Here is a 230686-nt window from a genome sequence, read left to right as displayed (position 1 = left end):
TTGGTGTCGGCCGCAAGGAGAACCACAATGTCTTCGAGGTGGCGCCCGCGGTCTCTTTGATCGTTCTTGAACGCGGCGGCCTTGAGCACGAGCGCCGCCGGTGTTCGAGGAACGGCGATCCGAACGTCGCGGCCGTCGGCTTCCACGATGTAGATGTCCGGATCCTGTAGGGCGAGCGTGGCGCCAGGGGCGCGCATGATGGGGCGCGACATCCATCTCGCGCGGCCCGCCAGGTTGGTCACCATGATGTCGACGACGTCTTCGCCTCGAGTGAACCTGTGGAAGGGGCCACTGGGCTCCACTGGACGCATGCCCAGGCTCTGGAGCGGTCCGGCCACAGCGCTGACGTCAGCGGCGATTGCTTCCAGGTTCAGGAGTACGTCAACGTCCGTTGTGGGCCGCGCGGCGGCGACACGACCTCGCAGTGCATGAAGGTGCGTCATCATCCCACCCATCAGCACCCAGCTGTGAGGTGGGGTCGCCTCGACGACTTCGATCAGAAGCGGCCACGGCGGAGCAGTGATATTGACGTCTGTTAGGCGATGTTCCTCAACCATTGCGCCCTCATCCCTTGCAATGCATCAATTCCGACTGATCGGACGCGCGTCGACGTCGATCGGAAGCAATCCGCGGCGACGAGCGCGACCGGCGTCTCCGGCCAGGGGAACACATCGTCGCGAATCCGATACACGAAAACGTCACCAGTCGAATCTTCGACGAGGCGCGCAGCGCTCGTAAGCGTACGAAATGCGCCGCCGTTGCGAACATATCCATGGAGGCCACGGGCACCGGCGTGCAACTGCCGCCCCGGCTCAGTAGTGATCCGATCGATCGCACTCTCCCCGGTAAGCGTCAGGTGCTCAGTCACGCGCTCCATCCATTTTGTGGAGTACCGGCGAACCGTGATCGCCTGGCCAATCTTCGCCGCGAGCTCCTCATCGCTGGTACGCATGACTAGACCGGTGTCACGCTTGCCGAGCCGCCCGCCGTCCGAGAGCGCATCGATGATGCGACGGATGGTTGCCGCGGTCCACGGGCGTCCTGCTGAAATGCCGAGCGATGCGCGCGCGGCAACCGACGTCTCGTCGACGAGCCAGGTGCGTCCTACGAGTCTGCCTGTGAGTTGTTCGTCGTGGAGCAGGGAAAGTACTCGCTGCGGGCTTACCTGTAAGCGCCGAGCTGCTTCCGTAGTCGAGATCTCCATGCCTGCACAATCATTGGTTTGAAACAATAATTATGCACCGAACGGGCGGGGCTGTCCAGGGTGACTCTCGGCACAAAACCGGCACACGCTCCATCTTGAGGGCGTTTCGTCTCGCTGCGCTCGCTCAGCGGCCGGGCCGGAGCGGCCCAGGGGAGCGGCTCGGAAACCGGGCCTCGTCGGGGTAAAGCAAAACCCCCGCCATGTTAGAAGCTAGGCGGGGTCTCTAGGATGACTGTAATGATCACCCGTGTGGCTCTGACGGGCGTCGATCCCGTGACCTCACGATTTTCAGTTAGATTCAGTTAGATTCAGTGGGGTAGTGGGTGCTCGTTGGTTGCCGTTTGCCGCGTGATTCCGCTGAAGTTGTGCTCGTTGGTGGCGGCTAGTATCGGGTCGTTTTAGCGGGGCTACCGGCACAACACCGGCACATGCGGTGCGGGGAGAGCGCAGAAAGGCCTGGGCGTTCCGTGGCCGAATCCGTGCCAGAATTCGAACCATGGTAGCCAAGAGTCCCGAGAGCGTGTTCACTCCGGGCAAGATTCCGGTCGCGAGCATGTTTGAGCAGCGAAATGAGCGTGACGCAGAGGGCAACCCAGGTTTACAGGATCGAGTGGCCTCGGCGTTGCGCGGCCAGGGGATTCATGTGCTGCTACACGGGGATAGCGGGGTCGGAAAGTCCTCCTTGCTCGACCTGTCTGTCGGCGCGGTGAAGCTGAAGATGAAAGACATTGGTTGCTACGAGGGCGATAACTTCAACGACCTCATTGACCGAGCACTGAGCACGATGATGCAGGTGCGAGAGATATCGCGGTCTTCAAACCGCGAGAGCGAAGGCTCGATCGAGGGTGTTGCTGGCGCTTCCGCCTTTCTGAACATCAAGGCTCGTATCTCTAGAAAGTGGGGTTGGGGAAAATCGTTCGAGGTTTTGCAAGTCGAGCCTGCTGCAGCGTTGGTGAGTGCCATGCGCGCAACCGGTACTCACGTTCTACAGTTCGATAACTTCCATAACGTGAAGAGCCAGGTGACCCGCATCGCCTTCGCACAGATGATGGAGCGAGTCTCGACGCTCTGCGACCGTGATCGACCGCAAACGATTGCGGTCGTAGGCATCTCGGCGGACGCGCCGTCGCTGCTCGGGGGTGACATCGCTCACCTTCGCCGTACTAAGCAGATCCCCATTCCTCGAATGGACGATCCGAAGATCGCCGCAATCTTGTCGACAGGGTTCAAGCTCCTCGAAATCGAACCCTCCGCTGATGTACAGGCGGCACTGGTATTCGCCGTAGACGGTTTCCCTTACTACGCACACAACCTGGGCTTGCTTGCGGCGACGGCATACCGAGACACTCCTGGGATCTCGGATGAAGCACTGCTGCAGCGAGTGTTCAAACTCGCTGCTGAGGAGGTGGATGCCTCGTTTGATAGCCGGTTCAAGCTCGCGGTCGAGAGTGCGCGCGCCGAGATCGCGCCGCGACGGAGAATCCTGCAGATTCTTTGCGAGTCGCCGGTGAGAGAGTGGACGGGGCAAGACGTCGTGGCGAATTGGGAGGAACGCTTTGAGGTGCGGTCGGAATACTCGTTCCTTTGGGCCGCTCTCGGCAAGCTTGTGACGGATGAAGCCGGGGCAATTCTCTCGCGCACGGGAACGAGTGGAAAGTATTCTTACCAGTTCGCGGACCCCCACCTTCGTCCGTACCTGAGGATGAAGTTCCGCGAGATGCCTTGATCTTGTGAAGAAGATTTTGGGAAGCATGCCTACGAAGGCTGTCATCGACGTCGCCACGTTGGCTCGATCGGACGGCCAAACATGAGCGGAAATCGGGTGCTCCCGACACGACGGCTCCAGAGGGCCGTCTCCGACGCTCGTCGAAGCGTGGAATCGATGACAATCCTGTTGCTGATAGCCGGGGAGAAAACTCAACTTGACCGGGACTAACCATCGCGCAAGCAGCTACGGTGGCGCGATTCGGTTCGGCTCGTCGTATGTGCGGCTTCGCGCTGAAGCGATGGGACGAGCCACCTTCTGTTTCCCGGATTCCGTCTTTGAGCCCGTCGATGTCGGAGACGCGCCGTCGCTCCCTCGTCTATGCGAGCTCGCAGAGGAGTCCGGCTCCGGTGACCTGGACAGATACGTCGAGGCGCATGTGCACGGGGCTGTGCGATTCGACACGCATGTCGAAGCTGTCGTACTCGACCCGAGCTTCGCCGGCGCGTCGGTCGAATCAGCGGCAAAGCGGTTGGGACGAGCCGTCGAGTTCCATGAGGGGTTCCGCGCCGCACCGATTGACTTCGGTCCGGAGTACCGAGGTGCTCGGGTCGCCGACCTCGCTCGTCGACTCGGGGAAGAGCTCACGCCGCGAGCCGTCGGCGAAGCGGCGCGGTCCGAACTCTATTCAAATCAGGACATCAAGAAGGTCTGGCACTGCCTGGCTCGCTTCGGAAGAGCCAAGGACGGTGGTCGGTCTTAGCCGACCGGCACAAAACCGGCACAAGGTGGGAGGGTGCTGGATGCACGCCGGGTGGAGATGGGGCCGCTTATGGGAGTCGAAGCTCAACCATGGGGATGCGCGCACTCCCGCAACCCCAGTCGTTCCAGGCAAAGCAAAACCCCCGCCATGTTAGAAGCTAGGCGGGGGTTTCTAGGATGACTGTAATGATCACCCGTGTGGCTCCGACGGGCGTCGATCCCGTGACCTCACGATTTTCAGTCGTGCGCTCTACCAACTGAGCTACAGAGCCATGCGGCACATCATAAATCTGCCGCAACCTAGACGAAAGGCCCTTTTCGAAAAAAGGGCCCGTCGCTTAGAGCGACCCTGACGGGACTTGAACCCGCGACCTCCGCCGTGACAGGGCGGCACGCTAACCAACTGCGCTACAGGGCCATGCTATTAAATTGTATCGGATTGAGTGACCCCAACGGGATTCGAACCCGTGCTACCGCCGTGAAAGGGCGGCGTCCTAGGCCGCTAAACGATGGGGCCGAGGCTGTCCCGGGGGACTTCCTTGCCGACGCTCAAGCATAAGCGATGTTTTGAGCAAAACGCGAATCGAGGGCGCGCCGTCGTCCCGCCCGGGCGTTTCGGGAGGACGATGGGGTGTCATCTGCCGCGTCCGCACACTACCGTTCGCTGTTGCGGATGTTAAAGATGTTGCTACTGTGGCATGAGTGAAACCGCTGGAAGGGGCCGTGTGAACGACGAGCAGTCCATGATGGACGCTGCGCTTGACGCGGGGGACTCCTGCGGGTGCGCGCCCAGCGTCGATGAGCAACGCACCTTCTGGCAGAAGAGTGCTCTCACGCGCCGCAACGCCCTCGGGCTCGGCGCACTCAGTGTTGTCGCACTCAGCGCCTTCGGTATCGGCTCCGGCGTGAACGCCGCCTACGCCGCCACGTACCCGAGCTGGGACGACGTGCAGCGCGCCAAGAACAATGAAGCGGCGAAAGCTTCTGAAATTACCCGCATCGAGGGATTGATTCAAGCCCTCACGCAACGGGTCGCTGAGACTCAGGCGGCTGCCGAAGCAGCGGGCAATGAGTACTTCGAGGCACAGCAGGCGTTCTTCGAGGCCATCGCCGAAGCGGAAGCGCTGCAGACGCAGGCCGACGCGCAGGCAGAGATGGCCGATGAATCCGCGCGTAAGGCCGGCCAAGTAGCTGCGCAGCTCTACCGCAATGGCGGCGACGACACCGCCCTCGAACTCTTCTTCGCCGGCTCTGCCGCGAACGCTGACCAGCTGCTTTCGCGGCTCGGCACGATGGACAAGCTCCTGCAGTACAACCAGTCGGTCTACGACGACGCGGTTGCTGCCCGCAACTCCGCCCAGTCGCTCAGCGATCAAGCGGTCGTTGCTCGCACCGAGCGTGACCGCCTGCAGAAGATCGCTGAAGAGAAGATGATCGCCGCGCAGCAGGCTGCGGCGGCGGCCGAAGCCGCGCTCGCTGAGCAGGCGCAGTACCTCACCACACTCGAAGCGCAGCTGGAAATGCTGCGGAGCGAAACCGCGAAGACGGTCGCCGACTACGAAGCGGGCGTCGCAGAAGCGAAGCGCATCGCCGAAGAAAAGCGCAAGGCCGAGGAAGCGGCCCGACGTGCTGCGGAAGACGAAGCTCGCCGGAGAGCCGAGGAAGAAGCTCGCCGGAGAGCCGAGGAAGAAGCAAACGGCGGCGGAGGCGGCGGCGGCGCTCCCGCTGGTAATGGCGGCGGCGATGGTGGCGGTGCAGTCGGCAACGGAGGCTGGGTCAGGCCGCAAGGTGGCCACCGCTCTTCGGGCTATGGCCCGCGCATGGTGCAATGCGGCACCGGATACTGCTCCAGCGGATACCACTACGGCGTCGACCTCGCCAACGGCTGCGGGGCCCCGATCTTCGCCGCGCAGTCAGGAACAGTCGACTACGCAGGCTGGAACGGCGGCTACGGAAACTACATCCGCATTCAGCACGGCGGCGGCGTCGGCACCGGCTATGCACACATCAACACCATCGCAGTGGGCTGGGGCCAGTGGGTCAATGCCGGCCAGATCATCGCCTACGCGGGCAACACCGGAAACTCTTTCGGATGCCACCTCCACTTCGAGGTGTACATCAACGGTGGCTACACCAACCCGATCGACTTCATGGGGGCGCGCGGAGTCTGGGTCTGACGTCGCGAGCGCACGAAGAAGCCCCCGGCCGCTGGACAGCGGAACCGAGGGCTTCTGACGTTGGTGAGGGTCAGTGGCCCTGTTCGCCTGCGCGGACGATTGCCTCATCGAGGATGCGCTGCGCCTCGGCAGCGTTACCCCACTCGTCGACCTTGACCCATTTGTTGGGCTCGAGATCCTTGTAGTGCTCGAAGAAGTGCGCGATCTCTTTCTTCGTGTACTCGGCGATGTCGTCGATGTCCTGGATATGCGCCCAGCGCGGATCCTTGGCGAGCACAGCGACAAGCTTGTCATCGCCGCCGGCCTCATCGCTCATCTTCAACACGGCGACAGGACGCACCTCGACGACGACGCCGGGAAACAGGGCGTGATCGAGGAGCACGAGCACGTCCAGCGGATCGCCGTCTTCGCCGAGCGTGTTGTCGAAGTAGCCGTAGTCGGCCGGGTAGCCGAATGTCGTGTACAGGATGCGGTCGAGGTGTACTCGCCCGGTCTCGTGGTCGACTTCGTACTTCACGCGGCTGCCGCGTGGGATTTCGATGACGGCGTCGTGTGCGCCCATGCGTGTACTCCTCAGGAAAAACGGTCGGATGCCGGGAACCACCCTACCCGCGCATCCGCAAGAGCAGTTTCTCCAGTGGACCGGAGAACGCCACAAGGAGTAGTGCGAAGTAGCCGATCACATGCACCCACGCGGCGATAGGAAGTGCGATGCAGAACAGGATGATCGCGGCGATGTCACCGATCGACCCACGTCGGAGCTCATCGGAGGTGTAATCGGACAGCGTCAGATGCTGTGACAGGTAGAGCTTGCCTGCGAGCGTGGTCACCTGCGTCATGATCAGCGTTCCGATGTACAGCGCAGCCTGCAGCGGATCGGGCTCCATCTGGCCAAGCATCGCCGTCGGCACGGGCAGCCACACGATCGTGAACATCCACGCGATATTGATCCACAGCAGAGGCGGGGAGATGCGGCGCACGCGTTCGTACTGCCGATGGTGCTCCATCCAGAATGTCGCGATCAGCATGAAACTGAGACCGAAGCTGATGATCTGACCGCGGTGCTGCTCGAGGAACGGGCCAGTGCCAATCCCTGAGCTCGCAGCATCCGAGACAGCTTCCAACAGCGGCAGGATCAACAGCGTCATCGCGATCGCGACGACAGCATCGACGAACGCCTTCAGTCGCTCCGGTGCGAACGTCGTCGGTTTCGTCACGCGCCCAGAATACGACTGAGACGGATGCCGCGGTAGGCATTCTCCGGTGCCGTACCGTTGAGGCGTGCCTTCGCTTGCCCCTGCCATCGCTGAAATCCGCCTCGCTGTGCGCACAGCGCTCGCCGACCTGCCCGACGGCTCGAGCGTCTTGGTCGCTCTCTCCGGAGGTGCGGATTCGCTCGCCCTTGCCGCTGCGACAGCATTCGAGGCGCGCTCGCGCGGGATGAAGGTGGTCACCGTCACGATCGATCACGGCCTGCAGGAGGGGTCGGCGGATGTTGCGGCTGAGGCCGCGGCGAAGGCCGAGAGCCTCGGAATCCGTGCGCTGATCGAGCGGGTGGACGTGCCGGGCTCATCGAATGGAGCGAGCAATGGCGGTCCGGAGGCTGCCGCGCGCGACGCGCGCTATGCAGCACTGCGCCGGATCGCAGCAGCCGAGCATACGGCGGCCGTGCTGCTCGGGCACACCCTCGACGACCAGGCTGAGACCGTGCTGCTCGGTCTCGCTCGCGGCTCGGGCGCCGCAAGTCTTCAGGGAATGGCCCCGCGCCGAGAAGACGAGGACGGCACCGTCTGGCTGCGACCGATGCTCGGCGTGCGTCGCGAGACGACCCGCGCGTTCTGTACAGCATCCGCTCTCACGCCCTGGGACGATCCGCACAATCTCGAAGCGCGCTTCGCACGTGTCCGTGTGCGGGAACGTGTCTTGCCCGTGCTGGAAACTGAACTCGGCCCCGGCATTGCGGAAGCGCTGGCGCGCACCGCCGGACAGCTTCGTGAGGATGCCGAGGCGTTCGACGAGATGATCCACGAGACCATCGAAGACATCGTCGAGCACGCCGAGGCGGGCATCTCGGTCAGCGTCGCCGCCCTCGCGGCGAACCCGGCAGCACTGCGCAACCGCATCATCCGCCTCGTCGCGCACAGCGAGTTCGGCGCAAGCCTCACCCGCACGCAGACCGTGGAAGTGGCACGCCTTGTCACGGACTGGTCAGGGCAGGGCCCCATTGATCTACCAGGGTGCGCCGCGGCGCGCGTCGGAGGACAGGTGGTGTTCACCGCGCGGTGAACACCACCACCAACTACTTCTTACCGCCGAACAGACCACCGAGCAGATCGCCGATTCCGCCGCCGCCGGACGAACCGCCGCCGAGGATGCCGCCCAGCAGATCGCCGATGCCGCCGCCACCGGAACTGTTGCCGCCGAGGAGTCCTCCGATGAGGTCGCCGATGCCGCCGCCGGACTCTGCGCCGTCGGCGGAGTCAGACGTGCTCTTGTTCTTGTTCGCGATCAGGCCCATGATGATCGGCGCGAGAATCGGCAGCAGCTTGCCGAAGTCGATGCCTGCGGTCTTGTCCGACGCGTTCAGCTTCGCGGTGACGTCCTGCTCCTGCGCGCCCAGCACATGCTTGAGAATCTTTCCGCCATCCGCCTGGTCGACGTCATCGACCGCGGAGACGCTCTTCGCGCCCTCGTGCTTCTTGAGGGCGTTCTTGATTGCCGCAGAGCCCTCTTCGCTCTCGGCATTCTTGGCCAGTCCGGTCAGCAGAACTGCGCCGCCCTGCTCTACTGCCGCCTTGGCGACGTCAGTGGAGACGCCAAGCTTTGCAGCGATGTCTTCGATCGGAACCTGCGTGAGGATGTCGTCAAGAGCCATGGGGGATCCTTCCTTCGGCGGGCGGGCGCCCGGTCATTCCTCACAGTATTGCGGAACCCACAGGAACCGTCGCCTAAAATCAATCTATGCGCGCGGCCGACATCCAAGATGACCTTGCTCAGATCCTCGTCACTGAGGAGGAGATCAAAGCCAAGCTCGAAGAGCTCGCAGTTCAAGTTGCGAAGGACTACGAGGGCAAGGACCTGCTGCTGGTCGGCGTTCTCAAGGGAGCGGTCATGGTGATGGCCGACTTTGCCAGGGCTCTGCCGGTCCACGCACCGATGGACTGGATGGCGGTTTCCAGCTACGGCTCGAGCACGAAGTCCAGCGGTGTCGTGCAGATCCGCAAGGATCTCGACACCGACCTGCATGGCAAGCACGTGCTCATCGTCGAAGACATCATCGACTCCGGCCTGACCCTCAGCTGGTTGCTGGAGAACTTCGAGTCGCGCGGTCCGGAGTCGCTCGAGGTGCTGGCGCTGCTGCGCAAGCCCGAGGCTGCCAAGGTTGAGATCGACTGCAAATATGTCGGCTTCGACATTCCCACCGACTTCGTCGTCGGCTACGGCCTCGACTACGACGAGCGTTACCGCAACCTCCGCGACGTCGCCGTCCTCGCTCCGCACGTCTACAGCTGAGGGCGGGACGTACGCCGTGGGCGAATCACAGGGGACCATTAACTGCGGCGCGATACGCTGAACGAATCATGGACGTGAAGAAGATCACCCGCAATCCGCTGCTCTATGTAGTGCTGATTGGTGTTTTGTTGTTCGGCGGGTTCCTGCTGATCTCGAATCTCAACGCCCCAGCGACGATCACCACCCAGGAGGGGCTCGATCTCCTCGCGGGGGAGACCGTCACCGAGGTCACCAATACCGACGGTGATCAGCGCGTCGACATGACCCTGTCGAAGGCCTTCGAGGACTCGAAGCAGGTGCAGTTCTACTACGTGGATGCGCGTGCATCCGAGGTCGTCGACGCAGTCACCGCAGCCGACCCGAAGGACGGCTTCAACGACGTCGTCCCGCGTGCCACCTGGTTCGATGGGTTCCTCTCGCTTCTTCTTCCGCTCGTGCTGCTGGGCCTGCTGTTCTGGTGGCTGCTCTCGTCGATGCAGGGCGGCGGCGGAAAGGTCATGCAGTTCGGCAAGTCCAAGGCGAAGCTCGTCAACAAAGAGACTCCGACGGTCACCTTCGCGGACGTCGCGGGGGCCGATGAGGCCATCGAGGAACTCGAGGAGATCAAGGAGTTCCTGCAGAACCCCGCGAAGTTCCAGGCGATTGGTGCCCGCATCCCGAAGGGCGTGCTGTTGTACGGCCCTCCAGGAACCGGAAAGACTCTGCTCGCTCGCGCCGTCGCCGGCGAGGCGGGTGCCCCGTTCTACTCGATCTCAGGATCGGACTTCGTCGAGATGTTCGTCGGTGTCGGTGCCTCGCGCGTTCGTGATCTGTTCAACCAGGCCAAGGAACACGCGCCGGCCATCATCTTCATCGACGAGATCGATGCCGTCGGCCGTCACCGTGGCGCAGGTATGGGCGGCGGCAACGACGAGCGCGAACAGACGCTGAACCAGATGCTCGTCGAGATGGACGGCTTCGACCCGAACGCGAACGTCATCGTGATCGCGGCGACCAACCGTCCAGACATCCTCGACCCTGCACTGCTGCGCCCTGGCCGTTTCGACCGCCAGATCGGCGTGGATGCTCCTGATCTCAAGGGGCGCCTGCACATCCTGCAGGTGCACGCCAAGGGCAAGCCGTTCGCCAAGACCGTCGACCTCGAAGTCGTCGCTCGCAAGACGCCAGGCTTCACCGGTGCTGACCTCGCGAACGTGCTGAACGAGGCGGCGCTCCTCACCGCTCGCTCGAACGCGCAGCTGGTCGACAACCGTGCACTGGACGAGGCCATTGACCGTGTGATCGCCGGCCCGCAGCGTCGCACCCGCGTCATGAAGGACCGCGAGAGACTCATCACCGCTTACCACGAGGGTGGTCACGCACTCGCTGCCGCGGCGATGAATTACACCGATCCGGTGACCAAGATCACGATCCTCCCGCGCGGCAAGGCACTCGGCTACACGATGGTGATGCCGCTGGATGACAAGTACTCCATCACCCGCAATGAGCTGCAGGACCAGCTGACCTATGCGATGGGCGGTCGTGTCGCCGAGGAACTCGTCTTCCACGACCCCACCACTGGCGCCTCGAACGACATCGAGAAGGCGACCAGCATCGCCCGCAAGATGGTCATCGAGTACGGCATGACGACCGACCTCGGTCCGGTCAAGCTCGGCACCGAGGGCGGCGAGCCGTTCGCGGGCCGCGACATGGGCCGCGGGCGAGAGTACTCGGAGAGCGTCGCCGAGCGCGTCGACACCCAGGTGCGCCGGCTCATCGAGCAGGCCCATGACGAGGCGTACCAGGTGATCAGCGATAACCGTGATCTTCTCGATCGCCTCGCTCTTGCGCTGATTGAGGAGGAGACGCTCGACCACAACCGGATCGCCGAGATCTTCACCGACATTCGCAAGCTGCCAGAGCGCCCGCTGTGGCTTTCCAGCAGTGAGCGACCGGTGTCGACTCGCCCTCCGATCGAGGTGCCCAAGCGCGTCATCCCGGTGGATGCTGTGGCCGCTGTCGAAGGGTCTGTGGATGCTGCGGCAGCCCACGGTGCGACCGACGGCACGCCCGCATCCGGGCAGGCACGTCCGGCGACGGCCTGACTGTGGCCGTAGACAGAGATCGTGTCCAGCGGCTGACTCGCGAGCTTCTCGAAGCGATCGGTGAAGACCCCGAGCGTCCGGGACTCAAGCAGACTCCGGCGCGCATGGCCGACCTCTACGCGGAGTTCTTCTCCGGTGTGGGAGAGGATGCTGCGGCGCCCCTGGCTCGCACGATCAGCGTTGCGCGTGGACCCGCGCCAGAGACCCTGCCGTCCGGCGCGGTGCTCCTGCGTGACATCCGCTTCCGCTCAGTCTGCGAACACCACCTGCTGCCCTTTGCCGGACGCGCGCATATCGCCTACCTGCCAGGCGAGCAGGTCGTCGGGCTCGGCGCACTGGTACGTGTCGTGGAGATCCTCGCCGCCCGCCCACAGGTGCAGGAGCGGCTCGGTGAGCAGATCGCTGACACGATTGCGGAGCACCTCGACACGCGTGGGGTGCTCGTCATTCTGGATGCCACGCATGGCTGCGTGACGATGCGCGGTGGACGCCAACCCGAAGCCTCGACGCTCACGATCGCCGCGCGTGGCGAATACACGGAGCCGGTCGCTCGACAGGAACTGATCACGCTGATCGGCGCTTCTGTGGGCTCAGGGATCGGCGGCGCGCAATGACCGAAATTTGGGGCATCGTCAACGTCACGACCGACTCTTTCAGCGACGGCGGGCGCTTCATCGAGCCCGAGCAGGCCATCGCCCACGGGCTGGCGCTGCGAGACGCCGGCGCTGCGGTGCTCGACATCGGCGGAGAATCCACCCGCCCTGGCTCCGAGCGCGTCGACCCCGCCGTCGAGGCGCAGCGAGTCCTCCCGGTGATTCAGGAGCTCTCATCGCGAGGCATCCCCGTGAGTATCGACACCCTGAACGCGTCGACGGCTGTCGCTGCCGTCCGCGCGGGCGCGCGCATCGTGAACGACGTTTCCGGTGGCCTTTCCGACCCAGGCATGCTCAGCGCCGTCGCGGCGTCTGGCGCCGATTTTGCGATCGGCCATTGGCGTGGGCCCTCCGACGACATGTATGCGCGCGCCGAGTACCGGCGCGCCTCACGTGAGGTCGCCGGCGAGTTGCGTGAGCGGTGCGGTGCCGCGGCGGCTGCGGGTATCGCCCCTGCCCGGCTCATCGTCGACCCCGGCATCGGATTCGCCAAGACGGGGGAACAGAACTGGGACGTACTGCGTGGCCTCACCGACGTCACGGCGCTCGGCCATCGGGTACTGATTGGCACCTCGCGCAAACAGTTTCTGGTCGACACTGTCAGCCAGGCTTCGCCAGCGGAGGCTGAAATCGACGAGTCGCGACGCGATCTCGCCACAGCAGTCACGAGCGCCCTGGCTGTACGCCACGGCGTATGGGCTGTGCGCGTGCACAACGTCGCAGCGACCCGCGATGCTCTCGCAATCGCACACGCTTGGGAGGGCTGATATGCAGATCCTGGACGAGATCCAACTCACCGGTCTCACTGTGTTCGGCCGTCACGGTGTCTTCGAGCACGAACGTGAGAACGGTCAAGAGTTCTTGATCGATCTGCGTCTGCAGGTCGATCTGGCGGTCGCCGCGGCATCCGACGACGTCGTCGACACTGTGCACTACGGCGAGCTCGCCGAGAAGGTCGCAGCCGTCGTCGCAGGCGAACCGGTCAATCTCATCGAGACGCTCGCTCAGCGCATCGCCGATGTCGTGCTCGCGGACAAGCGGGTAACACAGGTCGCCGTCACCGTGCACAAGCCCCACGCGCCCATCCCGCTGACGTTCTCGGACGTCTCGGTCACCATCGTTCGCGTCACGAGGGGCGCACAGTGATGACCCGCATGCCGCCGCTGACAGTGCCAGATCCGCGTCCCGGCCGCGACAACGTGCGCGCGGTGATTGCGATCGGCGCGAACCTCGGCGACCGCCGCGAGACGATCCGGCGAGCGATCGAGAGGATCTCCCGACTGCCGCTCGTAGAAGACGTGCAGCTGTCGGAGCTGTACGAGACAGTCGCGGTGCGACTGGATGGCCCGGACCCGGATGCGCCGACCTACGTCAACGCGGTCGCGCTGGTCAGTACCCGCCTCGCGCCGCAGGTGCTGCTGGGATTGCTGCACGCAATCGAAGACGAACACGGCCGCGAACGACACGAGCGCTGGGGTGATCGCACGCTCGACCTCGACCTGATCACCTACGGCGATCTGCTCTCTGACGACCCGCACCTGCAATTGCCGCATCCTCGGGCTGCCCAGCGAATGTTCGTGCTCGAACCGTGGCTGAGCCTTGACCCAGACGCGGAGATCCCCGGGCAGGGACGGATCGCTTCGCTGATTGAGCGATTGCGTGCGGATGCCGCGGATGCCGGTGCGGAGCACGAATGAAGCGCACATCCGCCGTGTTGCTGATTATCCTTGCGCTTTTTGGTGCGGGTATCGGCTACCTGGTCGATCATGTGCTGACGGTGTCGGGTCGTGCCACCTTTGCACCTTCTGGCTTCCTGCCACTTCTTCTGCTCCTCGTTGCCGCTGCTGTGCTCGCGCTCGCCTGGCCGGTACGGCGCAGCGTGCGTGGACGCACGCCAGGTCGTATCGACCCGTTCCGTGCGATGCGTGCCGCGACCCTCGCACGGGCATCGAGCCTGCTCGGTGCGATGATGGCCGGGTTCGGCGCAGGACTGGGAGTGTTCCTCTTGTCACGACCGGTGGGTCCCCCGGTAGGGTCGATTGTGGCGATGGCTGCGCTCGTCGTGAGTTCGATCGTGCTCGTAGCTGCCGCTCTCATCGCCGAACAATTCTGTACTCTTCCGAAGGATCTTGATGACCGACAGCCAGATGACCCCGCCACCGGAGCCGACGCCGGGCGCTGATCGATCTCAGCCGGTCATCCCGCCGGTCCCTCCGGTACCGCCTGTCCAGTCTGTGCTGGACGTCCCTCCGGTGCAGCCGGTTCAGCCGGTTCAGCCGGTGCAGCCTGTGCAGCCCGTCCCATCCGTGCTGGACGAGGGGACGTACACGCAGATTCGCGAACCTCGCGGCGCCGCACGCCTCGCCCTCGACGGGCACTGGCACCAGATCTCGCCGCGCTATGTTACGTCTCAGCTGCTGCAGAATGCGGTCGTGTTCGTGCTCATCGTGATCGCGGCGCTCGTGCTGAGCCTCGCGTTCGACCAGACCTGGGTGTGGATTCCGGCCGGAATCTTGCTCGTGATCGAACTCATCACGCTCGTGATCCTGCCCCGACAGGCGAAGGCGATCGGATACATGCTGCGCGCCGATGACATCGTCTTCCGCAAGGGCATCCTGTGGCAGCGGATCATCGCCGTACCCTACGGGCGCATGCAGCTCGTCGACATCACGCAGGGACCGCTGGATCGTGCGTTCGGAGTGTCACAGCTGAAGATGGTCACCGCGGCCGCCACTACTGGCGTGCAGATTCCCGGGCTGACACAGGCTGCGGCCGAAGCGTTGCGTGACACACTCATCGACGTCGCCGAGACCCGCCGGACCGGCCTGTGAGCACGCCTCAGCAGCTCTCGAGCGATTCACTTGCAGACGGAGAATGGCACCGTCTGCACCCGCTGACCCCGCTGTTCAAGGGCGGCCTGGTGCTCATCATCGTGGCGGGCATTGTGCTCAACAACTTCCGCGACCGGATCATTTTCTGGGGCATCAACCTCTTCGCTCCTGACGGGATGCACGCCGACGACTACTCCGGCGGAGACCCGGTGGACTGGGTTCTGGCGAACAACCTGGTCATCGTCGCACTGCTCGTCGTGCTGGGTGTTTTGATCGTGCTCATCGTCGGATTCTGGTTGGTGTGGCGGTTTCAGCAATTCCGTATCTCCGATGAGCACGTGGAGATCCGCAAGGGCATCATCTTCCGCTCGCACCGGCGCGCGCCGCTTGATCGGGTGCAGGGCGTCAACCTCACGCGTCCCTTCCCTGCGCGGCTGATCGGCATGGCAAAACTCGAGGTCGTCGGCGCCGGCACCGACGCGAACGTTCCGCTCGAGTACCTCTCCACGCAGAAGGCCGAAGCCGTGCGCTCGGACATCCTCCGGCTCGCCTCCGGTGCCCGTCAGTCACGTGAAACGCGTCGTACCGGACAGCCAGCGCCCGAGCAGCCAGCCGCTTCTGCCGGGTTGCGCTCCCAGCTTGTCGGATCAATGAACGAGGGCGTCAACGACCTCATCGGAGGCGTCGACCTCGCCGATGTCGCTCCGGAGAGCGTCGTGAAGATCCCGACCGGACGACTCGTCGGATCGATGCTGCTCGCCGGCGTGCTCTGGTTCGGGTTCTTCCTGGTGATCTTCGGCGTCGCGATGGGATTCACGATCCCCGCGATCCTCGCCGATGGTGATCCTGACGCATGGATCGGCATTGTGGCGATCGTCCTCGGTATGGGCATCCCCTTCATCATCGCCACGGTCGCCATCACCTGGGGACAGATCTCCAAGTCACTGCGCTACGCGATCGCTCCGACGCCGGATGGCGTGCGCATCACCTACGGCCTGTTCACGACGGTGACCGAAACGATCCCTCCAGGGCGTATCTTCGCAGTCGAGATGTCGCAGTCGCTGCTGTGGCGTCCGTTCGGTTGGTGGACGATCAAGATCAACCGCATGTCGGGCAAGAGCGCGTCTCAGCAGCAGTCCGGATCTGCGCAGCAGTTCAACGTGGTGCTTCCGGTCGGAACACGCGCCGACGTCGAGCGGGTGCTCGCCCTCATCCTTCCTGACCTGCCGGCAGAGGATCTCCCATTGGTCTGGGAACACGGCATCTTCGGCCCCCAGCAGGACGACCCATACGTCTCTCTTCAGCCGCGAGCCTGGTGGCGCAGGCCAGTGTCGTGGAAACGACACGGGCTCATCGTCACCGACTTCGCACTGTTGATGCGTCGCGGCCAGTTCTGGCGCAAGCTCGCAGTGGTTCCCCTCGCGAGGCTCCAGGGTGTCTCGGTGTCGCAGGGGCCGATTGATCGACTGCAGCGCGTCGCTTGGATGAAGGCGCACAGCATCGCAGGCCCCATCCTCGGCGAGGTCGTCGGCATCGAGAGCTCCACCATGATGACGACGATGGACGACATCACCCGCAAGGCCTTCGCAGCCACGGGCCGCGATCACAGCCACCGTTGGGCGCAGTACGCAGAAGAGACGGCGGCTGTGGCCCCGGTCCCCGGCGACTTCACCCAGCAGGATCTCGCGCCGCCGCCTCCCACCTTCCATCCGCCACAGGCGCCGCATGAATCGTGACGGCAGGCTCGGCGTCGGCATCATCGGCGCCGGGCACGTCGGCCCGGTGATCGGCGCTGCTCTCGCCGGGGCGGGGCATGCGATCACGGGGATCACAAGCGGTTCAGATGACGACCGCGCGTCGGGGGTCCTTCCAGGCGTGCCGGTGCTCGACGCGACCGAGGTGCTGCGACGTAGTGAGCTGGTGATACTGGCGGTGCCGCATGACGTCCTTCCCGGATTGGTCGCTGGACTTGCCGAGGTCGGCGCGTGGCAGAGCGGCCAGCTCGTGGTGCACACCGACCCCGCGTATGGCATCGGTGTGCTCGAGCCAGCGCAGCGTTCCGGCGCCATACCGCTCGCGGTGCACCCGGCGATCACGTTCACCGGCACCTCGATCGACCTGCGTCAGTTGCGGGCGAGCTTCGCTGCGGTTACCGCCCCCGCCCCCGTACTCCCGATCGCACAGGCACTCGCCGTTGAGCTCGGGTGTGAACCGATCGTCATCAGCGAAGACGATCGGGTCGTCTACGCGGAGGCGATCGCCACGGCATCCGCGTTTTCGCGCGCGATCATCGGGCAATCCACCGCGCTGCTTCGAGGCATCGGAGTGGAGAACCCTGGCGGCTACCTCTCGGCACTCGTGCAGTCCGCCGTCGAGCGGGCTTTGCGCGAAGCATCCGACCCGCCTTTCGGGATCTGACCCGCGCTCAGCGACCGCCGGAGAACCCTCCGCCGCCGCCTCCGCCGGAGAATCCTCCGCCTGATGACCCACCGGAGCTCGATGAGCCGCTGCTGGGCGCCGTATACGTTGACGACGAGTTGGTGGCCGATGAGAAGATCAGCATTCGGGTGACGAGGCCGTAGCTTGAGCCGTTGATCCACCCCGGGTCTTGCTCTGCCACACCATAGGCGACTTCGAGCACCTCACCCCACTCGCGCTCCTGGCCGAACAGGATCGCGTACGGCAGCAGTTTTTCGTACACATGGATCACGTCGACGCTGCCATCGCTGCGACGCTCGGCGCCGGCGTATGACTGCAGCATCCGCAGCCGGTCGGCTTCGGCGACGCGGATGAACTCGCGCACGCCCTCCAAATACTCCAGCTGCAGCGCACCATCCTTGGTGAGAACCGTGTGCTTCTTGAAGGCCACGACACTGGAGATCAGCAGGAAGATGCCGCACATCAGTGTGACGAAGAAGACCGGACCGGCCGAGGCACGTCCGGTGAACAGGCCCCAGCCCAGCAGAAACATCATGCCGGCGAACACGACGAGAGCGAGGCTCTGAACGACGCGCGCGAGCGTGCTGTGTGCCTTTGTCGTGAGCCCTCGCTTTTCCGCTTCGATCGGACCGGACTTGAGCAGCTTCTGAACCCTCGCCGCGAACGCCGAACTGTTCTTCGGCATCTTCATGACGATGTCCAGATCGGTGCTGCCGAACAACGCCTTCAACGATCGCTCGTCGAGCGGATCTGGAATCGGAGCATCGAGGCGGCGCAGGCGTGGTCGACGCTTCTTCGGGCCCTCCTCCGGGAGCTCTTCCAATCGCAGCATTCCGTGCACGGCGAGGTGGATGATCTGGGCGCTGAGCGTGTTCTTCGCCTTCGGGACGACCGCGCTCGCCAGCAACGGCGGCATGGAAGCGGGCACGTCATACTGCGCGACGATGATTCCCGTGCCTCGACGACGTGAGCGGATCATGGATCGAGTGGCGAACCAGCCGCCGATCGACAGCAGGATTGCGCCCCCACCGACGGCATACGGCAGTACGTCCGTGGCCGCATTGGGCTGGCGAGCGGATGGCTGAGTGACAGTGCCCGGTTCGAGGGCGATGGCGATGGTGACGCCTTCGCCCGCAGGGATATCACGCGCGGCAACGCGGAAGGTGGCGCCGTCGACGGCGAGATCGCACGTAGCGGTGGAGTTCTGCTGTCCCTGATAGCAGGAGGAGGCGCCGGTCAGATTCGTCGCCAGATCATCATCGAAGATGATCTCGGCGTCGAACGCTGTGATGTCCTGAGTACTGTCCAGAGGAAGAAAGTTCCAGTAGAACTCATCGACCTTGGTCTTGGTCGCGGCGATGATCACATCGCGCATCTCATACTCGATGACATATGTCGTCGGGCCGTGCACATAGTCGTTGTTTCCGGTGAGCACATACACGAAGCCGTCGTCGTTCTCGGTCTCGTAGGCAACGGCGTCGCCGTTCTCATCGCGCACGGAGATGATCCTCGTGTCGATCCCGGCACCCTCATAGGTCTCGGGGTAGCCCGCCACGATGCCGCGGTTCTGATCGAAGTCGGGAAACTCGGCGACGCGGGTCTCCTCGACATGCATCGTGGCGCGTCCGTCATCATCGATGCCGATCTCGTAGGTTGCGTTCCACGTGGAGAAGTCGAAATCGTCGACATCGGCGCGTGGTTCCGCTGCGGATGCGGCGGACGCCGTGCCGGCCAGCAGCGTGGCTGCCGTCACCGCGATGAGGGCCAGAGAACGTGGAAGAAAGCGCCGGAACATGCTTCGAGGGTATCGAGCCTCAAACGGGGAAGCTGGTGAAGTGTCCCGGAAGCGGGGTTCCGCGCCCCGCCCGGTAAACTGGGGGAGACTTCCAAGGAGCCTCTATGACCACCGCGCCTGCCGCGCCCGCATCCACCCCTGACGACGCTGACGGCGAGGACGTTCACGAGCAAAAAGCCGTACGTCTCGCCAAGCGCGAGCGACTCATCGAGCAGCGTGCGAATGCCGCCGGTGGAGCATTCCCGGTCAGCGTGCCGGTGACGCATGCGATCCCGGCGCTGCGCGCTGAATACGGCGAGCTGGAGGCGGGCGCCGAGACCGGCGTCGTTGTTGGCGTTGCGGGCCGTGTGGTGTTCAGCCGCAATACCGGCAAGCTCTGCTTCGCGACGTTGCAGGCCGGCGATGGCTCGCGCATCCAGGCCATGATCTCGCTCGCCGAGGTGGGCGAGGAATCGCTGGCGCGGTGGAAGGAGTTCGTCGACCTGGGCGACCACGTATTCGTGCGCGGCCAGGTGATCTCCAGCCGCCGGGGCGAGCTGTCGATCATGGCCACCGACTGGGCGATCGCTTCGAAGGCGATCCTGCCGCTGCCGAATGCGTACGGCGACCTCAGCGAGGAGAGCCGGGTGCGCAGTCGCTACCTCGACCTCATCCTCCGCGAGCAGGCGCGCCACACAGTAAGTGCCCGTGCTGCGGTGAACGCCAGCCTGCGTGCGACTTTCTCGTCGCACGAGTACCTCGAAGTCGAGACGCCCATGCTGCAGGTGCAGCATGGTGGAGCATCCGCTCGTCCGTTCGTCACGCACTCCAACGCCTTCGGCACCGAGCTGTATCTGCGCATCGCGCCGGAGCTGTACCTGAAGCGCGCCGTCGTCGGCGGCATCGAGCGGGTGTACGAGATCAACCGCAACTTCCGTAACGAGGGGGCCGACTCCACGCACAGCCCGGAGTTCGCGATGCTTGAGGCGTACCAGGCCTATGGCGATTACAACCAGATGGCAGAGCTCACGCAGGAGCTCGTGCAGCAGGCTGCGATCGCCGTCACCGGTTCGACTACGGTGACCTGGGCCGACGGCACTGAATACGACCTCGGCGGCGAGTGGGATCGCGTCTCGATGTATGAGTCGCTGTCGGCAGCTGCCGGACGCACCTTCACGACCGAAGACTCGGTCGAAGATCTCACTGCTTTCGCCGAGCAGCATGATGTCGGCATTCCGGCACAGGCCACGCACGGCAAGCTCATCGAAGAACTGTGGGAGCACTTCGTCAAGGGCGACTTGACGCGCCCCACATTCGTGATGGACTTCCCGGTCGATACTTCACCGCTGGTGCGCGAACACCGCTCGATCGACGGTGTCGTGGAGAAGTGGGACCTGTACATCCGCGGATTTGAGCTGGCCACCGGATACTCCGAGCTCGTCGACCCCGTCATCCAGCGTGAACGCTTCGTGGAGCAGGCGAAGCTCGCCGCCCGAGGTGATGTCGAGGCGATGCCCGTCGATGAGGAGTTCCTGCGTGCTCTCGAGCACGGCATGCCGCCGTCGGGTGGCATGGGCATGGGAATCGACCGTTTGCTCATGGCGATCACCGGTCTCGGTATCCGAGAGACGATTCTCTTCCCGCTGGTGAAGTAACGCGCCACATTTGACGCTCATCCGTCGACGTTGTCACCGCGACGAAACGTCCACTCCGGCAGTATGGCCGCGTCGATCATGCTGCTGATCAAGGATGCGAGAGAGTAGCAGGGGTCGATCTCGGCGACCATTCGCAGGTAGTGCGCGGCGTGCGTGGAACGGCCAAGCGCCCAGGACAGCCAGGCCGCCGCGGTCAGCGGTGCGGGTCTGGATGCACGGGGTGCGCGCGCGGCGACGTTGCGCGCGATCGTCAATGCGACGGCGAGTCGGTCGGCGTCCGGACTCGGTCCACGCCCGAGGAACACCTGGCCCACATCGTCTGACACGCCTGCGCCATATTCGGCGTAGGCGAGTTGTGCGTTCAGTGCGCGTACACCGGTCGGCAGGTCTGTCGCCCACTGCAGGAGCGCGACGTCGCGGTAGCGCGGGCGGTCCAGACACCAGAGCAGCGCTGCGGTCTCGAACGGCGGCATGTTCTCCGGAGACTCCAGCAGATCTTCGAAGAACAGCGGCAGGTCGTCGAGCAGCATCGAGGCGTCGATGGCCTGTGGGTTCTCGCGTGCGCCGGTGAGGCCGAGGTGCTCGTGCGCCAGCACGTCTGACAGGTCGAGCAGTGCGCGACCCACGCGCTCTTTCTCGGCAAGACCGACGACGGGCAGTGCCGCGCCGGCATCCTGATCACCCGAGACATCGCCGATTTCCGGAGCCGTCGGGGGCACGGGAATCTCGGCAGACGGGCGCAGGACTGGGTCGTCATGCAGATAGCTCGACCATCCCTCCGGGGTGACGCAGAGCGCGTCGACCACGTGGAGCCCGAGGTCGACGGCCAGATCGAGCAGGTCATCGACGACGATGGTCGACGGCAACACAATGCCGTCCGGGGTGTGTAACGGATGCTCGTCGGTGTACACCACCACGGCCACAGCATCCGTTCCGGTGACTCGCGAGACCAAGCCGATCGCCGTGTCGACGTACTCGTCGAGGTCGACGTCATCTCGAGGAAGATCGATGCGCATCGCACCGTGGGCGCGCGAGCGTTGAAAGGGCAGCAGCACGATGCTCTGCCTCGGTGTGAACCCGGCGAGGCTCGGGACGATGCCGAGAAACTCGGCGGAATCAGTAGCACGAAGGACTGTGTTCATGACGCGAGTGTGGCGGAAAAGCCATGCCGGAAACGGGTACTCACAGGGTGGGCTGTCCACATCCATCGGTGCAGAACGAGTCGGCTGTTCCAGAGGAATGACCGCGTACGATAGACACATGGACAACTTCTGGGTCGCCGCGGTATGGGCACTTCTGCCGACCCTCGGAGTCAGCTTCGTTTTCTTCTTTGTGCTGCGCAGCATCATTCGCTCCGATCGCACTGAGCGCAAGGCTCACGCACAGATCGAAGCGGAAGAACGCCTCGCACGCGGCCTCCCGCCCCGCGTCTGACTACCCCGCGCCCGACCGCACTGTCCGCGCTACCGACTACTCTGAAGCCAGACGCCGATTTCGGCGAGTTCTGCTGAGTGCTTGCCGGGGGTGATGCGCGTGTGGCAATGGTCATGGCCATGGTGGGTCCTTGCGGTCGCCGCCGTCATTGACATCACCATCCGTGTGATGGCGATCATCGTGATCCCGCGCAACCGGCGTCCGACCGCAGCGATGGCCTGGTTGCTCGCGGTGTTTTTCATCCCCTACGTGGGCGTGATCCTCTTCCTGGTCATCGGCAATCCACGACTGCCGCGCGCGCGCCGTCGTAAGCAAGATCAGATCAACGCGTACATCGCCGAGACCAGCCATCAACTGCACTTCGGGACACTGCGCCCGAACGCACCGGAGTGGTTCGCCCCTCTGGTGACGATGAACCAGGCTCTCGGAGCGCTGCCGATCTCCGGCGACAACGGGGCGCACCTGATCAGCGACTATCAGGAGTCGTTGGATGCGATGGCGGAATCGATCCGCACCGCAAACGACTACGTGCATGTGGAGTTCTACATTCTGCAGTCGGATGACGCGACCGACAACTTCTTCTGTGCGCTTGAAGAGGTGGCCGCTCGCGGCGTTGAAGTGCGCGTGCTTCTTGATCACTGGGCGAACCGTTGGAAACCGCGCTATCGCAAGACGATCAAGCGACTGACTGCGATGGGTGCAGACTGGCATCTGATGCTGCCCATGCAGCCGTTGAAGGGTCGGATGCAGCGACCAGATCTGCGAAACCACCGCAAGCTTCTCGTCGTCGACGGCAACGTCGGATATCTCGGATCCCAGAACGTCACCGATTCGACATACAACCTGCCCAAAAACATCAAGCGTGGACTGCACTGGGTAGATCTCATGGCCCGCGTCGACGGTCCGATCGTGCTCAGCCTCAACGCGATTTTTCTCAGCGACTGGTATAGCGAGACCGACGAGATACTCAGTGAGATCGACATCGCGCACGCCCAGACCGGCAGCGGAGATCTGGATTGTCAGATCGTCCCGTCCGGCCCCGGCTTCGAGGTCGAGAACAATCTGCGACTCTTCCTTGCGTTGCTCTATGCGGCACGCGAGAAGGTCATGATCGTGAGTCCGTACTTCGTGCCCGACGGTGCGCTGTTGCTCGCCGTCAGTGCAGCGTGCGACCGCGGTGTTGCGGTGGAACTGTTCGTCTCCGAAGAGGGCGACCAAGCCATGGTCTACCACGCGCAACGCAGCTACTACGAGGCACTCTTGCGCGCCGGCGTGCGGATCTGGATGTACCGCAAACCGTACATTCTGCACACCAAGACACTCACAATCGACGACGAGATCGCAGTGATCGGCTCGAGCAACATGGACATGCGCTCGTTCGGTCTCAACCTCGAGATCTCGATGCTCGTGCGCGGCGAGGAGTTCGTGGCGGAGATGCGCGAGATCGAAGACACGTACCGCTCGCTGAGCCGCGAACTCACGCTGGAGGAATGGATGCAGCAGCCGCTGCGTTCCACCGTGCTCGACAACCTCGCTCGACTCACCTCGGCTCTGCAGTAACGGCGGTTCATCAACGTCGGTGCATCAACGGCGGCAGAATGCTCTGCCGCTGCGGTTCCTTGAGCGATATTCTGAGCGCATGACCTCCTCGTTGCGTCTCGCCATGTCTGCAGCAGCCGTGCTCGCTGCTGCTCTGCTCGTTGTCGGTTGTGCGTCTTCACCGGGCTCGTCTTCGCCCGGCTCATCGGCACCGGACTCGTCTTCGCCGGACTCGCCGGCCGCACCGGTGACTGATGATGACTTCGAAGCGGCATGGCTCGACGACGGGCGCATGTTCGCCATCGTGACCTGGGGTTCCTCGACGTGTGTCCCGGTCGTCGACGAGGTCATCGCGAAAGGGCAGACGGTGACAGTCGCTCTGGTCGACCCGCCCAGTGCTGACGGCGCAGAGACGGTCTGTACGGCTGATCTCTCGCCCCGTGCGAGCATCGGGGGAGTTCCTGAGGGCGTCGATCCGACGCAGGACGTCGAGTTCATCGTCACCGTCGGTGACGTCACGGACGATGTTGATCTTGACGGAAACTCCGCACTTGCCGGCACACCGGGAAGCGAGACAGAGTACGCACCCAGCGCGGGCTGGTTCGACGATGAGGGGGTCGTGCTGCTCACCTGGGGCTCGTCGACCTGCCCTCCGATCGTGGAGAACGTCGAGGAGCAGCCGGGTGGCGCGACAGTGACGTTCAAGACCGAAGACAGGCCATGCACGATGGACATGGTGCCCAGGGCGACAATGCTCGGATTCAGTGACGACAGTGACGACAGTGACGACAATGACGATGGTGATTTCATCCTCACGCTCGTCGGCGACAACCTCGACGGCACTGTCACCGTGATTGAGGGCTGATCCTCAGAGCGAATTGACCGGATGCCCCTCTGGCAGCGCCAGCAGGAGAGCACCGGGGTCGACGCGGCAGCGTATGCGCACGGCGATCCCGAACGCGTCACCGTCGAGTTCGATGGGTGTCGGATCGACGGCGGCGGCCTCGATAGTCAGTCCGCGCAGATAGCGCACTGAGGCATCCTTCCCACGCCGCTGGAGCACCAGACGCCCGGCACGGAACCTGCGCAGCACGGAGTTGTCCCACCAGATTTTGCGCCACACGCCGAGCCAGCCGAGGGGACCGGTCGGCTGGATAATCGCGATGTCGAGCTCGCCGTCAGTGACGGATGCAGACGGGATGAGCGAGATTCCGGCCGGCAGTGTGCCGCAGTTCGCGAACAGCACGCTGTGTACCTTTGTGGAATGCAGTCGTGAATCGTCGAGCTGGTACACGACGCGGAACGGCTTGGCGTTCGGAAGTGAGCGCGCCGCGCCATCCACATAGGCCACCCAGCCGACAGATTTCTTCAGATCTGGGCGAGTGTTCGCGATCATGTCGGCATCCAGCCCGATGCCGGCAAGGACGACGAACGCATGCTCGCCGGTCTCTCCGTTCGCTCGGGTGAGCTCAGCCCAACCGATGTCGATCGGATGCCGGAACTCGCCCAGCGCCGCACGGATCATTGCTTTCGGATCCAGGAGCGGCAGTCCGAGGTTGCGAGCGAGCAGATTCCCGGTGCCGCTCGGCAGGATCGCCAGCGGTACACCGGTGCCGGCCATTGCCTCCGCGACTGCGCGTACGGTGCCGTCTCCGCCGGCGACGAGCACGACATCGACTCCGCGCTCGAGCGCCTCTCGTGTGATCGACTGCCCGGCATCCGCAACCGTCGTCGGATAGAAGGCGGGGTGGTCCCAGCCCGCTTCCTTCGATAGATCGCGCATTACCCCGCGCAGATGCTTCTCGTCGACCTTGATGGGGTTGTAAACGAGAGCGGCCTGACGGTGGCGCGAGGTGCTCTTCCTCATGGCGATCACTCTACGGCCCGCATCCGCCCGCGTGTGTCTCGCCAACTAGACTTGGAGCATGATTGACCTCGCTCTTCTCCGCGACCAGCCTGACCTTGTTCGCCGCTCGCAGGCGGCCCGTGGCAACGACGAAGCCACCGTCGATGCCGCGATCGAGGCTGACCGATCGCGCCGCGTGGCGCTCACTGCTTTCGAAGATCTGCGCGCAGAGCAGAACGCATTCGGCAAGCAGGTCGCCAAGGCACCCAAAGACGAGAAGGCAGCCCTGGTCGCCCAAGTAAAAGAACTCGCCGAGCGTGTCAAGCAGGCGCAGCAGACGGCGAACGAGGCAGCGGATGCCGCGGCATCCGCTCTCGCACGTATCGAGAACGTCGTGATCGATGGGGTGCCGGCCGGCGGCGAGAAGAACTTCGTCGAACTGCGCCGCGTCGGCGAGGCGCCGGCCTTCGATTTCGAGCCCCGTGACCATTTGGAGATCGGCGAGATCCTCGGCGCGATCGACATGGAGCGCGGCGCGAAGGTATCGGGAGCGCGGTTCTACTTTCTGCGCGGCATCGGCGCGCGCCTCGAGATCGCGCTCATGAACCTGGCGCTCGACAAGGCGCTGCAGAACGACTTCGTGCCCATGATCACCCCGACGCTGGTGCGTCCGGAGATCATGCAGGGCACCGGCTTCCTTGGCGAGCACGCCGATGAGGTCTACCACCTCGACAAAGACGATGACCTGTACCTCGTCGGCACGAGCGAGGTCGCACTCGCCGGATACCACAAGGACGAGATCGTCGACCTCTCCGAAGGTGCGCTGCGCTATGCCGGCTGGTCCACCTGCTACCGCCGTGAGGCAGGGTCGTACGGCAAGGACACCCGAGGCATCATTCGAGTGCACCAGTTCAACAAGCTGGAGATGTTCGTCTACACGAACGCGGAGGATGCCGAGGCAGAGCACCTGCGTCTCGTCGCCCTGCAGGAGGAGATGCTGACCGCGCTCGGCCTTTCGTACCGCGTGATCGACGTCGCTGCCGGCGACCTCGGATCGAGCGCTGCTCGTAAGTACGACATTGAGGCGTGGGTGCCGACGCAGGGTGCGTTCCGCGAGTTGACGTCGACCTCGAACTGCACCACGTTCCAGGCTCGTCGACTGGACGTGCGGCATCGTCCGGAAGCGGTGGACGGGACTCCGGCCAAGACGCAGCACGTCGCCACACTGAACGGCACGCTGGCGACCACGCGCTGGATCGTCGCTCTGCTCGAGACTCATCAGCAGGCGGATGGCTCGGTGCTCGTCCCAGAGGTGCTGCGGCCCTACCTGGGCGGCCTTGCCGTGCTGGAGCCGGCCCAGCGACAGGCCCAGGGGTCGAAGATTCAGGGATCGAAGTGACCGCCCGCTGGCTCGTCGGCCTCGATGTCGACGGCACGATCATCCTGCAGGACGAGACCATGAGCCCCGGAGTGCCGGAAGCAGTCGCGCGCGTGCGGGATGCGGGTCACGTGGTGACTATCGCTACTGGACGCAGTTGGATGGCCACCGAACGCTGGGTGGATGCGCTCGAAATCACTCCGGAGTTCGTCGTCTGCTCGAACGGCGCCGTCACCATGCGACGCGTCGCGGATGGCTGGGATCGCTGGCACGTCGAGGTCTTTGACCCGCGAGTGGTGCTTTCGCTGCTCACCGATCGACTGCCGGAAGCGCACTACATGGTGGAGCTCGAATCCGGTCAGCGGCTGTTCACCGGCGAGATGGATGATTGGACCCTTGACGGGGGCAGACAAGTGACCCTTGAGGAGCTGGGCGCTCAGCCGGTTTCTCGTGTCGTCGTGGTCTCTCCCGGTCATGACGAGGAAGACTTCCACGAACTCGTGGCGGATGCCGGACTCAATGAGGTCTCGTACGCGATCGGCTGGACTGCCTGGCTGGATATCGCACCGCAGGGTGTTGACAAGGGCACCGCGCTCGCGCGGGTTCACACCGAACTCGGCATCAACGGCGCACAGGTCTTCGTCGCGGGCGACGGACGCAACGATATTGGCATGTTCGGCTGGTCGCTCGGCATCGGTGGTCGTGCGGTGGCGATGGGGCAGGCCCCCACTGAGGTCAAGGATGCCGCGGGTGAGGTTACCGCAGACGTCGCCGAGGGTGGTCTTGCGCGTGCCCTGGATACTCTGTTGGTTCACCCAGGGGCTCCTCAGGTCGAGGCTGGAGAATGAAACCGGTTAGACTCGACCACTGATCGATAGATTCGTCCGTCGATGGAGGGCTGTCCGAGCGGCCGATGGAGCTGGTCTTGAAAACCAGTGGGCAGAAATGTCTCGTGGGTTCGAATCCCACGCCCTCCGCAGAGAACTGGCTGCGGTACCCCCACAGTCAGAGTGAAAGGCATTGAGTGAGCGAGAAGATCCGTCGCCGCAAGACCGTGGCACGCCACGGTCAGTTACGGTCTCCGGGCCCGATCAGCCAGCTCTTGAAGATCTTGGGTGTGGGACTGGCGGTTGTGCTGGTCAGCGGGTTGAGTATCGGTGCCTTCGTCGTTGCCGACCTCAGCAACACCGTCAGCGCGAATGCGGTGGAGCTCGAAGGCCAGGAAGCTGCTCCGCCGAACATCAGCGAGTTTGAGGGCGGATTCGACCTTCTGCTGGTTGGCACAGATACCTGCGAGGAAGCGTACGCGGAGCTGTTCGGTGACCGCTGCTCTGGCGCGGATTCCGAGGGCAACCTCAACGACGTCAACATCCTGCTGCACGTCTCAGAAGAGCCACGACGCATCACCGCGGTGAGTTTCCCGCGCGACCTTATGCTTCCGATCCCGTCGTGCACGCGTGAGGACGGCAGCGAGACCTCAGCGATGAGCAAGCAGCCACTCAACAGTGCGTACACGTACGGCGGCCTGAACTGCGTCGCGAAGACGATCTCCAACCTCACCGGTCAGGACATCGAGTTTGCGGCATCCGTCACCTTCGGTGGTGTGATCGAGATCACCAACTCCATTGGTGGCGTTGATGTGTGCCTTGCGAGCCCGATCAAGGATTACCACACGGGTCTTGATATGCAAGCAGGCATCCATACGGTCTCTGGGCTGGAAGCGCTGCAGTTCCTGCGGACCCGGCACGGTGTCGGCGATGGCAGCGACCTTGGTCGCATCGGCAACCAGCAGCAGTACATGTCGAGCCTTGCGCGCAAGCTCATCAGCGGTGAGGTGCTCGGCAACGTTCCGACGATGCTTCGCCTGGCGAACACGGCGTTGAGCAACCTTGAAGCGAGCACGACACTGACGAACCCGATGACGATCGTGCAGGTGGCGCTCGCGGTGAAGAACGTGCCGTTTGAGGACATCGTGTTCCTGCAGTACCCGACATTCGGCGACTCGGCTGATCCGAATAAGGTGGTTGCGGACTCCGCCTCCGCGGAGCTGATGTGGGATGCGATCAACGCGAACCAGCAGCTGCAGATCACGCACGTGAACTCTGAGAATGAGGGAGTGATCGTGGAGGAGTCAGGCGTTCCGGTAGATGAGACGGCGACGCCGGATCCGACCGTCTTCGCACTCCCCGACAGCATCAAGGGCAACTCCGCGGCTCAGGAGACCTGCTCCAACGGTAACGTTCGGTAGGTAGCTCAGCCGGTCGTCGACCGGCGAATGACGAGTTCCGGCGGAAACACGGTCTGGCGAGGAATGCTCGCAGGATCGTCGGCCTCCTCCAAGAGGATTCGCAACGCCGTGCGGCCGATCATCCGGCTGGGCTGACGAATAGACGACAGCGGCACCGCAGCGGCGGCTGCGAACGGAATGTCGTCGAAGCCGATGATCGCGATCTCGTTCGGCACCAGGAGTTGGCCGCCGGAGACGAGCGATTGCAGCAGCCCGAGAGCGAGCAGGTCGTTCGCGGCGAACAGGGCATCCGGCCATTCCCGACGAGGGCGGGCGAGGATGCGGGCGCCGGCGGCGACACCCTCCTCCACGGTCATCGCCGATGTGGCGATGACCTCTAGGTCGACCCGTACGGAGGCGTTTTCTGCGGCGGCCCTTGCTCCGGCGAGGCGGTCATTGACCTGTCGGATGTCGAAGGGCCCACCCACGAATGCGACACGACGCCGGCCGACATCGATGAGATGTTCTACAGCCAGGCGGCCGCCGGCGACGCTGTCGACAGAAACCGAGGAGAAGTTCCCGTCACCGCTGAAACGATCGACGAGGACGGTGGCGATGCCGCTGGCGCGGAACCGGCGCAGTCGCGTCATGACGTCGCCGTATGGCGCAATCAGGAGCCCCCGCACCTGCTGCTCCTGGAACAGGTCGAGGTAGACCTTCTCGCGTGATGGGTCTTCGTCGGTGTTGCCGTAAAGGATCGCGATGCCGTGACTCGTGGCTTCATCTTCCGCACCGCGCACGACGTCGTTGTAGAACGGATTCTGGCCGTCGAGGACGACGAAGCCGACGGTCGTACTGATGCCAGCGCGCAGCTTCCTGGCGGCGTCATTGCGCACATAGCCGAGCTGTTCGATCGCCAAACTGACACGCTGGACCGAATCGGCCGAGACCTCTTCTGGGCGATTGAGGACGTTGGAGACCGTGCCAACGGAGACGCCGGCGCGCTGGGCAACATCACGGATACTCACCGCCACGGCCGTCACCTCTCTTCGTCGATCCGATCACGATTCGCTTACCTGGGGTTGACCTCCAGGTGGTATTTCATACACTAGCTTGAACCTACATGAATCGATTCATGTAGATTCAACCTTGGATCAATTCAATCCACCTCAACGGAGAGGACGCGCCAGTGGCCGTCGAAGACGACAATCGCAGCTCGCCGAGCGTGGCGCTGGAGCTGCATCGCGTCGTGAAGTCTTTCGGGCCTGTTGTTGCGCTGCGCTCAGGCAGCCTGACGTTGCACTCGCAGTCGATCCACGCCCTCATCGGCGAAAATGGCGCTGGCAAATCGACGCTCGTGAAGATCATGGCAGGGCTGTATCGGCGTGACTCAGGGGAGTTCCGACTGCACGATGAGCCGGTCGACTTCTCCAGCACGGCACAGTCCAAGGCTGCGGGTATTGCGGTGATCTACCAGGAGCCGACGCTGTTTCCTGACCTCTCGGTTACCGAGAACATCTTCATGGGGCGTCAGCCGACGAACGGCATCGGACGTATCGATCGCAAGGCGATGCGGATGGAGGTCGAGCAGATCTTCCAGCGTCTGGGCGTAGCGCTTGACCCTGACCGGATCACCGAGGGGCTGTCGATCGCCGACCAGCAGATCATCGAGATCGCGAAGGCGATCTCGCTCGATGCCAGCGTCCTCGTCATGGACGAGCCGACCGCGGCTCTCAGTGGGGTCGAAGTCGACCGGCTCTTCGCCGTCGCGCGAAGCCTGCGGGACGAGGGTCGCGCCGTACTGTTCATTTCGCACCGCTTCGATGAGGTGTTCGCGCTCTGCGACACCGTCACCGTCATGCGCGACGGCGCGTACATCAGCACGACGCCAATCGCGGACACCACGGTGGATGAGCTGGTGCGTCAGATGGTCGGCCGCGACGTCACGGAACTCTTCCCCAAACAAACTGTCCCGATCGGCGAACCGCTGCTCGAGGTGGCGGGCCTCACGAGTCCAGGCGTCTTTCACGACATCTCGTTCGTCGTGCGTGCAGGCGAGATCGTCGCCCTCGCCGGGCTTGTCGGCGCCGGACGCAGTGAGGTCGTCCGCGCGATCTTCGGCGTCGACCCATATCGGGAGGGCGAAGTGCGGATGCTGGGCACAGCGGTGCCGCGACGGAGCCCGACCGATGCCATGCGTGCCGGTCTCGCGCTGGTCCCTGAGGACCGGCGTAAGCAGGGGCTCGTGATCGAATCCAGCGTGGGCAGCAACATCACCATGGCGATCCGCAGCCAGCTCGCGAAGTTCGGGCTGATCACCACCGGCATCGAGAACCGGGCTGCGAGGGAATGGGCGAGTCGTCTCGAGGTCAAGACTCACGCGCTGGACACGATCGCTTCGACCCTCTCCGGCGGCAATCAGCAGAAGGTCGTCCTCGCGAAATGGCTGGCCACGAATCCGCGCGTGCTCATCATCGATGAACCGACGCGTGGCATCGACGTCGGCACCAAAGCCGAGGTGCACCGCCTGCTCTCACAGCTCGCCGGAGAGGGGATGGGCATCCTCATGATCTCCTCCGAGCTCCCGGAAGTGCTGGGGATGGCCGACCGGGTGCTGGTCATGCGGGAGGGACACATCACCGCCGAGATCGCCCGCGCCGAGGCGACCAGTGAAAACGTCATGTTCGCCGCGACACACGCAACGGAGCTGCACTCGTGACCACCACTTCGATCTCGCGCACGGGACTCGGAAAGACTCTCGGCGGTGTCGGGAGGGCGCGCGAGTTCGGCATCCTCATCGCGCTCGCCCTCGTTGTCATCGCCGCGACGGTGAAGAACCCGAACTTCCTGTTCAGTGCGGATGGATGGCGCGACCTGCTGCTCACACCGTCGATCCTCGTGCTGGTCGCGGTCGGCCAGGCGATTGTCATCATCACCCGAAACGTCGACCTGTCGGTCGGATCTGTGATGGGCCTGACCGCCTACCTCACTGGACGCCTCTTCATCGACATTCCTGGCATCCCGATCATTCTTGTGGTGCTCGCTGCCGTCGTCTTCGGTGGACTGCTCGGCCTCGCCAACGGAGCGCTGGTCGCCTTTGCGAAGGTTCCTGCGATGGTGATCACACTGGGCACCCTTTATGCCTATCGCGGCATAAACGTGCTCTGGGCTGGTAGCAGCCGGGTCAACGCCTCGGACATGCCGAAGGACTTTCTCGCGTTGGGCACCGCGCAGGTGATTGGTATTCCGGTGCTGGCGATCGTCGCACTGATCGTTCTGGCCGCTGCTGCCTGGTACATGCGCAACACTCGCGGCGGCCGCGAGTATTACGCGATCGGTTCGGATCCTGCTGCGGCAGAGCTGTACGGACTCAAAGTCACCCGTCGCCTGCTCTCCGCATTCGCGCTGTCCGGTGCCCTCGCAGGTCTCGCTGGAGTGTTCTACGCGGCCCGCTACGGTTCGGTGAGCTCGCAGGCTGGCGCCGGATGGGAACTGGATGCGGTGGGTGCGGCAGTCATCGGTGGAATCGCGATCATGGGCGGTGTCGGCTCTGTCTGGGGTGCGGCGATCGGAGCCATGCTGCTGATGACCATCAATCGGGCACTGCCGATCCTCGGCATCCCGGATTTCTGGCAGCGGGCCGTCGTCGGTGCGCTCATCATCGGTGCCATCGTGCTCGACCGGGTGCTCGCCGTGCGGCAGAAACAGCGGCTCATCGAGGCGAGGGACGAATCATGACCACGACATCCACCACCTCCACGCTCCGCGTCATCCAGGATCACGACCGCTCGCTCTGGCGTCGACTTCTCCTCACCCGCGAAGTCGCGATCATTGCGCTTCTCGTCCTCGTCGTCCTCGTCGCATCCACCACGGTGAAGGGGTTTGCGCAGCCGATCACGGTGAACTATCTGCTGCTCGACGTCGCACCGATCCTGCTCATCGCGCTGCCGATGGCGCTGATCATGGTGACCGGGGAGATCGACCTGTCGGTGGGCAGCATGGTTGGCCTCTCGAGCGTCGTGACCGGTGTGCTCACGCACGCCGGAGCGCCCTTCGAGGTCGCAGCTCTCGCCGCACTCACCGTCGGCGTCATCGGCGGAGCAATCAACGGATTCCTCGTCACTGTTGTCGGCCTGCCATCGCTCGCCGTCACGATCGGTACGCTCGCGCTGTTTCGGGGGCTCGCTGTCGGGCTGCTCGGCACCACGGCCGTCACCGACTTCCCTGAGCAGTGGACAGCGCTGGCGAAGGCGAAGATCGCCGGGACCACCATCCCCTACATCACTGTTCCATTCCTCATCCTGCTGGTGATCTTCGTCGTGCTGCTGCACTTCACGCCGTTCGGCCGGGGCATCTTCGCAATTGGTCTGTCGAAGGATGCCGCCCGGTTCTCCGGCATAAACGTCGAACGCACGAAGTTCATCCTGTTCGTGCTTGCCGGTGTCGTCTCCGCGTTCGCCGGAATCTTCTTCACGCTTCGGTTCGGTAGCGCGCGTGGCGACAATGCGACGGGTCTGGAACTCCAGGTCATCGCGGCGGTCGTCCTCGGCGGAGTATCGGTGTTCGGCGGGCGGGGCCAGCTGCATGGCGTCGTCGCTGCGGTTCTGCTGATCGGGGTACTTTCCAGTGCGCTGCGCCTCGCCAACGTCACCTCCGATGTCATCAACATCATCACCGGTGGCCTGCTCGTTGCTTCCGTGGTCGCAGCCAGTCTTCTCAGCTGGATGCAGCGACTGCGTGCCAAGGCGGGTCCACCGACGAGGTTCGCCGTCCCCTCGACCAGCTGAGGGTGCTTCTCGCCGCCGGCATCCGTCTGTGGCAGTCTCAACGAAAGGAAGAACAATGAAGTTTCCACGCAAGCACGTCGCTGCGTTCGCGGCTGTCGCCGTCGCCGCGGCGCTGGCTCTGACCGGCTGTGCCGACACGAGTGGCGGAACAGGCGGCGATGGCGGCGGTGGCGGGGCTGAGGGTGGCTCCGACAATCTCGCGATCACGTTCCTGCCGAAGAACCTCGGCAACCCGTACTTCGACACCTCCAGCAAGGGTGGCAAGGCTGCGGTGGAAGAGCTCGGTGGAACGTTCGCCGAGGTGGGGCCGGCGGAAGCCACCCCGGACGCACAGGTGAGTTACATCAACACCGCCACGCAGCAGGGCATCGGTGCTCTCGTTGTCTCAGCCAACGATCCGCAGGCGATCTGCGATGCGCTGAACGAGGCACGGGATTCCGGGATCAAGGTCGTGACCTTCGACTCTGACACCAACCCCGTGTGCCGTGACCTGTTCGTCAACCAGGCCGATGCCGAGGGGATCGCGAAGGTTCAGATCGATCTGATTGCCGATCAAATCGGTGGCGCCGGTGAGATCGCCGTACTGTCCGCTTCGGCGAACGCGACGAACCAGAATGCGTGGATCGAGCTGATGGAGGCGTACCTCGCCAGCGATTACCCCGACATCACGCTCGTCGAGACGGTCTACGGTGACGACGACGACCAGACCTCGTTCGACAAGACCGCGGCTCTGCTGCAGACGCACCCGGACCTGAAGGGCATCGTTTCGCCCACCACGGTCGGCATCGCGGCTGCTGCGCGTTACCTGTCCACTTCGGACTACAAGGGCGCGGTCGCGCTGACCGGTCTCGGCACACCGAACCAGATGCGCGAGTACGTCGAGGACGGCACCGTCACCGCGTTCGCGCTGTGGAACCCGGAAGAGCTCGGCTACCTGTCGGCGTTCGCCGCTGCCGCCCTCATCGAGGGGGACATCACCGGCGCCGAGGGTGACACCTTCGACGCGGGCGACCTCGGTGAGTACACCGTCGGGGCAGACGGCGTCGTGCTGCTCGGCGACCCGTACGAGTTCAACGCGGAAAACATCGCCGACTTCGACTTCTGAGTCGAGTTTCTACGCGAAGAAGGCGCCCAAGTCGTTCACACGGCTTGGGCGCCTTCTTCGCGTAGGTGCAGTGTCAGCATCCTAGGGAAACGTCCTTTACGATTGACCCGCACTTCTTGCGCTCATCGCGCGCAAGCCGGCCTCCGGGTAGACCTGGGGCGGTGGCTCGCAGCCGAGGGCACCTTTATCCGCGCCAGCGCCGACCAATCGCAGATTTATAGAACGCTCGGCGCACTGGCTTGAACGTTATCCTCCGCTGCGGAATGACTCTTGACAGCGTTCGGGGGATCGCTACTATAGGAACAATCCCATTAGGACTATTCCTATAGGTCGAGTCGTTGCCTTGGCCTGTGTTCCACAGCTCAAAGGAGACGATTGTGAAGAGATCAAAGATTCTCGCTTCGCTGGCCATCGCGGTTCTTACCGTCGGCCTGGCATCGTGCGCCGGAGGTGAGGCGGATGCCGGTACCGACGGTTCAGGCGGTTCCGACACCAAATCTGGCGGCACACTTACGCTCGCCAGCAACCTGGACAACAACTCGTTCGATCCCGCCGCGCTGGAGATCGGTAACCGTGTGCAGTACTGGATGCCGGTGTACGACACGCTCCTCGTGCTGGATGAAGACTCCGAACCCCAGCCGAACCTCGTCACAGAGTGGGCGTACAACGACGACGCGACCGAACTCAATCTCACGCTCCGGGACGATGTGACCTTCACTGACGGCGAAGCCTTCGATGCGGCGGCCGTCCAAGCGAACCTTGCGCACCTGGCCGCTGGCGGTGGGCAGAATGCCTACATGGCAGCGTCTATCGTCGACTTCGACATCGTCGATGAGTACGAGCTGAACCTCGTGCTCTCCGCCCCCGACCCTGGCCTGCTCGGCTACCTCGGCGTGGTGGCCGGTGCCATGGCGAGCCCCGACTCGCTTACGGCTGCCGATGTCGCGACGACCCCGGTCGGTAGCGGCCCCTACACGCTCGATGCTAAGCAGACCACGAGTGGCAGCCAGTACGTCTACGTGCGCAACGACGACTACTGGAACGCAGACGCCTTTGCGTACGACAAGCTCGTGATCAAGCCGATGTCCGACATCACCGCGCGGCTCAACGCGATCAAGTCCGGCCAGGTCAACGCTGCGCTCGCCGACGCCAAGAGCGTCGCCGACGCAGAGTCGAGCGGCCTCCAGGTGAACACAACCGCCGTCGACTGGGTGGGACTCTTCATCGCCGACCGCGACGGCACGCAGGTGCCCGCCCTCGCCGACGTGCGCGTCCGTCAGGCGATCAACATGGTCTTTAATACCGAGGGGCTCGTCAAGAACGTCGTGCTTGGCCAGGGTGAACCGACCGACCAGATCTTCAACCCGACCGCCGAGATCTTCGACGTCGCGCTCGATGGTGCATACCCGAACGATGTCGAAGCGGCACAGAAGCTCATGGCCGAGGCTGGTTTCGCCGACGGCTTCACGGTGATGATGCCGGAGGTCGCGGCCTTCTCGGCGCTCAACCCGATCATCGAGCAGACGCTGGGCCAGCTGAAGATCGCGATCACCTGGAACAAAGAGGCGCCCGATGCCACCATCGGTGCCGTGCTCTCGGGCAAGTACCCGCTGTTCTTGTTCCAGCTCGGCAGCCAGTCCTCCTGGCAGGACATCCAGAAGGCGGTGCTCCCCACTTCTCCCTGGAACCCATTCCGGGTGCAGAACGATGAGCTGTCTTCACTCGTGGCAGCTGCGCAGACGGCCACGGGAGATGACCAGGTCACCGCGATGCAGGCAGTGAACACCTGGCTCGTCGACAACGCCTGGTTCGATCCCTGGTACCGCGTCAACACGATCTATCTCACGGATGCCAAGACCGATGTCGGGATGCAGTCGCAGAACGTCGTCCCCTGGATCCGTAACTTCACCCCCGCCGATTAACCCTCGGGGTGCCGGTATCCCCAGCCCGGCACCCCCTTCTCATACGAATGGCGGTGAATCAGCGATGATCTCGTTCCTGGCGCGACGACTGCTCTCGGGCGTCGCTCTCATCTTCGTGATCTCGACGATCACATATCTGCTCGTCTACTCGTCGACCGGCGAAGTCGCGCGCAACATTCTCGGCGAGAGCGCCACGGCCGAGCAAGTCGCGGAGAAGACCGCCCAACTGGGCCTTGACCGCCCGCTCCTCACGCAATTCATCGACTGGCTGGGCAACGCATTGACCGGCGATTTCGGTGTGTCGTGGTTCAGCAGCGAACCGGTGACATCGGCGCTCGCCGCCCGCATTCCCGTGACGCTGTCGATGGTCATCACAGCGGTGGTGGTGACGGCGATCCTCAGTACGATCCTCGGCATCTCCGCCGCAGTCCGCGGTGGGTGGCTTGACCGAGTCATCCAGTTCGTCAGCGTGATCGGCTTCTCGCTGCCGAACTTCTGGGTCGCGCTGATGCTCGTGCTCACCTTCGCGATCTCGTTCAGCTGGCTGCCGGCGACCGGATACGTGCCCTTTGAGGAGAGCCCGATCGGCTGGGCTGCGACGCTGATGCTTCCCGTCACCGCACTGGTCCTTGGCGGTATCGCCTCGGCCGCTCAGCAGATCAGAGGAGCGACGATCGACGTGCTCCGCCAGGACTACGTCCGCACATTGCGGGCACGGGGGCTGTCCGAGGGATCAGTGATCTACCGGCACGCGCTGCGCAATGCAGCATCCCCCGCACTCACCGTGCTCTCCCTGCAGTTCATCGCGTTGCTGGGCGGGGCCGTGGTGATCGAGCGGGTGTTCGCCATCCCCGGACTCGGTAGCCTCACTGTGAACGCGGCCCTTCTCGGCGACGTTCCGATTCTGATGGGAATCGTCGTGGTGATGGTCGTGCTCGTCGTGATTGTGAACCTCATCATCGATATCGCCGCAGGCTGGGTCAATCCGAAGGTGCGTGTGCAATGACGCTTATCGAATCCGGCCCCGTCCTGTCGCCACGAGCCGTCGTACGAGACTCGGCCCTGCGATCCGTGCTCCGCAACCCGCTCGGGCTGACCGCGCTCCTCTGCCTGGGGGTCATCGTCATCGCGAGTGTGCTCGCGACCTGGATCGCACCTCTCGACCCGGACTTCGTCCGCCTCGAGATGATCAACGCCGCACCGGGCGGCGAGTATCTCCTGGGTGGCGACGGCGCAGGCCGTGACATTCTGAGCAGGCTTCTCGCCGCCGGGCGGTTCACCTTGATCGGCGCTGTCATCGCGGTTGTGGTGGCGGTCGTCGCCGGCGTGACGACCGGGCTGATCGCCGGATACTTCGGCAAGTGGTTCGACTCCACCGCGAGCTGGTCAGCCAATGTCCTGCTGGCGATGCCGGCGATGATCGTGCTGCTCGCACTTTTCAAGGCGCTTGGTTCCTCGATGTTCATGGCGATGGTCGCGTTCGGGATCATGCTCTCGCCGGGCTTCTTCCGCCTGGTGCGCAACCTTGTCATCGGCGTCAAGAACGAGCTCTACGTTGACGCGGCGCGGGTCTCGGGGCTGAGCAACGGCCGAATCATCTGGCGGCACATCCTTCTCGTGGTGCGCGCACCCGTCGTCATCCAGGTCTCGATCGTGGCGGGCATCGCCATCGTGCTGCAGTCGGGGTTGGAATTCCTCGGCCTCGGCGACCCGTCCATTCCCACCTGGGGCGGGATGCTGCAGGACGCGTTCGGCAACATTTATGTGGCTCCGACGGCCATCATCTGGCCTGGGATCACCATTGCGATCACGGTCGCATCGCTGGTGCTGCTCGGCAACGCGGTGCGCGACGGCATGCAGCGCAGCGACACCGTTCGCAGGCGTCGGCGCACGCGCACGCGGTCCTCGGTTGAGTCCGTGCAGGGCACGAGCATCGCTGTGGGGGAAGCTCCGCGGGAGAACGCGATCCTCACCGTCCGTGGTCTCCGCGTCGGGTACGGCGAGGGGATCTCGGCGAAGGAAGTCGTCCACGACGTCAGCCTCGATGTGTGCCGGGGCGAAGTGCTCGGCCTCGTCGGTGAATCCGGATCGGGTAAGACGCAGACGGCGTTCGCCATTCTCGGCCTTCTGTCAGAGGGCGGTCGCGTCACCGGGGGGAGCATGTGCTTCGACGGGAATGAACTCACCACCATGGCGGCCTCTGCCCGTCGCGCGCTCCGCGGGAAGCGCATCGCGTACATCCCGCAAGAGCCGATGAGTAATCTCGACCCTTCGTTCCGCATCGGATATCAGCTGGTCGAGCCGATCCGCGCGGTGCTGGGCATCTCACGAGCGGATGCCGAGAAGAAGGCCCTCGCATTGCTCGCCAAGGTCGGCATCCCCGATCCGAAGCGCACCTTCGACGCCTATCCGCATGAGATCTCCGGGGGGATGGCGCAGCGTGTGCTCATCGCCGGAGCGGTCGCGTGCGAGCCAGACTTGCTCATCGCCGACGAGGTGACGACGGCGCTCGACGTGACGATTCAGGCTGAGGTGCTCGACCTCCTGCGAGACCTGCAGAAGGAACATGAGATGGGTGTGATTCTCGTCACGCACAACTTCGGGGTCGTGGCTGATCTCTGCGATCGTGTGGCGGTGATGCAGGACGGGCGAATCGTTGAGACGAACGATGTGATCACGCTGTTCAATGAGCCACAGCATGAATACACGCGGATGCTCCTGGACGCGACCCTCGAAGACAGCGTGCCGCGTCAGCTGATCCCTGCAGAAGGAGGCACACGATGAGTGGGTCGCTCCTCACCGTCGACAACCTGGTTGTTGAGTTTCCGACCCGGGGTTGGCGGAAGAAGCCGTTCCGCGCCCTGCATGGCGTCTCGCTGGACATCCGCCCGGGTGAGACCGTCGGTCTTGTCGGAGAATCGGGTTCCGGGAAGACGACTCTGGGTCGCGCCGTGCTCGGCCTGGCACCAGTGACCTCGGGAACAATCACCTTCGACGGCCAGGAGATCAGCGGGCTGTCCTCGAAGCAGCGGCGAGCAGCGGATCTCGGCATCCAGGTGGTCTTCCAAGACCCGTACACGTCTCTCAACCCGGCGATGACGATCGAAGAGATCCTCACTGAGCCGATCATCGCTCAGGGGAGCGCGTCGAAGGTCGACGCGAAGAAGCGCGTCTATGATCTGCTGGATCACGTTCGTCTGCCCATCGATGCGGCGGGGCGTCTACCGAGGGAGTTCTCCGGTGGGCAGCGGCAGCGGGTGGCGATCGCCCGCGCGCTCGCGCTATCGCCTCGGCTCATCGTCTGTGACGAGCCGGTCTCGGCGCTCGACCTTTCGACGCAGGCCCGCGTGCTCGACCTTTTCGTCGAGATTCAGGAACGTACCGGCGTCGCCTACCTTTTCGTGTCGCACGATCTCTCGGTCGTGCGCCACATCAGCCACCGCGTCGCGGTGATGTACCACGGGGAGATCATCGAGAACGGAGACGGCGGCACCGTCACCTCCGATCCGACCCACCCGTACACGAGGAAACTCCTGATGGCGGCTCCGGTGCCGGATCCGATACGACAGCGGGAGCGCCGCGAACAGCGGCGGAAGATGATGCTTACAGGAGAGTGGGCGTAATGCGCGCGGTCATGGTGATGTTCGACAGCCTCAATCGCAGGATGCTGCCGCCCTACGGGGCCGAAGGGGTGCACGCGCCGAACTTCGAGCGGCTTGCGCGCCGCAGCGTGACCTTCGACAACTGCTACGCGGGCAGCATGCCCTGCATGCCGGCCCGGCGTGAACTGCACACCGGGCGGTACAACTTCCTGCACCGATCCTGGGGGCCGTTGGAGCCCTTCGACGACTCGATGCCGGAGATACTGAAGCAGGCCGGCGTCTATACGCACATGATCACCGACCACCAGCACTATTGGGAAGACGGGGGAGCGACGTACCACAACCGGTACAACACCTACGAGTTCTTCCGCGGCCAGGAGGGCGATGCGTGGAAGGGGCATGTCAACGACATCGAGACACCCGTCTCGCTCAATGCGAAGAACCGGTTGACGCGTCAGGACTGGATCAACCGGCTGTATCTGCAGGATGAGGCGGACCACCCGCAGACCAAGACGTTCGACGCGGGCGTGGAGTTCATCCGCACCAACGCGGACGCGGACCGCTGGTTCCTGCAGCTCGAGTGCTTCGATCCGCACGAGCCGTTCTTCACCTATGACGACTATCGCGCGCACTACGAGACGCACGACGACGGAGAGCACTTCGATTGGCCGTCCTATCGACGGGTCGTGGAGACCGAGGAAGAATCGCAGCATGCCAAGGACGAGTACCTCGCTCTGCTCTCGCAGTGCGATGCCTCACTCGGGCGCGTGCTCGATCTGTTCGACGAGCTCAACCTCTGGGATGACACCCTGCTGATCGTCTGCACCGACCATGGATTCTTGCTCGGCGAGCACGGCTGGTGGGGCAAGAGCGTCCAGCCCTGGTTCGACGAGAACATCCATACGCCGCTGTTCATGTGGGACCCGCGCGAGCGCATTGCCGACGAGCGGCGCGGATCGCTCGTGCAGACCATCGACATCGCCCCGACGCTGCTCGACTTCTTCGAGGTGGATATCACGCGCGATATGCAGGGCAAGGCGTTGCGAGACACAGCTGCCACTGATGTGCCCATTCGTGAGGGGGGACTATTCGGAGCCTTCGGGGGGCACATAAACGTGACCGACGGGCGCTACGTGTACATGCGTGCTTCCGCCACGGTATCCAACGAGCCGCTGGTTGATTTCACCCTGATGCCGACGCATATGCGCTATCGCACGACGGTGGATGAACTCCACGGTGTGGAACTGGCCGAACCGTTCGACTTCACCAAAGGGGTGCGTACGCTGCGATTGCCCGGCTGGGCGATCGGTAACCCCCACGCATTTGGTACGTTGCTCTTCGATCTTCACACGGATCCGGAACAGCGCAACCCGCTCCGCGATGACGTCCTGGAACAGCGAATGATCGAGCTGATGGTGGCTTTGATGCGCGCCAACGATGCGCCCATCGAACAGTTCATAAGGATGGGGCTGCCCGCCGAGGGGGCGGTGAGTGAGGAGCACCTCCTCGTCGGAGTGCAGTGGGAGAAGATGCAGAAAGCGCGAACCGCTGCGCTGCGGCGAGACCAACTCCCCTCAGACGCCATCGTTTCGACCGTGTCTGTGTCGGAGCTCCTCGCCGAGGACTCCACGCGAGACGTGCTCCTTGCTGCCGTTCCCGCGTTCGCTAACCCCATGTTGCAGCAGATGATGGGCACCGCGACGGTGCTCGAGGCGGCCGCTGCCGCACCCGGGATCGGTGAAGACGAGATTCGCATCCTTGAGAACGCACTTCGGCGCGCACGTGGTTTCGCGCACGTCGAAGGGCGATGACCGGACTGCATCCGATCTGATCCGATCCACCCAAGCTGAAGGAATGTACAGATGTCGTACGACCAGGCCCGTCTGCAGAACCTCGTCGATGAGCTCTCTCTTGAGGAGAAGGTGCAACTACTCACGGGCCGTGACTTCTGGACGACCTGGCCCATCGAGCGGATCGGCTTGCGGCGGATGCTGGTGTCCGATGGGCCGAGCGGAGTTCGCGGGGAATCCTGGGACGAACGATCCCCGTCGCTGAACCTGCCCTCCGCCAGCGCCCTTTCTTCCTCGTGGGATTCGGCGATCGCACGGCGCTACGGGGCAGCATCCGCTGTCGAGGCGCGGCGTAAGGGCGTCGATGTCGTTCTCGGCCCGACGATTAACCTGCACCGGTCGCCGCTCGGGGGGAGGCACTTCGAGGCGTTCAGCGAGGACCCGATTCTGACGGCGCGGCTCGCTGCCGCCTATGTGCAGGGCGTTCAGGAGAACGGCGTAGGTGCTACCCCCAAGCATTACATCGCCAACGACTCCGAGACGGAGAGGTTCACCGTCGATGTGCAGGTCAGCGAGCGAAGCCTGCGTGAGCTGTATCTCCGTGCGTTCGAGAACACGATCACGCAGGCGCGGGCGTGGCTGGTGATGAGTGCGTACAACTCGATCAACGGAGCCACCGCCACGGAGAACGAACTGCTCGAGACACCATTGAACGATGAATGGGGCTTTGACGGGGTTGTGATCAGCGACTGGACGGCCGTGCGCAGCGTTGAGAGCGCGAAGTACTCGCAGGATCTCGTGATGCCTGGGCCGGTCGGCCCCTGGGGTGATGCGCTGCTGGCTGCAGTCCAGCGTGGAGATGTGGATACCGCTGCGATCGACCGGAAGGTGCAGCGGATTTTGCTGCTCGCCGCACGAGTGGGTGCGCTGGAAGGATTCGAACCGGTCTCTGCCGTGCCCATCCATGTCGAAGATGGTGTCGCCTTCGCGAGGGAAGCGGCCGTCGAAGGTACGGTGTTGCTGGCCAATAATGGCATTCTTCCGTTGGCTGCGCCCACCCGCATCGCAGTCATCGGGCACAACGCGCGTCACGCGCGCACCCAGGGCGGCGGTAGCGCCACCGTCGTACCAGAACGGGTCATCTCGCCGCTGGAAGGAATCACCGCGGCCTTCCCCAATTCGGAAGTGACGTACTCGCTCGGCGCGATCGTGCAGGAGGGGCTGATGGCGCTGGCTCCGGATGCCATGCGCAATCCTGCGACAGGGGAGCGCGGAGCACGGGTTGAGTTTTTGGGTGCGGACGGCTCCGTCCTGTATACCGAGGATCGATTCGCCAGCGCGTTGGTCTACTTTGGTGGCGACGCGCCCATCAGCGATATGACAACGTTCGTGTTCAGCACTGACTACACGCCATCTGAGACGGGCGTTCTTCGCCTGGGCTTCGCCTTCGTGGGACACGGTCGGATCGAGATCGATGGTGAAGTACTCGTTGACGCGGAGTCTTCTATGACGGGTGCTGATTTGGGTGCAGCCCTTCTTTCGCCACCGTCTGTATCGGCGCCCGTGCATGTACAGGCCGGAATACCGGTGCAGATCCGTGCGCGGCTGACGCCTCTGCGACGTGACGGCGCGTTGCACAATGCGATGGGGGTGAAGATCGGCACAGAGCCAGCGCAGACTGATGCGAGGCAGCTGATCGAGGAGGCTGCGGCTGCGGCCGCAGCTGCAGACGTCGCTGTGGTGGTGGTCGGCACGAACTCGCGGGTCGAATCAGAAGGCCACGATCGCGACGACCTCGTCTTGCCAGGACACCAGGACGCCCTTGTCGCCGCGGTGATCGCTGCAAACCCGAATACGGTCGTGCTGGTGAACTCGGGTTCGCCAGTGCTATTGCCGTGGCGCGAGGACGCGGCCGCGATCGCAGCTACCTATTTCGGTGGGCAGGAATACGGAAACGCGATCGCCGATGTTCTCACCGGCGCACGCGAGCCTGGCGGTCGACTGCCGACGACATGGCCGGTCACTCAGCAGGACGTGCCTGTCATCGATGTCACACCCCTCGACGGTGTCATCCGCTATGACGAAGGCATCCACATTGGGTACCGTGCCTGGTTGCGGCAGGGCACATCTCCCGCATTCGTTTTCGGTCACGGACTTGGCTATACCACCTGGACGATCGACGGTGTCTGTTCAGACGGGTTCGTGGGCGAGACCGTGACCGTGCGCGCACGGCTAGCGAACACCGGTACCCGAGCCGGCAAGCACGTCGTGCAGGTATATGCCGAGCGCTCGGACTCGGCGGTGGATCGGCCAGTGCGATGGCTCGTAGGATTCGCGGTGGTGCGAGCCGACGCCGGAGAGAGCGTGGATGTCGCGATCGATGTGTCTCGTCGTGAGCTTGCTTATTGGTCGGACGGGTGGCAGTACGAACCGGGTGATTACACCCTGCACCTCGGGTCTTCCGTCGTGAGTCTCGACGGGGCGGTGACAGTCACACTCTGATCGATCGCGGCGCAGATCCGACTTCTAGCGCGGGTCTGACTTCTAGCGCGGGTCGAAGCGGAGTGGAGGGTGGGTGCGGGCGACAAGCGAGCGCAGGTCCTCGAGCGATGCCGGTGCGGCTCCGAGAGCACGGGCCTGGACGAGCACGTTGCCCAGGGCGGTCGCCTCGACGGGACCTGCCAGCACAGGAATTCCCGAACGATCGGCAGTGGCCTGACAGAGGAGTCGATTGAGTGAGCCACCGCCGACGAGGTGGATGCTGTCGACCTCGCGCCCTGAAAGCTCGGCGGCCATCTGCACGGCATCCGCGAATGCCGCGGCGATCGATTCCACGATCGTGCGCGCGAACGCCGCGCGCTCCTCGGGGACGGGTGCTCCTTGGCCCCGCAGCACAGCAGCGATCCGCGCGGGCATGTCACCCGGGGCGCTGAGCGAGGGATCATTCGCGTCGAACAACGGGATGTCCCCGGTCACAGCGGATGCCGCAGCCAGGAGGTCCGGCAGATCGATCGCCGCGGCGTCCTCGGCCTCCCACGCACGCACGGTCTCGCTCAAAAGCCACAGCCCAGTGACGTTGTGCAGGAAGCGGTAGCGGCTGTCGACGCCGAGCTCGTGGGTGAAGTTGGCCTCGCGTGCGGCATCCGTCAGTACCGGCTCGTGAAGTTCCACACCCACCAGGCCCCACGTTCCGCAGGAGATGTACGCCGCGTTCGGCGACGAGAGCGGAACGGCGACGACAGCGGATGCGGTGTCGTGTGAGCCGACTGCGATTACCGGGAGTTCACGGCCGATGCGCTCGGCGATTTCGGGACGCAGCACGCCGATCACTGTGCCGGGGTCGACGAGATCGGGGAGGACCGCGGCGGGAATGCCCAGACGCTCAGCCAGCTCGGTGTCCCATTCGCCGCTGCGAACACCGAGGAGCCCGGTCGTGGAGGCATTCGTGCGCTCGGCGACACGGGCTTCGGTGAGGAGGTATGCGATGAGATCTGGGATGAGCAGAGCGGTGTCGGCATCCGTGAGCCGCGCATCGACACGGTACTGGTACAGCGTGTTGAACGGCAGGAACTGCAGGCCGTTGCGGGCGTACAGCTCGGCAAACGGGGTGATCTCGTGCACTTCGGCGACACCGCGCTCGGTGCGCTCATCACGGTAGTGGAACGGCTGCGCGAGCAGCTCGCCGTCGCGCAGCAGACCGTAGTCGACGGCCCACGAATCGATGCCGATGCTCTCGATCGCCGGTTCCCTGCGCACCGCTTCGGTGAGCCCATCAAGGATGTGTTCGTAGAGAGCGTCGAAGTCCCAGTGCAGGCCATCCGGTCCCTCGACCGGCCCGTTCGGGAACCGCGAGACGAGCTCGAGTTCCAGCGAATCCGCGCCGACGCGCCCGATCATCACTCGGCCGCTGGTCGCCCCGAGGTCGACGGCCGCGACGGCTCGGATACCTTCTGTCATCGCAGGAACGCCGCCGCGACGCCGGAGTCGACCGGGATGTGCAGGCCCGTCGTGCGGGACAGCTCTGGGCCAGTCAACACGAACACTGCGTCCGCGACGTTCTCCGGAACGACCTCACGCTTGAGGATCGTGCGGTTCGCGTAATACTGGCCGAGGTCCTCTTCAGCGACGCCGTAGGTCGCAGCGCGGTTCGCGCCCCAACCCGAGGCGAAGATACCGGAGCCGCGGACAACGCCGTCGGGGTTGATCCCGTTGACGCGGATGCCGTGCTCGCCGAGTTCGACGGCCAGCAAGCGCACCTGGTGCGCTTGGTCGGCCTTCGTCGCCGAGTACGCGATGTTATTCGGGCCGGCGAAGACGGAGTTCTTCGACGAGATGTAGATGATGTCGCCGCCGAGCTTCTGGTCGATGAGCACGCGCGCCGCAGCCTTCGAGACCAGGAACGAACCCTTCGCCATGACGTCGTGCTGCAGGTCCCAGTCCTTCTCGGTGGTCTCCAGCAGCGGCTTCGAGAGCGAAAGGCCGGCGTTGTTTACGACGAGGTCCACGCCACCGAAGGCGAGGACAGCGTCGTTGATCGCAGCCTGCACTGCATCGCCATCTGCGACGTTTGCGGCCACGCCGATCGCGACATCCGTGTTTCCGAGCTTGGCGGCCGCAGCCTGCGCCTTCTCCAGATCGAGATCAGCGACGACGACGCACGCGCCCTCCGCTGCGAGCCGGGTGGCGATGGCCTTTCCGATGCCGGATGCGGCGCCGGTCACGAACGCGATGCGGCCCTGGTGGGACTTCGGCTTCGGCATCCGCTGCAGTTTGGCCTCCTCCAGCGCCCAGTACTCGATGTTGAACTTCTCGGCATCCGAGATGGGAGAGTAGGTGGAGAGCGACTCGGCGCCGCGCATGACGTTGATCGCGTTGACGTAGAACTCACCGGCGACGCGGGCCGTCTGCTTGTTCGCGCCGTAGGAGAACATGCCGACACCGGGGACCAGCACGATGAGCGGATCAGCGCCGCGGATCGCGGGCGACTCGGCGGTCGCGTGCGCGTCGTAGTACGCCTGGTAGTCCGCACGATACTCGGTGTGCAGCTCGTGCAGGCGAGCGAGCTGGTCTTCGACGGATGCCGTGGCCAGCAGATCGAGGATGAGCGGCTTCACCTTGGTGCGCAGGAAATGGTCGGGGCAGCTGGTGCCCAGCGCGGCCAGCGCGGGCGCGTTCTCGGATGCCAGAAAGTCGAGCACCACGTCAGCGTCGGTGAAGTGCCCGACCATCGGCTTGTCGGTGGACGCGATGCCGCGGATCGTGCCGGCGAGGGCGGCCGCGCGCTCACGGCGCTCGGCTGGGGCGAGTGCTTCGAAACCGGCGCGCACGCCGCCGAAGGGCTGTGCCTTTCCATTCGCGGCGATGTAGGCCTCGGCGGTGTCGATGATCCACAGCGAGTTCGCCTCTGCCTCTTCTGAGGTGTCGCCCCACGCGGTGATGCCGTGTCCGCCGAGGATGCAGCCGATCGCGTCCGGGTTCTGCTTCTTGATGGCGGAGATGTCGAGACCGAGCTGGAAACCGGGACGGCGCCACGGCACCCAGACGACCTTCTCACCGAAGATGGTCGGGGTCAGCGCCTCACCATCCGCGGCTGTCGCGATCGCGATGCCGGAGTCGGGGTGCAGGTGGTCGACGTGCGCAGCATCCACCAGGCCGTGCATCGCGGTGTCGATCGAGGGGGCAGCGCCGCCCTTGCCGTGCAGGCAGTAGTCGAACGCGGCGACCATCTCATCTTCACGATCGATGCCCGGGTAGACGTTCACGAGCGCGCGGAAGCGGTCGAGACGCAGCACCGCGAGACCCTGTTCCTTCAACGTGCCGAGATCTCCGCCGGAGCCCTTGACCCACAGCAGCTCAACCGGTTCGCCCGTCACGGGGTCGGTCTCGGTGCCCTTGGCAGAGGTGTTGCCGCCGGCGTAGTTCGTGTTCTTGGCGTCTGCGCCGAGGCGGTTGCTGCGTGCGATGAGAGCGGCTGCGGTGGGGTTGGTCATGGAGTCTCCCGATCGGGTGAATGTTATTTCGTGTTAACTATGACAATAACGAACGAGAATCGCAAGTGAATCAGAGCAGCTGGGTGTGCTTGCGGTATGCGTCGAGTCGAGGGTCGGCCGGATCGAGTTCGGTGATCAGCAGGTGTACCTCGGTGAGATCGAATGTGGTGGCGATGGCGGTGGCGTCGAGCTTTGAGCTGTCGACGCACAGCACGAGCTGGCGACTGCGCCGTGCGAACGCGTGCTTCACTTGGCTTTCGGCGAGCGAGACCTCCGAGCTGCCATGGTCGGCATCGACTGCGGATGCCGAGGTGAAGAAGCACTGGTACAGCATTGACTCGGCGGCATCACAAGCCAGCTTGCCGACGAAACTGCCTGTTGACGGCTCCTGTTCGCCGCCGATGAGCACAGCCGTGATGTTCTGAGCGGACCGGATGGCGGTGAAGTTCTCGTATGAGTTGGTGGCGACAGTAAGCCCCGCGTGCGAGTTCAGCGCAGGAGCGAGGGCAGCGACCGTGCTGGAGGCATCGAGGGCGATTGCGCCCATTGTCGGCAGTAGGGTTTTTGCCTTGGCGGCGATGACCTGTTTCGCCCTGGCGCGTACTGCGCGACGCTCGCCGAAGAGGCGTGGGCCACTGATGGCAATGGCGCCGCCGCGTACGCGGCGCAGCAGTCCCTCGGCTTCGAGATCGTCGAGGTCTCGGCGTACCGTCATGGGCGAGACGCCGAGGTCGACGGCCAGCTTTTCTAGTTGCGCTGCGCCCTCGCGGTTCACAATGGCGAGAATGGCACTGCGTCGCTCCTCAGCGCGGACCGTGCTGCTCGTGGCCATTGACGTAGCCTTCCAGAACTTATTGTTCGATGATGTGACTTTTCACAGGTTAGCTTGATCAGTCGTGTTTCGTGGAGGCGGCTCCAGCGCGGCGATCGGTGGAGCGGCGGACGACGAGCTCGGGCGGCAGGATGACCTGACGATGCACGTGGTGTTCGTCGTTCGCGGAATGCTCGATAAGCAGCTGCGCGGCGAGGTGACCGAGTTCATCGATTGGCTGCCGGATCGACGTGAGCGGGACAACCCAGTCCTTCGCGAAGTCGATGTCGTCGTACCCGACCAGGGCGATGTCGTCCGGCACTCGGTAGCCCGCGTCGACGAGCCCGCGGTAGGCACCAAAGGCGAGCATGTCGTTGCCACAGAAGATCGCTTCGGGCATTCCGTTCTCTAGAAGCAGGTCGACGGCGCTCTGCCCGTCACGAATGCCGAGGCCGGATACACTCACCTCGATCAGATACTCGTTCGGATCGAGCCCCGCGTCGCGCATGGCTGCTCTTGCGCCGAGCGCGCGTTGCGTGAACTGACGGAGGTTGGGGGCGCCTCCGATGAATGCGATGCGCTTGTGACCGAGATCCAGTAGGTGCTGCACTGCGAGTCGTCCTCCGGCGACGTTGTCCACGGATACCGAGCACAGTGCGTCACCACCCTCGAAATCCAGCAAGACGACGGGAAGATCTGATGGGGTTTTCAAGTAGCGATCCGCGTTCTCGTCCGGAGTGGCTGGCGCGAGCAGAACACCGCGGACACGCTGTGCTGCCAGCATTCGCAGGAGTTCAGACTCGCGGTCGAGTTCTCCCTCGGAGTTGCAGAGCATCACGACATGTTGGGATTCCCGAACCGCGCGCTCGATGGCGTGCGCGGCTTCCATGTAGAACGGGCTCTCGACATCGAGGACAACGAGCCCGATGACATTGCTGGATGCACCGGTGAGGATGCGAGCTTGCTGATTAGGGACGAATCCCAGCTGCTTGATCGCGTCTTGAACGACGACGCGTGTGCGAGGGTGCACACGCTCCGGGTGATTGATCGTGTTCGACACGGTCCCAGTGGAGACGTCGGCGAGGCGAGCCACGTCGCGAAGGCGCACCGGAGCACGCGAAGCCTCGATGTCGTGCATCGTCAGTTCCTTCCAGCGTGGGCTGTTCCTGCTCGCTCACTTTAGAGCGTCAAGAGGCGTTCGAGCGTCGAAGCCTTGCATGACGAGCGATCCCGAGGTAACTTTGAAGCGCTTCAGAATTTGAAGCGCTTCAAATCGTTATATCACGCAACGACGCAGCGATACATGCCCTTTTCGGCGCTGCGTTGACTCGCCCGCAGTGACACCAAGGAGAACATCATGAAGCAACGACGCTTTGCCGGCGCAGCTTTCGGCCTCGCCGCAATTCTGACCCTGAGCCTTGCCGCCTGTACACCCGGTGGCACAAGCAGCTCCGGCGGATCCGAAGGATCTGAAGGAGCAGGCGATGGCGACTACACGATTGCCATCGTGCCCAAGGACTCGACGAACCCGTGGTTCGTCCGCATGGAGGAGGGCGTGAAGAAGTACGCTGCCGACACCGGCCTCGAGGTCTATCAGAAGGGTCCCGCGGAGACCGATGCCACCATGCAGGCTCAGGTCATCCAGGACCTCATCGCTCAGGGCGTCGACGCAATCGGCGTCGTTCCGGTCGATCCCGGTGCGCTGGAGACAGTGTTGAAGCAGGCGATGGATGCCGGCATCGTGGTCGTCACGCATGAGGGTGCCAGCCAGGAGAACACGATGTACGACATCGAGGCGTTCAACAACAGTGCGTACGGCGGCTTCATCATGGACAACCTCGCCGAGGCCATGGGCGAAGAGGGCGTTTACACCACCATGGTGGGCCACGTCACGAACGCCTCTCACAACGAGTGGGCGGATGGTGCCGTGGCGCAGGCTGAGGCCGAGTACCCGGACATGACGCTGCTCGAAGCTGAACCTCGCGTCGAATCGCAGGACGATGGAGAGGTTGCCTACCAGGCGGCCAAGGAACTGCTGAAGAAGTACCCGGAGATCAAGGGAATCGTCGGCACTTCGTCCTTCGATGCTCCCGGCGTCGCCCGTGCGATCGAAGAGCTCGGACTAACCGGAAAGGTGTTCGTCACCGGAACCGGCATGCCCGCCGCCAACAAGGAGATCCTCGAGTCGGGCCTGGTTAACAGCCTCACGCTGTGGGACCCGGCAGATGCCGGCTACGCGCTTGCTTCCCTGGCAACGAAGATCCTCGACGGAGAAGACATCGTCGACGGCATCGATCTCGGCGTCAAGGGCTACGAGGACATGCAGTTCGCCGAGGGCAGCGACAAGGTTCTCGAAGGTAACGGCTGGGTCGTTATCAACAAGGACAACGTCGACAGCTTCGGCTTCTGAGCCTCAGCAGTCACCGTATCGGGGCAGGGCATGACGCCCTGCCCCGATTCCACCCCTGCGGGTTCGCAGCAAGAATTAGCACGAAAGGACGCGCCGATGGTGAACAACGTCATCGAAGTACGCGGCGTGAGCAAGGCCTTCGCCGGAGTGCAGGCCCTGGACGACATCTCTCTGGAGATCGCCCCGGGAGAGATCCACTGCCTGGCGGGAGAAAATGGCAGCGGCAAGTCGACACTCATCAAGGTGATCTCGGGCGTGCATTCGCCGGATGCCGGGACGGTGGAACTCGGCGGTGACGTGTTCACCCAACTGAACCCGATGGACGCGATCTCCCACGGCGTGCAGGTCATCTATCAGGACTTCGCGGTGTTTCCCAACCTTTCGGTCATGGAGAACCTCGCTCTGACAACGGAGTTGGCCGAGGGACGCACCTTCGTGAACTGGCGCCGGATGCGCAAGGTCGCAGCCGCAGCTATCGCGAAGATCAACGTGGACATCGATCTGGATGAAAAGGTTGGGACCCTCTCGGTCGCGCAGAAGCAGCTTGTCGCGATCGCACGAGCGCTGATGAGCGACGCGAAGCTGATCATCATGGATGAGCCGACCACGGCACTCACCAAGCGCGAGGTCACGGCGTTGTTCAAAATCATCCTTGATCTCAAAGCCCGCGGCATCGCCACGCTCTTCGTCAGTCACAAGCTCGAAGAGGTCTTCGAGATCAGTGAGAAATTCACCATCATCCGCAACGGCAAGCACGTCATCACCTGTCTGCCGGAAGACCTCGATCACAAGAAGTTCTCGTACTACATGACCGGACGCGAATTCGAGGGTAGCCGTTTCGAGCCCGAACTCGACGCAGTCCAGCCGATCCTTGAAACATTCAAGCTTTCTGCGGATGGCGCCTTCGCAGACGTTGACCTGTCACTGCGCCCTGGCGAGATTCTCGGCATCACCGGCATTCTCGGCTCGGGCCGCACTGAACTCGCGCTGGCGCTGTTCGGTGCGCTCAAGGTCGACTCTGGCGAACTCAGAATTGAGGGAAAGCCCGTTGTACTGGACAGCGTGCGCAGCGCGATCGCGCGCGGCATCGGGTATGTTCCAGAGGACCGCCTCACCGAAGGGTTGTTCTTGGAGCGTTCGATCGGCTCCAACATCGTCATCTCTGAGATCGATTCGTTCGTCTCCGCTGGTGTGCTCGACCAGCGCAAAGCAGATATCGAAGCGCAGCGCTGGGTTGACGAACTTCGCATCGCGACGCCCAACGTCGAAAACGCGGTCAGCACGCTTTCCGGTGGCAACCAGCAGCGCATCGTGCTGGCGAAGTGGCTGGCGACCAATCCGCGCGTACTCATCTTGAACGGTCCGACTGTCGGCGTGGACATCGGCTCCAAGCACGATATCCATCGGGTGCTGCGTGACCTCGCCGCAGAGGGACTCGCGGTGATCATCATCTCCGACGACATCCCGGAGGTCCTTCAGAACTGCAATCGCATTTTGGTGATGAACTCCGGTCGCATCGTCAGCGAGCTCGACCCCGCCCAGACCAGTGAGGCCGATCTGGCCGCACTGATGTCCGAAGATGTGAGCCCTCGACAGGAGGAAGGCTGAGATGCGCACCTATCTACACAAAATAGTACGAGCCAACGAGTTCTATCTCTTCCTCGTCATCGCAGCGCTCGCGCTGGTGATCGAAGCCCGAAGCGGACAATTCTTCACTGCCAACAACCTCGTCGACCTTGCCAACGCAATGGTCGTCCCTGGAATCTTCGCAGTCGGTGCCTTCATGGTGCTGGTATCCGGTGGCATCGACGTCTCATTCCCTGCCCTCGCCTCATTGGCGGTCTACGCCACGACACGGATCCTGGTGGACGCCGAATGGGGCGGTGGCCTCTGGCTGCCCTTCCTGCTCGCCATCACGATCGGCGCGGTGCTCGGAGCATTCAACGGTCTGTTCGCCTCGCGATTCGCCGTCCCCGTGCTGATCATCACATTAGGTACCGCGAGCGTGTTCTCCGGCATCATGCAGGGCGTTCTCGGGTCGGTTCAGATTCCCAATATCCCGCCGGCGATGAGTGAGTTCGGGGAGGCGACGCTGTTCGTCGCACAGAACCCGAAGTCCGGTCTCACCTCCAATATGCCGGTGGCGTTCATCCTGCTGGTCGTGGTCGTGGCCGCAGCCTTCATGCTGCTGCGCTATACGACCTTCGGTCGCGGTATCTATGCGATCGGCGGTGATGAGAGCGCAGCATCCAGAGCAGGCTTTAACGTCCGACGAATCAAGTTCTGGCTGTACGTCATCGTGGGCGTCATCGCGAGCATCGCGGGTCTGGTGCGCACCAGCATGATGGACCAGATGCACCCCACCAACCTTCTCGGGATGGAGTTGATGGTGATCGCAGCTGTCGTCCTCGGCGGCACCGCGATCACGGGAGGCACAGGAACCCTCACCGGAGCGATGCTGGGAACGCTGCTCATCGTGATCGTGCAGAACAGCATGATCCTGGTCGGGATTCCGACCTTCTGGCAGGGCTTCGCGCTCGGTGTTCTGATCCTCGTAGGCACGGGAATCTCCGCCGTACAACTCACCCGCCGTGCCCGCAGACGATCCACTGCGCTGATCTGAGAAAGGGGCTGCACAATGTTTGCAACATCAACAACGGCGCGTCCTCGGCTTCGCCTTTTCCAGGACCAGCACGTGACACGTCTGGCAGCGATCCTGCTGCTGCTGTTCGTCATGTTCGCCATCATGAAGCCGAAGAGCTTCTTCGGCCTCCCCACGTGGCAGTCGATGGCGATCCAGTTTCCCGAGTTCGGTCTCATGGCGCTCGGCGTAATGCTCACCATGGTGATCGGCGGCATCGACCTCTCTGTCGTCGGCATCGCCAATATGACAGCGATCGGCAGCGCGTTGCTCATGCTGCAAATCGCGCCGACCGGATCTGACAGCGGCAGCGGCTACCTGGCCCTCGTAGCGGCGATCGTCTTCTCGCTCGTCGTCGGGGCGCTCGCCGGAGCCCTGAACGGCTTCCTGGTGGCGAAAGTGCGAATTCCTGCGATCCTCGTCACGCTCGGGACGTTCGAACTGTTCACCGGAATCGCGATAGTCGTCAGCGGAGGAAAGCCCACCAGCGGCCTTCCCTCGCAGTATGGCGAAGTCATGGCCAGCAGGCTGTTCGGCGTCATTCCGATGCCGCTGATCATCTTCATCATCGCGACAGTGGTGATCGGACTGCTGATGTATAAGACGGCGTTCGGGACGAAGCTCTACATGCTCGGTTCGAACGAGACCGCCGCGAAATTCAGTGGTCTCAAGACGACCAGCCTGATCATCCGCACCTACATGGTGTCCGGCACGTTCGCATCGCTCGCGGGACTGGTCATGCTCGCAAACTACAACTCTGCCAAGGCCGACTATGGCTCGACTTACACCCTGCTCGCGATCCTGATCGTCGTGCTGGGCGGAGTGAATCCGAACGGTGGATCTGGACGGCTCTCCGGGGTCGTGCTGGCTGTGATCGTGCTGCAGGTGCTGTCGAGCTTCCTGAACACGTTCCCGCACATCAGCAACTTCTACCGGCCACTTATTTGGGGCGGTGTGCTGCTCCTGGTCATCGTTGTGAACCAGTGGGATAAGCGCGGCAATCTCACACGACTATTCCGATGGAAAGGAAATGCATCATGAAGCTGACCAAGGATCGTCACGTCGTCGTAGGCGCTGACTTCGCCGGTTTCCCGCTGAAGGAAGCGGTGAAGAAGCACCTGCAGGAACGCGGCTGGGTCGTCGAGGATCTGACGCCGAACCCTGAGGATGCTCCGATGTATCACCGAGTCGGGTTCATGCTCGGTGCCCAGATCGCCGAGCGGGAGTATGAGAAGGCGCTCGCGTTCTGCGGGTCGGGTATGGGCATCCACGTCGCGGCCAGTAAGGTCCCTCACGTGCACGCCGCAGTATGCGAGAGCGTGCCCGCAGCGCGTCGTGCCTCGACTGCTAACTCCTGCAATGTCATGGCGATGGGTGCGTTTTATATCGCCCCTCGACTGGGCAAGGCGATGGCGGATGCGTTCCTGGAGAGTTCCTTCGGAGACGGATATGAGGACTGGGACGGCTTCGCCGAGTATCACCAGATCGGCTTCGACGAGTGCGAGAACTTCGATTACGCCGCGTACCGTGACAACGGTTTCCAGGTGGTCGAACCTCGTGAGGCCGTGCTCGGTGCAGAGCCGCGCGGCTTGGCATTCTGAGAGATAGGGAGTAACTGTGGCGAAAATTCTGCTGGCAGGCGAGTCCTGGTCAGTCACGGCCATCCACACGAAGGGTTTCGACACCTTCACCACCTCCACATATGGGGAGGGCGCAGCTGACTTCATCAGCGCCGTTGAGCAGGCCGGCCACACGGTAGTCTTCCAGCCCAACCACGTTGCTGCGGAGAAATTTCCCTACACGCTGGAAGAGCTCGCTGAGTACGATGTCGTCGTCCTCAGTGATATCGGCTCGAACACACTGCTGCTCCCGGACCGGGTATTCAGCCGTGGCGAGCGAGCGCCGAACCGACTGGAGGTGCTCGCCGAATGGACTCGTCAGGGCGGATCGCTCCTGATGGTCGGGGGCTATCTGACCTTCCAAGGCATCGAGGGTAAGGCGAACTATCGCAACACGCCGCTCGCATCGGTCCTGCCGGTGCTGATGGAGAGCGGCGACGATCGCGAAGAGACTCCGCAGGGTTCAATCCCCAGGATTGTGGCAGACCACGCGATCACCGCTGACCTTGCCCCAGAGTGGCCGGCGATTCTCGGTTACCAGCGCTTCACGGCACGAGAAGGCGCCGACGTGCTGGTGCAGGTGGGGGAGCACCCACTGCTGGTCGTGGGCTCCGAGGGTGCGGGTCGCACCGCGGCGTTCGGCAGCGACATGGGACCGCACTGGCTGCCGCCGGAGTTTCTTGCCTGGGATGGCTTCGCACCGATGTGGCAGAAGCTGATCGGCTGGCTGGCACAGGAATCTGCGTGACCACACCTGCAGTCGCACGCGTCGCCGCTCTCGACTTCGGAGCGACGAGCGGACGGGTAATCGTGGGTGAAGTCGGTGCGAACACATTGCGCATGCGGCAATTCGCGCGGTTCGGAAACGTCCCCGTGCAGGCCGGTGGCCGGCTGCACTGGGACGTGCTCTCGCTCTGGCAGGGTGCGCTGGATGGGGTCGCCGCCGCGGTGCGCGAAGTACCCGATCTCATGTCCGTTGCGACCGACACGTGGGGCGTGGACTACGGCCTCTTCCGCGGAGGTCGGCTGCTGGGCAATCCGGTGCACTATCGAGATGGACGCACCGACGCGGTGATTGACCGCGTGCATGAGCGGATGTCACCAGCTGAGCAGTACCGCCGTGCCGGCATTCAGATCCTGCCTATCAACACGATCTATCAGTTCGCGGCCGATGCGGACGAAGCGGTCTTGGAATGTGCGGATACGGCACTGCTGATGCCGGATCTTTTCACGCACTGGCTGAGTGGCGCGCGGATCGCCGAACGCACGATGGCCTCGACGACGGGACTGCTGGATGCGGTCACCGGCGTATGGAATCCCGACCTGGTCGCGGCATCCGGGGTCTCGGCGCGCATCCTCCCCGAGGTGATCGTGCCAGGGACCCGGCTCGGGCCGCTGCGGCCAGACGTCGCCGGCTTTATTGATGCGCGGCGGCCGATTGAGGTCATCGCTGTGGGGTCGCACGACACCGCCTCCGCGGTGGTCGCAGCCCCGATGCCGCGCGACGGCGCCGCCTTCATCTCCTGTGGAACCTGGGGGCTGGTCGGACTCGAGCAGCCTCGCCCCGTGCTGACCGAAGATGCGCGGACAGCCGGGTTCACAAACGAGTCCGGTGTCGACGGCAGGTATTTGCTGATGCGCAACGCCATGGGGCTGTGGATGCTGAGCGAAAGCGTACGTCAGTGGGGAACTGCCGGCGAACGCATCGAGTTGAGAGATCTGCTGGCCGCCGCGTCCGCCGTCACCCGTGACGTCCCCATCGTCGACGTGGACGATCAACGATTCAGTACGCCGGGCGATATGCCGGCGCGCATCGCTACCTGGTGCTCCGAGCGCGGTCTCGCAGCTCCTCGGGACCGCGCGGAGACGGTGCGCTGCATCATCGAGTCTCTCGCCCAGGCGTTCGCCGACGCCGCACTTCAGGCTGCGCGTCTGGCCGAAGTCACCCTGACGCAGATCAACATCGTGGGCGGCGGCTCGCAGAACGAACTGCTCTGCCAGCAGATCGCTGACCGATCAGGCCTTCCCGTATTCGCGGGTCCCGTCGAAGCGACCGCGCTCGGCAGCATCCTGGTGCAGGCGCGCACTATGGAGCGCATCGAGGGAACGCTGGAAGACCTCCGCTCACTCGTCGAGCGAACCCATACCCCTATTTCGTACATCCCGCGATGATTCGCACATTCCCAGAGAGGGACCGTTCATGACCGCACGCATCCAACCCGAACTCGTCAGCGCGGAGCTGGTGGGCCTGACTCGTAGGCTCGGTCGGCCCGAACGCGACCTGGTCATCCTTGCCGAGGGCAACACGAGCGAGCTTTTCGCAGAGGGCACCTTTGCCGTCAAAGCATCCGGTTCATCGATGGAAGAGGCGACCGCAGACAACTTCGTCGTCGTCGACGTCGAGCCGCTACTGGCGATCCTGCGGGATCCGGCCGCGACCCAGGATGACCTGACTGCTGCGCTGAGTGCGAAGTCGGAGGATGGTCGGACGGTGCGCGCCTCGATCGAGTCGCTCGTGCATGCCGCCGTGCGAGCCTTCGCTCCGGTGCGCTATGTGGCGCACACGCATCCGACCGATGTCGTCGCACTGCTCGCGAGTGCGGAGGCGGAGCTGGCCTTTGCTGAACCGGTCTACTCCGAGGAATACATGATCCTCGGTCGTAGCCTGTTCGTCCCCTATGCAGAGCCCGGGTTGAAGCTGGGCCGCGTCTTCCTCGCGCACCTCGAGGAGTATGTGCAGCAGCATGGCGAGACTCCGTCGCTCGTGCTGCTGGGCAATCACGGGATCGTCGCGCTGTCTGATTCAGCGGCAGGCGCCGAGGCGATCTCCTTGATGGCGGTCAAGAGCGCGCGGGTCCGTTTGGGGGCTCGACTGGCCGGTGGGGTCGCCGCATTGGATGCGGCGACCACCGCTGACTATTTCGACCGGCCCGACTTCCGCGAGCGTCGCGCGAACCTGGCGGGCACGCAGGGCTGAGCGCTTACGCGCCCCAACCGGCCTGGGTGCCGCCGACGCGATCGGCGGCGATCTTCTCCTGGTAACCGGATGCCGCGTACGCCGCCGTCGGGTCGCCGGCGAGGCCGCGGGACTCGCGCCACTCGGCCAGCGCCGGGCGCACATCCTTGTAGAACGCGTCCATGAAGACGGCGTTCGCAGCCAGTACGTCGCCGCTCTTCTGCGCGACGGCCAGCGCCGCACGGTCGACGAGCAGCGCGCGCGCCGTCATCTCCTGCACGTTGAGCACTGAGCGGATCTGGCCGGGGATCTTGTCCTCGACGTTGTGGCACTGGTCGAGCATGAAAGCCACATCGGGGTTGTTCAGACCGCCGCCGCGGACGACCTCGAAGAGGATCCGGAACAGCTGGAACGGGTCGGCTGCGCCCACGATGAGGTCATCGTCGGCGTAGAAGCGCGAGTTGAAGTCGAACGAGCCGAGCTTGCCGAGGCGCAGCAGTTGCATGACGATGAACTCGATGTTGGTGCCGGGGGCGTGGTGGCCAGTGTCCAGGCACACGAGCGCCTTGTCGCCAAGGGCGGATACCTGCGCGTACGACGTACCCCAGTCCGGAACGTCCATGTGGTAAAAAGCCGGCTCGAAGAATTTGTACTCCAGCACCATGCGCTGGTCGTCGCCGAGGCGGGCGTAGATCTGCTGCAGCGACTCCTGTAGGCGGTCCTGGCGTCCGCGCATGTCGGCCTGGCCGGGGTAGTTCGAACCCTCACCGAGCCAGATCTTCAGGTCACGGCTGCCCGTGGCATCCATGACATCGATGCAGGCGAAGTGATGGTCGATCGCCTTCTGGCGGATCGCCGCATCCTCGTGCGTGAGTGCACCGAACTTGTAGTCGTCGTCCTGGAAGGTGTTCGAGTTGACCGTGCCGAGGGATACGCCGTGCTCTTCCGCGTGCGTGCGCAGGTCGCCGAAGTCGCTCATATCCCACGGGATGTGCAGTGCCACGACGGGGGCGAGCGCGGTGTATTTGTGTACCTGTGCGGCATCCGCGATCTTCTCGAACGGGTCGCGCGGCGTGCCGGGCGTGCCATATACCTTGAACCGGGTGCCCGAGTTGCCGAATGCCCAGCTGGGCAGCTCGATCGACTGTTTTTCGAGTTCGGCGAGGATGTCAGGGGTGAGGATGCTCATGATCGATCGCTTTCTGCGGATGTGGTGACGGCGGAGAGCTGCTCCGCCAGGTTGAAGACTTCGGTGAGGGCGCTGGCGGTCTGGTCGGGACGACCCTCGAGTCCGATGAAGAACCGCGCCATCTCGGATTCCCAGCGAGTGGCGATATCGGATGCCGAGAGATACGCCTGCGCGGCCGCGTCATCGTCGGTCTCGTAGTAGCCGATGAGAGTGCCGCCGTCGCCCAGGAAGAGCGAGTAGTTGCGGCGGCCCGCGGCCTCGATCTCGGCGAGCATCTCCGGCCGTACCGGAGAATGGCGTTCCAGATACTCGTCCAGGAGGTCGGGGCGGACCTGGAGTTGGAAGCAGTGGCGCGTCATCGTGTCATGGTTCCTTCGAATGGCTCTCGAATGGCGGATGAATCGTTTCATTGTATGACCATCCGAACCCAGTTCGCAATCGGAGGTGAAAGGATGAACCATCCCGATCGGAAGGGATGCCGATGGCCCACGGTCATCGCAGAGGGAAGGGACCGCAGTTGGCAATCAGCGTACGAGACGTTGCGGCAGCCGCCTCAGTGTCGGTGGGAACCGTGTCGAACGTGCTGAATCACCCGGAGAAGGTGTCGCCGGCGACTGTCGAGCGTGTGCTGGCCGTCATCAGTGAACTCGGCTTCGTGCGCAACGACGCCGCACGGCAGCTGCGCGCCGGGCGCAGTCGAAGCATCGGCATGGTCGTGCTCGATGCCAGCAACCCATTCTTCGCCGCAGTCGCACGCGGAGCCGAGTCGCGCGCTGAGGAAGACCGGCTCTCTGTATTGCTGGGCAACAGCGACGACGATGTCGTACGCGAAGATTCCTACCTCGAACTCTTCCGTGAGCAGCGAGTGCGAGGCGTGCTCATCACGCCCGCATCACACGCCGCCGAGAAGCTGGCACGTCTGCAAGAGGCTGGGATCCCCGTGGTTCTCGTCGACCACGAGATCAGCGAATCCGAGTTCTGCTCCGTATCCGTTGATGACGTCGAAGGTGGATACCTGGCAGCATCCCATCTCCTCGAACAGGGCCGTCGCCGTCTGTGCTTCGTCGGAGGTTCGTCGTCGATCGCCCAGGTCGCTCATCGGCTCGAGGGCGCACGGCGTGCCGTCGCGACGGTGGACGACGCAACGCTGGAGGTGATCGAGATGCCTGCGCTCACGGTTCTCAACGGCCGCGCAGCCGGCGAGGTCATTGTCGGCCGCGAGCCCGACCAGCGACCCGACGCGATCTTCGCCGCGAATGATCTGCTCGCGGTCGGTCTTCTCCAGGGGCTCACGATCTTCAGCACCCTCCGGGTGCCGCAGGACATCGCCCTGATTGGCTACGACGACATCGACTTCGCGTCGGCCACCGTCGTTCCGCTGAGCTCGATCCGCCAGCCCGCGGAGACGATCGGGCACACGGCGGTGGAGCTGCTGCTTAAATCGATCGAGGATCCGGATGGTGACTACGAGCGTCGCGTGCGGTTCCGTCCGGAACTCGTGGTGCGCCAGTCCACTGTCGGCTGAGGCGAGTGCTGGAGTGGGCTCGGTGGAGGCGGAGCCACTCACCTGCGCCGACGTTCACCTCGAGCGGAGAGGTATCCGCTCCGGTGAGGCGCAGTGGACGTGAGGTTCGATCCAGGTTCGCGACCAGGATGATGTCGCCATCCTCGCCGCGCGCGCCGATGGCCCAGAGCAGTCCGTCCGGACTGCCGCCCCAGAGAAGCGTCCGTCCGGCCAGGGCAGCCACCTTGGTGATGGCATCCGCCACAGGACGGGGCATCCCCGAGGCATCTCGAAGTCCACGCGGACCCCAGGTCTCGAACCAGGCGAGGCTTGCCACGCCTGGAACTGCGAGGGCCGCAGCGCTTGCGATCGTCCAGGCGGCGAGTTCCCGGGCATCCTGACGTTCGTCGTCGGCGCCGGTGAATTGCGCGCCGTAGCCCTGACTCAGATCGGTCAGCGTCGGTGCCGACTGTGGCGTCGTGGCCACATTGTTGAAGCGCGGACGCAGCGTCACCGGCCCGATGTGCACAGGGAGACCAGCCGCCATTTCGACCGTCTGCGTCGCGATCAGTCGTTGCATCGCCAGCGCCTCGACGAGCTGTTCGGTGTCGAGGGAGTGGAACAGCGGTGTCGTGGTGATGGTGATGCCCTCGACGTCGTCGGGGATTCGGCGATGTTCACGGTTGAGCTCGGTGAAATGCGATCGCGCGCCGCCTCGGATCGGGATGGCCAGTCCAGCTGCGCTGAGTGCTGTGCGAAGCCCCTCGACGGCGCTGCACTCGCTCACATGCAGGATGCTGTCGAACGCTGTGATGGCGATCACCCGGTGATCGGCGAGCGCGCGAGCGGCCTCAGCGAGAGGCGCCGGGTCTGCATCGGTGACGAGACGTACGTCCAAGTGGAGCCCGTCGGCTGCGGCTCTGGCGAGGGCAGCGCGCCACGTCGGGGTCGTCAGGTTCAACTCGACGATACGGAAGTCTCCGACCGGGCTTGATGGCTGCGGGTTCGGCCCATCCGGCGCAGTCGAAGCCTCGACACCGACCAGCGGGAACGCGCCGCCCTCGACGAGCGAGATCTCCGCACGGCGCTTTTGTGCAGCGGGTGGCAACAGTGGTGCGTCGAGCGTGATCACCTGGTGCACGCGCTCCCCGGCACGCAACGCGTAGGGGTAGGGGAGTGCAAGCGGCCGGCTGTAGGTCTTGAACGAGGCATCCGACCAGTTGCGCTGATCTTCCATCTCGAACACATCGCCATCGAATCGGAGCATCGTCGCAGCATCACCGTCCCCGACCTGCAACGCGCAGATGTCCATGATCGGCTGATGCGGGCTGATCGCATCTGGCAGGGCGGTGCGCTCAAGCGAGCCGTCAGAATGCGTTGCCGTGACGGCACGCCCAGCGTCTGATGGCGGATGCAGGACGACGAGCCCCACGCGGCAGGTGTCGAAGTCTCGCAGGTTCTCCGCATCCCAGTCGATGCGCAGGGCATCTCCCTGGAGATCAACGGTAAGCCTGGATGTCACTGCGGCGCCGAGGCCCTCGTGTCGCAGCTGGAGCACAAGGGACTCGGCACCGAGGTTGGCGTCGATGACACTCACCGGTACGGTGTTCCACCCGGCATCGCGCACGACGGCGCGCACTGCGCGGAGGATCACAACGTCGCCGCTACGGATGTCTGCGAGCTCGTCGCCACGCAGCGCGATCGTCCACCCGCCGGCCCGCCAGGTGGGCGCCGTCTCGCACCACCAGACCGGCGCGCCGCTCCCGCTGTGGGTCACAGCGAAGTCATCCCGCCGTCCACCGCGAACAGCGCGCCGGTCGCGAACTCTCCGTCGGCGCTGGCGAGAAACACCATGATGCCTTCGACATCAGTCGGCGTTCCTGCACGACCAAGCGGGATACGCCCGACGATGGCGGCACGAGACTCCGGGTCTTCGGAGATCGTCGAGACGAGCCCGGTCTCGGTGTAGGCGGGAACGACTGTGTTCACTCGAATGCCGTCCGCGGCATATGCCGCGGCGACGGTGCGTGTGAGGCCGTGGATGCCCGCCTTCGAAGCGCTGTACGCAGTGAAGTCGGCACCTTCACCGTTGAGACCGGTGGGGCTCCCGGTGAGGATGATCGAGCCGCCGCCCGCAGCCAGCATCGCCCGGACGGAGTGCTTCACCGTCAGGAAGGTGCCCGTGAGGTTGATGTCGATCGTTCGTCGCCACACATCGAGATCGAGGTCGGCGATCTTGGCATCCTGGCCGAAGAGCTGCACTCCAGCGTTTGCGACGACGACGTCCGGGCTCCAGCCCGCAGTGACCAGATCCGCGAATGCTGCGGCGACGGATGATTCATCCGAGATGTCCATAACTGCCGCACGCGCAGCCTCACCGATGGATGCGGCGACTGCCGCCGCAGCATCCGCATTTCGATCGGCGATGATCACGCGTGCGCCTTCGCGGGCGAAACGGTTGGCGACTGCGCGACCGATCCCGGAGGCGGATCCGGTGATCAGTGCGGTTTTCCCGTGAAGGCGTGTCATGTCAGCGTGTGATTTCGTCGAGGTGGAGCATGCGGGCGAGGTTCTTGTCGAGTTCATCATCGCGGAAGATCTTCTTCCAGTCGTCCTTGATGATGCTCTCGCGACCATAATCCATCGCGATGAGGCACGCGTCAGAGAACGGGTTGTCGCCGCGCAGGCCGTTTGCGAGGGCGACCTGCGTGTGACCATAGAGGATGCTGCGCGCTGCGGCCTCCGGCACACCCATGGTGTTCACTGTCTCCTGTAGAGCCTCGTTGAGGAGTGCGCCGATCATGCAGGCGATGGTTTCCACGAGGGTCGGCTCGAGCTGGGCGAGCTGCTTGATGGTGACCCAGTGCACATCGATGACGGGCGCATAGATCGCGCGTACGGTCGCTTCGACGATGGCACGCTTGGCCGGATCATCCGATTCCACTGCGGCGACGGCGTCTTGTGGGGCGGCGATGCCGCCGAATGTGTCGGCCCACTGCTCCGGGGTCTCGCGCTGCAGGAAGATCGACGGGTGGCACGGGTGGGCGACTGCCTGGATGACATCCTCTCGAGTAGTGAGGAGTCCCGCGTAGGCGGCGGCAGGGTCAAGTGTCAGCACGATCGCTCCGGCGCGCAGCTGGGGGACGAGATCCGCGGTGACGGGGCCGAGTGCCAGGTCGGGCACAGCGAGCACGACGATGTCGGCGTCGGCAACGGCTGCCGAGGCATCCGTCAGTTCGCGGCCGGCGTCGATGGTGCGCTGCCGGCCGGCGGGGGAGTTCTCGACGTACCAGACGGTGTGGTCGGTCTTCACCAGGTTGTTGGACACGCGCATGCCCATCTTGCCGCCCGCGCCGATGACGGCGATCTTGTAGTTGTCGCTCATAGTGTGCTCCTCAGGTAGTCCAGGGTGGCGCGGGTCCATTCCCGCTCGGTTCGGATGGTGGTCGCTGGGTCGTCCTGCCACGGCAACCAGTGCTCGACGATTTCGTTGATGCCTCGCTCGCGCGGACGCACAGTCGCGAGCAGGTGTGCGTAATCGTGCAGACCGGTGCCCATCTGCGCCCCGCTGTACGTGAAGCCGACCCAGCCCGGCTGGCGGGTGAAGGCGAAGTCCTTCACGTGCACGTTCTTGGTGAGTGTCGCTGTCTGTTCGACACAAGTGCGCGGCTGCTCGAGTTGGGCCGTGACGTTGGCCGGGTCGAGGCAGATCCCGAGTCGGTCGCTGCCCACTCGTTCGATGACTCCGATCAGATCGAGGGTGGGGACCTGTTCGTAAGTCTCGAGGGCGAGCGTGACGTTGGCGGACTCGTAATCTCGGATGCCGCTGCGCAGCCACGTCTCGGCCTCGAGGAGGCTCGGATAGGAGTCGGGCGCGTGGAGCATGCTGCGCACGAGGTGCGCGTCGAAGATCTCCGCGAGCGTCAGGAAGCGGCTCAAATGTTCGGGTGCGATGCCCTTGGTGCCCAGCTCGATGGTGAGGCCGAGGTTGCGGGCGGCAGATGCGGCGTTGCGCAGCTCGGCGTCGCTCATCTGCTCCAGTGGTGCAAAGTCGCAGATTTGGAAAAGGTCGATGCCCTGGGCGCGGGTGTCCTCGAACGCACCGATGAGGCTCAGCGGCTGGGGTGCGCGATCGGAGTGCTGCCAGAAGTAGGCATAGGTGCCGAGACCGATCATGTTGCTATTTTGGCAAACCGGTTGACCAATTGCAAGCGCAATTCTGCGCTGTCGGAGTAAGTTGGCTCTATGCCCGCATTTCCCGGTGATGGAGTCGCCGACATTACAGCTGCCCTGGGCTCCTTGCCGTCAGGGTCTCCGGTGTCCGAGGTCGCGCGACGGCTGATGGACCTTTTCACCAGCGGTTCTGTCGCCTCTGGTGCGCGGTTGCCACCAGAGAGGCAGCTCGCTGCAACGCTGGGGGTGGGGCGTTCTGCGGTGCGGGAGGCGCTGGCGGCGTTGGAGATTCTTGGAATCGTGGATGTGCGCCCCGGATCCGGCACCTATCTGCGCGGTGCTGCGAGTGAGCTTCTCCCACAGACGCTTCGGTGGGGGCTCCTGATCGGCGAGCGTCGCACTGCTCAGTTGCTCGAGTTGCGTGAAGGGCTTGAGATCTACGTTGCACGCCTTGCGGCGACACGTGCGGACGACGCGATTCTCGAGCGAATGGCACAGATCGTCGAGCGTATGCGCGCGACCGTGACCGAGCTGGCGGCGTTCGCGCGCGCTGATCTGGATTTTCATCATGCGTTGGCAGATGCTGCTGGCAATGAGACGCTGACCGATCAGGTCCATGTCGTCCGTTCCCTGCTTCAGGTGTACGCGGATCGCGCAGTGCATGATCGTGAGCATGCTGAGCGGGCGGTTGCTGAGCATGAGGCAGTGCTTGAGGCGGTGCGCGCGAAGGATGCCGACAGTGCAGCATCGGCGATGGCGGTGCACATGGCGACGGCGAGTGCACGTCTGCTCGCGGATGCCGAGCCAGTACTCGAGTAGCCGGTTCGCTCCGCTCTCTCTGAGCGGTTATGCTTGCTGAGTGCATCCGAGTTTTGGCCTGGATGCCTGGAGACGTCGCATAGTGGCCTAGTGCACCACCCTGCTAAGGTGGAGTCCTCTTACGGGGACCGAGGGTTCAAATCCCTCCGTCTCCGCCATTAAATCCCTGGTCAGAAGCTATTTTCTAAATGCTCTGCGTCGGGTTTGCGTCAAATTGCCCACGGAATCGTCGGCCAAGAGTGTCCGTTCCGCCCGGCAAGCATGCGTGAACGTGCTGATCACGTCGCATTTCCCTAAGGCTTGGCGCACGGAGACGGAGGGATCTTTTCCCTCGGTCTCTCGCCGCCCCGCGCCTAAGTCCCGGAGCCGTTCTATTTCTGCAAGAGGTGACCTACCTTTTCAGCCGAGATGCGCGCATCGAGCGCCGCTCGCCACACTGTGGGCCGGACTTTTCCGGTTGGGTCCGATGGGTTTGTTCGAGTTCGATACGGCGACGCGCGTGTCCACAGGGAAGCCGCTGCTTGACTTCTTGATCCGAGAGCACGGTGTTCAACCCGGAGAGCGAGCTCTACGGGTTTGATGTCAAGTCATGGCTCTTCGCGATGCAGTGGTTGCTAAGGAGATAATGTGCTCAAGTGGAGAGGAGCACGGCGGTGTCAGGGGTTGACAAAAAGTTTCCGGCCAAACGGGTCACAGCGGCTGATGTCGCGCGTTCAATAGGTTTGTCCCGCGCTACCGTCGGTTTTGTTTTCAATGACACCCCGGGGCAGACCATTCCGGAGTCCACCCGCCAGCGGGTGTTCAGCGAAGCACGGCGGCTCGGCTACAAACCGCACACCGCGGCACGTGCTCTCGCGAGCGGTCGAAGTCACATCGTGCTGATCCTGCTGCCCGACTGGCCCGTCGACCACAGCATGAGGGCACATTTGGATGAGGCATCGCTGGTGCTCGATCGGGCCGGGTACTCGATGGTGACGATGACGCCGCATCCAGGGGGACAGGCGGTTCCTCTCTGGGAGAGCCTGAGTCCCGAGGTGGTCATCGCGTTGGCTCCGCTCTCGGACGCGCAGCATTCGGCGATTGTCGCAACCGGTGCACACACGCTGGTCCCCGGTAGGGATGCCCTGGAACTAGGACGTGAGCTCCATTTCGAAGAAGGCCCCAGCCTTCAAGTAGAGCACCTCGTGAACTCCGGCCGTCTCCAGATTGCTTTTGTGGGGACAACTGATCCGAGGCTGCAGGATCTGGTTTCACAGCGCAGTGGGCTGGCGGATAAGACGCACCGTGCCATCACCGGGCGGCCCCTGGTGGCAAGCGTCGCCGTGAACGAGTCCACCGTCGGATCGGCGCTCGCCGAGCTCGTCAACAACGGAGTCGATGGGATCGTGGCGTACAACGACGACGTGGGCGCTCTCGTTCTCGGTGCCGCCATTCGCGCGAGCCTGCTCGTGCCGGGCACTCTCGCGATCGTCGGCCACGATGACACCCCGCTGGCTCGTCTCGTGGTCCCGGCTCTCTCAAGTGTTCGTGTGGACACCGCGGGTCTAGGGCGATTCCTCGCTGAGCTCGCTCTGAGTCGTGTGACGGCTTCTGACTACCCCCAGGCAGGCCCGGAAGCGACTGCTGTTCTAGTGCGTCGGGAGACTAGCTAGTACCTAGTGCTTTGCGCTCGTGAGCTGCGTCCCTTATCCTGAGGTAGCGCGCGCTAGTGGCACGCCTCATGACATCGGAGTCTCATGGCATTCAACGACGAAAACACCCCAGCGGGTGCGCCCACTCAGACTGGTGCATCCACCCAGGTCGAAGTGGTACTTCCGGACCCACAGAAAAAGGTGAGTCGACTCTTCATCACCTTGTTCGGGCTGTTGAACTTCGGCCTCTACCTGACCGTGATGATGCCTGCGTTGTTCAGCCTTCCCTACAAGGTCGGCGTGTTGGACCCAGGCAACAAGGCTGCTCTTCTCGGACTGGTCGCGACAGTGGGTGCCGTCGTCGGGCTCATCGCTGGGCCGGTCGCCGGCGTGCTCAGTGACCGCACCCACACGCGAATCGGTCGACGCCGGCCCTGGCTTATCGGCGGCATCATCGTGCTCGCGATCGGATCGACCATCGTCGCACTCTCAGACTCGGTACCCATGCTGATCCTGGGTTGGGTCGTGGTCTCTCTCGGCGGCGCTTGCAACGCTGCGGCAATTACGCCGCTCGTCGCGGAGCGTGTGCCTGAGGCTCAGCGGGGAATCATGGGCGCGATCGTCGGCGTCGCCACTCAATTGGGCGGAGTATTGGGTTACACGATCGGCGGACTCTTCACGACGAACCTGCTGCTGATGTTCCTCATCCCGGTCATCACGCTCGCCGTGGTCGGTGCGATCTTCATGATCTTCATCTCGGATCCGATCGTAACTCTTCCTCACACCTCGCTGGCCCAGACTTTCCGGCTGCTCGTCTTCAACCCGCGTAAGCACCGCGACTTTTCACTGGTGTGGCTCGGCAAGCTGCTCATGCAGACCGCGCTGGCCTTTCTCACCACATACCAGCTGTACTTTCTGCTGGATCGGATCGGATTCACCGCCGAGCAGGCCGGGGCGCAGCTCGCGGTGGTGGGTGGTCTCGGCATCCTCATCACCATGACGTTCGCCATCGTCTCCGGCACACTCTCGGATCGACTCAAGCGACGCAAGGCCTTCATCTATGGCGCGTCCGGCCTCACGGCTACGGGGCTGGCGCTTATGGCATTCGCTGATGGGTTTGGTCTATTTTTCGCCGCAGTACTGTGCATTCTCGGTGCTGCCGGAATGTTTGGCGCGGTCGACGTCGCGATGGCGAGCGATCTGATTCCCGATCGGGAACAGGCAGGGCGCTGGATGTCGATCTACAACCTTGCGGCGACCCTGTCGACGGCGATCGCTCCGGTTATTGGTGCAGCCCTGCTGCTGATTGGGCCCAGCGCTGGTGGGAACTACACGGCTTTGTTCCTGGTCGGAGCGCTGCTCGCCCTTGGCGTTGGCGTTACAACTAGCTTTGTGAAAGGTGTGCGTTGAGCATGACCTCGTCCGCTACAAGTGCACTCTCCGTCGAAGAGACGCTCGCCGCAATGACTCTCCACGAGAAGGTCGGGATTCTCGAGGGTGTTGAATTTTGGAACACCGCCGCGATCGAGCGGCTCGGCGTCCCCGCGCTCTATCTGACCGATGGGCCGCATGGCGTGCGAAAGGTGAGGACTGCGGCAGGAGCCTTTGGTGTCGGTGACAACGAGCCATCGACCGCTTTTCCCACTTCCGCGACCGTCGCAAACTCGTGGAGTCCTGAGAACGCAAGACTGATCGGAGTCGCTATCGGTCGCGAATCGGCCGATAGCGGGGTGGATGTGCTGCTCGCCCCGGGCGTGAACATCAAACGCAATCCTTTGTGTGGCCGCAACTTCGAGTACTTCTCCGAGGACCCGCTCGTATCTGGGATGCTCGGGGCCGCTTTCGTGCAGGGCATTCAGTCTGAAGGGATCGCCGCCTCTGTCAAGCATTTCGCGGCCAACTCGAACGAGAATTTCCGTTTCGTCGGCGATAGTCAGGTAGACGAGCGCGCTCTCCGCGAGATCTACCTGCGCCAGTTTGAACGCGTCGTCACACACGCTAAGCCACACACCGTGATGTGCGCGTACAACGCGATCGGAGGCGTCTTCAGCTCCGACAACCGTGAGTTGCTCACCCGCATCCTTCGCGATGAGTGGGGGTTTGATGGCGTCGTGATGACGGACTGGGGAGCTACCCATGACCGTATCGAGAGCATACAAGCGGGCTGCGAGCTCGACATGCCAGGCGGCACCGGACACAACGGAGAGCAACTCATCGCCGCGATCGGAGACGGGCGCCTCGATCTGGCAGTGCTCGACGAAGCGGTGCGCCGCATGCTAACCCTCGTCGAGCGGATGACGGTCGCACCCCGGCGACTCGGTCATGACCCGGTGGAGCACCGCGAGCTCGCCCGGCAGGTCGCCACCGAGGGGGCGGTGCTTCTCGCCAACGACGGCATCTTGCCACTCGACCAGCGCGCCGACTCGCTGCTCATCGTCGGCGAAATGTTCAAGCAGATGCGTTTCCAGGGTGCCGGCTCGTCGCTCATCAACCCGACCGAGGTCGTGAGCCCCCAAATCGCTTTCGACCACCGTGGCATTGACTACATCTACGCCACCGGATACCGCAGCACGTATCCCAAGCGCGATCGGGCGATGGAAAACGAAGCACTCGCGGCCGCGAAATCAGCCAGCACCGTGCTGTTCTTCGGAGGGCTCACTGACCTCGAAGAGAGCGAAGGATTCGACCGAGAGTCGATGGCTCTGGGAGAAAATCAAACCGCACTGCTGCGGCAGTTGCTCGACTCCGGCGCTCGGGTCGTGCTCGTGTTGTTCGCCGGCGCGCCCGTCGAGCTGCCGTTCGCCGACGAACTGGCGGCGGTACTCGATATGTACCTTCCGGGAATGGCCGGAGGAGAGGCCGCTGCTGCCCTCCTCTTCGGGGAAGCAAACCCCTCAGGCAGGCTCGCCGAAAGCTGGCCTCTTACCGCGGGTGATGCCAGCTCCGCGGCCGACTTCGACCACGGAACAGTAGCCCAGTACTACGAATCGATCTATGTGGGTTATCGCTTCTATGACAAAGCCAAGACCGTGCTTCGTTACGCCTTCGGGCACGGCCTGTCGTACACCCAGTTCGACTACGGCGACCTCGCGGTGAGCGTGCAGGACGGCCGCGTAGGCGTCAGCGTCCATGTATCAAATACCGGAAGCCGCGACGGGGCAGAAGTCGTGCAGCTGTACGTCCGCAACAACGCGGGAGAGGTGTTCAAGGCAGAGAAAGAGCTCCGCGCGTTCACGAGGGTCGAGGTTCCGGCAGGAGACACCGTGGAGGCTGCGCTTTCGTTTGAGCTGTCCGATCTCGCCTACTGGGATGTACGCGACCGCGGGTGGATTCTCGAAAACGGCGATTATGAAATTCTTATAGCGGCGTCCTCCGACGACATCCGATCGACCGCGCCGCTGCGCATTTCTTCGGGCCGCGACTCACGCTCTCCCTACCTCCCCGAGGTCGAGCGCGCGTATGCGATGCCGCCGGTGCAGATTCCGGAGAGCTTCTCGCTGCTGTTGGGGCGAGAGGTTCCGATTCACTCTCGGTCCCATCGCCTCACGATGGAGACTCGACTTGCCGATGCGCGGCACTCCGTCATGGGCGCAATCATGTACCAGACAGTTGTTTCCCGAATGAAAAAGGACTACCTGACGGCGCTCGCATTGCCTGACGGTCTCGAGCGTGACGCGCGCGTCAAGAATGCGCACTTCGTGTTGCGGATGATGCCGTTCAACTCGTTGAGAAGCATGGCGATGTCGGCATCCGGTCAGTTTCCCTTTAACCTCGCTCAAGGCATCGCAGATATTGCTGCATTCCACCCCATCCGCGGCCTGCGCCGAATACTGGGCAAGAAAGCACGTTCATGAAGATCACGTCATTGACCATCGATGGGCTTGCCTCCGGTCTCGTCACGGATGAGGCTCCTCGCATCTCGTTTGCGTTGGGGGCCGAGGCTCCTGGAGAAAACCTGCAGTCAGCCGTCATCGCTGTCGACGGTTGGAGCGTAGAAACGCGCGAGCAGATCGGAACGGTGTATGCCGGACCGCTCAAACCTTTCACGGAGTATCTCGTACGTGTAACGGCCACAGGGTCGAGCGGAGACGTGGCGGAGGCTGCAACCTCGTTCCGCGCCGGACGGTTGGAAACACCCTGGTCGGGACAATGGATTACAGACCGTGCTTACGAGACACCCAAGAAGCAATCCCCGGTACCGATGTCGTTCCGCAAGACCTTCGTCGTCGGTGCCGGCTTGCGACGTGCCTGGCTTGAGGCCACCGCTCTGGGAGTGTATGAACTCGAGCTCAACGGCGCCAAAGTAGGGGCAGACTATTTCGCCCCGGGGTTCACCTCCTACGAGAACCAGATCCAGTATCAAACCTACGATCTCGATGGGCTTGGTGATGGTGAAAACACCCTCACCGCGACTGTCGCCGGAGGCTGGGCTGTGGGCTCGTATACCCACAAGCGTAAGAACAAGATCTACGCGGACCGCCAGGCCTTTCTGTGCGAGCTTCACTTGGAGTATGCGGATGGGACTGTCGAGGTGATCGCGACCGGTCCGGACTGGCAGGTCAGCACCGACGGGCCATTCAGGATGGCGGAGTGGTACGACGGCGAGACATACGACGCAACCGTCGCCCAGGAAAGCCAGAGTTGGAAGCAAGCAGACACCACCGCGCCGCGGGGGACTCCGCGGATTGTCGCCCAGTACGGCTCGCCGGTTCGTGCGCAGCAGGTGATGCATCCCGTCGCCCACTCCGTGGCAGCTAGTGGGGAGCTGATCTTTGACTTCGGGCAGAACTTCGCGGGCGTCGTGAGCGCGATAGTCCGGGGAAAGCGCGGACAGGCCGTGACCTTCCGGCACGCCGAGGTGCTCGTCGACGGCGAACTGTTCGTGAAGTCGTTGCGCACCGCGAAAGCCACTGCAACGTACACGTGTGTCGAGGGCGAACAGACCTACTCGCCCCGACTGACCTACATGGGATTTCGCTATGTTGGCGTGAGTGGAATCACTGCCGAGGACCTGGACCTCACGGCTCTCGTGGTGCACTCAGACCTGGCGGAGACGGGTTCTTTTACTTCGTCGGATCCCCTCATCAATGCGCTGCAGTCCGCGATCCAGTGGGGTGGCCGATCCAACTTCGTGGACATCCCGACGGACTGCCCGCAGCGGGACGAGCGCGAGGGCTGGACCGGGGACTACGCGGTCTTCGCGACCACGGCGTCTTACAACTTCGACATGAGCAGGTTCATGCGCAAGTGGCTGCGCGATCTGAAGTCCGAGCAGAGCCCCGGTGGTGGCATCCCTATGGTGGTGCCTCGCGCGGGTAATGGCTTCCCGGTGATGGCAACATCCTGCTGGGGTGATGTCTGTGTGCTTGCGCCGTGGGCCGAGTATCTCGCGCGCGGTGACCTCGGTCTTCTGCGCGACCAGTATGAAACGATGACCAAGTTCCTCGGTGCCGCCTCCTGGTGGTCGGGCCTCTTCTCGGTCACCAAGAACGCGCGGCGCATCTGGCGCTTTCCCTTCCACTTTGGGGACTGGACGGCTCCAGACGGTGCGGTACGGGACTGGCTCGCCAAGGGCAAGTGGATCGGCACCGCGTACTTTGCCAACTCCTGTGGAATCGTCGCCGATATCGCTGACCTGCTCGGCAATCCCGGGGACGCCGCGCGCTATCGGGCGCTCCGCGAGGAGATCATCGTTGCGTACCGCGCCAAATTCACTGACGGCAATGGCTTGCTCGCCAAGGAGTTCCAGACCGGTTACGTACTTCCCTTGCACTTCGGGATGACCAGCGGGGCCGAGACCGACCAGATGGCCGACAACTTGGTTCGACTCATCGACGACGCCGATGGTCACCTGGCAACGGGGTTCCCCGGAACCCCGTACATTCTGTTCGCGCTGTCTGACAGTGGTCGAGTGGATGACGCGTTCCGGTTGCTGCAGCAGACATCCAGCCCGTCGTGGCTGTACATGGTCGAGTCCGGTGGCACCACGATCTGGGAGCGATGGGACGCGCTGCGGCCCGATGGCACCGTCAACACGTCGAGCCTCACGGCCGGTGGGGGAGACGACAGTTCGGACGGCGGGATGGTGTCCTTCAATCACTATGCCGCGGGCGCGGTGGGCGACTGGCTCTACCGTCGGGTGGCGGGCATCGAACCCATCGAGGGTGGATACCGCAGTTTCCGAGTCGCCCCACTCATGGGTGGGGGGCTCGCGTCTGCGCGCGGAAGCGTGACAACTCCCTATGGGCAGGCGTCGTCGGACTGGAGCGTCGCCGACGGCGTTTTCACTCTCGCGGTGGAGGTGCCGGTCTCGACATCGTGCACCATCGTGTTGCCTGACGGCACTGAGCACGTGCGCACCAGTGGGCGCCACGAGTTCCAGTGCGAATTCGTCGCAGCGTAACTCGTCCATGCTGGCATACGGTCGGATGATCCAGTGGATGCCTTCATCATCCAGTGAACAGGGGAGCTAGTGACTCACGGGCAGAGATTTGATGTGCTGGCGGACGCCTCCCTCGGCACTGCGTCGGTCAGTCCCACCTTGTTCGGGCTCTTCTACGAAGACCTCAACAGGGCGTGCGACGGAGGTCTCAACGCGAACGTCATCGCCAACCACAGCTTCGACGGAACATACCTCGACCGACGGCTTCACAATGAACTCATCGCCATGACGACCAAACGTCGGGGACGGGTGGCACGAGATCCGGGGCGGCACTGGCAGGTTCTGAAGGGATCGCTTGAGGTGCTGGACGTCGGAGGGATCACACCCGAGGCCAGATTTGGGCGCCTGACAATTGAGGACGGTAGAGCGGTCGTCCGTAACGGTGGGTATCAACCGACCGGTGAAAGAGGCCGCGCGGTCATTGCAGCAACCATCGGTGTCGACATGGTCTTGTCGGTGTGGCTACGCTCTCACCGCTTCTCGGGTCGCGTATCAGCGCGCCTGGTACAGCCCGACGGAACAATCGCGGGAGAAGTACCCTTCACTCTCGCCGAGGATGCTCGTGATGGCGCTTGGCAGCAGGTATCCTTTCCAATCCCTGTCTCTCGCACGGGTCGTGTGCACTTCGAGATCGAACTGGAGGGTGAAGGGCATCTCGATATCGATGAGGTGTCGCTGGTACCTGCCGACCACTGGGGAGCCGGTGATCCTCGCTGGTCGCAGGGAATCTTCCGACGCGACCTCATCGAGACCCTCGCGGCACTCAACCCGAAGTTCATGCGCTTCCCCGGCGGCTGCGTTGTGGAGGGAATGGGCGGCGACAACGCCTATGACTGGAAGTGCACTGTTGGTCCGCTTCACCAACGCCGAGCGGACTACAACCTTTGGGGCCTACGAGTTGCCGACGGCGACTACAGTCAGTCCAACCAGATCGGCTACTACGAATTCTTCCTGCTCTGCGAAGACCTCGGTATGGAGCCGATGCCGATCGTCCCCGCGGGAATCAGCTGCCAGTTCCGCAGCAGGGAGTGCATCAGACACAACGACCCCGACTTTGACCATGTTCGCCAGGACGTGCTCGACCTCATCGACTGGGCGACAGGGGATCCTGCCGATAGCTCATGGGCCGCACTGCGGGCGGAGGCTGGACATCCGGAGCCGTTCCCTCTGAAGTACCTCGGGATAGGGAACGAGAATTACGGCACGCACTATTTCGAGAACTACGCGAAGATCCGGGAAGCAGTTCGCAGCCGCAATCCTGAGATCGTCCCGATCCTCAGCGCTGGACCCTTCGCGCAGGGGAAGGCGTTTGACGCTACCTGGGAGTTCGCGAGAGGGCAAGAGGGCGCTCTCATAGTGGATGAGCACTTCTACAAGTCACCGGCCTGGTTTCTCTCTCATGCTGATCGCTACGACAAGATCGACCGAGAAGGCGCCCAGGTCTTTGTTGGCGAGTATGCCGCCAAGTCGGTCACCGCAAAAACTGAGCCAAACACTTTCGAGAGTGCGCTCGCCGAGGCGGCTTTTCTCACCGGAGTTGAGCGCAATTCCGATGTCATAGCGATGACCTCGTACGCACCCCTGCTCAACAATGTCGGTTCACGACTGTGGCCACATAACTTGATCGATTTCAACCCCGAGACTGTCATGCCAACAGTCAACTACGAGGTGCAGAGACTATTCGGGAACACTATTGGAGCGACCGTTGTCCCCGTCGTGTCAGACCCGCCGCAGGGCATTTTCGTCTCCAGCATCGCGACGTCTGACCGGCAGTACGTCAAGATCGTGAACACGACGAACTCGCCGACCGTCGCTGAACTGGTACTTCCAGCCGTCTCAGATGGAGAGTATGTCGTCACCCGGCTTTCGGCTGAGCTCGGCGCGGCGAACTCTCTGACGTTTGAGGGAGCAGGCGAGTCAGTGCTGTCACCGTCGGATGCCTTGGTGCGCGTTCGCGACGGACGAGTTCGCATCGAGGTGGTGGCTCAATCCATAGCTTCACTGGTCGCAACCAGGGCTGCGCCGATCCCCTGAGGGCGTCACGATACGCGGGCGTCTCGCGGCAAGCATCTTCACCGCAGACTTGATTGAGGCACTTGCAGAGTGAGGCGCTCGCGAGAGTCAGGATCCGTGCCCCCATTTTGCGTCAAACTGAACAAGGGCCAACCCCGCTGAGACGGGCTGAGCCCAGATTTTCCAAATCCTGAAACCGCGTAGATCCGGGGTTTCTGACTGTTTCGGGTCGAGGCAGGCCTCAGAAGATGGGGTTCAAATCCCTCCGTCTCCGCCATTAAATCCCTGGTCAGAAGCTATTTTCTAAAGACTCTGCGTCGGGTTTGCGTCAAATTGCCCACGGAATCGTCGGCCAAGAGTGTCCGTTCCGCCCGGCAAGCATGCGTGAAAGTGCTGATCACGTCGCATTTCCCTAAGGCTTGGCGCACGGAGACGGAGGGATCTTTTCCCTCGGTCTCTCACCGTCCCATTGCCTGACTCAAGAATGGATCGCGGAAGATCCATTGAGGCAGCCTGGCAACGCACGGCGGACGGAACCGAATACACCCTCTCGGTGCCAACTGGCGTCGAAGGTGTCGTTCTACTTCCGGGCGCTGAGGATCAGCGGATCGAGTCGGGTGGACGGTTTACAGCCGTGGTTGCGTGACGCCTCCGGCTCGGTCCTGAGAGCGCGTTGCCGCGAGATTGCCCAGCGCGCCCGCGAGGGCACCAAACGCTGCGGGCGGCATGTCATACAGCCCTGCTGGCAGCGGGTCCTCGACGTTCCAATCGATCCGGCGCCGCGCGAGCGCGGCATACGCGGGGTCCTGCTCTTCCAACGTCGCGAGGACAGTCGCCAATGCGTCCGCATCGTCGGCGATCTCGCGGAACGTTGATTCCAACGACGGCAATGGAAGTTCGCTGCGTCCAGTAGGCGCGGGGACCGTCCATGAGTGCGTGCCGTGGCCGACCTCAACAGCGGTTCCGTCTGGCAGGACAACTTCGGCGGTGGAGTGGACAGGCACTGTCAGTCGCAGCGCGATCGTTTTGCCTGACCGCTCCCACCCGCCGATCACTCGACCGGACGGCGTGTCGATTGTCGTCGCTGCGTGTTCGAGACCGTCAACGAGCGTCGGAGCGAAGCGAATTCGGCGGTACGCGCGTTCGATGGGGGTGACACCCGCGACCCTGCGGTGCAGCCAGTCGACGACGGCGCCGAACGCGTAATGGTTGAAGCTTGTCATCTCGCCCGGGTTAACGGATCCGTCGGGGAGCATCGAGTCCCACCGCTCCCACACCGTTGTTGCGCCCATTGTGACCGGATAGAGCCATGACGGATAGCCCGTCTGTAGCAGCAGTCGACCGGCTGTCTCAACATGACCCGTGTCCACGAGCGCGTCGAGCACGAGCGGAGTGCCCACGAACCCGGTCGCGATGTGAAACGCTGTGCGGCGGGAAACATGCGCCAGTCGATCGCCGAGTGCTCGACGCTGTCTGGGATCGGTCGAGATGCCGAAGACGAGAGCCAGCGCATATGCGGTGGGCGCATCCGCAGTCATGCGGCCGAGCGGAGTCACATACGCGGCCAAGAATGCCTGGCGCGTGCGCTCGGCGATCGCAGCGTAACGCGCGATGAACTCGGGACGCCCGACCCTGGCTGCCGTACGAGCCACGAGATCTGCGGATCGAAACAGATATGCAGTGGCGACGATGTCACCCGGCGTCTGTGCGAGGCTCGGGGCATCCGGCGGTGCCAGCGGATCGAGCCAGTCGCCGAGCTGGTTGTGGTTGGCCCAGAGACCGTCCGCGTCCAGCAGCGGAAGGATGCTGTCGACCCAAGCGCGCATGGAGTCGAACTGTCGCACAAGGACCGCTTCATCACCGAAACGGTCAGCCAGTACAGTCGGGATCACCGTCGCAGCGTCTCCCCACGCCGCCGTCGGCGCGACCGGGAATCGCAGCACATCGGGAACGACGAACGGCACGATTCCATCGCGCTTGCTCTGCTCGAAGGCGAGATCCTCCAGCCAATTCGACAGAAAACCATCGCAGTCGAAGAGCGTTGCCGCCGTCGGGGCGAAAACCTGCGCGTCTCCGGTCCAGCCCATCCGCTCATCACGCTGCGGACAATCGCTGGGCACCGAGAGGAAGTTTCCGCGCATCGACCACACGACGTTCTCGTGCAACCTGTTGAGAAGGGGAGCAGAGGAATCGAACCAGGCAGTGCGACGCATGTCTGTGTGAATCACGACGGCGACGATGGCGCGGGGATCGAGCTCGCCGGGCCACCCCGAGATCTCGGCGAAGCGGAAGCCATGGAATGTGCCCATCGGCTCGAGAACGCGATGCCCGCCGCCATCCAGAATGTACCGATCGGTAGCACTCGCACGGCGGAGCGGCCGAGTCGCGAGCTCGCCGTTCTCAAGAACCTCTGCGTGGCGCACCGTAATCTCGGTTCCCTCCGGCCCGTTCACCGAAAGACGCAGGTTGCCCACGAGATTCTGACCGAAGTCGAGTCGATAGGTGTCGGCGCTGGTGCGCTCGATTGACACCGGCGCGATGGTCTCGATCCTGCGGACGGGCTCGAACCCTCGCGCGATCGGAACAAGCGGCGTTTCAATGATCACTGCGGGTGCGTGGTCCACTGGATCGCGTCGAAGGTCAACAGTCTCACCGGCATAGATGCCCGAGTCAACGACCTGCCAGGTACCGGTCGCGTGCCACGACGCATCCGTTCCGATCACTTGTCGACGGCCGTCTGCCCAGCGCAGGTGGAGCTCGGCGGCGACAGCCGGCTGCTCTCCATACACGCGGGTGCCCTGCGGGCCGAAGCCGTACTCCTCTGTGTACCAGCCGCCCGTCAGCGCAACGCGTAGGTCGTGCGAGCCGGGGGAGAGCAACGGTAGGACGTCCATCGTGTCGTGGAGGACGCGTGAGTCGTAGCTTGTCCACCCCGGGCCCAGGACGGAATCATCGATCGACGTGTCGTCGATGGTGACGGCGGCGATGCCGAGCGCGGAGACATGCATGACCGCCGAGACAAGACCCTCGGCGACATCGATGGTGCGCGACAACAACACCGGGTGGGCCGGACGAGTGGGCGTGGCCAGGCCGATGAACGGCGCCTTCCACTCGGCGACCTGCGCGAGGCGTACGACGAGCGGTGCACTCCAATCGGATGCCTGATCGTTCGCACCCACAACTCGCAGTTCTATGGTGTGCGGGGCGTCGTCTTGCAGGGGTGCGAAAGGCCAGGTCACGAAAACATGGTCATCCCCCTCGAGATGTGCGACCTGCGCTCCATCGAGGCGGACCTGTGCTCGTGCCTGTTTCCATCCCGAAGGGGCAGAGTCGACGATCCAAGACAGGCGAGGACGATCGGTCGCGACAAACGGGGTGTCCCTACGGCGCTCCGCCGAGACGGACTCAATGTGGACGGGAGTGCTCATCGGCTTACTCCTTCTGCTTTAAGCGAGGGTGTCGCACTCCAGCCTGCGGGGTACAGCGGGGCGACGGTGTCGCCTGGCACATCTGGCCTGCTCGCCGCGATCGCCGCCATGCTGCGCGGCAGTTCGAAGGGGAGCCGCCCTTCGGGAGTAACTTGACCAGTGAGCGCATCCAATAGTGCCGCGTCGGAAGCACCATAGTCGCCAACGATCACAGTGGCGAACTCATCGAGGGTCGTCAGGATCGCCGGGCGGCTGAGCGTCACCGAGATGATCAGTGGAACAAGCGCTGCGACCGCGCGCAGCTGCTCGACCACTTCGGTGGGGAACTCCAGCGAACCCTGCTCCATCCCCGCTTCGAGGAAATACTGGTCGCGAGGCTCAAACGGCGCCGACAGGCGCGCGATCGCGACTTCAGCATTGTCCAGGTCGGTAGCGTCCCAACCTGTTGGTAGCGAGATGGGGTCGAAGCCGCGGACGTGCACGCGGAGGGGGCCGGTCAACGGCAGCGCGTTGTCGGGGCACTTCAGCACGGTGATCGCCCGCGATTGAGCGAGGAGGCCTAGCGTGACGTGCTCAGGAGCGGGGATCAGCGCGGCATCGGGCACAGATGATCCCGAATCGTCGCCGTTGAGCCGCAGCATGACATCGACGATTCGCGTCGCCGCGGCGTTGATGCGGTCTTCGCTGACAAGATCATCGTCAAGCAGACGGAGCAGCTGTGCAGTATCGCTCTCGCCGCCGAGTTGGTCGACGCCCGCGGCAAAAAGACGCGCCATCCGACCCGCGGAGTCGAGATGTTCGACGCCCCACGCGCGGGCTGGGAATGGCTTACCGAACACGTGCGCGTCGGTGATGAGACCGAAGTCACTCAGCACGACACCGGTAAAGCCCAGCTCGTCTCGAAGCAGGTCTGTGATGAGCGCCCGGTTGAATGCGAATCCGACCTCCTCGACCCGGCGACCGTTGCGAGTAAGGCCGACCGGCATACCGTAGTAGGGCATGATCGCCGCGACGCCAGCGGCGATCGCGGTGCGGAACGGAAGAAGGTGCTCGTCGAAGCGTCCGCCCGGATACACCTGCTCGCGTCCGTAAGGGAAATGTGGGTCTTCGCCGTCCTTCTGCGGGCCTCCACCGGGGAAGTGTTTGACGGTGGCCGCGACGCTCGTGCTGCCAAGTTCTGGGCCCTGGAGGCCGGCGAGGAATGCGGAAAGTAGGCGCGACGTGAGTGCGGGGTCGGCGCCGAAGCTCTGTGCCTGGCGTGCCCACCGTGCATCGGTGGCGAGGTCGACCTGTGGGTGTAACGCCATGCGAATGCCCATCGCGCGGTAATCGTCGCGTACGATCCGGGCGAACTTCTCGACCAGCTCTGGGTCATCAAGGGCACCGAGACCTATCGGTTCGGGCCACTGTGAAACACCTTCGGCGCGATGTGTCGCGCCCATATTGCTGAGGAATGAGTGACGCGGGTCACTCGAGAAGACAATGGGCAGCCGAGATCCGTGCGATACAGCGATCTCCTGCAAGCGAGCGAGCACCGCCGCAGTCTCTACCGGAGACGGGATTGAGGCAAGACAGAAATGGCGGATGCCGTGATCCTCGATCAGCTCGCGACTGGACGGTCCGAACGGCGAAGGCGCATCCGGATCGTGGTCTGCGCCGATCATGAGGATCGGGTGAAAGAGCAACCCTGCTTTCTCTTGTGCGCTCAAGCCAGCGACGACCTCGTGCGCACGAGCGCGTTGATCGGGAGCGGTCGACTGAGAATGATTCATGACTTTTCTTCCATAACGGTCATAGCGGTTGCAGATTCGATCTTCGCCGCGTGCAGAAGCGTGCGGCGGCGTGCCTGCTCTTTCGGGTCGGCCACGGGGGAGGCCAGAAGGAGGCGGCGAGTATAGGGATGTGAGGGGGTCGATGTCACAGTGTCGCCATCGCCCCACTCGACAATTTCGCCGCCGCTCATGACGGCAACCCGATGGCACAGCACCCGCACGACATTGAGATCGTGCGAGATGAAGAGATAAGCGACGCCGGTTCGCGACTGGACTTCGAGCAGGAGATCGAGGATGTGTGCCTGCGTCGTGAGGTCGAGGGCCGAGACCGGCTCGTCGCATACGATGATGCGCGGCTCGAGGGCGATGGCACGGGCGATTGCGATTCGCTGGCGCTGCCCGCCGCTGAACTCACGCGGCAGGCGGCGTGCAGCGTCCGAGGGGAGATGGACGAGATCGAGCAGGTCGCCGACGCGACGGGCCGCATCCTTCGACGACATTCCGCTTGCGCGGAGCGGCTCGGAAAGTGTGTCGCCGATTGTGAGTGACGGGCTCAGCGAAGAATAGGGATCTTGAAAGATGACCTGCAGGTCGCCTGCGAGCGCGCGTCGGCGGTTCCGTGCAGCGTGCGAGACGTCTTCACCGTCGATCATGATGGTGCCGCCCGTGACGGGCGCGAGTCCGAGAACCGCACGTCCGAGGGTCGACTTACCCGAGCCTGATTCGCCGACGAGGCCTACGGTTTCGCCGGCGCGGACATCGAGGGTCACGCCGTGGAGTACCTCGACGGGCGGACGGCGGAAGCCGCGCGCCGGGTACGCGACGCGGAGTTCGCGGACATCGAGCAGCGGCGTCGACACGTGTGATTCGCGAAGGGTCATACCGAGTCCGATCCGAGAGTGAGCGGGCCGCGGGCGGGCGCATCGTCGAGGAGCGCGGCAAACAGCCCGCGCGTGTATTCGTGCTGCGGCGAGGCGAAGACATCCGCGACCGACCCGGTCTCGACGATGCTTCCGAACCGCATCACCGACACGCGGTCGGCCAGATCTGCGACCACGCCAAAGTTGTGGGTCACGAGCAACATCGACATTCCTGTTTCCCGCTGGAGGCCGCGCAGCAGCTGGAGGATCTCAGCTTGGACCGTGACATCCAGTGCCGTCGTGGGTTCGTCGGCGATGATGATCTCGGGCTCCGAGGCGATGGCGCCCGCGATGAGGACTCGCTGGGCCATACCGCCTGAGATCTGGTGTGGGTAGGAGGCAAACGTGCGTGCCGGATCCGTGATCCCGACACGGTCGAGAAGCTCCAGCGCACGTGTGCGAGCTGCCTGTCGGGAGAGTCCGAGGACCGCGCGCATCGGCTCCACGAGCTGATGTCCGATTGTGTAGGAGGGGTCGAGGTTCGACATCGGCTCCTGCGGAATATAACCGATGCGCCGGCCGCGGACCTGCTCCATCTGACGGGCGGTGACACGGAGCAGGTCAGTGTCATTGAGCTTTATCGCGCCAGCGACGCAGGTGCCACCCTGGGGGAGGAGCCCCAGGGTCGACCATGCCGTCTGTGTTTTACCGGAACCGGATTCGCCGATTAGCGCGTGAATCTCACCACGCCCGATCGCGATCGACACGTCGTCTACGACCGTTTTCCAGCCGCTCTCGACGCGGTACGCAATCGAGAGGCCCTCGATGCTGAGCAATGGCTCAGAGTCGACGTCGTTGTGTGCGATCGCAGAGGAGGGTCGTGGCAGGGGAGCGCTCCAGGCGACGTATCGTGTCGACGTCGCGTCACCCGTTTGCTCGAGCTCGTCGCGCAACGCGGTGCCGAAAAGACTCAACGCAATACATGTCAGCGCGATGGCGAGGCTTGGCCACACCATCAGCCAAGGGGTGCGCGAGAGGTTCGTGAACCCTTCGCTCAGCATCCCTCCCCAGGTGGGCAGCGAGGGGTCTCCAACGCCCAGGAAATCCAGGCTCGCTTGGATGGCGATTGCGACGGCGAAGAGGCCGGCCGTCAGCAGGATCACCGGCGCGCGGACGGCCGTGAGGATGTGGCGCCCGACGATACGCAGGTCACTCAACCCTGATACTCGCGCGGCGTCGATGTAGAGCTCTCCGCGCACTCCTAGTACCGCGCCGTAGACGATGCGGTAGTAAGAGGGCGCCAGCACGATGCCGAAGATCGCCATGATCAGCCAGATCGACGGACCGATCACCGAGCGTGCTGCGAGCAAGACCACGATCGCAGGCAGAGAGAGGATCGTGCCAGCGAGCCAGCTGGCGACGCCGTCAAACCAGCCGCCTCGGTACCCCGCGATGAGGCCGCCTGTGACCCCGAGTGCAGCGGCGACAGCGACGGCGATAGTTGCCCCGAGAAGACTCGTCGAGCTCGCGTGGATAAGTCGGGAGAATACGTCCCTTCCGGCGCTGTCGCCACCGAGCAGATGTTCGGGGCTGGGTGGCGCGAGCACGAGGGGGAGCGAAGACGAATCGGCGGAGTAGGGGGCGAGCATTGGGCCGAAAATTGCTACGGCAAGCAGCAGAAAGAGGTAGACCGAAGAGACCGCGCCCAGCGGGTTGCGCAAGAGGCGACGGCCGAGCGATCGGTGCGCGGGAGCTGCAGCAGAGTTTGTCACGACAGACGCACCTTCGGGTTGAGCCATCCCTGCAGAAGGTCGACGGCGAGATTGATCAGGAGCACGATAAGTGCGGTCATGACGAGCAATCCCATGACGAGCGGGATGTCGCCCTGGAGCGTCGCCGAGACGGCGGTCTGACCGAGCCCGGGCAGGGAGAACACCTGCTCGACAACGACGGCACCGCCGAAGAGGACGATGAACTGGATGCCGAGGACGCTGAGTGCCGGACCCGAGGCGTTCCGGAGGACGTGCCGGTATACGACGGCGCGGTGCGGGATGCCGCGAGCTCGCAGCGTTCGCACGTAGTCCATGCGTTGTGCGTCCACCATCGAGCCGCGCACCTGTTGCGCGACGCTGGCGATGGCGCCAATCGACAGGGCGATGACGGGAAGAATGATCGTGGAGAGCCAACCTGCGATCGATGTTTCGGGGCGGATGTACCCCGTCGCGGGCACCCAGCGCAGCCCGATGGCGATGGTGAGGACGAGGACCAACGCGACGAGGAAACCGGGAATCGCGGACGCGACGACAGAGGCGATTTGGATGCTCCGATCGGCCCAGCCGCGGCGGGTGGCGGCAATAACGCCGATGACAGTGCCCACCACCGCGGTCACGAGGATCGCACCGATGGTGAGCGAGAGTGTGACGGGGAGGCGGCTCATGAGGGCGTCAGCGACCGGCTGCCCGGAGAACCAGGAACGGCCGAGATCGCCGGTGAGGGCCCCGCTCGCCCAATCGATGAACTGAATGATAAGCGGGCGATCGAGTCCCAGCTCTTGTTCCTTGCGTGCGACGATCTCGGGGTCGGCGGTCGCGCCCACGATTCGTCGGGCGACGCCTGCGGCACCGAGGTACAGCAGGAAGAACCCGAGCACGCAGATGCTCGCCACGGTCAAAATGCCAGCGACGAGGCGGCGAAGAATGAAGATCAGCATTGGTGGTGCCCGTTCCGGGACCGTTTTTGACCGGCCCCGGAACGGTTCTTCCTATCTCACTCGGAGGGGTGGATGTTCCACAGGTACGGCATCGCGTTGTCGGCCTGAACGACCGCTTTGGTGCCCTCCGCTGTCAGGAAAGCGGAGGATGGCCGATAGATCGGCGCAAACCATGCCTGATCGACGATGTACTCGTTGAGTTCCTTGGCCGCCGCATCCGCGTCTGCCTCGTCGCCCGAGCGCACAACCTCGGCGAGCTCGATGACCGTCGGATCGCCGCCATGGAACACATTCCACGCCGATTCGGGAAGCATCGAGAACTGGATCGTCTGCCACGATGTCGGGTCGGTCTGCAGGAGGAACGGGAACGCCGCCCACGTGCCGCCGAGCATCTGTCCGAACAAGTCGTCGCCGGTCGTCTGCCATTCGACGTGGAAGCCGCCGGCTGCCAGCTGCTCCTTGTAGATCGCGAACTCAGACTCCGGGACGAAGTTGTTGCTCGGCATGACCAGGTCGACGCCGTCGGGGTATCCGGCTTCGGTGAGAAGCGACTTCGCCTTCTCGGGATCGAAGGGATAGGCGTCATTGAGAGCGTCATCGTAGGCGGACGACTGGACACTGAACACCTGGGTAGTCGGTGTGCCCAATCCGCCGGTGAGCGCCTGAAGCAGCCCTTCTCGGTCGAGTGCGTAGTTGAATGCCTGACGGACACGGACATCACCCAGGGCAGGGTTGAGCTGGCCGGCACGGTCGACTAGCAGGAATCCGCTCCAGTTCTGTTCGTATGTCAGTGCGGTGAATCCGGCGGCTTCCGCTTCGGGAATCTGCGTCGGACTCTGCGCGTTGGTCGCATCCACCTGGCCGCCCTTGACAGCGTTCATCAGCGCCGTCGGATCACCGTAGAAGCTCATCTCGATCGAGTCGTAGTGAGCCGACTCGGAGTCCCAGTAGTCGGGATTCGCATCGAACACCCACGTGGATCCGACGACGGTGTCCTGCTCGTCAAGCAGGTACGGGCCGCTTCCGATCGGCGTCGTCTGCGCATCCGGCGAGTCGAACATCGCCGCGCTGCCGACGAGGCCGGCGTTCTGGCTCAGGTACACCGGGAGTGCGGGATCGGGAGCGCCGAGCGTGATGACGAGCGTCGTGTCATCCGGCGCTTGCGCCGACGTCATTCCGGCGAGGAAAGACGCATTCTCGCTCGTGCCGTCACGGAAACGTGTCAGGTTTTCGGCTGCAACCTGCGCGGTGAGCGCCGTGCCGTCGGAGAACTCCACGTCGTCGCGGAGGGTGAGCGTGAGAATCGTTCGCGACTCGTCCCATTCCCACGAGGTGGCAAGCCCCGCCACGATCGTGCCGTCGGGGTCTGTCCGCAGCAGCGTGTCATAGACAGCCTGCAGGTACGGTGACTGATTGGCCCAGGATGCTTCCCAGGGGGCGAACGATGCCAACTGCGTGACGACTCCCAGGCGGAGCGTCGTCGGCTCGTCGCTAGCTGCCGGCGCCTGCGCTGAGCAGCCTGTTGCAACAAGCGCGGTGACGAGTCCGCCGATGGCAACGGCGCGCATGATTTTGGTGCGGTGCATCTTTGCACGTCCTCTCGGAACGATCGGTGTATCGGCACGAAACTGTGGCGACGACGAAAAGCTAGCACGAAAACCTTAAGGAGTGAAAGTTTTAACTTGCGAAAGGTTTTGATAGCTTGGCTGGATGCCACGCAGACCGGGCCCACGCGGCGAGTATGCCAAGACCCCGAAGCGGCGCGAGGAGATTCTCGACGCCGCGTTCGGGGTGTTTGCGCGCTACGGATATCTGAACAGCTCGATGAGCGAGATTGCCAAGCGTGCGGGGATGACACTGCCTGGTGTGACTCATCACTTTCCGACGAAGCCTGGTCTCCTTGAGGCTGTCCTGCAACAACGCGATCTCGACGCTGTGCGTCACCTCGAAGGAAGGCGCGGTGTCGAACTTCTCCGTGGCCTGCTCGCGATTGCCGAGCGAGACCAGGATGACCGTGGCCTCACTCAGCTGTTCGCAATCCTCGCCGCAGAAGCGACGGCTGATGATCACCCAGCGCACGTGTACTTCCGCGAACGCTACGAGCTGATTCTGGGCACGGTGCGTGGCGCGTTCGAAGAGGCCGCGGAACATGGCGACGTGCGCGAGGGGATCACTCCGGCAGAGGCCGCGCAGACCTACGTCGCCCTCTCCGATGGACTTCAGCTCCAGCGTCTTTACGGGGTCGGTCACGAGAGTCAACTCGCGGTGACTCGCCGGTTCCTGGATAGCGTTCTCACGGTGGTCATCAACGACGTGAACTGAGTCCACACACGGCTCAGTCTGATGGGACATCTTGCGCGGCCCGCAGAAAGATCGAGCGCATCCAGACGTGTTCCGGATCGAAGTCATGCACCGGATGCCACCACAGCGCATTCACCACGGCGGTCACATCGAACGGCGGCTCGAGAACGCTGATTCCTCCCAGCGCCTTGACTTCCCGGGCGAGCCCGGCCTGCACCAGCGCGAGGCGGTTCGTTCCTTTGACGAAATGTGGGAGTGCGAGAAAGCTCTCCACGACAGCATCCACTCTCGGCTCCAGGCCGAGGTTCTGCATCTGGCGGGTCGCCGCGGTGAAGGCTGACCGCGAACGATAGGTGAAGACCCAGGGGGATGACTCGAGTATCTCCATCGTGAGCTCGCCGATCGTCGCGGCGTGGCCCTCGTCCGCGATGATGACCCATCGGTCGCGCCACAGGTCAGCAAACGGGATCTCGGTGAGGTGGCCGTGCGGAATGATCATCGCATCCACCGAGCGAAGCGCGATCGCTGCATCGTCGACGATCGCCGGGTTGTGCAGGATGAATCGAAACCGCACGTCGGGCGCGACGTCCTTGGCGAGCCGAGAGGCGGCTGCGCCGATGGTCGCGAAGCCGTAGTCGGATCCGTAGATTGTGAATTCCCGTGTGGAGGACTCGGGGGTCCATTCGGCCTGACTCTCGAATACGCGCCGTGCCGCATCCAGCGCGATTGCAGTGTGGTCGGAGAGGCGTATGGCAAGCGCGGTCAGCTCGTAAGAGTTGCCTCGCCGAGCGAGGATTTCGTCACCGAAGTGCGTTCGCAGACGGGCGAGTGAAGCACTGAGAGCGGGCTGACTGAGATGTAGGCGTTCCGCGGCGCGCGTCACGCTGCGCTCGGAAAGGAGAGCGTCGAGAGCGACCAGCAAATTCAGGTCTAGACGGGACAGTGGTGGTCGAGTGGACACGTCGGCGTGATCCTCTCCATTGGTCGGGATGGCTCATTGTATCGACAGGGTATAAAGCGCATTGATAGTGCGGATAAAGAAGTGCCGCTTACCTGATCGTTGCTTGTCGGCTCAGATGGGAAAGAACGAAGGAGTTCATTCATGACGACGTCGTCTGCAGCCGCTCTCTCCCTCACAGATGTCGGTGTCGGGTTCCGCGGCGTGCGCGCCCTGGACGCGGTCACGTTTGATATTCCCGCCGGTGGTGTGAGCGCGGTGATCGGCCCGAATGGGGCGGGGAAGACGACGCTGTTCAACTGCGTGAGCGGCATCTACCGCCATGACGGAAGTATTGCTCTGGCCGGGCGTCCCCTCGACGGCCTCCGCGCGTTCCGACGGGCCGAAGCAGGTATCGCCCGAACATTCCAAACGCCGGCGCTCCTGGACGATGTCGATGTGATGACCAACGTCATGTTGGGGACGTACACGCGCACGAATGCCGGGCTGATGGGTCATCTTTGGCTTAGTCCTCGGAGTCGTCGCGACGAGGCTGCCGCCAAGGAGTGGTCGTCGGAAATCATCGAGCGGGTCGGGCTGCGTGAATACGCTTCTACACCGGTGGGGGCACTCGCCCATGGTGATCGACGTCGCGTCGAGATTGCGCGAGCCCTCGTCGCAAGACCCACATTGCTCATGCTCGACGAGCCAGCTGCTGGCCTGAGTGAAAGTGAGGCCAATGCGCTCATGGACCTGATCGTCGAGCACGGACGGGAAACAGGGATGACGTGCGTGCTCGTCGAGCACGACGTCGCGCTGGTCATGAGGTATGCCACGACGATCGCCGTCCTGGATGCCGGGCGCGTGCTTGCGTGTGGAGCGGCTGCGGACATCCGGAAGAATCCTGCGGTGATCGCGGCATATCTCGGCAGCGACGCCGACGTGGACGCGGCATGAGTCTGCTCGAGCTGCGCGGCGTGACAGCCGCCTACGGAAAAGTGGAAGTCCTTCACGGCATCGATCTTGCAATCGAAGAAGGCAGCATCGTTGCGCTGCTCGGCCCGAACGGGGCAGGAAAGACGTCGCTGCTTCGCGCGATCAGCAGAACGGTCGCTGTTGGTGGCGCGCGTAGTTTCGACGGCGTCGACCTGGCACGGTTGCGTACCGCGCAGATTGCAAAGCTCGGCATCGGGCACGTCCCTGAGGGGCGGGGGACATTCGCCGACTTCACGGTGGAGGAGAATCTCCAGCTCGGCATTACGGCCCGCCCACGCGGGCGACGTTCCGCGGCGGACGCCGATCTGCAACGTGTGTTCCGCAGCTTCCCCGTCCTCGAACAGTTCCGCAAGCGCCCCGCTGGCGCTCTTTCGGGTGGGCAGGCGCAGATGCTTGCTGTCGCGCGTGCGCTCCTGGCCCGGCCTCGTCTTCTGCTGGTTGACGAGCCCTCGCTTGGGCTCGCTCCGCTCACGACGAAAGAGCTGTTTGCGCAGTTCGTCTCGCTACGCGACGAATGGGAATTGACCATCCTGCTGGCCGAGCAGAACGCGCGACTGTCGCTGGCTGTCGCCGACCGGGCAGTGTTGCTGAGCCGGGGGCGTGTCGTTCATGACGGCCCTGCGGCCGATTACCGCTCCACAGTCGCTCTCGATGAGCACTACTTCGGCGGCTCGAAGCCACAGGAGAACGCATCATGATCGAGTTTCTTCAGATTTCCCTTGATGGGTTGACGACCGGAGTCGTGTTCGCCGCGCTCGCGCTTGCCCTGAGCGTCATTTTCCAGGGCACGGGCATGCTGAATCTCTCACAGGGTGAACTGGCGGTTCTCGCTGCGTACCTTGCCTACACAGCCCTCATGTGGGGGTGGTCCGTGTGGGTGGCGATTCCTTTCGCGATCGTCGCGGCGGGCGCAATTGGTGCCGTGCTCTACTTTTTCGTCGTGCGGTGGGTGGATCAACGCAACCAGACTGCGCTCACCACGCTCGGGGTGACCCTGCTTCTTGGCCTCAATGCCGTTGTCAGCATGATTTGGGGCACGGATCCGCGCAATTTCCCGAATCCATTCGGCTCGGGGATGCTGCAGTTTGGCGGACTGCGTCTGCCAGCCAGCAAGTCGGTGGTGTCCTTCTCGTCAGCGTGGCCATGGGAATTATGGTGCTCGTGTTCACTCGCACCACATTTGGGCTACGCCTCAGGGCGGTCGCGCAGAACCAGTCATCGGCGGCTCTGCTCGGCTTATCTGCCGGGCTGTGGCTGGCGCTCGGCTGGGCGGTCTCCTGCGCAGTGGGAACAGTCGCCGGTGTGGTGGCGGCGCCGACGCTCGGACTATCCCCTGCCATGATGACCGTCCCGTTGCTGATGGCCCTGGCGGCGACGAACCTCGGAGGAATCAACAGTCGCGTCGGCGTGGTCGTCGGCGGGCTGTTGGTCGGATTGCTCTCGGCCATAGGCGGCCGGTACATCCCTGGGCTGGGCGGAGATCTGAACGTTCTCCTCGCATTCGGTGTGGCGATCGTTGTCGTTTTGATCAAGCCTGCCGGACTGTTCGGTCGGGAAAGCACGGTGCGAGCATGAGGGTTCAGATGCAGAGGTGGATTCCGCGGTCCATCGCGGGGATCGCGATCGTGGCTGCACTCGTCACACCCTTCGTGGTCAGCGACTACGACCTCTTCGCAATGAGTCGCGTGCTCGCCATCGGTATCGGCGTCATCAGCCTTAATCTGCTGATGGGTTTCTCCGGTCAGATCAGCCTCGGGCAGGGTGCGATCTTCGGAATCGGCGGCTACGTGGCGATGATGTCGGTGCGGTTTCTCGACTGGCATGTGTCCCTAGCGCTCCTTGCTGCCCTCGTGGTTTGCGCGGGCGTTGGTGCACTGATCGGGCTGCCAGGGGTTCGTCTTGGTGGCTTCAATCTCGGTCTGCTCACGATCGTTATCGCCGCACTATTTCCGATCCTGCTTTATCGTTTCTCGGATGTCACCGGGGGACAGGCAGGTATCACGCTCAGTGCCGCGGGTATCACCTCCCCGACAGGTGCGCTCACCGACGCCCAATGGCTGTACTTGGTCGTGCTGATCGCGCTGCTGCTGTGCATCGGCGGTCTGCGGAACATGGTGTCCAGACGGATCGGACGATCCCTTGCTGCGGTGCGGGCTAATCCGATTCTCGCCGCAGCGATGGGTATCGACGCAGACCGGCTTAAGTTCACTGTGTTTGTGATCAGTGCGGCTCTTGCCGGACTTGGTGGAGCGCTCTTCGCGTTTGTCCTCGGGTTGGTCGTTCCAGAGTCATACCCACTCGTCTTCTCCATCACTCTGCTGGTGGCGTCGGTCGTTGGGGGAAGCCGGTCCTGGTGGGGTGCGATCGTAGGTGCCGCGATCATCGTGTACCTGCCCACATGGTTCAGCGCCGCAGTCCCTGGTGATGCCTCGGCATACCTGGCACAACTGATCTTCGCCGTCGTTCTGGGACTCTGCATCATCGTCGCGCCGGGTGGTATCAGCGGCCTGACTTCCCGACTTTTCAACGCGCTCCTGCGCCGCACGGTTCCCGATCGCGCGGCTTCCGCACCCTCACACAGCCCACGAAAGGAACATCAATGAAGAATTCCATGAACCGGGGCGCAGTCGCCTCGGTTGTGCTCGTCGGTATCGCCGCGCTCGTCCTTACTGCCTGCACCGCGCGAGGCGCCGGCGCGGAACAGCCAGGCGATGCGGGCGGCGATGATGCGACGCCGATCGTCGTCGGAGTGAGCTGGCCGCAGAGCGGTCCACTGGGGGCAGTCGCGCCGGGCCTTGCTGGCATCGAGACGTACATCGAGCAGACGAACGCGAATGGCGGCATCGATGGTCATCCGATCGAGCTCGTGACTGCCGATGATGCGTACGACCCCGCCCGGTTGGTCGAGAATGAGCGCAAGTTTGTCGAGAAGGACGGCGCGGTCCTCGTCGTGAACTTCGGCGGGATATCCATCGCCGGCCGAGACTACCTCAATCAGAAGGGCGTCGCGGGCATTTCGCTCGCAGGCAACAGCCCACTGAGTGACATTGAGAACTTCCCGCTGCAACGGGCATTCTGGCCCGACGTCGCGTGGGAAGGGCATCTCCAGGCCGACTGGTTGCAGGCTGAAAAGCCGGACGCGGTCGTAGGGTACGTCGGCTTCAACAATGACCTCAGCGAGAGCCAACTCGCAGGTCTTGCTACCGGCGGCGTTGTCCCCGTGGAGACCGCCCTGGTCGCGCCGGGCACCGCTGACCTGAGTGCTCAGGTCAGCGAATTTCAGGCTTCAGGTGTCGATACGCTGATCATCAATATCGGGGCTCCGACGGTAGGAGCGGTCCTCGCCTACATCGACCAGATCGGTTGGTCGCCGACCGTGCTTCTGGGCTCTACCACCTCCGATTTCACGACGGCCATTAACCAGGCCGGCCCAGCAGCGGTTGACGGGGCGTACGCCTTCAAATGGTTCAAGGACCCCTCCGACCCCCAGTTCGCCAAGAATGCCGAGTATCTCGAGTATGTGAAGGCGATGACTGAGGCAGGCCACGAAGCCGATATCGCCGACGCTCTCGCGATGAACGGATACGGTTTGGGCGCTGCGATCGTCGCTGCGCTGGAGCAGGCGGAGTCCTACGACAGCGCGGGCATCATCACCGCGTGGGACTCATTCTCCGATCTGGACAATCCGATGCTGCTGGAGGGGCTCGTCTTTGACTCCGGCCCGTTCGGGCGCATCGCGTTCCAGTTCCAGTTCAGCAAGTTTGACGGCACCAGCTGGGTGCCCGAGGGATCTGTCGTCGACGTGCGAGATGAAGGCATCGTCGAATAGCCGCGCAGCGAGGCGGACGTTAGCAAATGATCGCGGCGTTCGCCTCGCGAGCTATATAAATGAAACTGATTTTGCGGATCATCACATTCAGCTTCCTTGATGACAGCGATCGAGCGAGGCTGGACGCACGGGGAAGATCCCGCAGGCATTTTGAAAGGATCAAAGATGATCAAGTTACTCTCCCACCTCTCGTATGTGGCGGTCACCTCCCCGGACGTTGAGGCGTCCGTGAAGTTCTATGAAGATCAAGTCGGGCTCACCGTCGTAGACCGCGTCGATGGTGCGGTATACCTGCGCTGCTGGGGTGACTACTACGCCTACTCCGTAGTTGTTGTCCCCGGGAAGGAGCCGTCGCTCGAGACGATGGCCTGGCGCACAACGAGCGCTGAGGCGCTGGACGAAGCAGCCAAGCGCGTCGACGCTGCCGGCATCGTAGGCGAGTGGCTTGATGATGTTCCGCACATCGGTCGTGCCTACCGCTTCACCGGCCCGTGGGGCCACTCAATGACGTTGCACTGGGACGTCACACGTCACCAGGCACCCGGTCACATCGCCTCGATCTACCCCGATCGCCCCGAGAAGCGCAGCAAGGTCGCGGGTGCACCTCGCCAGCTCGACCACGTCACGATCGCGACCAGCGACGTCGACGCATTCGCTGCCTGGTACGACGAGGTACTCGGATTCCGGATCATGGCCAAGACGATTCTGGATGAAGCGCCCATCTCGGTGTTCTCGGTGCTGACGACCAACGAGAAGTCGCATGACCTGGGCGTCGTGCTCGACGGGTCGACGCGCGCCGGGCGGATCAACCACTATGCCTTCTGGGTCGACACTCGAGAAGAGCTTCTTATCGCCGCAGATGTTCTGATAGAGAACGGCTACCCCATCGAGTACGGCCCGTCCATCCACGGTATTGGGGAGCAAACGTTCCTCTACTACCGCGAGCCCTCCAGCCTGCGCATCGAACTGAACACTGGCGGCTACCGAAACTACGTGCCCGACTGGGAGCCCAACACCTGGAAGCCCTCGCTGGGATCGAACAACTTCTACCGCAATGGCGCCATGCCGATGTCGATGACGGAGTCGTTCCCTGCAGCTGACGGACCCAGCGCGACTGAGGAGGGCGTCCCCGATGAGATCAAGGATGCGCTGTTCAACCCCTACGCCAAGCAGGGGCGGGGCTGATGGCTCTCGACGTGCCCTTCGCGCTTGCCCGATTCCGCAGCGGAGCCGATGTGCTCCTCGGCCTGGTGGCGGGCGAACGCATCCGTCCGCTGGACGCCGACGACCTCGGCGCCGCCGATCTCAATGGCTTTCTCTCTGCACCGGACTGGGACCGACTCGCTGCCCTCGCCGAGGTGGATGGTGATGGGTGGTTGCAGCTGTCCGGCGTGACACTGACCGCACCGGTGCAGCCACGTCAGGTATTGCAGGCCGGTGCGAACTATCGAGAGCACGTGATCGAACTGGTCGCGGCGGGCCTCACACAAAACTCCGATCGCACGCCAGAGGAGGCGCGCGAGTTTGCCGCCAAGATGATGGATGACCGCGCAGCCAACGGTGAGCCGTACTTCTTTATCGGCCTCCCCGCCTGTGTGGTCGGCGATGATGTGCCGCTCACCCTGCCTGCGTACAGCGATGTCCACGACTGGGAACTCGAGTTGGCGGTCGTCATCGGGCGTGAAGCTTTCCAGGTGAGTCGAGAGGATGCCCTCGATCACGTGGCCGGCTACACGATCGTCAACGACGTCACTACGCGCGATCTCGTGTTCCGCAAGGACATGAAAGAGATCGGCACCGACTGGTACCGCGCGAAGAACGCGCCAGGATTCCTGCCGACCGGTCCGTTCTTGGTCCCCGCACCGTTCGTCGACGGGGGGAACCTCAGCGTGCAGCTCGAGCTGAATGGTCAGGCGATGCAGAACGGGTCGACCAGCGACCTGCTCTTCGACATCGCCGCACTCATCTCGGGTGCAAGCGAGACGATGCCATTACTTCCCGGCGACATGCTGCTGACCGGGAGCCCTTCGGGAAACGGCCAGCATTGGAAGAGATTCCTGCGTGACGGGGACGTCATGACGGGGACAATCAGTGGACTGGGAACGCAGGTTGTGCGCTGCGTGGGAACGGAACTGGCATGACGACGCCATCGGAGAACCCCACTGATATCGATCGCACGAACCCCGAAGCGGAGATTGCGGTCCGCGCCGAGGCGTTTCGCAATTGGGGGCGCTGGGGGGAAGACGACGTCCTCGGCACCCTCAACTTCATCGACAAGGCGAAGCGGATCGAGGCTGCGGCACTCGTGCGCGACGGGGTGTCCATCTCGTTGGCGCAATCATTTGATACCGATGGCCCGCAGAGAGGTTGGCGGCGGCGCACCAACCCCGTGCACACGATGACCGACACTGGGGTGGATGCCGAGCGTGGCAACCAGGGCTTCCCGCACGGCATCGGCGGCGCGGATGACGTCATCTCGATGCCGCTTCAATGCTCGACGCAGTGGGACGGGCTCGGGCACATCTTCGACCACGGAGTCGCGTGGAACGGACGACGTGCCGGCGACGTCGTCACGAGCGAGGGCGACCTCGTCACTGGCATTGAACACGCAGCATCCGTTATCGTCTCGCGCGGGGTGCTGCTCGATCTCGGTCGACACCTCGATTCCGAGTCCGGGGAACTGCCCGACGGATACGCGATCAGCGCCGCGGAGCTCGACGCGTGCGCCGCTGCAGAGGGCGTCACCATCGGTCGGGGTGACATCGTGCTCGTGCGCACAGGCCGTCTCGCTCGCGCTCGCCGCGAAGGCTGGGGTGAGTATGCCGGTGGCCCGGCCGCAGGTCTCTCGCTCACCACTGCCGCATGGTTGCATCGCACGGAAATCGCTGCGATCGCCACCGATACCTGGGGCTTCGAGGTGCGTCCGAACGAGTTCGACGTGGCGTCATTTCAACCACTGCACCAGGTGGTCATCCCCAACATTGGACTGACGATCGGTGAAATGTGGGACCTCGACGCGCTCGCCAAGTCTTGCGCGGAACGCGGCCGATGGGACTTCCTGCTGTCGGCACCGCCGCTGCCCATCACCGGAGCCGTCGGCTCGCCCATCAACCCTGTCGCAGTCTTCTAAACGCCCGCACCTACGAGAACAAAGAGGTTCTGACATGACCGCAGTACACAAGGTCGCCATCGCCGGATCTGGCGTCACTGGTTTGGCTGCTGCCATCCAGCTCGCCAAGGCAGGTGTCAGCGTTGATGTATTCGAGGCGATGCCCGAGTTGAGTGCGCTCGGCTCAGGCATTTCACTTCAGGGCAATGCCCTTCGCGTACTCGATTCCCTCGGTGCGTGGGATGACATCCGCGCCGCGGGCTACCCGTTCGAGGGCTTGCATCTGCGTGCTCCAGGGCCGGGCGCGCCCGTCGTTGCTGCGCTGCCCGATGTAAAGACCGGCGGTCCAGACTATCCGGCGGCGATGGGGATGCCGCGACCAGAGCTGGCCCGCATTCTCCTCGATCATGCCCATCGGGCCGGGGTGAATGTGCGATTCGGCGTCAAGGTGACTGGCCTCGCCCAGCGTGGCGATGAGGGCGTCGAGGTGTTTGTCGACGAGGCATCTGCCGGCGTCTACGATCTGCTGATCGGAGCCGACGGGTTGCACTCGGTCGTTCGTGACCTCATCGGCATCGACACCAAGCCGCAGCCGACGGGCATGGGTATCTGGCGCACCTTCGTCTCGCGACCCGCCGAGGTCGTGCGCAGTGAGCTGTACTACGGCGGCCCGGTCTACATCGCCGGCTACACGCCCACGGGGGAGGAATCGATGTACGCGTTCCTCGTGGAAAAGGCTCAAGACCGGTTCGGCGCCTCTGACGAGGATGCGACACGCATCATGCTCGAAGAATCTCGCGCCTACGACGGACCTTGGAACGCGATCCGCGCCGACCTTGAGGCCGGCGCGCACGCGAACTACACCTGGTTCACCCAGCACATCGTCGAAGAGCCATGGAACCGCGGCCGTGTCGTGATCGTCGGCGATGCCGCGCATAGCTGCCCTCCCACGATCGCCCAGGGGGCCGCACAAGGACTTGAGGATGCGCTTGTCCTTACGGAACTACTCGTCGCACGAGATGCTGTCGATCAGGCGTTGTGGGACGAGTTCCACGCTCGTCGTCTGCCACGGGCGAGTGCCGTCGTTGCGGCATCCGTCCAACTCGGGCAATGGCAGATCGACGGCGATCGCGATGCGGATGCGGGCGGCCTGATTTTCGGAATCTCGCAGAAGATGGCGGAGCCGGCATGACGGGGCTGACAAGGGCGTCATCCGTTACCGACGTCCACGCGCATCTGCTGCTGCCGGCACTACAGGCAGAGGTGGAACGGCGCGCACCGCACCTGGTCGAAGAAGCCGCCGGACTCGAGCTCAGACGCAACGGTGTTGAGAGCCTCAAAGCATCTGGTGCGATGATCGGCGCACGCATTCCTAGGCTCACAGACGTGAGTGCTCGGCTCGCCGCGATGGACGATCAGGGCGTCGATCGGCAATGGGTCAGCATCTCACCCAATCACTTCTATCCGTGGGCGCCAGAGGGCCTCGCGGTGTGGGTTGCGGGGGAATCGAACCGGCTCATCGCTGAGCACGTCGCTCACGCACCCGATCGCCTGACAGGTCTTGGCGTGGTTCCGCTGCAGCATCCGGAGCGCATCGTCGAGTACCTGGATGACGCAGTGCTCGGACGAGGGCTCGCCGGCGTTGAGATCTCTTCGTTCGCGGGAGATGTTGAGTTGTCGGATCCTCGCCTCGAACCCTTCTGGGCTCGGGCCGCGCAACTGGGATGTATCGTCTTCCTGCATCCGTTCGGCTGCAGTCTCGATGAGCGACTGAACCGGTTCTACCTGTCCAACACCGTGGGTCAGCCGACCGAGAACGCCGTCGCGCTGTCGCATCTCATCTTCTCGGGCGTCCTGGACCGCCATCCTGAACTCAAGATCGTCGCGGCGCACGGCGGCGGATACCTCCCGTTCGCGATCGGCAGGTCGGATCACGCCTGGCGGGTGCGACCGGAGGCGCATGGCTGTGTGCACGAGCCGTCGAGCTATCTGCGCAAGCTGTGGTTCGACACTGTCGTCCACGATCCGGCGGCGCTACGCCATCTCGTTGCGGCCGCCGGCGACTCGAGGGTGTTGCTCGGCAGTGATTTCCCCTTCGATATGGGGCTGGACGATCCGGTGACTGAGATCAGGTCGGCCGGACTTCACGACGAGACCACGCGGCGCATCCTCGGCGAGAACGCCGATGCATTGCTCCGCGCGCGGGTGCGGACATGAGGATTGCGCGCTGGTCCGGTGACGCTGCACTCGGCGAAGGATTCGTCGTGGACGATCATGTGGTGCCATTTCCCGATGGGCTCACTGTCGCCGACGTGCTCGCGCAGGGGCTGCCTTTCGCACACACGCTGTTTGCCCGCATCGCGATCAAAAGTGGCACACCGCTCAGCGGCGTTCATCTACGTGCGCCGCTCGTGCCTGCGGCGATCCGTGATTTCGTCGCGTTCGAGGAGCATGTGGAGGGCATCAGCGCGTCGGTCGACGGCAAAAGTGAGGTCGCGGCCGAGTGGTACCAGGCACCGACGTTCTACTTCACCAATCCGCACACGGTGTTGGGCCCTGATGAGCCGGTCTCCCCGCCCGAGACCGCGCGCCTCGACTTTGAACTCGAGATAGCGGCGGTAATCGGCGGAGTGCCTGACTCGTCCGGTGCGAACCTGACGGCTCAGGCCGCGGCATCCCACATCTTCGGGTACACGATCATGAACGATTGGTCCGCTCGTGATCTTCAATCACGCGAGATGAAGGTTCATCTCGGGCCGGCCAAGGGCAAAGACTTCGGCACCAGCCTCGGGCCGTGGATTGTCACGGCTGATGAGCTGGCACCGTTCCTCGACGCGGACGGTTTCCTCGCAATCCGCGCGGAAGTGTTCGTCAACGACGAACTCATCGGGCACGACCTTGTGTCCAACATGGGCTGGCCGTTCAGCGAACTCGTTGCTTACGCGTCGCGTAACTCCCGTGTCGTGCCGGGCGATGTGCTCGGCTCAGGCACGGTAGGCAATGGCGGATGCCTCGGTGAGCTGTGGGGACGGACTGCCGGGCTGCTGCCACCGCCGTTGCAGGAGGGTGATCAGGTGCGCATGATCGTCGAGGGGATCGGTGTACTCATCGGACGTGTGGGAGCGGCCGTGGCAGCACCCGAACTTCCTGCAGCCCGTCAGCGGACACGCGCGCGCAACCGCTGACGGGCTTGCCGCTCGCGTAGTCAGACGACCACACGTACGGGCATGCTCTCCCAGCCGCGCAGCGTGTTGTTCAAGTGTCGCCGCGGAGGGCCTGCGAGTTCGATGGATGAGACTCGATCGAGAAGCGCGTCGAGAAGTGTCACTGCCTCTAGCCGCGCGATGTGCTGGCCGACGCACTGATGGATGCCCATGCCGAATCCGACGTGACCGGAGGGGTCTCGTGATAGATCAAATTTCCCTGGGTCGGTCCATCGGCGCGGGTCGCGGTTCGCAGCGCCGAGGAACATGAGCACCTTGCGTTCGGGCGCGAGCACAGCATCCGCGATCCGCGTTTCCGTCGTCGTGGTGCGAAAGAAGGTCTGCACCGGAGACTCGAGACGGATTGCCTCTTCGAAGGCGCGCGGCAGTAGCCCTCGATCGGCACGGAGTCGCTGCCACTGATCCGGGTGCGTGGCGACGGCATGCAGCACGGCGGAGATGCCGGTGACAGTCGTGTCCACGCCGGCGGTCAGCAGCGAGCGGACGATGAGCGGCGCCTGTTCGTATCCGATCTCACCGCGGTCGGCGGCTTCCCAAATCTGCGCGCCGAACCCGGTCTCGCTGAGATTCTCACGGCGACACTGTGTAGCGATCCACTCGACCGTCGGACCGATGGTCTTTGCCGGGTCGGTGACCCGTTCATTCATCGGACCGAACGCGTTGAACGCGAAGTCGCCGTATGGAAGGAGGTTTTCCCTGTTGTGCGTTCCAATTCCCACCGCGTCGGGGAAGACACGCAGTGGGAAGGGCTCGGCGAGGGCCGTCACGGCATCGAACTCGTGGCCCTCCGACAGCACTCGTTCCACGAGGGTGACGGCATCCGCCTGCCAGCGCGACTCCAGCGACCGTAGTCGTCGCGGCGACAGCAGCTGTGACAAAACGGCGCGCGGGGCATCGTGGCGAGGCGGGTCCGCTTCAAGCAGAAGGCTGGGCGGGCGCCAGGGCGCCTCGTGATTGAAGTTGCTGAGTCCTACGCCTGCGCCCGACTGCAGAGACTGCCAATCGGTCAGCGCCCGGTGGACGTCGTCATATCGCGCGACGGCGTGGACATCGTAGCGAGGCAGATGGACGACGGGACCGAGCTCGCGCAACTCTTCGTGGAAGGGCAACGGGTCGCTGAGGAACTCAGTAGAGAATGGGTCGATATCCGAGGCAGGGATCGGGGGTGCGGTGGTGGGCATTGTTTCTCCTAGGATCAAATGTCGAGGACGAGTTGTGCGTCGAGACTGCGTGAGACGCAGGGGAACAAGCATTCTGAAGCCGAGCGCTCCGCATCATTCAGCAGAGAGTCGCGATGGTCTGGTCGGCCAGCGACGACGTCGGTTTCGCAGGTTCCGCACACCCCTTGACCGCACGATGTCAGCACATCGACGCCTATGCGGCGCAGTGCGCTGACCACGGTCTCGTCGACTGCCACGGTGGTAGAACGGCCAGATCTTGCGGCAACGACAGCGAAAGCGGTCGCGGGCGAGGATGACCTCGTGGATGCAGTGAATCGCTCAACCTTCGCTGGATGGCCGTCCCGGGGCGCGCCCCATGCCTCGACGTCGTCCAGCAACCGCGACGGTCCACAGGCGTAGACGCGCTCGGCACCGTCGATCGGCCGCCAGGCGTCGAGGTTGGCGCGTCCGAATTCGTCCGCGCAGTGGATTGTGACCCGATCGGCGAAGCGTGCGAGTTCGTCGGCGTATGCAAGCGTCGTTCTGCTGCGGCCCAGGTACAGGAGCCGCCAGTCGGCGCCCAGCATGTCCGCCTGACGGATCATCGGAAGCAGGGGAGTGATACCGATACCGCCCGCCACGAACAGGTACCGGCCGGACGGTGCAAGGCGAAAGTTGTTTCGCGGCCCACCGAACCGCAGGACGTCGCCCTCGCGCACAGTGTCGTGCAGTGCGATTGATCCGCCGGATCCGTCCGCCTCGCGCTGCACGGCGATCCGGTAGGTAAGGGCATCCCATCGGTCACCGCAGAGCGAGTATTGGCGGGTGGTGCCATCATCAAGAATGACGTCGATGTGGGCGCCGGGCGACCAATCAGGTAAGCGCGTGCCGTCCGGAGCGCGGAGGCTGAACTCAACGACGCTGTCGGAGATCGCGCGGCGGCGTGCCACGACTAGGCGTCCGCTCGACGCGTCGCGCGGTATGGCAGTGGTGTCGAGCATGATCGAGGACAAATTCGTCTTCTCTTCGTTGAGGGCCCGACGGCGGTGTCGGTGAGAAGACGGTACCTTCGGAGTCAACGCGTCCGACTCCTGATTCCATTGAACGGAATTGGGAGTAATCTGCTCAGGGGAGGCGCAATGGCGCGGGGATCCGCAGGAGAGTCGGTGCTGAGCAAGCACCTGCGAGTTTTGGACGCCTTCAACGCGCTAAGGCCGTTTCTCACGCTGGCCGAGATCTCGGATGCTGCGGCGCTTGCTCCCTCGACAACGCACAGACTGGTCGCGGAGCTAGAGCGTGAGGGACTTCTTGAGCGGCTCCCTGATCGGTCATATCGACTGGGGGTGCGCCTGTGGGAGTTCGCTTCGCGCACGCCGGGTGCGCTGGGGCTGCGTGAGCTGGCGCGACCGTGGATGAACGCTGTGCACGGCCGTATCGCTCAGCACACACAGCTCGGTGTCTTGAACGGACTCGACGTCCTGTTCGTCGAGCGGATGTCCACCCGCGGTGCGGTGGTCAACGCGACGCTCATCGGTGGTCGTATCCCACTCGCCGTGAGCTCCAGCGGCCTGGTCCTGCTCGCACACGCCGGTGACGATGTCGTCAGTGAGGTGATTCGCGTAGGGTGGCCCCACCACACTCGGCACACGTTGCGTGACGGCGCCGCGTTGCGCGATCGGCTTCGCAAGATGCGCACGGATGGATACGCAGTGCTGGACGGGCACATCTATGAAGAGTCGCGCGGCGTCGCGGTACCTGTCTATGGACCGCAGGATGGCGTCTACGCGGCGCTCAGTGTTGTGATCCCCGTCGAGGAAGCGTCACCTGCCGGTGTGATCGAGATGCTCATTGTTGCAGCGGCGGGAATCACCCGCTCGATGAGCGACGCATACCTCAGTGGACTCGCGTCAGCGCCAGACGGATCGCCTGCGGGGATCGGACCCCTCGTCAGTACCTCCTTGGCGACGGTTGAGTACTTCGCGAAGCGAGGGGAGCGGAGTGCTGGCGAGCGGTAAATCCTTCGTCGAGAAGTGGCACTCAACGGTTGAGCGCAGACAGGCCCGCGATGCTGCTGCGCCAACGCCGCCTACTCGGGTATCAGTGAGTCTGTGCAAACATCGCTCGCGCCAAGCATCCTCGCCGCAGATTTGATTGAGGCCCTTGCAGGGTGAGGCGTTCGAACGGCTTTACCTCTGGCGCTACCAATTGGGGTACGTGAGACTGGTCTGGAACGCAGAATGTGACCGTCGTGGCAGTGTGAGAGCCAAGATCCGTGCCCACATTTTGCGTCAAACTGAACAGGAACCACCCCCGCTGAGGCGGGCTGAGCCCAGATCTTCCAACTCCTGAAACCGCGTAGATCCGGAGTTTCTGACTGATTCGGGTCGAGATCGGATTCAAAAGATGGGGTTCAAATCCCTCCGTCTCCGCCATAAAACACCTGTTCAGAAGCTATTTTCTAAAGACTCTGCGCTCGGTTTGCGTCAAATTGCCCACTAGATTGTGGGCAGAAGGTCTCCGATTCGCCTGGCGGCCACGCATGAAAGCCCTGTTCACGTGCCTTTTCGCCTTGGCGTGGCGCGAGGAGACGGAGGGGCTTTGTCTCTCGGTCTCCTCGCCGTCTCTCATCGGATTCAAAACACGCCCCCAAGACTCCTCGCAGCCTTGGTGCCAACCAGGCAGGCGGCAGACCCATGCCCGAGCAGGCGTGTCGTTCAAACGTGGGGCGTCGAGTAGGTCACGGAACTCGGTAGCGTAACGCCTGGGCACAAGACGTCCTTCCAGGCAGACCCCAAGCAAGCTAGATCAGATGTCGCCTAACCGTGCAGCAGTCCCTTCAGACGTTTTTGCTTTGGCACGTTCCGTGCGTCGCTGCGATGGATAGTGCGCCACCTGCACCTCGTGCATAATTGCAGACCGTGCAATAATGCTTGCGTGCAACAATCCGAAGGGCTGAGAGCCCGCAAACAGCGGCAAACGCGCGATGCGATCCATCGTGCGGCCGTGGACCTGGCCTTCGAACTCGGGCCAGACGCGGCAACGGTCGCCGAGATCAGCGCGCGCGTTGACATCTCGCCGCGCACGTTCTTCAATTATTACCCGACCAAAGAAGATGCGTTCGTCGGCCTGCACGAGGGGCTGCCGAGTGACGACGAACTCGACATGCTGCGCTCCGGAACCTCCGACGATCTCATCGGCGACATTCTGACGCTCATGCTCGGAGTCTTCACACCCAGCGACGAAACGCTCCTTGAGCAGCGCAGGGCGCTTATGGCGGAGCATCCGCAGCTTATTCAGCGGCAGTGGGCGCGAATGGTTGGCGTTGAGCAGCGCATCGCCGGAGTGGTTGCAGAGCGAATGCGAGCCAGGGGTGCCTTCACCACCGTGTCCGACATCGACGATGCGGCACGTGCGCTGGTTGTGACCTGCAACGCGGTGCTTCGTCTGAGTATCCGCAAGATCATCGCCGACCACACCTCGGCCGCTGACATCCGGCCGCAGGTCGATGAGAGTCTGCGCATCCTTCGAGAGGTACTGCGTACGCTGCCATGACCGCTTCCTCGACCGCCCCACGGCCCCGCTCTCACGAGTCGCGCAGGGGTATCATCCTGCTCTTCATCGGGTTGGTGCTGGCGATGCTGCTCGCCTCGCTCAGCCAGACGGTGCTCAGTGCCGCGATGCCCACGATGGTGGGTGAGCTCGGCGGGGTCGACCAGATGCTGTGGGTGATGACCGCCTACATCCTTGCATCGACCATCATGATGCCGATCTACGGCAAGATGAGCGACTTGATCGGCCGCAAGGGGCCGATGATCTTCGCGATCGTGACGTTCATGGCAGGCTCCGTCATCGGTGCGCTCGCCCCCGACATGACTGTGCTCATCGCCGGACGAATCGTGCAGGGGGTCGGCGGCGGCGGACTCATCATCCTGTCGCAGGCGATCATCGCCGATGTCGTCCCGGCGCGCGAGCGCGGTAAGTACATGGGAATCATGGGCGCGGTCTTCGCCGTGTCATCGGTGGCCGGCCCACTCCTTGGCGGCTGGCTGACCGAAGAGGTCAACTGGCGCTGGACCTTCTGGCTCAACATCCCACTCGGCGCTCTCGCGCTCGTGGCCGCGATCGTCTTACTGCATCTGCCGAAGGGCACGACCGCGAAGCCAAAGATCGATGTGTTCGGCATGATGACGCTTGCAGTGGCGACGGCCAGCCTGATCCTGGTCGCATCCTGGGGTGGCAATGACTACGAATGGACGTCGCCGGTCATTTTGTCGCTCATCGCGTCGACCGTTGTCTTCGCCGTGCTGTTCGTTTTCGTGGAGCGGCGTGCTGCCGAGCCGATCATGCCCCTAGGTTTGTTTCGGCACCGCAACTTCAATCTCGCCACCGCAGCGGGTCTGCTGATCGGCGTCGCGATGTTCGGAGCGATCGGGTACCTGCCGACCTATCTGCAGATGACATTTGGGGCGGATGCCACGACGGCCGGCATGCTCATGGTGCCGATGATGGGCATGATGCTGGTCAGCTCTCTCCTCAGCGGTTGGCTTGTGAGTAAGTACGGGCGCTACAAGTGGATGCCGATTGTCGGGGCGGCGCTGGTCGCGCTCGGGCTCGTGCTGCTGGGCACGATGACCCCAGAGACTCCGCTGTGGCGGTTCTGCGTCGATGTGGGCTTGTTGGGATTGGGGCTCGGCGTCAACATGCAGATCCTTGTGCTGATCGTGCAGAACACGTTCCCGAACAGGGTGGTGGGTACTGCGACCGCGGCGAACAATTTCTTCCGTCAGATCGGTGCGTCGCTGGGCAGCGCTGTGATCGGGAGCCTGTTCGCCCTGCGCCTGGTAGACATCATCGGAGAACGGCTTCCCTCCGGTGCCGCGGCGCAGGTCGGCGACATCGCTTCGCTCACCCCTCACAGCGTGCTGGAGTTGCCAGCATCCGTGCACGACATCGTGGTGCACGGATACAACGATGCGCTCACTCCGCTTCTGCTTGGTATGGCACCTCTCGCGGTTGTCGCGGTCGTGCTGCTGTGCTTCATCAAGGAAGTGCCGCTGAAGACGACGGTTGAGCGCGACATCGTCCCTGACTCTGTCAGCGAGGGACACCTCATCATTGAGCACGATAGCGACTCAGTGAACGACGCCCGCTGAGGCTTGCCGGCCCTCATGAGATGAGCAGCGCTTCCCGGGCGAGTTGCTTGTTGCACGCTGGCGTTCTAAGTGCGGTCGGCCCTATCGGTAGTGGAGAGCAACCGGCCATTCGGAGAGGTAATCGACGGTCGCGAATCGTGCCCACTTTTTGCGTCAAGTTGAACAAGGACGAACCGGGCGCGATCGGGGCCGGCGGGTCTCGCAAAGGGGTGTGGGTCAAATACGGGGTGAACAACGAGGCCGTCACCGACCTGTACTTGCGACTGGGGCTAGCGATCGGGGAGTTCTGAAGCTCTCGCACGGGAACCGAACTCTGGCTAGCAGCGAGGCGAGCCTGAGTAGCTCTCCGCAAGGACCTCGTCGATGCGGTCCGGCCACGGGTGCGAGTCGGTGTAGTGGGTGCCCATTCTCGAGTGGAACCTTTGCGAACGCGACCGTTCGACCAGACTGCGTCCAGTCGCCAGTACTGAGCCGTCCCTAGTCACCGTGATCGTGCGCGAGATATCCGCGGGAGAACGCTGCGGCGACCGCGGCCGCGCGATCGTTCACCCCGAGCTTGGCGAAGGCGTGCAGCAGATGCGTCTTGATGGTCGCTTCGCTGACGAACAGCCGACGCGCGGCCTCGCGGTTGGTCGAGCCGCGCGCAATCAGGTCGAGCACCTCCACCTCCCGCTGCGAGAGGTTGCCCGACGATGGGCGGCGCATCCGCCCGAGGAGCCGGGCGGCGACCGTCGGCGCCAGCGTCGTTTGGCCCTGTGCGGCTGCCTCCGTCGCTCGGAATAGCTCCTCTCGAGGAGAGTCCTTTAGGAGATATCCCGTGGCGCCGGCCTCGATGGCTGCAACGACGTCGCTGTCGGTGTCGTACGTTGTAAGGACCAGAATGCGGGACGGAATGTCGCGCTGGGCGAGAGCGCGGATCGCGCTCACCCCGTCGCTTCCCGGCATCCGCAGGTCCATGATGATCACGTCGGGCCGGAGCGCCGCCGCCTTGGCGATTGCCTCCGTGCCGTTACTGGCTTCCCCGATGACTTCGAAGCGTGGGTCCGCGGTGTACATGCCACGGAGCCCGTCACGGACTACCGGGTGATCGTCCACGAGCAGCAGTGAGATCATTGTGTCCCTCCCACGGGTGTGGCCGGGACCGTCGCTGACAGAGCGGTTCCAGCACCGGGCTCAGACTCGATCACGACTTGACCGGCCAATCGTCGAACTCGCTGGCGCATTGCTGTGAGTCCGAACCCGCCATCCTCGGATATCGCGGTGCGCGCCAGATCTGGCGCGAAACCCACACCGTCGTCGCGCACATCGAGGGTCACGAGGTCTTCCATGTATGACAGCGTCAGACCAACGCGACCGGCCTTCGCATGCTTGGCGACGTTGGTGAGCGCCTCCTGTGCTGTTCTCAGCAGCGTCGCCTCCACATCGGTGTGCAGCGGGCGGGCGTCTCCGGTGACGGTGAACACGGCATCAACAAGATGTGACTCCGCCCACCGCCGGGTCACTTCCCCGATGGCTTCGGGCAGCAGCGCGTGGGCGAGTGCGTCCGGTTCGACGGCATGGATGGTGCGACGCGCATCGGTGAGGCTCTCGCGGGCCAGCGCTAAGGCGTTCGTCAGGTGCCGGCGCGCTGCGGGCGCGTCGCCCATGGTCTGCTCGGCAGCCTGCAGTTGGGTGAGGATGCCGGCGAGGCTCTGAGCGAGGGTGTCATGGAGGTCGCCGGCGATTCGCTGCCGCTCGTCGAGGATTCCCGCTTCGCGGGCCTGCACCAGCAGCTGTGCGTGCAGGCCTGCGTTCTCCTCCAGCGCACCCTCGAGCTTGGCGTTGGCGTCGTGGAGCAGCGCGAGGACTTGCTTTTGCTTTCGACCGGTCACGTCGGTGGACGCGGCGAAATAGAACGACGTCCCGGCGAGCACACCGGTCACCGCGCTGATCGTCACCCACACTCCCCAGCGCCCTTCGGCGATGTTGTCCCATCCGCCCACGTATGACACGGCCATGATGATCGAAGTAGCCGCGACGCCGACGTATCGCCAGGGTCCGGTAAGGAGGAGGAACGCGTGGATGTAGCCCACGAACGCGAAAACCCCGTACCAGGGGGACAGCACCACCAGGGCAGCAGCCGTGATCATCAGCCCTGTGTAGGAGACGGCGATCAGAGTTCCGTTTCGCTGGTCCCCCTGGGCGCGCGAGAACACCGAGAGCCACACCGTGGTCACGAGCGTGAGGCCGAGTATCGCGGGGAGGGCGACCCGTTCCCCCTGCCCGATCTGTAACAGGGTTAGGACGGTGCTGATCGCCAGCAAGGCGTACGGGAGCACGGAGTAGAACACGCTCTCGCGACGCTCGGCTCGCGCGATCTCCTCACGTAGCTCTGTCTCGATGCTCATTTCCTACTCCCATCGGAAGAACCGGGCGGCCGTTCCTCCTGCGATGATCGACCAACCCAGCAGAACGGCGAGGTGGAGTAGCGAAGGCCAGTTTCCGGCCGTGGCGTCTTGCAATGATTGCACGCCCGCCCCGATAGGGGTGTAGTCGGAGATCGCTCGCAGCACGTCGCTCATTGATTCGCGCGGAATCCATAGTCCGGCGAAGAAGGCCAGCGGGAAGAACAGCACCAGGCCGATCGCGCTTGCGCTTGACCCGCTCGGTGCGAGTGCGGCGATGAGCAGCCCTGTCGAGAGGAGCGCGACGGCGGTTAGCCCAACCGCAGTGACGTACGCGAGGACGTTGCCAGGGAGTTCCACCGCGAACACCAGCCGCCCGACGGCTAGGACGATCATCACCGTCGTTAGCGATAGCACCGCAAACAGGATGAGCATCGCGCCCAGCAAACTCCCGGGGCTCACCGGGGTCGTCCGCATTCGCCGCAGAATCCCCTTCTCACGGTAACCAGCGAACTGTTGCGGCAGGCTGTAGACGGCCAGGATACTGATTCCCACCGCGACGAGGATCGGCGCGTAGAGGTCAATGACCCGGAGCCCGCCGAGTTCCGCATTGGGCTCGCGGAATGACGGGATCGCTCCGAAGACCACCAGCAGAAGGGGCGGGACGGCTAGCGCGAACGTCCACGTCATCGGGTCGCGGAAGAATAGCTTTGTCTCTGTGTGCGTGAGTTGCAGGAGTGCAGACATCATCAATTCCTGTCGTTGAGGGAGCGGCCGGTGAGGCTGACGAACGCGTCTTCGAGCGTGGTCTGTTCCAAGCGCAGGTCGGTTGCGGTGACATGGTGGCGGTCGAGTTCTTTCGTCACCGCGAGGAGGAGTTCCCCGGTGCCGGTGACCTCGAGGAAGCCGCCGGACGCCTGGACGGATATGACTTCGGGAACGGCGATCAGAAGGGCGGTGTCGATCAGTGCGGACGGTCGGAACCGGAGCAGCTGTCGGTCCTCGCTCTGTCGGATAAGGCCTGCCGGCGTGTCGAGGGCCACAAGGTTTCCTCCATCAATCACCGCCAGCCGGTCGCAGAGGCGTTCAACCTCCTCCATAAAGTGGGAGACGAGCACCACTGTGACACCGCGAGCTCGAACGTTCTCGATGAGATCCCATACGTCGCGACGCGCCTGCGGGTCGAGCCCGGTGGTCAGCTCGTCGAGGATGACGACCTTCGGATTACCGATCAACGCGAGCGCTATGGAGAGGCGTTGTTTCTGCCCGCCGGATAAATGCCGATACTGTACTCGGACCTTGTCCGAGAGCCCGAGGGGGCCGATCAGCTCACGCCAGTCCAGCGGTTCGCGATAAAAGGAGCCGTAGAGTTCAAGCGCCTCACCGACCTTGAGCTTGCCGGGTAGCTCGCTCTGCTGCAGTTGGACGCCCAGCACCTGCGGTAGCCCGCGCCGGTCACGTTGCGGATCGAGCCCGGCGATCTGGATGGTTCCGCTTTCGGGAATGCGGAGACCTGCGATGCTCTCCACGAGAGTGCTCTTCCCCGCCCCGTTGGGCCCGAGGATACCGAAGATTTCGCTTTCCTCGACGTCGAATCCGATGCCGTCCAGCACTGTGCGGTCGCCATAGCGTTTGACCAGGTCTCGTACCTCGATGATTGCCATTGCTCCAGCCTCACAGCGGCGCCAGCGCGATGAATCACCCGTGCGGCCGTCTTACGACGATTTTTGGTGGATGCGGTGATCCACCGATCAGTTGATGCGTCGTCGAGCGTCTACGCGTAGGGAGAAGTCCCAAACAGCGACCACTCATCGCGGACTTCGCCCCCGCACCGCTCCCGACACCGACGACAACGGCACCCCCGATTGGATAGCAACGGCAAACCGCGCCGCAAGCCCCTCGAAGCGGTCCGCTGCGGGTTCCCATCGGCCGCCCAAGACTACGAGGAGAACCTCAACCTCGCGAAGATCCTCATCGACGACGAAATTGAACCGCCCCAGGTTTGATTCCGCACCTATGCGGAGAGCGGCTCTCGGGTGAAAGTTGCCCATGATCAGCGGTTGCGGGGCTCGAGTTCCCTCGCGTAGAAAGTCGTCGCTGCTTTCAGGATCGCAACATCCTCACGCAGCCGCCGGTTCTCGGCCTTCAACCGACGGATCTCTGGCGTGCTCTTCGCTGGTCTGGCCAGGCCATCACGATCGCCCAGCTCGCTCTCGGAGCGCGGGACCAATCTTCTTCGGCACGATGCCATCTTTTCAACTCGAAAGGAAGCGGCATCAAACCTGAGGCGGTTGATGGTGCAGAAATGGGTGTAGATGATTCGGCTGCCACGCGACCCGCACATTTGAATGGCATCAACACCTGCGCACACGTAGCCGACACCGCAATCTCGCTCCTGACGTGCCGCGGAACCCACTATCCCTGATGCGCACCGCATCCACCCGAATGGAGCCTCACTCACGATGAATAGACACAAGACGTCGCGCGCGACCGCGCTACTCAGTGCGCTGGCACTGGGCACTCTCGCCGTTGTCGGCGGCTCGACCGCGGCCTTTGCTGCTCCCGCCGAGTATGGCAACATCGATTTCTCCCAGACCGGCTCCCTGACGGTGCACAAGTATCTGCACCAGGCCGCTGGCGGTACCGTGGGGGACATCAGTGAAGCCCCGGCACCCGGGGACTTCACCAACCCTGTCGAGGACGTCGTCTTCACTGCCTACCCACTGCTGAAGAGCGGCGCGGCACTCGACCTCACCGCGCCCGCCACATGGGAAGGGCTGAACACGATCACGCCCGGCGCCGCCTGCGCCGCGCCCGCCGGATACACCCTGGGCGCCGCCATCCCGATGCCCGCCACCGATGCCGCCGGCGCTTCGGCGCAGAGTCTGCCGATCGGTGTCTACCAGGTGTGTGAGACCTCGGCCCCGGACTACATCACTGAGATGTCGCAGCCGTTCATCCTGTCCATCCCGATGCCCCACGAGGACGGCTGGGTGTACGACGTGCACGCCTACCCGAAGAACGGCATGACCGACAAGCCTGTCAAGACCGTCAGCACACTGGACGGCAAGACGGGACTGGGCTCGACCCAGAACTTCCCCGTGTCCCAGGAGATCCCGCGCAAGGAGGGCGACTGGACACAGTTCGCCATCTCGGACGCACTCGACCCGCGGCTGAAGCCGTTGGGCACGGGCGTGCTGTCGGTGAAGCTCGACGGAGCCGCACTCGACGCCGACTATTACACCGTGGCGTCCTCCCCCGTGGGAGGCAAGGCCAAGGTCACCGTATCCTTCACCCCCGCAGGCCTCGCATGGCTCAACGAGACACCGCGCAACGCCCATGCTGGCAAGACCGTCGAGATTGTCTTCACCACGAAGGTCGTCTCCATCGGGGCGGACGGCATCATCCACAACACGGCGGAGTTCACCGGTGACGCGACGGTGGAGTCGAACGAGGTCACCGTCAACTGGGGCAGCATCGAGCTGCAGAAGCGCGCCGCCGCCACCACCGGAGCCACCGGTCTGCTCCAGGGCGCGGTCTTCGAGGTCTACAACGCCGTGACGCCCTACGCGGCGGACTGCACCACGGCAGTGGCGGATGCTGCCGCCGGCCCCCTCACTGTCGATGGCGAAACCACGTTCACCTCGGATGCTGCCGGTGTGGTAAAAATCGGTGGGCTCTTCGTCAGCGACTCGGTGAACCCCTCGGTGAACGCGCTGACGCGCTGCTACGTCGTCAAGGAGACCGTGGCACCCGCGGGCTACGTCGTTCCGGCGGTACCCTTCACCGGGATCACCGTCAAGGCGGGAGTGACCTCCGTCGCAGACAGTCTGAACGCCGACATCGTCAACAACCTGGTCCCGCCCGTGAGGCTCCCCCTCACCGGCGCCAATGGCCAGCTCACCCTGCTCTACGCAGGTGGCGCTGCGGCGGTCATTGCCATCGGCCTCGTGCTGGTGAACCGCCGTCGCGCACGGGTGAACAACTAGCCCATCCGCACACCGTGGGGGCGTGTGAGAGCGCGTCCCCACGGCTGCATCTGCCCACGAACAATCCAGAGGTCGGTTCCGTGCCCCATTCCAGTTCTCCGTCGCCACGAGTCAGGCGACTGCCCCGTGCGGCGCGCGCGGCCCTCCTCTTCGGCTTCGCACTCCTCAGCGTCGCCGTGCCGTCGGCCAACGCGTCGACCGCCGCGCTCGCCGCTACCACGCCCGCTCCCGCGCCGTCCGCCACGTCCGCTCCCGTGCCGTCCGCCACCACGCCCGCCGTCCCTGCGGCGGATGAGGTCGACCCCGCACCCGGCGGCGCATTCGACCCGCTGTATCCGCAGGTGTTCATCGGGCAGAACTTTCCGACGACCACTCTCCTCGGTGGCCAGCAGGTGCCCGGTGCTCTTGCGCTGAAGAACCTGGGCTCGACGACCGACATCAGCTACAACGCCATCGGCTACAACATCAACGATGGCTTCATCTACGGCATCCGGGCCAATCCGAACGGCACGCAGAACGGCACCAATCACCTCGTCAGGGTCGAAAACAACGGGGTCGCCGTCGACCTCGGCGTCGTCGCGGGCCTTCCCTCGCCGACCCCGAAGCCGACCACCGGTGATCGGGTGAACACGTACACGCAGGGCACGTTCGGCGGCATCACCGGTCCGGACGGCAACAGCCACATCCTGTACGTCCGTGACTTCAACAACACGGACAACTTCGACGACATGTGGGCCGTGAACGTGGAGACGATGACCGCGGAGAAGATCACCTTCGACCCGATTAGCGCCACGATCTCGGGTGTCGCTGACTTCACCTGGGTCGGCGGGCAGCCCTATTTTCCAAGTCGAGGAACGATGTTCGGTGCCTCCGACACGGCGATCTACGGGATCTCCGAGGTAGACGGCTTTGGCTGGGTCGTCGATTCGTACCACAACCCGATTCCCACGACGAAGGACGGGCGCCAGTTCGGTGCGGCCTGGACGCTCGGCAACGGAAGGATCGGGTTCTCGGACAACCCCACCGGGGATGTCTTCGTGCTGGAGATCAGCCACGACGAGCGAGGCATCGTCTTCGACGTCGCCGCGGCGTTCAGCGGCCCGGTGACGACCAACAACGACGGAACGAGCGTACCCGGCGGCAACGTGGACCTCGGGGTCGTGAAGGAGGGGCCGGAGTTCTACGCGGTCGGTGAGACCCTGAACTACATGATGACGGTCACGAACCACGGGCCGCACGCCTCGAGCGGCAGCATCCTTACGGACACGCCGCCGGAGGGGCTGGGGGAGGTCACCAGCACGACCCCCGGATGCACCGTTGCGGACGAACGACACCTGACCTGCGTCCTGGGTGCTCTGCCGGTCGGCGCCAGCACCGAGGTGAACATGACCGCGAAGGTCCTCACCGAGATCACCCACTCATTAGGAAGCGTCATCAACAGCGCCCACGTCCTCGGCAATGAAGAAGACCCGAATATGGACAACAACTCCGACAGCACGAGAGCCGCCCCGTACCCCGGCATCCTCGAGCGCACGAAGACCTCCGACCCGGTCTCCGGAACGCACGTGACCCCGGGCCAACTGGTCACTTACGAGCTCACCTTCCACAACGCGGGCCGCTCGCCCGTCGTGGTCGACCAGGTGGACCTACTCGCCGACGTGCTCGATGACGCGGATCTGGAGGACGAGGTCGTCGCCGAGGCGCCCCTCACGGCCACGATGTCCGAATCCGAGATCGCCATCATCGGGACACTCCCGGCGGGTGCGACGGCCACTGTCCGCTATTCGATGCAGGTGAAGTCTCCGCTGCCTGCGACGGCGAGCGGAAAGCTCGGCAACTTCTTGGTGACCAAGGGTGACCCGCCACCGCCCACGTGCGACCCGGTCACTGAGCTCTGCACCGAGCACCCAGTGCAGGCGTCCCTGACCTGGAACAAGGTCAACGACCAGACCCCAGCCGTGAACCTCGCCGGGTCGGAATGGACCCTCACCCCGTACGATCGTGCGTCGACTCCTGCACTCGTGCCGGCGGCATCCATCCACGTGATCGACTGTGTTGCGGAGACGGATGCGGACTGCACCGGCGCCGACACGAACTCGGCCGAGGGCGAGTTCGAAGTGGGCGACCTGCCCATCGGCACCTACCAGCTCGCCGAGACGCGCGCGCCGGCCGGATACCAGCAGATCCAACCCATCGACATCGCGGTGTACGAGAACGTGAGCTTCGGCGACATCGTCAACACTCCGGTGGAGGTGCCGACCCTGCCGTTGACCGGCGGAATGGGCACCACCATGTTCTGGACATTGACCGGCGGCTTCGGAATCGTCGTGCTCGCCGCCTTCATCCTTCAGCAACGTCGACGGACGCGGACCTGATCGGGTGAGCACCGCAGCCGCTGAAATCGAGACCCGTCGGTCCCGCTCGCGCCGCACGCGCCGGCGTGGCCGACGGTGGCGGCCGAGCCTTCTCACCCTCACCATCGCGCTGTTTGCACTCGCCGGCCTCGGCGCCGGGCTCTATCCGATGACCGCGTCCTGGCTGTCGTCGTACAACCAGTCGCAGATCATCCGCGACTACGAGCACTCCGTCGACCGGGTCACGCCGAGCGCCACGGATCAACTGGCGAACGCCCACGCCTACAACGACGCACTGAGCGCCGGAGTCGTGTTCGGTGCGAATGCGAACGTGCCGGTCGGTGAAGGGGCGTCGACGAACGAATCCCTGGAGTACTCCCGGATGCTGACGGCATCGGATTCCGGTCTGATGGGACGGGTGAGGATTCCGCAGATAGACGTCGACCTGCCGATCTACCACGGCACGAGCGATGATGTGCTGTTGAAAGGCGTTGGACACCTGGAGGGCTCGCACCTTCCGGTCGGTGGCGAGGGGGCCCATGCGGTGCTCACGGCGCACCGAGGCCTCGCGAACGCGACCATGTTCACCAATCTCGACGGGGTGGAGGTGGGCGACCAGTTCACCGTCGAGGTGTTCGGGGAGGTGCTCACGTACGAGGTACGCACGAAAGAGGTTATCGATCCGGCGGATACCGGGACGCTGCGAGCCGAGCCAGGGAGCGATCTGGTCACCCTCATCACCTGCACGCCGCTCGGGATCAATTCGCACCGCATCGTGGTCACAGGGGAGCGAGTGGCGCTCACCCAATCCGACGATGTCGCCGCTGCAGGGCTCGACCCGACCATTCCCGGGTTTCCGTGGTGGGCTGTCTTCCTCGGTGGCGGCTTGCTCGTCGTGAGCGGATACGTCGGGTGGCAGGGGCGTATCGACGCGAGGATCGCCGCGCGGCGGGCGCGCCGGTGACGGTTCAGGTGGGCGGCGTGACGGGACCCTTCTCGTCCGAGCTGCCAGGTCGCTGCAGCAGCCCCATCCGGGTCGCCTGTAGGATCGCTTCTTCGCGGCCGCCGACTTTGAGCTTGCGGTAGACCGTGAGCCGGTGCCGCTTGACCGTCGCCGGAGCGATGGCGAGGGCCACCGCCGCATCCGCCAGCGAAGGGTGGGTGATCATGGATTCCAGCGAGCGCTGCTCCATCTGGGTGAGACTCTCACGCATTACGCAGCGTGCCAGTTCCGGGACGCTGTTGATGAGCGCCACGACGTCGCAGACCCCGGCGTCGCGGGCTGCCGCGGCGAGTTCGGCGAGGGGCTCGAACGGCACGGATCGCAGCATCATCGACAGCTGACAGCGTGAGATGAGCTCGCCAGCGCTGCGGAGCGTGTCGAATGCCTCCTCGGTGCGGCCGCACGCCCATGCCGCGATGGCCGCAATGAGGAACCTGTCGATCTGCTGCCGCAGGTTCAGGGCAGCGGGTCCGAGCCGTTGGATGAGCAGTAGAGCCTGCACGTTGTTTCCCTGGAAGAGGGCAAACCGCGCTCGTCCGATCTGCACAAAGGGGTTCCTCGCGGGCAGCGCGTCCATGATCTGCTTCGAGGCGGCGAAGTTGCCCGAGGTGGCGTGAAGCATCGCCTGGTAGAGCGCGAGGTATCCGCCCCACACACCCACGCCGTGCCGTTCGCGTTCGATTTGCGCGATCCCGGCGCGCAGCTGCGGAAGCGCCCAGTCCGTTCCGCGCTGGTAACGGACACTCTCGGCCTCAGCCATGATCAGCATCGGCCACTGCTCGATCCGGTCGCACCACGGTAGGGTCCGCTCGATTGCCTGCCGGAGCAGGTCCGGGCGCCGGAACTCGTATGCGTGGTGCGCGCGCACGATCTCCGCATTGACCCACGCCAGCCCCGGAGCCGGGCCGTACTCGTCGCGCACCTGGTCGGAGTGGGCCAGGAGTTCCGCACCGCGCCGGAAATCGCCCTCGTTGGACTCCACGAGCGCGAGTCCACTGAGCGCCGCGTGCTGCCACGGGCCAGGCCTCAGCGTGGCGTGTGGTGCCCCGCCTGAACTGTCTGAGGAAGCACGTTCTGACATCTGTTCCATTAGGATGCTGAGGCGCTGCCATACGCGTCGTGCCAGTGCCGAATCCCCACCCATGAAGGCCGTGAACGCGAGTTCCTCAAGGAGTACCGGCTCATTGTTGCCTGATGTACGGAGGTCAGGGCCCTCGAGCCGTCCATGTGAGGTGAGCCGGGCCTCGATGTCCTGCGCGATGGCGAGGGCGGCTGGGGCGTTCCCCTGCATCCGTTCGCCGATCATGACCTGCATCCGATGCCCGATGTGCAGCGGATCTGCAGGATCGGGGTTCAGCTTCAAGCGGCGCTGGGCCCCCGCGTGGGACAGCTGTGAGGTGTGCCAAAAGCGCTTTGGCGCGACAGTCGATGATTCGAACTCAAGGAAGAATCGCGCGGCCGCGAGGGTCGGGTGAGCGAACAGCTCCGCGTCGTTCAAAGGTGACAGCGCGGCGAGGCAGGCGTCGCTGCGATCAGTGATGGCCGTGAAGTTGCTCCAGAGGACGGTCTCCGCCGCGGCGAGGGAAGAAGACCGCAGATAGATGCGGAACGCGTCGAACGGGTTTGACTTCTCCATCTCTTGCGCGGCTCGCAGTACCAAAGCCTTTCGCTTGGACGTGCTGAACTCTTGGGCCGCGATGTCAGGAAGCGTGGCGCGCACAGAAGGGTGCACGCGGTAACCCGCGCCATGGGCAAGCCGAACCAGTACACCCAGTTGGAGAAGAGTGTCGATGTGCGATTGGGTTCGCGCGGCGGGCTTTCCGATGAGCTCTGCGGCGTGGTCCAAGCTGAAGGATCCGACGAGGGAGGCGCCGAGTAAGACCACGCGCGCGTGGGGATCCAGCTCGCGGAGAACATCCAAGATGTCGATGGCTACACGCTGAAGCGCCGGGTGAGCGGCGACGGGGGCCGGTGCCGGGATGCTTTCGCCGATGCGTGCCCCGTCACGTCGCGGAGCATTCTCGGTCTCATGAGCGGTGCGGAGGACAGCGGCGACAGCGACGGGCCATCCGTCTGCCTGCGAGAACGCTTCGGTCAGCCCGGCAGACAGTTCCACGCCAGACTGCGCCGCGAGGTCGAGGCTTTCCTCGGCGGTGAATGCGAGTTCGTTCCGGTCGATCACACGAACCCTGTGCATATAGAGGGGGCCGTCGAGCACCCGCACCGATCGCGCGAGGACGCACACGTGAAAATGGGGATTGGACTCGCCCAGTGCGAGTAGCGCGCGATCGTGCTCCGCCGTGGTCATGCCATGGTAGTCGTCGAGCAGGAGCAGCGTGGGCTCGGTCAGCGCGCTGATGCGTGCGTGCACCCATTCGCGTGAGTACGCATCGTCGTCCGGGAGCGGGGCGGGCTCGGCGGCCGCGAGGCATCTGCCAAGTGAATGCCAGATCGACTGGCCACGCGCACTCGCGCCGTGGATCGAGTACACGCGAAACTGCTCGAGTAACGGGGATCTGAGCAGTTGCGTGGCCAGCGTGCTCTTTCCTGAACCTGCCGGAGCGTTCAGCACGACGAAGGGTATGAGTTGCCCTGTTGCATCTTCGAATCGTCGTAGCAGGCGCTCTCTGATGATGAGTGAGCCGCTAGGCAGAGCCGAGTTGGTACGCACGTGACACTGCCTTCCCACAATGAAGCCACGTTCCCCGGTCTGTGCCCGGGGAACAAAAACGGCGCTTGCATGATCAAATGTAATCAGCCAAGCTGAACGCCGGCTCTGTCTGCAGCCGTGACTATTTGCGGGTTTGGGGACAGGCGAGCTCAAGCCCGGTACCCGTGGATGAACCGGGTCATGTCGGTCAAGGGCAGTCGCGCTCCTTCGCGAAAACACGCTCGCAGCCTTGAGGATCTCGTTCGCCTTGCGCTCGACTGGGATGTGAATGGGGTCGATTCCCGCGCTCTTCTCGGTAAGTCGGTACCGGCGGGCACAGTCCGGCGCTCCCACCGAGCGCGATGGCCGGGATGGCAGGGATGCTGGACGGCGCAACCTCGATCATGCCGGAGGGCGTCGACATGATGCGGATGATGGAATCGTTCCCGATCGGCCGCATCGGCATGATGGCCGGCAAGGATTTCTCGGCCGAGAAGATCGACCAGCTGCTGGCAGCCGCCAACGCCGGAACGATGAGCTGACTCCTGGGGGAGCGGTACTCCGCATCGGTGACTACCGCGCCTCAAGCTCCGCGGCCACGAACGCAGCCATCGCATCCGCACCGAAGTGGTCGTCGGCGGTGATCGTCACGACGGCATCATCTAAGAAGATGAGCAGCTGGCCGTAGGCGCCATGCAACCTCCACGCCGCCCCTGGCCCGCCCCACCCGCTGAGCGCGTAGCGGTCGTATCCGGGGTTGAGGCCCGCGACGATCCAGTCCGTGTGCATCGCATCAATCGATTCTGGCGATACCAGTCGCTGTCCCTCCCACACGCCCCGATCCCGGATGAGGCGCCCGATGCGCGCCAGCTCTTCGGTGCGCAGCGCAATGCCCTCGCCGGCGACGATCCGCCCGTTGGGGCAGCGCACCCATTCGACGTCGTGAATGCTGAGGGGAACGAACAGGCGCGGGACGAGATACTCGAGCACGTCGCCAACCCTTGTGGCGAGTACGAACATCGCCGCATATGTGCTCGCGTTGGAGTACTGGAACACGCGTCCTCGGGATGGTCTGCCGAGGAACTCGAGGGCGAGGTCGGGCCAGTCGGTCATCATGGTCTCCGACCACGGCAGGTCGATGCCGCTCGACATGCTCAGCAGATGACGTAGTGTGACCTCCTCGACCCCGGCACCGAGGTCGGCCCCCGACAGATAGGTCGACACTGGTGCGTCGAGAGAGACGACGCCCTCATCCGCGGCGATGCACGCAGCAAGTACGCAGATGCCTTTCGCTGCGGAATGGATGTCTTCGCGGACGTCCGGCGTCCAGCGGTGCTCCGCGACGTCATCGCCGATGCGCACATGCAGGCCGTGGGCTCCGAATCCTGATGCCGTCACATACTGCACGATGAGGTCACGAATGCGCTGGGCGGTAGTCACCCGTCCAGTCTGCCTGCACCCGGGCCGGCGAACACCGCTCCTGGATTCAGGATTCCCTGCGGATCGAGGGCGTGCTTGATTCTTTCGTTCAGCTCGAGCACGTCGTCGCCGAGGTAGTCGCGCAACCACGGCTGCTTGAGGCGTCCGACGCCGTGCTCACCGGTGATCGTGCCACCCAGCGAAATGGCGAGATCCATCACCTCGCCGTACGCGAGATGGGCGCGCTCGCGCTGTGAGTCGTCCGCGGGATCGAATACGAGCAGCGGATGCGTGTTCCCATCGCCGGCATGGGCCAGGACAGCGATGAGTATGTCGTGTCGTGCGGCGATCTGCTCGATCCCCAGCACCAGGTCGCCGAGTCGGGGGATCGGCACGCCCACATCTTCCAATAGGACGGTGCCCAGTCGCTCGACGGCCGGAATCGCCATACGACGCGCCTGCACAAACGCCTCGCCTTCGTCGGGATCGCCGGTCGCAAAGCACTCCTCTGCGCCGTGTGTCCTGCAGATCGCCTCGATCGTGGCGATTTCAGCTGCCGCAGCATCCGGATGATTGTCGGATTGGATGACGAGCATCGCGGCCGCATCGACATCGAGGCCCATGCGGGTCGCAGCCTCGACGGCGCGGATCGTCGGCCGATCCATGAACTCGAGCATTGATGGACGAGTCGACCGAGTGATCTCGATGACGGCGTCGGTCGCACCTTTGAGCGTTGGGAAGGTCGCCACGAGTGTTGTCGGTGGCAACTGTGCGGGCACGAGTCGTAGGATGACTTCGGTGATGACGCCGAGGGTGCCCTCGCTGCCGACGAACAGCTTCGTCAGCGACAGCCCTGCGACATCCTTCACGCGTGGACCGCCGAGTCTGACCGCGCGCCCGTCGGCGAGCACCACGGTCATTCCGAGAACGTAGTCGGTCGTGACGCCGTACTTCACGCAGCACAGCCCGCCGGCGTTCGTGGCGACATTGCCACCGATGGAGCAGAACTCGAACGAAGACGGGTCGGGCGGATACCAGAGGCCGTGAGCGGATGCCGCAGCCTTCACCTCCGCGTTGAACGCGCCCGGCTGCACTGTCGCCATGCGGGTGTCCGCGTCGATGTGGATCTCCCGCATCCGGTTGAGGGAGAGCACGATCGCCCCGTCGACCGCGGTGCTGCCGCCGGAAAGTCCGGATCCTGCGCCACGGGGGATCACTGCCGTTCCAGTCTCGGCCGCGAGGCGCACCACAGTCTGCACATCTTCGGTCGTTGTCGCCCGCACCACGGCCAGCGGTGTTCCGGCAGCCGGATCATTGGCTCGATCCCAGCGGTAGGCGTCCATGGATGCGGTGTCGGTGATGACCGTGCCCGCGGGCAGGGCGGCGATGAGCCGGCCAGTCAGAGGTGTCGCCATGACGGTCATACACTCTCCCTCGAGTCTTGACATCACAGTAGCCGGTGAGGGCAAGCCACTGCTCAGATGAACATGACGCGCGGTTCAGGGTAGTCGGTGTATTCGCGCCCTAATGGGCTGGTCCACACGAGGGTTCCCTCTGGTTCCTGTCGAACTGTCCAGCGGTAGCGTTCATCGACGTCGGGATGCTTCAACGGGTGATGACTGGTGCAGAAGTCAGCGAGATTGCCGAGCTCGGTCTTCCCGCCGAGAGCCCAGTCTTCGTTGTGATCGATCTGGCATCGCGCCGTCTTCGCCCGGCATCCGGGGAATCGGCAGTGCTGATCACGTGCCCTCAGATATTTCTTCATTCGACTGGATGGGACATAGGTATCGACGCCGGTGACCATGCCTGCCGGGTCGAGGAATAGGCGGGTAAAGCTGGATGCCTGACCGGCGAGGTCGCGGGCCAGGTCGGGGTGAATGGGGCCGACTCCGTCGAGCTGAGCCATCTTGTCGTCCCGCCCGGCGAGGGTATTTGCTGCGACGGTGACCTGTACGACGGGGCGGAGTGCCTCCATAATCGTGCCGATCGTAGCCGTGGGGTCGGCGGTGAGCAGCAGGTCGGTGATGAAGTCCGCGCGGCGTTGGTTCATGGTGCGCGTGTCGTCCATCGCGCGAGCTGCGGCGCTTGCGCGATCCATGATCGCGTTGATGAACAGTTCGGAAGTGGTCAGGATCAGCTGCGCCAGCCCGTCCGCCGTGGGCCGGGTCGTCACTTCGCGCTCTTCGAATGCTTCTCGGTGTGCCTCTTCCATACTCACCGGGCGCAGGGCTGCCGCGACGGCGAGGGCATGCACGCGAGTGCGGGCCGCGGTCGTGGTGCACGCGTAGGGGAGCACATCGTGCTCGTACGCGGCGATCAGCGTTGCGCCGCCATCTGCTGCGTCCGATTCGGATTGGGGCGCGGCCTGCACGATCACTTCGGCATGTCGGCGGCTGATTCGCCCCTCTCGCAGCGCCTGCAGCGTTCCGCGGAAATCGCTGGACAGTGCCACTGCCATGCAGAACTGCTGCTCCATTGTGCTGGGGGAGACGTGCCCGGCTGCGGCGAACTCCGCGAACATCGACCGCTGCGCCATCGAGCTGTACGTGATGCCTTCTCCGGCCTCGTGCCGCTGCAGCTCGTTCCGCTCGGCGAGCACTTCGACCCGACGTGCCTCTATCTCGGCGATCTGCCCGCCGAGATCGCCCCACTCGTCGAGCAACGCGGCCCTGCGGTCGTCGGCGACCAGAGGATCCGTTCGAAGCTGCGTTGCGATGGGCATATTCTATTGTCGAACAAAAATACGAGAAAATCAAGAGTAAACTCGCTTCTTCTCGTACGTAGATACCCAGTATGTATATTCGAACTCGAGTATCAGCGGTCAGAGGTCTCTGCGAGCGACCGCAGTATGTCGAGCTGTCCTGTGTTCCAGGCGAGTTCGCTGAGCACATGCGTGTACAGGCTCAGAACGGTTCGTGGGCTACGACCTGTGACGACATCAGCAAGGTCGAGGCCCGCGAGATTCGATCGTGAGTGCTGATGGATCTGTTGGCTGTGCTGTGTGATGGAGGCGATACTGTCGGCTTTGCGTGTCTTCCACGAGTTTGCTGTGGCAACAGGGAGGCCGAGTTCGGCGCGGGGGCGGCCGGTGATGGCTTCCCCGAACCAGACTCCCTCCACGTAGGCGGTGTGGCGCACGACGCCGAGGAGGGAGGGCCTGTCGGGGGCGGGCGTCGCACGTGCTTGCTGTTCGGAAAGACCGTCGAGGCTGCTCAGGATGAGTCGACGGTACTGCTCGATTCGCCTGTCGAAATCCTGCCGCGTAGTGAAGCCGGAGTCGGCGTGGTGCTGATTCATTGACGGTCGTTCCTTTGTGCGATGTGTCTCGTGTCAGCGGTCGATGAAGGCGAGGATCTCTCGAACCACCGCATCGGGGTTCTCTTCGGGAAGCCAATGCCCGGACTCGGGAATTTCCACGGCGTCCTGCAGATTATTGAACAACGGGGTGAGCGTGGGCATCGTGTTCGCGAGGGATCCGGTCGCTGTAATCAATTTGGTAGGAACGCTGACCGGCCCGGCGAGGTCATTGTCGAGCTGATCCTGTTCGAGTGTGCGGTAGAGCTCGAACCCGTTACTGAGCTTCTCTGGCTGGCTGTAGGTGCGGGCATACTCGTCGATCTGCGCGCTCGAAAACGGCGGTGATGTGCGGTCTCCGCCGAACGCTGCACCACCGAACGCGACTTGCGTGTAGAACTCCGCGAGGTATGTGCGGACGTCGTCACGGTCATCGACGATCTCTTCGGGCAAGGGTTTCTGGCTATTGAAGCTCATATGCCAGGAGAAGGTTCGGTACTGCTGCGCAGGGAGAGCCGCGCTGCTGGGGAGGGGGTAGTCCATGTGGACGTAGCTGTTTACGTGGTCGGGAAATTGAGCGACGTACTGGAAGCCGACGCCTGCACCGAGGTCGTGAGCGACGAGATCGACGGACCCGAGCTGCAGGTGATCGTCAAGGAGCGTGTTCACGTACTGTGCGAGGGTCTTCTTGTCGAAACTGCGCGGCGAGCCATCGCTGTCCCCCAGGCCGGGAAGATCGATTGCGTACACCGTGTGATGTTCGGCGAGGGCAGGCATGATGTCCCGCCATTCGAACCAGGTTTGCGGCCAGCCATGGATGAGGACCAGGGGTGGCCCCTCTCCGCCGGTGACGTAGTGCATCTTCACGTCGTCGATGGTCGCGAACTCGTGCGTGAACTGCTGACTGAAATCGTTGTCGCCTCGCGTCGCCGCGTCGTAGCGGTCGTAGGTGGCGACCGCGGCGGGTGCGGCCGTGGGGAAAGCGATGCTGGCGCCCACCGGAACTCCGATCGCCACACCCGCTGCAAGTACTGCCGCGAGTGCCCCCACTATCCAACTTCGTCGCCATCCCGATCGTCTTGGTGCTTGATTCATAGTTTGATCATTGCGAGGATGTTTGGGGATATGCGAACCATGTCCCATATATGCAAATTACGGAGCGCGGATGATGACGATGGCGGATGAGACGGTGCTCGAGCGGGTTGGCCCTCGGCTACGGGCCTACCGACAGGCGCTCGGTCTCACGCTGTCGGATCTCGCCGCGCAGACCGGCCTCACGGTCAGCACGATGTCACGTCTTGAGACGTCGCAGATCCGCCCCACGTTGGAGCAGCTGCTGCCGCTCGCGCGGGTATATGGCATCCCTCTGGATGAACTTGTCGCCGCTCCTGCACATGGGGATCCGCGTGTTCACCTTCGCCCTGTTCGCAAAGAAGGCTTGACCTTCGTGCCTTTGGGAATCAACAGGGGAGAGCTGCAAGCGTTCAAAGTGATCTACCCGGCCGTCGCCGCATTGCCGCCTGCGAAGTTTCACTCGCACCCCGGACGGGAATGGCTGTACGTCCTCTCCGGAAAGATTCGATTGGTGCTCTCAGAGCAGGCGACGGAACTGTCAGCCGGGGAAGCGGCGGAGTTCGATACCCGTGTCCCCCACTGGATCGGCAACGCGCTCGACGACATCCCCGCCGAAATCATCGCGATCTACGGTAGGCAGGGCGGCCGGCTGCATCTCGCAGACGTCTGAGACCGAGTCTCTGCGCGGCACCGCTACGGCCGCGCAACCACAATCCCCGCAGCCGTCGCGGGAGAGTCCATCGCCATGAGTGCGTCAGCGGCGCCCTGCAGATCGGTGAGGCCGCCGATCAGTGTGGCTGGCTTCAGTCGTCCGTCTTCGATCATCGACATCATCGCCGGGTAGTCGGATGCCGGCATCCCGTGTGAACCCGTAACTGACAGTTCCCAGGCGATCACCCGATCCCACGGGAGCGCGGCATTCGCGGCAGCTCCGAGCATGAGCCCGACCTGCACGTGTCGTCCGCGCCGACGGAGACTCCGGACAGCCGCACTGGCCGTCGCTGGAGAGCCCAGCGCATCGATGGTCGCGTGTGCGCCGCCGCCGGTCGCCCGCACGACCGCATCGACCACATCGACGGGACCAGCGGACTGCACTACCTCGGCCGCTCCGAGCTCGCGCGCTCGAAGCAGCGCGGCATCCGACACATCAATCGCGGTGACGCGGGCGCCGAGCGCGACGGCGATTGTGATCGCCGACAGGCCCACGCCGCCGCATCCGAACACGGCGACCTCATCGCCGGGGCCGACTTGCGCGTGAACGGTCACTGCCCGGAATGCTGTGGCAAACCGGCATCCCAACGCGGCAGCTGTTGTGAAATCGAGCGACGCTGGTAGCGCCACGAGATTGAGATCGGCGGCGTGCACGACGACGTATTCGGCGAATGAGCCCGCGTGCGTGAAGCCGGGCTGCGTCTGGTGCGGGCATACGTGCGCGTCGCCGCGGCGACACGTGTCGCAGTCGCCGCAGCCATTGACGAACGGCGCAGTGACGCGGTCTCCGACGTGCCAGTTCTGCACAGTGTCGCCGACCTCGGAGATGGTGCCGGCGAACTCGTGACCGGGGATGTGGGGCAACGCGACAGGGTCGTGCCCCCGCCATGCGTGCCAGTCGGAACGGCATACTCCCGTCGCGCCGACCCGGATTATCACACCGTTCGGCGGGCACTCGGGGGTAGAGACTTCGAGGACGCGTGGTGTCGCACCGATCGCGTCGAACATGACTGCCTGCATTCGTCCAGTATTGGGGACGGATTGCTCCCTGACAGAACTTCGCAACTGGAGTAGGGTCTGCGGCATGACAACTGCATCGACGCAGACTCAAAAACGCGAGGCCTTCGGCTCTCGGAACGTGTTCATCCTCTCGGCCATCGGCTCTGCCGTCGGGCTCGGGAACATCTGGCGCTTTCCGTACGTCGCATATGAGGGCGGTGGCGGGGCGTTCCTCATCCCGTACCTGTGTGCGCTGCTGACCGCCGGCATCCCGCTGCTGTTCTTCGACTACGCGATCGGCCATCGCTTTCGCGGGTCGGCGCCGCTCGCCTTCCGGCGCATGCACCGCGCTGCTGAGCCGCTGGGATGGTGGCAGGTCCTGATCTGCGTGGTCATCGCGGTCTACTACGCCGTCATCGTCGCCTGGGCCGCGATGTACACCTGGTTCTCGGCGCAGCTCACCTGGGGGCCGGGAAACGAGAGCGACTTCTTCTTCACGGACTTCCTGCAGATGGCGGATGTCACCGAGGTCGGCGTCTCCACCGACTTCGTCCCTCAGGTCGGCATCCCGCTGATCGTCGTCTGGCTGGTCGTCATCGTGATCATGGCGCTCGGCGTCAAGCGCGGCATCGGGCGGGCGAACATGGTGCTCATGCCGCTGCTCACGGTGATGTTCGCCATCCTCGTCGTGCAGTCGCTGTTCCTGCCCGGTGCGATCGACGGGCTCAACGCCTTCTTCACCCCGAACTGGGAGGCGCTCGCCGATCCGGGTGTCTGGGCCTCGGCATACGGACACATCTTCTTCTCGCTGTCGGTCGCGTTCGGCATCATGGTCACCTACTCCTCGTACCTCAAGCGCAAGACCGACCTGACCGGCTCCGGCCTCGTCGTCGCATTCGCCAACTCTGGGTTCGAGATCCTCGCCGGCATCGGGGTGTTCGCCGCTCTCGGCTTCATGGCTCAGGCGCAAGGAACAGATGTGGCGGGTGTCGCGACATCCGGCATCGGGCTCGCGTTCATCGCATTCCCGACGATCGTCTCGCAGGCGGCTGGTGGTTCGATCATCGGAGTGCTGTTCTTCGGAGCACTGGTCTTCGCCGGCATCACCTCGCTCATCTCCATCCTCGAAGTGATCGTCGCGGCCCTCCAAGACAAGCTCGGCTGGGGACGCGTTCGCACCACCCTCACCGTGTCGATTCCGCTCGCGGTGATATCGATGGCTCTGTTCTCAACGACGACGGCGCTGGCAGTGCTCGACACAGCGGATGCCTTCGTCAACGCCTTCGGCATCATGGCCGTCGCTCTCGTAGCCATCATCGTGGTGGCCTGGATGCTGCACAAACTGCCGGCGTTGCAAGAGCACCTGAACCGTCGCTCCAGCTTCCGCGTCGGACGTATCTGGCGTCTGCTGATCGGCATCCTCGGCCCGGTCGTGTTGGGTTACCTGTTCATCAGTGAACTGATCACGAAGATTTCGGACCCGTACGGCGGCTACCCGGTCTGGTTCCTCTCGATCTTCGGCTGGGGGATGGTGATTGCGCTGGTCATCCTCGCCGTTCTGCTTTCGCTCGTGCCGTGGCGCGCACGCTCGCATGCGAAGGATGACCCGGACTACGACGAATTCCTGGGCGAGGAGCGCTACGACCCTGACCCGGAAACAGACACGATCCGCATAGCGACGCCGACGTCGCAGGAGAAGGGAACGGGCGCATGACCACCGCAGCAATCATCTTCATGATCGTCGCGATGATCACGGTTTGGGGCGGGCTGATCGCCGCGATCGTGAACCTTGCGCGTCACCCCGAGGTGGCAGAGACGGAACCCGCGCCGCCGGTCGAGCTCTGACGCAGGAAGGGCTTCCGCTCGCGGCATCCACGGCGCACACTGGTCTCGTCACTCAACGTGACTCACCGAGCAGCGAGGAGCAGTCATGGCGTACAAGGTCGGATACTTCGTCGGAAGCCTGTCGTCCACATCGATCAACCGCGTGCTGTCGAAGGCGTTGATCAGCGTGGCTCCGGACGATCTTGAGTTCACCGAGATTTCGATCGGTGAACTGCCCCTTTACAGTCCCGACCATGATGCGGACTACCCGGCCGAGGCCCGCGCTCTGAAGGCTGCGATCGCGGCGAGCGACGCGGTGCTGTTCGTCACTCCCGAGTACAACCGGTCCATCCCCGGTGCACTGAAGAATGCGATCGACTGGGCATCACGTCCGTGGGGTCAGAACTCCTTCGATCACGTCCCCACTGCGGTGATCGGAGCATCCATCGGCGTCATCGGCACCGCCGTGGCGCAGCAGAGCCTGCGCGCCGTGCTCGCGTTCTGCAACGCCAGGCAGATGACTGCTCCCGAGGCGTACATTCACTTCACCCACGAAGTGTTCCACGACGATGGAACGATCACGAATTCATCGACGGAAGAGTTCTTGCGCGCGTACATGGCGGAGTACCGCGAGCACATCCAGCGTGTTCTGACGGTGCTGCCGCGACAGTAGGCGCGATGGTTGCTCCCACCCGAGTTGCGTTGCGGAAGCTCGCGGCTAGGGCGAGTTCTCGTGGTGACCGTAGTCGGGCCGCACCGCCTGCGGGCGCTGGCTGGTGCCCTCGCCACCTTCTCGTCCGCCGAATGGGCGTCCGTGGTCGGCGAACTCGTCGCGCCCGAAGACGAGCAGCCATGGCCCGGCAGTGAAACAGGATCCGGTCCGAAGCACCTCCGAACGCTCGCCTGATTCGGTTTCCGCGTCGTGATGGTCGGAGCTCATCTCGCCCTCGCCGTGCAGCGTGAGGACGTACTCGTCGCCGTCGTCGTGAACGATCGTCGCGTGTATCGGATCGGTTTCTGTCAGGAGAAGCTCGTTGCCGGTGGCGGCGCCGATGTGCACGATGTTCGTTGTGATGTGGAACACGAAACGGTCATCGCCGCGCGTGATGCGCAGATGCGGATCTCCAGCGCCCCACGTCGCGTGCGTCGTGGTCGGTTGATATCCCTGAGGGTCAGTCATCTTCATCAGCCCTTCCATCCGGACCTACAAAAAATCTACGCGCTCTGAAGGCGGATGCCAAGGGGTTGACCGCGCACGATACTTGTGCGCTGAGTCGAGGAGTCGGCGGCAGCGACAGCGACGTGACGCAGGGTCATTCTGGTGGGCCTTGAGCCCGAGACACGCCATGATGGACAGATGGCACTGAGCAACTGGGCAGGCAACGTCGTCTTCACACCCGCGGACGTTCTGCGTCCCGTGGACATCCCCGACGCGCAGCAGCTGATCGCGACCGCGTCGAAGATCAGACCGCTCGGCACTCGCCACTCCTTCAACGACATCGCGGATGCCGCGCAGCTCATCTCGTTGAGTGACATCTCATTGCCGTTCGAACTGGACGAGGCCGCGCGCACTGTCACGGTCCCTGGCGCTGCTCCCTACGGGGCCGTCGCAGCCTTCTTGCAGGAGCACGGCTGGGCGTTGCACAATCTCGGCTCGCTGCCGCACATCTCGGTCGCCGGAGCCACAGCCACCGCGACACACGGCTCCGGCGATGCAAACGGAGTGCTCTCCACCGCCGTGCGTGGCATCGAACGCATCGGCACCGACGGCGAACTGAGCCGGGTGCGCGCGGGAGATCCTGACTTCGACGGCAGCGTCGTCGCGCTCGGTGCACTGGGCGTCATCACCCGCATGACTCTCGCGATCGAGCCCACCTACGACATCTCCCAGCAGGTCTACACGGGTGTCGCCTGGGAGACGTTCCTCAGCGAATTCGACGAGATCATGAGTGGCGCGTACAGCGTCAGCGGCTTGGGTCGATGGAGCAGCCCGACCCTGTCGACACTATGGTTCAAGAACCGTGGCGACGGGGTGGAAGCTGCGGCACAGCGTTTTGGCGGCGACCGCGTTACGGCTGATGTCCACGCAGTCATCGAGGGCGATGCGCCTGATGACAACATGACTCCGCTCGGTACCAGCGGAGCATGGTCGAGCAGGCTCGCCCACTTCCGTTTCGACCGCGCACCCAGCGCCGGCGGCAACGAGATCCAGTCTGAGTTCTTCGTGCCGCGGGCGCACGCGGTCGACGCGCTGCGCGCCATCCGGCCGCTCGGGGACCGAATCGATCCGCTGTTGCATGTCAGCGAGTTCCGCACCTTCGCGGGCGATGATCTCTGGCTCAGTGGGGGAGAAGGCGGTCCTCGGGTCGCCATCCATTTCACGTGGCACCAGCGCCCGGCTGAGGTCGCCGCACTCCTGCCAGACATCGAAGCCGCGCTTGCGCCGTTCACACCCCGCGCGCACTGGGGCAAGGTCTACAGTCGCGGTTTCGATCAGGCAGCGGGGTTCCGGCGGCTCCCGGACTTCACCGCGCTTGCCGCACGCGTCGACCCCGAGGGCAAGTTCCGCAACGCGCATCTTGACCGAGTGTTCGCGGTTCGGTGAGCCCGAGCGCAACGTCGGTGTCGCCTTCAGTCGATGTCGTCTTCAATCGATGTCGTCTTCAATCGAGGTTGCGTAGGCGCGCGCGCTGCAGTTTCCCCGTTGTTGTGCTGGGCAGCTGATCAACGAATCTGATCTGGCGCGGATATTTGTAGGCTGACATCCGCTCGCGCGTCCATGTGATGAGTTCCTCCTCGGAGAGCTCCGCACCCTGGCGCAGCACGACGTAGGCTCGGATACTTTCTCCGCGCTTCGCATCCGCATATCCGACTACGGCGGCCTCACGCACTGCCTCATGGCGGACCATCATCCCCTCGACCTCTTCGGGGTAGACCGAATAGCCGTTGGATTTGATCATGTCTTTGCTGCGGCTCTCGAACAGCAGGTACCCGTCCGCGTCGATGCGTCCGATATCGCCCGTGCGGTACCACCCGTCGAACATGGCCTCGGCCGTGGCCTCGGGAAGGTTGCGGTAGCCGACGAAAACGCTCGGTGACTTCACCAGAATCTCACCGGCCTGGCCCTGCGGCATCGTGCGCGCGGGATCGTTCGGGTCGGCGATGCGGATCTCGGTGTCGAAGACGGGCTTCCCATGGCATCCGTAGCGGATTGCTTCTGGCGGCATCTGGGTGTTGCCGGTGTGCGTCTCACTCATTCCGTAGGCCCACTCAAACATCGGTGCCCCGCTGTACTTCTCCCACTGATCAGACAGCTCTTCAGTGATCTGCGCGCCAAAGCTCGTGCCGGGCGAGAGCCTGATGGCGGAAAGGTCGACCCGCGAGATGAGATCGCTGTCGAGCATGGCGGTCACCATCGGAGGCGTCGTGTAGGTCACGGTGACGCGATGCTCCTCGAGGTCGCGCAACAAAAGGTCTGGGTCAAACCGTGCCTCGAGAACCGTGGACGCTCCCACCATGAGCGGGCTGTTCATGCCGACCGTCATGCCTGCAATATGGAAGATGGGCATCGCCGCAGAGAAGACGTCCTCATGGGTGAACCCATACGTCTGCACGGTCGCCGCAGTCTTGAACTCGGCATTGCGGAACGACAGCATCGCTCCTTTGGGTTTTCCGGTGGTCCCGGATGTATAGATGATGAGCGCGACATCGTTCTGCATGTCGATCTCTGCACCGGAGACCACATCTGCACGACGTGTGACGATTTCACCAAACCGCGCGGTCTCGAGAACCCCCGCGTCGTGCACTGGCTCGACCGTGTCGCGGACGGGCAACCGGTCGGGTGCTGCGGTCGCCTCGGACCACCGCGTGAGCACGACCGTCTCGACCGAGGTGCCAGTGGTGGCGCGGAACACGGGGAGGAGATCGTCGAAGGTGAGCAGCACTTTCGCGCCGAGATCCCTGAGCTGGTACTCGAGCTCCCATTCCTTGAACATCGGGTTGCATGGACCGGTTGTCCCGCCGAGGCGCTGGATGGCAAGACTTGAGATCACGAATTGCGGGGAGTTCTGCATGAAGACCGCCACGGTGTCACCGCGGGATACCCCGCGTCCCGCAAGATACGTGGAGAGCTGCTCGATCTGACGCTGGAGCTCACCATAGGTGTAGGTCGTTTCGGCAAAGTGGATCGCAGGGCGTGTGGGATGCGTACGCGCATGCGCTTCCACGTAGGCGTGCAGCGGAAGATCTCGTACCTGTGTGTCGCGAATCGGCACCGCGTTCATCGTTACTTCCCTTCGTACTGCGCGTCGCGCCGGTGTGTGAACGCGAGCTTGCCCTCGGCGAAATCATTCGTCAGTACGCTGCCGACTGTTGCACCCACCTGCATTGCGAGGGCATCCTGCGCGCTGAGCGTTACGGAGGCGTTCAATGCTGATTTCATGAGTCCGATCGCACGGGTCGCGGAGATCGCAAGCCGATTGACCATGGTGCGCGCCAGATCGTCGACGTCTTGGTCTTCAGAGCTGAGCGCTGCGACGATGCCCAACGTATGAGCCTCTTCAGCGGTGATCATATCGCCGAGGAACAGTAAGCGGTTTGCGAGGTGGCGGGGCGCCCGTTTGGGCAGCAGGCTCGTGCCTGCGGCGATGCCTCGGAGTACGAACGGCAGCCCAAACTTCGCGGTGGGCTCCGCCACGATGATGTCGGCGGCGAGCGCAATCTCGAAGCCCGCCCCCAGTGCGTACTTGCGTACGGCCACCACGATGGGTTTGTGGATTTCGAGTATGCGCCTCACGATGCTCGGGTAGCCATCCGCGTATTTGTCATGGAGATCACTGGGCTCCGGGTGCTCTGGCGTTCCCATGTCGATGAGGTCATCGCCTGCACAGAATGCTCGTCCCTCACCACGGATCAGGATCGCACGCACACGCTCGTCGACCGCGGCCTCATCCAGCGCGGCATTGATCGCAGCGATCATGCTGTTTTCCAGCGCGTTGAGTGCGTCGGATCGGTTCAGGCTGATCGTGCACACCCCGCCCACTGTTTCGACAAGTACGCGTTCAGACATGGTCTTCCTCCAGTTGCGACGTGAGTCGCTCCCTAATATCGGCGGGGATGGGCGTCGGCCGTCGGTCCTCACCGACGTGCACGTACACCACCTCCCCGGTTACGGACACACGCCCGTCCTGCACGATGGTCTCGTGCAGGACGAGCGACGTGCGTCCAATGCTGGCGACGCGGCACTCCACGGTCACGTCCCGTCCGTACACGGTCTCGTGATCAAACGTGATCGTGTACTTCTTGACGATGAGGGGCCAGTTCTCGAGCGAACGATCGGGGCGGAACTCCGCGAAGAGATCAGCCCTGCCCGCTTCGAACCACGCCGGAGGCACCGTGTTGTTGATGTGCCCGACCGCGTCAGTATCGCTGACCCGTGGCGCGATGATCGTGGTGTACACGCGTCTGTCTCCTACTTGCTGTCCGACGCCAATACGGCGTTTGCTTCGGGCCTCTGCTCGTCGTCCGCCTCGATGAATTCACGCTCGTGGGCGATCGTGATTCTCGCGAGTTGTTCGGGGCGCGGCGGCTTCGTCACGAGCGATCCGACGATGCACGCGATGAGCGAGAGCGGCAGCGAGACCGTGACTTGCGAAAGCGCGGGCATCGCTGTGCCCCACAGCAAGACGAGGTACGAAATCGCGCCAACGATCACGCCGGCGAGTGCACCGACGTTGTTCATCCGCTTCCACCACACGCCGAGCAGAGTCGGGAAGAAGAGCCCCGATGCCAGAAGCCCGACTGCCGCGCTGTAGAGCAGTGTGAGCAGTTCGGGCGGGTTCAGCGACAGCACCAGCGTCAGAACACCGAAACCCAGCACACTCCAACTGGTGAGGCGACGCTTTGTCTTGTCGTTCATATTCGGCTTGAGTTCTGCGACCAGGTCGTATGCGAACGCGCCACCGAGTGCCAGCAGCATTGCGCTGACGGACGACATAACCGCAGCGAAGATGCCCGCATACGCGAGGCCAGCCACCCAGGCGGGCGTCTGCTTCGCAAGGAAGATGAGGAATGTCGTGTCGGGTGCGGCGAGATCGTCCCCGCCCTCGAGGATCACGACAGCGGCCACGATGAACACGGTCGTGACGACTGCGGTCACGACGTATAGGCCGAGGCCGATCGCGAGCGAGGCGCGACCCTGCCGCTCGTTCTTCGCGGCGAAGATACGCATCACCGTGTGCGGTAGCACCGCGTTGACCGTCGCCCAGATCACGAATGCGCCGATGTAGGAGGCGAGCGGGAACGATTCCGCGCCTTCCCACTGCGGGCGAAGCGTCGTCGCGAGGTCGTACAGGTTTGCCGCACCGCTGTTCGCGCCGAGCGCGAAGCCGCCGCAGATCACGACGACCGAGATCATCAAGAGGCCCTGCACGAAGTCGGTGAGCGTCACCGCCCGCATGCCACCGTAGAAGGTGTAGAAGATGTACACGACGCCGACGCCGATCACGGACCACTCGTATGAGAATCCGAAGAGCTGCTCACCCAGCATTCCGCCGACCTTCATCTGTGCGACGAGGTATGCGACGAGGGTGCCGATCAGAATCAGCGGGACGATGACGCTGAGGGTCTTGCTGTTGAAGCGCTTGCGGATGAACTCCGGTACGGTCGCAACATTCATGTTGCGCAGCGTCTTGGCGAGGAAGAACGTGGTGATGAGATATCCCAGCGCAACGCCAGCGTTGTAGGCCGTGATGTACCCCCAGCCGCCGGCGTACGAGAGGCCGATGTTGCCGAGCATGGTGCCGCCGGTTGCGAACGCCGCAAAGATGGCGAAGCCGTTGACCCACACGTTCACATCGCCACTGCCGGTGAGATAGTCCTTGCTGGTCGACTTCTTCGACCGCATCCGGGCATACACACCGACCGCCACCACGAAGATGAGGTAGATCGCAAGAATGATCAGGGGAACGATGTTATCGGTCATGGTTCAGCCGCTCCTCTCTCTGGCGCGGGTCAGCACCAGCATCTTTGTCTCGAGTCACCACGAGGTCGATGATCAGCACGATAAATCCGACGAACATGATCGCCATGAGCGAGATGTTGATGATCGGTATCGATCCGACCGTCGTCTCGTATGACCAGGGCGTCAACGCCACAATCGACATCGCGATGACGACGAGCGTCGAGATGAGGCGGAACTTCGACATCTTGAAGAACCCCCGAGACGCCGATGTCCGAGGTTGTTGGTTTGGCACAACGATTCCTTTCGTACCTTCTACTTTGGGTGTTCAGAAGTTGGGCGTGCGTTTGCCGACGAACGCCGCGAGGCCCTCATCGCGTTCCGCCGTACCGAAGAGCGCGGCCTGCGCGAGGAGTTCGAGCTCGAGGCCGGCGGCCAGGCTCGTGTCGGCGGAGGAACGGATGGCTCGTTTCGCGAGACGCAGCGCGAGTGGTCCGCGTTCTGACATCGCCTGCACCAGGGCGATGGCCGCATCCCGAATGTCTGCTGCATCATGCAGTTCGCTGACGAGGCCCAGCTGGTGGGCACGTTCGGCGCTCATTAACGCGCCCGTCAAGACGTGATAGTTCGCCACAGAGATGCCGGCGTAGCGCGACAGCAGCTGAGTGCCGCCGGCGCCGGGAATGATGCCGAGACCCGTCTCAGGAAAGCCAAACTTCGAGGCCGGGGTTGCGATGCGAATATCGCACGCCAGCGCGAGTTCGAACCCGCCGCCGAGCGCGAAACCACTCACGGCGGCAACACTCGGCAGCGGCGACTCGCGGATCACGGTCATCCAGTGCTGCATGCCGGTGTCCGTCATCTCCGCAACGCGCTTGCCTTGAAGGTCCGTGATATCGGCGCCAGCGGCGAATGCCCTGTCGCCCGCACCCGTGATCACGACTCCGTGTACCGACTGATCATCGCGCCAGGTATCGAACTGCTGCGAGATCGCGCGCACCACGTCAAAAGTCAGTGCGTTGAGTGCGTCCGGTCGATTCACCGTGATGATCCCGACCCGGCCGCTCACCTCGGCAATTACTGCGTCATTCATTGCGCACCGTATTCGTAGAATCCGCGGCCGCTCTTCTTGCCGAGTCGGCCTCGGGCTTCGAGATCCAGCAGAGTCCGAGACGGGCCCCTCGACGGGTCTCCCGTCTCCTGCGCCTCAAGCCTCTTGATTCCGACGTTCACGTCGATGCCGGTCATGTCGAGCAGTGCGAAGGGGCCGATCGGATGACCGAGGCCCTTTGTGACTGCGGTGTCTATCTCCTCTGGCGTCGCGACTCCCGCCTCAAGCAGAGCGATCGCCTCGTCGAAGATCGCACCGACGATGCGGTTGGCAATGAACCCGAAGATCTCCTGCTTCACCACGACCGGGGTCTTTCCCATCCGCTCGGCGAGGCGCACCGCGGACTCAATCGTCGCTGGCGAAGTATGTGCGCCCCCGACGACTTCCACCAGCTGCATCACCAGTGCCGGGTTGAAGAAGTGCATGTTGCACACTCGACCAGGTTTCGGCACATCGGCGAGCCGGCTCGACACGATACTGGAACTGTTCGTGGCGAAGATCGCGTCCGCGGGGGCGAACCTGCCAAGTTCCGCGAAGAGCGCGCGCTTCGCGTCGAGATCTTCGATGATGGCCTCAATGACGAAGTCGGCGTCTCGGACGGATCCGGCGAGATCGGTGCTTGAGGTCAGTCGCGGAAGGGCCGCTTCAACCTGCTCTGCGTCCAACCTTCCGCGTTCGACGGATCGCGCGACCGTGCCCCGCACCTTCGTGAGGGCAGCATCGGTCCGCTGCTCATCAATATCCACCACAGTGGTCTCGCAGCCGGCAAGGGCCGCGAGCATCGCGATCTGGCTGCCCATGGCACCAGCGCCGATTACGGTCACGCGAGTGATCTCAGCCACAGTTTTCTCCCGTTGTTGTTCGCTCATGTGCGTCGTCGAATCGGATCACCTGGCGCAGCTGTGCACCGGAGGCCAGCGCATCCATGGCTTCATTGATGTGTTCCAACGAAACCTCTGAGCTGATGAGCCGCTCGATGGGGAGACGTCCGCGTCGCCACAAATCTATGAACTTGGGGATGTCTCGCCGCGGGACGGCGGATCCGAGGTAACTGCCCACGATGGTGCGGGCTTCTGCGACCAGTCCGAGCGGGCTGATCTCGCTCATCGCTCCTGGTGCGGGGAGCCCGACCGTGACCGTGGTCCCGCCTGGCGCTGTCAAGGCGACGGCAGTCTCAAAGCCGCGCGGATTTCCGGTCGCGTCGATGACGAGCTCGCTCCGCGCAGCCTCGGCTATGGCGCTCGCCGGATCGAATGCCTGCTCGGCACCGAGCTGCACGGCGAGATCGCGCTTGCTCAGCACTGCATCGACTCCGATCACAGGATGGCCGAGCGCGAGCGCCATCAGGACTGCCGCCATGCCGACACCGCCGAGTCCCACCACAATGACCGTGGCACCAGGGGTCGGATTCGCCGCGTTCAGAATGGCTCCGCCGCCGGTCAACACTGCGCAGCCCAACACTGCCGCGACGTCAGGGGGTACATCGTGACCGATTGCGACGACGGAGCGCTCGTCCACGACGGCGCGCGTCGCGAAGCCGGAAACGCCGAGGTGGTGATGGACCTGCTCGCCGGTGTCCGCGAGTGTGCCCAGACGGAACCCTCCGCCGATCAGTTCACCCGCCTCGTTCGAATGGGAACCGAGTGAACAGGGCAGGCGCCCGCCGGTCTGACATTGCGTGCACTCCCCGCAGCGAGGGAGGAAGGTCATGACGACGCGATCGCCGATCTTGATATCTGTGACGTCCGGTCCGAGCTCTTCGACGATTCCGGCCGACTCGTGACCAAGAAGCATCGGAGTGGGGCGGGGGCGCACACCCTCGACTACAGAGAGATCCGAGTGGCAGATGCTTGCAGCCTCGATGCGTACGAGGATCTCGCGTCCCTCAGGTGCTGCGAGTTCCAAGTCTTCGATGGTCAACGGCATCGATTGAGCGAACGGAGCCGACGCATCGAGCCTGCGCAAGACTGCGCCTCGAACGTGTCGCCCTGATGGACCCACTGCATTCATTTCCGGCCCTTCCGTTTCGCCATTGAACGTGCTCCAGCCAACCAGATTGGCCCCGTCTTCAATATGTCGTGGTCAACATACCTGACACGCTGAAGTGTAAATTGCGATACATGATTGATTCCATCTCTCGTCTCCTGCACCTCCTGGGCGCCGTGCCGGAGGAGGCCAGCCGGATCAACGAGCTCACATCGACGCTCGGTCTTGAGCCCTCCAGTGTGGCGTCGGTGAATCACCTACGAGAGGAAATGCTGCAGGCTCGACAGCAGCGCGAGGCCGCACGCATCATTGTCGAGGCGGCGACCAGCATCAATGCCGCGGTCGACGTCGATGAGACGCTCGAACTGGTGTGCCGGAGAAGCAAGCTGCTCCTCGGAAGCGATATGTCTTACATCAGCCTGAATCTGTCCCCAGAGCAAGAGACGTACATTCGAACGACTGACGGCGTACTCACACCGGAGTACCGGTCGCTGCGCATGCCGCTGGGTACGGGCATCCTGGGCCAGGCAGCCGGAGGATCCACGATTGCCCAGACCGAGTCGTACCTCGACGACGATTCCTTCCCTCATATCGAGGCGGTCGACGAGGCGGTCAGGCTCGAAGGAGTGACGTCGATCCTCGCTGTCACCATGAGCGTGAGAGGTGAACGGCTCGGTGCGCTCCTCGTCGCTGAACGGTATGGCCGACGCTATACATCCCGCGAAGTTGACCTGCTCAGTCAGATTGCCGGGCTTGCTGCCGTCGCGCTCAAACGTGCCGAACTCATCGACGAGCTGCGCGCCCGGCTCGTCGAGCGAGATGACGCCCGCGCCGAGGCCGAAACTCGCAATGCGTTCCTCGCCAGAATCGAAGGGTTCGATCAGAGGCTCTTCGACCTCCTCAAACAGGAGGCATCCCCCGGTGAACTTGCTCACGCTGTCTCTGAAGAGATTGAGACGGAGGTCCGCTATCTGCATCGCTCAGAGCTTTCGGGATACCCCACGAGAGGAACGGTCACCTGCACGGCTGTTGCGGGCGACCGCATTCTCGGTGCCCTCGAAGCGCAGGGCGAGCTGGGGCACGAACAGCGCCTGCTCCTCGAACGCGGTGCCCCGGTGCTGACCGCAATGATCCTTTTTGAAGAACGCGGCGCGGCCGCCTCCGCCGAGGAACAGCAAAGCCTAGTCCTGCGATTAGGGCAGGGGGCGGGTCGCGATTGGAAGCAGATCGCTGGCCAGCTGCAGCGCTACTGGCTGCGTGAGGGCGCGAAGATCGATGTGCTGGCCGTGGGGTGCGGCAATGTGCACGCCGCGCGCACCGAACTGCGTGATCTGATTGCGCGCAGGGGCGGGATCACCGGCGAATCGGATGGACTTCTGGTGATTATCGGATCGAACCTGCCTGGCGAAGAGGTGGAGCGATTCCTCGCTGCAACCGGCACGCGATCGCGGGTCGCCGAGGTCGAAACTGTGCTCACCGCGCTGAGTGTGCAGCAGGCGCTGCAGCAGACGCAGCGCACAGTGCGCGCGATGCAGGCGCTTGACATCACTGGCGTGGCCGACCCGCGATGGGACCTCGGGCTCGCCGGGCTCACGCTCGCGCATCTTCCCGCTTCGACCGCAGCAGAGCTCATTCGGCACACCCTCGCACCCCTGATCGAGTATGACGACACCCACAACACATCGCTGCTCAACACAGCATGGGAGTACCTCGAATTCGACGGAAACGTGGAGGCTGCGGCCCGCACGCTGCACATCCATCCCAACACGCTTCGGCAGCGGGTCCGTCGAATAGGTGAGCTGATCACACCAGAGTGGGCAACAGGGCGTCTGCGCACTGACCTTCACGTGGCCCTTCGACTCTGGAAAGTGCGCGAGCACGAACTTTCACGGCACAACGACTAGCAGGTCACCCTGCTTCGCAGGCGAACTGGAAGTGCGGGAAGATAGAAGGCATGACTTCCTCCGCCCCGCAGACGCAGCGCAATGCCCTCGCACCAGGCCTGCTCGCGGCGATCGCACTTTTCCTCTCGCCCCTGTTCCCCGAGGGGACCGTCGCAACGGTGATTCTCTACCTCGTCGCGATCCTCGCGGTCATCGTCGCGTGGTTCGCGTTCACTGCAGGGCAGTGGTGGTGGAGCATCGTCTTTCTTGCCGTCGCGGTGATCTGGAATCCGATCTTTCCGTTCGGCTTCAGTGGTTGGGTGTGGACGGTCGCGCACTTCGTCGCGGCGCTGGCGTTCATCACGGCCGGGGCGCTGGTCAAGAACGAGCGGACCATCCCCGCGGCGTGACCTGGCCCGGTGTCACCTGGCCCGGGGGGAGCGGCCAGATGAGAAACTTGAAGGATGAGCACGACCATTCCTGCAGACCTTCCTCTGACGGATGCTGAGATCCTCCGCATCCGCGAGGACTTCCCGATCCTGCAGACCGAGGTGAACGGGCATCCGCTGGTCTATCTCGACTCCGGAGCGACTTCGCAGCGCCCGCTGGCTGTCCTCGACGCGGAACGTGAATTCGCCACCACACTGAACTCCGCGGTACATCGCGGCGCGCACACCCTCGCCGCTGAGGCGACCGAGGTATTCGAAGACGCACGCGGCACGCTCGCGCGCTTCATCGGCGCCGATGACGACGAAATCGTCTGGACCTCCAACGCCACCGAGGCGATCAACCTGGTCGCGTACTCGCTCTCGAACGCGTCCATCGGCCGCGGGGGAGCGGCGGCCACGAGGCTTCGGATCGGTCCCGGCGACGAGATCGTCACCACCGAGATGGAGCACCACGCCAATCTCATCCCGTGGCAGGAACTCGCTGCGCGCACCGGCGCAACCCTGCGCATCATCCCGATCGACGATGACGGCGCCCTGCGGCTCGATGAGGACCCGATCAACGAGCGCACCAAGATCGTCGCCGTCATCCACGTCTCCAACGTGCTCGGCGTCATCAACCCGGTCGAGCAGATCATCGCAGCCGCCCACGAGGTCGGCGCACTCGTGCTGCTCGACGCCTGCCAGTCCGCACCGCATCTGCCGCTCGATGTCCGTGCGCTTGACGTCGACTTCGCCGTCCTCTCCGGGCACAAGATGCTGGGGCCCACCGGCATTGGCGCGCTCTACGGGCGTCGCGAGCTACTCGAAGTGATGCCGCCGTTCCTTACCGGTGGATCGATGATCACCACCGTCACGACAACGGAGGCTGAGTACTTGCCACCGCCGCAGCGGTTTGAGGCTGGCACTCAGCGGGTGTCGCAGGCGGTCGCGCTCGCCGCAGCAATCGACTATCTCACCGCGGTCGGGATGCCACGGATCGCCGATCATGAAGAGCGTCTCGGCCGCCGCCTTGTCGATGGACTCTCTGCGATCGATGGCGTGCGCGTGCTCGGCGCGGGCATCGACCTGCCGCGAGTGGGGCTGGCGAGCTTCGACATCCCTGGCATCCATTCGCATGACGTCGGGCAGTTCCTCGACGATCGTGGCATCGCCGTGCGGGTCGGCCACCACTGCGCGCAGCCGTTGCACCGACGTCTCGGTGTGACATCGTCCACCCGCGCCAGCACCTACCTCTACTCGACCGAGGCCGAGGTCGACGCCGTGATCGAAGGCGTCGTCGCGACCATTGAATTCTTCGGAGTGCGCTCATGAGTTCCAGTGACCTGCAAAATCTCTACCAGGAGCTGATTCTCGACCACTCCCGCACACCGCACGGCTTCGGCTTGCGTGATGAGGTCGCGGCACAGTCCCATCAGCTCAATCCCACCTGCGGTGACGAGATCACCCTGCAGGTGCATCCCGCCGCTGACGGCACGATCGAGGCTGTCGCGTGGGAGGGCCACGGCTGTGCGATCTCGCAGGCCTCGGCGTCGCTGTTCGCAGAACTCGTCGAAGGTATGACGGTGCCCGAGATCCAGACGCGCATCGACTCATTCCGTGAGGCGCTGCGCTCGCGGGGCAAGATCCAGCCCGATGAAGAACTGCTCGGCGATGCGGCAGCCCTCGGCAGCGTCTCCCGCTACGTCGCCAGGGTGAAGTGCGCCATGCTCGCCTGGGTTGCGGCCGAAGATGCACTGCGCAAGTTGAACTGAAACGGAATTCCGGGCCGCGAACTTCGCAAGGGCGAACCGTCTGCCAGTGAGCCCAGCGGACATGTGACCCAGAGAGTCGTCTCATTTCCCACCGTGACGCTTCGTTAACGCTCGTGTCATCGACAGGTGACCGCTGAACGTCGGGCGCGGATGCTGTTGAGATGACTCACCTCGTCAGCGTGGCGCAGCTTTTGCATCTGCAACGCTCCGCAGAGCACGGTGCCGGCCCCGCCGTGCGGTTGCTCGATGTGCGCTGGCGACTCGACCGGCCGGAAGGCAGGCCCGAGTATGTGCGGTCACACCTGCCCGGCGCAGTGTACGTAGATCTCGAACATGAGCTCGCGCGTCGAGGGCAGCCCGAAGACGGGCGGCATCCACTGCCTGAGAGCGTTGACCTTGAGCGGGCAGCTCGCGGCTGGGGCCTGAGTGACGGCGACATCGTGGTCGGTTACGACGATAACCGCAGCGTGCCCGCAGCTCGTCTGTGGTGGTTGCTGCGGCGTTCCGGGATCGACGCGAGAGTGCTTGATGGTGGCATTCGCGCGTGGGTCGGCGAGGGGTTGCCGGTCGAGACGGGAGATGTCCGCCCGGCTGCCGGCAACGTCTCGCTCCACCACGACGACGACGTCTCTCTCAATCACGACGGTGTCTCTCTCAATCATGACAGTGCGTTCGACGTGTTGGAGATCGAGGAGCTCGGTGACTTCATCGAGCATGGGGTTTTGCTCGATGTGCGCACGCCTGAGCAGTACAACGGCACGCGCACGGCAGGTGCGCCCGTCGCGGGTCACATTCCCGGCGCGGTGAATCTGCCGGCGATGGTGGCGGTCGCAAGCGATGGCCGGCTGCAGCATCCCGATGTCCTTCGGCGTATCTTCGCCAGCGCCGGTGTGGATGCGGACACCGCCGTTGGCGTGTACTGCAGCTCGGGGGTCGCCGCCATGCACTCGGTGCTTGCTTTAGAACACGCGGGGATTCGTGCGCGCGTGTACCCGGGATCTTGGAGCCAATGGTCGAACACGCGGGGCAAGCCTGTCGCGGTCGGCATCCTGCCATCGGGACGTCTGACGACAGTGTGAGCGTTCCCACGGGCCGAGTGAGGACCTGATGGAAGGGATACCAAAACTGGTCAAAACCGCAGTTGAGTGGGAGAATGCCCGCATGGGGGAATCATTCGGGGAGCTTGAATCGGCGCGCGTGGCGCGCATATTGAGGGAAGACATCGTGTTGGGCAGAAGGACGCCCGGTTCGAAGCTTGTAGAACGCGATATCGCCGCCGAACTTGACGTCTCCCGTCTGCCGGTGCGCGAGGCGATCCGCGCCCTCGGGTCCGAGGGGATCGTCGTCGCCCGCCCCCGAACCTGGGCCATCGTTCGCGAGTTCACGTTCCACGACATTCAGGACTTTGCCGAGGTGCGCGAGTCCATCGAGACACTGCTGTTCGTCTATGCGACAGAGCGCCACGACGAGCAGGGCCTCGCGAGCTTGAGGCAGCTGTTGGAGCGGGAGGAGCGCGCGGCACACGCAGGCGATGTATGCGAGTCCCGTGCCGTCGCCGGTGCGTTCCACGAGTACATGGCAGTGCTGGCAGGAAATGACATGCTCACCGAGCTGGTCCAGGTCTTCGCCACGCGACTGAAGTGGGTATTCGGTGCGCACGATGATCTGGTGGCGATGGCTGCGGAACACCGCGGGCTGTTTGAAGCGATCGCATCGCGTGATGTCGAGCTGGTGAAGATGTTGGTGTCTCGGCATCTGGCTGCGGGGCGAAGAGACGCTGAGCAGCGCTTCATAGACGCGGCGTCACTAAATGCAACGTCGAACCGCTAGATTTATGCACGCGGAGGGGGACTCCGATCAGTGGGAATATGCATGCGAATCTTCACCCTCGGCCTGGGCGGCCTTCTGCTTCTGAGCGGGGTAGTACTTGTCGTGCTCGCCGATCAGGAACGTGAAGTGGCACTCGAGCAAGCAACACGGAACGTCGTCGTGTTGGAGCAGAGCCTAGAACGTGCGCGCGCGATGAACCTGACGCACGCTGAGACGCTGACCACCCTGCGATCGGCGATCGCTGATGAGCAGGCACAGCTGGCCGATACTGAAGGGTTCCTGGAGTGACGTTTCGACGGGCGCTCGCGATCATCATGAGCTTCGTGGTCATCGGCGGCGGCGCAATCGCTGCCAAGTCTCAGGCTCTTGAAGATCAGCGGGCGGAGTTGGTTGCCCAGGCAGACAGCCTACAGACGCAGATTGCGTCAGCTGGCGCCAGAGGCGGTTACATCGAGTCACTGATCGCGCACCATGAGGATGAGAAAGCCGACCTTGATGCCGTGCTCGCTGCGCGGCCTGACTTCGTCGCTGAGGTCGCGGCGCTGAGTGACGCGCTCGAAAAGGCCAAGGGGAAGATCGACACTGCAGCGCACCTTGCAGCGGCGATCGCCACGCAAGACGCGGTGCTCGTTGAACGCGCTGACCCCGTGGTCGTGACGAATGCGACAGCGACGATCCACGCGCTCACGGAAAAGGTGAGCGGCGAGCTTGGTACGTGGGAGGCTGCGCAGCGGCGCACTCCGGCGGCAGCGGGTCCGCTCTGGTCAAGCAGCGGACCAGATGGATATGCCAGGGTGCGTGCCGCACTCGATCGTGTCGGAGGTGGCGGAGTCGGTCTCTACGAATCGGCGTCTTGCGCCGGCGGGTCTGCGCCCGCGTGCGCGAACAGCAACGGCTACATCAAGTATCGCGCTGACGTGGCAGGGTGGAATGAGTCCCGGTTGAACTGGGCCATGGCGCACGAACTCGGCCATATCTATCAGTTCAAAGTGTGGGGAACGTTGAACTCATCCTCGGCATATCAGTCGATGTTCGGCGGAGATCCTGAGTTCCTCGCAAACTGCATGGCGCTCGTGCGTGGATACCCCGGGTCTGTGGGGTGCGATGGAGACCAGCAGATCTGGGCTTCAGCGATCTGGGTGGGGGCCGTGCGCTGACAGGCGCTAGCTCACCGGCGTCGTCGTGTCAGTCGCCTGCCGTAACGTCCCGCGCATCGCGCGCCAGTAGCCAGTCGGAGACAGCCTCACCAGCACGTCGATGAGCCGCGCTTCACGCCCGACCATTGTCCGGGCCCTGCGGCGTTCGGTCGCGCGGATGATGCGTGCCGCGGCATCCGCTGGTTCGGTGTGGTACATCGCAGCCTGGGCTGAGGCTGCGCGTGCGGCGACAGCAGGATCGATGGCGGCGGCGTAGCGTCCGTGGAGGATGATGCCTGTGCGCACACCCGCCGGATACACAGCACCGACGCTCACAGTGCTGCCCTCCAGCTCGTGGCGCAGAGCCTCAGAGAAACCGCGCACGGCGAATTTGCTCATCGCATAGGGGATGCGTCCCGCGGGCGCGGCGAGCGCATAGACGCTGGCGAGATGGGTGATGTGCGCAGCCGGTGCCGCGCGCAGTGCCGGCAGCAGCGCTTTGGTGATCGAGACAGTGCCCCACAAATTCACATCGACGAGCCAGCGCATCTCCTCCATGGTGAGCTGCTCGAGGGTGCCGAGCATTGAGGAGCCGGCACAGGTGATGAGCGCGTTGATCTGCGGGTGAGCGGCGGTGATGGCAGCGGCGGTTTTCGTCACAGCCTCGTCATCGCGCAGATCAACGACGTGGACGGTGACTGTGCCTGGCAACTCGGAGGCCAGGGACTCCAGAGCTTCGGCATTGTGGTCGACGAGAGCGAGGTGTGCGCCGGCATCGGACAGCTGGCGCGCGATCTCCGCACCCATGCCGCTGGCGGCGCCGGTGATGACCGTGGTGTGTCCGGCCAGGGTGAGCTGTCGCATCCAATCCTCCTCCTGGCGCATTCGGGTATGCGCCGTTCGCTTCTTTGCAGTCGGGGAGAGCCTGTTGAGTCTATTCTGGCCGACACGGACGTCTGCGGGTAACGGTACGCTTTCGAGAGGAGGTTGTGGTGGGACGAACTGCGGATGCTATCGCCGAGGGCGTCGCCATTGCCACGGCCGCGGCACGGCTGACGGTGAAGAACCAGATCCTTGTCGGCACGATCGCTAAGGGTGGGGTGTTCGATGCCGCCCAGTACCTGGATGTCGCGCGCGACGCGCTGCATGCGATGGCAGCGGAATCCGAGCAGGCGGCCGAGATGGTGACCACGTTGCGTCGGCGTGCGCGGGGTCGTCACTCTGATCCATCGGGTACGCACGACTACCGCGATCGTGATGTGCGCAATCTTCGCCGCCGAGCCAAACAGTCGGCTGGTGTCGCCGACCGGCTGAAGGCGATGGCAGATGACCCAGAGAAGCTGGGTGTGCTCGTTGAGGATGCTCGGGAGGCTGCCTGGGGTGATGTGCGTGGCAATCTCGATCGCCGATTGCACGTCGAAGGCATGCGTCCTGACCAAGATCCTGAATACGAGGTCATGCGCGAGGCGCGGATGCAGGCGCTTCGCCTCGTCGATCTGCAGGCGTTGTCATCGCAGCAGCGTGCAAAGCGCAAGCGCGAAGCGGCGGGTTGACGCCCGGTTTCGCGTTCGGGCCCTCCGTCATGTATTCTTTGTGAGGCCCGTTCCACTGGAACAGGCCGAAAATATGCGCCCGTAGCTCAATGGATAGAGCATCTGACTACGGATCAGAAGGTTAGGGGTTCGAGTCCCTTCGGGCGCACAGTTGAAACGGTCTCCGCTACGGTGGAGGCCGTTTCTGCGTTGCTCCCAGAGTCCTCTGAATCAGAGATCGAGCCCGCGGAGTCGATGTGCAGAATACTTCCCATTCGCCGCAAAGTGAAGTATTGTTCCCATAAGAGCCAATGAGAAGTATTCTTCACGCGGGGGTTGATCATGGTCGTGCAGGTGCAGTCCGCCGCAGCATTTGCTGCGTTCGTGCGCTCCAGTCGGCTGCGGGCGAATATGACGCAGGATGAGTTGGCTCAAGCGGTGCGCAAGAGCAGGCGGTGGGTGCATGACCTGGAGTCGGGGAAGGTCAACACTTCCCTCGGTGCTGCGATCGACGTCGCGGCTGCTCTGGGGTCCACCATCTCCCTTGAACCCAGTGAGCGCTCGGACGTTCTGGACGAGATATTCGAGGACCTGTGATGGTCGACGTTCTCGATGTCTGGCTTGACGGTCGGTTCGCCGGCAAGCTTATGCGCGGTCAGACAGAACTGGTGGAGTTCCTCTACGACGAGGAGTATCTCCAGAAATCGCGGGCAACCCCGTTGTCCGCGATTCCTGGGGGTCGTCGGCCATGAGCGCACGGTGGGCGCTCTTGAGGTAGTCGAGCTCGAAGCGCGCTCTCACCGACCTTGGTGATCAGCTCGTGGAGGGCGGCGGATGCTGCGACCATGCTGGTGGCGGAGTCGTTGCCCTTGTTGCCGGCCAGCGCCTTGGCGTAGTCGCGGGCGGAAGCGTTGATGCGCTCGATCTTCGACGAGGCGGCGGGCTCGGAGCGGACCATGAAGCGGCTGAGAGCTGCGGAGTGCCCCTCGGCGTCGGTGTCGGCCTGGGCTACAGCGAGCAGTGCGCGCTCGGTGTGGAGCATCACCTTCAGTGGCGGCATGTAGTCGAGCTCGCGGATGAACGGCGGGATATTCCCACTTGGAGTAGCTAACCGGTGATTTGCTGGACAAAATTACCGATTTCGGTCACCACAATCGCGGGACCGCATCCGCTCCAGCACCCACTGAATCGGGCTGGCTTTCGTTCCCTTCTTCAAGAAAGGATGGAACACGATGGTTAGGCGTTCGAGTCCCGTTTTTGCCTAGCCCTCAGATAGGGTGACGCGGGGGTTAAATGCGGCAGTGGACTCGACAGATGCCTGCGGCATCGGCATGGCAGATCTAGATTCGCCAAGTGACATCGACCGTGGGAATGACTCGACGCGAAGCGCGAGAGCTCGGTCTTGCCGCGGGAACGCCCAGCATCCCGGCCGCCTCGAATGGGGTCAAACCGCCGGCGAAGCCTTACTTCGCGGCGATCGACGGTGCACGAGGGATCGCCATCGCATCGGTGCTCCTCTACCACACCGGGTGGTCCTCTCGAGGTTTGTTCGGTGTCGACGCGTTCTTCGTGATCTCCGGTTTCCTGATCACGTTCCTGATGGTGAAGGAGTTGCGCCGTACCGGCCGGCTCGGCTTCGGCGCCTTCTACGGCCGTCGCGCCAAACGCATCCTGCCCGGCGTGGTCGTCACGCTTGTCGCCGTGCTTTACATCACCTGGCAGTTCGGTGCCGTCGAGGAGCTGCACAGCGCCGCAGACACCACGCTGTTCGCGCTCGCGCAAGTCGCGAACTGGCATCAGGTCGGCACGGGCGCCGCGTACTGGGAGCAGGCCGGGCAGATCGTCCCACTCGGGCAGATGTGGTCGCTCGCCGTCACGGAGCAGTTCTACGTCGTGTGGCCGGTGCTCGTCCTCGCATTCTGGTTCCTGTCTCGCCGACGCGTCGGGGCGCTGGTGGTCTGGCTCTTCGTCGGGCTCGCCGCCTCATCGCTCGTCGCCCCGCTTCTGTTCGACGGCACGAACTTCGACCGCCTCTACCTCGGCACGGACGTGCGTGTCGTCAGCTTCGCCGCCGGTGCGGCCTTTGCCGCTCTCATCGCGTGGATCCTGGAGAAGTCACCGCGCTGGGCGACAGTGCACGCGACAATACCGGCGCGCATCATCATCACCACGGTGAGTGCCATCGCGCTGATCGTCGTGGTCGCGGCGAGCATCGCCACTGAGAGCTACCACGAGCCCTGGCTCTACCAGGGCGGTCTTGCTGCGATTTCGGTCGCGGTCGCGGTCTTCATCGCGAGTATCTGCCTCCCCGGCAATGCGATGGGGCGCTTCTTCGCGTGGAAGCCCTTCACCGTGGTGGGCATCATGTCCTATTCGCTTTTCTTGGTGCACCTGCCGGTGTACTGGCTGCTCACGCACCTCATCAGCACCCAGTTCCATCCGCTCGTTCTTTTCGTCGTCGGTGGAGTCCTCTCCTTCCTGGTCGCGCTCGTGTTGCATTATGTGATCACAGAGCCGATCCGCAAAAAGAAGTGGAAGCCAGGCGCGGCGCTCGTCGCGATCCTGGCGTCATTCGCTGTCGTCATTGCACTGGCGTGGTATCTCCCAATCCAACGAGCCAATGCCCCCGCCTCTGCCGCGGTGGCCGAGCAGACCGATCCACGCCAGGTTTTCTCCGTCGACAGTACGGTCACGCTGCCCGTCGCTGACGACGGTGGCCCGATCACGGTGGCCGTGATCGGCGACTCTGTTGCCGTCGACATGTACTCGGCACTCGCCACCTATGGTGGCGATGCTGTGTCCGCGATCGACGTCGCCAAGGGCGGCTGCGGCATCTTCGACGCCGACACCGCACGGGCCGGCGACGGCTATCTGATGGACACCAAGACGGATTGCTGGTCGTGGCAGGATCGACTTCTTGCCGCGAACGCCGAGCACCAACCCGACGTGTACATCTTGCGCAACCAGTGGGATGTCAACGACCAGCTCCACGGCGGCGAATGGCTCGAACCGTGCACGGATGCCTGGACACAGCGCTACCGCTCGCAATTGGAGCTTCTCGTCTCGATCGGCAACCAGCTGCCGACCCCACCATTGATCTTGCTCGCCAACGATCGGGACACCGGCGACTCCGGAAACACGACCTCGCAGCGAGTCGCCTGCAAGGACGACGTTGCCGCCAGCGTCGCCGACGAGTACGCCAACGTGCGACTGCTCGATTTCAAGGGTGCGACGTGCCCGACGGGCGAATGCCTGAGCGTGGCGCAGAATGGCGAGGAGATCTACCGAGACGGCACGCACTTCTCGGAGCAAGGCAAAGCGCTGCTCGCCCCCTGGCTGGAGTATCAGATCGCTCTGGGCTCCCAGGATGAGCAGGCTGGCGCATGACCGCAGGCTCGCCTGGTCAGGTCCGGGCGAACGACCCGAAGCCCTGGCGGCCGATTCTTGCCTTAATCACCAGAACAGTGAGTGTTGAGCCACTGATCCGGGAAGGCCCATCCACATCGCTGCCGTGTAGCTCACCCCGCAATTGTCGGCGACGTAGCCTCGTAAAGAGAGCCTGCCTGCTTCTACGCGTCGGAGAGCCGCAAGGTACGCGACCAGTGACCGCGACGAGATCAGGAGCTACGAGAACATGGCAACGAATATGAAAACAGCTTCTCGGCAGGCGATGCGAGCAATACGTGCACTCCTCGGCGTAGGGCTTGCTGCGGGCGGAGTGGCGTTGATGATGAGTCACGACCTGCTGAGGCAAGGAGAGACCGTTCTCGCAGGTGCCCTCTCGCAGTCGGTGACTCCAGGTGAGACCTACGTCGCTGCCGATGCGCACGCGTTCTTCTGGGCTTCCGCTACGCCAGCGATGCACGGCCTTCGCGTGACAGCAGAGTGTACTTCCGCATTTCTCGTCGGACCGCTGCTCATCCTCGCCGGTCTGATCTTGGCGAGTGGTCGTTTCGGCCTGGGGCGAATGCTCGCCGCAACCGGACTAGCAGCCACGGTTCTGGTGCTCGCAAACCAGGGACGGCTCGTGCTGATCGCCTGGGCCACAGCGAAGTGGGGCGTCGCTGACGGATACCAGTGGTCACACACGGTCGGTGGTTCGCTGGTCGTCGGGCTGGGAGTCGCGTTGGCTCTTGGTGTGTTCATCGTGATGCTCGCAGCACGTCGCAAGCAACGGGGTCGTCGGCGCGAGTCGTTCCAGTCAGACCTCAGCACGCATCCGGCGAACTGATGGAGATCCAGACTGTAGTCGGCGTCGCGCAAGCGCTCAGCGTTCTCCTGAGCGTCTCGTTCTTCGGGTACATCATCGTTCTGGTCGTCCCCTTCTTGCGCAGCACGCCAGACGAATTGGGAGACGCGAGCAGTTTCGACTGGCATTTCTTCGTCCCCTGTCGCGATGAGGAAACAGTTATCGCGACGACGCTCGAGTATCTCACCAGCACGTTCTCCGGCGCTCACGTCTGGATCATCGACGACGCCTCCGATGATCGCACCGCACAGATCGCAGCAGAGTTCTCTCGCACGAACTCATACGTCCACCTTGTGCAGCGATATCTTCCCGAGGCTCGCACGGGCAAAGGCGATGCGCTGAACGCGGCCTACGACCAGCTGAATGAATTCCTCTCGCTCGATCCGACGTACGACCGCGCCCGTGCCATCGTCTGCGTGGTTGACGCCGATGGCGCGCCCGCTGCGAACTGCCTTGATGTGGTCAGCTCTCCCCGACTTTTCGGTAAAGCGGATGTGGGGGGAGTGCAGATCGAAGTCCGGATGAAGAACTGCGACGATACCCCTCCGGGCAACCGAGTCCAGCGTTTCGTCGGTAAGCAACTCGTACGCATGCAAGACATCGAGTTTCGGACTGTGATTGCTGCCGTTCAGCAATCCCGTCGCACGAGCAACACCGTCGGATTGGGCGGCAATGGCCAGTTCGCAAGGCTCACTGCTCTTGACAACTTGCAGGCGCATTTCGGTCGCCCGTGGCACGGCTCACTCCTCGAAGATTTTGAGCTGGGATTGCATATTCTTCTCCTCGGCTGGCGCAACGCGTACACGGCGACTACGCATGTCGCGCAGGAGGGTCTCCACTCCACGGAGCGATTCATCGTGCAGCGCACCCGATGGGGGCAGGGCGTCATGCAGTGCATCAAGTATCTTCCGAAGCTGTGGAGCTCACGCCACGTCAGCAACCTCGGAGCGCTCGAGGTGGGGTACTACCTGTTGCAACCGTGGATCACGCTACTGGGCACTCTCATCTATACCATTCCCGTCGCCTGGTTCATCTACGCTCTCGTGACGGTCGATGGCCTTATAGGGCACGTGCTCAATGGCTGGATCGGAGTCCTTCTCCTCTTCTACACATTCTTCGGCGTTGGCATATTTGCAATCTGGGGAATCATCTATCGAAATCGGTTTACTCCCGAGCGCCATCCGATTGTTGGACTTGGCTGGGGGCTGGCCTATTTCATTTACGTATACGGCTTCTATCTGACAACCTGGCGTGCATTCTTCCGGATCATTCTCGGCCGAAGCGGATGGGCAAAGACTCGTCGCAATGCCGAGGTTGACGTGCGCGGACCGGTCGCTCTCGACCATTGACCGAGAAACCACCGATCCGGGACAAGGTGTGCAACGTGTTTTCCCACGTCTTTGGAGGCACGCGAACTGCGAATAGCCTGAAATCTCAAGACATCTCTGTTCTGCCATTTCGAACTGAGTTGTCACAGATTCAATGGGAGACACAGTGATTAAAAAGAGTTTGACAGCTGCAGCTGTTGCCGCCAGCGCATTCCTATTCGTTCTCGGTGGTACATCGTCAGCGATGGCCGCAGACAACCTCGTCGAGAACGGTGGCTTCGACGCCCCCGGCTTTGACGCGAACGGCGGGGAATTCTGGCTCGGAGAGGACTTCGGTGCCTGGGAGATGACGGGTCAGAAGATGACCGATGAAGGCCCCTTCAAGACGATGAGGGTCTATTACCCGGCCATGGGTGAGCCGGAAAGGGCGTACGGCGCCCCCTATGTAAGCGGCCCCTGGTCTGTTCTCACCGGAGGCATTTCTCAAACGATCGCGACCGTGCCCGACACGGTTTACAGTGTGACCTTCGATACTCGCCGCGCCGGCTGGAACCCTGGTGTGGCGGAGGGGTGGGATCGGAGTAACCCTGGTCAAGTCTTGATCGACGGAGCTCCCGCGTACAGTTTTGCGACACCGGTGGACGATTCAGTACTCATTTCCGCGCAGTCGTTCGTTTTCAAAGCCACAGGCACAAGCACTGTGCTGACCTTTGACATCCCTCAGCTCAGGGCAGTTGGTCTCGACAACGTCTCGGTCACCGAGGCCCCTATCAATGACAGCCCGATCATGATCCCGGCTATCGCAGGCGGAATCGGAATTGCCGCACTCGGTGCTGGTTCAGCATTCGCCATCAGTCGCAAGAACAAGCGCGCCGGTCAGTAATTCGATCCATGAATACAGCAGGCCCGACGTGGTGGAATTTGCCTCGCGTCGGGCTTGTTGTATTTGCACGAAATACCTCTTGAATCACCAAAAACCACCGTTTCGGGACGAGGTGTGCAATGCGTTCTCTCGGGCCTTTGGTGGCACGCGAACTGCGAATAGCCTGAAATCTCAAGACATCTCTGTTCTGCCATTTCGAACTGAGTTGTCACAGATTCAAGGGGGAGACACATAGTGATTAAAAAAACTTTGACAGCTTCAGCTGTCGCAGCGAGCGCATTGCTTTTCGTTCTCGGTGGTGCATCGTCAGCGATGGCGGAGGCGCCCGTGACAGACGGAGCCATTGTAACGAATGGCTACTTCGAACCCGGGTCTATCTTTAGCCTAAACAACGGCGAGTTCTACCCCGGAGATGCAATGGGTGCCTGGGATGTTCACGGGGACGACCCAAACACTCCTGCGGTCCAGGTGTGGTCATGGGATATGGAAGGGGTCGGAGCAACAGTTGCAGCGCCTTACACTCACGGTGGCTGGCTTGCCGTTCATGGGTCGATCTCTCAGTCGATATCGACTGAGGTAGACAGGACCTACACGATGACGTATCTATCACGAGCAACGAGCCTGACACCGACTGGTATCGGTTGGGGTGGGGGCAACACGAGTTTTGTTGAGATTGACGGCGTGAGGGCAGATACCTTCCAAGCTGTTACGGATCCGCTCTACTCAACCCGCACGTTCACATTTACCGCCACGAGCACGAGCACTCTGATCACCCTCGGGAGCCTAGGTGTCGGTGCCGTCGGATTCGACAACGTGGTTGTCACCGCGGCGCCCATCAATGACAGCCCGATCATGATCCCGGCTATCGCAGGCGGAATCGGCATTGCCGCACTCGGTGCTGGCTCAGTATTCGCCATCAGCCGTAAGAACAAGCGCGCCGGTCAGTAATTGATCGTCCGCAACGCAGTGAGGGAGTTCCATGTATAACCCGTTCCCGCCATCAGCCGGTGGCACTGTGGGCACGCTCGCAATCACTGGCGCGGCTACCGGGATGAACTCGATTGCGTTGTCCATCGTCGCAATCGTCGCCATCATCGGTGGGTTGCTCGCTCTTCGCACGGCGAAGATGCGCAACCCTGAGGTGCCGGCTCTGGGTTCGATGGAGTGAGCGCGGGCTGAACCTGCTCCCAGCGGGAGCGCAAAAGAGCCGGAGAAGAGCTGATGCTCGTCTCCGGCTCTTTTCGACGCTAGATGCGCCGAATATCGGCTACGGTACCGGGATTGGATCCGGCACCGTCTGAGGGCTGCCTGCCGGCGCACATGTGGTCGGTGCGTCGACTCCCTCGAAGCGGTCAGCGAACCACGACATGTATTCGCTCGAGGCATCCTTCGGTATCGTCTGGTGAGTCGCGTCGGAATAGCGCGTGTATTGCACGGGCTCACCGAACGCGCAGACGCGTTCGACGTACTGAGTCGTCGCGTTCGGATTCACGACAGTGTCGGCGGTTCCCTGCATGACCAGAACCGGCACGCTCGGTGCGGTGTAACCTGCCGTGTTCTCGTCGAGCCGCTTCTGCCAATCAGCTGGTGTGGTCGGCTGCATGAGCGTGGGGTACGGGTCGGGCACGTTCGAATTGATCACGTACGCGAGATGGTTGACGCACTGCTTGGCAGCACCGACGAGGGCCTTCTCTCCCTCTGCGGTCACCATTCCCGAAGCTTCCAACTCCGGGTAGGCCGCGAGGAACCCGTGAACCACATTGAGTTGGAGTGCGACTGAGTGCGCTGAAGACGTCGCATTCGCCGGACCGGGTTCGACCTGCTGTGCGAACTGCGGGCCGTTGTCGGCCGCCGGTGCGAGCCCTGCAGCCCCTACCAACTTCAGCGGCGCACCGTATTCGGTGTTCTCCGCCATCCATACCGCGGCCCCGCCACCCTGCGACCAGCCGAGCACGGCCATGTCATTGCCGGCGTGGGTCTCTTCGATCTGCTGGGCCGCCTTCACCGAATCCCATACATTGTTCGCCTCGGAATCCATCACGGTGTACTGCTGAACCCCGGGGGTGCCAAGGCCCTGGTAGTCGGTGGCCACCACGACATAACCGGCGCTGAGCATCTGTGCCAAGGAGGGCACGCCTGAATCCTGCTGCAGGGGGCTGTCGTAGGTGAAGTAGTCAACGAGATCAGTCGCGACTTCTGCGGCCAGTGACGGCGCGCAGTTGCGGCCGCCGCCCTCAGTGCCGTGCGCCCAGGCGATCACCTTGCGATCGTCGTCGGGAGCGTCGTCGTCGGGTGCGACCACGAACCCGGAAACGGCGACCGGGGTACCGTCGCCGAGTTCTGAGAGGTAAAGAATGCGCCAGGCGCGCGCTCCATCGGGGGCGGGGACCTCTTCTGATCTGATCAAATCGCCGTTCTCTCCGCTTGGCAAGGGCGTCGGGGGCTCATAGAAGACGGGAATGGCGTACTGGCCATCCGTCGTTGTCGCTGCCATTGGCTGGTTGCCTTCGCCCGCACAGCTCGTGAGCAGCAGAGCGCCACCTAGTAGCAGTGAAGTGGCACCGATGCTTGTTCTTCTGCGTCGCCGATTTGTCGGAACGCTTCGATTCTGTAACTTCATGTTTCGAACGCTAGCAACGCGTATGAGCGGATTCTGGGGCTCCTAGAGTCCTAGAAAGAACCCGTAGTCGACGCCTCCCGGCAGAGGGTTTTCGGCGTTCCGTTTCTGTGGTCTGCTCAGAGAGCGGGGAGCCTACCGCGCGACATTCAGACCGGAGCGATCGTTGCCCCGAGCCCGGTGCAGCGCGGTGAGCAGATGGTTCGCCGCGTCAGCGACGTCGTGAAGATCTCCGGCTCGAGCAGCCTCGAGAGGGGAACGCTCATCGAGTGACGGGTTCGCTGCCAGGAACCAAACATCGGCCGTCGCTCGCGGCAGAAAGGAGTGCAGAGCGATCAGCGTCCGGTACAGCGAATAGAGTCTGCGGGCCGGTTCACCGGTCGGCAGTTTTCCTTCGTTCTTCACCCACCGGTACGCGATCTTGGGATTCTGCTCGCCGGCAACAATCGCTGCCGTCAGCGCACCAAATCGGTCGGTGATCACCCGAGCAACTTCCAGAATCGGAACGAGTGAGGGCTCATGCCAGAGCGCGGTGGTGATGGGCTGACGCCCGGATGCCACGTCGGGGCGCTGTGCAAGCCGAGGACTCCACGCAGCGGCGCTTGATACTTGCGCGAACCGGTTGTCAAGCATGAACTGCAGCGGCTGCCCGTCATCGAGGAGCGGGTGCGGCGCGAGAAACCACGCGCTTGTCTGCTCTTGAGTTCGTGTCTCACGCACCTCGCTCCAGATGCGATGTGCCGAGTAGAGCCGACGCAGGGCCTCGGCGGCGGGTGTCGTACCGGTGGGACGAACCCAGCGGTAAGAGATGCGCGGATCCTGATAGCCGGCCAACTGCCCCACAAGGCGTGCACCGAAAAGCGCGACGAGCTGGCGTGCGACCGTACGAGGATCAATGAGGGATCGTGCAAACCTCATCTGCTCCTCATCGGAGCTTCGCGCGACGTCTGGCATGGGCAAAGCCGTCATCTGCGGGGCCACAATCGTTTGCGCGGCGCGCTGCTCAGATGGACGCGTCGCTGCAAGAGGCGGGACGAGGTCCGAGGTGAGTGAAGGGGCCGGCATGTGGCACATGCTAAGCGGGGCAGCGTGCATGCAGAGTCGAGCAATTGTGGATTCGGTGCAAAGATCACCCCCGAATCGCCCGCGTGCTCCGTTGCCGCATCGACGCTTTCACATAGCGGGCCTCAGATTGCGACAGAGCGCTAATCTCGGCTGGTGTTATGGCTCTTCAGCCGGCGTGCGTCGCGTCTGCCACTTCGTCCGGAGTACTTCGAGCTGCTCGAGCCACATGTCCAATGATGCGCTGTTGAGCGTGTGCATGTCTTCGAAGAGCATCGTGGCGACATCGAGGGTCATGCCGGCAGCTTCCTCATCGAGGATGAGGTTGCGTGAGCGGTTGCGGAACCGGGCGATCTGAGCGCGGCGAAACGCGATCTCGGTCTCGATGAGCGCGGGGATGCTCTTAGGGCAGATTGGGCCGAAGAGGCCGTATCTGACCGTGAAGTCTGGTTCCTGCCAGCGCGTCGGCGGCGTGTATTCAGATGCAGCGAGCGTGCGAATTCGTGCGATTCCGGAGGGTGTCGGTGAATACACCTTCGCATCGGGTGCGCCCGCGCGTTTCTCGACCACGAAACTGACATCGCCCTGTGCGGTCAGCCGCGCCAGAGCCTTGTAGATCTGGGATTGGTCAGCGTTTGCGCGGACGAAGAAGCCGTCCCGCGCGAGCCATTGGCCCAGGTCGTAACCCGAGGCGGAGTGCCTGGCCACCAGTGCGAGAAGCACGTCTTCGAACTTCATTAAGTACTCCCAGTTTCTTCCCCACGATCAGTCTAGAGGAATTCTCCTTTAGGGTCTACGCTAAGGGTGTCGTCCCATAGGAGATCCGGCGGGCGCACCACTTACTCGCTGAATCGCAAGGGGTGATCTTGCGGGTGAAGTCGAAGGTGCCACGGTAAGGGAGCCGTTATCTCCGGTCGGAGCCTGCTCGTATTTCAGTAATCTGCCAGGGGAGTGGCGGTCAAAAAAGGGGAGAGGGAATCATGGGGGTAATTGGTGTGCCTGCAGAGCGGGCGACCTTCAGTTTGGATCGTCACGTCGATCTGCGAGGACTCGTGCGTCGTGAAGGGATCGCACAGAAGCTGACGCAATATCGAGGCTCGTCAATCATTGAGCTCCGTGGTGGAGCTGGGTGGGGGAAGACGGCTGCCGCGCTGACCTACGCCGCGGAGCGACGGCGTTCGGGTGCTGAGGTGATCCTCATCGAGACCGATGGGAACGTGCGGATCTGCCCAGCCTCAGATCATGCAGCGGTGTTGTACGTTCTCGATGACTGCAGCCTCACGGACGCGGTGATGCAGGAGCTTCTCACACGCGTGCAGGGCGATGACAACGTACAGATCCTGGTTTGCTCACGTGAACGGCATCCGTTCATCAGGCGAGCGCATTCTCAGGCTCTGGTCACGCGAAGCATCCACCTCAACGACTTCCGCATGAACGCACAAGACCTGCGCGAGATCGCGCGCGTTCGCGGTATTCACCTGGATACGCAGCGCGCCGAGTATGTGGCCCACGCCGCCGGCGGATGGCCACTCGTTGCTACTGGTTTTCTCGATCTCTACGCGGAGGGTGCCGGTGAAACCTCCGTGGCATTCATCGACCAGCTCGTCACTCGCAGCTTTGAGTCCGTGCTGTCCATCCTTCTCGGTGACGGCGCACTCCCGCTGCTTGCGAGGGCAGCGCTTTCAGACAGCGTTTTCCGCGATGCACCACAACACTCAGCAGAATCAGACGCGCTGCGCTCACTCATCGACCGTGTGCACCGGCTCGGCCTCGGTGAATGGGTCTCGCGGTGACCGACGCGCCGGTTTTTATTCTCAGCGATTCACTCCGACAAGGTGCGCTTCGCGCCCTAGGCGCTAATGACAGCGCGGTGAGCACAGCCGCAACGGCCATGGTGGCGCGGCTGATGAAGACGCGTAATTATGCCGATGCGGGGCGGGTTGCTCTCCTCGGGCGCCGCTGGAACAGTGCCTCACAGGCGATGCGGTACGCCGTTGCGCGGGGAGAGATCGCGTTCACGGATCTCTTCACGCACGAGCTCGAAGGGGTGTCGTATCGGGAAGCTCTTCCAGATCCTTTCCTGGGCGTTGCAGTCGCCCTGAGTGCACATGGTCGGATGCTCGACAGCGCGCGCGAAGAGCTCCTGGCTAGCGGTGTGACAGATTCGACGCGGGTCGGAGAGCATGACGATGACGCGCTGACCTCGTCAGAACGTAAGCCTGCGGACGCGCAGTCTGAGATCAAGCTGTGGAGGGCGACCATCGAACTGGTCGCATTGCGGGCTCTTGGAGACTGGAGTGGACTAGCAAAGAGCGTGCGCACAGCAACCGCAACCGCAGCCTTGACCCCGAAATCAGCGCTCGCGCAGGTGGGTGCGCTGCGTAGCTTTCTGGCCGCTCAGATAGAGCTTGCTCTGGCGTTCCTCGGTGAGCCTGAGTATCGCTCAACCGAGAGACATCGTCGGCTGGCAACGGCGTTACGTAGCAACGACGCGACCTGGGTGCTTGGATCTGTGGCGCTCGCCGCCGCTATTCGCGGTGAAATTGCAGAGGCGAAGGCGCTGTTGCGCCCGATCGAGATGGAAAGCGGAAGCGTCAGCGATCTCCGCGCAGCTGAGCACGTGAGCGCAATGGCTCTCATCGCTCTTGAGACTGGCGACGAAGCAGCCCTACGCAATGAGCTTGACGCACTGTCTCGTCGTGATCTCAGAGATCCCGGCCTGGAAAACCTGCATGCCTTTCTCGAAGCAAGACATGCCTATCTGCGCGGCCAACCTGAGCGTGTCTTCGACGCATTGCGAGGAATAGAAAAGGGGAGTGGAAGCCCGTGGGTACACGCTGAAGCCATGGCGTTTCGCATTGAGCACTACCTGGCGGACGACCTCTTCACCCAAGCGCAGGCCATGCTCGAGGAGGTGCAACGCACCCCATACGCGCGCTGGCACGTCATCCGCCTTGCTCTCGCGAAGAGCCGCTTCGCACAGGATCAGGCTGAGGCAGGCCTGAAGATTGCGGAGTCGGTGCGGGTTGCCGATGGAGCCACGTCGCGCAACCATGCGCGTGCTCTTGCCATCAGCGTTGCCTGCGCCCGACGACTGGGCGACACGTCTTACGCCGATTCGTTGCAGCGAGATATGCGCTTCTTCTGCCTGCGAGGGGCGTTGCAAGAGCCATACGACGACTTGCCAGAGGGGATGAGCGGGGGCGCCGTCGTGGCGGCTCCACACATCCGTCCACCGCTTCCGGTGCCGTTAGAGCGGGTCGAACTCACCAAGCGTGAGATCGCTGTGCTGAATGCGCTGAACGAGCTGAACGGCGCAGACGAAATTGCGGTGGCGTTGCATGTGTCGAAGAATACGGTCAAGACGCAGTTGCGTCACATCTATCGCAAGTTCGGGGTGCATTCGCGCGAGGAAGCGCTCCGCGCGGCGACCGAAGAAGGGCTGCTGTAGCCAGTTCCTGCCTTGTGGGGGTGGATGGGGATCCACCCGCACAAGGCAGGAGTGCGGCTACTTAGAGCACACGATCACGATCCGTGGGGCAGACCGCGCATTACGACGGATTCCCGACTGGGGAACACCCGCTCATCCGTCAGTTGAAGGTATCTCTGCGTGGCAAGAAGTGCGCGCCGGGGGAAGCCGATTCCCAGAAGTCACCCTCATGATCACCGCGGCTGCAGCGACGAGTGAAGATCCATCAGCGGTGCCGCGATGCCGAGGTGCTCGCGGATCGCGGTCACCACGCGCCCGCTGGCCAGACCATCGCCGAAGGGACTCACAGCGTGTGCCATCGCGCTCCACGCAGCGGGGTCATCGTTCAGCGCGTGCAGCTGTATGAGTAGAGCGGTCCCGTCACCGCCGACGAGCCGTGCAACGCCTGCGTCAATCGCTTCGGGTCGCTCGGTGCTGTCGCGTGCCACGAGTACGGGGACGCCGAAGGCGGGCGCTTCCTCTTGTATGCCGCCGGAGTCGGTGACGATGACCCAGGAGCGCTTCAACAGTTTCACCATGATCAGATAGTCGACAGGATCGATGAGGTCAACATTCGATAGATTCGCAAGTGCATTGCGGACAGCGTCGCGGACGACCGGATTGCGGTGCATCGGGAAGACGATGCGGATGTCGGTGTTGGCCCGCGCGAACTGCGCGAGCGCCTCGCTGATCGCCCCGATCGCCGAGGCTTGGTTCTCTCTACGATGCAGAGTCACCAGCAAGACACGATCAGTTGCGGGCAAGTCGTCAAGATGTGCGAGCTCGGCAGGCCAGGCCGCTGCGTCAGATCGCACAGCGGCCCAATGCAGAGCGTCGATGACGGTATTGCCGGTGACCGTGATCTCATTCGCGGGAACGGCCTCATCGATCAGATTCTGTTGCGCCCGCGGCGTCGGGGCCAGATGCACCTGCGCCATGCGGGTGATGAGCTTGCGGTTGCCCTCCTCGGGGAACGGGCGCCAGAACTCGCCCGAACGCAGTCCCGCCTCGAGATGGGCGACGGGCGTCTCGCGATGGTACGCCGCAAGGGCGGAAGCTGCTGCGGTGGTCGTGTCGCCGTGGACCAACAGGATGTCCGGGCGCTCATCGATGAGGAAATCATCCATGGCTCTTGAGACACGTCCGAACAGCGCCGTGAGCTGCTGTCTCGGCTTCATCACGCTGAGGCGTACATCTGGCTTCACATCGAAGATGCTCTCGACGCTCTGCAACATCTCACGATGTTGTCCCGTCGAAACCACGATCGTCTCGAGGTCGGTGCGTCTCTTCAGCTCGTGGATGACGGGAGCGACCTTGATCGCCTCTGGTCGAGTCCCGTAAACGACTGCGATCTTCTTCATTCGGACGATCTCCCACGATATTCAAGCAGTGATAGCGCGACCCTATGGCGAGCGTGTACGCACGCGGGCGCGTACTGCGTGAAGGGAGATGAGGGTCACCCCGGGGTCACCCTTCTTGCGACGACTTACGAAGGCTGCGGATGCCGACTCCGATGAGCGCGGCGGCGAGTGAAAGCAGGATCACGTACACCACGAGGTCGATTAGCAGAGTGCTGCCGGCCCAGACATTGTCGAGAAGCAGGATGGCGGCGACGCCGGCGGAAATGGCGACGAGGCGCCAGATGAGGGCATCGTTTGCGCGGCCGTGAAACATGTCGACCACTAGCGAGACAGCCACTCGCGCGGCGATGAACGCACCACCGAAAACGATGATCCATGAGAAGAAGTACGTCTCGATGATCGTGAGCCTTAGTGCGAAGGCGGCGAACAGCAGGAACACGTAGATGAGTGCGATGGTCACAGCGCTGCGCGTCCGAGTGTGGGGCAACCGCAGATCCGACAATGAAGCGAGAACCGTTCCGCCAGCGAACGCGATGATCATGACGATTGGTTCACCGGTCAGCACAGTTGTACCTGCCCCGAGCCACAGCATTGTCGAAACGAATGCGATGGCAGAGATGTCGAGAAGCACCGCGACGATGGTGCTGCCGACAGTTGGGGGCACCTGTTCGCGCGTGACTTGTCGCACTCTCTTCTCGATCGGTTCTGACGCGACTGGGGACACGTGAGTCTCTCTCATCTTTGGCTTTCTGACGGATTGGCGCGACATTCCTGTGCCGGCGAGCACCTGGGGAGGGAAATCGCTCGCCGACACAGTAAACGAGAGCGCAGCCTGTCGCCCACAGTCACACGGCAGGCGAGCAGGGCTTAAGGGGGAGGAACGCTCTCGCCTGCTGACCATAGGGCGCTCGATGTTGCGCGTCGGCGAGACTGCTCGACTGTGTCGTGAAATCACCCTCTGGTTCATCACTCACCCGTGGAGCAAGCCAAACCCGACTGACTGTGCCGAAGGCTAGTACCGGGCAGTTGCAGGGCGCAGGGGCAGATGGAGATCCTGCAGGCCGCGCCCGCTCAGCGTCGGCCAGAGCACATCGGCGCTGTCGTCGGCGAGCGGCAAGTGATGTGGCACGCCGACCGTTGCCACACCTGCTGCACGCGCAGAGGCAAGGCCGACCGGAGAATCTTCGATCGCGATACAGTCCAACGGATCGACGCCCAGCAGTTCGGCAGCGCGAAGATAGGCGTCGGGGAACGGTTTGCCCCGTGAAACATCGTCGCCAGTGACGATCCTGTCGAATGTCCCGGAGGGGAGGGTAGTGAGGATCTCCTCGGCGTATCGCCGGTAGGACATCGTCACCAGAGCCAGCGGCACGCGAGCGGCCTTGATTTCGCTCAAGAGGCTCCGCGCGCCCGGGCGCCAATCGATTCCCTCGGCGCGGGTGCACTCCAACGCCAGATCGAGCCAGCGCGCGACGATCGACTCGGGTGAACCCGATGCTCCGAGTTCTTGGATCACACGCGCACCATCGGGCAGAGCGAGTCCGATCAGCTCGTCGAGCGCTGACCGCGGCGCGACCACGTCGTCCTTCGCCAGCATCCGCTCGGCCGCGGTGATCCAGTGGCCTTCGGTATCGACAATGGTGCCGTCCATGTCCCACAGGACCGCGGCAGGCGGACGACGGGTGTGTGTTCGGGGGTGAAGCATTGGATCTCCTGTGGTGGTACGGCAGTGCCCCGCCCTCGGGAAGGGCGGGGCACTGTGGAATGTCAGTCGATGCGGATCGGCTCGGATTCGATGGTCGCCGGAGCGAGGCCCTGAACGGTGCCGGTCACCTGGACAGTGATGTCCTGGCCCTTCCACTTGCCGACCAGGTGGAACCGATCGGTCGTAGCGCCGTCGATCGGCTCGCCGTCGGCCATCCACTGGTAAGCGAACTCAGTGCCATCGGTCCAGTCGCCCTCTTCGACCGTGAGCTTCGCACCCGGCTTGATGCCGAGGTGGTGCGTGGAGACGATCTTCGGAGCACCAGCCACGATTCCTTCCACGGTCGTGCTCGCGACGAGCGGGTTGGGGATCACAGCCTCGCGCAGCCAGGTGTCGCTTGCGAAGTCATAGGCCTTCACCACAACTCGGTCGCCATAGGCTTCGAGCGTCAGCCCCTGGTTGATGTCGCGCGTCACGATCTCGTCGATGCCGGCGGTGTTCTCTCCACGTGCATCCCATTCCACGTGCATCGCGATGGTGTTCACTGCCCAGAACCCGTCGGCGTGCCCATCCGCGGTACGGCGCTGCACTGCCCAGTCGCCGAGCTCGGCGGGGTAGTGCGTGTGCCCGGAGAACACGATCGCGTTCGGGTAGTTGCCCAGGATGCTGGTGAGCCGGTCGTTCATTTGATGGTGACCGTGGTACCAGGGGATCCACGACGCTGACACCGTGTCGCCGAGAGGGAAGTGCGTCATCACGGCGACCTGCTTGTCGAGCGCGGTCCAGTGAGCGAGACGCTCCTCGAGGAACTCCACCTGTGCATTGCTCATGGCAACGTCCGTGGGGCTTGCGAACTCCTGGCCGAGGACGATCACGGGCAGATCGCCCGACGGTCCTTCGATCACGTACTCGTCCCACACACGGTCGCGCTCAGCGAACGTGAGGAACCGGTTGCTGTTCGCGCCGAAACCGCCGGCGGCATAGCGCTCGTGGTTGCCCATCGACGCGATGGTCTGACGCGGGCGGATGTCGGCCGTGGCATCCATCACGTCATAGATCTCATCCCATTCCGCGTCTGAACCGGTGTTCACGATGTCGCCGACCATCAGCATGGCGTCTGCACCCGGCAGGAGCTCGGCGTAGTCGCCGAGAGCGTGCTGCAGATCCTGCGGGTGGCCCTGGATGTCACTCATCACCCAGGCGCTGGTGGGGTCGCCGGTCGGAGCGGCAAGCGCCTCGTGCACGGTGACAGAGTCGATCGCCCAGTATCGAGCGTCGGCGCCGCCGGACAGGTTCCAGGTGAAGACGGCGTTCTCGGCTCCAGCAGGAACTTCCACCGTGACATCCTGCGCGTAGTTCAGCTGGCGCGCGTCGTAGCCGTCAGCGACGGACGCAGAATCGAGCCGCAGGATCTCGGTCGATTCACCGCCGTCGAAGCTCACCTCGACCGTGCCGGACTGTCCCGCAGCGCCTCGATAGTGGCTGTCGAAGGTGAGGCGTACTGCACCCAAGGCCTCGACGGAGACGGGAGCGCCGGTGAGAGTGGTGTCGAACGGCAGGTCCCCGAACTGCTGCGCGTCGGCCACGACGATCGTGTCGAGCGCACGGCCGAAGCGTTTGCGCATCTCGTCGACGTCGGCGGTCCATTCGTCGCGGGTGGTGAACTGCCAGCCGCGGTACTCGTCGGCGCCCTGGTCGGTCATGGACTCGTCGAAGCTCACGGTCCACTGGTCGGCCCCGTTGGTGCCGAAGGCTTCGCGTGCGATGACCTCGTCAGTGTCATTGTTCGTGACGATCGGGTCGATCTCGACGGCGGCGTTCGAGTCACCCGGCGCAGGCTGCTCGGGGTCGCCGGTGATCGTCAGGGTCGATCCGGCCGGAATGTCGACAGCGGACGGGACGGTGAGGCCGAAACTGTCGACTGCAGCGGCGGGAACGGCGGGAACGGCGATGAGGCCGATCGTCGTGGCAACGACGATCGCGCGCCGCAGATGCGGGCGGGAGCGGTTGAGGGGAGGCATCGTGATCCTTTCGGCGGGCGCCGGGGTGGCGTTGCCTCGAGTCTCGACACCGTCTTCGAACGTTCGATGAACACCTCGCCAACGGGGTGCGAAACCGGCCGGTATCCGCCGAAATGGCAGGGACGGCTGTGCACAGCTGTCCAGTTGCCGTCGTCAGCGTCAGCGTCAACGTCAACGTCAGGAGAGGGTGCGGGTCCATCCTCCGGGTTGGGCATCTGAGGTTGACGAGGCCTCGAATGACACGGCATCGGGCAGATAGCGATCTTCGGTGAGGTCAAGCGGGCGCCCGTCACGCGCGAAGGCCTGTCGCCGCACGCGTAGCAGTGGGCTCGACCGCCGCACGCCGAGCAGACGTGCATCCTCACTCGAGGCGGCGACAGCATCGATCCGGTGCGAACCGAATACCTCGCCGTGGCCGGCCGCCTCGAGCACTGCCGCATGGGAGGGCGTGTCGACGGGCAGCCCGCGTAGTGCGGTAGCGATCCACGCTGGATACACGGGCCGCTCGATCATCACCACGTGCCCGTCGAGACTGCGCAGTCGGGTGAATCGCAGCACGAGGGACCCCTGCGCGATCCGCAGCATCCGTGCCTCATCTGCGGTCGCGTGCGATTCCTGCTCCTGGACGACCTGTCCGCCCGGGGTGAGACCGTGATTCTTTGCCCATTGGGCGAAGGAACCGAACGCGGCGAGACCCTGTGTGTGCGCAGACGATTGTACGATCCACCCGGCGCCGGCTCGTGAGGAGACGGTGCCGCGCCGGGCGAGCAGAGCCAGGGCGCTGCGCACGGTACCTCGCGCGACGCCAACTTCGGCGGCCAGAGCTTGTTCGCCCGGCAGCATGGACCCAACAGGGAACTCTCCGTCGGCGATCCGCTGTGCGAGACGGTCCGCGACATGGCGATAACGCGGTGCGTCGATGGTCACGCCACCAGTCTGGCCCAGAACGGCGCACGAACACGCCTCCCGGCGTAGCCTGGAGTCGTGACAGCGTACGTCTCGGCATTCGACTTCTTCTCCATCGGAGTGGGGCCTTCGAGCTCCCATACGGTCGGGCCGATGCGAGCGGCGCTCGACTTCGCCCAGCGACTGAGCGCCAGCGGCGCACTTGCCGATGTCGCGCGGGTGACCTGCACACTGTACGGCTCGCTCGGGGCGACCGGAATCGGACACGGCACACCGGATGCTGTCGTGGCAGGTCTGCGCGGACTTGCCCCGGAGACGTGTGAACCCGCCGAAGTGCGTGCCGCCTGGACGAACTTCCCCGAGGGAATGGGACTTCTCGTTGACGGTGTGCACGAGGTCGCGTTCGCTAAAGACGACATCCAGTTCGCGCCGCGCACGCGGTTGCCGGGGCATCCGAACGCGATGACTCTCACGGCGCTTTCTGCCGACGATGCTGCGCGTGCAGAGGAGACGTACTACTCGGTCGGTGGTGGATTCATCCGGCGAGAGGGCGAGGATGCTCAGATCGCCGCGAGCGGGTTCCCCTTCGCTTACCCCGACGCCGCGTCGCTGCTCGATCTGTGTGACGAGAATGGCCTCTCAATCGCCGACATCGCGCGGCACAACGAGATGGCGCTGCGGTCTGAAGAGGAGGTCGCCGCCGGCCTCGACGCGATCTGGGATGCGATGGCATCCTGCGTGGATGCTGGTCTGCACGCCGACGGTGTGCTGCCGGGCTTCCTCAAGGTCAAGCGTCGTGCCGGCGCGATACGCGAGCAGTTGGAATCTGCGGAAGCCGATGGTGCGCGGGAGATTCCTGGCGAGTGGCTTGGCGCCTTCGCGCTCGCCGTCAATGAGGAAAACGCTGCCGGTGGACGAGTCGTCACCGCGCCGACGAACGGTGCTGCGGGCATCCTTCCGGCGGTCGCGATGTACTGGTGGCGGTTCCTCGCTGACTCAGGACTCGGGGCGGGCAATGCCGTCACGCCGTACGGCGAGCTCGTCGGCAGTGCGCTGCTCGGGTTCGGTGGGGAGGTGACGGCCGTGTCGGATGCCGATGGCGAGGTGGTTGCCGAGGCGAACCGTCGCCGTGGCATCCGCCGCTTTTTGCTCACCGCGACCGCTCTCGGATCGTTGTTCAAAGCGAACGCGTCGATTTCTGGAGCGGAGGGCGGATGCCAGGCGGAGGTCGGATCCGCATGTGCGATGGCGGCCGCCGGGCTCACCGCGGTGATGGGCGGCACCAACCGGCAGATTGAGAATGCCGCCGAGATCGCAATGGAGCACCACCTCGGCCTCACCTGCGACCCGATCGGCGGACTCGTGCAGATTCCGTGCATCGAACGGAACGCGATTGCAGCATCCACTGCGGTGACCGCTTCGCGCCTCGCCTTGCGCGGCGACGGGCATCACTACGTCTCGTTGGACGCCGTCGTAGAGACGATGCGGCAGACCGGACTCGACATGTCCACGAAGTACAAGGAGACCAGTGAGGGCGGCCTCGCGGTCAACGTCATCGAGTGCTGAGCGCCTGTGGTGGCTCGGTTACTTCCCCGCGGCGCGACGCGTGGTGTGCCGGGTGGGAGCCGTGGACCAGGGGTCCTCAGGCCATGGATGCTTCGGATATCGTCCGCGCATCTCTGCGCGCACCTGCGAATACGGACCGGCCCAGAACGATGCGAGGTCATCGGTCACGGCGAGCGGATGCCCGCCGGGGGAGAGCAGATGGAACAGCACTGGCACTCGCCCGCCTACGAGGCGCGGAGTCTCCGCCCATCCGAAGCACTCCTGCAGTTTCACGGCTACGACGGGACGCGCAGTCGGGTCATCGATAGGCGGGTAGGTGAGACGGACGCGTGATCCGCTGGGTACCTCGAGGCGTTCAGGAGTTAGCGCGTCGAAATCCACCGCGGCCGGCCAGGGAAGCACGCGCCGAAGCGCCGAGGTCAGATCGATGCGTGCGGCCGGTGTGCCGGTGGCGAGGTTCGAGAGTTCAGGGCCGAGCCAGGAATCGAGGGCGCCGAGGAGTGCGGCATCCGAGACATCCGGCCAGGGCGACCCGAGCTCGCGGTGCAGCAGGGCGAGTCGCCGCCGCAGGCCATCCGCGGCCTCCGACCACGTGAACACCCCGAGGCCCTGTTCTTCGACGGCGCGGCGTGCGGCATTTCGGCCGCCTTCGCCTGCCTGAACGCGCACCGGGACGGACGAGCGGACGATCGCGCCGAGCCGACGCTCGCGACGTGCCTGGACGCGACCATTCACGAACTGCGCTTCGATCCGGTCAGTGATCAGATGGGTGGCTGCCTGCTCTGCCTGGCTTTCCGAGATGACGGCGGCGGAGCGGATGATCGCGCCAGTGCCGGCCGTTGCTCGCCCCTGCGCGCGGGTGACATCAGCCACCGCCAGCCACTCGGCGCCCGCGAGCGGACCTGTGATCCCGGCACGGGTTCCGGAGGCGAGGAGGAAGGTAGCGCCGTGCGCCGAGTGATCGACGCGGCGGGCGATCCGCTCGGGGAATGCGAGTGCAATGACGAGTCCAACCTGATCGGTGCCTCTGCGCTCTGTACCTGTCGTGCTGGTCGTGCTGGTCTTGCTGGTTTTGCTGGAAGTGGAGGTGAAGCGTTCGAGGCGTCGGACTTCCTGCTCCCAGCGGCGGGTGTCAGGGCTTCGTCCGTGTCGCAGCGCGATGAGCGTGGTCGCGACATCTCCGTCCGCGACACGAAGTTCGCCGCCGATCAGGGCGACGACCTCGGCTGCGGTGCGCGCACCAACCAGCCCGCTGCCGTCGCGAAGTGCGCGGGCAAGGCGAGGATCGGTCGGGACCTTGGCGAGCTGTCTGCCTTCGGTGGTGGCTCGGCCATCGGCATCGATTGCGCCGAGTCCGTGCAACACGGCGAGGGCATCGCCCAGGCTGTCGGTGGGGAGCGGATCGACCAGTCGAAGACCCATACCGCCTGGCGCGCCCCAGCAGGCGAGAAGCAGAGCGGCGTCGGTGAGATCCGTCGTGATGATCTCGGGGGCAGGTCGTGCCGGGGCTGCAGCGAACGTCCGCTCGTCGACGCAACGGACCACGACGCCGGGGCCTTGTCGGGTGGCGCGTCCGGCGCGCTGAATGGCAGAAGCCCGGGAGGTCGGGCCGGTGACGAGTCCGCTCATGCCCCGTGCCGCATCGCGTTGCGGAGCACGAGACAGGCAGGTGTCGACGACGAGGCGCACGCCGGGGACAGTCAGCGAGGACTCGGCGAGCGAGGTGGTCACGATGATCCGCGCAGGCTGGCCCGGATTCCGCCCGCTGATCACGGCATCCTGCTCAGCGGCAGGGATCTGGCCATGCAGTTCGCGAACGTCGAACTCCGAGGCGAGACTGCGGATGCGCCGGGCGATCTCGGATACCTCGCGCGCACCCGGCGCGAAGACGAGGGCATCGGCGGTCGGATCGGCGCGCACCAGATCGCGGTGCGCGGAAACCGCCGCGCTCGCGACGTGGTCGAGGAATGCCCAGGTGACTCCGCGCTCGTCCAACCGAGGCGTGGGACTCGGCGCCCAGCGCACATCGAGCGGATACGCGGGAACCGTCTGCGTCACGACCGGGGCAGGGGATGCGTCTGTGCCGAGGACTGTCGCGAACCGCTCGGCGTCGAGCGTCGCAGACATCGCGACGAGGACGAGATCTTCGCGCAGCTCGCGGACCTCGCCGAGCAGCCCGATCAACAGGTCCGTCTCCAGTGCGCGCTCGTGCACCTCATCGATGATGACGGCGCCGATCCCGTCGAGCCCTGGATCATCGAGCAGGCGGCGCAGCAGCACACCGGCGGTGACGAATTCGATCACGGTGGAGGGTTCGACGTGGCGCTCGCCGCGTACGGTGAATCCGACGCGGGAGCCGAGGGGGGATCCGTCTAACTGCGCGAGTCGTCGGGCGGCGGCGCGGGCGGCGACCCGACGTGGTTGAGTGACGATCACGCGGCCCTCAACGCGATCGGCGACGATCGGCGGGACGAGCGTGGTCTTGCCCGTTCCCGGTGGTGAGCTGACGACGACGGATGCGCTCCGGTCGAGTATGGCGCCGAGGTCATCAACCGCGGACGCGAACGCGAGCCCGCGACCGATCCTCGACAGGTCGAACGGCGCGTTGGTCACCCTTCCAGTCTCTCGCGTTCGGAGGGAGTGTGCTCGCAGGCCAGGGTTGTCGCGTCTACTCAGGGATCGCGCTTGCTCTGCTCCCAACGCTGCGCATCACCAGGCGGTGCGGGCTCGTTCCCTCTCGCCGTCGATGGCTTCGTCGACTGCGGTGTAGTTCAGGTGTGGTGCTCGCCATCGGGCGTAGGGGTCCCACCAGTTGGGTCCGCGGATTTCGGGTGTCCCGTCGCGCATTCGGATGAGCCAGATGTGTTCGTCGAGGGTGCGGTGGTGATGCCAACACAGCGGTACCCCGTTGCTGGTGTGGGTGGGTCCGCCACGGGAATGCTCGGTCACATGATGGATTTCACACCATTCCGCACGGATGTTACATCCGGGGATGAGGCATTTGCGGTCGCGGAGCACGATCGCGCGGCGTTGGCGGGCGTTGAAGATCCGCGCAGTGGTGCTGATGCCCACGATCGCACCGTTCTCGTCGAACAGCACACGCTCCACACCGCCCGCGCATGCGGCGTGGTCGGCGGCACCGAGGGGCACGTCGTATCCGGCGCCCTCGACCGTCGCGCGCCCGGTGCGGTGGGCGTAGTCTTCGGCGCTGACGGAGACGACGAGGGTCGGTGCGGCGCCGCCGAGGGTGGGCATGCCGTCGGATGCTGCTGCGACCATGATGATGCTCGCGAACGCGTCGTGCCGTTTCTGCGCATGCGTGCGCAGGTCCGCGGCGTCCGGTGGGGGCGACGCGGCCTTGTGGGGCGGGAGGCCGTCGGCACGGACGGTGAGCGTGTCACCCTCGGCCGCGGACGCGACATCAGCCGCCGTACTGTACTTGGCCTCGAAACCGTCACCGTCATCGTCACTGTCATTGTCGCCACCACTGCCGGCACCATCATTGTCGGCGACGTCGTCGGAGGGTCGGAATCGCACTCCGCTCCCGGTACGGGCCTCGTCGTCGACTTTCGGGTTCATCAGGCTGTCGATCAGCTTCTCCAACTGGGCGGCGACTTCCGGAAGGAGCTCACCGCGCACGGGAACGGATCCATCGCGGAGGCGCCCGATCGTGAAGTACCGGCGGCGCTTGCCCGCCCGGTCTTTCGGCTCCGCACCGTCCGGGTCGAGGCGGTCGATGATGTGCGCGGTCAGCCCGGCGAGCTCATCCGTCGTCGGCAGCGGTGCCGTCTCGCGGGCCCCGGACGCGTCGTCATCAGCGTCGTCATCAAGCGAGAGGTCATCGTCATCGCCGTCCAGCGGCCGTCCGGTCGCGAAGCGTGCGAGCACGGCATCCGCAGCCAACCGGTCCGCGGTCCCTAGGCGTCTGGCCTTCAGCAGCGGTGTCGTACACGCCAGGAACCCGCTCAACGACATCGCCCCCGCAGCCAGTTCCGGGAAAGGCGCCGGTAGCAACCCACCGGAGGTGATGTCCAGATCGCGGTGCACCGCCGGCACCGCCGCCACGTACCGGCGGGCCGCAGGGCCATCAATAAGCAGTGTGCGTCGCAGCAGTTCTGCGGCATCCCGGCATCCGAGCTGTGTCGTCAACCGGGCGTCGCGTTCACACTGATCCCGCTCGACCACCCGATCCGTGGATTCAACGATCGCACCATCCAGTCGGCGCTGAATACGCCCCAGAGCCTGCACGACGTCGAGAAGTTCACCGTCATTGACGAGTCGCACGCCACCACGCGCGGTGGAACCGGTCATCGCGTCGGCCAGCTGCCGATCGATGTTCTCCAGTTCCGTTGCAAGGGATGTCATACCTCTATTACACAGGAGGCCACGGACATTCGTCCGCCAGATAAACCGCAGATCAGAAGCTATTCACGAATGGTGGATAACTCCACAAACAGGCAGGCCTGTGCAGAACAACTGGTATGGCGCGCAGGCCGCAGCAGGTCAATAATTCAAGACATGATGACTCATGAGCGCGCGGCAGATCGCGATGCCGTGGTGATTGACGGTCTGCACGTCCGTCGGGGGAACCGGCGCGTGTTCGACGGGCTGTCGCTGCGCATTCCTCGCGGCGAGGTGATCGGGCTTCTCGGACCGTCCGGATGTGGCAAGACGACTCTGATGCGCACGATCGTCGGCGTGCAGCGCACGCAAGGCGGATCAGTGACTGTGCTTGGAGAAGCCGCTGGATCTCCTGGCCTCCGTCGCCGGGTCTCCTACGGCACGCAGGGCGCGGCTGTGTACACCGACCTCAGCGTGCGTGAGAATCTGCGGTATTTTGCATCCGTCCTCGACGCGCCGCGCGATGATGTCGATCGCGTGATCGCCGAGGTGGGCCTCAATGAGCATGCGCAGCAGCCCGTTGCTGCTCTCAGCGGCGGCCAGCTGAACCGGGTGTCATTGGCGGTGGCACTGCTGGGTTCTCCGGAACTGGTTGTCCTTGACGAGCCGACGGTGGGGCTTGACCCGGTGTTGCGCTCTGAGCTCTGGGCGTTGTTTCGTCGCATCGCCGAGGCCGGCACCACGATGCTCGTGTCGAGCCACGTCATGGATGAGGCGCTGCGCTGCGATCGGCTGTTGCTCATGCGCGAGGGACGGATTATCGCCGACACGACTCCGCACAGCCTGCTCGAGACCACGGGTGAGAAAGATGCTGAAGCGGCCTTCCTTACGTTGATCGAACGTGACGTAGCGGATGCTCGCGACACCGAGGCTGCACGAGCTAGCGCCGCGCCGCCGCCGGACACGCGTCGCTCACGCCGAGAGCAGGAGGGGGAGCGATGAACTTCCGCTGCACTTTCGCCACGGCGGGGCGCGTGCTCAGTCAGCTGCGCCACGATCCGCGCTCGATTGCCCTGATGCTCATCGCCCCGAGCCTGCTGGTGGGGCTGTTCGCGTGGTTGTTCGCGGATCAAGAAGGCGTCTTCAATCAGTTCGGCGGTGCGATCCTGGCGCTGTTCCCGTTCATAGTGATGTTTCTCATCACCTCGATCACGACGCTGCGCGAGCGGCGGTCTGGAACTCTCGAACGGTTGATGACGACGCCCCTCGGCAAGGCGGACTTCATTCTCGGCTACGCCCTCGCGTTCGCTCTGATGGCCATTGTGCAGGCGGTGATCACCGTTGCCTTCGCCGTCTACGTCTGCGGCTTGGAGATCGACGGGCCACTCTGGCAGCTCGGCGCGGTGGCGGTAGTGGATGCCGTGCTCGGCACGGCCCTCGGACTACTGGCCAGCGCTTTTGCGCAGACCGAGTTCCAGGCGGTGCAATTCATGCCGTTGCTGGTCTTCCCACAGATCATCCTCGGTGGGCTCTTCATGCCCCGCGATCAGATGCCCGACGTACTGTACGCGATCTCTGACTGGCTGCCGCTCAGCCATGGGATCGACGCGATCCAGGCGGTCGCTGCGGGGGATGAGGGATGGGATGTCGGGGGTCCGATGCTGATTGTGGCGGCGTTCGCGGTCGGTTTCCTCGTGTTGGCGCCGCTGACGCTGCGCCGCCGCACGCAGTAACCCGCCGCGCACAGTGACCCGCCGCGAACAGTGACCCGCCGGCCCCTGAGGCCAAAAAATGCCCCGCCATGGATCCTGGAGGATCCGCGGCGGGGCATTCTGTGTTGGTTATCAGCTTGCAGCGGGCGGCGCCGGGGGCGTCGCTGCGGACGCGGGAGCCTTCGCCTTGGCTCGCTTGGGCGCCTCGGCGGGAGCCTGCGCCTGGGCGATGCTGGTGCCGATGCCCCGTCCGACGGCCTGGCCCTGGATGATCCCGGCGAGGTCGAGTCCGGTGGCCGCGCTCACGCTGTCGAACACCGACTTCAACGCTTTAGCGCTGTCGGCGCCGACAACGCTGGAGGCGCCGTCTTCACCGGAACCGCCGATGATCGAGACACTGCCGATCGTGGCGTAGCCCTTGGCGAACTCGCTCATGATGCTCGGCAGGACGTCGAGCACGCGCTGCGAGAGGAATGCTTCCTGGTTCGAAGCGATGGCCTTCGCTTCTGCTTCGAGGGCGGATGCTCGCGCGTCACCCTCAGCGCGGATGGCATCGGCTTCTGCGTTGGCGCGCAGGCGACGAGCCTCGGATTCGGCCTCAGCGAGAGCGCGGAGGGCGTTGGCCTCACCTGTTGCCTTCGCTTCGGCGGCGTGGGCTTCACCGGCCGCGCGGGCCTTGTCAGCCTCTGCCTGCTGTTCGGCGATGCGGGTGCGTGCCTCTGCCTGCTTGACCTGCTCGATCGCTCCGGCCTCGGCCGCCTTCTCGCGCGTGTACAGCTCGGCCTGCGCTCGTGTCTCGGCCTCGTATCGCTGTGCATCCGCGACACGCTTGACGTCGGCATCCAGCTGCGCCTGACGGTTCTCTGCCTGCTGCTGGAGAACTGCCTGCTCGGCCTGGGCGCGCGCGAGGTGCTCTGCCTGCTCTGCCTCAGCACGGGCACGGCCGATGCCGGCATTCGAGTTGGCGGTGTTCGTGTCGAGGGCGGTCTGCTCGACCAGGTTCGATTCCTGGTTGGCGATGACCTTCTGGTTAATCGCACGATCAGCGTTGGTCTGCGAGATCTCGGCCGACTGGCGCTTCGACTGGATCTCCGGCGCACCGAGGGACTGGATGTAGCCGACGGCGTCGGTGATGCCCTTGATCTGGAACGAGTCGAGGATCAGACCCTGCTCGGCAAGATCTTGTGAGACGTCTGCAGCGATCTGGTCGGAGAACAGCTTGCGATCGCGCATCAGCTCGACGACGGACAGGGTCGCGACGATCCCGCGGAGAGCACCTTCGAGCTGCTCGGTAGTGAACTGCTCGATGGCGGAGTCCTGCGAGGCGAAACGCTCTGCGGCGCGGCGCACATACAGCGGGTCGGAGCCGATCTTCACGATCGCGACGCCATCGACGTTCAGAGTCACGCTGTCCAGCGACTGCGCCTCGGCGTTCAATGAAACCTGGCGCGAGCGCAGCGAGATGATCTCGTGGCGCTGCGTGATCGGGTTGACGAGCGACTTGCCGTTAACGATGACCGTAACGGGCGAGTCGACGATTTCAGAACTGCTGGTGCCATCCGCGGAGACGATCGCGCGTTGCACTTTCTGCTTGCGGCCCGAGATGACGAGTGCCTCATCTGCGCGCGCCACCTTGATCCAGCTGCGTGCGAGCAGCAGTGTGATCAGGCCGACCACGATAAGGACGACGACAGCGATGCCGACGAGAATTAGGACGCCAAAGGCTCCTGCGATCTCCATATAAGTACCCTCCCTGTGGTCCGCTTTCGCGGAAACTACACAGAGTCGACTATGCCAGAGATGGCCGGCGAACAGTGGGGGTGTGGATGCTTTGGTCAGGCCCCGCGGAGCTTATTGGTCAGCTCTCGGAGTGTGCGCAGTTCACTGCCGTCGAGGCGTGACATCTGCTCCGCGATCGATCGGCCATGCACCAACGCCACGTCGCGGAAGGCTCGAGCGCCAGCATCCGTCGCCCTGATCAGGGCTCCGCGCCCGTCCTCGGGATCAGGACATTTGGATATCAAATCCCGCGCAACCATGCGGTCGACGAGGCGCGAGACGCTGGGCTGGCTGATGAGCATGTTCGCTGTCACGTCGCGCAGGCGAGTGGTCATGTCCGGGGCACGCGTGACGGTGAGGAGTACGTCGTACTCGGCCTGCGTGATCGGTGTGTTCTCGAAGTCTGTCGCCATCGCGGCGAAGAGTTCATGCTGCGCGCGGAACAGGCCTTCCCACGCTTCGAGCGCGAGCTTTCGGTCGGTCATAACAACAGCGTAACGGAACGGTGAAGGGCCGGTCGGAGAGGCTCCCGACCGGCCCTTGTCCCTTGCACCAAGAGTGTCCTGCAATCACATGCGGTGTATGCCACAGCAAACATTCACCGTGTGATCACTGTATAACGGCCGGGTAACGAATGCAACGGTTTGGTTACGAAAAGTTTTTGGCGTCGTGTTGCCGATCTCACGAAAGGTGTCGGAGTCTCACGAAGGTGTCGGAGCGTCTCCGAGTGCTCATAGGTCGTCAACTAAGCTGGCGCGATGGCTGCCGCTTCCGAAGAGATCACTTCTTCGTTGGTTCGCTCCCTTGTGTCGGAGCAGTTCCCTCAGTGGTCGGAGCTGCCGATCCGCCCGGTGGAAGTTCAGGGGTGGGACAACCGCACCTTCCGGCTTGGTGACCGAATGTCTGTCCGCCTCCCGAGCGCGGACGGCTACGTCGCCGGCCTAGTCCGGGAGGAGCAAACCCTCGCGATCCTCGGTTCCAGCTTTCGCGTCGCGATCCCCCGCGTAGTAGCGACCGGGGCCCCCTCGGCGGCATTCAACCGACCCTGGTCCGTTCGCGAGTGGATTGAGGGGCACACTTTAACCGCGGTTGAAACGCGCGAGCGAGAGAGCGCCATCAGTAGCTTGGGTGACGCCCTGAGGGAATTGCAGGCTTGCGACACGGTCGGCGGCCCATGGGCGGGAAGCGCATCTGCTTACCGCGGCTGTCACATCAGCGCGGTTGGCGAGGAGATACAGAGCCGGCTCCCCCTCCTGGCCAGACGTCACGCTGAGGGATGTCGGGCACTCTGGGATGCGGCCGTGGCCACAGTGTGGACCGAGCCGCCGGTGTGGGTCCATGGCGATGTCGCGCCAGGCAACATGTTGTTCGATAGCAGCGGCCAATTGGCGGCGCTTATCGACTTCGGACAGACGTGCGTTGGTGATCCCGCCTGCGACCTGTCCTTCGCATGGTTGAGTTGCAGTTCTCGCGAACGTGATCGACTGCACGACCGGCTAGAGCTACCGGAGGATGCATGGTTACGAGGAGCTGCGTGGGCGCTGTGGAAGGCCCTCATCAGTTCCCCCGAAGAGGTGCTTACCAAATACGGGCGCTCACGGGATGCCGTGCTGAGCGATGTGGCCGACCTGACGAAGGGATAAGAACGACGCTCTTTTTCCATGCGTCCCGCTAACGATCGTTTTCGGCGTGATCCAGAGCCAGGGCGCGGAATGCCTGCCACAACCGTTCGTCATAACCAACGGCAAGGGTTTCCGGCTGATCTCGCGGAGACGCACCAGTCTGTCCGCAAACGGCGTGGGGATGGCACCTGTCTCGCATCCCATGGGTTTCGAGACAGGGAGGTTGCGAGACGCATCGAAACCCGTAGGTTCAGTTTCTCGGCAGTTCGACCTCGAGGTTCTTTACGGCCCACACCGCGAGGTCGTCCAGAACGGGTTGAACATTCTCGCCTCGTTGTGAGAGGCGGTAAGTGATGTGGACGGGGCGAATCCGCGTTTCCGCTCGCTGGACGAGTCCGGCCTCAGTGAGGTCGACGAGCCGGTCGGAAAGAACGGAGTCCGTGATCGCTCCAACCGCTCGTCTCAAATCTGTGAACTTCATGGGACCCTCGCGAAGGGCGGCAAGGATTCGACCGTTCCACTTCTTGCCCAGAATGCCAAAGGCTGTCTGCAATCCGGCGTCACGCTCAGTGCTCACGAGGCGCGATCGGATTGCCATGCCTTGATCGTATCCAAATTTGACATGACCTGCTATTGAAAAACGAGTACTTGGTTTTCGCAAGTGCTCTGGTTTACTAGTGACCTTGCCCGATTGGCGGTCCCGAACTCTGCCTTGTTTTTCACTGCATCGCGGGGGCACACGGACAGATACATCTGAAGGAGACCCGGTGTTGAACGAGACTGCCTCGCCCCTGGACACACGCGAAGCTGCGATCACCGAAGAGCAGGACTACCTTGACGCTACCCTCGCGCGCCGAGCAGAGATACTTCACTTCTTGAACACCGAGCTGTCCACCTCCGCACATGACGCGGTCGGCCACGCCCGCCGGCAGGGAATGATTCGGCAACGCGCTGAGCTCACGCACGCCGAGAACGGTCTGATCTTCGGTCGTCTTGACGCCCTTGATGGCAGCACCCTGCGAATCGGGCGCGTTGGAGTCTCCGCAGCGGCAGACGACGCCGACCCGATGGTCATTGACTGGCGCGCACCAGCCGCACGGCCCTTCTACATGGCGACACCTGTCGAGCCGCTCGGGCAGGCACATCGCCGACACATCCGCATTGAAGGCACCACCGTCGCAGGGGTGGACGACGAACCGCTAGACGGTGAGAGCAGCAGCGGGCTGGTTGGTGAGGGCGCGCTGTTCAGCGCCCTGTCCGAACGACGCACGGGACAGATGACCAGCGCCGCAGCCACACTCCAACGCGAGCAGGACGAGATCGTGCGCGCGGGGGTTCGGGGACCGCTGGTGGTGCAGGGCGGCCCCGGCACGGGCAAGACGGTTGTCGCGCTCCACCGCGCCGCGTATTTGCTGTTCGCAAGCCCGCAACTCGCCGCACGCGGCGTGCTGACGCTCGGACCGTCACGACGATTCCTGGACTACATCGCCCAGGTGCTCCCTGCTCTTGGCGAGACTGCGATCGTCGCCGCGACGCCCGACACGCTCATCCCCGGTGTCACCGTCACCGCAGAAGAGTCGCGCACCGTCGAGGGCATCAAGGGACGCGCACTCTGGCAACGAGCGCTTGAGCAGTACGTTGCCGCGCGTACACCCGAGGGGACACCGGTCGCGCTGGTTTGGGAAGGCGAGCAGTATGAAATCCCCGCGGACCTGGTGGACCGCCTCATCAAAACCGCGACGTCCGGGCGCAGCTACCACGCCGCTCAACGGTGGTTCTTCGAGCAGATGCACGACCAGCTCGCGCACGCAATCGCTGAACGCTTCGAGGACGTCTTCGCGAGGATCGACGAAGGCCTCGAGGACGTCGTGCACGCCAAAGTCGCCTTCCAAGAAGTGGATCGCGACAACGAGGGCAGCGAGGTTGACGGCGTACTCACCGAGCAGGAACTCGACAAGCTTCGCGACGACATCGCAATGAACGCCCGTGTGGCCAGCACCCTCGCTAATATTTGGCCGACGCTGGATCCGGCGACAGAACTCCGCCGGCTGCTGAGCGATGAAGAGCTGCTCCAACAGTTCGTCCCCGAGCTGAGCAATGACGAACGACAGGCCGTCGTCGCCACGAAGACTGGCTGGGCAACGGGCGACATTCCGCTCCTCGATGCCGTGTCACACCTCATCGGCGACACCGTCGTTCATCCAGCGTCTGACACCTTCCTCTCCGAACGGGCCGCAGCGCGCCGCGACTGGATCTACGGCCACGTCATCGTCGATGAAGCGCAAGAACTGTCCGAAATGCAATGGCACATGGTTGCCCGCCGTACCCCGCAGCTTTCCATCACCGCGGTGGGTGACATCGACCAGGCCGAGACGCCCCACGAGCACACAACATGGGCACAAGCGGTCACCGCTGTCTTCGAAGAACGCTGGACCCAAGCGAAACTCACCATCGGCTACCGGACGCCAGCCGAAGTCATGGCGCTCACCGGCCCCGTCCTCGAAAAGGCCGGCAGCGTCAATGAGCCACCAAACGCTGTGCGCTTTTCCGGTGTCGACCCTTGGGAACGAGCGGTCGCTGAGTCTCAATTGGTTGCCGAAATCGCCGGTGCTTTCGAAGAACTCACTGACCGCTGGGCAGGCGGCACAGTCGGCGTCATTGCCGCTGCCCCGAGAGTACTTGAGCTACAGGCCGCGCTGCCAGGAATCCCGGTCATCACTGCCACCCAATCCAAAGGTCTGGAATGGGACGCCACCCTCGTCATCGATCCCGACGGCATCGCCGCAGAACCACGCGGCTGGAACCGCCTCTATGTGGCACTCACCCGTGCAACCCAGGAACTAGGCCAGATCAAGGTTCGCTAAGAGTCGAGCTCCGGACATCACCATGAGGAGGCTGGAGAAGCGCCCGGAAGCGATCGTTTTCGGTGGAATGACGATCTTGGTCCAGGTGCGGGCAGACACGCCGATCAAGTAGCGACCGCCTCCCTGCCGGAACCTGTTGCACCGAAATGGTCGGCCGGACGTTTGCGGCAGGTTGGTGGAGACGTCAGGGTAAAACGGGACTACCGACATGCTTCGTGAGAAAAACTGGCAGCCTCGGCGTCACCGCACTCACCCGTTTTCCAAGGGCGTCGCGTCTCACCAACTGACAACTTTCATGAGATCGGACATGAAGTGTCCGATCTCACGAAAAGTGTCGGAAGGCGCGACCCGGCGAATTTCGGTCTCCCGCGGATCGGTGGGTTCGAGACTCAGATCGTTGCTGGTTCCGGTGCTCGTTCGTCGGCAGTGGCCGCTCCATCGGCCACCTCTGTTGAGGTGAGAATCAGCTTCTTGTCTGTCGCTGGGGCTGCAGGCGTGGGCAGAGCCGTGGCGGATGGTGTCGCGAGGTCACCGAAGTCGTGCTCGGTGCGGACCGGCTTAAGCGAGTCGATAACGAACACCAGTGCGAGCGAGATCAGGCCCCAGAGGCTCAGCACCTGGAGATGGTGCGTGACGACGTCTCCGTTGAAATACAGGATCGAGCGTACGGTCTCTGCGGCGGCTGGCATAGGAAGGAAGTCGTACAGCGTGCGGAACCACTCCGGTGCCATGTAGATGGAGAGCGCGGCATTCGAGGAAGGGACGCCTAGGAGCATGAGTATGCCGACCACGGGGATGGTGGCGAGCATGCCGATGAGGCGTTCCAGAACCAGTGCGAACATCGCCACGCTGAAGATCGCAACGATTCCCGCACCCCAGAGCGCCAGGAAGTGACCCTCGACGGCCCCGGTAATGGGGCCAGCGATGAGCCATAGGACCGCTGACATGAAGACCGCGTAGATCCCAGTCAGCGGCAGCATCCTGCGCAGTGGACGTGTGGCCGGTGCCGCATTGGCGCCGACGACGACGACCATGAATCCCGCGAGAATCCATCCCATCGCGATGTACATGGTGACGATGCCCTGGCTGTCGATGTCGGGGAGGGGTGCGACGTCGTCGATCTTCAGCGGTATCTGCTGTGCCGAGGCTACCTGGGTGAATGTGGCAGCGACGACCTGATATGCGCTGGTGCTGCCGGCTTCGTTCGCGATCAGTGTGAACTCGGGTGAGTTCTGTGAAGGCAGCACGAGTCCGGCGACGAGGTCACGGTTCTCAACGAGGGTGGACACCTCTTCCTCATCGATAGCCGCGTACGGGGTGAACGTGAAGAGACCGGTCATGTTCTCTTCGAGTCCGGCGATCGTCTCTTCAGCCTGCTCGACTGTGGTGCCAACGACGGCGACAGGCATGTCGCGCGGGGTTGGTTGATGCATGGCGCCGAGCATCGTCACGATCATCATGGTGACCATAGCCAGAGGGAAGAACAGCAGGGAGAGGTAGCGCCAGATCTTCTTCTTGGGGCGCGGCCCTCCGTGCAGAGAAGGCATGGTGACGTCGGTTGGCACGCCCTCCGGGTGTCGGCGACCTCGGAACTTGTCCCATGCGGCCGTGGCCAACAGGCCGGCGACGGCTCCGATGGCCAGTACGAGCAGGTACGAGGCCACGCCAACGCCGTCGAAGTAGAGGACCGAACGCATGGCTTCCCCGATGGCCGCCATGGGCAAAATATCGTGCAGGAACCCGAAGAATGAGGGCAACATGTGAACCGAGATGCTCATGTTCGATGCCGGCATCCCGAGCACCATCAGCAAGAACATGCCTGCGATGACACCGAGTGGGCCGAACACTCGCGTGATGAACAACTGCACGCAGCTGACAGCAAACACGCCCAGCCACGCCACGCCCAATACGCCGACGTAGTGATCGCTCGTGACGACACCGAGCACCGGGCCGGTGACAACCCATACGAGGCCGGCGATCAGCGCGGCCCAACCGGCCAATAGCGGGACGATCCGACGGAACTTCAAAAGCTCGGGCGAGTTCGAACGCAGCACGCTAAACGGGAGGTATCCGGCCATGATCAGCGCAGTGGCCAGGAACATCGCACCCAGCCCTGCCATGTCGTTGTCGGGCAGCGGTACGAGGTCCTCGGCGGTGACGGTCAGGCCTTCGGCGAGAAGTGCCGGTGTGACCAATGACGTGACTACCGTGGCCTGGGTTGCCCCGGCTGCGTTGGCAGTGTAAACAGTCGCAGCGGAGCCGTCGATCACGATGGCGCCGGCGACGTCTCGGGAGATGACCTGTTCGCGAGCGTCAAGCGCAGTATCGGCACTCTGAACCGCGACAGCGCCGTGCTCCGCCTTTTCCAGCGCCTGCGTGAGCGATTCGGTCGCAGAGCTGGACCCGACGACGGCGATCGGCATGTCGTGCGGCGCAGGGGAGTGCATCGTCGCGAGGTACCCCGTGATCATCATGCCCACGATGATCAGCGGCATGATGAAGATCATTGCCGTGCGCACGATCCCCTCTGCCTTCGCGCGCTGGGCCGCCTTCGCATCCGTGCCGTCTTGGATCTGAGGATCCGGCGTATGTTCGGAGTCCTCTCGGGCTTCCTTGCGGGACAGGGGTGGTCTGCTCATGGGTTGCGCTCCTGGGGTGATAGTGGTCGTCAGCGTGATCATCATCGACCCGGGCCATACAACTCTAAGTCACGTGACTTAGAGTTGTATAATGAATCATGCACACACTCAGTGCATTCATAGAGATCGGGGCGGCATGGCGCGAAGCAGTCAGGCGCGCGAGGCACTTATGAACTCCGCGGAAGAGCTGTTCGCAGAACTCGGTGTCGACGCCGTCTCCAGCCGCCGCATCGCAGAGCACGCAGGTGCGTCGAACCACTCCGCGGTTGCCTATCATTTCGGAACCCGCGAGGACCTTCTCCGCGCTCTGTTGCGCCGCCACGCGGAGGCTACGTCCCGCGGGCGCGCTGCACTTATCGCCGAGCTCGGCGCGGAACCGAGCGCGAATGACATCCTGCGTTGTCGGCTACTGCCCTACATCGACCTGCTGTCATCGTTGCCACGCCCTAGCTGGCATGCACAGTTTCTCGCGCAGATCGGGACGACTCCTTCGACGACGGAGATGGTCAGGGTGCACGTCGAGGAAACGGGTGACAACAGCAATCTCGCTGCCACGGTTTTTCCTGCGGAGGGGATCTCGGACGATGTGAAGCGCGCGCGATCAGCCGTCGTCGGACAATTGGTGCTCCGCGCGTGTGCTGACTATGAAAGACAGCTGAACTCTAGCGCGGAGCCCGCCGACTGGGCAGGTTTGGCGAACTTCCTCATAGATGCCTGCGCAGGAATGCTCACCGCACCTGTCACCCGCCCGCAGGAGGGCTTCCTTCCGACAAGTTCCGTGATCCTCTGATCTCTCCTGGCTCACCGCGACGAAAACTCTACGACTCCTGTTGATTGCTGTGGCAGCGGTCGATAGGACGCCGGTCACCCCGCGTGCTCGGCGAACTGATCACGAGAAACCGAGTCTCCGCGGGGCCGGGATTGAGGAATCGATGAGCGAGGCCGGACGGGATTTCGACACCGCTTCGGGGACCGAGCTCCACAGTACCTTCCGCGGTTTGTATTTGAGGGGCGCCCTCAAGCACGTAGAAGAACTGCGTCGCTGTGTCGTGCGCATGCCACTCTTCACCGGCTCCGGGCGGCACTCGCTCTTCGGTCACCGATAGCCCCGGCTTATCGAGTAACCGCCACCCGTCCGACACTCCGCCCCACACGTAGTGCTCGGCGTTCGTGGTGTCGACTGATTGGCACATCGTTTGATCCTCGCAGACGTTCTCTCGAATCTGCTCGCTCGTTGGCTTGGAGCCCAGGGCGACATTCCGGACGTCGCCTGACCATGCCCTCTTCCATCGTCAGATGCGATGGCTACTCCACGGCAGCTATCCGACGACGGCCTCCCGAGCGTATGGACGAGTGAAGGTCCCCACCGTGCTGGTGGGGACCTTCAAATCTGGCTCGACGATGCTCTGTCAGATCACTCGGCTCCTGCGGCCGCGTTTACTTCACCGACGAGCACTTCGAGCACGTCTTCCAGGAAGAGCAGACCCGTGACCTGACCTTCCGCGTCGAGTGTCTTGGCGACGTGTGCTCCTCGGCGCCGCAAGACCGCCATGGCGTCTTCGAGCTCCGCATCCCTCGACACCGAGATGAGGCGTCGAAGCCGCTTCTCCGGAATCGGGGCGGTGAACAATTCCGGACTCATGAGATCCATGACGTCCTTCATATGGATGTAGCTTGAAGGGTCACCCGACTCGTCGGAGATGACGTAGCGCGAGAAGCCATGCTTGATTACGGCCTCCTGCACATCAATCGGTCGAGCGTTCACCGGTAGTAGCACCATGTCCTCGAGCGGCACGTCCACGTCGAAGACGCGCTTCTCCGTGAACTCGAACGCCCCCGCAAGAGTGCCTGACGCATCACTTAGTGTTCCCTCACGGGTCGACTGCTCGACGATGCCCGCCACCTCATCGAGCGTGTAAGTGCTCGTCGCTTCGTTCTTCGGCTCGACTTTGAAGAGCCGGAGGATGCCGTTCGCGATGCCGTTGAGGCTCCAGATCACCGGATTGAAGATCTTCGAGACCACGACAAGAGGTGGTGCGAGCAGCAGCGAAGCGCGATCCGGGACCGAGAACGCGAGGTTCTTGGGGATCATCTCGCCGAACACGACGTGCAAGAAGGTCACCAGGACCAGCGCCACCACGAATGCGATCACGCTGATCGCCTCCGGGGTCAGTGGTGTCAGCCCGAGCGGGATCTCCAGCAGGTGGTGAATCGCGGGCTCCGACACGTTCAGGATGAGCAGCGAGCACACGGTGATGCCCAGCTGGCTGGTCGCCAGCATGAGCGTCGCGTGCTCCATCGCCCACAGCGTGGTCTTCGCAGCCCTGCTGCCGCGCTCTGCGAGGGGCTCGATTTGCGAGCGCTTCGCCGAGATCACCGCGAACTCAGCGCCGACGAAGAACGCGTTGCCGATCAGGAGAACGAACAGCCACAGGATTCCGGGCAGGTACTCACTCACGAGTCATCCCCTCCTTCAGCTGATCGACTGTTCGGTCGTGACGGCTCATCGTGCTCGCATCCGTGTCGGGGTCATTCGGGAGATACCGCACACGCAAGATGCGCGTGCCGTCGATGTGCTCGACACGAAGGGTCCCCGTCGCGATCGCGATCTCGTCGCCGAGCTCCGGTAGTCGTTCGAGAGTGTCGGTGATGAAACCGCCGATCGTGTCGTAGTCGCCGTGTTCCGGCACCTCGATCGACAGGCGATCGAGGAGCTCGTCCGGCCGCCAGGAGGCATCGAAGGTGACCGAGCGACCGCGTCGAGTGAATCCGGTACGGTGCCGGTCATGCTCGTCCTCGAGTTCACCCACGATCTCTTCCACAAGGTCTTCGAGCGTCACGACACCGGCGGTGCCGCCATGCTCATCCACGACGACAGCAACCTGGTGCCGCTCGGCGCGCAGAAGCGTCAACAATGCGGATGCGCCCATCGACTCCGGCACCCGGAGGGCTTCGGTCTGCAGGGCTCGAGCAGTGACGGATGCCTGCTCCGGGATCGGAACCGCGAACGCCTGCTTGGCGTGCACAAAACCGGTGACACTGTCGGGCGTCCCATCGATGACCGGGAACCGCGAGAACCCAGTCGCAAGCGAGAGCGCGACAATCGCCGCAGCGGTGTCGTCTATGCCGATACTCGCCATGCGCACGCGGGGAGTCATGACGTCCGAGGCGTCGTGCTCAGCAAACCGGAGAGTCCTGCGCAACAACACCGCGTCGTCCGCTTCGAGCAGGCCGGAGAGCGCGGAGTGTCGGATCAGATACGAAAGCTCGTCAGCGCTGCGCGCGCCGGAGAGCTCTTCCTTGGGCTCGATGCCCATGGCCCGGATGATGGCGTTCGCGGTGTTGTTCAGCATCAGAATCAAGGGCTTGAAGACCATCGTGAACGCCGCCTGGAACGGGATGACGACCTTCGCCGTGGCACGCGGTAGCGCGAGCGCGAAGTTCTTCGGCACAAGCTCGCCGATGATCATCGAGAACAGCGTGGCGAGCACGACCCCGACGATCGTGCCGACAACCGGTACCAGTCCCGGGGCGAGGCCCGCCGAGGTCAGAGGCCCCGAAAGGAGCGAGCTCACCGCCGGTTCGAACGTGTATCCCGTGAGCAGCGTGGTGAGCGTGATTCCGAGCTGTGCGCTGGAGAGGTGTGTCGATGTGATTCTCAGGGCCTTGATGGTGGGCCCGAGTCGTTTCTCTCCGCGGCTTTGCCGGTTTTCCAAATCGTTTCGGTCAAGGTTGACGAGTGCGAACTCGCTCGCGACGAACAACCCGGTTCCGACTGTTAGAACGAGGCCGATGCCGAGCATCACCCATTCGTTCATGCGTGGCGCCTCTCGACTGTGGCGGACGCGTACGCGGCCGGAACATCAAGAGGCTTGGGACTATGACTAGGGGGGTCTTCCATAAGGCGAAATTCTAGACGTCGAAAATTTGAATTCGCCAACAAGCGCTGTCGTCGATTGTTGGCAGATTCTCACCCGGCTCCCCATGCCACCGCGTGCTGGAGTCGTCTCTACCGCGGCCCGTTGATGCCGCGGCGCAGTGCGGTGAGATGATTGCAACGCAACGCTGGCCCAGCTTCTCCTCGCTGAGGGTGGGGCATTACCCCTTCGCGATTGGAAATCACATGCGAATCACCAACAAGGCTCTCTCTGGATACGACTTCCTCGCCGAGATGACGGACGATGCGCACTATCCGCAGCCGCTCGTGGAAAAGGGCAAGCTGATCTTGGTTCAGTTGTGCGAAACGATCGAGAAGGAGCATCCTGCTGATCTCGACGCACTTTACGTCATCACGCACGCGACGACTGAAGAATTCAACGCGCTGGCTGCGGAATTTGCAGAACAGGGCAGTGAACTCGACACGGCCGCACGCGACACGATCGGATCCGACATCGCCCAGATCGCCGACGTCTACGGGTTCACGTCTGCCGACATCGAGAAGCTGATCGCTCCGCGCACCTGGTGACGAGTCTCGCCACATTGACGTTCAGCTTCTTTGCCTGACCCTCGCATCTCGATGTCGGTCAGACACCAACCGGGCGCGCGAGCTCGGGAGGGGTGCCGATCTCGTCGATCGAGTGGCCGGTGCACGGATGGCGGGTGGCCGTTGCGCTCTGGATCCTGGTCAAGTCGAACCAACGGACGTCATCTCGCAATCTGCACCACCCAATAAGTAGCCACCGTCCACCGGTGAGGGCGAAGATCATCGGATCCACCTCGCGTCGGGTGTGCTGGCCCTTCGCATCGATGTAGACGATATTCACGGTGACTTGGTCGACCGTGGCCTGCTCGAGCGCCGACATCACTCGCCGCGGAGCGGCCGGTGCGACATCGACCCACACCCGGCTGGACAGTTCAGTGGCTCGACGGCGGGCTGCGGGATCCAACACGTCCAACACCTTACGAATCGCGGCGCGCGCCGAACCAGAGAATGGCGCCTGAGCGGTCGCCGACACCGCAGCGGTAAGGGCTAGCGCCTGCGCAGCCGTGAGATTCACCGGCGGTAGCGAGGACATCTCCGTCAGGCCGTAGCCGCCACCGGGACCGGTTCGTCCCCAGACAGGCAGGCCGCCTGCCCCAAGGGCAGCGAGATCACGCTTGATCGTGCGGACGGTGACCTCAAATTCGTCTGCGAGCTGTTGCGCAGTGCGGCCACGAGTGCCGGCTCGACGTAACGACTCGGTCAGCGAATGCAAGCGCTCGGTTCGGTTCACCCTGCCACTATCTCAGAAATAGTGACCTGAATAGTGACATCCCATTGTCTTGTGTCCGGGAGAGCATGAAGACATGGAAACGCTCACGACCAACAAGAAATCATTCGTTCTCGTCCCCGGCTATTGGCTGGGCGGGTGGGCCTGGGATGCCGTCGCGGATGACCTACGCGACCGTGGCCACCGCGTCATCGCCGTGACTCTGCCAGGCCTCGACCCTGACGACTCTGATCGGGTATCAAGGAGTCTTGCCGACCAGGTCGACCACTTACGCGCGGCGGTGAGCACTGCTGGTGGTGGAGGCTCGGAGGTCGTCCTCGTCGTTCACAGCGGTGCTGGAGCTCCCGCATCCGTTCTCTTGGATCAGAATCCCACCGCGGTCGCTCGAATCGTCTACGTCGACAGTGGACCGTCAGCCGACGGCTCTGCCAACGATGCGTCGGTTCCGCTTGACCAGCACGAGGTGGCGCTTCCCCCGTTCGCGGAGCTGGCCGCCAGTCTCGATGGGCTCAGCGAGGACGACCTCGACCGGTTTCGTCAGCGTGCGGTTCCGCAGCCCGCAACCGTCGTGCGTGCAGCGGTTCATCTCGAGAACGACGCTCGACGAAATGTGCCGTCGACGATCATCGCCTGTTCCTTCCCGTCCGAAGCGCTGATGCAGATGGCTCGTGAAGGGCACCCAATGATGGCGGAAACTGCCACGCTCAGCGATCTCGAAATCGTCGATCTCCCGACCGGGCACTGGCCGATGTGGAGCCGGCCCGCAGACCTCGCCCTCACCATCGCCCGCGCAGCAGACCGCTGACGGTGATCCCGTGGGTGCTGCCCGATGAGCGGCAGCGCCCACGGGGGATAACCCCCGTCGAGAATCGGATGCTGGCCTGCTGGTTGTTCGAAGCAGGTGAAGCGAGGGTGGATCTATGACCAATCTCTTGCTCAGCACCCAACCTGGTGGCGATTCTGACACGCTGGGACACGTGACTTCTTCGCCGCCCATCGAACGACCGACGCGCGGCTCTGGCTACGGCAGGCTGTGGCGGTCCCTTCCGCGTGAGCTGGGCTTCCTGTTACTTACGCTCCCCATCGTGACGGTGGGTTTCTCAATCGGGTGGGTGCTCTTCGCTGCCGGTCTCGGGACGCTGATTATCTGGATCGGCCTCTTCATCCTCGCTGCCGCCTTGTTCGTCGCCCGCGCCTTCGGCACCTTAGAGCTCACCCGGCTGAGTTGGGCCGGACTTCCGGCCATCGCCCGGCCTGGTTGGACGCCGGTCGTGCATCGGCCGGGACTCGTCGGCTGGTTCAAAGACCTATTCAGCAACGCTCACTATTGGCTCTATCTGCTGCACACGGTGCTGCTCGGATTCATCCTGGGCGTATTCACGTGGGTCGTCTGCCTCGTGTGGGTGGCCGTCAGTCTCGGTGGCGTCAGCTACTGGTTCTGGGGTCGATTCCTTCCGCAGAGCGAGCAAGACGTCTGGTTGCACGACGTCGTACTCCGGTTCTTCTTCCCTGGTTTCCAGATGGCCGACAGCTACCTCGGGCGTTTCAATGGTGAGAGCGTGCTGTACGCGGTCGCCGGCGTCGTCTTCCTTGTGACGCTGCCGTGGGTGGCCAGGGGCCTCATCCTGTTGCATCAGGGACTCGCGGTCGGGATGCTTGGCGCATTCCGCTCGGCAGCGCTCGAGCGAGAGGTCGCCGACCTCGGCGCGTCGCGCGGTGCGGCTGTCGCAGCCGAGGACCACTCGCTGCGCCGCCTTGAGCGCGACATCCACGACGGGCCCCAGCAGCGGCTCGTGCGGCTGCAGTTCGATCTGGCCAGCGCGGGGCGCAAACTTGAGAGCGATCCGGAAGCCGCCCGCACGCTCCTCGATGGCGCTATGCAGCAATCGCGCGACACCCTCGAAGAGCTGCGCGAGCTGTCCCGCGGATTCGCACCGCCGATTCTGCAGGACCGCGGCCTTGCCGCTGCGATCGAGTCGCTTGCCGGGCGCAGCACAGTTCCCGTGGCCACAACGGTGACGCTCACCGGTCAGGTGCTGCCGCCCGAGGTCGAGCGCAGCGCATACTTCGTGGTGGCGGAACTTCTCACGAACGTGACGAAACATGCATCCGCTTCGCGGGTGGAGCTCACCGTCGACTCGACCAGGGCCATTGCCGGTGCGGGAAATCTGCTGTCGATCGTCGTCTCTGATGATGGTGTCGGAGGAGTGGAAATCGCGGATGGGCACGGGCTCGCCGGTCTCAGCGAAAGGATCCACGGACTCCGCGGCAGCCTCCACATCACGAGTCCGGCAGGCGGTCCGACAGTCATCTCGGCGAGCATCCCGTATCTGGTGACACCGGGCACGGTATCTTGATCGGATGGCAGGCAAGAGGGATGACGATCGCACGGTGATAAGAATTGTCTTGGCCGAAGATTCCCTCCTTCTGCGCGAAGGTCTCATCAGACTCTTCGACGAGGCGGGGTACGAGACCGTAGGCGCCTACGGTGATGCGGATGCCCTGCTCGCCGAGGTGGCGGAACTGCAGCCCGACCTCGCCGTGCTCGATGTCAGGATGCCGCCGACCTTTCGCGATGAGGGGGTGCGTGCGGCCCTCGAGCTGCGTCAGCGGCATCCGAAGGTCGGCATCCTGCTGCTCAGCCAGTACGTCGAGGAGACCTACGCGGTGGAACTGCTCGCAGCCGGGGACACCGGTCTTGGCTATCTGCTGAAAGACCGACTCGCGTCAATCGAAGAGCTAAAGGATGCTGTCGCGCGTATTGCCGACGGCGGGACCGTGCTCGACCCGCAGGTCGTGCGCCAGCTCCTCGGACGGCGCCGCGATCCGCTCGCAGCCCTCACCCCGCGGGAACGCGAAGTCATCGCGCTGATGGCGGAAGGTCGCACCAACGCCGGTATCGCCGAAAGTCTCGTCATCGGCGTGGGGGCGGTCGAGAAACACGCCACATCAATCTTCAGCAAGCTGGGCCTCGACGGCTCTGGCTCGGCGCACCGCCGGGTGCTGGCGGTACTCGCCTGGCTGCAGCGCTAGGTCCGCTTTTCGGGAGAAGGTCTCCTCGTTCGGTGAGGTGGGCAGTCAGTGACATTGAGCGAAAGGTCCTGCATCCTTTCCTGGGATAGCGTGGCCGGGTGTCGATCGATCGAAGCTACATCCGGGTCAAGGCGATGCTTGTCGCGCCAAACACGGAGGGAACCGCGCATGCAGTCAGCCTCAACGCCCCAACCTCGGAGAACCCGAGCGGATATCATCGGCTGATCGGTGGCAGCGTTGAGCTCGGTGAGACGCACAGCGCCGCGGTCCAACGTGAGGTGAGTGAAGAGCTATCGGCGGCGATCCGCGATCTGCGTTACCTCGGCGTGGTGGAGAATATCTTTCAGATAGACGGTGAAGTGGGCCACGAGATCGTCTTCGTGTACACCGGGCGCCTGGATCCCGAGCCGGCGTCCAGGGGAGCGACGCTCACCGAGAGTGACGGGGCTGTCGTTCCCGTCGTCTGGCGACCTTTCGATGACGGCGCCGAGCAGTTGCCTATCTATCCAGCCGCGGTCATGCGGCTACTAGAAACCGCCTGACCTCCTCGCGAACGCCCCCTGCCATCCGATATCGCGAGAGAATTGATTCGTGACTGCGATCATCCTTAGTGACCTCAAACGGCGACTCTTCACCGAAGGGCTCCTCGACGAGCCGACCATCGACGATGGATTCGTGTCCGGACGGGCACGCTTCGAGGCGGCAGGCAACGACGTGACAGTACACGTCGACCCAGATTTCGACGATGCGGACGACGACGACTTCGACGTCAGCGGGCTCGTGGAGATGGTGTCGCGGGTGCTCGCGTTTCCCGAGGCGCGTTGGCGGACAGTGCTCGATCGCATCGCGGAAGAGATCGAGGATGCCGTCGGTGACCCTGACGCGATCGCGGAGAAGACCGACCTGCGTCTGGACCTCGAGGTGCATTCGATAACCGTGTTGCCCGACGCTGCACTGCTGTCGTTCGTGGCCCCACGCCAGTTCCCCGAATCGTGGATTCGTGCACAGCTGGACGACGAACTCGAAATCGAGGACGTCTTTGTCGACGAGAGGCTCGAAGGCACGCCCAGCTAACGCGGAGTGTCGCTTGCCTTGGTGGATGGATTGGTGCCGACGGCGAGCACCCGTTCGGCCGCTCGCACCATTGCGATGTCTATGAAGGTCCCGTCTTCGAGCGCGAAGGCCCCGGTGCCGTCCGCAGCGGCGGTGCGCACGCGGTCAACGATGCTCTGCGCTCGCGCGATCTCCGTCGCATCCGGCGTGAAGACACGGCGAATCACCTCGAGCTGGCGTGGATGCACAGCGGTGCGACCAGCGAAACCGAGAGCGCGACCGGCGCGGCAGCTCGCCTCCAGGCCGGCGAGATCGGACACATCGGCGTATACGGCCATCAAGGGGGCCGGCAGACCGGCAGCGGCTGCGGCATTGACGATGCGGCTGCGCGACCAGGCGAGCCCCGCTTCGCCCGCCGGTCCGGCGGGAACACCGAGCTCCGCGCGCAGGTCGGCCTCGCCGGTCGCGATCGAGGACACACCCGAGCACGCGATCTCGAACGCGCGCTCGATCGCGAGTGCCGACTCGAGAAGGGCGTGCACCTGACGCCCGGGTGCAGCGGCGCGGACGGCGGCCACGTCCTCCGCCGACTGAGTCTTCGGCAAGCGCACGCCAAACGTAGGCGGTAGCTCGGCGACGGCTGTGAGATCGGCGTCGTGCGCGGACGACCCGATGCCGTTGATCCGTACCTGCACCGCGGGCGCACGCTCGCCGAGAACTTCCCACGCCGCAGCGAAGTCGATCAGGGCGGCGCGGGCATCGGTCTTGCGGGATGCCGCGACGGCGTCCTCAAGGTCGATGACGACGGCATCCGCACCCGAGGTCAGCGCTTTCTCAAATCGCTCCGGCCGATCGGCCGGAGCGTAGAGCGCGACGATGATGGAGCGCGTCATCCGATACTTCCTTCCTCGCGCAGCGCGGCGAGTTCGTCGTCCGAGTATCCCAGCTCGGTCAGTACTGCATCAGTATCGGCGCCGTGAGCCCGCCCGGTGAATGCGATCGTCGCCTCATCGCGTGACATCCGAAACAGAGGACCTTGCATGGCGATCTCGCCGAGATCGGCATCGTGGATGCGGTGGATGGTGCCGAGCGCATTGAACTGCGGATCGGCGACGATGTCTGACGGATCGTAGATCGGCGCCACTGCAGCATTCGCGGCCTCGAACGCGGTGATGACTTCGTCGCGGGAGCGCTGGGCGATCCAGGAGCCGACAGCGTCATCGAGTAGATCGGCGTGCTCGGCGCGGGTGGCTCCGTCGGCGAACCACGGTTCTTCCGCAAGCTCGGGCCGGCCGACAAGCGCGACGACGCGTTCGGCGATCGACTGCGCGCTCGTCGACACCGCGACCCAGGAGCCGTCAGCGGTGCGGTACGCATTGCGGGGTGCGTTATTGACGGAGCGATTGCCGGTTCGCGGCTGCACGGTGCCCAGCTGGTCCCATCGGGTGATCTGAGGGCCGAGCATCGCGAGGATCGGCTCGATGATGGCGACATCGACCTCCTGGCCTTTGCCGTCCCGGTCTCGAGCGTGCAGAGCAACCATGATCGCGTAGGCAGTCGCGAGCGATGCGACCCCGTCTGCGAGCCCGAACGGAGGCAGCGTCGGCGGACCATCCGGCTCACCTGTCGACGATGCGAACCCACTCATCGCCTCCGCAAGAGTGCCGAAACCTGGCCGGCGCCGATACGGCCCGATCTGCCCGAAACCGGTCACGCGCGCGAGCACCAACCCAGGGTTCTCCGCGGAGAGCGCGGCGTAGTCGAGCCCCCAGCGCTCGAGCGTGCCGGGGCGGAAGTTCTCGATCACGACGTCGGCGGTACGAGCGAGGCGAAGGAACGCATCGCGGCCGCCGTCGGTGTGCAGATCGATCGCCACGGTGCGCTTGTTGCGGCCGAGCGTCTTCCACCAGAGGTTCTGCCCGTCCTTGCTCGGCCCGTGGCCGCGCGCGGGATCGGGCCGATTCGGATGCTCGACCTTGATGACGTCGGCGCCCATGTCGCCCAGGTGCATCGCAGCCATCGGGCCGGCGAACAGCGTCGAGGCGTCCACGACTCGCAGCCCGTCGAGCGCACTCACGGTGTGTCCTCCCGACAGATGCGGAAGCCGATCGACGGCGACGCATCTTGCCCGAGGCCGGGCAACAGCAGTTTGGCGCTGAAGTCCGCGGGCTTCACACCACCGTCGAAGTACCAGTCCGAGCCTTCGCTACGATGCGCGCTGCCGCCCTTGAGTATGACGAAGCGCGTGCGGCCGTCCGAATGCTCCGACTCAGTCCAGTTCCAGACCTCGGGGGTGCGACGGGTAAAGCCGGGCTGGACTGCGGCGAGCTGCCACTCATCCTCGGTGGGAAGCCGACCGCCAGCCCACGCCGCGTACTCGCGGGCGCGGGTGAACGTCACATTCGCTGCGGGACGGTCGGGGTCGCGGGCATCCGCGACTTCGCCGATCGCGTCGAGGAACCGGGCGTACTCGGCTTCGCTCACCTCGGCGGCAGCGATCTGCACCGGCTGCGCGACGATGACCGAACGGTCGAGGGTGCGCTGATCGTGCAGACGAGGAGGGAGCGGCTTCCACTCGTCGACGTAGGGTGCACCGTCGTACATCCCGGTCTCTCGCATCCGGAACCGTACGGTGAGCGTGTACTCGCCCGTGGGCACCGTGACGGGAGCGGTGGTGGTGGAGCTAATCGGGGCCGATTCGATGAGTGCAACCGGACCGTCCCACCGGGGTGGGGCCAGCCGTCGTGAGGTGCGGTGCGAGAAGGAGGCGTCGTTCTCAGCGGTCTCGCTGGCGAGTGCGGCCTGCGCAGCGCCGAGCTCGTCCGGGACGGTGACTCCGTCAGCCACCTGCACGGCAGCGGCGATCCCGCCAGCGGGGACCGTGACCGTGTCGGCGGTGTCACCCGCGTGCAGCGCCGACCACCCGGTGCCGACAGGGCGGTACACCGCGTCGACGTTCGACGTGTTGGCGAGGAGTAGCAGTGTCACGCCGTCGCGCTCGAACGTGGATCCGGCGACCGCGCCGTCGAGAACGTTCAGCGGGGTCCACTCTCCCTCGACGAGCCAGCGGTGGAACCCGCGCTGGACGGGGAGCATGCGACGCAGCGTTGCGGCATCCCGGCTGTTCCAACCGACCCACGCACCGAAGACGACTTCCCAGACCATGATGCCAACACCGTTGAGCCAGGCGGAGCGAAGCTCTGCCGCGTGATCGCGATGCCAGCGACGGATGTGGTGCTGCATGTGGCGGCGCTCGAACCAGCGGGCGCGGAGGACACCCGGCACCTCGGAATCGGCGAACCACTGCGCCCAGGAGAGCGTGTGGTCGGCGATCCGCTCGGTTGCGAGTTTCGACTCGCCTTCGAGACCGATGCCGGGGCGCGCCTGATCGAGGGCGGCGACGAGCTCGGGATCGGCCTTCTTGAGAGTGTCGAGGAACACGCCGTCCGCGCTGAGGCGACGCACAGTGGAGGCGAGCTCATCGGCGTCACCGCCCGCGCGACGCGTCCCGGTGTCCCAGGGGTTGTAGTCGAGGAATACGGCGACGCCCGCGGCGCGCAGTTCTGCGGCGACGTCGGCAAGCCCCGGCACGTCGTAGAAGTCCCACTGATTGCGCTCGTCGATGCCGATCACCGGATATGCGTGCCACAGCACAACACCGTCGAGACCGCCGAAGCGCTCCCGGGCATCGGCCAGAAAACGCTCGGGGGTGAAGCGCTGCGCCTCGAAGTCGAAGAACAGCTCGTCCCACAACCAGAGCTGCGCCACGGTGAAGCAACGGCTGGCCCATGCCGATGCCGGATCGTCGTATCGTGCCGGCTCGCCGTGGCGACGTCGTGCACCGTTACGCCATGCGGTGAGCTGCGTCCGCCACCGATCGATGTCGGCGACGTCAGCCGGTGCCGCGAAGATCTTCGCGTCATCCAGCGCGATCGCTGCATCGCCCGTGGCGAGATCGACATCGAGTGGAACCCGAGTGGGTAGATCCAGTTCGCGGGGGTGCAGGGGATCAAAGCCGCCGCTCATGCGTGCGTCCTTTCCAATAGTTCGGCGACCTCGGTCGCAGACGGGACCGCATCCTGGGCGCCGGCGCGGGTGACCGCGATCGCGGCCGCTGCTGCCCCCGCGCGAGCGGCGTCTGCGAGCAACGCCGCATCAACGCTTTCGGGCGCACGGCCGGATGCCGCGATGGTGGCGGCGAACATTCCGCAGAACGTATCGCCGGCACCGGTCGTGTCGACCGCTTCTGCAGCGAACGCGGGAATGTCTACCCGTTCGTCACCACACACGATGAGCGAGCCGCGCTGACCGAGGGTCACGACGAGTGCGCGCACGCGAGGCGCGAGTGCCACGACGGCCGCTTCGAGATTATTGACGCCGGCGACGTCCAGAGCCTCATGCTCGTTCACGATGAGCACATCGACTGAGGGGAGCAGTGCGGCTCCGGCCGTCACGAACGGCGCCGACGGTGCGGCGTTGAGCAGATGCCATGCCTGCGCACCGCGGCTGGCCGCGGCATCCTGTACCAGCGAGATCGGAATCTCCAGCTGGGTGAGAACGACCTGCGCCGACGCCACGACCGCACGCTGTGCCGGTGTCAGGGCGGTCGCGACCGCGTTGGCACCGGGCACGACGACGATGGTGTTCTCGGCGGCGTCATCGACGGAGATGAGTGCGATGCCGCTCGGCCCATCGACCTGCGAGACTCCCGAGACGTCGATGCCGTCGGCGACGAGTGCGCCACGGAGGCTCTCGCCATCCGAGTCTGTGCCGACCGCGCCGACGAATGCGACGGATACGCCGCCAGCTCGGCGTGCGGCGACAGCCTGATTGGCGCCCTTGCCTCCGCCGGTGCGCACCATCGAGGCCGCGAGCACTGTCTCGCCGGGGGCGGGGATCCGGCTGACGCGCGCGACGATGTCCTGGTTGATGCTGCCGACGATGACAACACTCATGACGTTCCCTCCGACAGGCGAAGCGTACGCTCGGCAAGTTCGCGGATGGATCTCTCGGCGCCACCAGGCATCGAGGTCGCGATGCGGTCCTTCAACGGCGTGGTCCATGCCTCGCCGATTCCGTCAGCGCCCACGAGTCCGCCGACAACGGACCCGACGGTCGCCCCGACCGAGTCGGTGTCCCAGCCGCCCGCCACCGCCAACGCGATCGCTGCGCCGAAGTCGTCGCCGTATGCCTGAAGAGCACACGCAGCGAGCGCCGCATTGTTGAGGGTGTGTACCCAGTGCATCCCTTCGAAAGCCGCGTGTAGAACGTCGAGCGCCGAGTCCGCGGTCAGCAAACCTGCGGCCAGCGAGCGGCCGGTCTTGCGGCCGAGACGCACGGCGTCAGCGAGGCGTGAGGCCGGCGGCACGACCGTGTCGGCAGCATCCAATGCCTCGTCTGCGGAACCGGCGACCAGCGACGCCGAGCAGAGAGCCGCGGCCCACATCTCACCGTATATGCCGTTGCGGGCATGGCTCAGCCGCGCATCGGTCCATGCCGATGCGGCAGCGGCACGCACGTCACCGGGATGCGCCCAGCCATGCACATCGGCGCGAATGAGGGCGCCGATCCATTCGCGGAACGGATTGTGATGGGTGGCAGTCTCGGGCACGGGCCTGGCATCGAGGATGTTCCGATACGCCGCGCGCTCGGCGGTGAAGACGCGGCCTGCGGGCAAAGCAGCCAGCCACGCCTGGGCGACATCCTCGGTCGTCAGATTCTCACCGTGCGTCTCGAGCAGATCGAGCGCGAGGATTGGGAAGTTGAGGTCGTCGTCCTCTGGCATCCCATCGATGTTCTCCACGAGCGAGGTGGGCGCCGAGCGGCGGTTCCACGGCCAACGCTGTGCGACCTCTGTGGGGAGTCCGACAGCCGTGAAGTACGTCTGGATCGGCCAGTTCCCGGTGGCACGCGCGATCTCTTCGATGCCGTCGCGGGGAATCTTCTCCACGGGCTTTCCGAGCAGGCAACCGGCAGACCGGCCGAGCCATGCCCCATGCACGCGGTCGAACGCCACCGAATCTGCAGAAGCGGGCGCAGCAGCGGGAAGCAGCGCGACGATATCGGACCACTCGTCCGGCTCGTCGGCGCTCGGCGTCTGCAGGCGCTGCAACTCATCGAGAACAGTGCGCGCCAGGGCGCGCAGCTCCGGGGGAGCAGGCGTAGCGCTTGCCCCCGAGGGCGCGAGCTGGATCGATCCGCCCGCGTCCGCCCATTGCTGCTCGATGGCAGCGACGTCGCTCTCCGCGACGCCCTGCTCGCGGAGCGCGGCGAGTTCTGCGGGGACCAGGTCTTCCGGCTGCGCCCAGGTCAATCTCACGCCGCGCCCTCCTGATTTTGTGACGCGCCGAGCACCGTTGCCAGTGCTGCCACCCGCTGTGTCGCACGGTCGGCGTCTGCGCGTGCGACGTCGCGGACGACCTCTGTCATCGAGGTCACGACGCCGTCGAGATCGAGTCGACTGGCCGTCGTGACGCCCGAGACCCATTCGCTCGGCACCGCATCCTGGCCATGGAGGCCACCGCAGATGGCACCGGCCATCGTCGCGATCGAATCGGAGTCACGGCCGTAGTTGACGGCGTCGAGCACCGCGGCGCGCAAGTCGCCATCGCGAGCGACGACGAAGCCGAGGGCGACGGGAAGCTCCTCAATCGACTTGGTGCGAGAGGGCAATCGGGCATCCATCGCCGGCGCGCGGTACTGCTCGCCCACGGTGTCAAACGGTGCGACTGCTGCGCGTACGACGCGAGCGAGGTCTCGTGGATCATCCGATCCACCGGCAACCATGAAGGCATCGACAGCGTCGAACACAGCACGAATCGCCGCGGCGGTGCCGTCGTGAGCGACATCGAGCACTGCCGCGCGCACGTCGGCGATCGTCGCCCCGGATGCGGCGGATGCCGCCACAGCCGCGGCGAACACGCCAGCGGCTTCGCGTCCGTAGGACGACTGGTGCGCTCCGGCGATGTCGATGGCCTCGGCATATGCACCGCGCGGGTCACCGATGTGCACGAGCCCGACGGGGGCCATGTACATCGTGGCACCGCAGTTGACGATGTTGCCGACGCCTGCCTCACGGGGGTCAGCGTGACCGTAGTGCAGCTTCGCGACAATCCACTTCTCGGCGAGGAAGACACGCTGCAGGATGAGTGCGTCGTCCTCGAGCTCGGGGACCCAGCGGCGCTCACCGATCATGAGCGGGACGAGATCCCCGGCGACGTCGTACGCATCGAGGTGGCGACGCCGCTTGGCGTACACCTCCACGAGCGCGTGCGTCATGAGAGTGTCATCCGTGACGTGTCCGTCGCCCTTGTGGTACGGAGCGATCGGTCGCGCCGTCCTCCAATCGGCGAGGAATGGGCCGACGATTCCCTCGACCCGACCGCCGTGACGTTCTTCGATCTGCTCGGGGGTCCAGCCCTCGGTGGCACCTCCCAGTGCGTCTCCCACTGCGGCGCCGGCGAGCACTCCGGCCACTCGGTCCTGCAACACGAACATTTCCACTCCTTGTTTACCTCTGATGTCGATGACGGGCGGGGGCGAACCGGTGGCTCGCCCCCGCAGATGTCATCAGCCGGCGATGTCGGCCCAGCCGTCGGACAGCTGGGCGGCCAGCTGCTCACTGGTGATCTGGTCGGCCAGGTACTGCTGGAAGGCCGGCGTCGCGATGGTGTCTTTCCACTCGGTGTACTTCTCCACCTTGAGGAACGGCGGACCAACGAGTCCCTCACCGGATGCCAGCACCTGGGTCCAGGCCGGGTTATCGGCGGCCAGCTTCTCCACCGCGGCGCGTGCCGAGTCGGACGACGGGATGAGCGCATCGGCGTAGGCGATCTCGGCGAGGTTGTCGCTGCTCATGAAGAAGTTGAGGAAGTCGGCAGACTCCTCCACGTGCTCGGAATCGATGTTCACCGAGTACGTCTGCGGGTTCGCTGCCTGGATGGCACCGGCCGAGCCTTCGAGCGGCGGCAGCGCGACCCAGTTGAACCCATCGGGCGCGTCGTTCGCGATGTTCGTCGCCTGGAACGAACCCTGCACGGTCATCGCGATCGTGCCGCCGTAGAACGATGCGAGCACGTCCGATCCTGACTGGGTCAGGGAGACGGGTTGGATCGACTTGTCGGTGTACGCCATCTCGTGGATGAGCTCCGGCACGGCGAGTTCGGCATCGCCGACCTCGATCGAGGCATCCGCGCCTTCACCGGAGAAGAAACCGCCATCGAAACCGAGCGAAAGGCTCATGATTGTCGAGGTAGGCGACGCGAGGCCCCAGCCGAGTCCGTGAACGTCGGCAGTGGTCGTTGCTTTCGCAATCTCCTGCAGCTCTTCCCATGTCATCGTGTCGCCGCTGGGAATCTCGACGCCGCTGGCCTCAAGGAGGTCGGCGTTGGCGAACACCATGTACGACTGCAATGTCGATGGGTAAGCGATGATCTCGCCGTCCTGAGTGACGGACTCCCAGATGCCCTCGGAGATATCGGACTTCAGGTCCGGATCGATGTAGTCAGTGAGATCGGCAAGGTAACCATCAACGGCGAAGGAAACGATAGAGCTCGCCTCATAGTGGATGATGTCCGGTGCCGTTCCGCCCGTGAACTGGGTGATGAGTTTGTCAAACGTGCCATCCCACCCGGCCTGGATGATCTCGACCTGAACGTCGGAGTTGTCCGCGTTCCATTCGTCGACGATCGCCTTCACTGCGGCCTGCGTCGCCGGTTGGTCAGACAACGACTGGAACTCGAGGGTGACAGCATCGCCCTCACCCTCGTCGCCTCCGCCGGTCGCGCTGCCCTGCTGGCATCCGCTCAGGGCGAAGACCGCCACGCCCACGAACGCGATGGCGCCAATGCCTCGGATTCTCTTCATGATGCTCGCCTTTCTTCTGTGATCTTTTCTTGGTGAAACGAATCAGCCCTTGACTGCACCGGCGAGCATTCCGCCGGTGAGTTTCTTCTGCAGGATGCTGAAGATGATGAGCGACGGGATTGTCGCGAGGATCGCGCCTGCGGCCAGCGGGCCCAGCTGTGTCTGCCCTTCGGCTCCCAGGAAGGAGCGCAGAGCGATCGGAAGCGTGTAGAGCTCGGGGCTCTGCAACAACACGAGGGCGAGGAAGAATTCGTTCCAGGCCGAGACGAAGGTGAACATCGCGGTTGCGACGAGTCCCGGTGCGAGCAGTGGAAGGACGATCGTGCGGAGGATCGTCACTCGTGATGCCCCGTCCATCTCGCCGGCTTCCTCGAGTTCCGTCGGAATCGCCGCGACATAGCCCTGCAGCATCCAGAGCGTGAACGGCAATGTGAAGGTGACGTAGACGAGGATCAATCCGAACAGCGTGTCGTTCAGGTGGATCGTGCGGAGCACCAGGAACAGCGGGATGATGATCAGGATCGACGGGAAGACCTGGCTGGTGAGGATCCAGACCGTTCCGGCCGCACGAAGCTTGCCCTTGAGCCGCGCGAGCGCATAGGCCATTGGCATGGACAGCACTACCGTGATCACCATCGTCGCGAGCGAGACCATGAGCGAGTTGCCCGCAGCGAGCAGGAGATTCTGTCTCTCGAGTGCATTGCCGTAGTTGCTGAAGTCCCAGGTGGCCGGCAGCAGGTTGACGGCGAGAGAGTTCAGCTCTCCCGACGACTTGAACGACGCTGACAGCAACCAGAGCAGAGGGAATCCGAGGAAGAACAGGAATGCCGCGAGTGCCGTATACATCAGCACCGTCGCGTACCAGGGGCGCTTCGTGGTCATGAGCGCGCTCCCTTCGTCTGACGGAACTGGTTGATGAGATAGAGCGACAGGATCAACATGATCGCGATGACGAGCACGTCGCCCATCGCGGATGCATATCCGATCTCACGGTTGCGGAAGGCCTCCAGATAGGTGAACAGCGGAGGGATCATCGTGCGCCCGCCCGGCCCACCCTCGGTGAGCACATAGATGAGCCCGAATGAGTTGAACTGCCAGATGAAGTCGAGGGCCGTCACCGCGAAGATGATGGGGCGAAGCGCGGGAAGCGTGATGTGCCAGAACCGGCGGAAGGCGCCGGCGCCGTCGACGGCGGCAGCCTCGTGCTGCTCCGCCGAGATCGACTGCATTCCGGCCAGCAGCAGCACCGTCGTCTGAGGGATGCCTGCCCAGACTCCCACCACGATGACTGCAGGCAAGGCGGTGGAGAAGTCGCCGAGCCAGTTGACTCCGGGGATCCCGACCGCTTCGAGGGCTCCGTTGAGGGGGCCAGAGTTGGGGTTGTAGATCATTCGCCACACGATCGCGATGACCACCGGCGGCATTGCCCAGGGGATCAGTGCCAGAACCCGGGTGAGTCCTTTCAGGCGCAGGTCACTGTTGAGCAGGAGTGCGAGCCCCATGGCACAGACGAGGGTCAGAAGCGCAACGGAGCCTGCCCAGACGATGCCGATGCCGAACGATCCCCAGAAGCGGTGATCTCCGAGCAGCTCGATGAAGTTCCCGAAGCCGATGAAGTTGACCTCGGCGTTCCGCTTGAGCGTGGCATCCGTGAAGCCGAGTGCCACACCGCTGACGAGCGGGATGACGGAAAAGATGATGATCGGCAGGAGTGCCGGGATCACGAGGGCGACGGCCTCACGGCGCTGCGCGCGGGCGCGATGACCGATCCGCTTCGTCTGCCGCGGGGGTTTCGTGGCGGTGATGCTCATCCGGCTGTCCTCTCTTCATCGAGTTCGGTGGGTTCGGTGCTCAGGTTGAGTGCGGATGCGGCGCCACCCCGTGCATGAGCGCGGGAGAGGGATGATCCGCGCACGACCAGTGACGGTGCGACGGTGACCGTGTGCGCGGCGCGCGATGGCTCGGCAATGCGCGCGAGCAGGAGCTCTGCGGCGACACGACCGCGCTCCTCGGCGCCGAGGTCGACGCTGGTCAGGCCGGGGCGGATGACTCCCGCGAGTTCCGTGTTGTCGATGCCGGTCACAGCGATGTCGTGTGGAACGGTCAACCCGAGGTCTTCGGCGGCACGAATCGCGCCAATGCCGATCAGATCGTTGGCCGCGACGATGGCGTCGGGGCGATGGTCGCCTTCGAGTACTTGGCGTGCCGCGGCGTACCCGGCAGCGATTGTGAAGTCTTCGGCGTCGAAACTGCGGGTCGAAACGAGTGGGTGCGCGGTGACGGCTGCGGCGAAGCCATCGCGACGGAAAGTTCCAGGAGTCGTATCGCTGGGGCCGTTCACGAAGGCGATGTCACGTCGTCCCTCAGCGACGAGGTGATCCACCACAAGGCGCATCGCGGTGAGCGAGTCGGCCCGCACAGTGTCGAGGCTCGAGCCGTCGGGCAGGCGCCCGAGAACGACGATCGGCGTGGGCGTCTTCGCGAGAGCAGCGAGAAGTTCGTCGGTGACGCGCAGAGGCGAGAGGATCATGCCGTCGACGTAGCCTCGCCCGAGGTCACGCACGACGTCGACCGACGACGATGACGTTCCCGTCGACGAGAGGACCAAGCGATACCCCGACGCAGACACCACCCGCTCAACCGCGGTCATCATCTCGACGTAGACGGGGTTACCGATATCGGCGACGGCATAGGCGAGTTGGTGAGTGCGGCCGAGTTTGAGCGACCGCGCGGTCGCATCGGCGACGTACCCGAGTGTTTCGGCCGCGTGCTGCACTTTCGCGATCGTCTCAGCGCTCGCGATCTGACCGTTCAGAGCCCGTGAGGCGGACGCGATCGATACGCCAGCGTGCGCAGCGACCTGAGTAATGGTTACACGAACCACGCGCTCTCCTTCGAGTACTGTAAACGTTTCCAACGGTGACAAAACTATGCCACCGGAGGGTGTTCGATGTCAAGGTGGCGGGGTGACGACCTCGTAAAGTCAGCGCTGAGACAGTCGTGGACGTACCCGTTCGCGATGTCGCGGGGGAAAAGGAGTCAGCAACACTGACGGGTATAACTTGTTATACTTCAATTATGAAAACGGCGATCTCACTCCCGGACGGAGACTTCGAACGCTTCGAGCGTGTGGCGGCACGGCATGGTATGAATCGATCGGAGTTCTATCGCCGCGCCGGAAATCGCCTCGTCGAAGAGTTGGAAGGCGAAGCCGAACTGACAGCACTGGCCAACTCCGTAATAGCGCGCATTGGGCAGCCTTCTGCGGGTAGTCCGTTCCTTCAGGAGTCGGAGCGCATCGTGCGTGAGGGCGCCGAGTGGTGATCGCGCACGGCGACGTTGTCTGGGTCGACTTCGGGTCGCCGCGTGGTTCTGAGCCTGCAAAACGTCGACCTGCCGTCGTCATGCAGGAGGACTGGCTCCTCGCCACCGAACTCGCCACGGTGCTCGTGGTGCCGTTGACCTCGAATGCTGCGCTTGAGGCGTTTCCAGGCAATGTGCTTGTGCCGATCGATGCGTCTGGACTGGGGCAGGACTCCGTAGCAGTCGTGTCGCAGGTCGGTCCGGTCGGTCGTGAGTTTATTGAGCCGTATCCGGTCGGACATGTCCCGACGTATATCCTTTCAAAAATTGCCGATGGTATTCGACTGGTATTGGGCATCTGACGAGCGACAACAGATCAGCGGCGCGTGCCGACGTGAGGCTTCCTTCCCAAGATGTGGAGTAGGTGGTTCGATCGTTGGATGTCTACGAGAAGGCCACAAGCGCTGTATGTCTGGGCGCATGCGTACGCGGCGGGGCAGCTTCCAGAGGACGTCCGCATCGAACAGCAGAAGCTGCGGGATGCTGAACTTGTCATCTTCCAGTTCCCGCTCTGGTGGTACTCGGTGCCTGCGACGCTCAAGGGTTGGTTCGGCGGGTGTTCGCGTCTGGATTCGGATTCGATGTGCTTGATCCTGCGACCGGCATCCCGCGGAAGTACGGTGACGGCGTGCTTGTCGGGAAGCGTGCTCTGATCTCCATATCGCTCGGAGAGGGCCTCCGCTCGGTCGCGCCGCGCGGGATCGCGGGTGATCTCGGTTCTCTTCTCTTTCCCCCGACGCGCGACACGCTGTTCTACACCGGCATCGAACCACTTCCGCTTCACATAATCGCGGATGCCGATGATCTGGGTCCTGACGATGTGGAGCGCGAGATCCGACGATTCACTGTCGTGTTTGAGTGGCGAGCACAACTTCGGACGGCAGACGTGACACGCCGCCAGGGCGACGCATCTCGCGGCGTGTCGGAGGAGTGATCCGAAGTTGTGTACGGGCCGCTGGATGAGGCGTGAGCCTACCGAAGGTGAGACGCGCCGTTGAGTGCGGAGGACGCCTCAGTACCAGTTCACCGACTGCGAGTGGCCCCATGCCGAGCAGGGTGCGCCGTAGGCGCGCTGGATGTAATCCAGGCCCCAGCGGATCTGCGTGGTCCCGTTGGTCGCCCAGTCGTCGCCGAAGCTCGCCATCTTGTTGCCGGGGAGCGACTGGGGGATGCCGGTAGCTCCGCCGCCGGAGTTATAGGCCTGGTAGTCCCAGCCGGACTCCTTGTTCCACAGCGAGTTCAGGCAGGAGAACTGGTCGTCGCCCCAGCCGTACTGATCAGCAGCGATCTGCCGCGCGACGTTGCGGGCACCGTCGGGAGTATTCGCTGCGGTGAGGGCCGCGACGGCGGCTGCTGCGGCGGCTGCTTCAGCCTGCTGCTGTGCGATCGCGGCATTCAGCCGTTCGCGCAGCGCCGTGGCCTGCGCGGTCATCAGCGCGGTCTGCTCGGTGAGGCCGGCGGTGAGGGCTGGGCGCTGCAGTATCGCGTCGGCATCGCCCTCGGCGAGAGAGCCGAGTGTGCTCAACAGGTCTGCGGTGTCAACCGCGATGCTCTCGGCACCCAGATCGACTTCGGCCGACGATGCATCCACGACGACAGTTGCGGCATCCGTCAACGCAGCGCGCGCGGTGGTGACAGCCGCGTCGGCCTCGGCCATGCCGACTCCGAGCTGTTCAGAATCGGAGACGGCAGCGCGTCCGAGCGATGCGGCAACGGCGGGCGCCGCCGCCGAGATTCCGGCGGTGACGAGCAGTCCCAGAACCGCACCTACGGCGATCGTGATGATGGCGGTGCGCGGTCGGGCAGGTGTGAGCAACGGAGTTTCTGGCATGACGAACGTAACGATCCTTTGAAGTATCTGGGGGCCGCGTACAGCGGTGGGTGTGCCTTCGGGGGTGGGCACAAGGTAACGATTCTGTATCACCGACCCTGTGTGTGACCCCGGTGCTCCCTGGATGCCAGGTGTGAGAGAGGTTGCAAAAAAGATCGCTACTCAGTCTTGCCAAGTACCGGTACTTAGTGCTACTTTCTACCGGTAGTCAGTAGCACCAAGTAGAGGGGAGCAGTCAATGGCAAGTCAACTTACCGAGATGCTCAAGGGCACTCTCGAGGGCATCGTCCTCACGATCCTGACCGAGCGCCCCGCGTACGGGTACGAGATCACGGCGCGGCTGCGCGACGAAGGTTTCGTCGACGTGGTCGAGGGCACGGTGTACGCGCTGCTCGTCCGCATCGAGCAACGCGGTTTCGTGGATGTGAAGAAGGTTCCCTCTGAGAAGGGGCCGCCCCGCAAGGTTTATTCGCTCAATAGGAACGGCCGCACCCAGCTCGGAGAATTCTGGAAGACGTGGACCTTCCTCTCCGAACGCATCGAACACCTCCACCAGAAGACATACGACGAAGGGAAATGATCATGGCCGCAAAATGGATCGAAGCGCTCACTGGATCGCTCGAACAGAAGAAACAGTACAAGCAGGACAAAGCCCGCATCGATGGTCTCCCCGAGCCCTATGCTTCGGCAGCGGGTGCAATGCACCGGTACCTCATGTACTCCGGAAATGTCACCGATGGCGACACTCTCACGACGATGTTCACCGACCTAGCTGACCTCTGGGAGCGCGCCGCGGTCGATGGCACGCCCGTGCGCGAAATCGTGGGTGACGATCCGGTGGAGTTCACCGAGACGTTCGCCAGTGCCTACTTGGGCAAGCGGTGGATCGACAAGGAGCGCGCACGCCTCACGAACGCGATCGACAGTGCGGAGAAGGAGGAGGAACGATGACCAGCGTTACGCCCAGTGGGCCCGCTATCAGAGTCAAAGGCATCACGAAGTCCTTCAAAGATCTGCAGGTGCTGCGGGGTGTCGACTTCGATGTGCAGTCGGGCAGCATCTTCGCGCTTCTCGGTTCGAACGGTGCCGGAAAGACCACGCTCGTACGGATCCTGTCGACGTTGTTGAAGGCGGATGCGGGTACGGCAGTGGTTCATGGGTTCGATGTCGCGACAGCGCCGAACGATGTGCGTCAGTCGATCAGTCTGACGGGCCAGTTCGCCGCAGTCGATGAGGTGCTCACAGGCCGGGAGAACCTCGTACTGGTCGCGAAGCTGCGTCATTTGAAGAATTCTGGAGAGATCGCTGATGACATGCTCGCCCGGTTCTCGCTCACGGATGCCGGCGCCCGCAAGACTGCCACCTACTCGGGTGGGATGCGGCGTCGGCTCGACATCGCGATGAGCCTGATCGGCAACCCGCCGGTGATCTTCTTGGACGAGCCGACCACTGGCCTGGACCCGCAGGCGCGGATCGACGTGTGGCAGACCATCAAGGAGCTGGCGAACGGCGGCACCACGGTGCTCCTCACCACGCAGTATCTCGATGAAGCGGAGCAACTCGCTGACCGGATCGCGATTCTGCACAAGGGCACCATCATTCAGAACGGTACTCTCGCCGAACTCAAGCAGCTCCTCCCCTCGGCGAAGGTCGAGTACATCGAGAAGCAGCCCTCCCTCGAAGACGTCTTCCTCGCTCTCGTCGGCGAGACAGCGACCACAGCATCCAACGGAAAGGAACTGTCATGACCAGTCACGTGCTCAGCGATACTCGTGTTCTCACCGGGCGATCGCTGACTCATATCCTTCGCAGCCCCGACACGATCATCAGCACAGCGGTCACTCCGATCGCGCTGCTGCTGCTGTTCGTCTTCGTGCTCGGCGGCGCGATCGACACCGGCAGCGGTGGTTCCTACATCGACTACATGCTGCCGGGCATCCTGCTCATCACTATCGCCTCCGGTGTCGCCTACACCGCGTATCGGCTGTTCCTCGACATGCAAGGTGGCATCTTCGAGCGGTTCCAGTCGATGCCGGTGGCACGCTCCAGTGTGCTGTGGGCGCACGTGCTCACCTCCGCCATTGCGAACATCGTGTCCGTGGTGCTGGTCACTGGTGTTGCCTTCGCGATGGGCTTTCGCACCGCTGCATCATTCGGTTCCTGGCTGGCGGTCGCCGGCATCCTGGTCTTGTTCACCCTCGCGCTCACCTGGCTGGCCGTGATCGCCGGGCTCTCCGCCAAGACAGTGGATGGCGCGAGCGCGTTCAGTTATCCGCTCATCTTTCTGCCGTTCATCAGTTCGGCGTTCGTCCCGACGGAATCGATGCCTGGACCGGTCGCCTGGTTCGCGGAGCATCAGCCGGTGACGTCGATCGTCAACACCATCCGGGCGCTGTTCGCAGGACAGCCCGCCGGTGCGGAGATCTGGATCGCCCTCGCCTGGCTCGTCGGCATCCTCGTTGTCGCCTACGGCTTTGCAGTCGCCGTGTATCGCAAGAAGCTCAGCTGACGGCAAGCGTTGCGACTAGTGGCCGGACTGCACCAGCGCCAAGCGTGAGTACAGGCCGTCAGCCGCGACTAGTTCGTTATGCGTTCCGGTCTCGATGACGCGTCCACCGTCGACCACCACGATCAGGTCGGCGCCGCGCACAGTCGACAGACGATGCGCCACGATCAGGGTCGTTCGTCCGGTGCGGGCTCGGTCAAGCGCTTCGGTCACCCGTGCCTCAGATGCCGAATCGAGAGCACTGGTCGCCTCATCCAGAACGAGGATGCGCGGATCGCGGATTAGCGCCCTGGCAATCGCAAGGCGCTGACGCTGACCCCCGGACAAGCGCGAGCCGCGCTCGCCGACGATCGTGTCGAGTCCTTCCGGTGTTCCGGTGACGATGTCGAGGGCATTCGCCTCGGCCAACGCTGCGAAGACGTCGACGTCGTCGACGTGGCTGGACCCGTAGGCGACGTTCTCCCGCACAGACCCGGCCAGCAGCACCGTCTCCTGGGGGACAATCGAGACGAACTGGCGCAGCGCCCGAAGGTCGAGATCCGCGAGATCACGGCCGTCGACGCGCACGACTCCGGATTCGGGCCTGACGAAACCGAGCACGGTGTTGAGGATGGTCGACTTGCCCGAACCGGACGGCCCGACGAACGCGACGGTCTTACCCGCCGGTATGTCGAGATTGATGCCGTCCAGCGCTGGTCGCTCATCGGCGGAATACCGCACGACCACATTCTCCAGGCGGATGTCGCCCCGCACGGACGACACATCGTGCTTACCTCGGCTGTCTTCCACATCGAGTTCCTCGGCCACATCGGCGATGGACCGCATCGCGTCCATGCCGCGCGTGAAGACCGGCGCCGCGTTCATCAGCATCACGATCGCATTCGTCAGCATGCCGAAGTAGGTACTCAGCAGCACGACCTGGCCCGCGGTAATCGGCACAATGCCCGTCACCGCGAGCGTTGCCGCACCCACAAGGCACAGGAGCCCCAGCACTTGATAGGCAATCCATGACATCGCGCCGAAACGACCGTTGAGCACATCGAGGTCGCGTCCGGCACGGCGCACGGAATCGGCGCGCTCTGCGACCCGCGCGGTGGCCACATCTTCCAAGCCGTGACCGCGCGTAATCGGCATGAGTGCCGCCATCTCGCTGACCCGCGCCGAGAGCTGCTCAACCTCGATGCGGAACGCCTCGTTGCGTGAGGACGCGCGACGGCGAATGTAGACAATGAGCGTCGCGGCGACCGGGATCGCAATTGCGAAGACACCGATGAACAACGGCACGTTCAGCGCGGTGACAACGAGGGCACCGACTAGCGTCGACAGCCCGGAGATCACGGTAGGGAACACCTGCGCGAGCATGAGCTCAAGGTTTTCCACGTCGCGCACGATTTTCGTTTGCACCACCGAGGCGCTCTGTCGGTTGTGAAAACCGAGCGAAAGCCGCTGCAATCGCGCGGCCAGGCCCGCGCGCACCGTGTACGCAAGCGCCCGGTTCGCGGTACTGGTTAGCCGAACAACGATCATGTTGAACGGGTAGTTGAGCACCAGCACGCTCAGCGCAAGAAGTCCCCAGAATCCGATGTTCGTCACCGGACCGCCACCCACGACGATGTCGATGATTGCTGCGGTAACCGGAGGCAGCACCCATGCGGCGCTGTCCTTGATGGCGAACGCGCCGACGGCGAGCGACATCCCGACGCGGTGCGGGCGCAGCATCCGCAGCAGTGAACGCAATGGTTGACTGCGACGCACGCTCATCGTCAGTAGGCGCTCGGGGTCGACGAGTGGGATCAGTCCCGTCCGGGGGACGGTCACGCCGAGCCCGCGCGGTGCAGATGCGCGGCGAACGGATGCTCGGCGGCGAGGCCAGCGAGAGCGACGGCCCCGTCGATACCTGCGCCCAAGGGCGCGATGAGCTTGACGGAGTCTGGCTCGGCGCGCGTCAGGGCCGTGCGGAATGCCTCCTGCAACGGAGCAGACCGGAAGACACCACCGATCGCGCACACGGTGAACACCTCGTCGTCTTCGCGGACGCGCCGGATCGCGCAGGTCACGCTCGTGCTCAGCTCTTCTGCCGCGCGGGCGGTGATTCTGAGTGACACGGCATCGCCCTCGGACGCCAAGCGGGCGACCTGGGTCGTGAATGCCGCGACGATCCGCACGCGCTCTTCGTTCGCTTGCAGTGTCATATATGCCTGTGAGAGATCGGGCCACGTCGCGCGCACGACGTCGGTGAGTCCGGTGGCGGGGCCCCGGCCGTCGTAGGCACGCATGACCGCGTCAAGCGCCTCGCGCCCGATCCAATACCCGCTTCCAGCGTCGCCCATGATGTTGCCCCAGCCGTCCACCCTGGCGATCTCTCGCGGGCCGGCCGCCAGAGTCACGACACCTGTTCCTGACGCGACGACCGCTCCATGCTGATCGCCGAGCGCGCCTAGATAGGACGTGGTGGAATCGTGCGCGAGGGCGACCTCTTCGATGCCGTTTGGGCGCGTAAGAGCGAGCAGGGCACCTGCATCGGCATCTCGTGCCGTGAGTCCGGAGATCCCCGCGGTCAGGATGCCGGGGGCAGCCTTCGTCTGCGAGATCGAGGCGCGGACGACCTCTGCGAGCTGCGGGAGCAGCGGCTCGTGAGTGTCGATGCCGCGGAACAGGAGGTCGTCGTTGCGCTCGACAGTGAGCACTCGCACCTTTATCCCGGACTGGCCCGCATCGACTGCGATGACACTCCTCGTAGTCACGCCGACTCCTTGACGCTCAACGTGGAATATGTCGCCCGCAGGAAGTCGCCAGCGGGCTTGCCGTACGGGCAGTAATCATCGTTCGCCGCCGCATCCGCGAGGTCGTAGAGCTGTGGGGGCCAGTCCCACAGGAACCAGCCGCGCACCCACGGCCTGCGCGCGCATGCGGCGAACATCTCCTCGTACCAGGCGAGTTGCGCCTCACCGGATGGAGCCCCGGCCAGGCTCCAGTCGTTGGGAAGTGCCGGAGATCCCTCGCGGGACGGGCATCCGCTTTCGAGGAAGACGAAAGGGCGATCAGCTGCCTCGACCACGCGCTCGATGCGGTCGAGGTGCTCCTCCCACGTGCCCTCCGGGTAGTACCCGCTGGAGGAGATCACGTCGACGGCATCCCACCAGGTGACGTGATCCTCCTGGTACTTGTCACAGTTGTAGGTCACCAGGCCCGAGTAGACCTCGCGCACGTCGGCGATCAGTGCACGCCAGTGCGCCTCCTGGCCATCGGCGCGCACCATCTCGCAGCCGATGCAGAACATCTCGCAGCTCTCTGCCTCGGCGATGCGGGCGGAATGCAGGATGAACTCCCGGTACGAGGCGAACCACTGCGTCCAAGTCGGCTCGCCAGGCACATCCCAGTCGAAGAAGCCGATGTGGGCGCGCCAGGTGCCATCCGCGACGTTGACGACCGGCTTCAGACACACCTTCATCCCTAGATTCTTCGCCTCGCGGATCGCCCACACGATCTCGTCATCGGTCACCGTCGGAGCATCGCTGAAGGGGATCTCGGTCGAGAACGGTGTGGCCTGAAGTGCCGCGTAGGAGATTGCCGTCCACGTCACCGCATGGTCGGCCATTTCTCGCATCGAATGCGCAGCCGTCGGCGTCGCCCAGGTGCCACGCACTCCCGTCCAGCCCCACGTCATTCCGCAGACGGGGGCGTCGAGAGCGCTCACGCGGTCACCAACTGATTCGCGCTGCGCAGCACGCCGGGATTGGCGAGAGCGGTGGCATCGAGTGAGCCGTTGTGACGCACGAAGATCCGCGCGGTCTCGCCGGGGAGCAGCGTCAGCAGGCCCTCCTCGGCGTGCGCCGAGGGGTGCACCTTGTCTACGAGCAGCGTGACATCGCGCACGAGCACCTTCGCGGTCAGCGTCACCTCCGTGCCGCCGTCGACCGTTCGCGTGGACAGCGCGATCTCCTGCGCGGGCAGGGCGGAGTCGCGCGGCTCGGCGAAGAACCACAGGCCACGGGCATCCGGTGCCTCGGCGACGAGGAGTTCGCCGGCGGCATCCGACGGCGTCGCCAACTCAGCAGGAACCGGCACAACGAGCGTGCCGCGCGCAGGCACGGCGACGTCGATCGTGCGCTCGGCCAGGACTGCGCCGTCGAACGACAGTCGGCGTAGCGCCAGAGGTCCGTTCCACGCCTCGGCAGTGTCGTTGCCGAGTGCGACGACGAGCGCATCCGGGCGCGGTTGGATCGTGGCGACCCGGGGCGCGAACGCGTTGCGCAGTGCATGAAACAGGGGCTTCGCGCGTTCCGCACCGTCGATCGCGGCCCACGAGGTGACCGGCCAGCAGTCGTTGAGCTGCCAGACGATCGCACCCATGGTGTGCGGCGCGCAGGAGCGGAAGTGATCCAGCGCCGCACCCACAGCATTCGCCTGGTTCAGCTGCATTGCCCAGTGCCATGTCTCCATGTCTTCGGGCAACCGGAAGTGCGGGAGCAGCCCGTTGGTGAGCTTCGTGTTGCCCTCCATCGCCTTCTGGTGCACCACCATGCCGGGCGATTCTGGGGTGAGCGGCGCGTCATCGAGCGACTCGACGAGCGTCGTCCATGCTGGCGGACCCTGCCATCCAAATTCCGCCACGAATCGGGGAGTGTGCTTGCGGTAGGTGGTCCAGTCGCGGTCGTTCCACTGGCGCCACAGGTGCACCGTCCCGGAGGAATGATCGAGCGGATGCGGCCCGGTCTGCGTGCCGCTCGGCGACTCGGACGTCGGCGTCGGGTCCCAACCCATGCCCGTGCTGAACGGGCTGCCGGGAACATACGGCACATGTGCGGCCAGTTCGGCTATGAGCTGCGGAAACAGCTCGTAGTAGTAATGCGCACCCCACGTCTTTCCGTCGAGGCGCAGCTGCCAACCCCAGTCTGCGAAGCCCTCAAGAGCTTCATTGTTTCCGGCGAGCAGTACGAGCGACGGATGCGACGCCAGACGAACGATGTTCTCGCGCGCCTCCGCCTCGATCTCCGAGCGCAGCGGCTCCTCCTCCGGGTATGCAGCGCAGGCGAACAGGAAGTCCTGCCACGTGAGCAGACCCAGCTCGTCGGCTAGATCGTAGAAGTCGTCCGACTCGTACAGGCCGCCACCCCACACTCGGATGAGGTTGAGATTGGCGTCCAGTGCCTGACGGAAGCGGCGTTCGATGCGTGCGCGGTCCACACGCACGGGGAGCGCGTCATCCGGAATCCAGTTGACGCCCTTGACGAAGACCGGCTGGCCGTTGACGACCAGGGTGAAGGGATTGCCTGCGTCATCCGGGGCGGTGTCCCACTCCACGGTGCGAAAGCCCACCTTGCGCGTGGCGTCGTCGATGACCTCGCCGTCTGCCTCGAGTGCGACCTGCACTGTGTAGCGCGGCTGTGCACCGTAGCCGGTCGGCCACCAGCGCTCGACCTCGTCGAGTGTCAGGCGGATGCTCGCGCGGTCGCCGACCACATCCACTTCGGCAGTGCGGTCTCCGACGGACAGCCGAAGCGACAGTGCGGCATCCGCGTCATTGCGCTCGATCACAGCTACGGCATCGACGAGTCCGCCGTCGCCGTCTGGTGTCGCAGTCACGCGTACCTCGGCGATACGCGCACCCGACCACGACTCCAGTCGGATCGGCTTCCACGGACCACTGGTGAAGGTCGCGATGCCCCAGTCCCAACCGAAGTTGCACGCGGATTTGCGGATGGCATCGTAAGGCAGCGGGTACGGCCGGGGGCGGGTACCGAGCGTGATGCTCTGCGCGTTGGCGTATGGCACCGGCGCGCGGAACGCGAGCACCAACCGGTTCGTGCCCTCGGTGAGTAGAGTCCGGACATCGAAGCGGTACGAACGGTGCTGGTTGGCCACCTCGCCGAGGAGATGACCGTTCAGCCGGATCGCCGCCACCGTGTCGAGGCCGTCGAACACGAGATCATGCCGTGCGTTGTCATCCGGCGTCCACTCGAACGTCGTCTCGTATGTCCAGTCGACCAGACCGATCCACGCCACGAGTGCTTCGTTGACGCCGTGGAACGGGTCGGGGATGAGGCCGGCGGCCAGCAAATCCACGTGCACGGTGCCAGGCACAGTCGCGGGGATGAGCGCGGACGCGACCTCGGTGGGTGCGGGACCGGATGCGGCACGCACCGTCCATCCGTCGTGTAGCGTGCGGGCGGTGAGATGTGTCACTTGACGGCTCCTGCGGTCAGACCCTTGTAGATCCAGCGCTGAAGCAGCAGGAACGCGATGAGGGTCGGGATGATTACGAGCACAGCGCCCGCGGCGATGACTTCCCATTGGGCGCCGAACGGTCCCTTGAACCGGAACAGCGACGTAGAAATGAGGCCCTGCGATGGCAGATAGAGGAACGGCGTATAGAACTCGTTGTACACCGCGATGCCCTTGATGATGACGACCGTAGCGATTGCGGGCTTGAGCAGCGGCAGGATGATCCGCCAGTAGATCGTCCAACGGTTCGCGCCGTCGATCATTGCCGCCTCGTCGAGCGAGATCGGGATCGACTGCATGAACTGAATGAAGAGGTAAATCGCGATAATGTCGGTGCCCATAAACAGCAGGATCAGCGCGGTCTTGGTGTCGTACAGACCCAGCCCATTGATCAGCTGGAATGTCGCCACCTGACTGGTCACGCTGGGGATCAACGTTGCGACCAGGAACAGGCCGAAGACAACCTTCTTGCCGCGGAACTGGAAACGGTCCAGCGCGTACGCAGCCATGGTTCCGAGGAAGATCGTTCCCACCAGTGAGACGCCGAGCACGATCGCGGTATTGACGAAACCCTCGAGCATCTTTCCGCTCGTGAACGCGGTGACAAAGTTGTCGAAGTTGAGCCAGCTCGACGGCGGGTCGAACGGCCCGGTCTGCGCATACTCGGGAGCCGTCTTCAGGCTGGCGAACAACAGCACCGATAGCGGCAACAGTGTCACGACCGACGCAATGATCAGGCTGAGATACTTTGCCGACGTTGCGCTGCCGCTACGGAGGCGCTCCCAGTGCGAACGCCCATGGATCTGCCTGGGTGGTGTGGTGCGCAACGGCATTGTGCGCAGCGACTCGGTGGAAGTCATGTCAGGTCAACCTTCTCGTCGGGGAAGATTCTGCGTTGGATCCAGGTGACCACCAGCACGATGACCAGCAGCACGACGGCCATCGCGGATGCGAGTCCGACCTGCCGGAACGTGAACGCCGTTTGCAGCGTTTGGATGACGAACGTGGCGGAGCCGTTTGCGCCACCGGTCATGATGAATGGGATCTCGAACACCGCAAGGCTGCCCGAGATCGCGAGGATGAAGCACAGCCCAACCACACGGCGGATGCCGGGGAAGATGATCGCCCAGAACTGCTGCCAACGGCTCGCACCGTCAAGGTCGGCGGCCTCGTACAGCTCATGCGGGATCGACTGGATCGCGCCGAGGAAGAGCACGAAGTTCATGCCGGTGTATCGCCACACTGACGTGCCAGCGAGGGACATGTTGACGACGTCGGCATCACCGAGCCAGAGCGGCGGATCGGTGAGACCGAACCAGCTGAGCACCGTGTCGAGCGTTCCGTCGGGCTGGAAGAGGTAGAGGAACACGAACCCGATGGCGACGCCGTTGATCAGGTAGGGGAAGAACAGGATGCCGCGGAAGAGGCTCGAAAACCGCGTCGAGAAACTCAGGATCGTCGCGAAGTAGAGCGCGATCGCCATCTGCGCGAATGACGCGACGAAGTAATAGAGGCTAACGCCGAACACGGAGAAGATGCGTGGATCGGTGAATACCTGGACGAAGTTGTCCAGACCCACGAAGTTCTTGTCGAGGTCGATGCCGTCCCAGTCGGTGAGGCTGAAGTAAATCAGGTTCAGCGCCGGCCAATACGTGAACAGCAGGAGCAGCCCCACCGCCCCGGCCAGGAAGAACCAGGGGGTGAGTCGTTGCAGGAGGGAACCGGTGCGCCCGATCCGGCGGGTCTTCCCGCCGGACGGGCGCACCTGCGTGGCCTGCGAGAGGGCGGCGGATGAACCCGCCGGTGCCCCGGAAGTTGTGATGGTCATGTCTCCGCCGCCCTCTCGTCTCAGTCCGCTCGCCTCAACCCGCGAGCTTCTCGACCGAAGCGCCCCAGCGCTCGTTCAGTTCTGCGAAGTAGCTCTCCTTATCGCCATCGGCCGCGCCGCGCGCGACATCGACGAGCTTCTGACGGTAGATCTGGCCGTACAGGTCGATCTGCGCGTCGTCGGAGACCTCGTTGATCAGGCCTTCCTTGCCAGCGGGGGCGGGGTTGGTCTCGATGAGCTGGACGCCCTCGGCTTCGAAGTCGGAGAGTGTGGAGGGGAGCGCTGCGTCCTTCAGTGGCGAGACCATGCCCTCTGACTCGGTGTAGCCAGACTCGGACACGACCCACTGGATCCATGCCCAGGATGCGGCCTTCGCCTTGGAGTGCTTGCTCACCGCGAGGTTGTAGTCGCCGCCGATCACCGCGTACTGGGTACCGTCGACGTTTGACGGGAAGGCCATGAAGCCGATGTCGTCAGCCGAGGCGCCGTTGCCTTCAGCCGCGGCCTGCAGCTGAGAGATCGCCCACGAGCCGAGAGTCATCGTCGCGATCTTGCCGGTGCCGATATCGACCTTGGACTGCTCCCAGTTGGTCGTGAGTGGGTCCTCCTCGGTGAGCCCAGCGGCGACGGATTCGTACAGCAGGCCGTCGATTGCGTAGACGTCGGAGCCCTCGGTCCACGGTGCCGGGTCCTCAGCCATCTCGGACACCGCGTCCGGGTTGTTCGTGATGCCGCCGACGTTACTGAAGCTCTGGGTCAGCGGCCAACCGTCCTTGTAATTCGTGTACATCGGGATCGCATCGGTGTTGTCCTTGACCTTCTGTAGCGCCTCGAGCCACGATTTCTCGTCCGTCGGCAGTTCCGTGATGCCAGCCTCCTCGAACACCTTCTTGTTGTAGACGACGCCGTTCGCGTTGCCACCGAAGGCGATGCCGTACTGCGTGCCATCAAAGCTGGCCGCGGGGAGGAAGCGGTACTTGTCGGCGAAGGACGCGGTGTCGCCGAGCGGCTCGAGGAACTGATCGAACTGGTCGGGCTGGATTGCCGGGATGCCGATGACGTCGCCGTAGTTGTTTGTGCTCATGCGCGTGAGCATCTCGCCGGAGTAGTCAGTGATGCCCTCGAATGTGACCTTCACGTCGGGGTAGGTCTTGTTGAACTCCTCCGCGTACGCGTCGAACGTTCCGTTCTCGATCAGATCGGTGCGCCAGGTGACGACCTTGATGTCGCCCTTGACGTCTCCGTCGATCGTGTTGGATGCATCGGTGGCGCCGCCGCCGCTTGAGCATCCAGTCAGCGCAGCACCAGCGAGCGCGAGCGTCGCAACGGCCACGAGAGATTTCCGTGCCATGTTTTTCTCCTTGTCAGGTTCACCATTGAAACCATCACGTGCTCGCGCAGTGCGACATGTAGAAGCGCTACGACCGTGGAGCCCGCGCGGTCAGAGTAACCCGCATGGGATCGCTCCCACAAGTGGCCAATGACAGCGCTGTCTTGTCGTGTCCTGCTCGATGTCCGATCACAGATAATGACTTTGAACTGGGTTTTAAAATCAAACCTGGACGAGTATCGGCGTGAAATGTCCTTCAAATGTCCATGGTCGTCATTGGCGACATAAGCGCGGTTCGCGGTGTAAAGTGCTCGGTCAGGAGGATCGAAAATGGTTGATCAGCGCGCGACGCTCGACGATGTCGCCCGACTCGCAGGAGTCAGTTCGAAGACGGTGTCGCGAGTGTTCGCACAGCGCGAGCTCGTCGCGCCGCAGACGGTGGAACGTGTGCTCGCCGCCGCGAAGCGACTCCGCTTTCGGCCGAATTCACTGGCGCAGGGGCTGCGCCGAGGCGGCGGAACCCGCACCGTGGGCTTCATCATCGGCGAGCTGAGCAACCCGTTCTACTACAAGGTTGCGGCGGGCCTGGAGAAGGAACTCTCCGAGCACGGATACGGCCTCGTCGTCGCGTCCACCGATGATACCGACGACGGCGAAGCGCGGGTGGCGGACGCTCTGCTCGCGCAGCGGGTTGGTGCGTTGCTGCTCGTTCCGGTCAGCGATGACCAGTCGTATCTGGAGGGTGAGCGTCAGCTGGGCACGCCAGTCATCGCCATCGATCGACCAGCGCGAAATCTTGCCGCGGACTCGATCGTCCTCGATAATCGTGCCGCAGTTCTCGAGGCGACGAGGCGTCTGATCGCGGTGGGGCATCGACGGATCGCCTATGTCTGCAACCCGGCCGCGGTGTACACGCAGATCGAGCGAATTGGCGGCTACCGGCAAGCGATGGCGGAGGCCGGGATCACCGACACATCGCGGTGGGAAGTGCTGCGTGATGATCTCTCGCTCAACTCGGCAGAGATGATGCGCGCACTGATGACTTCGGCTGAGCCGCCGACCGCGATCATCGCCGGCAACAACCGCATGACCATCGGTGCACTGCGGTTGCTGCGCGACATTGACGATCGTGAGCGCACGGCCCTGATCGGCTTCGATGATTTCGATACCGGTGACGTTCTCGGCGTCTCCGTCATTTCGTACGACCCTTTGGAGCTCGGCAGGCGTGCGGCGCGCCTCGCGCTTGAGCGGATCGCAGATCCTTCCGGATTCACGCAGCAGATCACGCTTCCGACCTGGATCATCGAGCGAGGAACGGGCGAGCGCCCTCCCGCTGAAGCCCGTCCGATTCAAGGCTGGGCGCCGTGACAGCGGAAGACCTCATTACCTGGTACCGTTCCTGGAACTCGACACGAGACCGGAGGCGCGTAGTGACGGTGGAACCGACGCCAGTGCGTGCGATGACCGGCCCGGCGATCGCGAGTCTGATGCTCGCCCTTGCTGCTGTGGTGCTGGTGCCGATGGGGCTCTGGTACGTCGCCATTCCGTGTGCGCTCGCTGGTATCTCCACGAGTCTTCAGGCGCGGCGTGCGCTGCGCGCCGATCCGAACCTTCGCGGCACAACCTTCAGCCTGATCGGTTTCCTCATGTCCGCGGTCGTGCTGTTCGTCACGCTCTGGCCAACCGTGCTGTTCTTGTGGGGCCTGATTCGGACGCAGCTGGGCTGAGGTCAGGCCCGGGCCTCTGAAACCATGCTTCCCGCTACGGCGCGGCCCAGCGACCCTGGCCGGCATGCGCCGACTCACCTCTGAGGGCTAGCCCAGGGCGAACTTTGAGACAAAGTCCCGGCCCTGTCGAATCGGGCACCGGCCGAACCCTATATTCGGAATCAAGTCGGCCTGCGATATTCCGGTCCGCAGAGTGACAGAGACACACAGCGTTGCCGTTGCGCGTGCAAGCCCGACTTCGTGGCAAGTGCGTCGTCGGCACGTCGGTGATTGAGTGCCGAGGGGGCAATAGTGCTGAGGAATGCGCAGAGACACCGTGCCAGCGGTCGTGCGATCGAAGAGTCCGGATTCGGGCAACGGATGCGTCATATCGCCGCGCTCGCGGCCTCTGCACTCGTCTTAGGAATGTTCGCGGCCGTGTCACCTCTCGCGGCACCCAGCGCGAGTGCCGCGCCAGGGGAAGCCTTCGACGATGCGCGCCCCACTGTGTTCGTCGCTCAGTCGCAGACCGGCAGCCCAACGGGGTTGTACCGCTCGGAGACCGCCGGAGACGGCACGTACGCATTCACGCCCGAGGGCGGTCCGATCGCCAGCGGCAATTACAACGCGATCAGCTACAACGCCGCTAATCAGTTTGTTTATGGCGCAGTGATCACCGCCATCGGCGGGATCCCGCGGAACGCGTTGGTGCGCATTGGCCAGGGCGGCGTCGTGACTCGAGTCGGCTCGGCGACCTACCCGGTGGCGCAGTGGGCTGGCGCGTTCAACCCTGCAAACGGTCTCCTCTATTCGACCAACGGCGGGGTGAGCACGTCGGCCGTTCTGTACCGGGCGAATCCCACTACGGGAGTGATCACCGCTGGTGCCACGATCACCGGCGCGAACTGGACGCTGGCAGACTTCGAGGTCCACGACGGATACCTCTGGGCCTTCAACTACAACGCCGCTCAGCCGGCCGGCACGATCGCCCGAATTGATCCGAATACCGGTATCCTCACGAACTTCCCCGGAGTGATTCCGGGTGCGGTGGGTGGCGCCTGGGGCGCCGCCTGGAAGTTCGGAAATGGGAACCTCGGATTCTCCAACAACGGCACCGGCAACATTGCGCAGCTTCGCATTACGAATGGTAGTTCCACAACGCCCACATTTGAGGTCATTTCGATGACCGCCGGTCCTCCCTCTTCGGGTAATGACGGCACGGCGATCCCCGGCGACCCGGTGGATCTCGCGATGGACAAGTCTGCTCCGCCGAGGTTCACGCCCGGTGGCGAAGTGGCCTACACCCTCACGGTGACGAACAACGGCCCCGGCGAATCAAGTGGCTGGTCCTTCTCCGACGTCGTGCCTGCCGATTTGACGGGTGTGAGCGTCACGAGCGACGACGCCACCTGCACCGCCGACATCAACACGGTGAGCTGCGCCGGTGGTCGCCTGCTCCCAGGGGACAGCGTAGAGATCATCATCACGGGTACTTCCTCTGCGACAGCGGTGGACTGCTTCAACAACACGGCAACGGTGCTCGGCAACGAGCTCGACCCGGATGAGACGAACAACTCCGATTCCGCGGAGGTATGCCCTCGCATTCTCGAGATCACCAAGCAGTCTGACGCCACGGAGAACACGCGCGTGGGAGACACTGTGACGTACATCGTCACGGCGACCAACGTCGGCGCTGCGGACTACACCGACGCGGATCCTGCCTACGTGTTCGACGACCTCTCGGCAGTTCTCGACGATGCGACCTACAACGCTCATGCTTCCGCGACGCTTCCAGGCACGGTGTCCTACACCGCTCCGACACTCAGTTGGTCTGGTGCACTCGCCGCCGGCGCGACGGTCGAGCTGGAATACACCGTCACGATGGTGGCGGGCGGCGACGGCGACGTCCGCAACGTGGCGTGGGAGCCCAACGTCCCGACGGACTCGACTCCTCCGGCGTGTGCTCCGCCCGTCGACGGTCGTGACCCGGTGACCGGGGAGAGCTGTGCAGAAGTCGAGTTCCTGCTGCCCAAGCTCACCATCACGAAGACCGCGGATCGCACCGACCTTCCCGCGGTCGGGGAGAGCGTCGAGTATACCGTCGTCGTGACCAACGTCGGCCCCGGTGTGTTCACCGCGGCAGCGCCGGCAACCTTCACCGATGATCTGACTGAGGTTCTCGACGACGCCACCTTCGTCTTCGGGATGTTGTCGTCGGGGGTCGTGACGTACGTCACGCCCAAGCTCTCCTGGTCCGGCGCCCTCGGTGTCGGCGAGTCGGTCACCGTAACCTACTCGGTCGTCTACACGGGTGCCGGCGACCAGCTCCTCGACAACCGGGCGTGCATTCCCGCCTCGGAGACGGCTGCCGGCCAGCCGAGCTGCGACACTGTGCAGATACCTGGCTCTGATCTGACGCAGTGGAAGCAGGCGACGCCGTCGTCGGATCCCGTAGTTGCGGGATCGACCATCACTTACACGCTGTTCTTCAACAACACAGGGGAAGCCCCGGCAACGGCCAACGCAGTGGACAACCTCGTGCACGTTCTCGACGACGCGGAGATCGCGATCGAGCCGACATCGCCTGACGGATTGACCGTCGCGCGCGACGGCGATGAGATCACGATCACCGGATTGGTGCCCGCTGGCGAGCAGTACACCGTCACCTACACGGTGGCCGTTCTGCCCGATGCGGACCGCAACGACAGCGTCGCGACGAACTTCCTCCTGCCTCCGGGTGGGACACCTCCGCCGGACGGCGAATGCACTCCGGTCGACCCTGCTGCACCGAATTGCACGACGACTCCGATCACCGGAGTCATCTACGCCAAGTCGGTCGTCGCGTCAGAGAACCCCGTCCAGGCCGGCACCGAGCTCGCGTACACGATCACCGTGACGAACACGGGCGCGACCGTGGTCGATGTCAACCGTGATGACAACCTCGCCGGTGTGCTCGACGATGCCGCGATCACAACGCCCGTGGCATCCGACACCGCATCTGTCACAGCCACCGGTCCGGCGGCGGACATTATCGCTATCCGCGGTACTCTCGCGGCTGGCGCGACCGCGACGATCACGTACACCGTGACCGTCAACGCGCCCACCGACCGTGGTGACAGCATCGCGGCGAACTACATCGTGACGCCGGGTGAGGCCCCCGATCCGGGATGCGACCCGGCAGACGGACTGTGTACGCTCACGCCGATTCAGAGCTATTCGGTATCGAAGTCGGTCGACAAGAGTGTGGTCATCCCTGGCGATGTGCTCGCGTACACGGTCACGGTCATCAACACCGGCGCCGTGGCGTTCGACGCGGGCAGCCCCGCGAGTTTCACCGATGACCTCGCAGCGGTGCTCGATGACGCCGTCTACAACGACGATGTCAGCGCCGGTGGCGTCGTCACCGGAGACCAGCTCAGCTGGTCAGGACCGCTCGCCGTCGGCGAGACCGTGCTGGTTACCTATTCCGTCACCGTCAACTCGCCGCTGCGCGGGAACGGTCTGCTCACGAACGCGGTCGTCCCCACTGCGCCGACAGGCGAGTGCGAGCCGGCAGACACGTGCATCACTGAGACCCCAGTGCTCGCGCTGACCGTCGAGAAGGACGTGGACGTCAGCTCGGCGATGCCGGGCGACGTTGTCTCCTACAGCGTGACCGTCTCCAACATCGGGCAGGCCGACTACACGGCAGCAACCCCCGCCGCACTCCTGGACGAGCTCGGTGGCGTGCTCGATGACGCCACCTACAACAACGACGCATCCTCGGGCGCCACCCTCACCGGGACAGTCCTGTCCTGGTCCGGCCCTCTGGCCGCAGGTCAGTCGCAGACGATCACCTACTCGGTGACCGTGAACGATCCGATCAGCGGAGACCAGGCGCTCCGTAACACCGTCTCGACGCCGTCACCCGGCGGGTCGTGTGCAAGTGGGAACAGCTGTGAAACCGAGACACCCGTTGCCTCCTTCACTGTGAACAAGGAAGCGGATGTCGCCACGGTGCTGCCCGGTGGCATCGTGAACTACACGGTCGCCGTCACCAACACCAGCGATGTCGATTACACGATTGCCAACCCGGCGAGCTTCTCCGACGACCTCACTGGTGTATTCGACGATGCCGTCTACAACGGTGACGTCTCCACCGGTGGCGCGGTCACCGGCAACACACTCACCTGGTCCGGCGCACTTGCCGCGGGCGACACTGTCACGGTGACGTACTCCGTCACGGTCGACGCGTCCGTATCGGGTGACTTCACGCTGGTCAACGCCGTGGTGCCCACGGCACCGGGTGGAGAATGCGATGTCAACTGCACGACCGAGACGCCGGTTTCCGCGCTGCGGGTAGAGAAAACTTCTACCTCCACCGAGGTCGTACCCGGGGACGTCGTCGAGTACCAGATCGTCATCACCAACACCGGCCAGGTCGATTACACCTCTGCCAATCCGGCATCCTTCACGGATGATCTTGCCGCAGTGCTCGACGACGCCAACTACAACGACGACGCGGCCAGCGGCAGCGGTGCGGGTATCGAATACGTCGACGGCGTGCTCGAATGGACCGGCCCGCTGGCGATCGGCGCATCCGTGACGGTGACGTACTCCGTCACAGTCAACGACCCGGCATCGGGCGATAGTCGCTTGGAGAACACCGTCGTCACCCCGCCCGGTACTGGCGGAAACTGTGACGAGGGATCGACCGACCCCGACTGCACTGTGCAGATCCCCGCGGCAGGGTTCTCCCTGTCCAAGAGCACGGATGTCACCTCCGCTCTTCCCGGTGACGTCGTGACCTACTCGGTGATCGTCACGAACACCGGCTCGGTCGACTACACGAACGCGGCTCCGGCCTCGTTCAGCGACGACCTTGCACGTGTGCTCGACGACGCCACATACAACGACGATGTCTCCACCGGCGGTGTCATCACGGGCGACCAGCTCGCCTGGAGCGGGGCTCTCGCTGTCGGCGAGAGCATCACGGTCACCTACTCGGTGACCGTGGACGACCCGATCAGCGGAGACTTCCAACTCCGCAACGTCGTCACGCCGACGGCACCTGGCGGGGAGTGCATCGTGGATGAATGCGTGACGACGACTCCGATCGCCGCGTACCTCGTCTCGAAGACCGCAGACGCGGCCACTGTCGTTCCCGGCGGTGTCGTCACCTACACGGTCACTGTCGAGAACATCGGCGGCGTCGCCTACGACACCGACTACCCGGCAACATTCACCGACGATCTCTCCTCGGTCATCGATGACGCAACCTACAACGGCGATGTCACCGCGGGTGGCACGGTCGTGGACGCCGAGCTCAGTTGGACAGGGCCGGTCGGGATTGATGAGACCGTTACGGTGACGTACTCCGTCACCGTCAACGACCCCGCAACGGGCGATGGCACGCTGACCAACGCGGTCATCCCGGATGGCCCCGGCGGCAAGTGCGATCCGGATGCCGAGTGCGTGGCATCCACTCCCGTGCTGTCGTACTCGGTAGACAAGGCAGCCGATGTCGCCAGCGTGATGCCGGGTGACCAGGTCACGTACACCGTCACGGTCACCAACACCGGCCAAGCCGACTACACCGACGCGGCGCCGGCATCCTTCACGGATGACCTCACCGCCGTGCTCGACGACGCGGTCTACAACGATGACGCCTCCTCAGGCGCTGCCGTCGAGGGCGCCGTGCTGAGCTGGAGCGGAGCGCTGGTGGTAGGCGAAACCGTCACCGTCACGTACTCCGTGACAGTGAACGACCCGATCAGCGGCGACCAGATGCTCGATAACGCGGTCGTTCCGACCAGCCCCGGCGGCTCATGTGTCGCCACGGACGGCTGCGTGACGCAAACACCGGTCGCCTCATACACGGTGAACAAGCAGGTGGATGCGGCGACGTCGTTGCCCGGCGGTGTCGTCACCTACTCGATCACGGTCACCAACACCGGTGCCGTCGATTACACCGACAGCAACCCGGCGAGCTTCTCGGACGACCTTTCGGGCGTGCTCGACGATGCGGTCTACAACGGCGACGTATCCGAGGGCGGTGCCGTGAGCGGCAACACCCTCACCTGGTCGGGCGCTGTGGCAGCAGGGGAGAGCGTCATGGTGACGTACTCCGTCACCATCGACGACCCGATCCTTGGCGACTTCGATCTCGTCAACGCTGTCGTTCCGACCGCACCCGGTGGTGGATGCGACACGGTGTGCACAACGCAGACGCCGTTGGCTTCCTACCTCCTGGCGAAGACGACCGCGTCGACAGAGGTCGTGCCCGGCGAAGTTGTCGAGTACGCCATCGTCATCACCAATACCGGTCAGGTCGACTACACGGACGCGATGCCGGCATCCTTCACGGATGATCTCGCCGCGGTGCTTGATGACGCCACCTACAACGGTGACGCCGTAAGCGACAGCGGTACAGGCGTCGAGTACGTCGACGGCGTGCTCTCCTGGTCTGGGCCGCTGGCGATCGGTACCAGCGTGACGGTCACCTACTCGGTCACCGTCAACGAACCGGCAACTGGCGACGGCAGCCTCGAGAACGTCGTCGTCACGCCTCCGGGATCCGGCGGCAACTGTGACGTCGAGTCGACTGACCCGGCGTGTGTGGCCAACGTGCCCGCGGCATCCTTCACCATCTCGAAGAGCGCGGATGCGGCGACCGCACTGCCCGGCGACACTGTCACCTACACGGTGACTGTCACGAACACGGGAGAGGTCGCGTACACCGAGGAGGAGCCAGCCTCCTTCACCGACGACCTGTCGCGTGTGCTGGATGACGCCACCTACAACGACGACGTCTCTGACGGCGGCGACGTTGACGGAGACGTGCTGAGCTGGAGCGGTCCGCTCGCGGTCGGCGAAAGCATCGAGGTGACCTACTCGGTCACCGTGCATGTTCCTGTCGAAGGCGACTTCACACTGCGCAACGTCGTTATGCCATCGGCACCGGGCGGCGAGTGCGTTGAGGAGGAGTGCGTCACCGAGACGCCGATCGCCTCGTACATGGTCGCGAAGGATGCCGACGTCGAAGATGTCGTCCTCGGCGGCGTCGTCACATACAGCGTCACGGTCACCAACACCGGTCAGGTTGCCTACACCGAGGACGCCCCGGCATCCTTCATCGATGACCTTTCCGAGGTTCTCGATGACGCCGCCTACAACGGCGACGTTTCGGCCGGCGGCGCAGTGGCAGGCAGTGAGCTGACCTGGTCTGGGCCGTTGGCGGTGGGCGAGTCCGTTGTCGTCACCTATTCGGTCACCGTCGCGCAACTGGCGACGGGTGATGGGATGCTGCGCAACTCGGTGATCCCCGACGGCCCTGCGGGAACCTGCGACACTGCGGCGGACTGCGCGGTGGAGACACCCATCGCCGCCTTCCAGGTGGACAAGCAGGTCTCCTCGGAAACAGTCGCTGTCGGAGGCACCGTGACGTACACGATCAGGGTGACCAACATCGGTCAGGTCGACTACACGGATGCGCGTCCTGCGGCGTTCAGCGACGACCTCAGCTCGGCACTCTCGCTTGGCACGTACAACAACGACGCCACTCACGGGGCAGAGTATGACGCTCCGATTCTGAGTTGGGAAGGCGCGCTTGCCTCGGGCGAGAGTGTGTCGGTGACCTATTCGGTGACGGCGACGCATGTCGGAGAGATCACCAACGTCGTCGTGACGGCACCGGAGTCGGGCGCCAACTGCGCACCGGATTCAGGAGATCCCGATTGTCGTACGGTCATCGATGTCATCCCCGGTCTTGCAATCACCGGTGGCGCGGCATGGGGCATCGGTGGTACAGCGGGTCTTGTGCTCGTGGCTCTCGGGATCTGGTTCTACTCCCGGCGCCGCCAGCTGGAGACCGTCGGCTAGGGGCCTCTCAAGTGTCCGACCGATGAGTGGAATCCTCCCCGGGTCTCTCATCGGTACGGCTACAGAAAGGCCAGCGCTGCACCCGCACGCTGGCCTTTCTGCGCGATTTGCTGATGATCACGCGGGGTCGATACGGTCGGGGTATCAGAGGGAGGGATCTGTTGTACAGCTCAGAGCGATTCATCGTCGTCGACGCCGACCTGGCAGCCGATGACAATGACGGTGTTCGTGCGTGGACCCGGCAATCCGCGGTCGCAACAATGAACACCATCGCCTGGCTGGACGCGCGGTTGCCGTCAGGGGAGCCGATCGCGAGTGCCGGTGTGTTGTGGCGTCGTGGCATCAGTTATCTGCACTCGCAGGGGCAAATCGACGATGCCAGGCTTCACCGCGAACTTCAGGCGGCCAACGAGTCGGGGCACGCGGCTGCGGAGGGTCTGGCGAGGATCGCGCAGGATGTGGATCACTTCGTCATCGTCGTCGATGCCAGCGCTGTGGAGCCTGATCTCGTCGCGGAACTGGAAACTGATTTCGTCGCTCTGCTCTCCCGAACGACGCATGTGAGAGGCATCCTCATCAGGCCTCAAACCTCGGCGGAGATCAGCCCCGTCTCGAGCGATGCGTCAGTGAGCAGTCGTCCGGCGCAACCGCCGTGTAACGGTGCGTACGCAGGTTTGTGGCAGATCGCCGCCTTCGACGCCGCACAGACATTCATCCGCGCAACGAGCGACGCGCCCTACCTTGACATTCGACTCGCGAAAGCGCTGACAGGCCAGGACGACGTTGTCGCTCAGCTTGATCTGATGGCGCAGCAGGGAATCGGAGCATGGCGTGCCGCGCCCGATGGGAAGCGCACGTTTCACTACAGTGACGTCGTGCGTGAATGGTCGCAGTCTGCGGCTGAGAGCTCATCTGACGACCGCCGCAAGCATTCAACAGCCGCGATAATTGCGCGCTGGCTCCTCGAAGAGCGATTCGAACCGCCCTCTGCGCTGGCGTTTGCCGTACGCAGCGGCGACATCGACCTCATCGCCGCTGCCGGCCTTCGCACCTTTCCGTTCACTCCGGATGCGAGCGAGGTGACGACGGACCTGATCAGGCGTCTGCCTCGATCCGAGCAGCTGGCCCACCCGATGCTGGCGCTGTGGATTGGCGTGCAGCTCGCCCTCCAGCCCGATGGTGCAGAGCGCGCGATCACGCAGTTTCGTGTAGCAGGAACACGCGGAAACGTCGGCGGACGAACGCTACCGCGGACAGAGCGGATGATCCTCATGGGAATGCAGGCCTATGTCCTGCGTAGGGCCGGGCGGGCCAGTGCAAGTCGCTCGAAGGCGAGGAGCGCGTATCGGAAAGCGGCGAAGCTCATTGTCAACGGTGACGTCGATGTCTCACTCAACCAGATCTTCGTGACGGTTGTGCATCAGGTCGGCGTTAGTCTCCTCTACGCCGGTGAGAGCGAAGAAGCCGGTGACCTCTACCGGCTTCTCTTCGAGTACTGCGAAGAGAATGGCCTGGGGCATCGCAGGAATTCGTCCGCGTCAGTTCTCGCTTTCATCGCCGCCGACGGCGGGGCGACTCGGGAGGCAGAGCGGTGGCTGGAGCAGGTTACGGAAGACGACTGGCCATCAGCGTGGCGCACGGGGTACACCAGGACCTATTTCGACCTGGCAGAGATGCTGATCGCAATCAATCGTGCGGATCTTCCTCGTCTTGAGTCCGTTCTCGCGCGCTTCATCCAGTTCGAATCGGAAACGGAGCATTGGGATGTCGTCGTTTTCGCGCAGGTTTGTGCAGAGCTGATTCGGGGCGATGCCTCAGCGGCACTGACGTGGTTCAACGAGCGGGTGCGTGAACGACTCGCCGACACGACGCACCCGTGGATCAGAGAGCGGCTTCGTCGTCTGCGACTGATGTTGCAGGCAGCCGGAACCCATCCTCGCCAGGAGATCCCCGGGCGAGTGTCTGCCGCGGAGGGCGCCGCGCACGCGGCACTGGAAGCCTTGATCGCCACGCGGGAGGGGAACGCGGAACGGGCGGTGGCGAAGGTTGTCTCGGCCGGACTGACCGCGCAGACGCCGCTCGAGCAGAGCTTCGCGACCATCGCATCCTTGCTCGTCGCGAGATACAGCGACTACTCCATCGACTTCTCCTCCGCGCGGGCGAAGCTACATGTCCTCTGCGAGATTCATGGGCTGCACTTCCCGCTCGTCTTCCTCGCCGAATCCGAACGCGAAGCTCTCATCTCCGACTCGGGGATCGGGGTCACCGCGCAGCACGCGCTTCATGCCGTGCTGGACAAGCTGCCGACCTGTGTGCAGGCGGATGACGCTTGGGGTGTCCGGCGGTCGCTGCTCACACGTCAGGAACTCGCCGTTCTGCGCGCGCTGTGCGATCACACCGCGCGGGCGGACATCGCGCAGCAGCTTCATCTCTCCCTCAATACGGTGAAGGTGCACCTCGGGTCGGTGTATCGAAAGCTCGGAGTCCATTCCCGGGCAGAGGCGCTCGTTGCCGCATCGCTCCTCGGCGTGCTGCCAGAGGACCGTCAGTGACGTTCGACGCACTCACTCCACGAGTTTGCCCTCGGATGAGACATCGCGGATGAGAGCCTGGATCTCGGCGGGCACGGGCGGGATCTGCTCACGCGTGACGCCGGTGATCGGTGACCAGACGAGGTTCACTTGCAGCGCCGGATCCGTCTCTGGGAAGTCGCTGCGATTGTGGCATCCGCGGGTCTCGCGCCTCTCTAGTGCTGCTTCCAGAGTCGCCCGTGCGGCCAGAGCCGAGCCCTTGAGGTCGAAGGCGTGCGCGAGATCCTGAAAACCGGCGATGTCGGGGTGGATACCGACGTCCTGCATCCGAGCCTCGATGCGGGTGAGCTCAGCAAGGCCCGCCAACAGCCCCTCTTCAGAACGCACCACGCCCGCGTGCGCTGTCATCGTGTTGCGGATGCCGCGCTGCAGCGCCCGCACGTTCTCTGGCCCATCGGCCGCGAGCAGGTCATCGATCTCGGCGCGAGCCTGCGCGACGGCCGCGGGGGAGCGCCGTTGTGCATCCAGCGCCGAAGCGTGTGCGATCGCGGCCTGACCGACCAGCCGCCCGTACACGAGCAGCTCGATCAGGGAGTTCCCGCCGAGACGGTTCGCGCCGTGCAATCCGCTCGATGCCTCGCCGATCGCATAGAGCCCGTCGACGTCGGTGCCGTGGTCTTCCGGACGCACCCACACGCCACCCATCGAATAGTGCGCGGTCGGAGCGATCTCGATCGGGTCGGTGGTGATATCCAGCATCTGCAGCTCCATCATCGTCTG

The 230686-nt window shown here is 63.9% G+C and carries 199 protein-coding genes, 6 tRNA genes and 3 pseudogenes (2 of these 208 cut by a window edge); 117 read left to right on the top strand and 91 right to left on the bottom strand.

Annotated elements, in window-relative coordinates; genetic code table 11:
* Both ACSU04_RS08445 and ACSU04_RS08440 read right to left on the bottom strand, forming a co-directional pair.
* On the bottom strand, positions 1 to 557 hold the 5' portion of the coding sequence (locus ACSU04_RS08445; protein ID WP_439289087.1) for a hypothetical protein. Its footprint begins 163 nt before the window's first position; 557 of the gene's 720 nt are visible here — the first part of the coding sequence; the start codon lies at positions 555 to 557; its stop codon lies beyond the left edge, outside the window.
* Entirely contained in the window at positions 536 to 1204 is a 669-nt protein-coding gene (locus ACSU04_RS08440; protein WP_439289086.1) for a hypothetical protein, read from the bottom strand. The genes ACSU04_RS08445 and ACSU04_RS08440 overlap by 22 nt, the downstream gene beginning before the upstream one ends.
* A 496-nt stretch (positions 1205 to 1700) precedes the next feature.
* Here ACSU04_RS08440 and ACSU04_RS08435 point away from each other — a divergent pair, with 496 nt between their 5' ends.
* Both ACSU04_RS08435 and ACSU04_RS08430 read left to right on the top strand, forming a co-directional pair.
* The gene (locus tag ACSU04_RS08435; RefSeq protein WP_439289085.1) at positions 1701 to 2930 is read left to right on the top strand and encodes a hypothetical protein; all 1230 of its coding nucleotides are present in this window, start codon (positions 1701 to 1703) and stop codon (positions 2928 to 2930) included.
* A gap of 196 nt (positions 2931 to 3126) precedes the next feature.
* Positions 3127 to 3672, top strand: coding sequence for a DUF3626 domain-containing protein (locus ACSU04_RS08430; RefSeq protein ID WP_439289084.1), 546 nt, complete (start codon positions 3127 to 3129; stop codon positions 3670 to 3672).
* Positions 3673 to 3870: 198 nt separating this feature from the next.
* On the opposite strand, the gene ACSU04_RS08425 is transcribed toward ACSU04_RS08430, so the two are convergent.
* From ACSU04_RS08425 to ACSU04_RS08415, 3 genes are all read right to left on the bottom strand, one after another.
* A tRNA-Phe gene (locus ACSU04_RS08425) sits at positions 3871 to 3943 on the bottom strand.
* A gap of 72 nt (positions 3944 to 4015) precedes the next feature.
* Positions 4016 to 4089, bottom strand: a tRNA-Asp gene (locus ACSU04_RS08420).
* Positions 4090 to 4115: 26 nt separating this feature from the next.
* Positions 4116 to 4188: transfer RNA gene (locus ACSU04_RS08415), tRNA-Glu, on the bottom strand.
* A gap of 181 nt (positions 4189 to 4369) precedes the next feature.
* Between ACSU04_RS08415 and ACSU04_RS08410 the strand changes: the two genes are divergently transcribed.
* Entirely contained in the window at positions 4370 to 5848 is a 1479-nt protein-coding gene (locus tag ACSU04_RS08410) for a M23 family metallopeptidase (protein WP_439289083.1), read from the top strand.
* Positions 5849 to 5918: 70 nt separating this feature from the next.
* On the opposite strand, the gene ppa is transcribed toward ACSU04_RS08410, so the two are convergent.
* Together ppa and ACSU04_RS08400 are read right to left on the bottom strand one after the other, a co-directional pair.
* Positions 5919 to 6410, bottom strand: coding sequence for an inorganic diphosphatase (gene ppa / locus ACSU04_RS08405; RefSeq protein WP_439289082.1), 492 nt, complete (start codon positions 6408 to 6410; stop codon positions 5919 to 5921).
* 43 nt (positions 6411 to 6453) lie between these two features.
* Complete coding sequence (locus tag ACSU04_RS08400; protein ID WP_439289081.1) at positions 6454 to 7065, bottom strand: TMEM175 family protein; 612 nt, start codon at positions 7063 to 7065, stop codon at positions 6454 to 6456.
* A gap of 64 nt (positions 7066 to 7129) precedes the next feature.
* On the opposite strand from ACSU04_RS08400, the gene tilS reads away from it, so the two are divergent.
* The gene (gene tilS / locus ACSU04_RS08395; RefSeq protein WP_439289080.1) at positions 7130 to 8134 is read left to right on the top strand and encodes a tRNA lysidine(34) synthetase TilS; all 1005 of its coding nucleotides are present in this window, start codon (positions 7130 to 7132) and stop codon (positions 8132 to 8134) included.
* A gap of 13 nt (positions 8135 to 8147) precedes the next feature.
* Here the strand turns inward: tilS and ACSU04_RS08390 are convergent, their stop codons facing one another.
* The gene (locus tag ACSU04_RS08390; RefSeq protein ID WP_439280360.1) at positions 8148 to 8723 is read right to left on the bottom strand and encodes a DUF937 domain-containing protein; all 576 of its coding nucleotides are present in this window, start codon (positions 8721 to 8723) and stop codon (positions 8148 to 8150) included.
* 86 nt (positions 8724 to 8809) lie between these two features.
* Here ACSU04_RS08390 and hpt point away from each other — a divergent pair, with 86 nt between their 5' ends.
* From hpt to ACSU04_RS08340, 10 genes are all read left to right on the top strand, one after another.
* A complete protein-coding gene (hpt, locus tag ACSU04_RS08385) occupies positions 8810 to 9361 on the top strand; it encodes a hypoxanthine phosphoribosyltransferase (RefSeq protein ID WP_439280361.1) in 552 nt (183 codons plus the stop codon).
* A gap of 68 nt (positions 9362 to 9429) precedes the next feature.
* Positions 9430 to 11445 (top strand): ATP-dependent zinc metalloprotease FtsH, encoded by a 2016-nt coding sequence (gene ftsH / locus ACSU04_RS08380; protein ID WP_439280362.1) that lies wholly within the window; start codon positions 9430 to 9432, stop codon positions 11443 to 11445.
* A gap of 2 nt (positions 11446 to 11447) precedes the next feature.
* Positions 11448 to 12059 carry a GTP cyclohydrolase I gene (gene folE, locus ACSU04_RS08375; RefSeq protein ID WP_439289079.1) on the top strand — a complete coding sequence of 204 codons (612 nt, stop codon included), beginning with the start codon at positions 11448 to 11450 and terminating at the stop codon, positions 12057 to 12059.
* Positions 12056 to 12865, top strand: coding sequence for a dihydropteroate synthase (gene folP, locus ACSU04_RS08370; RefSeq protein WP_439289078.1), 810 nt, complete (start codon positions 12056 to 12058; stop codon positions 12863 to 12865). The genes folE and folP overlap by 4 nt, the downstream gene beginning before the upstream one ends.
* Position 12866: 1 nt before the next feature.
* Complete coding sequence (folB, locus tag ACSU04_RS08365) at positions 12867 to 13244, top strand: dihydroneopterin aldolase (protein WP_439289077.1); 378 nt, start codon at positions 12867 to 12869, stop codon at positions 13242 to 13244.
* A complete protein-coding gene (gene folK / locus ACSU04_RS08360; protein WP_439289076.1) occupies positions 13244 to 13795 on the top strand; it encodes a 2-amino-4-hydroxy-6-hydroxymethyldihydropteridine diphosphokinase in 552 nt (183 codons plus the stop codon). Before folB ends, folK begins: the two co-directional genes overlap by 1 nt.
* Positions 13792 to 14280: a DUF3180 domain-containing protein gene (locus tag ACSU04_RS08355; RefSeq protein ID WP_439289075.1), complete on the top strand. Its 489-nt coding sequence runs from the start codon at positions 13792 to 13794 to the stop codon at positions 14278 to 14280. Before folK ends, ACSU04_RS08355 begins: the two co-directional genes overlap by 4 nt.
* 70 nt (positions 14281 to 14350) lie before the next feature.
* Entirely contained in the window at positions 14351 to 14929 is a 579-nt protein-coding gene (locus ACSU04_RS08350; RefSeq protein ID WP_439289439.1) for a PH domain-containing protein, read from the top strand.
* On the top strand, positions 14926 to 16665 hold the full coding sequence (locus ACSU04_RS08345) for a PH domain-containing protein (protein ID WP_439289074.1): 1740 nt from the start codon (positions 14926 to 14928) through the stop codon (positions 16663 to 16665). Before ACSU04_RS08350 ends, ACSU04_RS08345 begins: the two co-directional genes overlap by 4 nt.
* Positions 16655 to 17347 carry a DUF2520 domain-containing protein gene (locus ACSU04_RS08340; protein WP_439289073.1) on the top strand — a complete coding sequence of 231 codons (693 nt, stop codon included), beginning with the start codon at positions 16655 to 16657 and terminating at the stop codon, positions 17345 to 17347. The genes ACSU04_RS08345 and ACSU04_RS08340 overlap by 11 nt, the downstream gene beginning before the upstream one ends.
* Before the next feature lie 7 nt (positions 17348 to 17354).
* Here ACSU04_RS08340 and ACSU04_RS08335 read toward each other — a convergent pair whose 3' ends face one another.
* Positions 17355 to 19163, bottom strand: coding sequence for a DUF2207 domain-containing protein (locus ACSU04_RS08335; RefSeq protein WP_439289072.1), 1809 nt, complete (start codon positions 19161 to 19163; stop codon positions 17355 to 17357).
* Positions 19164 to 19267: 104 nt separating this feature from the next.
* On the opposite strand from ACSU04_RS08335, the gene lysS reads away from it, so the two are divergent.
* Positions 19268 to 20797, top strand: a complete 1530-nt coding sequence (gene lysS, locus ACSU04_RS08330; protein ID WP_439289071.1) for a lysine--tRNA ligase — start codon at positions 19268 to 19270, stop codon at positions 20795 to 20797.
* Between the two features lie 17 nt (positions 20798 to 20814).
* On the opposite strand, the gene ACSU04_RS08325 is transcribed toward lysS, so the two are convergent.
* Entirely contained in the window at positions 20815 to 21939 is a 1125-nt protein-coding gene (locus ACSU04_RS08325; RefSeq protein WP_439289070.1) for a DUF4192 family protein, read from the bottom strand.
* Between the two features lie 118 nt (positions 21940 to 22057).
* Between ACSU04_RS08325 and ACSU04_RS08320 the strand changes: the two genes are divergently transcribed.
* From ACSU04_RS08320 to ACSU04_RS08310, 3 genes are all read left to right on the top strand, one after another.
* On the top strand, positions 22058 to 22231 hold the full coding sequence (locus ACSU04_RS08320; protein ID WP_439289069.1) for a hypothetical protein: 174 nt from the start codon (positions 22058 to 22060) through the stop codon (positions 22229 to 22231).
* A 99-nt stretch (positions 22232 to 22330) separates the two neighbouring features.
* Complete coding sequence (cls, locus tag ACSU04_RS08315) at positions 22331 to 23791, top strand: cardiolipin synthase (RefSeq protein WP_439280374.1); 1461 nt, start codon at positions 22331 to 22333, stop codon at positions 23789 to 23791.
* Between the two features lie 79 nt (positions 23792 to 23870).
* Entirely contained in the window at positions 23871 to 24635 is a 765-nt protein-coding gene (locus ACSU04_RS08310; protein ID WP_439289068.1) for a hypothetical protein, read from the top strand.
* Between the two features lie 3 nt (positions 24636 to 24638).
* Here the strand turns inward: ACSU04_RS08310 and ACSU04_RS08305 are convergent, their stop codons facing one another.
* Entirely contained in the window at positions 24639 to 25637 is a 999-nt protein-coding gene (locus ACSU04_RS08305; RefSeq protein WP_439289067.1) for a diacylglycerol/lipid kinase family protein, read from the bottom strand.
* Positions 25638 to 25695: 58 nt separating this feature from the next.
* Here ACSU04_RS08305 and serS point away from each other — a divergent pair, with 58 nt between their 5' ends.
* The 4 genes from serS (at position 25696) to ACSU04_RS08285 (ending at position 29242) form a co-directional block, all read left to right on the top strand.
* The gene (gene serS, locus ACSU04_RS08300; RefSeq protein WP_439289066.1) at positions 25696 to 27015 is read left to right on the top strand and encodes a serine--tRNA ligase; all 1320 of its coding nucleotides are present in this window, start codon (positions 25696 to 25698) and stop codon (positions 27013 to 27015) included.
* Positions 27012 to 27842: an HAD family hydrolase gene (locus ACSU04_RS08295; RefSeq protein WP_439289065.1), complete on the top strand. Its 831-nt coding sequence runs from the start codon at positions 27012 to 27014 to the stop codon at positions 27840 to 27842. Before serS ends, ACSU04_RS08295 begins: the two co-directional genes overlap by 4 nt.
* Positions 27843 to 27886: 44 nt before the next feature.
* Positions 27887 to 27971 (top strand) — tRNA-Ser (locus ACSU04_RS08290).
* A gap of 47 nt (positions 27972 to 28018) precedes the next feature.
* Entirely contained in the window at positions 28019 to 29242 is a 1224-nt protein-coding gene (locus ACSU04_RS08285; RefSeq protein ID WP_439280379.1) for an LCP family protein, read from the top strand.
* 5 nt (positions 29243 to 29247) lie between these two features.
* On the opposite strand, the gene ACSU04_RS08280 is transcribed toward ACSU04_RS08285, so the two are convergent.
* Positions 29248 to 30255 (bottom strand): LacI family DNA-binding transcriptional regulator, encoded by a 1008-nt coding sequence (locus tag ACSU04_RS08280; RefSeq protein WP_439289064.1) that lies wholly within the window; start codon positions 30253 to 30255, stop codon positions 29248 to 29250.
* Positions 30256 to 30410: 155 nt separating this feature from the next.
* On the opposite strand from ACSU04_RS08280, the gene ACSU04_RS08275 reads away from it, so the two are divergent.
* From ACSU04_RS08275 to ACSU04_RS08230, 10 genes are all read left to right on the top strand, one after another.
* Positions 30411 to 31940: a sugar ABC transporter ATP-binding protein gene (locus tag ACSU04_RS08275; RefSeq protein ID WP_439289063.1), complete on the top strand. Its 1530-nt coding sequence runs from the start codon at positions 30411 to 30413 to the stop codon at positions 31938 to 31940.
* On the top strand, positions 31937 to 32959 hold the full coding sequence (locus ACSU04_RS08270) for an ABC transporter permease (protein WP_439289062.1): 1023 nt from the start codon (positions 31937 to 31939) through the stop codon (positions 32957 to 32959). Before ACSU04_RS08275 ends, ACSU04_RS08270 begins: the two co-directional genes overlap by 4 nt.
* On the top strand, positions 32956 to 34008 hold the full coding sequence (locus ACSU04_RS08265; RefSeq protein WP_439289061.1) for an ABC transporter permease: 1053 nt from the start codon (positions 32956 to 32958) through the stop codon (positions 34006 to 34008). The genes ACSU04_RS08270 and ACSU04_RS08265 overlap by 4 nt, the downstream gene beginning before the upstream one ends.
* A gap of 55 nt (positions 34009 to 34063) precedes the next feature.
* Entirely contained in the window at positions 34064 to 35113 is a 1050-nt protein-coding gene (gene rhaS / locus ACSU04_RS08260) for a rhamnose ABC transporter substrate-binding protein (RefSeq protein ID WP_439289060.1), read from the top strand.
* A 377-nt stretch (positions 35114 to 35490) separates the two neighbouring features.
* Positions 35491 to 37035 (top strand): ABC transporter substrate-binding protein, encoded by a 1545-nt coding sequence (locus ACSU04_RS08255; protein ID WP_439289059.1) that lies wholly within the window; start codon positions 35491 to 35493, stop codon positions 37033 to 37035.
* A 64-nt stretch (positions 37036 to 37099) separates the two neighbouring features.
* Positions 37100 to 38041, top strand: a complete 942-nt coding sequence (locus ACSU04_RS08250) for an ABC transporter permease (RefSeq protein ID WP_439289058.1) — start codon at positions 37100 to 37102, stop codon at positions 38039 to 38041.
* Positions 38038 to 39819: an ATP-binding cassette domain-containing protein gene (locus tag ACSU04_RS08245; RefSeq protein WP_439289057.1), complete on the top strand. Its 1782-nt coding sequence runs from the start codon at positions 38038 to 38040 to the stop codon at positions 39817 to 39819. Before ACSU04_RS08250 ends, ACSU04_RS08245 begins: the two co-directional genes overlap by 4 nt.
* Positions 39816 to 40658 carry an ATP-binding cassette domain-containing protein gene (locus tag ACSU04_RS08240; RefSeq protein ID WP_439289056.1) on the top strand — a complete coding sequence of 281 codons (843 nt, stop codon included), beginning with the start codon at positions 39816 to 39818 and terminating at the stop codon, positions 40656 to 40658. The genes ACSU04_RS08245 and ACSU04_RS08240 overlap by 4 nt, the downstream gene beginning before the upstream one ends.
* Positions 40658 to 42448: a sulfatase gene (locus ACSU04_RS08235; protein WP_439289055.1), complete on the top strand. Its 1791-nt coding sequence runs from the start codon at positions 40658 to 40660 to the stop codon at positions 42446 to 42448. Before ACSU04_RS08240 ends, ACSU04_RS08235 begins: the two co-directional genes overlap by 1 nt.
* A gap of 51 nt (positions 42449 to 42499) precedes the next feature.
* Positions 42500 to 44929, top strand: a complete 2430-nt coding sequence (locus ACSU04_RS08230; protein WP_439289053.1) for a beta-glucosidase — start codon at positions 42500 to 42502, stop codon at positions 44927 to 44929.
* A 42-nt stretch (positions 44930 to 44971) separates the two neighbouring features.
* Here ACSU04_RS08230 and ACSU04_RS08225 read toward each other — a convergent pair whose 3' ends face one another.
* The 4 genes from ACSU04_RS08225 to ACSU04_RS08210 all read right to left on the bottom strand — a co-directional run bounded on the left by ACSU04_RS08225 (position 44972) and on the right by ACSU04_RS08210 (position 50366).
* A complete protein-coding gene (locus tag ACSU04_RS08225) occupies positions 44972 to 46384 on the bottom strand; it encodes a rhamnulokinase (protein WP_439289052.1) in 1413 nt (470 codons plus the stop codon).
* Positions 46381 to 48417 carry a bifunctional aldolase/short-chain dehydrogenase gene (locus tag ACSU04_RS08220; protein ID WP_439289051.1) on the bottom strand — a complete coding sequence of 679 codons (2037 nt, stop codon included), beginning with the start codon at positions 48415 to 48417 and terminating at the stop codon, positions 46381 to 46383. The genes ACSU04_RS08225 and ACSU04_RS08220 overlap by 4 nt, the downstream gene beginning before the upstream one ends.
* A gap of 70 nt (positions 48418 to 48487) precedes the next feature.
* The gene (locus tag ACSU04_RS08215) at positions 48488 to 49249 is read right to left on the bottom strand and encodes a DeoR/GlpR family DNA-binding transcription regulator (protein WP_439289050.1); all 762 of its coding nucleotides are present in this window, start codon (positions 49247 to 49249) and stop codon (positions 48488 to 48490) included.
* A gap of 58 nt (positions 49250 to 49307) precedes the next feature.
* Positions 49308 to 50366, bottom strand: coding sequence for a LacI family DNA-binding transcriptional regulator (locus ACSU04_RS08210; protein WP_439289049.1), 1059 nt, complete (start codon positions 50364 to 50366; stop codon positions 49308 to 49310).
* A gap of 219 nt (positions 50367 to 50585) precedes the next feature.
* On the opposite strand from ACSU04_RS08210, the gene ACSU04_RS08205 reads away from it, so the two are divergent.
* The 8 genes from ACSU04_RS08205 (at position 50586) to ACSU04_RS08170 (ending at position 58875) form a co-directional block, all read left to right on the top strand.
* On the top strand, positions 50586 to 51638 hold the full coding sequence (locus ACSU04_RS08205; RefSeq protein WP_439289048.1) for an autoinducer 2 ABC transporter substrate-binding protein: 1053 nt from the start codon (positions 50586 to 50588) through the stop codon (positions 51636 to 51638).
* Between the two features lie 96 nt (positions 51639 to 51734).
* Positions 51735 to 53246: a sugar ABC transporter ATP-binding protein gene (locus tag ACSU04_RS08200; protein ID WP_439289047.1), complete on the top strand. Its 1512-nt coding sequence runs from the start codon at positions 51735 to 51737 to the stop codon at positions 53244 to 53246.
* 1 nt (position 53247) lies between these two features.
* Positions 53248 to 54261 carry an ABC transporter permease gene (locus tag ACSU04_RS08195; RefSeq protein WP_439289046.1) on the top strand — a complete coding sequence of 338 codons (1014 nt, stop codon included), beginning with the start codon at positions 53248 to 53250 and terminating at the stop codon, positions 54259 to 54261.
* 72 nt (positions 54262 to 54333) lie between these two features.
* Positions 54334 to 55320, top strand: a complete 987-nt coding sequence (locus ACSU04_RS08190; RefSeq protein WP_439289045.1) for an ABC transporter permease — start codon at positions 54334 to 54336, stop codon at positions 55318 to 55320.
* Positions 55317 to 55880, top strand: a complete 564-nt coding sequence (locus ACSU04_RS08185) for an RpiB/LacA/LacB family sugar-phosphate isomerase (protein ID WP_439289044.1) — start codon at positions 55317 to 55319, stop codon at positions 55878 to 55880. Before ACSU04_RS08190 ends, ACSU04_RS08185 begins: the two co-directional genes overlap by 4 nt.
* A 16-nt stretch (positions 55881 to 55896) precedes the next feature.
* Complete coding sequence (locus ACSU04_RS08180) at positions 55897 to 56646, top strand: glutamine amidotransferase (RefSeq protein WP_439289043.1); 750 nt, start codon at positions 55897 to 55899, stop codon at positions 56644 to 56646.
* Positions 56643 to 58070 carry a rhamnulokinase gene (locus ACSU04_RS08175; protein ID WP_439289042.1) on the top strand — a complete coding sequence of 476 codons (1428 nt, stop codon included), beginning with the start codon at positions 56643 to 56645 and terminating at the stop codon, positions 58068 to 58070. The genes ACSU04_RS08180 and ACSU04_RS08175 overlap by 4 nt, the downstream gene beginning before the upstream one ends.
* A 28-nt stretch (positions 58071 to 58098) precedes the next feature.
* Entirely contained in the window at positions 58099 to 58875 is a 777-nt protein-coding gene (locus tag ACSU04_RS08170; RefSeq protein WP_439289041.1) for a class II aldolase/adducin family protein, read from the top strand.
* A gap of 4 nt (positions 58876 to 58879) precedes the next feature.
* Here ACSU04_RS08170 and rhaI read toward each other — a convergent pair whose 3' ends face one another.
* Positions 58880 to 60043, bottom strand: a complete 1164-nt coding sequence (rhaI, locus tag ACSU04_RS08165) for an L-rhamnose isomerase (protein ID WP_439289040.1) — start codon at positions 60041 to 60043, stop codon at positions 58880 to 58882.
* Positions 60040 to 60402: an L-rhamnose mutarotase gene (locus tag ACSU04_RS08160; protein ID WP_439289039.1), complete on the bottom strand. Its 363-nt coding sequence runs from the start codon at positions 60400 to 60402 to the stop codon at positions 60040 to 60042. Before ACSU04_RS08160 ends, rhaI begins: the two co-directional genes overlap by 4 nt.
* A 158-nt stretch (positions 60403 to 60560) precedes the next feature.
* Here ACSU04_RS08160 and ACSU04_RS08155 point away from each other — a divergent pair, with 158 nt between their 5' ends.
* Positions 60561 to 61568 carry a LacI family DNA-binding transcriptional regulator gene (locus tag ACSU04_RS08155; RefSeq protein ID WP_439289038.1) on the top strand — a complete coding sequence of 336 codons (1008 nt, stop codon included), beginning with the start codon at positions 60561 to 60563 and terminating at the stop codon, positions 61566 to 61568.
* Here ACSU04_RS08155 and ACSU04_RS08150 read toward each other — a convergent pair.
* From ACSU04_RS08150 to ACSU04_RS08135, 4 genes are read right to left on the bottom strand one after another with little or no spacing between them, the layout of a single operon-like run.
* Entirely contained in the window at positions 61480 to 63324 is a 1845-nt protein-coding gene (locus tag ACSU04_RS08150; protein ID WP_439289037.1) for a hypothetical protein, read from the bottom strand. The genes ACSU04_RS08155 and ACSU04_RS08150 overlap by 89 nt on opposite strands.
* Entirely contained in the window at positions 63321 to 64076 is a 756-nt protein-coding gene (locus ACSU04_RS08145) for an SDR family NAD(P)-dependent oxidoreductase (protein WP_439289036.1), read from the bottom strand. Before ACSU04_RS08145 ends, ACSU04_RS08150 begins: the two co-directional genes overlap by 4 nt.
* Position 64077: 1 nt before the next feature.
* Complete coding sequence (locus ACSU04_RS08140) at positions 64078 to 64932, bottom strand: phosphogluconate dehydrogenase C-terminal domain-containing protein (RefSeq protein ID WP_439289035.1); 855 nt, start codon at positions 64930 to 64932, stop codon at positions 64078 to 64080.
* Positions 64929 to 65723 (bottom strand): sugar phosphate isomerase/epimerase family protein, encoded by a 795-nt coding sequence (locus ACSU04_RS08135; protein ID WP_439289034.1) that lies wholly within the window; start codon positions 65721 to 65723, stop codon positions 64929 to 64931. Before ACSU04_RS08135 ends, ACSU04_RS08140 begins: the two co-directional genes overlap by 4 nt.
* Positions 65724 to 65792: 69 nt before the next feature.
* Here ACSU04_RS08135 and ACSU04_RS08130 point away from each other — a divergent pair, with 69 nt between their 5' ends.
* From ACSU04_RS08130 to ACSU04_RS08095, 8 genes are all read left to right on the top strand, one after another.
* Entirely contained in the window at positions 65793 to 66539 is a 747-nt protein-coding gene (locus ACSU04_RS08130; RefSeq protein ID WP_439289033.1) for a FadR/GntR family transcriptional regulator, read from the top strand.
* A 68-nt stretch (positions 66540 to 66607) separates the two neighbouring features.
* A tRNA-Ser gene (locus tag ACSU04_RS08125) sits at positions 66608 to 66697 on the top strand.
* Positions 66698 to 67192: 495 nt separating this feature from the next.
* Positions 67193 to 68191 (top strand): LacI family DNA-binding transcriptional regulator, encoded by a 999-nt coding sequence (locus tag ACSU04_RS08120; protein ID WP_439289032.1) that lies wholly within the window; start codon positions 67193 to 67195, stop codon positions 68189 to 68191.
* An 84-nt stretch (positions 68192 to 68275) separates the two neighbouring features.
* On the top strand, positions 68276 to 69580 hold the full coding sequence (locus ACSU04_RS08115) for an MFS transporter (RefSeq protein ID WP_439289031.1): 1305 nt from the start codon (positions 68276 to 68278) through the stop codon (positions 69578 to 69580).
* 2 nt (positions 69581 to 69582) lie between these two features.
* The gene (locus tag ACSU04_RS08110; RefSeq protein ID WP_439289030.1) at positions 69583 to 72024 is read left to right on the top strand and encodes a glycoside hydrolase family 3 C-terminal domain-containing protein; all 2442 of its coding nucleotides are present in this window, start codon (positions 69583 to 69585) and stop codon (positions 72022 to 72024) included.
* Positions 72021 to 74573: a family 78 glycoside hydrolase catalytic domain gene (locus ACSU04_RS08105; protein ID WP_439289029.1), complete on the top strand. Its 2553-nt coding sequence runs from the start codon at positions 72021 to 72023 to the stop codon at positions 74571 to 74573. Before ACSU04_RS08110 ends, ACSU04_RS08105 begins: the two co-directional genes overlap by 4 nt.
* A gap of 69 nt (positions 74574 to 74642) precedes the next feature.
* Positions 74643 to 76646, top strand: coding sequence for an alpha-L-arabinofuranosidase C-terminal domain-containing protein (locus ACSU04_RS08100; protein ID WP_439289028.1), 2004 nt, complete (start codon positions 74643 to 74645; stop codon positions 76644 to 76646).
* 463 nt (positions 76647 to 77109) lie between these two features.
* Positions 77110 to 77271 (top strand): alpha-L-rhamnosidase C-terminal domain-containing protein, encoded by a 162-nt coding sequence (locus ACSU04_RS08095; RefSeq protein ID WP_439281634.1) that lies wholly within the window; start codon positions 77110 to 77112, stop codon positions 77269 to 77271.
* On the opposite strand, the gene ACSU04_RS08090 is transcribed toward ACSU04_RS08095, so the two are convergent.
* From ACSU04_RS08090 to ACSU04_RS08065, 6 genes are read right to left on the bottom strand one after another with little or no spacing between them, the layout of a single operon-like run.
* Positions 77252 to 80053 carry a family 78 glycoside hydrolase catalytic domain gene (locus ACSU04_RS08090; protein ID WP_439289027.1) on the bottom strand — a complete coding sequence of 934 codons (2802 nt, stop codon included), beginning with the start codon at positions 80051 to 80053 and terminating at the stop codon, positions 77252 to 77254. The two genes, ACSU04_RS08095 and ACSU04_RS08090, sit on opposite strands and share 20 nt — an antisense overlap.
* Entirely contained in the window at positions 80050 to 81825 is a 1776-nt protein-coding gene (locus ACSU04_RS08085) for a glycoside hydrolase family 3 protein (RefSeq protein WP_439281632.1), read from the bottom strand. Before ACSU04_RS08085 ends, ACSU04_RS08090 begins: the two co-directional genes overlap by 4 nt.
* Complete coding sequence (locus ACSU04_RS08080) at positions 81822 to 82706, bottom strand: ATP-binding cassette domain-containing protein (protein ID WP_439289026.1); 885 nt, start codon at positions 82704 to 82706, stop codon at positions 81822 to 81824. Before ACSU04_RS08080 ends, ACSU04_RS08085 begins: the two co-directional genes overlap by 4 nt.
* Positions 82703 to 84457, bottom strand: coding sequence for an ATP-binding cassette domain-containing protein (locus ACSU04_RS08075; protein WP_439281630.1), 1755 nt, complete (start codon positions 84455 to 84457; stop codon positions 82703 to 82705). The genes ACSU04_RS08080 and ACSU04_RS08075 overlap by 4 nt, the downstream gene beginning before the upstream one ends.
* Positions 84454 to 85395 (bottom strand): ABC transporter permease, encoded by a 942-nt coding sequence (locus ACSU04_RS08070; protein ID WP_439281629.1) that lies wholly within the window; start codon positions 85393 to 85395, stop codon positions 84454 to 84456. The genes ACSU04_RS08075 and ACSU04_RS08070 overlap by 4 nt, the downstream gene beginning before the upstream one ends.
* 56 nt (positions 85396 to 85451) lie before the next feature.
* The gene (locus tag ACSU04_RS08065) at positions 85452 to 86981 is read right to left on the bottom strand and encodes an ABC transporter substrate-binding protein (RefSeq protein WP_439281628.1); all 1530 of its coding nucleotides are present in this window, start codon (positions 86979 to 86981) and stop codon (positions 85452 to 85454) included.
* A gap of 124 nt (positions 86982 to 87105) precedes the next feature.
* Between ACSU04_RS08065 and ACSU04_RS08060 the strand changes: the two genes are divergently transcribed.
* Positions 87106 to 87717 (top strand): TetR family transcriptional regulator, encoded by a 612-nt coding sequence (locus tag ACSU04_RS08060; RefSeq protein WP_439281627.1) that lies wholly within the window; start codon positions 87106 to 87108, stop codon positions 87715 to 87717.
* A 13-nt stretch (positions 87718 to 87730) separates the two neighbouring features.
* Here ACSU04_RS08060 and ACSU04_RS08055 read toward each other — a convergent pair whose 3' ends face one another.
* Complete coding sequence (locus ACSU04_RS08055) at positions 87731 to 88657, bottom strand: LysR family transcriptional regulator (protein ID WP_439281626.1); 927 nt, start codon at positions 88655 to 88657, stop codon at positions 87731 to 87733.
* Positions 88658 to 88798: 141 nt separating this feature from the next.
* On the opposite strand from ACSU04_RS08055, the gene ACSU04_RS08050 reads away from it, so the two are divergent.
* The 12 genes and pseudogenes from ACSU04_RS08050 (at position 88799) to ACSU04_RS07995 (ending at position 99752) form a co-directional block, all read left to right on the top strand.
* Positions 88799 to 89590 (top strand): ABC transporter ATP-binding protein, encoded by a 792-nt coding sequence (locus tag ACSU04_RS08050; protein ID WP_439281625.1) that lies wholly within the window; start codon positions 88799 to 88801, stop codon positions 89588 to 89590.
* Positions 89587 to 90327 (top strand): ABC transporter ATP-binding protein, encoded by a 741-nt coding sequence (locus ACSU04_RS08045; RefSeq protein WP_439281624.1) that lies wholly within the window; start codon positions 89587 to 89589, stop codon positions 90325 to 90327. Before ACSU04_RS08050 ends, ACSU04_RS08045 begins: the two co-directional genes overlap by 4 nt.
* Positions 90324 to 90668: pseudogene (locus tag ACSU04_RS08040) on the top strand (ABC transporter permease subunit); the annotation flags it as partial. The gene ACSU04_RS08045 and the pseudogene ACSU04_RS08040, both read left to right, overlap by 4 nt.
* Before the next feature lie 104 nt (positions 90669 to 90772).
* Positions 90773 to 91204 carry an ABC transporter permease subunit gene (locus ACSU04_RS08035; protein WP_439289025.1) on the top strand — a complete coding sequence of 144 codons (432 nt, stop codon included), beginning with the start codon at positions 90773 to 90775 and terminating at the stop codon, positions 91202 to 91204.
* Between the two features lie 50 nt (positions 91205 to 91254).
* The gene (locus ACSU04_RS08030; protein ID WP_439289024.1) at positions 91255 to 92232 is read left to right on the top strand and encodes a branched-chain amino acid ABC transporter permease; all 978 of its coding nucleotides are present in this window, start codon (positions 91255 to 91257) and stop codon (positions 92230 to 92232) included.
* Positions 92229 to 93458 carry an ABC transporter substrate-binding protein gene (locus ACSU04_RS08025; protein WP_439289023.1) on the top strand — a complete coding sequence of 410 codons (1230 nt, stop codon included), beginning with the start codon at positions 92229 to 92231 and terminating at the stop codon, positions 93456 to 93458. Before ACSU04_RS08030 ends, ACSU04_RS08025 begins: the two co-directional genes overlap by 4 nt.
* 165 nt (positions 93459 to 93623) lie before the next feature.
* Positions 93624 to 94643, top strand: coding sequence for a VOC family protein (locus tag ACSU04_RS08020; protein WP_439281620.1), 1020 nt, complete (start codon positions 93624 to 93626; stop codon positions 94641 to 94643).
* Positions 94643 to 95599, top strand: coding sequence for a fumarylacetoacetate hydrolase family protein (locus ACSU04_RS08015; RefSeq protein WP_439281619.1), 957 nt, complete (start codon positions 94643 to 94645; stop codon positions 95597 to 95599). Before ACSU04_RS08020 ends, ACSU04_RS08015 begins: the two co-directional genes overlap by 1 nt.
* Entirely contained in the window at positions 95596 to 96588 is a 993-nt protein-coding gene (locus ACSU04_RS08010; protein WP_439281618.1) for a cyclase family protein, read from the top strand. Before ACSU04_RS08015 ends, ACSU04_RS08010 begins: the two co-directional genes overlap by 4 nt.
* A gap of 34 nt (positions 96589 to 96622) precedes the next feature.
* Positions 96623 to 97759, top strand: coding sequence for an FAD-dependent monooxygenase (locus ACSU04_RS08005; RefSeq protein WP_439289022.1), 1137 nt, complete (start codon positions 96623 to 96625; stop codon positions 97757 to 97759).
* Positions 97756 to 98784, top strand: a complete 1029-nt coding sequence (locus tag ACSU04_RS08000) for an amidohydrolase family protein (RefSeq protein WP_439281616.1) — start codon at positions 97756 to 97758, stop codon at positions 98782 to 98784. Before ACSU04_RS08005 ends, ACSU04_RS08000 begins: the two co-directional genes overlap by 4 nt.
* A complete protein-coding gene (locus ACSU04_RS07995; RefSeq protein ID WP_439289021.1) occupies positions 98781 to 99752 on the top strand; it encodes a fumarylacetoacetate hydrolase family protein in 972 nt (323 codons plus the stop codon). Before ACSU04_RS08000 ends, ACSU04_RS07995 begins: the two co-directional genes overlap by 4 nt.
* Positions 99753 to 99772: 20 nt before the next feature.
* Here ACSU04_RS07995 and ACSU04_RS07990 read toward each other — a convergent pair whose 3' ends face one another.
* Together ACSU04_RS07990 and ACSU04_RS07985 are read right to left on the bottom strand one after the other, a co-directional pair.
* Positions 99773 to 100972, bottom strand: coding sequence for a cytochrome P450 (locus ACSU04_RS07990; protein ID WP_439281614.1), 1200 nt, complete (start codon positions 100970 to 100972; stop codon positions 99773 to 99775).
* A gap of 14 nt (positions 100973 to 100986) precedes the next feature.
* On the bottom strand, positions 100987 to 101964 hold the full coding sequence (locus ACSU04_RS07985) for a PDR/VanB family oxidoreductase (protein ID WP_439289020.1): 978 nt from the start codon (positions 101962 to 101964) through the stop codon (positions 100987 to 100989).
* 126 nt (positions 101965 to 102090) lie between these two features.
* Here ACSU04_RS07985 and ACSU04_RS07980 point away from each other — a divergent pair, with 126 nt between their 5' ends.
* The 3 genes from ACSU04_RS07980 (at position 102091) to ACSU04_RS07970 (ending at position 106104) form a co-directional block, all read left to right on the top strand.
* Positions 102091 to 102966 (top strand): IclR family transcriptional regulator, encoded by an 876-nt coding sequence (locus ACSU04_RS07980; RefSeq protein ID WP_439289019.1) that lies wholly within the window; start codon positions 102091 to 102093, stop codon positions 102964 to 102966.
* A gap of 919 nt (positions 102967 to 103885) precedes the next feature.
* A complete protein-coding gene (locus ACSU04_RS07975) occupies positions 103886 to 104503 on the top strand; it encodes a TetR/AcrR family transcriptional regulator (RefSeq protein WP_439289018.1) in 618 nt (205 codons plus the stop codon).
* Positions 104500 to 106104 carry a DHA2 family efflux MFS transporter permease subunit gene (locus tag ACSU04_RS07970; RefSeq protein ID WP_439289017.1) on the top strand — a complete coding sequence of 535 codons (1605 nt, stop codon included), beginning with the start codon at positions 104500 to 104502 and terminating at the stop codon, positions 106102 to 106104. Before ACSU04_RS07975 ends, ACSU04_RS07970 begins: the two co-directional genes overlap by 4 nt.
* Positions 106105 to 106581: 477 nt before the next feature.
* Here ACSU04_RS07970 and ACSU04_RS07965 read toward each other — a convergent pair whose 3' ends face one another.
* The 5 genes and pseudogenes from ACSU04_RS07965 to ACSU04_RS07945 form a co-directional block, all read right to left on the bottom strand.
* Complete coding sequence (locus tag ACSU04_RS07965; RefSeq protein WP_439289016.1) at positions 106582 to 107217, bottom strand: response regulator; 636 nt, start codon at positions 107215 to 107217, stop codon at positions 106582 to 106584.
* The gene (locus ACSU04_RS07960; protein WP_439289015.1) at positions 107214 to 108491 is read right to left on the bottom strand and encodes a sensor histidine kinase; all 1278 of its coding nucleotides are present in this window, start codon (positions 108489 to 108491) and stop codon (positions 107214 to 107216) included. The genes ACSU04_RS07965 and ACSU04_RS07960 overlap by 4 nt, the downstream gene beginning before the upstream one ends.
* A 3-nt stretch (positions 108492 to 108494) precedes the next feature.
* A complete protein-coding gene (locus ACSU04_RS07955; protein ID WP_439289014.1) occupies positions 108495 to 109235 on the bottom strand; it encodes an ABC transporter permease in 741 nt (246 codons plus the stop codon).
* Between the two features lie 2 nt (positions 109236 to 109237).
* Positions 109238 to 110152, bottom strand: coding sequence for an ABC transporter ATP-binding protein (locus ACSU04_RS07950; protein ID WP_439289013.1), 915 nt, complete (start codon positions 110150 to 110152; stop codon positions 109238 to 109240).
* Between the two features lie 381 nt (positions 110153 to 110533).
* Positions 110534 to 110736: pseudogene (locus tag ACSU04_RS07945) on the bottom strand (IS3-like element ISPfr13 family transposase); the annotation flags it as partial.
* 214 nt (positions 110737 to 110950) lie between these two features.
* Here ACSU04_RS07945 and ACSU04_RS07940 point away from each other — a divergent pair.
* From ACSU04_RS07940 to ACSU04_RS07930, 3 genes are all read left to right on the top strand, one after another.
* A complete protein-coding gene (locus ACSU04_RS07940) occupies positions 110951 to 112477 on the top strand; it encodes a SpaH/EbpB family LPXTG-anchored major pilin (protein WP_439281571.1) in 1527 nt (508 codons plus the stop codon).
* Between the two features lie 80 nt (positions 112478 to 112557).
* Positions 112558 to 114852, top strand: coding sequence for a DUF6923 family protein (locus tag ACSU04_RS07935; protein WP_439289012.1), 2295 nt, complete (start codon positions 112558 to 112560; stop codon positions 114850 to 114852).
* Positions 114853 to 114856: 4 nt separating this feature from the next.
* Positions 114857 to 115795 (top strand): class C sortase, encoded by a 939-nt coding sequence (locus ACSU04_RS07930; RefSeq protein ID WP_439289011.1) that lies wholly within the window; start codon positions 114857 to 114859, stop codon positions 115793 to 115795.
* Positions 115796 to 115799: 4 nt separating this feature from the next.
* On the opposite strand, the gene ACSU04_RS07925 is transcribed toward ACSU04_RS07930, so the two are convergent.
* Positions 115800 to 118505 carry a LuxR C-terminal-related transcriptional regulator gene (locus tag ACSU04_RS07925; protein ID WP_439289010.1) on the bottom strand — a complete coding sequence of 902 codons (2706 nt, stop codon included), beginning with the start codon at positions 118503 to 118505 and terminating at the stop codon, positions 115800 to 115802.
* Between the two features lie 350 nt (positions 118506 to 118855).
* On the opposite strand from ACSU04_RS07925, the gene ACSU04_RS07920 reads away from it, so the two are divergent.
* On the top strand, positions 118856 to 119026 hold the full coding sequence (locus tag ACSU04_RS07920; protein WP_439289009.1) for a hypothetical protein: 171 nt from the start codon (positions 118856 to 118858) through the stop codon (positions 119024 to 119026).
* A 31-nt stretch (positions 119027 to 119057) separates the two neighbouring features.
* Here ACSU04_RS07920 and ACSU04_RS07915 read toward each other — a convergent pair whose 3' ends face one another.
* From ACSU04_RS07915 to ACSU04_RS07895, 5 genes are all read right to left on the bottom strand, one after another.
* Complete coding sequence (locus ACSU04_RS07915; protein ID WP_439289008.1) at positions 119058 to 119924, bottom strand: serine hydrolase domain-containing protein; 867 nt, start codon at positions 119922 to 119924, stop codon at positions 119058 to 119060.
* On the bottom strand, positions 119921 to 121327 hold the full coding sequence (locus tag ACSU04_RS07910; RefSeq protein WP_439289007.1) for an FAD-binding oxidoreductase: 1407 nt from the start codon (positions 121325 to 121327) through the stop codon (positions 119921 to 119923). Before ACSU04_RS07910 ends, ACSU04_RS07915 begins: the two co-directional genes overlap by 4 nt.
* Positions 121328 to 121380: 53 nt before the next feature.
* Positions 121381 to 122625 carry a DUF222 domain-containing protein gene (locus tag ACSU04_RS07905; RefSeq protein WP_439289006.1) on the bottom strand — a complete coding sequence of 415 codons (1245 nt, stop codon included), beginning with the start codon at positions 122623 to 122625 and terminating at the stop codon, positions 121381 to 121383.
* Positions 122626 to 122717: 92 nt separating this feature from the next.
* Positions 122718 to 123200: a mycothiol transferase gene (locus tag ACSU04_RS07900; RefSeq protein ID WP_439289005.1), complete on the bottom strand. Its 483-nt coding sequence runs from the start codon at positions 123198 to 123200 to the stop codon at positions 122718 to 122720.
* 33 nt (positions 123201 to 123233) lie between these two features.
* Complete coding sequence (locus ACSU04_RS07895) at positions 123234 to 124247, bottom strand: alpha/beta fold hydrolase (RefSeq protein WP_439289004.1); 1014 nt, start codon at positions 124245 to 124247, stop codon at positions 123234 to 123236.
* Between the two features lie 118 nt (positions 124248 to 124365).
* Between ACSU04_RS07895 and ACSU04_RS07890 the strand changes: the two genes are divergently transcribed.
* Positions 124366 to 124941, top strand: a complete 576-nt coding sequence (locus ACSU04_RS07890; RefSeq protein WP_439289003.1) for a helix-turn-helix domain-containing protein — start codon at positions 124366 to 124368, stop codon at positions 124939 to 124941.
* 23 nt (positions 124942 to 124964) lie between these two features.
* Here the strand turns inward: ACSU04_RS07890 and ACSU04_RS07885 are convergent, their stop codons facing one another.
* The gene (locus ACSU04_RS07885) at positions 124965 to 126002 is read right to left on the bottom strand and encodes a zinc-dependent alcohol dehydrogenase family protein (protein WP_439289002.1); all 1038 of its coding nucleotides are present in this window, start codon (positions 126000 to 126002) and stop codon (positions 124965 to 124967) included.
* A gap of 64 nt (positions 126003 to 126066) precedes the next feature.
* On the opposite strand from ACSU04_RS07885, the gene ACSU04_RS07880 reads away from it, so the two are divergent.
* The 3 genes from ACSU04_RS07880 to ACSU04_RS07870 all read left to right on the top strand — a co-directional run bounded on the left by ACSU04_RS07880 (position 126067) and on the right by ACSU04_RS07870 (position 128478).
* Entirely contained in the window at positions 126067 to 127695 is a 1629-nt protein-coding gene (locus tag ACSU04_RS07880) for a sodium-dependent transporter (RefSeq protein WP_439281559.1), read from the top strand.
* The gene (locus tag ACSU04_RS07875; protein ID WP_439281558.1) at positions 127692 to 127826 is read left to right on the top strand and encodes a methionine/alanine import family NSS transporter small subunit; all 135 of its coding nucleotides are present in this window, start codon (positions 127692 to 127694) and stop codon (positions 127824 to 127826) included. Before ACSU04_RS07880 ends, ACSU04_RS07875 begins: the two co-directional genes overlap by 4 nt.
* 85 nt (positions 127827 to 127911) lie before the next feature.
* Complete coding sequence (locus tag ACSU04_RS07870) at positions 127912 to 128478, top strand: NADPH-dependent FMN reductase (protein WP_439281557.1); 567 nt, start codon at positions 127912 to 127914, stop codon at positions 128476 to 128478.
* A gap of 45 nt (positions 128479 to 128523) precedes the next feature.
* Here the strand turns inward: ACSU04_RS07870 and ACSU04_RS07865 are convergent, their stop codons facing one another.
* Positions 128524 to 128991: a hypothetical protein gene (locus ACSU04_RS07865; RefSeq protein WP_439289001.1), complete on the bottom strand. Its 468-nt coding sequence runs from the start codon at positions 128989 to 128991 to the stop codon at positions 128524 to 128526.
* A gap of 171 nt (positions 128992 to 129162) precedes the next feature.
* On the opposite strand from ACSU04_RS07865, the gene ACSU04_RS07860 reads away from it, so the two are divergent.
* Entirely contained in the window at positions 129163 to 130410 is a 1248-nt protein-coding gene (locus ACSU04_RS07860; RefSeq protein ID WP_439289000.1) for an FAD-binding protein, read from the top strand.
* 58 nt (positions 130411 to 130468) lie between these two features.
* On the opposite strand, the gene ACSU04_RS07855 is transcribed toward ACSU04_RS07860, so the two are convergent.
* The 8 genes from ACSU04_RS07855 to ACSU04_RS07820 form a co-directional block, all read right to left on the bottom strand.
* Entirely contained in the window at positions 130469 to 132088 is a 1620-nt protein-coding gene (locus ACSU04_RS07855; protein ID WP_439288999.1) for a class I adenylate-forming enzyme family protein, read from the bottom strand.
* A 2-nt stretch (positions 132089 to 132090) separates the two neighbouring features.
* The gene (locus ACSU04_RS07850; RefSeq protein ID WP_439288998.1) at positions 132091 to 132873 is read right to left on the bottom strand and encodes an enoyl-CoA hydratase/isomerase family protein; all 783 of its coding nucleotides are present in this window, start codon (positions 132871 to 132873) and stop codon (positions 132091 to 132093) included.
* The gene (locus ACSU04_RS07845) at positions 132866 to 133264 is read right to left on the bottom strand and encodes an acyl-CoA thioesterase (RefSeq protein WP_439288997.1); all 399 of its coding nucleotides are present in this window, start codon (positions 133262 to 133264) and stop codon (positions 132866 to 132868) included. The genes ACSU04_RS07850 and ACSU04_RS07845 overlap by 8 nt, the downstream gene beginning before the upstream one ends.
* Positions 133265 to 133275: 11 nt before the next feature.
* A complete protein-coding gene (locus ACSU04_RS07840) occupies positions 133276 to 134787 on the bottom strand; it encodes a sodium:solute symporter family protein (RefSeq protein ID WP_439288996.1) in 1512 nt (503 codons plus the stop codon).
* Positions 134777 to 135010, bottom strand: coding sequence for a hypothetical protein (locus ACSU04_RS07835; protein ID WP_439288995.1), 234 nt, complete (start codon positions 135008 to 135010; stop codon positions 134777 to 134779). The genes ACSU04_RS07840 and ACSU04_RS07835 overlap by 11 nt, the downstream gene beginning before the upstream one ends.
* Before the next feature lie 81 nt (positions 135011 to 135091).
* A complete protein-coding gene (locus ACSU04_RS07830; RefSeq protein WP_439288994.1) occupies positions 135092 to 135856 on the bottom strand; it encodes an enoyl-CoA hydratase/isomerase family protein in 765 nt (254 codons plus the stop codon).
* A complete protein-coding gene (locus ACSU04_RS07825) occupies positions 135853 to 136716 on the bottom strand; it encodes a 3-hydroxyacyl-CoA dehydrogenase family protein (protein WP_439288993.1) in 864 nt (287 codons plus the stop codon). Before ACSU04_RS07825 ends, ACSU04_RS07830 begins: the two co-directional genes overlap by 4 nt.
* Entirely contained in the window at positions 136709 to 137884 is a 1176-nt protein-coding gene (locus ACSU04_RS07820; RefSeq protein ID WP_439288992.1) for an alcohol dehydrogenase catalytic domain-containing protein, read from the bottom strand. Before ACSU04_RS07820 ends, ACSU04_RS07825 begins: the two co-directional genes overlap by 8 nt.
* Positions 137885 to 137994: 110 nt before the next feature.
* Between ACSU04_RS07820 and ACSU04_RS07815 the strand changes: the two genes are divergently transcribed.
* From ACSU04_RS07815 to ACSU04_RS07780, 8 genes are all read left to right on the top strand, one after another.
* A complete protein-coding gene (locus tag ACSU04_RS07815; RefSeq protein ID WP_439288991.1) occupies positions 137995 to 139764 on the top strand; it encodes a helix-turn-helix domain-containing protein in 1770 nt (589 codons plus the stop codon).
* Positions 139765 to 139814: 50 nt separating this feature from the next.
* Entirely contained in the window at positions 139815 to 140153 is a 339-nt protein-coding gene (locus ACSU04_RS07810) for a DUF6804 family protein (RefSeq protein ID WP_439281546.1), read from the top strand.
* 54 nt (positions 140154 to 140207) lie between these two features.
* Positions 140208 to 141503, top strand: a complete 1296-nt coding sequence (locus ACSU04_RS07805; protein WP_439288990.1) for a cysteine desulfurase — start codon at positions 140208 to 140210, stop codon at positions 141501 to 141503.
* On the top strand, positions 141500 to 141943 hold the full coding sequence (sufU, locus tag ACSU04_RS07800; protein ID WP_439281544.1) for a Fe-S cluster assembly sulfur transfer protein SufU: 444 nt from the start codon (positions 141500 to 141502) through the stop codon (positions 141941 to 141943). The genes ACSU04_RS07805 and sufU overlap by 4 nt, the downstream gene beginning before the upstream one ends.
* 161 nt (positions 141944 to 142104) lie before the next feature.
* A complete protein-coding gene (locus ACSU04_RS07795) occupies positions 142105 to 143022 on the top strand; it encodes a sulfurtransferase (RefSeq protein ID WP_439288989.1) in 918 nt (305 codons plus the stop codon).
* Between the two features lie 82 nt (positions 143023 to 143104).
* Positions 143105 to 143773, top strand: a complete 669-nt coding sequence (locus tag ACSU04_RS07790; protein ID WP_439288988.1) for a GntR family transcriptional regulator — start codon at positions 143105 to 143107, stop codon at positions 143771 to 143773.
* A 42-nt stretch (positions 143774 to 143815) separates the two neighbouring features.
* On the top strand, positions 143816 to 144061 hold the full coding sequence (locus ACSU04_RS07785; RefSeq protein WP_439281541.1) for a hypothetical protein: 246 nt from the start codon (positions 143816 to 143818) through the stop codon (positions 144059 to 144061).
* Entirely contained in the window at positions 144058 to 144930 is an 873-nt protein-coding gene (locus ACSU04_RS07780; protein WP_439288987.1) for a hypothetical protein, read from the top strand. Before ACSU04_RS07785 ends, ACSU04_RS07780 begins: the two co-directional genes overlap by 4 nt.
* Positions 144931 to 144936: 6 nt before the next feature.
* On the opposite strand, the gene ACSU04_RS07775 is transcribed toward ACSU04_RS07780, so the two are convergent.
* Positions 144937 to 145773 carry an SDR family NAD(P)-dependent oxidoreductase gene (locus tag ACSU04_RS07775; protein WP_439288986.1) on the bottom strand — a complete coding sequence of 279 codons (837 nt, stop codon included), beginning with the start codon at positions 145771 to 145773 and terminating at the stop codon, positions 144937 to 144939.
* Positions 145774 to 145901: 128 nt separating this feature from the next.
* On the opposite strand from ACSU04_RS07775, the gene ACSU04_RS07770 reads away from it, so the two are divergent.
* From ACSU04_RS07770 to ACSU04_RS07755, 4 genes are all read left to right on the top strand, one after another.
* On the top strand, positions 145902 to 146462 hold the full coding sequence (locus ACSU04_RS07770; protein ID WP_439288985.1) for an asparagine synthase: 561 nt from the start codon (positions 145902 to 145904) through the stop codon (positions 146460 to 146462).
* A gap of 75 nt (positions 146463 to 146537) precedes the next feature.
* Positions 146538 to 146610 (top strand) — tRNA-Arg (locus ACSU04_RS07765).
* Positions 146611 to 146783: 173 nt separating this feature from the next.
* Positions 146784 to 147038: a helix-turn-helix transcriptional regulator gene (locus ACSU04_RS07760; RefSeq protein WP_439288984.1), complete on the top strand. Its 255-nt coding sequence runs from the start codon at positions 146784 to 146786 to the stop codon at positions 147036 to 147038.
* A complete protein-coding gene (locus ACSU04_RS07755) occupies positions 147038 to 147193 on the top strand; it encodes a HipA N-terminal domain-containing protein (protein ID WP_439288983.1) in 156 nt (51 codons plus the stop codon). Before ACSU04_RS07760 ends, ACSU04_RS07755 begins: the two co-directional genes overlap by 1 nt.
* On the opposite strand, the gene ACSU04_RS07750 is transcribed toward ACSU04_RS07755, so the two are convergent.
* On the bottom strand, positions 147121 to 147501 hold the full coding sequence (locus ACSU04_RS07750) for a hypothetical protein (RefSeq protein ID WP_439289447.1): 381 nt from the start codon (positions 147499 to 147501) through the stop codon (positions 147121 to 147123). The two genes, ACSU04_RS07755 and ACSU04_RS07750, sit on opposite strands and share 73 nt — an antisense overlap.
* Positions 147502 to 147794: 293 nt before the next feature.
* On the opposite strand from ACSU04_RS07750, the gene ACSU04_RS07745 reads away from it, so the two are divergent.
* The 6 genes from ACSU04_RS07745 to ACSU04_RS07720 all read left to right on the top strand — a co-directional run bounded on the left by ACSU04_RS07745 (position 147795) and on the right by ACSU04_RS07720 (position 154069).
* Positions 147795 to 149828, top strand: coding sequence for an acyltransferase family protein (locus tag ACSU04_RS07745; protein ID WP_439288982.1), 2034 nt, complete (start codon positions 147795 to 147797; stop codon positions 149826 to 149828).
* Positions 149829 to 150087: 259 nt separating this feature from the next.
* Complete coding sequence (locus ACSU04_RS07740) at positions 150088 to 150672, top strand: hypothetical protein (protein WP_439288981.1); 585 nt, start codon at positions 150088 to 150090, stop codon at positions 150670 to 150672.
* Positions 150672 to 152039 carry a glycosyltransferase family 2 protein gene (locus ACSU04_RS07735; RefSeq protein WP_439288980.1) on the top strand — a complete coding sequence of 456 codons (1368 nt, stop codon included), beginning with the start codon at positions 150672 to 150674 and terminating at the stop codon, positions 152037 to 152039. Before ACSU04_RS07740 ends, ACSU04_RS07735 begins: the two co-directional genes overlap by 1 nt.
* 145 nt (positions 152040 to 152184) lie before the next feature.
* Positions 152185 to 152901 (top strand): hypothetical protein, encoded by a 717-nt coding sequence (locus ACSU04_RS07730; RefSeq protein ID WP_439288979.1) that lies wholly within the window; start codon positions 152185 to 152187, stop codon positions 152899 to 152901.
* Between the two features lie 594 nt (positions 152902 to 153495).
* Entirely contained in the window at positions 153496 to 153849 is a 354-nt protein-coding gene (locus tag ACSU04_RS07725) for a hypothetical protein (RefSeq protein ID WP_439288978.1), read from the top strand.
* A gap of 31 nt (positions 153850 to 153880) precedes the next feature.
* Positions 153881 to 154069 carry a hypothetical protein gene (locus ACSU04_RS07720; RefSeq protein ID WP_439288977.1) on the top strand — a complete coding sequence of 63 codons (189 nt, stop codon included), beginning with the start codon at positions 153881 to 153883 and terminating at the stop codon, positions 154067 to 154069.
* 99 nt (positions 154070 to 154168) lie between these two features.
* Here the strand turns inward: ACSU04_RS07720 and ACSU04_RS07715 are convergent, their stop codons facing one another.
* The 3 genes from ACSU04_RS07715 to ACSU04_RS07705 form a co-directional block, all read right to left on the bottom strand.
* Positions 154169 to 155395 carry a lipase family protein gene (locus ACSU04_RS07715; RefSeq protein ID WP_439288976.1) on the bottom strand — a complete coding sequence of 409 codons (1227 nt, stop codon included), beginning with the start codon at positions 155393 to 155395 and terminating at the stop codon, positions 154169 to 154171.
* A gap of 258 nt (positions 155396 to 155653) precedes the next feature.
* Positions 155654 to 156436, bottom strand: a complete 783-nt coding sequence (locus tag ACSU04_RS07710) for a hypothetical protein (protein ID WP_439288975.1) — start codon at positions 156434 to 156436, stop codon at positions 155654 to 155656.
* 303 nt (positions 156437 to 156739) lie between these two features.
* On the bottom strand, positions 156740 to 157318 hold the full coding sequence (locus ACSU04_RS07705; protein WP_439288974.1) for a PadR family transcriptional regulator: 579 nt from the start codon (positions 157316 to 157318) through the stop codon (positions 156740 to 156742).
* A 242-nt stretch (positions 157319 to 157560) separates the two neighbouring features.
* On the opposite strand from ACSU04_RS07705, the gene ACSU04_RS07700 reads away from it, so the two are divergent.
* Positions 157561 to 158373: a hypothetical protein gene (locus tag ACSU04_RS07700; RefSeq protein WP_439288973.1), complete on the top strand. Its 813-nt coding sequence runs from the start codon at positions 157561 to 157563 to the stop codon at positions 158371 to 158373.
* A gap of 77 nt (positions 158374 to 158450) precedes the next feature.
* Positions 158451 to 160031, top strand: a complete 1581-nt coding sequence (locus ACSU04_RS07695) for a response regulator transcription factor (RefSeq protein WP_439288972.1) — start codon at positions 158451 to 158453, stop codon at positions 160029 to 160031.
* Positions 160032 to 160243: 212 nt separating this feature from the next.
* Here the strand turns inward: ACSU04_RS07695 and wecB are convergent, their stop codons facing one another.
* The 5 genes from wecB to ACSU04_RS07670 all read right to left on the bottom strand — a co-directional run bounded on the left by wecB (position 160244) and on the right by ACSU04_RS07670 (position 166063).
* A complete protein-coding gene (gene wecB, locus ACSU04_RS07690) occupies positions 160244 to 161410 on the bottom strand; it encodes a non-hydrolyzing UDP-N-acetylglucosamine 2-epimerase (protein WP_439288971.1) in 1167 nt (388 codons plus the stop codon).
* Between the two features lie 106 nt (positions 161411 to 161516).
* Positions 161517 to 162098, bottom strand: coding sequence for a hypothetical protein (locus ACSU04_RS07685; protein ID WP_439288970.1), 582 nt, complete (start codon positions 162096 to 162098; stop codon positions 161517 to 161519).
* Between the two features lie 324 nt (positions 162099 to 162422).
* On the bottom strand, positions 162423 to 163115 hold the full coding sequence (locus ACSU04_RS07680) for an HAD family hydrolase (protein ID WP_439288969.1): 693 nt from the start codon (positions 163113 to 163115) through the stop codon (positions 162423 to 162425).
* Between the two features lie 62 nt (positions 163116 to 163177).
* The gene (locus tag ACSU04_RS07675; protein ID WP_439288968.1) at positions 163178 to 165136 is read right to left on the bottom strand and encodes a DUF4073 domain-containing protein; all 1959 of its coding nucleotides are present in this window, start codon (positions 165134 to 165136) and stop codon (positions 163178 to 163180) included.
* Positions 165137 to 165313: 177 nt separating this feature from the next.
* Positions 165314 to 166063: a GntR family transcriptional regulator gene (locus tag ACSU04_RS07670; RefSeq protein WP_439288967.1), complete on the bottom strand. Its 750-nt coding sequence runs from the start codon at positions 166061 to 166063 to the stop codon at positions 165314 to 165316.
* 57 nt (positions 166064 to 166120) lie between these two features.
* On the opposite strand from ACSU04_RS07670, the gene ACSU04_RS07665 reads away from it, so the two are divergent.
* Positions 166121 to 167608: an L-serine ammonia-lyase, iron-sulfur-dependent, subunit alpha gene (locus ACSU04_RS07665; protein ID WP_439288966.1), complete on the top strand. Its 1488-nt coding sequence runs from the start codon at positions 166121 to 166123 to the stop codon at positions 167606 to 167608.
* A gap of 18 nt (positions 167609 to 167626) precedes the next feature.
* Here the strand turns inward: ACSU04_RS07665 and hrpB are convergent, their stop codons facing one another.
* Positions 167627 to 170221 carry an ATP-dependent helicase HrpB gene (gene hrpB, locus ACSU04_RS07660; RefSeq protein WP_439288965.1) on the bottom strand — a complete coding sequence of 865 codons (2595 nt, stop codon included), beginning with the start codon at positions 170219 to 170221 and terminating at the stop codon, positions 167627 to 167629.
* Between the two features lie 96 nt (positions 170222 to 170317).
* On the bottom strand, positions 170318 to 171973 hold the full coding sequence (locus ACSU04_RS07655) for a DUF222 domain-containing protein (RefSeq protein ID WP_439288964.1): 1656 nt from the start codon (positions 171971 to 171973) through the stop codon (positions 170318 to 170320).
* A gap of 156 nt (positions 171974 to 172129) precedes the next feature.
* Between ACSU04_RS07655 and ACSU04_RS07650 the strand changes: the two genes are divergently transcribed.
* Together ACSU04_RS07650 and ACSU04_RS07645 are read left to right on the top strand one after the other, a co-directional pair.
* Positions 172130 to 172951, top strand: a complete 822-nt coding sequence (locus tag ACSU04_RS07650) for an ABC transporter ATP-binding protein (protein ID WP_439289438.1) — start codon at positions 172130 to 172132, stop codon at positions 172949 to 172951.
* Positions 172948 to 173682, top strand: a complete 735-nt coding sequence (locus ACSU04_RS07645) for an ABC transporter permease (RefSeq protein ID WP_439281530.1) — start codon at positions 172948 to 172950, stop codon at positions 173680 to 173682. The genes ACSU04_RS07650 and ACSU04_RS07645 overlap by 4 nt, the downstream gene beginning before the upstream one ends.
* 111 nt (positions 173683 to 173793) lie before the next feature.
* Here ACSU04_RS07645 and ACSU04_RS07640 read toward each other — a convergent pair whose 3' ends face one another.
* Together ACSU04_RS07640 and ACSU04_RS07635 are read right to left on the bottom strand one after the other, a co-directional pair.
* Positions 173794 to 175401 (bottom strand): SPFH domain-containing protein, encoded by a 1608-nt coding sequence (locus ACSU04_RS07640; protein ID WP_439288963.1) that lies wholly within the window; start codon positions 175399 to 175401, stop codon positions 173794 to 173796.
* Positions 175402 to 175496: 95 nt separating this feature from the next.
* Positions 175497 to 175925: a MarR family winged helix-turn-helix transcriptional regulator gene (locus ACSU04_RS07635; RefSeq protein ID WP_439281528.1), complete on the bottom strand. Its 429-nt coding sequence runs from the start codon at positions 175923 to 175925 to the stop codon at positions 175497 to 175499.
* A gap of 273 nt (positions 175926 to 176198) precedes the next feature.
* On the opposite strand from ACSU04_RS07635, the gene ACSU04_RS07630 reads away from it, so the two are divergent.
* Entirely contained in the window at positions 176199 to 177083 is an 885-nt protein-coding gene (locus ACSU04_RS07630) for an aminoglycoside phosphotransferase family protein (protein WP_439288962.1), read from the top strand.
* A 229-nt stretch (positions 177084 to 177312) separates the two neighbouring features.
* Here the strand turns inward: ACSU04_RS07630 and ACSU04_RS07625 are convergent, their stop codons facing one another.
* Positions 177313 to 177660 (bottom strand): winged helix-turn-helix transcriptional regulator, encoded by a 348-nt coding sequence (locus ACSU04_RS07625; protein ID WP_439288961.1) that lies wholly within the window; start codon positions 177658 to 177660, stop codon positions 177313 to 177315.
* 169 nt (positions 177661 to 177829) lie between these two features.
* On the opposite strand from ACSU04_RS07625, the gene ACSU04_RS07620 reads away from it, so the two are divergent.
* The gene (locus ACSU04_RS07620; RefSeq protein WP_439288960.1) at positions 177830 to 179926 is read left to right on the top strand and encodes a HelD family protein; all 2097 of its coding nucleotides are present in this window, start codon (positions 177830 to 177832) and stop codon (positions 179924 to 179926) included.
* A 389-nt stretch (positions 179927 to 180315) separates the two neighbouring features.
* On the opposite strand, the gene ACSU04_RS07615 is transcribed toward ACSU04_RS07620, so the two are convergent.
* On the bottom strand, positions 180316 to 182565 hold the full coding sequence (locus ACSU04_RS07615; protein WP_439288959.1) for an ABC transporter permease: 2250 nt from the start codon (positions 182563 to 182565) through the stop codon (positions 180316 to 180318).
* 136 nt (positions 182566 to 182701) lie between these two features.
* On the opposite strand from ACSU04_RS07615, the gene ACSU04_RS07610 reads away from it, so the two are divergent.
* Positions 182702 to 183355 (top strand): TetR/AcrR family transcriptional regulator, encoded by a 654-nt coding sequence (locus ACSU04_RS07610; RefSeq protein WP_439288958.1) that lies wholly within the window; start codon positions 182702 to 182704, stop codon positions 183353 to 183355.
* Between the two features lie 28 nt (positions 183356 to 183383).
* On the opposite strand, the gene ACSU04_RS07605 is transcribed toward ACSU04_RS07610, so the two are convergent.
* From ACSU04_RS07605 to ACSU04_RS07595, 3 genes are all read right to left on the bottom strand, one after another.
* Complete coding sequence (locus ACSU04_RS07605; protein ID WP_439288957.1) at positions 183384 to 183758, bottom strand: cupin domain-containing protein; 375 nt, start codon at positions 183756 to 183758, stop codon at positions 183384 to 183386.
* A 221-nt stretch (positions 183759 to 183979) separates the two neighbouring features.
* Entirely contained in the window at positions 183980 to 185023 is a 1044-nt protein-coding gene (locus ACSU04_RS07600) for a hemolysin family protein (RefSeq protein WP_438255673.1), read from the bottom strand.
* Positions 185016 to 186383 (bottom strand): hemolysin family protein, encoded by a 1368-nt coding sequence (locus ACSU04_RS07595; RefSeq protein WP_439288956.1) that lies wholly within the window; start codon positions 186381 to 186383, stop codon positions 185016 to 185018. Before ACSU04_RS07595 ends, ACSU04_RS07600 begins: the two co-directional genes overlap by 8 nt.
* Positions 186384 to 186688: 305 nt before the next feature.
* Between ACSU04_RS07595 and ACSU04_RS07590 the strand changes: the two genes are divergently transcribed.
* Positions 186689 to 187030 carry a DUF5713 family protein gene (locus ACSU04_RS07590; RefSeq protein ID WP_439288955.1) on the top strand — a complete coding sequence of 114 codons (342 nt, stop codon included), beginning with the start codon at positions 186689 to 186691 and terminating at the stop codon, positions 187028 to 187030.
* Between the two features lie 58 nt (positions 187031 to 187088).
* On the opposite strand, the gene ACSU04_RS07585 is transcribed toward ACSU04_RS07590, so the two are convergent.
* Positions 187089 to 187778, bottom strand: a complete 690-nt coding sequence (locus ACSU04_RS07585) for a helix-turn-helix transcriptional regulator (RefSeq protein WP_439288954.1) — start codon at positions 187776 to 187778, stop codon at positions 187089 to 187091.
* A 73-nt stretch (positions 187779 to 187851) separates the two neighbouring features.
* Between ACSU04_RS07585 and ACSU04_RS07580 the strand changes: the two genes are divergently transcribed.
* The 5 genes from ACSU04_RS07580 to ACSU04_RS07560 all read left to right on the top strand — a co-directional run bounded on the left by ACSU04_RS07580 (position 187852) and on the right by ACSU04_RS07560 (position 191882).
* Positions 187852 to 188580 carry an alpha/beta fold hydrolase gene (locus tag ACSU04_RS07580; protein ID WP_439288953.1) on the top strand — a complete coding sequence of 243 codons (729 nt, stop codon included), beginning with the start codon at positions 187852 to 187854 and terminating at the stop codon, positions 188578 to 188580.
* A gap of 115 nt (positions 188581 to 188695) precedes the next feature.
* Entirely contained in the window at positions 188696 to 190132 is a 1437-nt protein-coding gene (locus ACSU04_RS07575) for a sensor histidine kinase (protein WP_439288952.1), read from the top strand.
* Between the two features lie 4 nt (positions 190133 to 190136).
* Complete coding sequence (locus ACSU04_RS07570; RefSeq protein WP_439288951.1) at positions 190137 to 190808, top strand: response regulator; 672 nt, start codon at positions 190137 to 190139, stop codon at positions 190806 to 190808.
* A gap of 98 nt (positions 190809 to 190906) precedes the next feature.
* Positions 190907 to 191350: an NUDIX hydrolase gene (locus tag ACSU04_RS07565; protein WP_439288950.1), complete on the top strand. Its 444-nt coding sequence runs from the start codon at positions 190907 to 190909 to the stop codon at positions 191348 to 191350.
* 49 nt (positions 191351 to 191399) lie between these two features.
* Complete coding sequence (locus ACSU04_RS07560) at positions 191400 to 191882, top strand: cytochrome C5 (RefSeq protein ID WP_439288949.1); 483 nt, start codon at positions 191400 to 191402, stop codon at positions 191880 to 191882.
* On the opposite strand, the gene ACSU04_RS07555 is transcribed toward ACSU04_RS07560, so the two are convergent.
* The 10 genes from ACSU04_RS07555 to ACSU04_RS07510 all read right to left on the bottom strand — a co-directional run bounded on the left by ACSU04_RS07555 (position 191879) and on the right by ACSU04_RS07510 (position 203610).
* The gene (locus ACSU04_RS07555) at positions 191879 to 192754 is read right to left on the bottom strand and encodes an HpcH/HpaI aldolase/citrate lyase family protein (protein ID WP_439288948.1); all 876 of its coding nucleotides are present in this window, start codon (positions 192752 to 192754) and stop codon (positions 191879 to 191881) included. The two genes, ACSU04_RS07560 and ACSU04_RS07555, sit on opposite strands and share 4 nt — an antisense overlap.
* The gene (locus ACSU04_RS07550) at positions 192751 to 193938 is read right to left on the bottom strand and encodes a CaiB/BaiF CoA transferase family protein (protein ID WP_439288947.1); all 1188 of its coding nucleotides are present in this window, start codon (positions 193936 to 193938) and stop codon (positions 192751 to 192753) included. The genes ACSU04_RS07555 and ACSU04_RS07550 overlap by 4 nt, the downstream gene beginning before the upstream one ends.
* Positions 193935 to 195887, bottom strand: a complete 1953-nt coding sequence (locus ACSU04_RS07545) for an SUMF1/EgtB/PvdO family nonheme iron enzyme (protein WP_439288946.1) — start codon at positions 195885 to 195887, stop codon at positions 193935 to 193937. Before ACSU04_RS07545 ends, ACSU04_RS07550 begins: the two co-directional genes overlap by 4 nt.
* Positions 195884 to 196816, bottom strand: coding sequence for a ribokinase (locus tag ACSU04_RS07540; RefSeq protein WP_439288945.1), 933 nt, complete (start codon positions 196814 to 196816; stop codon positions 195884 to 195886). The genes ACSU04_RS07545 and ACSU04_RS07540 overlap by 4 nt, the downstream gene beginning before the upstream one ends.
* Positions 196813 to 198180, bottom strand: coding sequence for an ADP-ribosylglycohydrolase family protein (locus ACSU04_RS07535; RefSeq protein ID WP_439281475.1), 1368 nt, complete (start codon positions 198178 to 198180; stop codon positions 196813 to 196815). The genes ACSU04_RS07540 and ACSU04_RS07535 overlap by 4 nt, the downstream gene beginning before the upstream one ends.
* On the bottom strand, positions 198177 to 199358 hold the full coding sequence (locus tag ACSU04_RS07530) for an ADP-ribosylglycohydrolase family protein (protein ID WP_439281474.1): 1182 nt from the start codon (positions 199356 to 199358) through the stop codon (positions 198177 to 198179). Before ACSU04_RS07530 ends, ACSU04_RS07535 begins: the two co-directional genes overlap by 4 nt.
* Positions 199359 to 199430: 72 nt before the next feature.
* Positions 199431 to 200726 (bottom strand): ABC transporter substrate-binding protein, encoded by a 1296-nt coding sequence (locus ACSU04_RS07525; protein ID WP_439281473.1) that lies wholly within the window; start codon positions 200724 to 200726, stop codon positions 199431 to 199433.
* A gap of 42 nt (positions 200727 to 200768) precedes the next feature.
* Complete coding sequence (locus tag ACSU04_RS07520; RefSeq protein ID WP_439281472.1) at positions 200769 to 201608, bottom strand: carbohydrate ABC transporter permease; 840 nt, start codon at positions 201606 to 201608, stop codon at positions 200769 to 200771.
* A complete protein-coding gene (locus tag ACSU04_RS07515; protein ID WP_439281471.1) occupies positions 201605 to 202537 on the bottom strand; it encodes a carbohydrate ABC transporter permease in 933 nt (310 codons plus the stop codon). Before ACSU04_RS07515 ends, ACSU04_RS07520 begins: the two co-directional genes overlap by 4 nt.
* Complete coding sequence (locus tag ACSU04_RS07510; RefSeq protein WP_439288944.1) at positions 202534 to 203610, bottom strand: LacI family DNA-binding transcriptional regulator; 1077 nt, start codon at positions 203608 to 203610, stop codon at positions 202534 to 202536. The genes ACSU04_RS07515 and ACSU04_RS07510 overlap by 4 nt, the downstream gene beginning before the upstream one ends.
* A 194-nt stretch (positions 203611 to 203804) precedes the next feature.
* On the opposite strand from ACSU04_RS07510, the gene ACSU04_RS07505 reads away from it, so the two are divergent.
* From ACSU04_RS07505 to ACSU04_RS07495, 3 genes and pseudogenes are all read left to right on the top strand, one after another.
* A complete protein-coding gene (locus tag ACSU04_RS07505) occupies positions 203805 to 204050 on the top strand; it encodes a CopG family transcriptional regulator (RefSeq protein ID WP_439288943.1) in 246 nt (81 codons plus the stop codon).
* Positions 204044 to 204391: a type II toxin-antitoxin system PemK/MazF family toxin gene (locus tag ACSU04_RS07500; protein WP_439281468.1), complete on the top strand. Its 348-nt coding sequence runs from the start codon at positions 204044 to 204046 to the stop codon at positions 204389 to 204391. The genes ACSU04_RS07505 and ACSU04_RS07500 overlap by 7 nt, the downstream gene beginning before the upstream one ends.
* A gap of 51 nt (positions 204392 to 204442) precedes the next feature.
* Positions 204443 to 205023 (top strand): annotated as a pseudogene (locus ACSU04_RS07495) (NAD(P)H-dependent oxidoreductase).
* 78 nt (positions 205024 to 205101) lie between these two features.
* Here ACSU04_RS07495 and ACSU04_RS07490 read toward each other — a convergent pair.
* On the bottom strand, positions 205102 to 205920 hold the full coding sequence (locus ACSU04_RS07490; protein ID WP_439288942.1) for a phospholipase: 819 nt from the start codon (positions 205918 to 205920) through the stop codon (positions 205102 to 205104).
* Positions 205921 to 206158: 238 nt separating this feature from the next.
* Here ACSU04_RS07490 and ACSU04_RS07485 point away from each other — a divergent pair, with 238 nt between their 5' ends.
* Genes ACSU04_RS07485 through ACSU04_RS07470 form a run of 4 tightly spaced genes read left to right on the top strand, consistent with a single transcriptional unit; the run spans position 206159 to position 208429 of the window.
* Positions 206159 to 206500, top strand: coding sequence for a PadR family transcriptional regulator (locus tag ACSU04_RS07485; RefSeq protein ID WP_439288941.1), 342 nt, complete (start codon positions 206159 to 206161; stop codon positions 206498 to 206500).
* Positions 206501 to 206502: 2 nt separating this feature from the next.
* Positions 206503 to 206871, top strand: a complete 369-nt coding sequence (locus tag ACSU04_RS07480) for a DUF1048 domain-containing protein (protein ID WP_439288940.1) — start codon at positions 206503 to 206505, stop codon at positions 206869 to 206871.
* Positions 206868 to 207668, top strand: coding sequence for an ABC transporter ATP-binding protein (locus tag ACSU04_RS07475; RefSeq protein WP_439288939.1), 801 nt, complete (start codon positions 206868 to 206870; stop codon positions 207666 to 207668). Before ACSU04_RS07480 ends, ACSU04_RS07475 begins: the two co-directional genes overlap by 4 nt.
* Complete coding sequence (locus ACSU04_RS07470) at positions 207665 to 208429, top strand: ABC transporter permease (RefSeq protein ID WP_439281462.1); 765 nt, start codon at positions 207665 to 207667, stop codon at positions 208427 to 208429. The genes ACSU04_RS07475 and ACSU04_RS07470 overlap by 4 nt, the downstream gene beginning before the upstream one ends.
* Positions 208430 to 208444: 15 nt before the next feature.
* On the opposite strand, the gene ACSU04_RS07465 is transcribed toward ACSU04_RS07470, so the two are convergent.
* Genes ACSU04_RS07465 through ACSU04_RS07435 form a run of 7 tightly spaced genes read right to left on the bottom strand, consistent with a single transcriptional unit; the run spans position 208445 to position 217830 of the window.
* A complete protein-coding gene (locus ACSU04_RS07465) occupies positions 208445 to 210244 on the bottom strand; it encodes an ABC transporter ATP-binding protein (protein ID WP_439288938.1) in 1800 nt (599 codons plus the stop codon).
* Positions 210241 to 211170, bottom strand: a complete 930-nt coding sequence (locus tag ACSU04_RS07460) for an N-acetylglucosamine kinase (RefSeq protein WP_439288937.1) — start codon at positions 211168 to 211170, stop codon at positions 210241 to 210243. Before ACSU04_RS07460 ends, ACSU04_RS07465 begins: the two co-directional genes overlap by 4 nt.
* On the bottom strand, positions 211167 to 212123 hold the full coding sequence (locus ACSU04_RS07455) for a glycoside hydrolase family 113 (protein ID WP_439288936.1): 957 nt from the start codon (positions 212121 to 212123) through the stop codon (positions 211167 to 211169). Before ACSU04_RS07455 ends, ACSU04_RS07460 begins: the two co-directional genes overlap by 4 nt.
* On the bottom strand, positions 212120 to 214612 hold the full coding sequence (locus tag ACSU04_RS07450) for a glycosyl hydrolase 2 galactose-binding domain-containing protein (protein WP_439281458.1): 2493 nt from the start codon (positions 214610 to 214612) through the stop codon (positions 212120 to 212122). The genes ACSU04_RS07455 and ACSU04_RS07450 overlap by 4 nt, the downstream gene beginning before the upstream one ends.
* A complete protein-coding gene (locus ACSU04_RS07445; RefSeq protein WP_439288935.1) occupies positions 214609 to 215511 on the bottom strand; it encodes a carbohydrate ABC transporter permease in 903 nt (300 codons plus the stop codon). Before ACSU04_RS07445 ends, ACSU04_RS07450 begins: the two co-directional genes overlap by 4 nt.
* Positions 215508 to 216479 (bottom strand): carbohydrate ABC transporter permease, encoded by a 972-nt coding sequence (locus tag ACSU04_RS07440; RefSeq protein WP_439288934.1) that lies wholly within the window; start codon positions 216477 to 216479, stop codon positions 215508 to 215510. Before ACSU04_RS07440 ends, ACSU04_RS07445 begins: the two co-directional genes overlap by 4 nt.
* 34 nt (positions 216480 to 216513) lie before the next feature.
* Positions 216514 to 217830 carry an ABC transporter substrate-binding protein gene (locus tag ACSU04_RS07435; protein WP_439288933.1) on the bottom strand — a complete coding sequence of 439 codons (1317 nt, stop codon included), beginning with the start codon at positions 217828 to 217830 and terminating at the stop codon, positions 216514 to 216516.
* Between the two features lie 309 nt (positions 217831 to 218139).
* Between ACSU04_RS07435 and ACSU04_RS07430 the strand changes: the two genes are divergently transcribed.
* The 4 genes from ACSU04_RS07430 to ACSU04_RS07415 all read left to right on the top strand — a co-directional run bounded on the left by ACSU04_RS07430 (position 218140) and on the right by ACSU04_RS07415 (position 229927).
* Entirely contained in the window at positions 218140 to 219177 is a 1038-nt protein-coding gene (locus tag ACSU04_RS07430) for a LacI family DNA-binding transcriptional regulator (RefSeq protein ID WP_439288932.1), read from the top strand.
* Positions 219174 to 219536: a hypothetical protein gene (locus ACSU04_RS07425; protein ID WP_439288931.1), complete on the top strand. Its 363-nt coding sequence runs from the start codon at positions 219174 to 219176 to the stop codon at positions 219534 to 219536. Before ACSU04_RS07430 ends, ACSU04_RS07425 begins: the two co-directional genes overlap by 4 nt.
* Before the next feature lie 291 nt (positions 219537 to 219827).
* Positions 219828 to 227375: a DUF6923 family protein gene (locus tag ACSU04_RS07420; protein ID WP_439288930.1), complete on the top strand. Its 7548-nt coding sequence runs from the start codon at positions 219828 to 219830 to the stop codon at positions 227373 to 227375.
* Between the two features lie 161 nt (positions 227376 to 227536).
* Positions 227537 to 229927: a response regulator transcription factor gene (locus tag ACSU04_RS07415; RefSeq protein ID WP_439288929.1), complete on the top strand. Its 2391-nt coding sequence runs from the start codon at positions 227537 to 227539 to the stop codon at positions 229925 to 229927.
* Positions 229928 to 229939: 12 nt separating this feature from the next.
* Here the strand turns inward: ACSU04_RS07415 and ACSU04_RS07410 are convergent, their stop codons facing one another.
* Positions 229940 to 230686: the 3' end of an L-aspartate oxidase gene (locus ACSU04_RS07410; RefSeq protein ID WP_439288928.1), read on the bottom strand. 984 nt of this gene lie beyond the right edge of the window; only the last 747 of its 1731 coding nucleotides appear in the window; the start codon falls outside the window, past its right edge — the gene reads right to left on this strand; it ends in the stop codon at positions 229940 to 229942.

It is taken from the genome of Microbacterium sp. A84 (assembly GCF_051842815.1).
Lineage (GTDB): Bacteria > Actinomycetota > Actinomycetes > Actinomycetales > Microbacteriaceae > Microbacterium.
This window is presented reverse-complemented; position numbering and strand designations above follow the sequence as displayed.

Bases quoted from the DNA above. Each gene is read 5' to 3' on its own strand.
- ACSU04_RS08440 (WP_439289086.1), bottom strand. From the start codon at position 1,204: ATGGAGATCTCGACTACGGAAGCAGCTCGGCGCTTACAGGTAAGCCCG.
- ACSU04_RS08435 (WP_439289085.1), top strand. From the start codon at position 1,701: ATGGTAGCCAAGAGTCCCGAGAGCGTGTTCACTCCGGGCAAGATTCCG.
- ACSU04_RS08410 (WP_439289083.1), top strand. From the start codon at position 4,370: ATGAGTGAAACCGCTGGAAGGGGCCGTGTGAACGACGAGCAGTCCATG.
- ppa (WP_439289082.1), bottom strand. From the start codon at position 6,410: ATGGGCGCACACGACGCCGTCATCGAAATCCCACGCGGCAGCCGCGTG.
- ACSU04_RS08390 (WP_439280360.1), bottom strand. From the start codon at position 8,723: ATGGCTCTTGACGACATCCTCACGCAGGTTCCGATCGAAGACATCGCT.
- hpt (WP_439280361.1), top strand. From the start codon at position 8,810: ATGCGCGCGGCCGACATCCAAGATGACCTTGCTCAGATCCTCGTCACT.
- ftsH (WP_439280362.1), top strand. From the start codon at position 9,430: ATGGACGTGAAGAAGATCACCCGCAATCCGCTGCTCTATGTAGTGCTG.
- folP (WP_439289078.1), top strand. From the start codon at position 12,056: ATGACCGAAATTTGGGGCATCGTCAACGTCACGACCGACTCTTTCAGC.
- folB (WP_439289077.1), top strand. From the start codon at position 12,867: ATGCAGATCCTGGACGAGATCCAACTCACCGGTCTCACTGTGTTCGGC.
- folK (WP_439289076.1), top strand. From the start codon at position 13,244: ATGACCCGCATGCCGCCGCTGACAGTGCCAGATCCGCGTCCCGGCCGC.
- ACSU04_RS08355 (WP_439289075.1), top strand. From the start codon at position 13,792: ATGAAGCGCACATCCGCCGTGTTGCTGATTATCCTTGCGCTTTTTGGT.
- ACSU04_RS08340 (WP_439289073.1), top strand. From the start codon at position 16,655: ATGAATCGTGACGGCAGGCTCGGCGTCGGCATCATCGGCGCCGGGCAC.
- ACSU04_RS08335 (WP_439289072.1), bottom strand. From the start codon at position 19,163: ATGTTCCGGCGCTTTCTTCCACGTTCTCTGGCCCTCATCGCGGTGACG.
- lysS (WP_439289071.1), top strand. From the start codon at position 19,268: ATGACCACCGCGCCTGCCGCGCCCGCATCCACCCCTGACGACGCTGAC.
- ACSU04_RS08325 (WP_439289070.1), bottom strand. From the start codon at position 21,939: ATGAACACAGTCCTTCGTGCTACTGATTCCGCCGAGTTTCTCGGCATC.
- ACSU04_RS08320 (WP_439289069.1), top strand. From the start codon at position 22,058: ATGGACAACTTCTGGGTCGCCGCGGTATGGGCACTTCTGCCGACCCTC.
- ACSU04_RS08310 (WP_439289068.1), top strand. From the start codon at position 23,871: ATGACCTCCTCGTTGCGTCTCGCCATGTCTGCAGCAGCCGTGCTCGCT.
- ACSU04_RS08305 (WP_439289067.1), bottom strand. From the start codon at position 25,637: ATGAGGAAGAGCACCTCGCGCCACCGTCAGGCCGCTCTCGTTTACAAC.
- serS (WP_439289066.1), top strand. From the start codon at position 25,696: ATGATTGACCTCGCTCTTCTCCGCGACCAGCCTGACCTTGTTCGCCGC.
- ACSU04_RS08265 (WP_439289061.1), top strand. From the start codon at position 32,956: ATGACCACGACATCCACCACCTCCACGCTCCGCGTCATCCAGGATCAC.
- rhaS (WP_439289060.1), top strand. From the start codon at position 34,064: ATGAAGTTTCCACGCAAGCACGTCGCTGCGTTCGCGGCTGTCGCCGTC.
- ACSU04_RS08250 (WP_439289058.1), top strand. From the start codon at position 37,100: ATGATCTCGTTCCTGGCGCGACGACTGCTCTCGGGCGTCGCTCTCATC.
- ACSU04_RS08245 (WP_439289057.1), top strand. From the start codon at position 38,038: ATGACGCTTATCGAATCCGGCCCCGTCCTGTCGCCACGAGCCGTCGTA.
- ACSU04_RS08240 (WP_439289056.1), top strand. From the start codon at position 39,816: ATGAGTGGGTCGCTCCTCACCGTCGACAACCTGGTTGTTGAGTTTCCG.
- ACSU04_RS08235 (WP_439289055.1), top strand. From the start codon at position 40,658: ATGCGCGCGGTCATGGTGATGTTCGACAGCCTCAATCGCAGGATGCTG.
- ACSU04_RS08230 (WP_439289053.1), top strand. From the start codon at position 42,500: ATGTCGTACGACCAGGCCCGTCTGCAGAACCTCGTCGATGAGCTCTCT.
- ACSU04_RS08225 (WP_439289052.1), bottom strand. From the start codon at position 46,384: ATGACAGAAGGTATCCGAGCCGTCGCGGCCGTCGACCTCGGGGCGACC.
- ACSU04_RS08220 (WP_439289051.1), bottom strand. From the start codon at position 48,417: ATGACCAACCCCACCGCAGCCGCTCTCATCGCACGCAGCAACCGCCTC.
- ACSU04_RS08215 (WP_439289050.1), bottom strand. From the start codon at position 49,249: ATGGCCACGAGCAGCACGGTCCGCGCTGAGGAGCGACGCAGTGCCATT.
- ACSU04_RS08210 (WP_439289049.1), bottom strand. From the start codon at position 50,366: ATGCACGACATCGAGGCTTCGCGTGCTCCGGTGCGCCTTCGCGACGTG.
- ACSU04_RS08205 (WP_439289048.1), top strand. From the start codon at position 50,586: ATGAAGCAACGACGCTTTGCCGGCGCAGCTTTCGGCCTCGCCGCAATT.
- ACSU04_RS08200 (WP_439289047.1), top strand. From the start codon at position 51,735: ATGGTGAACAACGTCATCGAAGTACGCGGCGTGAGCAAGGCCTTCGCC.
- ACSU04_RS08195 (WP_439289046.1), top strand. From the start codon at position 53,248: ATGCGCACCTATCTACACAAAATAGTACGAGCCAACGAGTTCTATCTC.
- ACSU04_RS08185 (WP_439289044.1), top strand. From the start codon at position 55,317: ATGAAGCTGACCAAGGATCGTCACGTCGTCGTAGGCGCTGACTTCGCC.
- ACSU04_RS08170 (WP_439289041.1), top strand. From the start codon at position 58,099: ATGACCGCACGCATCCAACCCGAACTCGTCAGCGCGGAGCTGGTGGGC.
- rhaI (WP_439289040.1), bottom strand. From the start codon at position 60,043: ATGAGCATCCTCACCCCTGACATCCTCGCCGAACTCGAAAAACAGTCG.
- ACSU04_RS08160 (WP_439289039.1), bottom strand. From the start codon at position 60,402: ATGACGCGCCACTGCTTCCAACTCCAGGTCCGCCCCGACCTCCTGGAC.
- ACSU04_RS08145 (WP_439289036.1), bottom strand. From the start codon at position 64,076: ATGACACGCCTTCACGGGAAAACCGCACTGATCACCGGATCCGCCTCC.
- ACSU04_RS08140 (WP_439289035.1), bottom strand. From the start codon at position 64,932: ATGAGCGACAACTACAAGATCGCCGTCATCGGCGCGGGCGGCAAGATG.
- ACSU04_RS08135 (WP_439289034.1), bottom strand. From the start codon at position 65,723: ATGATCGGTCTCGGCACCTATGCCTACTTCTGGCAGCACTCCGATCGC.
- ACSU04_RS08130 (WP_439289033.1), top strand. From the start codon at position 65,793: ATGCCCGCATTTCCCGGTGATGGAGTCGCCGACATTACAGCTGCCCTG.
- ACSU04_RS08115 (WP_439289031.1), top strand. From the start codon at position 68,276: ATGGCATTCAACGACGAAAACACCCCAGCGGGTGCGCCCACTCAGACT.
- ACSU04_RS08110 (WP_439289030.1), top strand. From the start codon at position 69,583: ATGACCTCGTCCGCTACAAGTGCACTCTCCGTCGAAGAGACGCTCGCC.
- ACSU04_RS08105 (WP_439289029.1), top strand. From the start codon at position 72,021: ATGAAGATCACGTCATTGACCATCGATGGGCTTGCCTCCGGTCTCGTC.
- ACSU04_RS08095 (WP_439281634.1), top strand. From the start codon at position 77,110: ATGGATCGCGGAAGATCCATTGAGGCAGCCTGGCAACGCACGGCGGAC.
- ACSU04_RS08090 (WP_439289027.1), bottom strand. From the start codon at position 80,053: ATGAGCACTCCCGTCCACATTGAGTCCGTCTCGGCGGAGCGCCGTAGG.
- ACSU04_RS08085 (WP_439281632.1), bottom strand. From the start codon at position 81,825: ATGAATCATTCTCAGTCGACCGCTCCCGATCAACGCGCTCGTGCGCAC.
- ACSU04_RS08080 (WP_439289026.1), bottom strand. From the start codon at position 82,706: ATGACCCTTCGCGAATCACACGTGTCGACGCCGCTGCTCGATGTCCGC.
- ACSU04_RS08070 (WP_439281629.1), bottom strand. From the start codon at position 85,395: ATGCTGATCTTCATTCTTCGCCGCCTCGTCGCTGGCATTTTGACCGTG.
- ACSU04_RS08065 (WP_439281628.1), bottom strand. From the start codon at position 86,981: ATGCACCGCACCAAAATCATGCGCGCCGTTGCCATCGGCGGACTCGTC.
- ACSU04_RS08060 (WP_439281627.1), top strand. From the start codon at position 87,106: ATGCCACGCAGACCGGGCCCACGCGGCGAGTATGCCAAGACCCCGAAG.
- ACSU04_RS08050 (WP_439281625.1), top strand. From the start codon at position 88,799: ATGACGACGTCGTCTGCAGCCGCTCTCTCCCTCACAGATGTCGGTGTC.
- ACSU04_RS08045 (WP_439281624.1), top strand. From the start codon at position 89,587: ATGAGTCTGCTCGAGCTGCGCGGCGTGACAGCCGCCTACGGAAAAGTG.
- ACSU04_RS08035 (WP_439289025.1), top strand. From the start codon at position 90,773: ATGGGAATTATGGTGCTCGTGTTCACTCGCACCACATTTGGGCTACGC.
- ACSU04_RS08025 (WP_439289023.1), top strand. From the start codon at position 92,229: ATGAAGAATTCCATGAACCGGGGCGCAGTCGCCTCGGTTGTGCTCGTC.
- ACSU04_RS08020 (WP_439281620.1), top strand. From the start codon at position 93,624: ATGATCAAGTTACTCTCCCACCTCTCGTATGTGGCGGTCACCTCCCCG.
- ACSU04_RS08015 (WP_439281619.1), top strand. From the start codon at position 94,643: ATGGCTCTCGACGTGCCCTTCGCGCTTGCCCGATTCCGCAGCGGAGCC.
- ACSU04_RS08010 (WP_439281618.1), top strand. From the start codon at position 95,596: ATGACGACGCCATCGGAGAACCCCACTGATATCGATCGCACGAACCCC.
- ACSU04_RS08005 (WP_439289022.1), top strand. From the start codon at position 96,623: ATGACCGCAGTACACAAGGTCGCCATCGCCGGATCTGGCGTCACTGGT.
- ACSU04_RS08000 (WP_439281616.1), top strand. From the start codon at position 97,756: ATGACGGGGCTGACAAGGGCGTCATCCGTTACCGACGTCCACGCGCAT.
- ACSU04_RS07995 (WP_439289021.1), top strand. From the start codon at position 98,781: ATGAGGATTGCGCGCTGGTCCGGTGACGCTGCACTCGGCGAAGGATTC.
- ACSU04_RS07990 (WP_439281614.1), bottom strand. From the start codon at position 100,972: ATGCCCACCACCGCACCCCCGATCCCTGCCTCGGATATCGACCCATTC.
- ACSU04_RS07980 (WP_439289019.1), top strand. From the start codon at position 102,091: ATGGCGCGGGGATCCGCAGGAGAGTCGGTGCTGAGCAAGCACCTGCGA.
- ACSU04_RS07970 (WP_439289017.1), top strand. From the start codon at position 104,500: ATGACCGCTTCCTCGACCGCCCCACGGCCCCGCTCTCACGAGTCGCGC.
- ACSU04_RS07965 (WP_439289016.1), bottom strand. From the start codon at position 107,217: ATGATCTCACTGCTGCTCGTGGACGATCACCCGGTAGTCCGTGACGGG.
- ACSU04_RS07960 (WP_439289015.1), bottom strand. From the start codon at position 108,491: ATGAGCATCGAGACAGAGCTACGTGAGGAGATCGCGCGAGCCGAGCGT.
- ACSU04_RS07955 (WP_439289014.1), bottom strand. From the start codon at position 109,235: ATGTCTGCACTCCTGCAACTCACGCACACAGAGACAAAGCTATTCTTC.
- ACSU04_RS07950 (WP_439289013.1), bottom strand. From the start codon at position 110,152: ATGGCAATCATCGAGGTACGAGACCTGGTCAAACGCTATGGCGACCGC.
- ACSU04_RS07940 (WP_439281571.1), top strand. From the start codon at position 110,951: ATGAATAGACACAAGACGTCGCGCGCGACCGCGCTACTCAGTGCGCTG.
- ACSU04_RS07920 (WP_439289009.1), top strand. From the start codon at position 118,856: ATGGCAGGGATGCTGGACGGCGCAACCTCGATCATGCCGGAGGGCGTC.
- ACSU04_RS07910 (WP_439289007.1), bottom strand. From the start codon at position 121,327: ATGACCGTCATGGCGACACCTCTGACTGGCCGGCTCATCGCCGCCCTG.
- ACSU04_RS07905 (WP_439289006.1), bottom strand. From the start codon at position 122,625: ATGCCCATCGCAACGCAGCTTCGAACGGATCCTCTGGTCGCCGACGAC.
- ACSU04_RS07900 (WP_439289005.1), bottom strand. From the start codon at position 123,200: ATGAATCAGCACCACGCCGACTCCGGCTTCACTACGCGGCAGGATTTC.
- ACSU04_RS07890 (WP_439289003.1), top strand. From the start codon at position 124,366: ATGACGATGGCGGATGAGACGGTGCTCGAGCGGGTTGGCCCTCGGCTA.
- ACSU04_RS07885 (WP_439289002.1), bottom strand. From the start codon at position 126,002: ATGCAGGCAGTCATGTTCGACGCGATCGGTGCGACACCACGCGTCCTC.
- ACSU04_RS07880 (WP_439281559.1), top strand. From the start codon at position 126,067: ATGACAACTGCATCGACGCAGACTCAAAAACGCGAGGCCTTCGGCTCT.
- ACSU04_RS07875 (WP_439281558.1), top strand. From the start codon at position 127,692: ATGACCACCGCAGCAATCATCTTCATGATCGTCGCGATGATCACGGTT.
- ACSU04_RS07870 (WP_439281557.1), top strand. From the start codon at position 127,912: ATGGCGTACAAGGTCGGATACTTCGTCGGAAGCCTGTCGTCCACATCG.
- ACSU04_RS07865 (WP_439289001.1), bottom strand. From the start codon at position 128,991: ATGAAGATGACTGACCCTCAGGGATATCAACCGACCACGACGCACGCG.
- ACSU04_RS07860 (WP_439289000.1), top strand. From the start codon at position 129,163: ATGGCACTGAGCAACTGGGCAGGCAACGTCGTCTTCACACCCGCGGAC.
- ACSU04_RS07855 (WP_439288999.1), bottom strand. From the start codon at position 132,088: ATGAACGCGGTGCCGATTCGCGACACACAGGTACGAGATCTTCCGCTG.
- ACSU04_RS07850 (WP_439288998.1), bottom strand. From the start codon at position 132,873: ATGTCTGAACGCGTACTTGTCGAAACAGTGGGCGGGGTGTGCACGATC.
- ACSU04_RS07840 (WP_439288996.1), bottom strand. From the start codon at position 134,787: ATGACCGATAACATCGTTCCCCTGATCATTCTTGCGATCTACCTCATC.
- ACSU04_RS07835 (WP_439288995.1), bottom strand. From the start codon at position 135,010: ATGTCGAAGTTCCGCCTCATCTCGACGCTCGTCGTCATCGCGATGTCG.
- ACSU04_RS07830 (WP_439288994.1), bottom strand. From the start codon at position 135,856: ATGAATGACGCAGTAATTGCCGAGGTGAGCGGCCGGGTCGGGATCATC.
- ACSU04_RS07820 (WP_439288992.1), bottom strand. From the start codon at position 137,884: ATGAATGCAGTGGGTCCATCAGGGCGACACGTTCGAGGCGCAGTCTTG.
- ACSU04_RS07815 (WP_439288991.1), top strand. From the start codon at position 137,995: ATGATTGATTCCATCTCTCGTCTCCTGCACCTCCTGGGCGCCGTGCCG.
- ACSU04_RS07810 (WP_439281546.1), top strand. From the start codon at position 139,815: ATGACTTCCTCCGCCCCGCAGACGCAGCGCAATGCCCTCGCACCAGGC.
- ACSU04_RS07805 (WP_439288990.1), top strand. From the start codon at position 140,208: ATGAGCACGACCATTCCTGCAGACCTTCCTCTGACGGATGCTGAGATC.
- sufU (WP_439281544.1), top strand. From the start codon at position 141,500: ATGAGTTCCAGTGACCTGCAAAATCTCTACCAGGAGCTGATTCTCGAC.
- ACSU04_RS07795 (WP_439288989.1), top strand. From the start codon at position 142,105: ATGACTCACCTCGTCAGCGTGGCGCAGCTTTTGCATCTGCAACGCTCC.
- ACSU04_RS07790 (WP_439288988.1), top strand. From the start codon at position 143,105: ATGGGGGAATCATTCGGGGAGCTTGAATCGGCGCGCGTGGCGCGCATA.
- ACSU04_RS07785 (WP_439281541.1), top strand. From the start codon at position 143,816: ATGCGAATCTTCACCCTCGGCCTGGGCGGCCTTCTGCTTCTGAGCGGG.
- ACSU04_RS07775 (WP_439288986.1), bottom strand. From the start codon at position 145,773: ATGCGACAGCTCACCCTGGCCGGACACACCACGGTCATCACCGGCGCC.
- ACSU04_RS07760 (WP_439288984.1), top strand. From the start codon at position 146,784: ATGGTCGTGCAGGTGCAGTCCGCCGCAGCATTTGCTGCGTTCGTGCGC.
- ACSU04_RS07755 (WP_439288983.1), top strand. From the start codon at position 147,038: ATGGTCGACGTTCTCGATGTCTGGCTTGACGGTCGGTTCGCCGGCAAG.
- ACSU04_RS07750 (WP_439289447.1), bottom strand. From the start codon at position 147,501: ATGCCGCCACTGAAGGTGATGCTCCACACCGAGCGCGCACTGCTCGCT.
- ACSU04_RS07740 (WP_439288981.1), top strand. From the start codon at position 150,088: ATGAAAACAGCTTCTCGGCAGGCGATGCGAGCAATACGTGCACTCCTC.
- ACSU04_RS07735 (WP_439288980.1), top strand. From the start codon at position 150,672: ATGGAGATCCAGACTGTAGTCGGCGTCGCGCAAGCGCTCAGCGTTCTC.
- ACSU04_RS07725 (WP_439288978.1), top strand. From the start codon at position 153,496: ATGACGTATCTATCACGAGCAACGAGCCTGACACCGACTGGTATCGGT.
- ACSU04_RS07720 (WP_439288977.1), top strand. From the start codon at position 153,881: ATGTATAACCCGTTCCCGCCATCAGCCGGTGGCACTGTGGGCACGCTC.
- ACSU04_RS07715 (WP_439288976.1), bottom strand. From the start codon at position 155,395: ATGGCAGCGACAACGACGGATGGCCAGTACGCCATTCCCGTCTTCTAT.
- ACSU04_RS07710 (WP_439288975.1), bottom strand. From the start codon at position 156,436: ATGAGGTTTGCACGATCCCTCATTGATCCTCGTACGGTCGCACGCCAG.
- ACSU04_RS07705 (WP_439288974.1), bottom strand. From the start codon at position 157,318: ATGAAGTTCGAAGACGTGCTTCTCGCACTGGTGGCCAGGCACTCCGCC.
- ACSU04_RS07700 (WP_439288973.1), top strand. From the start codon at position 157,561: ATGGGGGTAATTGGTGTGCCTGCAGAGCGGGCGACCTTCAGTTTGGAT.
- wecB (WP_439288971.1), bottom strand. From the start codon at position 161,410: ATGAAGAAGATCGCAGTCGTTTACGGGACTCGACCAGAGGCGATCAAG.
- ACSU04_RS07680 (WP_439288969.1), bottom strand. From the start codon at position 163,115: ATGCTTCACCCCCGAACACACACCCGTCGTCCGCCTGCCGCGGTCCTG.
- ACSU04_RS07675 (WP_439288968.1), bottom strand. From the start codon at position 165,136: ATGCCTCCCCTCAACCGCTCCCGCCCGCATCTGCGGCGCGCGATCGTC.
- ACSU04_RS07655 (WP_439288964.1), bottom strand. From the start codon at position 171,973: ATGACATCCCTTGCAACGGAACTGGAGAACATCGATCGGCAGCTGGCC.
- ACSU04_RS07650 (WP_439289438.1), top strand. From the start codon at position 172,130: ATGACTCATGAGCGCGCGGCAGATCGCGATGCCGTGGTGATTGACGGT.
- ACSU04_RS07645 (WP_439281530.1), top strand. From the start codon at position 172,948: ATGAACTTCCGCTGCACTTTCGCCACGGCGGGGCGCGTGCTCAGTCAG.
- ACSU04_RS07640 (WP_439288963.1), bottom strand. From the start codon at position 175,401: ATGGAGATCGCAGGAGCCTTTGGCGTCCTAATTCTCGTCGGCATCGCT.
- ACSU04_RS07635 (WP_439281528.1), bottom strand. From the start codon at position 175,925: ATGACCGACCGAAAGCTCGCGCTCGAAGCGTGGGAAGGCCTGTTCCGC.
- ACSU04_RS07630 (WP_439288962.1), top strand. From the start codon at position 176,199: ATGGCTGCCGCTTCCGAAGAGATCACTTCTTCGTTGGTTCGCTCCCTT.
- ACSU04_RS07625 (WP_439288961.1), bottom strand. From the start codon at position 177,660: ATGGCAATCCGATCGCGCCTCGTGAGCACTGAGCGTGACGCCGGATTG.
- ACSU04_RS07615 (WP_439288959.1), bottom strand. From the start codon at position 182,565: ATGAGCAGACCACCCCTGTCCCGCAAGGAAGCCCGAGAGGACTCCGAA.
- ACSU04_RS07610 (WP_439288958.1), top strand. From the start codon at position 182,702: ATGGCGCGAAGCAGTCAGGCGCGCGAGGCACTTATGAACTCCGCGGAA.
- ACSU04_RS07605 (WP_439288957.1), bottom strand. From the start codon at position 183,758: ATGTGCCAATCAGTCGACACCACGAACGCCGAGCACTACGTGTGGGGC.
- ACSU04_RS07595 (WP_439288956.1), bottom strand. From the start codon at position 186,383: ATGAACGAATGGGTGATGCTCGGCATCGGCCTCGTTCTAACAGTCGGA.
- ACSU04_RS07590 (WP_439288955.1), top strand. From the start codon at position 186,689: ATGCGAATCACCAACAAGGCTCTCTCTGGATACGACTTCCTCGCCGAG.
- ACSU04_RS07580 (WP_439288953.1), top strand. From the start codon at position 187,852: ATGGAAACGCTCACGACCAACAAGAAATCATTCGTTCTCGTCCCCGGC.
- ACSU04_RS07575 (WP_439288952.1), top strand. From the start codon at position 188,696: ATGACCAATCTCTTGCTCAGCACCCAACCTGGTGGCGATTCTGACACG.
- ACSU04_RS07570 (WP_439288951.1), top strand. From the start codon at position 190,137: ATGGCAGGCAAGAGGGATGACGATCGCACGGTGATAAGAATTGTCTTG.
- ACSU04_RS07555 (WP_439288948.1), bottom strand. From the start codon at position 192,754: ATGACGCGCTCCATCATCGTCGCGCTCTACGCTCCGGCCGATCGGCCG.
- ACSU04_RS07545 (WP_439288946.1), bottom strand. From the start codon at position 195,887: ATGAGCGGCGGCTTTGATCCCCTGCACCCCCGCGAACTGGATCTACCC.
- ACSU04_RS07540 (WP_439288945.1), bottom strand. From the start codon at position 196,816: ATGAGTGTTGTCATCGTCGGCAGCATCAACCAGGACATCGTCGCGCGC.
- ACSU04_RS07530 (WP_439281474.1), bottom strand. From the start codon at position 199,358: ATGTTCGTGTTGCAGGACCGAGTGGCCGGAGTGCTCGCCGGCGCCGCA.
- ACSU04_RS07525 (WP_439281473.1), bottom strand. From the start codon at position 200,726: ATGAAGAGAATCCGAGGCATTGGCGCCATCGCGTTCGTGGGCGTGGCG.
- ACSU04_RS07520 (WP_439281472.1), bottom strand. From the start codon at position 201,608: ATGACCACGAAGCGCCCCTGGTACGCGACGGTGCTGATGTATACGGCA.
- ACSU04_RS07515 (WP_439281471.1), bottom strand. From the start codon at position 202,537: ATGAGCATCACCGCCACGAAACCCCCGCGGCAGACGAAGCGGATCGGT.
- ACSU04_RS07505 (WP_439288943.1), top strand. From the start codon at position 203,805: ATGAAAACGGCGATCTCACTCCCGGACGGAGACTTCGAACGCTTCGAG.
- ACSU04_RS07490 (WP_439288942.1), bottom strand. From the start codon at position 205,920: ATGCCAGAAACTCCGTTGCTCACACCTGCCCGACCGCGCACCGCCATC.
- ACSU04_RS07485 (WP_439288941.1), top strand. From the start codon at position 206,159: ATGGCAAGTCAACTTACCGAGATGCTCAAGGGCACTCTCGAGGGCATC.
- ACSU04_RS07480 (WP_439288940.1), top strand. From the start codon at position 206,503: ATGGCCGCAAAATGGATCGAAGCGCTCACTGGATCGCTCGAACAGAAG.
- ACSU04_RS07475 (WP_439288939.1), top strand. From the start codon at position 206,868: ATGACCAGCGTTACGCCCAGTGGGCCCGCTATCAGAGTCAAAGGCATC.
- ACSU04_RS07470 (WP_439281462.1), top strand. From the start codon at position 207,665: ATGACCAGTCACGTGCTCAGCGATACTCGTGTTCTCACCGGGCGATCG.
- ACSU04_RS07445 (WP_439288935.1), bottom strand. From the start codon at position 215,511: ATGACTTCCACCGAGTCGCTGCGCACAATGCCGTTGCGCACCACACCA.
- ACSU04_RS07440 (WP_439288934.1), bottom strand. From the start codon at position 216,479: ATGACCATCACAACTTCCGGGGCACCGGCGGGTTCATCCGCCGCCCTC.
- ACSU04_RS07435 (WP_439288933.1), bottom strand. From the start codon at position 217,830: ATGGCACGGAAATCTCTCGTGGCCGTTGCGACGCTCGCGCTCGCTGGT.
- ACSU04_RS07430 (WP_439288932.1), top strand. From the start codon at position 218,140: ATGGTTGATCAGCGCGCGACGCTCGACGATGTCGCCCGACTCGCAGGA.